Annotated in this window: 179 protein-coding genes, 1 pseudogene and 1 riboswitch (1 of these 181 running past the window's edge); of the genes and pseudogenes, 70 read left to right on the top strand and 110 right to left on the bottom strand. The window is 63.9% G+C overall.

The window, feature by feature from the left end:
- A partial coding sequence (gene groL / locus ACO2Q4_RS05495) for a chaperonin GroEL (RefSeq protein ID WP_423317867.1) occupies positions 1-1,223 on the top strand: 1,223 nt, incomplete at its 5' end.
- A 779-nt stretch (positions 1,224-2,002) separates the two neighbouring features.
- Positions 2,003-4,285: a caspase family protein gene (locus ACO2Q4_RS05490; protein ID WP_423317865.1), complete on the top strand. Its 2,283-nt coding sequence runs from the start codon at positions 2,003-2,005 to the stop codon at positions 4,283-4,285.
- Between the two features lie 269 nt (positions 4,286-4,554).
- Here ACO2Q4_RS05490 and ACO2Q4_RS05485 read toward each other — a convergent pair.
- A pseudogene (locus ACO2Q4_RS05485) lies at positions 4,555-4,896 on the bottom strand (ATP-binding protein); the annotation flags it as partial.
- A gap of 336 nt (positions 4,897-5,232) precedes the next feature.
- On the opposite strand from ACO2Q4_RS05485, the gene ACO2Q4_RS05480 reads away from it, so the two are divergent.
- The 14 genes from ACO2Q4_RS05480 (at position 5,233) to ACO2Q4_RS05415 (ending at position 20,835) form a co-directional block, all read left to right on the top strand.
- On the top strand, positions 5,233-6,285 hold the full coding sequence (locus ACO2Q4_RS05480; RefSeq protein ID WP_423317863.1) for an AI-2E family transporter: 1,053 nt from the start codon (positions 5,233-5,235) through the stop codon (positions 6,283-6,285).
- A 183-nt stretch (positions 6,286-6,468) separates the two neighbouring features.
- A complete protein-coding gene (locus ACO2Q4_RS05475; RefSeq protein WP_423317882.1) occupies positions 6,469-7,374 on the top strand; it encodes a dihydrodipicolinate synthase family protein in 906 nt (301 codons plus the stop codon).
- Between the two features lies 1 nt (position 7,375).
- Positions 7,376-8,881 carry an aldehyde dehydrogenase gene (locus ACO2Q4_RS05470; RefSeq protein WP_423317861.1) on the top strand — a complete coding sequence of 502 codons (1,506 nt, stop codon included), beginning with the start codon at positions 7,376-7,378 and terminating at the stop codon, positions 8,879-8,881.
- Position 8,882: 1 nt separating this feature from the next.
- Positions 8,883-10,229 (top strand): FAD-dependent oxidoreductase, encoded by a 1,347-nt coding sequence (locus ACO2Q4_RS05465; RefSeq protein WP_423317859.1) that lies wholly within the window; start codon positions 8,883-8,885, stop codon positions 10,227-10,229.
- 28 nt (positions 10,230-10,257) lie between these two features.
- The gene (locus ACO2Q4_RS05460) at positions 10,258-11,199 is read left to right on the top strand and encodes a LysR substrate-binding domain-containing protein (RefSeq protein WP_311761553.1); all 942 of its coding nucleotides are present in this window, start codon (positions 10,258-10,260) and stop codon (positions 11,197-11,199) included.
- A gap of 221 nt (positions 11,200-11,420) precedes the next feature.
- Positions 11,421-12,272, top strand: coding sequence for a glycine betaine ABC transporter substrate-binding protein (locus ACO2Q4_RS05455; RefSeq protein WP_311761552.1), 852 nt, complete (start codon positions 11,421-11,423; stop codon positions 12,270-12,272).
- Positions 12,273-12,331: 59 nt separating this feature from the next.
- Positions 12,332-13,405, top strand: coding sequence for a quaternary amine ABC transporter ATP-binding protein (locus ACO2Q4_RS05450; protein ID WP_311761551.1), 1,074 nt, complete (start codon positions 12,332-12,334; stop codon positions 13,403-13,405).
- A gap of 10 nt (positions 13,406-13,415) precedes the next feature.
- Positions 13,416-14,243: an ABC transporter permease gene (locus ACO2Q4_RS05445; protein ID WP_423317856.1), complete on the top strand. Its 828-nt coding sequence runs from the start codon at positions 13,416-13,418 to the stop codon at positions 14,241-14,243.
- Positions 14,243-15,082, top strand: coding sequence for an ABC transporter permease (locus tag ACO2Q4_RS05440; protein WP_423317854.1), 840 nt, complete (start codon positions 14,243-14,245; stop codon positions 15,080-15,082). Before ACO2Q4_RS05445 ends, ACO2Q4_RS05440 begins: the two co-directional genes overlap by 1 nt.
- 561 nt (positions 15,083-15,643) lie before the next feature.
- The gene (locus tag ACO2Q4_RS05435; protein WP_423317852.1) at positions 15,644-16,879 is read left to right on the top strand and encodes a hypothetical protein; all 1,236 of its coding nucleotides are present in this window, start codon (positions 15,644-15,646) and stop codon (positions 16,877-16,879) included.
- Positions 16,880-16,958: 79 nt separating this feature from the next.
- The gene (locus ACO2Q4_RS05430) at positions 16,959-18,527 is read left to right on the top strand and encodes a hypothetical protein (protein WP_423317850.1); all 1,569 of its coding nucleotides are present in this window, start codon (positions 16,959-16,961) and stop codon (positions 18,525-18,527) included.
- Positions 18,528-18,530: 3 nt separating this feature from the next.
- Positions 18,531-19,052, top strand: coding sequence for a hypothetical protein (locus tag ACO2Q4_RS05425; RefSeq protein ID WP_423317848.1), 522 nt, complete (start codon positions 18,531-18,533; stop codon positions 19,050-19,052).
- Positions 19,049-19,591 carry a M15 family metallopeptidase gene (locus tag ACO2Q4_RS05420; protein WP_423317846.1) on the top strand — a complete coding sequence of 181 codons (543 nt, stop codon included), beginning with the start codon at positions 19,049-19,051 and terminating at the stop codon, positions 19,589-19,591. The genes ACO2Q4_RS05425 and ACO2Q4_RS05420 overlap by 4 nt, the downstream gene beginning before the upstream one ends.
- Positions 19,592-19,764: 173 nt before the next feature.
- Entirely contained in the window at positions 19,765-20,835 is a 1,071-nt protein-coding gene (locus tag ACO2Q4_RS05415; RefSeq protein ID WP_423317844.1) for a rolling circle replication-associated protein, read from the top strand.
- 1,248 nt (positions 20,836-22,083) lie between these two features.
- Here ACO2Q4_RS05415 and ACO2Q4_RS05410 read toward each other — a convergent pair.
- The gene (locus ACO2Q4_RS05410; protein ID WP_423317842.1) at positions 22,084-22,989 is read right to left on the bottom strand and encodes a LysR family transcriptional regulator; all 906 of its coding nucleotides are present in this window, start codon (positions 22,987-22,989) and stop codon (positions 22,084-22,086) included.
- Positions 22,990-23,185: 196 nt separating this feature from the next.
- Between ACO2Q4_RS05410 and ACO2Q4_RS05405 the strand changes: the two genes are divergently transcribed.
- The 8 genes from ACO2Q4_RS05405 (at position 23,186) to ACO2Q4_RS05370 (ending at position 30,859) form a co-directional block, all read left to right on the top strand.
- Complete coding sequence (locus ACO2Q4_RS05405) at positions 23,186-24,709, top strand: ABC transporter substrate-binding protein (protein ID WP_423317840.1); 1,524 nt, start codon at positions 23,186-23,188, stop codon at positions 24,707-24,709.
- 81 nt (positions 24,710-24,790) lie between these two features.
- Positions 24,791-25,708, top strand: a complete 918-nt coding sequence (locus tag ACO2Q4_RS05400; RefSeq protein ID WP_142664996.1) for an ABC transporter permease — start codon at positions 24,791-24,793, stop codon at positions 25,706-25,708.
- A gap of 1 nt (position 25,709) precedes the next feature.
- Positions 25,710-26,633 carry an ABC transporter permease gene (locus tag ACO2Q4_RS05395; RefSeq protein ID WP_423317838.1) on the top strand — a complete coding sequence of 308 codons (924 nt, stop codon included), beginning with the start codon at positions 25,710-25,712 and terminating at the stop codon, positions 26,631-26,633.
- Positions 26,630-28,264, top strand: a complete 1,635-nt coding sequence (locus ACO2Q4_RS05390; protein ID WP_423317836.1) for an ABC transporter ATP-binding protein — start codon at positions 26,630-26,632, stop codon at positions 28,262-28,264. Before ACO2Q4_RS05395 ends, ACO2Q4_RS05390 begins: the two co-directional genes overlap by 4 nt.
- Positions 28,261-29,019, top strand: coding sequence for a 2-keto-4-pentenoate hydratase (locus ACO2Q4_RS05385; protein WP_423317834.1), 759 nt, complete (start codon positions 28,261-28,263; stop codon positions 29,017-29,019). Before ACO2Q4_RS05390 ends, ACO2Q4_RS05385 begins: the two co-directional genes overlap by 4 nt.
- Positions 29,020-29,054: 35 nt before the next feature.
- The gene (locus ACO2Q4_RS05380; RefSeq protein WP_423317832.1) at positions 29,055-29,753 is read left to right on the top strand and encodes an RraA family protein; all 699 of its coding nucleotides are present in this window, start codon (positions 29,055-29,057) and stop codon (positions 29,751-29,753) included.
- A 24-nt stretch (positions 29,754-29,777) separates the two neighbouring features.
- On the top strand, positions 29,778-30,332 hold the full coding sequence (locus ACO2Q4_RS05375) for a chromate transporter (protein ID WP_423317830.1): 555 nt from the start codon (positions 29,778-29,780) through the stop codon (positions 30,330-30,332).
- Positions 30,329-30,859 carry a chromate transporter gene (locus ACO2Q4_RS05370; protein WP_142665002.1) on the top strand — a complete coding sequence of 177 codons (531 nt, stop codon included), beginning with the start codon at positions 30,329-30,331 and terminating at the stop codon, positions 30,857-30,859. Before ACO2Q4_RS05375 ends, ACO2Q4_RS05370 begins: the two co-directional genes overlap by 4 nt.
- Here the strand turns inward: ACO2Q4_RS05370 and ACO2Q4_RS05365 are convergent, their stop codons facing one another.
- Genes ACO2Q4_RS05365 through ACO2Q4_RS05355 form a run of 3 tightly spaced genes read right to left on the bottom strand, consistent with a single transcriptional unit; the run spans position 30,860 to position 33,278 of the window.
- Positions 30,860-31,786, bottom strand: a complete 927-nt coding sequence (locus ACO2Q4_RS05365; protein ID WP_423317828.1) for a dihydrodipicolinate synthase family protein — start codon at positions 31,784-31,786, stop codon at positions 30,860-30,862. It abuts the gene before it with no gap.
- The gene (locus ACO2Q4_RS05360) at positions 31,783-32,481 is read right to left on the bottom strand and encodes a ribonuclease activity regulator RraA (RefSeq protein WP_395135754.1); all 699 of its coding nucleotides are present in this window, start codon (positions 32,479-32,481) and stop codon (positions 31,783-31,785) included. The genes ACO2Q4_RS05365 and ACO2Q4_RS05360 overlap by 4 nt, the downstream gene beginning before the upstream one ends.
- Positions 32,482-32,492: 11 nt before the next feature.
- Complete coding sequence (locus tag ACO2Q4_RS05355; protein ID WP_423317826.1) at positions 32,493-33,278, bottom strand: SDR family oxidoreductase; 786 nt, start codon at positions 33,276-33,278, stop codon at positions 32,493-32,495.
- A gap of 92 nt (positions 33,279-33,370) precedes the next feature.
- Between ACO2Q4_RS05355 and ACO2Q4_RS05350 the strand changes: the two genes are divergently transcribed.
- Positions 33,371-34,249, top strand: a complete 879-nt coding sequence (locus tag ACO2Q4_RS05350) for a LysR family transcriptional regulator (protein WP_423317824.1) — start codon at positions 33,371-33,373, stop codon at positions 34,247-34,249.
- A gap of 486 nt (positions 34,250-34,735) precedes the next feature.
- Here ACO2Q4_RS05350 and ACO2Q4_RS05345 read toward each other — a convergent pair whose 3' ends face one another.
- Positions 34,736-35,902 carry an ABC transporter substrate-binding protein gene (locus tag ACO2Q4_RS05345; protein ID WP_423317821.1) on the bottom strand — a complete coding sequence of 389 codons (1,167 nt, stop codon included), beginning with the start codon at positions 35,900-35,902 and terminating at the stop codon, positions 34,736-34,738.
- Positions 35,895-36,923 (bottom strand): GntR family transcriptional regulator, encoded by a 1,029-nt coding sequence (locus ACO2Q4_RS05340; RefSeq protein WP_423317819.1) that lies wholly within the window; start codon positions 36,921-36,923, stop codon positions 35,895-35,897. The genes ACO2Q4_RS05345 and ACO2Q4_RS05340 overlap by 8 nt, the downstream gene beginning before the upstream one ends.
- Before the next feature lie 245 nt (positions 36,924-37,168).
- Here ACO2Q4_RS05340 and ACO2Q4_RS05335 point away from each other — a divergent pair, with 245 nt between their 5' ends.
- The 8 genes from ACO2Q4_RS05335 to ACO2Q4_RS05300 all read left to right on the top strand — a co-directional run bounded on the left by ACO2Q4_RS05335 (position 37,169) and on the right by ACO2Q4_RS05300 (position 44,596).
- Complete coding sequence (locus ACO2Q4_RS05335; RefSeq protein WP_311761535.1) at positions 37,169-38,467, top strand: ABC transporter substrate-binding protein; 1,299 nt, start codon at positions 37,169-37,171, stop codon at positions 38,465-38,467.
- Between the two features lie 71 nt (positions 38,468-38,538).
- The gene (locus ACO2Q4_RS05330) at positions 38,539-39,414 is read left to right on the top strand and encodes an ABC transporter permease (RefSeq protein WP_423317817.1); all 876 of its coding nucleotides are present in this window, start codon (positions 38,539-38,541) and stop codon (positions 39,412-39,414) included.
- A gap of 10 nt (positions 39,415-39,424) precedes the next feature.
- Positions 39,425-40,267: an ABC transporter permease gene (locus ACO2Q4_RS05325; protein ID WP_423317815.1), complete on the top strand. Its 843-nt coding sequence runs from the start codon at positions 39,425-39,427 to the stop codon at positions 40,265-40,267.
- Positions 40,268-41,383, top strand: a complete 1,116-nt coding sequence (locus ACO2Q4_RS05320) for an ABC transporter ATP-binding protein (protein WP_423317812.1) — start codon at positions 40,268-40,270, stop codon at positions 41,381-41,383.
- 1 nt (position 41,384) lies between these two features.
- Positions 41,385-42,371, top strand: coding sequence for an asparaginase (locus tag ACO2Q4_RS05315; protein ID WP_423317810.1), 987 nt, complete (start codon positions 41,385-41,387; stop codon positions 42,369-42,371).
- Between the two features lie 55 nt (positions 42,372-42,426).
- A complete protein-coding gene (locus ACO2Q4_RS05310; RefSeq protein WP_311761530.1) occupies positions 42,427-43,329 on the top strand; it encodes a polysaccharide deacetylase family protein in 903 nt (300 codons plus the stop codon).
- 15 nt (positions 43,330-43,344) lie between these two features.
- The gene (locus tag ACO2Q4_RS05305; RefSeq protein WP_423317808.1) at positions 43,345-43,638 is read left to right on the top strand and encodes a hypothetical protein; all 294 of its coding nucleotides are present in this window, start codon (positions 43,345-43,347) and stop codon (positions 43,636-43,638) included.
- Positions 43,631-44,596, top strand: a complete 966-nt coding sequence (locus tag ACO2Q4_RS05300) for a CobW family GTP-binding protein (protein WP_423317806.1) — start codon at positions 43,631-43,633, stop codon at positions 44,594-44,596. The genes ACO2Q4_RS05305 and ACO2Q4_RS05300 overlap by 8 nt, the downstream gene beginning before the upstream one ends.
- Before the next feature lie 15 nt (positions 44,597-44,611).
- On the opposite strand, the gene hydA is transcribed toward ACO2Q4_RS05300, so the two are convergent.
- The 7 genes from hydA to ACO2Q4_RS05265 all read right to left on the bottom strand — a co-directional run bounded on the left by hydA (position 44,612) and on the right by ACO2Q4_RS05265 (position 52,917).
- Positions 44,612-46,045: a dihydropyrimidinase gene (hydA, locus tag ACO2Q4_RS05295; protein ID WP_423317804.1), complete on the bottom strand. Its 1,434-nt coding sequence runs from the start codon at positions 46,043-46,045 to the stop codon at positions 44,612-44,614.
- 11 nt (positions 46,046-46,056) lie between these two features.
- Complete coding sequence (locus ACO2Q4_RS05290; protein ID WP_423317802.1) at positions 46,057-46,830, bottom strand: SDR family NAD(P)-dependent oxidoreductase; 774 nt, start codon at positions 46,828-46,830, stop codon at positions 46,057-46,059.
- A complete protein-coding gene (locus ACO2Q4_RS05285) occupies positions 46,827-47,747 on the bottom strand; it encodes an NAD-dependent epimerase/dehydratase family protein (protein ID WP_423317800.1) in 921 nt (306 codons plus the stop codon). Before ACO2Q4_RS05285 ends, ACO2Q4_RS05290 begins: the two co-directional genes overlap by 4 nt.
- Before the next feature lie 16 nt (positions 47,748-47,763).
- The gene (locus ACO2Q4_RS05280; protein ID WP_423317798.1) at positions 47,764-49,377 is read right to left on the bottom strand and encodes an ATP-binding cassette domain-containing protein; all 1,614 of its coding nucleotides are present in this window, start codon (positions 49,375-49,377) and stop codon (positions 47,764-47,766) included.
- Positions 49,377-50,222, bottom strand: a complete 846-nt coding sequence (locus ACO2Q4_RS05275) for an ABC transporter permease (RefSeq protein ID WP_423317796.1) — start codon at positions 50,220-50,222, stop codon at positions 49,377-49,379. The genes ACO2Q4_RS05280 and ACO2Q4_RS05275 overlap by 1 nt, the downstream gene beginning before the upstream one ends.
- A 10-nt stretch (positions 50,223-50,232) precedes the next feature.
- The gene (locus ACO2Q4_RS05270; RefSeq protein ID WP_423317794.1) at positions 50,233-51,273 is read right to left on the bottom strand and encodes an ABC transporter permease; all 1,041 of its coding nucleotides are present in this window, start codon (positions 51,271-51,273) and stop codon (positions 50,233-50,235) included.
- A 66-nt stretch (positions 51,274-51,339) separates the two neighbouring features.
- Positions 51,340-52,917, bottom strand: coding sequence for an ABC transporter substrate-binding protein (locus tag ACO2Q4_RS05265; RefSeq protein ID WP_423317792.1), 1,578 nt, complete (start codon positions 52,915-52,917; stop codon positions 51,340-51,342).
- Between the two features lie 275 nt (positions 52,918-53,192).
- Here ACO2Q4_RS05265 and ACO2Q4_RS05260 point away from each other — a divergent pair, with 275 nt between their 5' ends.
- From ACO2Q4_RS05260 to ACO2Q4_RS05250, 3 genes are all read left to right on the top strand, one after another.
- The gene (locus ACO2Q4_RS05260) at positions 53,193-53,927 is read left to right on the top strand and encodes a GntR family transcriptional regulator (protein ID WP_311761521.1); all 735 of its coding nucleotides are present in this window, start codon (positions 53,193-53,195) and stop codon (positions 53,925-53,927) included.
- Between the two features lie 834 nt (positions 53,928-54,761).
- Positions 54,762-56,162, top strand: a complete 1,401-nt coding sequence (locus ACO2Q4_RS05255) for a selenium-binding protein SBP56-related protein (protein WP_423317790.1) — start codon at positions 54,762-54,764, stop codon at positions 56,160-56,162.
- 1 nt (position 56,163) lies between these two features.
- The gene (locus tag ACO2Q4_RS05250) at positions 56,164-56,808 is read left to right on the top strand and encodes a hypothetical protein (RefSeq protein WP_423317788.1); all 645 of its coding nucleotides are present in this window, start codon (positions 56,164-56,166) and stop codon (positions 56,806-56,808) included.
- A gap of 607 nt (positions 56,809-57,415) precedes the next feature.
- On the opposite strand, the gene ACO2Q4_RS05245 is transcribed toward ACO2Q4_RS05250, so the two are convergent.
- From ACO2Q4_RS05245 to dapA, 7 genes are all read right to left on the bottom strand, one after another.
- Positions 57,416-59,062 carry an electron transfer flavoprotein-ubiquinone oxidoreductase gene (locus ACO2Q4_RS05245; protein WP_423317786.1) on the bottom strand — a complete coding sequence of 549 codons (1,647 nt, stop codon included), beginning with the start codon at positions 59,060-59,062 and terminating at the stop codon, positions 57,416-57,418.
- Between the two features lie 101 nt (positions 59,063-59,163).
- On the bottom strand, positions 59,164-60,666 hold the full coding sequence (locus tag ACO2Q4_RS05240; protein ID WP_423317784.1) for an AMP-binding protein: 1,503 nt from the start codon (positions 60,664-60,666) through the stop codon (positions 59,164-59,166).
- Between the two features lie 17 nt (positions 60,667-60,683).
- Positions 60,684-61,091 carry a DUF3830 family protein gene (locus ACO2Q4_RS05235; protein WP_395132211.1) on the bottom strand — a complete coding sequence of 136 codons (408 nt, stop codon included), beginning with the start codon at positions 61,089-61,091 and terminating at the stop codon, positions 60,684-60,686.
- A gap of 11 nt (positions 61,092-61,102) precedes the next feature.
- Entirely contained in the window at positions 61,103-62,389 is a 1,287-nt protein-coding gene (locus ACO2Q4_RS05230) for a TRAP transporter large permease (RefSeq protein WP_423317782.1), read from the bottom strand.
- On the bottom strand, positions 62,389-62,904 hold the full coding sequence (locus ACO2Q4_RS05225; protein WP_423317780.1) for a TRAP transporter small permease: 516 nt from the start codon (positions 62,902-62,904) through the stop codon (positions 62,389-62,391). Before ACO2Q4_RS05225 ends, ACO2Q4_RS05230 begins: the two co-directional genes overlap by 1 nt.
- A gap of 59 nt (positions 62,905-62,963) precedes the next feature.
- Positions 62,964-63,938: a TRAP transporter substrate-binding protein gene (locus tag ACO2Q4_RS05220; RefSeq protein WP_423317778.1), complete on the bottom strand. Its 975-nt coding sequence runs from the start codon at positions 63,936-63,938 to the stop codon at positions 62,964-62,966.
- Between the two features lie 29 nt (positions 63,939-63,967).
- Entirely contained in the window at positions 63,968-64,843 is an 876-nt protein-coding gene (gene dapA / locus ACO2Q4_RS05215) for a 4-hydroxy-tetrahydrodipicolinate synthase (RefSeq protein WP_423317776.1), read from the bottom strand.
- Between the two features lie 123 nt (positions 64,844-64,966).
- On the opposite strand from dapA, the gene ACO2Q4_RS05210 reads away from it, so the two are divergent.
- The 4 genes from ACO2Q4_RS05210 to ACO2Q4_RS05195 are packed head-to-tail and all read left to right on the top strand — an operon-like array spanning position 64,967 to position 67,613.
- Complete coding sequence (locus ACO2Q4_RS05210; protein WP_311759299.1) at positions 64,967-65,332, top strand: tautomerase family protein; 366 nt, start codon at positions 64,967-64,969, stop codon at positions 65,330-65,332.
- Between the two features lie 42 nt (positions 65,333-65,374).
- The gene (locus tag ACO2Q4_RS05205) at positions 65,375-66,517 is read left to right on the top strand and encodes an acyl-CoA dehydrogenase family protein (protein WP_423317774.1); all 1,143 of its coding nucleotides are present in this window, start codon (positions 65,375-65,377) and stop codon (positions 66,515-66,517) included.
- On the top strand, positions 66,514-66,948 hold the full coding sequence (locus ACO2Q4_RS05200; RefSeq protein ID WP_423317772.1) for a MaoC family dehydratase: 435 nt from the start codon (positions 66,514-66,516) through the stop codon (positions 66,946-66,948). The genes ACO2Q4_RS05205 and ACO2Q4_RS05200 overlap by 4 nt, the downstream gene beginning before the upstream one ends.
- 2 nt (positions 66,949-66,950) lie before the next feature.
- Positions 66,951-67,613: a GntR family transcriptional regulator gene (locus tag ACO2Q4_RS05195; protein WP_311759301.1), complete on the top strand. Its 663-nt coding sequence runs from the start codon at positions 66,951-66,953 to the stop codon at positions 67,611-67,613.
- Here ACO2Q4_RS05195 and ACO2Q4_RS05190 read toward each other — a convergent pair.
- The 4 genes from ACO2Q4_RS05190 to ACO2Q4_RS05175 all read right to left on the bottom strand — a co-directional run bounded on the left by ACO2Q4_RS05190 (position 67,610) and on the right by ACO2Q4_RS05175 (position 70,747).
- Complete coding sequence (locus tag ACO2Q4_RS05190; protein ID WP_423317770.1) at positions 67,610-67,753, bottom strand: hypothetical protein; 144 nt, start codon at positions 67,751-67,753, stop codon at positions 67,610-67,612. The genes ACO2Q4_RS05195 and ACO2Q4_RS05190 overlap by 4 nt on opposite strands.
- Positions 67,754-67,926: 173 nt before the next feature.
- Positions 67,927-68,886: a TRAP transporter substrate-binding protein gene (locus ACO2Q4_RS05185; RefSeq protein ID WP_423317768.1), complete on the bottom strand. Its 960-nt coding sequence runs from the start codon at positions 68,884-68,886 to the stop codon at positions 67,927-67,929.
- 23 nt (positions 68,887-68,909) lie between these two features.
- Entirely contained in the window at positions 68,910-70,190 is a 1,281-nt protein-coding gene (locus ACO2Q4_RS05180; RefSeq protein WP_311759304.1) for a TRAP transporter large permease, read from the bottom strand.
- 2 nt (positions 70,191-70,192) lie between these two features.
- Positions 70,193-70,747 (bottom strand): TRAP transporter small permease, encoded by a 555-nt coding sequence (locus tag ACO2Q4_RS05175; protein WP_311759305.1) that lies wholly within the window; start codon positions 70,745-70,747, stop codon positions 70,193-70,195.
- A gap of 204 nt (positions 70,748-70,951) precedes the next feature.
- On the opposite strand from ACO2Q4_RS05175, the gene ACO2Q4_RS05170 reads away from it, so the two are divergent.
- On the top strand, positions 70,952-71,719 hold the full coding sequence (locus tag ACO2Q4_RS05170) for an HpcH/HpaI aldolase family protein (RefSeq protein ID WP_423317765.1): 768 nt from the start codon (positions 70,952-70,954) through the stop codon (positions 71,717-71,719).
- Here the strand turns inward: ACO2Q4_RS05170 and ACO2Q4_RS05165 are convergent.
- The 9 genes from ACO2Q4_RS05165 to ACO2Q4_RS05125 form a co-directional block, all read right to left on the bottom strand.
- A complete protein-coding gene (locus ACO2Q4_RS05165) occupies positions 71,716-72,633 on the bottom strand; it encodes a LysR family transcriptional regulator (RefSeq protein WP_311759307.1) in 918 nt (305 codons plus the stop codon). The two genes, ACO2Q4_RS05170 and ACO2Q4_RS05165, sit on opposite strands and share 4 nt — an antisense overlap.
- 31 nt (positions 72,634-72,664) lie before the next feature.
- Positions 72,665-72,952, bottom strand: coding sequence for a DUF4286 family protein (locus ACO2Q4_RS05160; RefSeq protein ID WP_311759308.1), 288 nt, complete (start codon positions 72,950-72,952; stop codon positions 72,665-72,667).
- A complete protein-coding gene (locus tag ACO2Q4_RS05155) occupies positions 72,949-73,860 on the bottom strand; it encodes a dihydrodipicolinate synthase family protein (RefSeq protein ID WP_423317762.1) in 912 nt (303 codons plus the stop codon). Before ACO2Q4_RS05155 ends, ACO2Q4_RS05160 begins: the two co-directional genes overlap by 4 nt.
- Positions 73,857-74,786, bottom strand: a complete 930-nt coding sequence (locus tag ACO2Q4_RS05150) for a dihydrodipicolinate synthase family protein (RefSeq protein ID WP_423317760.1) — start codon at positions 74,784-74,786, stop codon at positions 73,857-73,859. Before ACO2Q4_RS05150 ends, ACO2Q4_RS05155 begins: the two co-directional genes overlap by 4 nt.
- The gene (locus tag ACO2Q4_RS05145) at positions 74,783-75,217 is read right to left on the bottom strand and encodes a MaoC family dehydratase (RefSeq protein ID WP_423317758.1); all 435 of its coding nucleotides are present in this window, start codon (positions 75,215-75,217) and stop codon (positions 74,783-74,785) included. The genes ACO2Q4_RS05150 and ACO2Q4_RS05145 overlap by 4 nt, the downstream gene beginning before the upstream one ends.
- Positions 75,210-75,614, bottom strand: coding sequence for a hypothetical protein (locus tag ACO2Q4_RS05140; protein ID WP_311759312.1), 405 nt, complete (start codon positions 75,612-75,614; stop codon positions 75,210-75,212). The genes ACO2Q4_RS05145 and ACO2Q4_RS05140 overlap by 8 nt, the downstream gene beginning before the upstream one ends.
- 11 nt (positions 75,615-75,625) lie before the next feature.
- Entirely contained in the window at positions 75,626-76,786 is a 1,161-nt protein-coding gene (locus tag ACO2Q4_RS05135; RefSeq protein ID WP_423317756.1) for an acyl-CoA dehydrogenase family protein, read from the bottom strand.
- A gap of 1 nt (position 76,787) precedes the next feature.
- Entirely contained in the window at positions 76,788-77,990 is a 1,203-nt protein-coding gene (locus tag ACO2Q4_RS05130) for a CaiB/BaiF CoA transferase family protein (protein ID WP_423317754.1), read from the bottom strand.
- 465 nt (positions 77,991-78,455) lie between these two features.
- The gene (locus ACO2Q4_RS05125) at positions 78,456-79,238 is read right to left on the bottom strand and encodes a GlxA family transcriptional regulator (protein ID WP_423317752.1); all 783 of its coding nucleotides are present in this window, start codon (positions 79,236-79,238) and stop codon (positions 78,456-78,458) included.
- Positions 79,239-79,289: 51 nt separating this feature from the next.
- Here ACO2Q4_RS05125 and ACO2Q4_RS05120 point away from each other — a divergent pair, with 51 nt between their 5' ends.
- The 5 genes from ACO2Q4_RS05120 to ACO2Q4_RS05100 all read left to right on the top strand — a co-directional run bounded on the left by ACO2Q4_RS05120 (position 79,290) and on the right by ACO2Q4_RS05100 (position 83,850).
- Complete coding sequence (locus ACO2Q4_RS05120; protein ID WP_423317750.1) at positions 79,290-80,282, top strand: MBL fold metallo-hydrolase; 993 nt, start codon at positions 79,290-79,292, stop codon at positions 80,280-80,282.
- A 19-nt stretch (positions 80,283-80,301) separates the two neighbouring features.
- Entirely contained in the window at positions 80,302-80,847 is a 546-nt protein-coding gene (locus tag ACO2Q4_RS05115) for a cysteine hydrolase family protein (RefSeq protein ID WP_423317749.1), read from the top strand.
- Between the two features lie 80 nt (positions 80,848-80,927).
- Positions 80,928-82,112, top strand: coding sequence for an MFS transporter (locus ACO2Q4_RS05110; protein ID WP_423317747.1), 1,185 nt, complete (start codon positions 80,928-80,930; stop codon positions 82,110-82,112).
- 189 nt (positions 82,113-82,301) lie between these two features.
- Positions 82,302-82,874 carry a TetR/AcrR family transcriptional regulator gene (locus ACO2Q4_RS05105; protein ID WP_423317745.1) on the top strand — a complete coding sequence of 191 codons (573 nt, stop codon included), beginning with the start codon at positions 82,302-82,304 and terminating at the stop codon, positions 82,872-82,874.
- Positions 82,867-83,850 carry an NAD-dependent epimerase/dehydratase family protein gene (locus ACO2Q4_RS05100; RefSeq protein WP_423317743.1) on the top strand — a complete coding sequence of 328 codons (984 nt, stop codon included), beginning with the start codon at positions 82,867-82,869 and terminating at the stop codon, positions 83,848-83,850. Before ACO2Q4_RS05105 ends, ACO2Q4_RS05100 begins: the two co-directional genes overlap by 8 nt.
- A gap of 276 nt (positions 83,851-84,126) precedes the next feature.
- On the opposite strand, the gene ACO2Q4_RS05095 is transcribed toward ACO2Q4_RS05100, so the two are convergent.
- Positions 84,127-84,798: a Hint domain-containing protein gene (locus tag ACO2Q4_RS05095; protein ID WP_423317741.1), complete on the bottom strand. Its 672-nt coding sequence runs from the start codon at positions 84,796-84,798 to the stop codon at positions 84,127-84,129.
- Positions 84,799-84,927: 129 nt separating this feature from the next.
- Here ACO2Q4_RS05095 and ACO2Q4_RS05090 point away from each other — a divergent pair, with 129 nt between their 5' ends.
- Together ACO2Q4_RS05090 and ACO2Q4_RS05085 are read left to right on the top strand one after the other, a co-directional pair.
- The gene (locus ACO2Q4_RS05090; RefSeq protein ID WP_423317739.1) at positions 84,928-85,218 is read left to right on the top strand and encodes a hypothetical protein; all 291 of its coding nucleotides are present in this window, start codon (positions 84,928-84,930) and stop codon (positions 85,216-85,218) included.
- A 482-nt stretch (positions 85,219-85,700) separates the two neighbouring features.
- Positions 85,701-86,741, top strand: a complete 1,041-nt coding sequence (locus tag ACO2Q4_RS05085) for a hypothetical protein (RefSeq protein WP_423317737.1) — start codon at positions 85,701-85,703, stop codon at positions 86,739-86,741.
- A 225-nt stretch (positions 86,742-86,966) separates the two neighbouring features.
- Here ACO2Q4_RS05085 and ACO2Q4_RS05080 read toward each other — a convergent pair whose 3' ends face one another.
- Positions 86,967-88,079: an NAD(P)/FAD-dependent oxidoreductase gene (locus ACO2Q4_RS05080; protein ID WP_423317735.1), complete on the bottom strand. Its 1,113-nt coding sequence runs from the start codon at positions 88,077-88,079 to the stop codon at positions 86,967-86,969.
- Positions 88,080-88,487: 408 nt separating this feature from the next.
- Positions 88,488-88,634: riboswitch (FMN riboswitch) on the top strand.
- 74 nt (positions 88,635-88,708) lie between these two features.
- Between ACO2Q4_RS05080 and ACO2Q4_RS05075 the strand changes: the two genes are divergently transcribed.
- The gene (locus ACO2Q4_RS05075; RefSeq protein WP_311759324.1) at positions 88,709-89,188 is read left to right on the top strand and encodes a 6,7-dimethyl-8-ribityllumazine synthase; all 480 of its coding nucleotides are present in this window, start codon (positions 88,709-88,711) and stop codon (positions 89,186-89,188) included.
- Between the two features lie 153 nt (positions 89,189-89,341).
- Positions 89,342-89,680, top strand: coding sequence for a hypothetical protein (locus ACO2Q4_RS05070; protein WP_395132140.1), 339 nt, complete (start codon positions 89,342-89,344; stop codon positions 89,678-89,680).
- 72 nt (positions 89,681-89,752) lie between these two features.
- Here ACO2Q4_RS05070 and ACO2Q4_RS05065 read toward each other — a convergent pair whose 3' ends face one another.
- The 8 genes from ACO2Q4_RS05065 to ACO2Q4_RS05030 all read right to left on the bottom strand — a co-directional run bounded on the left by ACO2Q4_RS05065 (position 89,753) and on the right by ACO2Q4_RS05030 (position 97,312).
- Complete coding sequence (locus ACO2Q4_RS05065) at positions 89,753-90,784, bottom strand: MBL fold metallo-hydrolase (RefSeq protein WP_423317732.1); 1,032 nt, start codon at positions 90,782-90,784, stop codon at positions 89,753-89,755.
- Positions 90,772-92,499: an ABC transporter permease gene (locus ACO2Q4_RS05060; RefSeq protein WP_423317730.1), complete on the bottom strand. Its 1,728-nt coding sequence runs from the start codon at positions 92,497-92,499 to the stop codon at positions 90,772-90,774. The genes ACO2Q4_RS05065 and ACO2Q4_RS05060 overlap by 13 nt, the downstream gene beginning before the upstream one ends.
- A gap of 6 nt (positions 92,500-92,505) precedes the next feature.
- Entirely contained in the window at positions 92,506-93,474 is a 969-nt protein-coding gene (locus ACO2Q4_RS05055; protein WP_423317728.1) for an ABC transporter substrate-binding protein, read from the bottom strand.
- Complete coding sequence (locus ACO2Q4_RS05050) at positions 93,465-94,610, bottom strand: ABC transporter ATP-binding protein (RefSeq protein ID WP_423317726.1); 1,146 nt, start codon at positions 94,608-94,610, stop codon at positions 93,465-93,467. Before ACO2Q4_RS05050 ends, ACO2Q4_RS05055 begins: the two co-directional genes overlap by 10 nt.
- 218 nt (positions 94,611-94,828) lie before the next feature.
- On the bottom strand, positions 94,829-95,566 hold the full coding sequence (locus tag ACO2Q4_RS05045) for a calcium-binding protein (RefSeq protein WP_311759330.1): 738 nt from the start codon (positions 95,564-95,566) through the stop codon (positions 94,829-94,831).
- Between the two features lie 103 nt (positions 95,567-95,669).
- Positions 95,670-95,816, bottom strand: a complete 147-nt coding sequence (locus tag ACO2Q4_RS05040) for a hypothetical protein (RefSeq protein WP_423317723.1) — start codon at positions 95,814-95,816, stop codon at positions 95,670-95,672.
- A gap of 204 nt (positions 95,817-96,020) precedes the next feature.
- Positions 96,021-96,776 carry an anti-sigma factor family protein gene (locus ACO2Q4_RS05035; RefSeq protein WP_423317721.1) on the bottom strand — a complete coding sequence of 252 codons (756 nt, stop codon included), beginning with the start codon at positions 96,774-96,776 and terminating at the stop codon, positions 96,021-96,023.
- A gap of 44 nt (positions 96,777-96,820) precedes the next feature.
- Positions 96,821-97,312, bottom strand: coding sequence for an RNA polymerase sigma factor (locus tag ACO2Q4_RS05030; RefSeq protein WP_311759333.1), 492 nt, complete (start codon positions 97,310-97,312; stop codon positions 96,821-96,823).
- Between the two features lie 62 nt (positions 97,313-97,374).
- On the opposite strand from ACO2Q4_RS05030, the gene ACO2Q4_RS05025 reads away from it, so the two are divergent.
- Together ACO2Q4_RS05025 and ACO2Q4_RS05020 are read left to right on the top strand one after the other, a co-directional pair.
- Entirely contained in the window at positions 97,375-98,751 is a 1,377-nt protein-coding gene (locus ACO2Q4_RS05025) for a S8 family serine peptidase (RefSeq protein WP_423317719.1), read from the top strand.
- Positions 98,752-98,985: 234 nt separating this feature from the next.
- Positions 98,986-99,360 (top strand): hypothetical protein, encoded by a 375-nt coding sequence (locus ACO2Q4_RS05020; protein WP_423317717.1) that lies wholly within the window; start codon positions 98,986-98,988, stop codon positions 99,358-99,360.
- Positions 99,361-99,386: 26 nt separating this feature from the next.
- On the opposite strand, the gene ACO2Q4_RS05015 is transcribed toward ACO2Q4_RS05020, so the two are convergent.
- The 7 genes from ACO2Q4_RS05015 to ACO2Q4_RS04985 form a co-directional block, all read right to left on the bottom strand.
- Positions 99,387-100,298, bottom strand: coding sequence for an NAD-dependent epimerase/dehydratase family protein (locus ACO2Q4_RS05015; RefSeq protein ID WP_423317715.1), 912 nt, complete (start codon positions 100,296-100,298; stop codon positions 99,387-99,389).
- Positions 100,299-100,324: 26 nt separating this feature from the next.
- Entirely contained in the window at positions 100,325-101,290 is a 966-nt protein-coding gene (locus tag ACO2Q4_RS05010; RefSeq protein WP_311759337.1) for a mannonate dehydratase, read from the bottom strand.
- Between the two features lie 22 nt (positions 101,291-101,312).
- A complete protein-coding gene (locus ACO2Q4_RS05005) occupies positions 101,313-102,383 on the bottom strand; it encodes an ABC transporter ATP-binding protein (RefSeq protein ID WP_395132111.1) in 1,071 nt (356 codons plus the stop codon).
- A 14-nt stretch (positions 102,384-102,397) separates the two neighbouring features.
- A complete protein-coding gene (locus tag ACO2Q4_RS05000) occupies positions 102,398-103,141 on the bottom strand; it encodes a ribonuclease activity regulator RraA (RefSeq protein ID WP_311759339.1) in 744 nt (247 codons plus the stop codon).
- A gap of 77 nt (positions 103,142-103,218) precedes the next feature.
- Positions 103,219-104,493, bottom strand: coding sequence for an ABC transporter substrate-binding protein (locus ACO2Q4_RS04995; RefSeq protein WP_311759340.1), 1,275 nt, complete (start codon positions 104,491-104,493; stop codon positions 103,219-103,221).
- A gap of 36 nt (positions 104,494-104,529) precedes the next feature.
- Complete coding sequence (locus tag ACO2Q4_RS04990; RefSeq protein ID WP_395132106.1) at positions 104,530-105,372, bottom strand: carbohydrate ABC transporter permease; 843 nt, start codon at positions 105,370-105,372, stop codon at positions 104,530-104,532.
- A gap of 16 nt (positions 105,373-105,388) precedes the next feature.
- The gene (locus ACO2Q4_RS04985) at positions 105,389-106,330 is read right to left on the bottom strand and encodes a carbohydrate ABC transporter permease (protein ID WP_423317711.1); all 942 of its coding nucleotides are present in this window, start codon (positions 106,328-106,330) and stop codon (positions 105,389-105,391) included.
- Positions 106,331-106,486: 156 nt separating this feature from the next.
- Here ACO2Q4_RS04985 and ACO2Q4_RS04980 point away from each other — a divergent pair, with 156 nt between their 5' ends.
- Positions 106,487-107,257 carry an IclR family transcriptional regulator gene (locus tag ACO2Q4_RS04980; RefSeq protein ID WP_311759343.1) on the top strand — a complete coding sequence of 257 codons (771 nt, stop codon included), beginning with the start codon at positions 106,487-106,489 and terminating at the stop codon, positions 107,255-107,257.
- Between the two features lie 257 nt (positions 107,258-107,514).
- Entirely contained in the window at positions 107,515-108,660 is a 1,146-nt protein-coding gene (locus tag ACO2Q4_RS04975) for a Hint domain-containing protein (RefSeq protein WP_423317709.1), read from the top strand.
- 217 nt (positions 108,661-108,877) lie between these two features.
- Here the strand turns inward: ACO2Q4_RS04975 and ACO2Q4_RS04970 are convergent, their stop codons facing one another.
- On the bottom strand, positions 108,878-109,474 hold the full coding sequence (locus ACO2Q4_RS04970; RefSeq protein ID WP_423317707.1) for a TetR/AcrR family transcriptional regulator: 597 nt from the start codon (positions 109,472-109,474) through the stop codon (positions 108,878-108,880).
- Between the two features lie 117 nt (positions 109,475-109,591).
- On the opposite strand from ACO2Q4_RS04970, the gene ACO2Q4_RS04965 reads away from it, so the two are divergent.
- Both ACO2Q4_RS04965 and ACO2Q4_RS04960 read left to right on the top strand, forming a co-directional pair.
- Positions 109,592-111,136, top strand: a complete 1,545-nt coding sequence (locus ACO2Q4_RS04965; RefSeq protein ID WP_423317705.1) for an MFS transporter — start codon at positions 109,592-109,594, stop codon at positions 111,134-111,136.
- Positions 111,133-111,519, top strand: coding sequence for a nuclear transport factor 2 family protein (locus tag ACO2Q4_RS04960; protein ID WP_423317703.1), 387 nt, complete (start codon positions 111,133-111,135; stop codon positions 111,517-111,519). The genes ACO2Q4_RS04965 and ACO2Q4_RS04960 overlap by 4 nt, the downstream gene beginning before the upstream one ends.
- A 125-nt stretch (positions 111,520-111,644) precedes the next feature.
- On the opposite strand, the gene ACO2Q4_RS04955 is transcribed toward ACO2Q4_RS04960, so the two are convergent.
- The 7 genes from ACO2Q4_RS04955 to ACO2Q4_RS04925 form a co-directional block, all read right to left on the bottom strand.
- Entirely contained in the window at positions 111,645-113,777 is a 2,133-nt protein-coding gene (locus tag ACO2Q4_RS04955) for a TonB-dependent siderophore receptor (protein ID WP_423317701.1), read from the bottom strand.
- A gap of 160 nt (positions 113,778-113,937) precedes the next feature.
- A complete protein-coding gene (locus ACO2Q4_RS04950; RefSeq protein ID WP_311759349.1) occupies positions 113,938-114,741 on the bottom strand; it encodes an ABC transporter ATP-binding protein in 804 nt (267 codons plus the stop codon).
- Positions 114,738-115,784, bottom strand: a complete 1,047-nt coding sequence (locus tag ACO2Q4_RS04945; protein ID WP_423317699.1) for a FecCD family ABC transporter permease — start codon at positions 115,782-115,784, stop codon at positions 114,738-114,740. The genes ACO2Q4_RS04950 and ACO2Q4_RS04945 overlap by 4 nt, the downstream gene beginning before the upstream one ends.
- Entirely contained in the window at positions 115,781-116,821 is a 1,041-nt protein-coding gene (locus ACO2Q4_RS04940) for a FecCD family ABC transporter permease (protein ID WP_423317697.1), read from the bottom strand. The genes ACO2Q4_RS04945 and ACO2Q4_RS04940 overlap by 4 nt, the downstream gene beginning before the upstream one ends.
- Positions 116,818-117,816 carry an iron-siderophore ABC transporter substrate-binding protein gene (locus ACO2Q4_RS04935; RefSeq protein WP_423317695.1) on the bottom strand — a complete coding sequence of 333 codons (999 nt, stop codon included), beginning with the start codon at positions 117,814-117,816 and terminating at the stop codon, positions 116,818-116,820. Before ACO2Q4_RS04935 ends, ACO2Q4_RS04940 begins: the two co-directional genes overlap by 4 nt.
- A 208-nt stretch (positions 117,817-118,024) precedes the next feature.
- Positions 118,025-118,303 carry an SH3 domain-containing protein gene (locus ACO2Q4_RS04930; protein ID WP_311759352.1) on the bottom strand — a complete coding sequence of 93 codons (279 nt, stop codon included), beginning with the start codon at positions 118,301-118,303 and terminating at the stop codon, positions 118,025-118,027.
- Between the two features lie 188 nt (positions 118,304-118,491).
- A complete protein-coding gene (locus ACO2Q4_RS04925; RefSeq protein ID WP_311759353.1) occupies positions 118,492-119,481 on the bottom strand; it encodes a sugar-binding protein in 990 nt (329 codons plus the stop codon).
- A gap of 252 nt (positions 119,482-119,733) precedes the next feature.
- On the opposite strand from ACO2Q4_RS04925, the gene ACO2Q4_RS04920 reads away from it, so the two are divergent.
- Both ACO2Q4_RS04920 and ACO2Q4_RS04915 read left to right on the top strand, forming a co-directional pair.
- Positions 119,734-120,489: an ATP-binding cassette domain-containing protein gene (locus ACO2Q4_RS04920; RefSeq protein ID WP_311759354.1), complete on the top strand. Its 756-nt coding sequence runs from the start codon at positions 119,734-119,736 to the stop codon at positions 120,487-120,489.
- Complete coding sequence (locus ACO2Q4_RS04915; protein ID WP_311759355.1) at positions 120,486-121,484, top strand: ABC transporter permease; 999 nt, start codon at positions 120,486-120,488, stop codon at positions 121,482-121,484. The genes ACO2Q4_RS04920 and ACO2Q4_RS04915 overlap by 4 nt, the downstream gene beginning before the upstream one ends.
- A 79-nt stretch (positions 121,485-121,563) precedes the next feature.
- Here the strand turns inward: ACO2Q4_RS04915 and ACO2Q4_RS04910 are convergent, their stop codons facing one another.
- The 3 genes from ACO2Q4_RS04910 to ACO2Q4_RS04900 all read right to left on the bottom strand — a co-directional run bounded on the left by ACO2Q4_RS04910 (position 121,564) and on the right by ACO2Q4_RS04900 (position 125,559).
- Positions 121,564-123,510 (bottom strand): ABC transporter permease, encoded by a 1,947-nt coding sequence (locus ACO2Q4_RS04910; RefSeq protein ID WP_423317880.1) that lies wholly within the window; start codon positions 123,508-123,510, stop codon positions 121,564-121,566.
- A gap of 5 nt (positions 123,511-123,515) precedes the next feature.
- On the bottom strand, positions 123,516-124,538 hold the full coding sequence (locus ACO2Q4_RS04905; protein WP_423317693.1) for a quaternary amine ABC transporter ATP-binding protein: 1,023 nt from the start codon (positions 124,536-124,538) through the stop codon (positions 123,516-123,518).
- 76 nt (positions 124,539-124,614) lie between these two features.
- Positions 124,615-125,559 (bottom strand): ABC transporter substrate-binding protein, encoded by a 945-nt coding sequence (locus tag ACO2Q4_RS04900; RefSeq protein WP_311759358.1) that lies wholly within the window; start codon positions 125,557-125,559, stop codon positions 124,615-124,617.
- A gap of 210 nt (positions 125,560-125,769) precedes the next feature.
- On the opposite strand from ACO2Q4_RS04900, the gene ACO2Q4_RS04895 reads away from it, so the two are divergent.
- Positions 125,770-126,474 (top strand): response regulator, encoded by a 705-nt coding sequence (locus ACO2Q4_RS04895; RefSeq protein ID WP_423317691.1) that lies wholly within the window; start codon positions 125,770-125,772, stop codon positions 126,472-126,474.
- Here the strand turns inward: ACO2Q4_RS04895 and ACO2Q4_RS04890 are convergent.
- The 8 genes from ACO2Q4_RS04890 to ACO2Q4_RS04855 form a co-directional block, all read right to left on the bottom strand.
- A complete protein-coding gene (locus tag ACO2Q4_RS04890) occupies positions 126,455-129,277 on the bottom strand; it encodes an ATP-binding protein (protein ID WP_423317689.1) in 2,823 nt (940 codons plus the stop codon). The genes ACO2Q4_RS04895 and ACO2Q4_RS04890 overlap by 20 nt on opposite strands.
- Positions 129,278-129,437: 160 nt before the next feature.
- Positions 129,438-130,094: an RraA family protein gene (locus ACO2Q4_RS04885; RefSeq protein WP_423317687.1), complete on the bottom strand. Its 657-nt coding sequence runs from the start codon at positions 130,092-130,094 to the stop codon at positions 129,438-129,440.
- Positions 130,091-130,870 carry an HpcH/HpaI aldolase family protein gene (locus tag ACO2Q4_RS04880; RefSeq protein WP_423317685.1) on the bottom strand — a complete coding sequence of 260 codons (780 nt, stop codon included), beginning with the start codon at positions 130,868-130,870 and terminating at the stop codon, positions 130,091-130,093. The genes ACO2Q4_RS04885 and ACO2Q4_RS04880 overlap by 4 nt, the downstream gene beginning before the upstream one ends.
- Entirely contained in the window at positions 130,867-131,697 is an 831-nt protein-coding gene (locus ACO2Q4_RS04875; protein ID WP_311759363.1) for a carbon-nitrogen hydrolase family protein, read from the bottom strand. Before ACO2Q4_RS04875 ends, ACO2Q4_RS04880 begins: the two co-directional genes overlap by 4 nt.
- 51 nt (positions 131,698-131,748) lie before the next feature.
- Positions 131,749-132,744, bottom strand: coding sequence for a DctP family TRAP transporter solute-binding subunit (locus tag ACO2Q4_RS04870; RefSeq protein WP_311759364.1), 996 nt, complete (start codon positions 132,742-132,744; stop codon positions 131,749-131,751).
- Between the two features lie 44 nt (positions 132,745-132,788).
- Entirely contained in the window at positions 132,789-134,069 is a 1,281-nt protein-coding gene (locus ACO2Q4_RS04865; protein WP_423317683.1) for a TRAP transporter large permease subunit, read from the bottom strand.
- Positions 134,066-134,611 carry a TRAP transporter small permease gene (locus tag ACO2Q4_RS04860; protein WP_395132061.1) on the bottom strand — a complete coding sequence of 182 codons (546 nt, stop codon included), beginning with the start codon at positions 134,609-134,611 and terminating at the stop codon, positions 134,066-134,068. The genes ACO2Q4_RS04865 and ACO2Q4_RS04860 overlap by 4 nt, the downstream gene beginning before the upstream one ends.
- A gap of 179 nt (positions 134,612-134,790) precedes the next feature.
- A complete protein-coding gene (locus ACO2Q4_RS04855) occupies positions 134,791-135,489 on the bottom strand; it encodes a FadR/GntR family transcriptional regulator (RefSeq protein WP_395132057.1) in 699 nt (232 codons plus the stop codon).
- A 183-nt stretch (positions 135,490-135,672) separates the two neighbouring features.
- On the opposite strand from ACO2Q4_RS04855, the gene ACO2Q4_RS04850 reads away from it, so the two are divergent.
- Entirely contained in the window at positions 135,673-136,023 is a 351-nt protein-coding gene (locus tag ACO2Q4_RS04850) for a PRC-barrel domain-containing protein (RefSeq protein WP_311759368.1), read from the top strand.
- A 118-nt stretch (positions 136,024-136,141) separates the two neighbouring features.
- Here ACO2Q4_RS04850 and ACO2Q4_RS04845 read toward each other — a convergent pair whose 3' ends face one another.
- The 14 genes from ACO2Q4_RS04845 to ACO2Q4_RS04780 all read right to left on the bottom strand — a co-directional run bounded on the left by ACO2Q4_RS04845 (position 136,142) and on the right by ACO2Q4_RS04780 (position 155,367).
- The gene (locus ACO2Q4_RS04845) at positions 136,142-136,654 is read right to left on the bottom strand and encodes a CHAP domain-containing protein (RefSeq protein WP_423317680.1); all 513 of its coding nucleotides are present in this window, start codon (positions 136,652-136,654) and stop codon (positions 136,142-136,144) included.
- Between the two features lie 344 nt (positions 136,655-136,998).
- Positions 136,999-138,102 (bottom strand): DUF3182 family protein, encoded by a 1,104-nt coding sequence (locus ACO2Q4_RS04840; RefSeq protein WP_423317678.1) that lies wholly within the window; start codon positions 138,100-138,102, stop codon positions 136,999-137,001.
- Positions 138,103-138,238: 136 nt separating this feature from the next.
- Positions 138,239-138,790 (bottom strand): DNA-3-methyladenine glycosylase, encoded by a 552-nt coding sequence (locus ACO2Q4_RS04835; RefSeq protein WP_311759371.1) that lies wholly within the window; start codon positions 138,788-138,790, stop codon positions 138,239-138,241.
- 144 nt (positions 138,791-138,934) lie between these two features.
- Positions 138,935-139,738 carry a response regulator gene (locus tag ACO2Q4_RS04830; protein ID WP_423317676.1) on the bottom strand — a complete coding sequence of 268 codons (804 nt, stop codon included), beginning with the start codon at positions 139,736-139,738 and terminating at the stop codon, positions 138,935-138,937.
- Between the two features lie 130 nt (positions 139,739-139,868).
- Positions 139,869-141,692, bottom strand: a complete 1,824-nt coding sequence (locus tag ACO2Q4_RS04825) for a response regulator (protein WP_423317675.1) — start codon at positions 141,690-141,692, stop codon at positions 139,869-139,871.
- Positions 141,685-142,545 carry a CheR family methyltransferase gene (locus ACO2Q4_RS04820; RefSeq protein WP_311759374.1) on the bottom strand — a complete coding sequence of 287 codons (861 nt, stop codon included), beginning with the start codon at positions 142,543-142,545 and terminating at the stop codon, positions 141,685-141,687. Before ACO2Q4_RS04820 ends, ACO2Q4_RS04825 begins: the two co-directional genes overlap by 8 nt.
- The gene (locus tag ACO2Q4_RS04815) at positions 142,542-145,595 is read right to left on the bottom strand and encodes a response regulator (RefSeq protein ID WP_423317673.1); all 3,054 of its coding nucleotides are present in this window, start codon (positions 145,593-145,595) and stop codon (positions 142,542-142,544) included. The genes ACO2Q4_RS04820 and ACO2Q4_RS04815 overlap by 4 nt, the downstream gene beginning before the upstream one ends.
- 338 nt (positions 145,596-145,933) lie before the next feature.
- The gene (locus ACO2Q4_RS04810) at positions 145,934-147,031 is read right to left on the bottom strand and encodes a hypothetical protein (RefSeq protein WP_423317671.1); all 1,098 of its coding nucleotides are present in this window, start codon (positions 147,029-147,031) and stop codon (positions 145,934-145,936) included.
- 148 nt (positions 147,032-147,179) lie between these two features.
- Positions 147,180-147,362: a hypothetical protein gene (locus ACO2Q4_RS04805; RefSeq protein ID WP_311759377.1), complete on the bottom strand. Its 183-nt coding sequence runs from the start codon at positions 147,360-147,362 to the stop codon at positions 147,180-147,182.
- A 191-nt stretch (positions 147,363-147,553) separates the two neighbouring features.
- Entirely contained in the window at positions 147,554-148,942 is a 1,389-nt protein-coding gene (locus tag ACO2Q4_RS04800) for a hypothetical protein (protein ID WP_423317669.1), read from the bottom strand.
- Positions 148,939-150,027 carry a glycosyl hydrolase family 8 gene (locus ACO2Q4_RS04795; protein ID WP_423317667.1) on the bottom strand — a complete coding sequence of 363 codons (1,089 nt, stop codon included), beginning with the start codon at positions 150,025-150,027 and terminating at the stop codon, positions 148,939-148,941. Before ACO2Q4_RS04795 ends, ACO2Q4_RS04800 begins: the two co-directional genes overlap by 4 nt.
- Positions 150,027-152,291, bottom strand: a complete 2,265-nt coding sequence (locus ACO2Q4_RS04790) for a cellulose biosynthesis cyclic di-GMP-binding regulatory protein BcsB (protein ID WP_423317665.1) — start codon at positions 152,289-152,291, stop codon at positions 150,027-150,029. The genes ACO2Q4_RS04795 and ACO2Q4_RS04790 overlap by 1 nt, the downstream gene beginning before the upstream one ends.
- Positions 152,288-154,624 (bottom strand): UDP-forming cellulose synthase catalytic subunit, encoded by a 2,337-nt coding sequence (gene bcsA, locus ACO2Q4_RS04785; RefSeq protein WP_423317663.1) that lies wholly within the window; start codon positions 154,622-154,624, stop codon positions 152,288-152,290. Before bcsA ends, ACO2Q4_RS04790 begins: the two co-directional genes overlap by 4 nt.
- Positions 154,621-155,367, bottom strand: a complete 747-nt coding sequence (locus ACO2Q4_RS04780) for a hypothetical protein (RefSeq protein WP_423317661.1) — start codon at positions 155,365-155,367, stop codon at positions 154,621-154,623. Before ACO2Q4_RS04780 ends, bcsA begins: the two co-directional genes overlap by 4 nt.
- Before the next feature lie 266 nt (positions 155,368-155,633).
- On the opposite strand from ACO2Q4_RS04780, the gene ACO2Q4_RS04775 reads away from it, so the two are divergent.
- The 5 genes from ACO2Q4_RS04775 to ACO2Q4_RS04755 are packed head-to-tail and all read left to right on the top strand — an operon-like array spanning position 155,634 to position 163,194.
- The gene (locus tag ACO2Q4_RS04775; RefSeq protein WP_423317660.1) at positions 155,634-158,741 is read left to right on the top strand and encodes a response regulator; all 3,108 of its coding nucleotides are present in this window, start codon (positions 155,634-155,636) and stop codon (positions 158,739-158,741) included.
- On the top strand, positions 158,731-159,564 hold the full coding sequence (locus tag ACO2Q4_RS04770) for a CheR family methyltransferase (protein ID WP_311759384.1): 834 nt from the start codon (positions 158,731-158,733) through the stop codon (positions 159,562-159,564). Before ACO2Q4_RS04775 ends, ACO2Q4_RS04770 begins: the two co-directional genes overlap by 11 nt.
- Before the next feature lie 18 nt (positions 159,565-159,582).
- The gene (locus ACO2Q4_RS04765; RefSeq protein ID WP_423317657.1) at positions 159,583-160,914 is read left to right on the top strand and encodes a diguanylate cyclase domain-containing protein; all 1,332 of its coding nucleotides are present in this window, start codon (positions 159,583-159,585) and stop codon (positions 160,912-160,914) included.
- On the top strand, positions 160,915-161,781 hold the full coding sequence (locus ACO2Q4_RS04760; protein ID WP_423317655.1) for an EAL domain-containing protein: 867 nt from the start codon (positions 160,915-160,917) through the stop codon (positions 161,779-161,781).
- A 54-nt stretch (positions 161,782-161,835) separates the two neighbouring features.
- Positions 161,836-163,194, top strand: coding sequence for a calcium-binding protein (locus ACO2Q4_RS04755; RefSeq protein WP_423317653.1), 1,359 nt, complete (start codon positions 161,836-161,838; stop codon positions 163,192-163,194).
- A gap of 73 nt (positions 163,195-163,267) precedes the next feature.
- Here the strand turns inward: ACO2Q4_RS04755 and ACO2Q4_RS04750 are convergent, their stop codons facing one another.
- The 5 genes from ACO2Q4_RS04750 to ACO2Q4_RS04730 form a co-directional block, all read right to left on the bottom strand.
- Positions 163,268-163,510 carry a hypothetical protein gene (locus tag ACO2Q4_RS04750; protein ID WP_311759388.1) on the bottom strand — a complete coding sequence of 81 codons (243 nt, stop codon included), beginning with the start codon at positions 163,508-163,510 and terminating at the stop codon, positions 163,268-163,270.
- A 236-nt stretch (positions 163,511-163,746) separates the two neighbouring features.
- Positions 163,747-164,604 (bottom strand): DUF2189 domain-containing protein, encoded by an 858-nt coding sequence (locus ACO2Q4_RS04745; protein ID WP_423317650.1) that lies wholly within the window; start codon positions 164,602-164,604, stop codon positions 163,747-163,749.
- 152 nt (positions 164,605-164,756) lie between these two features.
- Entirely contained in the window at positions 164,757-165,167 is a 411-nt protein-coding gene (locus ACO2Q4_RS04740; protein ID WP_423317649.1) for a hypothetical protein, read from the bottom strand.
- Positions 165,168-165,257: 90 nt separating this feature from the next.
- Positions 165,258-166,202 (bottom strand): NAD(P)/FAD-dependent oxidoreductase, encoded by a 945-nt coding sequence (locus tag ACO2Q4_RS04735; RefSeq protein WP_423317647.1) that lies wholly within the window; start codon positions 166,200-166,202, stop codon positions 165,258-165,260.
- A gap of 105 nt (positions 166,203-166,307) precedes the next feature.
- Positions 166,308-167,108, bottom strand: coding sequence for a class I SAM-dependent methyltransferase (locus ACO2Q4_RS04730; RefSeq protein WP_423317645.1), 801 nt, complete (start codon positions 167,106-167,108; stop codon positions 166,308-166,310).
- Between the two features lie 327 nt (positions 167,109-167,435).
- Between ACO2Q4_RS04730 and ACO2Q4_RS04725 the strand changes: the two genes are divergently transcribed.
- Positions 167,436-169,490, top strand: coding sequence for a catalase (locus ACO2Q4_RS04725; RefSeq protein ID WP_423317643.1), 2,055 nt, complete (start codon positions 167,436-167,438; stop codon positions 169,488-169,490).
- A gap of 2 nt (positions 169,491-169,492) precedes the next feature.
- The gene (locus ACO2Q4_RS04720; protein ID WP_423317641.1) at positions 169,493-170,722 is read left to right on the top strand and encodes an NAD(P)/FAD-dependent oxidoreductase; all 1,230 of its coding nucleotides are present in this window, start codon (positions 169,493-169,495) and stop codon (positions 170,720-170,722) included.
- 40 nt (positions 170,723-170,762) lie between these two features.
- Here ACO2Q4_RS04720 and ACO2Q4_RS04715 read toward each other — a convergent pair whose 3' ends face one another.
- Both ACO2Q4_RS04715 and ACO2Q4_RS04710 read right to left on the bottom strand, forming a co-directional pair.
- Positions 170,763-171,218, bottom strand: a complete 456-nt coding sequence (locus ACO2Q4_RS04715; RefSeq protein WP_423317639.1) for a hypothetical protein — start codon at positions 171,216-171,218, stop codon at positions 170,763-170,765.
- Positions 171,219-171,416: 198 nt separating this feature from the next.
- Positions 171,417-171,992 carry a PRC-barrel domain-containing protein gene (locus ACO2Q4_RS04710; protein ID WP_423317637.1) on the bottom strand — a complete coding sequence of 192 codons (576 nt, stop codon included), beginning with the start codon at positions 171,990-171,992 and terminating at the stop codon, positions 171,417-171,419.
- 266 nt (positions 171,993-172,258) lie between these two features.
- Here ACO2Q4_RS04710 and ACO2Q4_RS04705 point away from each other — a divergent pair, with 266 nt between their 5' ends.
- From ACO2Q4_RS04705 to ACO2Q4_RS04695, 3 genes are all read left to right on the top strand, one after another.
- A complete protein-coding gene (locus ACO2Q4_RS04705) occupies positions 172,259-172,864 on the top strand; it encodes a hypothetical protein (protein ID WP_423317635.1) in 606 nt (201 codons plus the stop codon).
- Complete coding sequence (locus ACO2Q4_RS04700; protein WP_423317633.1) at positions 172,861-173,925, top strand: YihY/virulence factor BrkB family protein; 1,065 nt, start codon at positions 172,861-172,863, stop codon at positions 173,923-173,925. The genes ACO2Q4_RS04705 and ACO2Q4_RS04700 overlap by 4 nt, the downstream gene beginning before the upstream one ends.
- A 191-nt stretch (positions 173,926-174,116) precedes the next feature.
- Positions 174,117-174,413 (top strand): PRC-barrel domain-containing protein, encoded by a 297-nt coding sequence (locus tag ACO2Q4_RS04695; protein WP_311759399.1) that lies wholly within the window; start codon positions 174,117-174,119, stop codon positions 174,411-174,413.
- Positions 174,414-174,506: 93 nt separating this feature from the next.
- Here the strand turns inward: ACO2Q4_RS04695 and ACO2Q4_RS04690 are convergent, their stop codons facing one another.
- The 19 genes from ACO2Q4_RS04690 to ACO2Q4_RS04600 all read right to left on the bottom strand — a co-directional run.
- Positions 174,507-175,220, bottom strand: coding sequence for a PP2C family protein-serine/threonine phosphatase (locus ACO2Q4_RS04690; RefSeq protein ID WP_423317630.1), 714 nt, complete (start codon positions 175,218-175,220; stop codon positions 174,507-174,509).
- On the bottom strand, positions 175,217-175,867 hold the full coding sequence (gene tagF / locus ACO2Q4_RS04685) for a type VI secretion system-associated protein TagF (RefSeq protein WP_423317628.1): 651 nt from the start codon (positions 175,865-175,867) through the stop codon (positions 175,217-175,219). Before tagF ends, ACO2Q4_RS04690 begins: the two co-directional genes overlap by 4 nt.
- Before the next feature lies 1 nt (position 175,868).
- Positions 175,869-179,471 (bottom strand): type VI secretion system membrane subunit TssM, encoded by a 3,603-nt coding sequence (tssM, locus tag ACO2Q4_RS04680; protein ID WP_423317626.1) that lies wholly within the window; start codon positions 179,469-179,471, stop codon positions 175,869-175,871.
- A complete protein-coding gene (gene tssL, locus ACO2Q4_RS04675; protein ID WP_423317624.1) occupies positions 179,471-180,862 on the bottom strand; it encodes a type VI secretion system protein TssL, long form in 1,392 nt (463 codons plus the stop codon). The genes tssM and tssL overlap by 1 nt, the downstream gene beginning before the upstream one ends.
- Before the next feature lie 12 nt (positions 180,863-180,874).
- Positions 180,875-182,215, bottom strand: a complete 1,341-nt coding sequence (gene tssK / locus ACO2Q4_RS04670; protein WP_311759404.1) for a type VI secretion system baseplate subunit TssK — start codon at positions 182,213-182,215, stop codon at positions 180,875-180,877.
- Between the two features lie 22 nt (positions 182,216-182,237).
- Positions 182,238-183,662, bottom strand: coding sequence for a type VI secretion system-associated FHA domain protein TagH (gene tagH, locus ACO2Q4_RS04665; RefSeq protein ID WP_423317622.1), 1,425 nt, complete (start codon positions 183,660-183,662; stop codon positions 182,238-182,240).
- Between the two features lies 1 nt (position 183,663).
- A complete protein-coding gene (locus ACO2Q4_RS04660) occupies positions 183,664-183,954 on the bottom strand; it encodes a PAAR domain-containing protein (protein ID WP_311759406.1) in 291 nt (96 codons plus the stop codon).
- Entirely contained in the window at positions 183,951-184,532 is a 582-nt protein-coding gene (locus ACO2Q4_RS04655; protein WP_395131965.1) for a DUF6931 family protein, read from the bottom strand. Before ACO2Q4_RS04655 ends, ACO2Q4_RS04660 begins: the two co-directional genes overlap by 4 nt.
- A 12-nt stretch (positions 184,533-184,544) precedes the next feature.
- On the bottom strand, positions 184,545-186,605 hold the full coding sequence (locus ACO2Q4_RS04650) for a type VI secretion system Vgr family protein (protein ID WP_423317619.1): 2,061 nt from the start codon (positions 186,603-186,605) through the stop codon (positions 184,545-184,547).
- Between the two features lie 31 nt (positions 186,606-186,636).
- On the bottom strand, positions 186,637-189,348 hold the full coding sequence (gene tssH / locus ACO2Q4_RS04645; RefSeq protein WP_423317617.1) for a type VI secretion system ATPase TssH: 2,712 nt from the start codon (positions 189,346-189,348) through the stop codon (positions 186,637-186,639).
- A 12-nt stretch (positions 189,349-189,360) separates the two neighbouring features.
- Complete coding sequence (gene tssG / locus ACO2Q4_RS04640; protein WP_423317615.1) at positions 189,361-190,395, bottom strand: type VI secretion system baseplate subunit TssG; 1,035 nt, start codon at positions 190,393-190,395, stop codon at positions 189,361-189,363.
- On the bottom strand, positions 190,359-192,233 hold the full coding sequence (tssF, locus tag ACO2Q4_RS04635; RefSeq protein ID WP_423317613.1) for a type VI secretion system baseplate subunit TssF: 1,875 nt from the start codon (positions 192,231-192,233) through the stop codon (positions 190,359-190,361). The genes tssG and tssF overlap by 37 nt, the downstream gene beginning before the upstream one ends.
- A gap of 4 nt (positions 192,234-192,237) precedes the next feature.
- Positions 192,238-192,735, bottom strand: coding sequence for a type VI secretion system baseplate subunit TssE (tssE, locus tag ACO2Q4_RS04630; protein WP_423317611.1), 498 nt, complete (start codon positions 192,733-192,735; stop codon positions 192,238-192,240).
- Positions 192,728-193,537 carry a type VI secretion system accessory protein TagJ gene (locus ACO2Q4_RS04625; RefSeq protein WP_395131954.1) on the bottom strand — a complete coding sequence of 270 codons (810 nt, stop codon included), beginning with the start codon at positions 193,535-193,537 and terminating at the stop codon, positions 192,728-192,730. The genes tssE and ACO2Q4_RS04625 overlap by 8 nt, the downstream gene beginning before the upstream one ends.
- 61 nt (positions 193,538-193,598) lie before the next feature.
- A complete protein-coding gene (locus ACO2Q4_RS04620) occupies positions 193,599-194,090 on the bottom strand; it encodes an Hcp family type VI secretion system effector (RefSeq protein ID WP_311759414.1) in 492 nt (163 codons plus the stop codon).
- A gap of 76 nt (positions 194,091-194,166) precedes the next feature.
- Positions 194,167-195,660 carry a type VI secretion system contractile sheath large subunit gene (gene tssC, locus ACO2Q4_RS04615; protein ID WP_311759415.1) on the bottom strand — a complete coding sequence of 498 codons (1,494 nt, stop codon included), beginning with the start codon at positions 195,658-195,660 and terminating at the stop codon, positions 194,167-194,169.
- Between the two features lie 3 nt (positions 195,661-195,663).
- Positions 195,664-196,167, bottom strand: coding sequence for a type VI secretion system contractile sheath small subunit (tssB, locus tag ACO2Q4_RS04610; protein WP_311759416.1), 504 nt, complete (start codon positions 196,165-196,167; stop codon positions 195,664-195,666).
- 56 nt (positions 196,168-196,223) lie between these two features.
- On the bottom strand, positions 196,224-197,252 hold the full coding sequence (gene tssA, locus ACO2Q4_RS04605) for a type VI secretion system protein TssA (protein WP_423317608.1): 1,029 nt from the start codon (positions 197,250-197,252) through the stop codon (positions 196,224-196,226).
- A 172-nt stretch (positions 197,253-197,424) separates the two neighbouring features.
- Positions 197,425-197,520, bottom strand: the 3' end of a protein-coding gene (locus ACO2Q4_RS04600) for a M15 family metallopeptidase (RefSeq protein WP_423317606.1). The gene runs 768 nt beyond the window's last position; the window shows 96 of its 864 coding nt (coding positions 769-864); the start codon falls outside the window, past its right edge — the gene reads right to left on this strand; its stop codon occupies positions 197,425-197,427.

The raw sequence follows: 197,520 nt of genomic DNA, 5'->3' as shown, positions 1-197,520 counted from the left end.
ACGACTCGGCTGAAGTCGCGCAAGTCGGCACCATCTCGGCCAACGGCGAAGCCTTCATCGGCCAGCACATCGCCCACGCGATGCAGAAGGTCGGCAACGAGGGTGTCATCACCGTCGAAGAAAACAAAGGCATGGAGACCGAGGTCGACGTCGTCGAAGGCATGCAGTTCGACCGCGGCTACCTGTCGCCCTACTTCGTCACCAATGCCGACAAGATGATTGCCGAGCTGGAAGACGCCTACATCCTGCTGCACGAGAAGAAACTCTCGTCGCTGCAGCCGATGGTCCCGCTGCTGGAAGCTGTCATCCAGTCGCAAAAGCCGCTGATCATCGTCGCTGAAGACGTCGAAGGCGAGGCTCTGGCCACGCTGGTCGTCAACAAGCTGCGTGGCGGCCTGAAAATCGCTGCCGTCAAGGCTCCGGGCTTCGGCGATCGCCGCAAGGCCATGCTGCAGGACATCGCGATCCTGACCGGCGGTCAGGTCATCTCGGAAGACCTGGGCATGAAGCTGGAAAACGTCACCGTCGACATGCTCGGCCGTGCGAAGAAAGTCTCGATCAACAAGGACAACACCACCATCGTCGACGGTGCTGGTGAGAAAGCCGAGATCGAAGCCCGCGTTTCGCAGATCCGTCAGCAGATCGAGGAAACCACCTCGGACTACGACCGTGAGAAACTGCAAGAGCGCGTTGCCAAACTGGCTGGTGGCGTTGCCGTCATCCGCGTCGGCGGCCTGACCGAAATCGAAGTCAAAGAGCGCAAGGACCGCGTTGACGATGCCCTGAACGCGACCCGCGCTGCGGTTCAAGAGGGTGTTGTCGTCGGTGGCGGCGTTGCCCTGGTTCAAGGCGGCAAGGTCCTCGAAGGCCTGACCGGTGCGAACTCGGACCAGGACGCCGGTATCGCGATCGTCCGCCGCGCCCTGGAAGCTCCGATGCGCCAGATCGCTGAAAACGCTGGCGTCGACGGCGCTGTCGTTGCCGGCAAGGTCCGCGAGTCGAACGACAAGGCCTTCGGCTTCAACGCCCAGACCGAAGAATATGGCGACATGTTCAAGTTCGGCGTCATCGACCCGGCCAAAGTCGTCCGCACCGCGCTGGAAGACGCCGCCTCGGTCGCTGGTCTGCTGATCACCACCGAAGCGATGATCGCCGAAAAGCCCGAGCCCAAGGCTCCCGCCGGCGGCATGCCCGACATGGGCGGCATGGGCGGCATGATGTAATCATCCGCTTGTCGCAAGACAGACGAAGGGCCGTCCCGAAAGGGGCGGCCTTTTTCATGCCCGGGCTTTGAAGGCAGCATACGGGACGTATGGCATATGGACGCGCGGCAAACCGGGCAAACCATGGCGCAGGTAACCCAACGGGCGAAACCACCTCGCCACTGGCATTCGCCACGCCCAAGCACTCACCGAACTTGCCAGTTTGGCCATTTCTTGATCGATGTGGCAGACCAGATGGACGGTCGGGGAAAGAGCCTTAGATCCCCAACTTCATCGGTAGATTGCCCGGCAGACGCGGCATAGTCGAAAGCTGGTCCGGGATGTCTTGCCGCAGCGCGACAACCGGAAGCGCGGGATGTGGGCTACCCTTCGGCTTGGAATCATTGGTCGGTTTCGGCAAAATTTGCTATGCTATTCACCTGCAAATACTGGGTGGCAAAGATGCGTGTAAGTCTCGCCCTGGTTCTCGCGACGGCCACGATCATGCTCGTCTCCGGCTGCGACGAAGCCCCATCATCGCCTCAGTCAAACACCAATGTGGATAAGCAGACCCCTCCGCGGCTCGCCGCTCCAACTGACCGGGAAGGCGGAAACTCAGAGGGCCGCTCTGGCTCGGGCGGCTCGGGTTCGGGCCATGGCGGAGGGGGCGGTAACAGCGGCGGTGGGGGCGGCAACAGCGGCGGTGGGGGCGGCAACAGCGGCGGTGGGAACGACGGCGGCGGCGATGACGGCGGCGGTGCCGATGGTGGCGACGACGGGGGTGGAGGCTGGAACGGCTGATGTCCGTTGGGATGGCCATGCGGCGCCTGCTGCTGTCAGCATTCCTGTCACTGGGCGTGGCAGGTCTTGCCTGGGCCGAAGGCGCAAAAATCGCGCTGGTGGTCGGAAATGCCGATTACCGCCACATCCCTTCGCTAGACAATACGCTGCGCGATGCGCACGGGATCGCCGATATGCTCCGCGGCTTCGGCTTTACCGTGCAAGAGGGCTATGACCTTGACCGGCCCGGCTTTGAATCCTTTCTGCGCTTGGCGGTGCTGAATATTCCCGAAGGTTCGTCGGTCGTGTTTTTCTATGCCGGCCATGGCATCCAGATTGGTCGCCGCAACTATCTGCTGCCTACGGATGTCGCTTTCAAAAGTGTCTATGACCTGCCGGTCGAATCTATCACCCTGGACCGCGTGATCGAGTTGCTGTCGGCACGCGGCACCAGTCATGTGGCGATGATCGACGCTTGCCGGGAAAACCCCTTCCCGAACTTGCGTCTGGCTGCCAACCTGGACGCGGCATTGTTCGAGACCGGGACCGGCTTTGAGGTGTTTGCCACCCCGATCAATTCGCTGGTCGCCTTCTCCACCTCGCCGGGACAGGTCGCCTATGATGGCGAAAAGGGCGGCAATGGCCCTTATGCGCAGGCGATTCTGACGGCGGCCTCCGACCATGCTGGCGACAATATCCTGAACCTGCTGGCCGATGTGCGCCAGCGCGTCTACCAATCGACCAAAGGACGACAGGTTCCCTGGGAGAGTTCGACCCTGGTGCAGCCCTTCTTTCTGGCTGATGCCACCCCGCTGTCCCCGCCCGCGGTGGCCGACACCCTGCGCGAAACGGCGCCAGCGACGGAAACGACCGGGAAGATATCACTGGTTTTTGCCCGCGAATTGCGACTGGACGAGCAGTTGACCGAGATGAACGGCGGCCCCCTGACCGATCCGGTGCTGATTGAGCAGCCGCAACAGGGGCAACTTGAGCTGGCTGCGGGTATCGCGGTCTATCGCCCGCATCTGGTTGAAACCCGCATGACGGGCGATAGCGGCCATATGCTGCGCGATCGCTTCAGCATCCGCCCGGACCGCGATAGCCCGCGCATCCTGACCGTCGAGATGGAGTTGACGCCTGATCCCTGTGATGTCGAGGCCGGTGATGCGCTGGATCTGCAGGGCGTGGGCCTCTACCGGTTGCCGAACGAGATCGACGGCGAGGCAGCGCTGGTTGCCTGCCAGCAGGCGGTCCGGCAGAACCCCGGCGTGGCGCGCTTTGTCTATCAGTTGGGTCGCGCACAGCAGGCAAACGGGGACCTGCAAGGTGCCTATGCCAGCTTCAGCGCCGCAGCCGAGGCCGGGCATATTCGCGCCGACACCGCGGCCGCCTATCTTCTGCTGACCTCCCGCATCGACCGCAAGGTGATCTCCATCCCTTTCGACGAGGCCAAGGCGAACGCATTGCTGGAAAATGCCATCGCCCGAGGCGACCCTTTCGCCATGCACAGCCGTGGCCTGCGCCTGTTGCGAAACGGTCCTGACGAAGCCGACCGCCAGCGCGGCTTCGAACTTCTGGAACGCGCCGCAGAGCTTGGCCACACCTATTCGATGAATGAACTCGGCACCTTTTTTCTCGACCCCGACAATCCGCATTACCGGCCGGAACGCGGGTTGACCTATCTGCGCGCTTCGGCCGCGCGCAAGGATATCTACGGATACAACAACCTTGGGCTGGTGGCGCTGCGCGGCCATGACAAGGTCAAGCCGGATTTTACCGCCGCGCGCGATTGGTTCGAACGCGCGGCTGAGGGCGGGCATCCCTTTGCTCCCGCCAATCTGGGTCGGATGATCATGCGCGGGCAATTGGGCAAGCCCGATCCAAAGGCCGCGATGCGCTGGTATGACATGGGCCTTTCGCGCGGTGATGGCTGGGCGGGCGTCAATGCGTCCAGCATCATCCTGAAAGGCGAGGCAAGCCCGCTTGGTCCGGCCGACGCAGCCTTGCGCGCGGCCAAGGCGCTGCACCTGCCTGCCCGCGATGCGGCGGAACAGGCCGGGCAGATGCTGGACAGGATCCGAGACGCCGATCTGAACCGCGCGACGCAGATGCTGCTGAACGAAATGGGCGAGCCGGTCGTGGTCGACGGTGCGGCAGGCCCGGCGACGCTGGCGGCGCTGGACCGATTGGGGCAGAGGTCTGGACTTGCTGTCAGCAGGCCCGATGAGGGGCCGCGTCAATGGCTGACACTGGCGGCGCGGGTGTGGCTGGCGCGCAACCCGCCGCGAGTTGATCTGTTCTGAAGCCAGCCTGGTCTATCTTCGATCCAAGGCTTGCGGCTGTGCCCGCTGCCCGCTGGCAGCACCGCGCCGCGCCGCGCTGGTTCGGAATGGAAAGGGCCACACCAATCAGCACTTCGTCGCCTCGTCGCAGCCATTTGCGTGCGACAGGTGTCCCGCTTCTGCAAAAGGCACACTGTCAATCGGCGCGCAAAACTGACCCCTTATCGGCGTCCAATATTGCCCCCTTGATGCGGTTTGCGCCGGAGCCTCAGTCGACGGAAGCGCCCCGGTCATGCGCGGTTACTGAGGCGCCAGGACTCGTTGCCGGTCTCGATGATCTCGCAATGATGGGTCAGCCGATCAAGCAATGCCGTGGTCATCTTTGCATCGCCGAAGACAGTCGGCCATTTCCCGAAGGCGAGCTTTGTGGTGACGATAACCGAGTTGCGCTCATAGTGGCGGCAGATGAGGTGGAACAGCAGTTGACCGCCTGACTGGGCGAAGGGCAGATAGCCCAGTTCGTCCAGGATGACAAAGTCGAGGCGTGTCAGGTATTCGGCCATGCGGCCCTGCTTGCCGCTATGCATCCCGGTTTCCGGGCGGTGCACAAGGTCGTCTGCCGATGTCGTTCGGGGGGGCAGGTGGGTGGCTTCCACTGCCTCCGCGACTGTTTCAAGGATGTCGATATGGCTTTGCGCTTAGGTGGACACCGCCATTCCGGTGGCATCTGGCCGCAGCTCTGTTTAGCCACAGAGCATGGCCGCGTCCCGCCATGCACATCGCCGCGGCAAGGAGTGTTGGATGCATGTCGGCAACGCCGGTCCTGAGATCAGTGAAACGAGCGCAGAACCGGGCGACAGGCACATCCTGAAACGGATAGTCTGCAGAGAGCATCGCGTATTTGAGGCGGGCGTGCCGTAACGCTGCTCCTCCTGAGATTTCCATGAGGCTATTGGGGAGCCCCTACGGTGACCACGCAAGACGGTCTGGCGCGACTTTTCTACGGGGTGGGCCTTGCGCTCATGATCGGTTGGATTCTGGTCATCGGTCGAACAATCTTTCTCCCGATCTTCATGAGCATCATCGTCGCCTATGTGGTCCTCGGTCTTGCAGAACTGATAGGACGGGTGCCCGGGTTCGAAGGTATTCCAGCCTCGCTGCGCTACGCCTTTGCCATAGTGGTCAGTCTCGGCCTGATGGCGCTCATCGTCTGGCTGATCGTCCAGAATGCCACGCAGGTATCGACGCTCGTTCCCGTCTACCAGGATCAGTTGCTCGCCCTCGTTCAGCGCGGTGCAGTCGCCGTCGGTCTGGACGACGAGCCGAGTTGGCAGAGCCTGCGGCGAGACTTGGTGGGGCATATGAACCTGCACCGGGTGGTTCTCGGTTCGGTGGTTTCGGTGGCGTCAATCATCGGTACCTTCGCGGTGATCCTGATCTATGCGGCCTTTATCCTCTCGGAACAGAAATCCTTCTCGAACAAGATTGCCCGCCTTTCCGACCAGCCCGCCAAGGTGACGCAGATCCGAGAGTTGATCCGCGACGTCAACAGGCGGATCGGGACTTACCTGGTCATCAAGTCGCTCATCAACATCGCGCTCGGGGTGGCGAGCTATGTGATCATGCTGGTCCATGGCATCGAGTTTGCCGGCTTCTGGGCGATCCTGATCGGGTTACTCAACTACATCCCTTATTTCGGCGGAATTGTCGGTGTAGCCCTGCCCAGTTTTCTCGTCCTGCTTGAGCACGGGGAAATCTGGCCGGTCATCGTTTTCATCCTCATCATGTCCATACCGCAGGTCGCGCTTGGCAATTTCATTGAGCCTCGGCTCATGGGGAATTCGCTGAATGTCAGCCCGTTCGTGATCCTGGTAAGCCTCGCAGTCTGGACTTCGCTCTGGGGTATTGTCGGGGCCATCCTCGCGGTGCCGATCATGGCGATACTGGTGATCATCCTGAGCGAGATCGATGCGACCCGGCCAATTGCCGTCCTGTTGTCCAAGGATGGCAGCCTGAACTGACGATTGGTTCCGACCCGTCCTCCTCCGCCTCGCCAGAAATCGAATGATCCGGCGGCGGCGGCTTTTTCAACATAGTTTTTCTAATACATCACGCCAGAATATTCTCCTTTGCGACAAGTGTCCGGCGGGGCGTAGCAGATGGAGAACGAATTTCCGCAAGGGAGGCCCGGCATGACATCGACAATGGTGCTTGAAGGAATCTACACGCCGCTGATTACCCCGTTCCGCGCCGATGGATCTTTCGACCTCGACGGGTTGTCCGATCTGATCGAGCGGCTCATCGAGGCCGGTGTACACGGGCTGATCTCGGGCGGTTCCACTGGTGAGAACTATGCCGAAACTGTCGAGGAGCGGCTGGAACTCGCCCGGTTCATCACCGAACGCACGAATGGCCGCCTGCCGGTAATCGTCGGCACGGGAGCGATGCGCACGCCCGATTCCATCGCGCTTGCCGAGGGCGCGCGCGAAATGGGCGCGGATGCGATCCTGCTCGGCACCCCGCCCTATTCGGTCCCGACCGAACAGGAGAACGCCCTGAACGCGCTGGCGATCGACCGCGCTGCGGGCCTGCCGATCATCCTTTACAATTATCCGGGCCGGATGGGCGTCGAGATGGGGCGCACCTTTCTTGACCGTGTCGGCCGGTCCAGAAACGTGATCGGCATCAAGGAAAGCTCGGGCGATATCAACCGGGTACACCTGCTGGCGCGCGACTATCCCCATATCCAGATGTCCTGCGGCATGGACGATCAGGCATTGGAATTCTTTGCCTGGGGCGCGCGCAGCTGGATCTGTGCCGGATCGAACTTCTTGCCCGAGGAACACATCGCGCTCTACGAGGCCTGCGTCGTCCGGGGTGATTTCACCAAGGGCCGCCGGATCATGTCGGCAATGCTCCCCCTGATGCGCGTGCTTGAGCAGGGCGGCAAGTTCATCCAGTGCGTCAAGCACGGGGTCGAGGTCTCGGGCCTGCGCGCAGGCCCCATGCGCCCACCGCTGAAGGGGCTGAACAAGGATGAGAAACGCGCGCTCGAACAGGTGATCGACACGCTGAAGACCACCGTCAAGGCAATCACGGAGGGAAACTGAGATGGCCGATCTTTTGACGAACGAGGAATACAAGCCCATCGCTGCGTCGCTGGACTTCCCGCGGAATGCCTTCATTGACGGCGGCTTCCGCCCCGCGATCTCGGGCGCAACCTTTGTCAGCTCGAACCCGGCGACCGGCGAGCAGCTGGCAGAGATCGCCGCCTGTGATGCCAAGGACGTGGACCTTGCCGTCGCCAAGGCACGCGAGGCCTTTGACGACGGGCGCTGGTCTCGCCTACATCCGGCGGAGCGCAAGGAAGTTCTGCTTCGCCTCGCCAAGCTGATGGAGCGCGATGCACGCGAGCTGGCGGTGATGGAAAGCCTGGATGCCGGCAAGACCATCTATGATTGCGAGACCGTGGACATACCCGAGACGATCCATGTGATCCGCTGGCATGCCGAGCTGATCGACAAGATCTATGATCAGGTCGCCCCCGCCTCGGATAATCACATCGCGATGATCCTGCGCGAGGCCGTGGGCGTGGTGGGTCTGGTTCTGCCGTGGAACTTCCCGCTTCTGATGCTGGCCTGGAAAATCGGCCCGGCGCTGGCGGCGGGCTGCTCGGTGGTGGTGAAACCCGCCGCCGAGACCACGCTGACGGCGCTGTGGGTGGCCGAACTGGCCTGCGAGGCCGGATTGCCGCGCGGGGTACTGAACATCGTCACCGGATCGGGCAGTGACGTGGGCGAACCGCTGGGCCGTCATCCTGATGTGGACATGGTCAGCTTTACCGGCTCGACCGCGACGGGCCGTCGCTTCCTGCATTACTCGGCGGACAGCAACCTGAAGGAGGTGGTGCTGGAACTGGGCGGCAAGAACCCCTGCATCGTGCTGGACGATGCCGAGGACCTCGACGCGGTGGCCGCCCATGTCGTCAATGGTGCCTTCTGGAACATGGGCCAGAACTGCTCGGCCGGATCGCGGCTGATCGTGCACAGGGACATTCAGGACGCATTGATGGCGCGCATTCAGGCCCATGCCCGCGAATGGATCGTGGGCGATCCCCTGGACCCCGAGGTCCGGGTGGGCGCGCTGGTCAGCCCCGCACATTTCGGCAAGGTCAGCGCCTATCTGGAAGCCGCGCGGTCCGAAAACATCCTGATGGGTGGCAACGTCGTCCGCGAGGGCTTCATCGAACCGACCGTCGTGCAGACGACCCGCAGCTCAAAGCTTGCGGTCGAGGAGATCTTTGGCCCGATCCTGACCCTGATCCCGGTCTCAAGCTTCGAGGAGGCGATCGCGGTCGCCAATGACACCGACTATGGACTGGCGGCCTCGATCTTCACGGCCAACGGGAAGCGCGCCCTGCGCGGTGCACGGATGCTGCGGGCGGGAACGGTGACGGTCAACAGCTTCGGCGAGGGCGACATCTCGACCCCCTTCGGTGGTTACAAGCAGTCCGGCTTCGGCGGGCGCGACAATGGCATCCACGCCCATGACCAGTATACCCAGCTCAAGACCATCTGGCTGGACCTGACCGATCACTCGGATACGGTGATCGACTGACATGACAGGGCATCGGGCCAGCCGCATCCCGGTCTTCAATGGCCCCGCCGGGTGGCGGGAAATTCTGCCGCCCGCTCCCGCTCGCCCGCGGCTGGAGGGCGAGGCTGGCTGCGATATCGCGATCGTGGGAGCCGGCTTCGCCGGCCTCTCGGCCGCCCGCCGCCTGTTGCAGATCGATCCCGGCCTCGACATCCTGATCCTGGATGCGGCGCGGATTTCGGAAGGGGGCACGGGACGGAATTCGGGCTTCATGATCGACCTGCCGCATGAACTGACTTCGGGCAACTATGCCGGTGCCGGAGACAGCCACGACCGGCAGTTGACCCGGCTGAACCGCCAGGCGATCGAGTTCGCCGCGCAGGCGGTCAGCGACTACTCTATTCCCGAGGGCTACTTCCAGCGCAGCGGCAAGATCAACGCCGCCGCGTCTGCGGCCGGGATCGCGGCCAATGTCAGCTATGCCGCCCATCTGCTCGAACTGGGCGAGTCGCATGAGATGCTGGACGCGCAGGCCATGCGCGAGGTGACCGGGACCGGCTATTACCACGGCGGCCTCTACACGCCCGGCACGGCAATGCTGCAACCCGCCGGCTATGTGCAGGGCCTTGCCGCCGGGCTGGAGCGCGAAGGCGCAAGGATCTGCGAGAACTCGCCGATCCTCGGCATCGAAAGCGGCGCGCAGGGCTGGTGCCTCTCGACCGAACGGGGCCGGGTCCGGGCCGCTCGCGTCATCATGGCGAATAACGGCCATCTCGAAAGCTTCGGCTTCAAGCGCGGCCGGCTGATGCATGTGATGCTGAACGCCTGCATGACCGAGGAACTGCCCCCCGAGGCCATCCGCATGCTTGGCGGGCATGTCTGCTGGGGTCTGACCCCCGCCGATCCGATGGGCACGACCGTGCGCCGGATCGGTCCCGCGCAGGGTGGTCATCGCATCGTCATCCGTCAGGGCGGCTATTACCGCCCGGGCATGCAAACCAGCGCACACGATCTGGCCCGACTTGTCAGCGCGATGCGGCAGAAATTCGACACCCGTTTTCCGATGCTGCGCGGGATCCGCTTCGAGCATTCCTGGTCTGGTCATCTGTGCCTGTCGCGCAACAACGTCTCGGTCATGCGAGAACTGGAGCCGGGGCTTTACGCTGCCTGCGTCGACAACGGCCTCGGGACGGCGCGGGGGACGCTGACCGGGATCGGCGCCGCCGAGCTGGCGACCGGGCGCGAGAGCGAGATCACCGCCTTTTTCACCGCCGAGGCCGAGCCGGCCCGCCTGCCGCCCCATCCGTTCGACACGATCGGCGCCAATGTCTATATGCGCTGGAAAGAATGGCAATCCCGGCTAGAATGAGACCCCGCCAACAAGGGACCAGCACGCCATGCCGCCGATCAAGCGTCGCTATCTTCCCTCGCTTGGTTCGTTCGCGACATTCGAGGTCGCGGCCAAGCACCTGAGCTTCACGATGGCCGCGCGCGAACTGAACGTGACACAAGGCGCGATCAGTCAGCAGATCCGCTTGCTGGAACGCGCGCTGGGGGTCGACCTTTTCATCCGCAAGCGCAACATTCTCGCGTTGACACCCGAGGGCATCAGCCTTGTCGCCGCAGTCAGCGCCGGGCTCGACACGATCAGCGCGGCCGTGTCGGTCATTACCGATGACGAAGGCCCCGAGACGATCACGATCTCGGCCACCGATGGCATGGCCAGTTTCTGGCTGAAGCCGCAGATCGACAGCTTTCGCAAAAGCCACCCACAGGTCGGATTCGTGATCCTTGCCTCGGATGCCGACGACACCCTGCGCAACTATTCCGAAGTCGATCTGTCCATTCTTTGCGGCAATGAACGCTGCGAGGTAGGAGAAGTCCTGCATTTCCTGTTCCCGGAAGTCGCCCAGCCGGTCTGCACGCCCGCCTTCCTGGCCGAGCACGGCCCCTTCGACGAGGTCGACAGCCTGAACCGTGTGAACCTGCTGCATCTGCATGACCGCCACTGGTCCGCCGATGCAATTGGCTGGCAACCGCTTGGCTGGACCGAGTGGTTCCGCGCGCAGGGTTCGGAATGGGCCAAGCTCGCGTCGAGCCTTTCGACCAACAAGGTCAATTTGCTGATGGCCGCCACCCTTGCCGGAGAGGGTGTCATGCTGGGCTGGCAGCACATGGTCCGCGCGGCGATCGAGGAGGGCAGCCTTGTCCTTGCCCATCCCGGGCAGTTGACCATCGGCCGTGGCAACTTCCTGAACTGCCGGCAGAAATCCCTGAACCGGCCGCATGTCGCCGCCTTCGTGAGCCACGTTCTTGCGTCGTTGAAGCAGCAGGACTGACGCCCGGCTGCGCTAGATTTTCTAATGCAAGACTGCTGAATATTCTCGTTTGCCGAGGCGAAGCCTCTTGCGGGATAGTTCAGTGAGCCGGGGGCAGGGGGCCCCGCAGAGGAACCGGAGAACCCCCATCACAATCAACCAATGGGTCCTGGCCCACACGCCGCAGCCTTTGCGGCGAGGGATGCTTGCGGCCATCCGGCCCGACCAACAGGAGAGAGAACATGCGCAGCTTAAAGCTCGCCTTCATGGCGGCGGCGGTCGCCCTCGGCCTTGCCGCACCGGTGTCGGCACAGGACAAGGTCATCCAGATCGGAACGATGGCCTGGGAGGACCTGACCCCGATCACCGGGATCACCAAGAAAGTGCTGGAGGACAAGGGCTATACCGTCAACGTAACCGAGTTCTCGGAATGGGGCATTGCCTATGCGGCCCTTACCAAGGGGGACGTGCAGATCATGGTTTCCCAGGTCGATTACGCCGCACAGGACTACTGGCAACGCAACAAGAACCGGCTGGAAAAGATCGCGCCGGTATCCTACGGCCTCTATCAAGGCATTGCCGTCCCGAAATATGTCCCGATCGATTCCATCGAGCAGATGAACGAGAACGCCGACAAGTTCGGCGGCAAGATCATCGGTATCGAGCCCGGCGCTGGCGTCATGCGCGAAGCGGCCGACGTGGTGTCGGGCTATGGCCTTGACCTGAAGCTGGTAGAGGGCAGCACCGCCGCGATGACCGCCGCGCTGAAGGCCGCGACCGATCGCAAGGAATGGGCCGCCGTCATCGTCTGGGAACCGTCCTGGATGGTCCAGAAATACGACACCAAGTTCCTTGCCGATCCAAAGGGGATCTTCGCTCCGCCGCAGGGCTATTATTGGATCGGCCAGAAGGGCTTTTCGGAAAGCAATCCCGAGGCGCGCGAGATCATCGCCGGTGTCTATGTCCCGCTTGCCGACATCACCGCGATCAATGCGGCCGTGAACGACGGCAAAACCATGGACAGCGCCGTCGCGGACTGGACCGCCGCCCATGCGGACCTGATGGAACGCTGGAGCAACATCAAATCCTACTGAAGGCTGTGCCGGACGGCCCCGGCGGGCCGTCCACCCCAACCAGAAAAGACAGGGTGGTTATGGAAAGCAACGAGATTCTGATCGACTGCCAGTCGGTCTGGAAGGTCTTCGGCGACCGCAGTGTCGACGCACTCCGCTCAATCGCGGATCGCGGGCTGAGCAAGCGCGAGGTTCTCCAGCAATTCAACTGTGTGATCGGCGTGTCCGACGCCTCGCTGCAGGTCCGGCGGGGCGAGATCTTCTGCATCATGGGCCTGTCGGGCAGCGGCAAGTCGACCTTGATCCGGCTGCTGAACCGGCTGATCACGCCCAGCCTCGGCAAGGTTCTGGTCAAGGGTCGTGACCTGGCCACACTCGATGCGCGCGCTCTGCGCGAAACCCGTGCCCGTCATATCGGCATGGTGTTCCAATCCGTGGCGCTATTGCCGCAGCGGACCGTGCTGGAAAACGCAGCCTTTGGACTGGAGGTGCAGGGCATCCCCCGCGACGAGCGCAACCGGGCGGCCGAGGCCGCGCTTGCCAAGGTCGGCCTGTCCGACTGGAAGGAGCGCTATCCCCGCGAATTGTCGGGCGGCATGCAGCAGCGCGTGGGCCTTGCCCGAGCCCTCACCGCCGATCCCGAGATCATCCTGATGGACGAGCCCTTCTCGGCGCTCGACCCGCTGATCCGGCGCCAGTTGCAGGATGAGTTCCGCCAGCTCACCAAGGAACTGGGGAAATCAGCGGTCTTCATCACCCATGATCTCGACGAGGCGATCCGGATCGGCGACCGCATCGCCATCATGAAGGACGGCGTCATTATTCAGGAGGGGACGGCCGAGCAGATCGTCATGAATCCCGCCGACCAGTATGTCGCGGATTTCGTGGCCGGAATCTCGCGGCTGCACCTGATCAAGGCGCATTCGGTGATGATGCCGGTCGATGGCTGGCACCGCACGGGACCGGCGCAGCCACTGGACAGTCTGCCCCGCTGCTCGTCCGAGGCAGATATCGACGAACTGATCGGCAAGATCATCGGTGCGGGCAGCGACGCCGTGGCCATCGCCGACGGTGACAGCATCGTCGGGGTCGTGACCACGCGCCGGCTGCTGCTCGGCGTGCGGGGCGAGCCCGAAACCCTCGCGGCAGCCTGAGGGAGCGCGCATGGAAAGCTTTGTCACCACTTTCGACACCACCGTCGACGACGCCCTGTTCTGGTTGTCCGATCACGCGGCCTTCGTCTTCGACGGCATCCGCGCGCTGCTTGAGGGTCTTTACGACGGCATCCTGTGGCTGCTGATGCTGCCCCCGTTCTGGGTCGTCGCTGTCCTTTCCGGGCTGATCGGCTGGCGCGTCCTTGGCACTGGCTTCGGTGTCGTGGGCGCGCTGGGGTTGATAGCCTGCGCCGCAATGGGTCTTTGGCCGGAAACCATGAGCACGCTTGCACTGGTCGTGGCTGCGACCGCCATCGCGCTGGCGGTCGGCCTGCCACTTGGCGTCCTTGCCGGGCTGATACCACGGCTTGACGGCGCGCTGACCCCGGCACTCGACCTGATCCAGACCTTGCCGCCCTATATCTATCTGCTTCCGGCCATCGCGCTGATGGGCTACGGCCCCGCGACCGCGCTGATTGCAACCGTCATCGTCGCCATGCCGCCTGCGATCCGCCTGACCTCCCTCGGGATCAGGCAGACCCGGACCGAGTTTCTTGAACTGGGCGAAGCCGTCGGTGCCAGCCGGGCCCAGATGTTCTTCAAGATCCGCCTGCCCTTTGCCGTGCCGAGCATCATGGCGGGCATCAACCAGAGCCTGATGATGGCCTTCGGTATGGTGGTCATCGCCGGCATCGTCGGCTCGGGAGGGCTGGGCGAAACGATTTACAGCGCAATCCGGACTCTCGACATTGCGACCTCGATCAACGCTTCGATCGCGATTGTGGTGCTGACCATGCTTCTGGACCGCATGACCCAGGCCGCAGCGAGGACCAAGTGATGCAGTTCAATCCCGGAGCCGTCCTTGCCCCCGCCGTCGACTGGCTGAACGCCAATTTTCACGGGTTCTTCGCCCAGGTCACTTTGGTGATCGAGGCACTTCTTGGCGCGATCGAGGCCGCCCTGATGACCCTGCCGCCATTTGCGGTGATCGCCATTGTCGTCATCGCGGCCTTTGCCGCCGCCGGACTGCGGCTTGCGATCCTTGCCGCCTGCTGCCTCGGCTTCTGCTGGCTGACCGAGCTTTGGCAGGCCTCGATGCAGACCATCGCGCTCATGCTGGTCGCCGTCCTCGTGGCTGTTGCCGTTGCAGTTCCCCTCGGCATCCTCGCTGCCCGCCGTCCGGCGATCGAGGCGACACTTCGCCCGATCCTCGACGTCATGCAGACCGTGCCGCCCTGGGTCTATCTGATCCCGGCGGTGATGATCTTCAGTCTCGGGCGGGTTCCGGCGATCATCGCGACCATCGTCTACGGCATCCCGCCCATGCTGCGCCTGACAACGCTGGCCTTTCGCGGCGTTCCCCACGACCTGAGGGAGCTGGGTCAAGCGATAGGTGCCAGACCCCGGACCGTCCTGTGGAAGATCGAATTTCCGGCGGCGAAGCCGACGATGCTCGTTGGGCTGAACCAGTGCATTCTGCTGTCGCTGGCCATGGTGGTGCTGGCCGGGCTGGTGGGCGCCGGAGGCCTCGGGGCAGAGGTGACGCGCGGTCTGACCAGGATGGAGATGGGCCTTGGTCTACGCGCGGGTCTTGCCATCGTTGCAGTGGCGATTCTGGTGGATCGGCTGTCGCGCAGCGCGCTGGACCGTGGCAGGGGTCCACATAGAAGAGCCTAGGTGCTCATCTGTACGTGCGCTTCTGTCGGCCGGTCGCCGATATCATGGCACGCCGCGACCGGATGAGCCCGGAAGCCATTCTCGCTCTGATCGCCGATATGCGGCACCTGTGATTGTATTGTCGCTCGCATAGGCGAGCGATCCGCGCCGCGGTTGAACGACTTTTGTCAGTTGTGCGCGTGGTGCCGCCGACAGGACGCGATGCAATTACTGCTGCGGTTGCCTATGCGGAATGGGAGAAAGGCGCAGATCCCGCCGGACTGAATATGGGGGCTGTTTTGCTTGCGCGCTCGACCGAACCTTGGGCGCACCTTAGCTGTATTTCGGGGACGACTTCGCGAAAAGGATATTGCAGCTGCCAAATGGTCTGGGCGGATCGATTATGGTTACATAACCTTGGTTATCGCGTCTTTCCAACCCTAGGGTGAAAGCCGTGTTTGAACGCCTGATTCCGGTTCTGGTGAAAGTTGTGCTTCCGGTTGCGCTTGGCGCTGCCGGGGCAATCCTTCTTAAGTTGGGTCCGGCTTACCATCAAGCCTTCTGTGCACCCGGTGGCCTGTAATGGCTATCGGGTCGCTGGTCGGCCCCGCTCTGTCGGTCGTCGGCTCCCTGCTCGGTAGCAGGTCTGCTGACAAGCGCGACAAGCGCAACTGGCAACGCCAGTTGATTACATGGGGCCACGAAGATGAAGTGCGGCGCGATCAGCGCCGTTACGATGCGGGCCGCACCGTAAACGACCGCAAACATGCGGCGCAGGTGCGGAACGAAGAACGCGCGTATCAGCGGACAAGACTGGCCAATGATCGCGCCTATGATGAACGGCGTATGCACGAAGATCGTGCGTATGCTCGTGAGGATCGTGCCAACATGCAGGCCCTGACGGATCGTCAGGCCGAACGCACGACCGCAAGCCGTGGCATTGACTGGCAAAAGCTTCGCAGTGAAGCGGAAGCCGCGGGGTTTAACCCCCTCACTGCCATGTCTATGGCCGGGGCCTATTCGACAGAAGTAGGCTATGGCGTTGCCGGTGCTCCCTATCAGGCGGCACCCGGCAATGTCTCTGGTGGTGTCGGATATAATGGCGGCGGGTCTGGTCCCGTTGCCAGTGCCACCACGGGCGGCGGTTACTCGTCGTCCTTCGTCCCGGCCATGGCTTCTGGCTCTTTTGCACAAGAAGCCTTCGGGCAATTGGGCGCGGTAGCGGACAACTATTTCAATACGCCCGAACGGGATGTGTTGGCAGATTCCCTGCGAACCGCGCTGAATACGCGGGCCGTGGCGGAGGCAAGGGCTGTCCAAAACCCGCCGCAATCCTTTGGCTATGATCTGCAAAAGGTGAAGCCGTTTATTGCGGCTAAATCGTCATCTGCTCCACAGATGTCTAAGATTAACGCACCTCAACCGGCTGCATCTGATGATGCTGTTACCCCGCCTAAGCTGCCGCTTACTGTTGCGGGGTATCCGTTTAAGCCGACGGGCGCGTTTTCTGACGTTGAGGCGGCTGAAAGCCGTTACGGCGATTTGGTTTCGCTTCCCTATGGTGTGTTGTCATTTGGCAGTGATGTGGCTGCAAATCTTATGGATGCCGGTGAGCGGAAGCTTAAGCGCATCCAAGGCAAGCGCGTCTATAAAATCGGCGGCAAGTATTACGCCCAAGAGGACGATAAACCCGCCGCGCCTAAATACGATAATCCGGGCGTCCACCCAGACACGACTGCGATAGATAATTACTATCCGCAATTGTTGGGCGGTGGTGGTAGTTCGATGATTACCATGCCCGAATGGGCCTATTTCTAATGGCTCGTTGTAAAAAATGCGAAGCGCGGCGTGCTGCCGCGAAACGCCTCTTGAAACGCGTCTTCAAAAGGAAACGCAAATGAAAATTCAGGAAATGATCGCGACGACCCCCATTCGGGTTCAACCGTCGCTCCGGGGCGATGAAATCCGGTCGCTGACGTCCTGTCGCGCCGGGAAAATCGTTCCCCTGGCCTATGTTCCGCTGCTGCGCGAAGATCGCGTGTCGCGCGGTTCGCTCAATCTGAAATTCAAGATGGACGAAACCGTTCATCCGCTGATGAACGCAATCAACGTGACGGCCTATGCTCATTTCGTGCCGTTCCTCGCCTTCGAACGCTTCCATGGAATGGATAGCTTCAACTCGTCCTATATGGGCGAAGCGGACAAGGGCACCGGCGCGGTTATCCCGTTCTTCGAAACGGTGAACTTCAACAAAACCGCCGGGTTCTGGAACAAGATGGGCATTCAATGGGTCGACGGGACGCCGATTAACTCGGCCCCGCTCGAAGCCTATAACGTGCTGGTCAACTATCGCCGCAAGGCTCGCTCGACCAAACTGGCCGAGCGGACGAAACACGATGCTTCGCTTGCCGAAGCCTTCTGGAAAAACCCGAACATGTGGCACATTGTGCCCGATTTCGACTCGGCCATGATGGATGGGGAAGTTCCCCTGACCATCGGCAATACCCGCATGAACCTGCGTTCGTCTTCGTCGACGATTGTTAACTCGAACCGTTCTGTTCCTACAGCGGAGGCGGGTTATGCGCCGACGCTGAATAGTGAGGGCCAATATGAATGGGTCAATAAGCTGTTTGTTCAGCTTAAGGATACCATGGCATCCGTCTCGCTCGCCAATATCGAACTGGCGAAGAAAACGGCCGCTTGGGCCAAGATGCGTGAGCAATTCATCGGGCTGGATGACGATTATATCATTGACCTGCTGATGCAAGGTATCCGGGTCCCCGATGAAGCTATGCGCGAACCGATCCTCCTGGACAAAGCGTCCACGATTTTCGGTTACAGCGAACGCCACGCCATGGACGGTGCCAGCCTCGACATGTCGGTCACGACTGGCGAAACCTCTCTGACGCTCAACTTCCGTACTCCGCCCATGAACACGGGCGGGATCATTCTCATCACCTGTGAGATCGTGCCGGAACAACTGTTCGAGCGTCAGCTTGACAGCTTCCTGTCGCGTACCGATCCGCAGAAACTGCCGGACGCTCGGCGCGACACGCTCGACCCTGAAAAGGTCAGCATCGTCAAGAATAACTTTGTCGATGTCTACCATTCGACTCCAAACGGCACGTTCGGCTATGCGCCGCTGAACCATGAATGGAAGCGGTCCCTTATCCGGATCGGCGGCAAATACTACCGTCCGAACCCGGATACGTTCGTCGAAGACCGCCAACGCTTCTGGGCGGTGGAACAGCCGAACCCGGCTTTGACGACTGACTTCTATCTCGTCAACAACCTGCCGCATTCGGTCTTCATGGACACGCTGGCGGACCCCTTCGAGGTGATGACGATTGGCGGTGTCCAGATCGTCGGCAACACCGTCTTCGGTGCCACGCTGCAGGAAGATAACGACAACTACGAAAAAACCATGGACGGCGTCGATACGACCCGCATCATTCAAGGGGCTTGATCTATGCGTGTTTTTTCCCTCGGTTCCCTTGATACATGGAACCAGATTGCGTGTGGGCAACTCATGGAGTTTGCCACGCCCTCCATCGGCTATCGCAAGGTCGAATTTGACCTGATGGCCGAGGAACGGGTCACGGTCTATGCCGTCTCCGGTGATGATACGTGGCTTATCGGCTGTGGTGACGGTGAGATCACCTGCAAGTTCGCCACTGACCGCACGGTCGGCGTCGTGGTCATGTGCGCCGATCCTGAACAGCCGCCTGACGTGTTCATGCGCACGTTCATTGAAGCCCCGGTCGTGCCGCAAAGCCTCGACCCGTCTTTTACCAGCATCGAACCTCGCCCCTCTGGGCCGTCTGCTGAGTTCCAGCAAATGATGCACCTCATGCGCCTCAACAGCGACTATCGCGAGCAACAGCTGCGCGAGGAATTGGAGCGTATGCGGGCTGAACAAGGGCAGGTTATCGAGCCGCCTGTGACGGCTCCGGAAGCCGCCCCTGCGGGTGATGAAGGGGGTGCCGCGTGAGCGGCTCCCCTACCCCGCAAAAGCCGCCCCACAGGACGGCTGCGGATGGGCTGGTTGACTACAATGTCGTCAACAGCCTCAAGCTTCGTAACCGTCAGATTGCCTGCTCTCCGGCTGGCTCTGACGTGCGGATCGTGGAGTTCGCACAAGCCTTCATCAAGGAACTGGACAAGCGCGGAATGCCCTTCTTTGCCCACTGCTATTTGAGGGGCAAGGCGGCTCAAGAGGCCGCGCTCAAGGCCGGCCATTCCAATGCTGGCTTTGGTCGATCTCCGCATAACGTCGGAATGGCGGTTGATATCGTCCATTTTGGCCGGTTCTGGGAACTGACCCGTGATGAGTGGGCAGTTCTCGGCCTTATCGGCAAGGAAGTCGCGCGCAAGCGCTGCATCAAGGTGACTTGGGGCGGTGATTTCCGGTCCATTTGGGACCCCGCCCATTGGGAATTAGCTAACTGGCGCACGGTGGATTTCATTCCGTGGCCCAAGCCTTCGAAAGAATGGCGTCAAATCGTCAAATACGCGAAGCAGTCTGACTGATTGACCGCAATTCCCATTTTAAAAAGGGGTGCAGCCTAATGGCTGCGCCCCGCCCCGGCACGTCTATAATCCTGTGTGATTTAGACGTGCCGGGGGACGCACATATCCTTGATTAACTATGCGTTTAGTGACACCGCGAAAGGGAACCTTTGATGTGTTTGGAGCCAAGGAAGATGGGCTATGAGCGTGGCGGCTATGGGAATGCCGGTCCCGCGATTTATGTAGCCTGTCGCGGTTGCCGGGTATGCCGGGAAAACCGCGTGAATGATCTGATTGGGCGTTGCGTAGCTGAAGAGCGGAGCTCATCGTCTGCGGTGTCGGTAACGCTTACTTACGCGGGCGATGTTCCAGAGGCCGCGTTACTTAAATACTCTGATGTGCAGAAGTTTCTAAAACGCCTTCGCAAAGCGATAGGCTATCAGCCGCGCTATTTGTGCGCTGGTGAATATGGCACGGCTAATGGCCGGGCGCATTGGCACATCATTATATTCTTCAGGGGGAAAGAACCTGTATATGAATTGGAAAAGGAAAAATATAACTGGCCGTTTTGGCCGAAAGGCTTTGCCTATTTCCGCAAGCCGAATGGCGCGTCGGGTTATGCCTATGTCTGTAAATATGCCTTGAAAGAGGAACAAGCCGTCAAGGCGCTCTCCATGTCTAAAAAGCCCCCTCTGGGCTATGACTTCTTCATGCAACTGGCGTCCGATCTTGTTGATCGTGGCTTGCCGGTGCAGTCCCCTGAATACCGCTTTGCCAATGTTGTGAACAAAAAGGGCAAGGCCAGAACCTACTGGCTTCAAGGCCGGATGCGGGAAATGTTCCTTGAACGCTACTGCGAGGTGTGGGCAGAGAAAAATAACGGCGACATGCCGCCTCTGACCGATTTCCTTTTGGAAAGCTATCTTGACCCACTCGCAAAGGCGAGGATGGAACAAGAACCGGAAGACTTTGAGCGCGAGCGCGAAATTAAGCAGGCGCGCTATGATGAATTGGAGCGCCTGAAAAAAGCCCGCTGGCGGCATGAATTGGGATTCATGGTGTTGGGCGGGCGTGATATGATCGTCGCATATTCGGACGGCACGGCTGATGTGTATCTAGGGGACGATCTATGGCAAGTCGCAGGGTCAAACGAGAACGTCGCCGCGCAATTGTCGCGGCTCGGGTTCGAGAAATTGAGGTCGCAGCGGGTCTCCGCGTGGCTGACCGAAAGGTGGCTAAATCAACTGCCGTCGAAAGGGCAGTGATCTCTAAGCCGCTCCGTCACGTTGTGACGGCGGCTGATGTGGTGAGCGTCGGCGCGGTGCGCCGCGTCTCATCCACCAGGGCGATTTCTGTCTCTGCGCCTCGTGCGCCTAAGCCCGTGCTCGCGAAGCCTGTTCGGCTCGGGGTGACTGCCCCGGCCAAGGCTGTAGCGTCCACCTCTCTCTCCAGCAAACCTAAGCGGGCGCTTACTGCGCCTGCGTTCGTCAAGGCGAAGCCTGTCATCACCAAAGCGGCCCCTGCCCGCCTCCCGTCTCCTGTGAAGGCTGTAACGGTTAAACCTGCTCTGTCGGCTAAGGTCGTCGTGCATGAGAAAAAGCCTGCGCCTCATTCGGATGTTCCGCGCACTCTACCAGACCGCCCGACTTGCAAACCTCGTCCTGAACGGTCACATTCCAAGGGTAGTGGCGGCGGCTCTCGTCGCGCGTTTATTCCTTGGTGTCGGTGATGCTGGATACTATCGGGGCAATCGTTGCGGTGATTTTCATCCTCGGCTTTTGGCCGGTGCTGATATACCTGTTGTATCTGGTCTTTGTGGCCAAGGATTAGCCCCCTCCCTTTTCTAAGCAGAAAAACCTATCCGCTCTCCTAGCGGTGCAGGCGTAAGACCGAGGGGCCCCGGCGTAATGCCGGGGTTTCGGTCTGGTCCAAGTGCGCCCGCCGTCCGCAGGACCGAGCGAAGCGAGAGGCGCGCTTGGTGAACGCCTCTATCCCCCAATGATGGCCCGGCTGAAGTGAAGTTCGCGCGAAGCGCGGCGCGCACCAGCCGGGGAAAAGCCGCGAAGCGGCCCACAACTTGCAGGCGAATTAGACAATTGAACTGTTGTTCAATAATCACACGAATGTGAATCTACACTTCGTTGTCAATATTTCGCTTGACCCCTGCCCGTTGCGTATGCAAACACGATATTGCGGTGGTCACGGTTCTGTTACAGAACCTTGGTTATTCAGCATTCGCATACCGGCAGCGCATGTTCATCGGCCTCGGCGCAATGGCACGGAGCTACCCTTTGACGCTCTTGCCGACATGCGGCCGGCAGCAGAAGCCCTGCCTATGCTGTCAGACGGGTGACGCCCGCACGTCGCATCCGCAGGCCCCAACCTCCCATGTTGACCATCAGCCTGTGACGGCGCACCGCGCCCAAAAGGGCAGCCTCGCTGACCTCCCGCATCACGCTGCGTTTGAACATGGTCCAGGCCAAGCGTCTCACCAACTTTCGCAGACAAGACGCCTAGCGCAGCATTGATGTAAGCAGGGTCGACAGCAGCCCGTGCATGGCCCAGGCCAGTTCGGGGTCCATGTCCTCGCGCCATTCCAGCGCGACATGCCGCAGCAGGGGTGGATCGACCACCTCTCTGTAGCCGATCAGCCCTTTCTCGACCTCTTCGGAAATCGAGATCCAGGGCAGGAATGTCTTGCCCAAACCCGCGATCGTCGCCTGCTTGCGCGGGTTCGGCCCGTCGATCTCATGGATGACGATGGGCTTCTTGCCGACCTGCCCTGCCAGCCTCTCGACAAGGTTGCGGACCGGGCGCCCCTTGGCGGGCAGCATGAGCGGTGCGTCCAGCGCCTCGGCGAAGGTGATCGGCCCCGCCGTCGCGTCGCCGTCACCGGCGGCAAAGCACATGAGCAGACTTTCGGCGGCGAGCCACTGGCTTTCGGGAACCTTCTCGTCCGCGATGACAATGGCAAAGTCGATCTCGTGCTGGCGCAGCATCTCGCGCGCCTCGCGCGTGACCGTCTCGATGACGAAAAGCCCGCTCAGCGGCAGGGTCTCGGCGGTCAGCTTCAGCAGATGCGGCGTAAGCTTGGTGGCGAGCGAGGGCAGTGCCGAAATCCGCATGACGCGTGGGTCCGCGGCCCCGCGGCGGCGCAGTCCCGCCAGCTCCATCTCGGCCCGTTCGACCTGCGCCAGAATGATGGTCGCGTGGTCGAAGAGAAGCTGGCCGCCCTCGGTCGGTTCGACCCCGTTTCGACCGCGAATGACGAGCGGCCCGCCGAAATCCGCCTCAAGCTCGCGCAGGTGATAGGAGAGCGCGGGCTGCGGCACCGACAGGCGGCGCGCCGCCTCGGACAGCGAGCCCGCCTCGATGATCGCACGAAAATAGGTCAGTCGACGAAGGTTCAGCCATCCCATCCAACAACCATACAATAGTTTTATGGGATGAAAAGTAATCTGTATTGGCGCGGCGATATCCAAGCCTGCTAGCGTCATCCGAGGAGACGCGCATTCCTGAGGAGGAGGGCCGCGCGACAATTCCGAAAACTTGCAATCGTCTCGCAGCGGCAGGTTCAGCCTCGCCCGCCGGGGTTGACACATAGGGAGGAAAGAGATGTCGAAATTCAGGATGGCCGGCCTGCTCTGCGGGGTCGCGATCGGCTCGGTGGTCGCGACGGGTGCCTTCGCACAGGATGACGCGAACGCCATCACCATCGTCACACCCTACGCTTTCGACAATATCGACGCCTGCAACTCGTCCTCCGAGGTCGGGCTGGTGGTGCGCGAGAATGTCGTCGAAGCGCTGACCCACCTCAACCCCGAGAGCGGCAAGCCTGAACCCCGCCTCGCCACCTCGTGGGAGCAGGTCGAGCCGACGGTCTGGCGCATCAAGCTGCGCGAGGGAGTGACCTATTCCGATGGCAGCGCCTTTGACGCCGAGGCGGTCTCGCGGTCCATCGAACGCATGTTCAACCCCAAGCTCGACTGCCTCAACCGCGGCAAGCTTTTCGCCAATATTCGCCTGACTCCGAAGGTCGTCGACAGCCATACAATTGATATATCGACCGAGAAGCCTCAGCCCTTGATGCCGATCTTCATGAGCTTCCTGACCATCGAGTCGCCCAAGACCGATTTCGACGCGATGACCAGCACCCCGGTCGGAACCGGACCATTTGCCATTCCCCAGCGCAATGCAGGCGACGCGATCGTCCTTGTCCGTCAGGACAAATACTGGGGCGAGGCTCCGGCGGTCAGCAAGGCGACATATGTCCGTCGCGACGAAAGCGCGCTGCGCGCCGCGATGGTCGAGGTGGGCGAGGCCGATATCGGGCTCAATATCGCCATTCAGGACGCGACCAATCCCGAAACCGACCACGGATATCTGAATGGCGAGACGACGCGCCTGCGCTTCAGCTTCGAAGGCCCGCTTGCCGATATCCGGGTGCGCAAGGCCATGAACCTTGCCATCGACCGCGAGGCGCTGCGCGACGGGCTCTTCAATCAGGACTACGCCATCGCGACCCAGATGTTCCTGCCACGCATCAATGGCTACAACCCGGACATGAAGCCCTGGCCCTATGATCCGGAACAGGCCAAGGCGCTCATCAACGAGGCGAAGAAGGACGGGGTAGATGTCGGCGCCGAAATCCCGCTGATCTCGCGCATCAACTTCTATGCCAACGGGCAGGAGACGATGGAGGCGATGATCGCCATGTGGCAGATGGTCGGCCTGAACGTGAAGCTGCAGCCGATGGAACGCGCGCAATGGCTGAAGCTCGTCAACAAGCCCTATGCCGAGCCGCGCCCCGCCATGCTGATCCAGGAGCAGCATGACAACAATTCGGGCGACGCCACTTTCACCATGCATTTCCGCTATCACTCGACCGGGCAGCAATCGGAATTCGGCGACCCGGAACTCGACCGCCTGATCGACGCGGCGGACGCGGCCTCGGGGGATGAGCGGGTGAAGCTATTCCAGCAGGCCAATGCCTATTCCGCCGAGAATGTCGTGCCCGACGTCATGATGTTCCACATGGTCAACTACATGCGCATCTCGGACCGGCTGGAATTCAAGCCGGACGGCGTGACCAGCACGATGATGGAGCTGTCGCAGATCAAGTTCCGCGGAACCAACTGAGCCAAGGGCCGGGCGCGCGCCGCCCGGCCTTTTCGCCGACCACGGGCGCGGCCCGCGCCGATGATTTGGGAAGGAAGCCCCATGCGCTCCTATTTCCGCCAACGTACGATGCAAAGCGCGATCTCGCTCTTTGGCCTTGTCGTGCTGGTGTTCTTCCTCGCCCGGCTGACGGGCAATCCGACCGACCTGCTTCTGCCGGTGGACACACCGCTGGCCGTGCGCGAGGAATTCGCGGCGCGCCACGGCTTCGACCAGCCTATGCTGGTGCAGTTCGGGCGCTATCTCCTCGATCTGCTGCAATTCGATTTCGGCGAGTCGCTGCGCGACGGCCGCCCCGCGCTGCAGATGGTGCTGCAGGCCTTCCCGACCACGCTGCTGCTGTCGTTCTGGGCGATGCTGATCTCGCTCGTGATAGCGATCGTCACCGGTTCGATCGCCGCATGGCGGCCCGGCGGGGTCTTTGACCGTATCGCCAGCCTGATTTCGCTCGCCGGGGCCTCGATCCCGAATTTCTGGATCGCCATTGTCGGCGTGCTGGTCTTTTCGGTGTGGCTGCGTGCGCTGCCGACCTCGGGGACCGGGACGCCCTGGCACTGGATCATGCCGGTCACGGTGCTGTTCGTGCGGCCTTGCGGGGTGCTGACGCAGGTCGTGCGCTCGTCGATGATCGACGCGCTGGCCTCGCCCTATGTCAAGACGGCGCGGGCGCGCGGGGTGCGCAGCCGGGTGGTGATCTTTGGCCATGCGCTGAGGAACGCCATGCTGCCGGTGGTCACCGTCGCAGGCGATCAGGCCGCGGGCATGGTGAATGGCGCCGTGATCGCCGAGACGGTCTTCGGCTTTCCCGGCATCGGCAAGCTCATGATCGACTCGATTATGTTCCGCGATTTTGCCGTGATCCAGGCCGCCGTCATGGTCACGGCAGTCGCGATCTTTGTCCTGAACATCCTGATCGACCTTGCCTATGCGCTGCTCGATCCCCGTGTGAGGCATGGCTGAGATGTCCGATATGACCCATCCGACCGCCGCGGCGAAACCGCCCCGCGAACATGCGCTGGCCGAAGCCTTCCTGATGCTGTGGCGCGACAAGTTCGCCTTTCTCAGCGCGTGTTTCCTGCTGCTCGTGGTGATCGCGGCCCTGTTCGGCCCGTCGCTGCTGCCCGATCAGGCGCTGCAGATGAACCTGCGCGGCCGGAACGCCCCGCCGTTCGAGCTGGAACGCGGCTGGCTGTATATCCTTGGCGCCGACAATATGGGGCGCAGCCTGCTGGCCCGGCTTGTCATCGGCAGCCGCTATACGCTGATGATCGCGGGCAGCGCCGTGGTCCTTGCGCTGGTCGTGGGCACCATCCTTGGGCTGATCGCCGGCTATCGTCAGGGTCGCGTCGCCACGATCATCCTGCGCGGCGCGGATATCCTGATGTCCTTCCCCTCGCTGCTGCTGGCGCTGATCGTGCTGTTCGTGCTGGCGCCCAGCGTCGGGAATGTGGTCCTCGTCCTCGCCCTCAGCCGCGTGCCGGTCTATCTGCGGACCTGCCGGGCCGAGGTGCTGGAAATTCGCGAGCGCCAGTTCGTCAAGGCCGCCCAGGTTCTGGGCGCGTCCCATGCCCGCATCGTCTTTCTGCACATCCTTCCCAATGTGGTGCCGACGCTGATGACGCTCGCCACGCTGGAATTCGCCGCGGTGATGCTGTCGGAAAGCTCGCTGTCGTTCCTTGGGCTGGGCGTGCAGGCGCCTGCGGTGACCTGGGGCCTGATGGTCGCGGATGGGCGCGGCTACCTCGCCTCGGCCTGGTGGCTTTCGTTCTGGCCGGGCGTCGCGATCTCGCTCACCGCGATTTCCGCGAACCTCATGGCCAACTGGATCCGCACCGCGACCGACCCCGCCCAACGCTGGCGGCTTGAGAAAAGGACACGCGCATGACCGGGCATCTTCTGGAAGTCGAGAATCTTTCCGTCCGCTTTCACTCGCGCGGCAGGATCGTCGATGCGGTCAAGTCGGTCAGCTGGCACCTCGACCGCGGGGAAACGCTGGCGATCCTCGGGGAATCCGGTTCGGGCAAATCGGTCTCGGCCTCGGCGGTCATGGGACTGATCGATACGCCCCCGGGCGAGATTCTGTCGGGCAGCATCCGTTTCGACGGCCGCGGGATCCTGGGACTGTCGGCAAAGGACCAGCGCGCGCTGAACGGGCGGCGGATCGCGATGATCTTTCAGGATACGCTGGCCGCGCTGAACCCGGTCCATACCGTGGGCCACCAGATCAGCGAAAGCATGACCGCCCATGGCGTCCCGCCCGAGCGCGCGCGGACAAGGGCCATCGAATTGCTGGAACGTGTCGGCATCCCCGAACCCGAGCGGCGCTTTCACGAATATCCGCACCAGTTCTCGGGCGGGCAGCGCCAGCGCGTGATGATAGCGGCGGCCATCGCAATGGAACCGGACGTGCTGATCGCGGATGAGCCGACCTCGGCGCTTGATGTCACGGTTCAGGCGGGAATCCTGAAACTGCTGAAGGAGCTTCAGGCCGAAAACGGCATGGGCATCCTGATGATCACCCATGACCTTGGCGTCGTGGCCGAGATCGCGGATCGCGTCGTGGTGATGTCTCAGGGCGAGGTCGTCGAACAGGGGCCATTGGCCGAGGTGCTGGGCGCGCCGCGCCACGCCTACACGCGTCGCCTGCTCGACGCGGTCCCGGGCCGTCATGGCTATCCGCCTGCCCGCGACCTCTCGTCCGAGGCGCTGATCGAGATCCGCGGATTGTCAAAATATTACGGCGTCTTGGCCGGTGTCCTGAAGACGCCCACGGGGCGCGAGATCAAGGCGCTGGACGATGTCAGTCTGACGCTGAACAAGGGCGAGGTGCTGGGCGTCGTCGGCGAAAGCGGTTCGGGCAAGACCACGCTCGTCAACACGCTGCTCGGGCTGGTCGATCCGACCAAGGGCGAGGTGCTTTACCGTGGCAAATCGATGCTGGGACCGGGCAACCGCGAGATTGCACGCAATGTGCAGGTGGTGTTTCAGGACCCGACCGCATCGCTGAACCCGCGCATGAAGGTCGGGCGCATCATCGCGGAACCCTGGGCCATCCATCGCGGTGTGCTGCCGCGCGCGGAATGGCCGCGCCGGGTGGCCGAACTGCTGGAGCAGGTGGGCCTGCGCCCCGAACATGCCGACCGCTATCCGCACCAGTTCTCGGGCGGCCAGCGCCAGCGCATCGCGATCGCACGCGCATTGGCCCTGAAGCCCGAGGTTATTATCTGCGACGAGGCGGTCTCGGCGCTCGATGTCTCGATTCAGGCGCAGGTGATCCAGTTGCTCAAGGACCTGCGCCGGGATCATGGCCTGTCCTATCTGTTCATCGCCCATGACCTTCCTGTCGTGCGCGATTTCGCCGACCGCACCATCGTCATGCAGGGCGGCCGCATCGTCGAATCCGGCGTCACTGCCGAGATCTTCGAGCACCCCCGGCACCCCTATACCCAGAAGCTGCTCGCTTCCCGCCCGGTCGAGGAACGGATGCGCGGCCATATCACGGAGCCTGCCGAATGACCCGCCTTGTTGCTGCCGAAAGGGCGGCGGAACTGTTGCTGCGCTCGCGCCTTGACGGCGCGCCGCTGGCCGAATTGCCGCAGGATCTTGCCCCTGCCTCGCTGGCCGAGGCCTATGCGGTTCAGGACGCGACGCTGCGCCAGATCGGCCCCGCCGGTGGATGGAAAGTCGCGGCAAAACCGGATGGAGAGCCGCGCTGCGCCGTCCTGCCCGCCTCGGCCTTCCACGCTTCGGGAGTGACGCTGAAGGTCCCGCCCGCCGGGTTCGAGGCCGAGGTCGAGACGGCCTTTGTCTTTGCCACCGGCCTGCCCGCCCGCACGCGCCCCTATCAGACCGATGAGGTCGCGGCGGCCATCGGGTCGATGCATCTGGCGGTCGAGCTGATCTCGTCGCGCTTCATCGACCGCAAAAGCATCCCGCCGCTGTCGCCCATCGCCGATCTTCAGGGCAATGCCGCCGTCATCCTTGGCCCCGCCATCGCGGGCTGGCGCGACATCGACCTTGCCGGGCTGGCGCTGACGATGCGGCTGGGGGATGCGCTGACAGAGGGGCCACAGAAAAACCTTGGCCTGCCCCAGACGCTGGACGTGCTGACATGGCTTGCCAATCACGCCCTGACGCGGGGCGGCGGCCTTGCGCGCGGGGATGTGGTCATCACCGGCGCGCGTCTTGGCCCCGCGCCCTTGGGCGATGCGGACAGCTTGAGCGCAGAATGCCCGCAGATGGGCCAGGTTACCGCGAAATTCAGCCGCTAGGCGGCAGTCCGAAACCACAAAGGGAGACGAATAGAATGCACGGGTTCCAAATCCACCGCCGCGACAGCGTGGCGCCCAAGGCTCTGGTCGAGCGCTTCCGCCAGATCCCCGTCGCCAATGTCAGCGACGTGATGTCGCGGATGACGGCAGGCGGTTCACGGCTGCGGCCGATGCATGACGGAACGCCGCTGGCCGGGATCGCGCTGACGGTCAAGACCCGGCCCGGCGACAACCTGATGATCCATCAGGCAATCGACATGGCAGGCCCCGGCGATGTCATCGTCGTCGATGCCGGGGGCGATCTGACCAACTCGCTGATGGGCGAGATGATGATGAACTATGCCGCCAGCCGCGGGATCGCGGGATTTGTGCTGGACGGCGCGATCCGCGACGCGGCGGTGATCCGCGCCGGAAGCCTGCCGATCTATGCTGCGGGCGTCACCCATCGCGGCCCCTACAAGGACGGACCGGGAGAGATCAACTGCCCGATCGCCGTGGATGGCATGGTCATCGCCTCGGGCGACATCATCCTGGGCGATGATGACGGCGTTTTGTGCATCCCCCAGTCGCAGGCCGAGGCCATCCTGACCGCCGCCGAGGAGAAATGCGCCGCCGAGGAGCGCACCCGCCTTGCCATCGCGGAAGGCCGCCTGAACCGGGACTGGGTGATGGCCGCCTTGCACCGGCAGGGCTGCGCCTTTCCGCCCCCCGATGCGGACCGGCTGGCAAGCTGAGCGCAACCGGCGCATGTTCAGGGAATGAGGGACACCCGAACCGATGCCGCGCCGGTTCCCGCCGGCGCGCTTTTCCTGACCTGTCTCAAGGTCGGCTCGCTCAGTTTCGGGGGCGGCCTGACCGGCTGGCTGCATCGCGAATTCGTCCAGCGCCGGGGCTGGGTCAGCGATGACGATTTTTCCGCCACGCTGGCCATCGCGCAGGTTCTGCCCGGCGCGAATGTGGTCAATCTTGTCGTCTGTCTGGGCGAGGAATTGCGCGGCCCCCTTGGCGCGGTGGCCTGCGTCACGGGCTTTCTGCTGCCCCCGGTCCTGTCCGTCCTTGGCCTTGCCTTGCTGTTCGACCGGCTGGGCCAGTTCCCCGCGGTCGAAATCGCGATGCTGGGCATCGCCTGCGCCGCGCTGGGGATGCTGCTTCAGATCTGCTGGCTTGGTCTCAAGCGTGCAAAGGGATCCCCCCGGCGTCTTGCCGTGATCGCCGCGGTGGTGGTGGGAGTGACCGTGCTGAAGCTGCCCATGATCCTTGTCGTGCTGCTGGTCGCGCCGGTCAGCGTCTGGCTGGTCTGGAGGCGGGGATGACGGACCCACTGTGGCAGATCCTGTGGCATATGGTGCCGCTGTCGCTGGCCTCCTTCGGGGGTGGTCCGGCAATTATCGCCGGGCTGGATGTTATGGTGCGGCAGAACGGCTGGATCGCGCCGCAGGACTTCCTGCATCTTTTCGCTATCTCGCGCGCGGCGCCGGGACCGGGCACGACGCTGGCCACGCTGATCGGCTGGCGGCTGGCGGGCTGGACGGGCGCGACGCTGGCCTCGCTCGCGATCTACCTGCCCTCCTCGCTCGTCTGCTATCTGGTCTATCGCGCGACCAGCCGCCACAGGGACAGGAAATGGCACCGCGCGATGCGCGAGGGGCTTGCCCCGGTCGGAACCGGGCTCGTCATCTCGGGCAGCATCGCGCTGATCCAGATTTCGGGGAATGGCTGGGCGGGGCCGGCGATTTCGGTTGGGGCCTTCCTGATCTTTCAGGGCCTGCCCCGGATTCCCGCCGTGCTGGTCCTGATGGCGGGCGGGGCGGCAAGCCTGCTGCTTGCCGCCCTTTCCTAGTCAGATCGCCGCGCGGGGATCCTTGCGGGCCAGCCGGGCCAGCAGATAGTCGATCTCCTCGCGTCCACGCGGGGTCAGGGCGGTGCCGGGCCTGCGCTGGATGTCGCAGGCAATCGCGCCGCGCCGCATCAGCAGGTATTTGCGCACGGCCAGCCCGACGCCCTGCTGCTGCTCCATGCGGATCAACGGCAGATGCGCGTCGAACAGGTCATGGGCTGCATCGCGCTGCCCCTCGCGATGCAGCCGGTCCATCTCGACCAGCGCATCGGGAAAGGCATATCCCGTCATCGCCCCGTCCGAGCCGCGCTCCGGCTCGAAATCCAGAAACATCCCGCCATTCGCCGTCAGGATCGAAAACGCACGCATCCCGCCCGAGGCCTGCGCCGCCCGGATCGCAGAAAGCTTTTCAAGCTGCGGCCAGTCCTCGGCCTTCAGCATGACGCAGGACGGGTGGTCGGCCACGATCCGCCCGATCATCGGCACCGACAGCACGACCGAGAGCGTCAGCGGGTAATCCTGCAAGGCCCAAGGCGTATCCTGTCCGATGGCATCAACCGCATTCCTGAAATGCGCCGCGATCTGCTCGTCCGAACGCAGGCCGGCATGGCCCGCGATCATCACCCCCGCAGCGCCCAGATCCATGACCTCGCGCGCGAGCCGGCCCATCGCGGCAAAGCTTGGGTTCGAGACGCCGACCACGACCGGCACCCGCGCCCGCGCGATGACGCGGGCGGCGATCTCGCGGCTTTCCTCGGGCTCAAGCTTGCCTGCCTCGCCCAGGATGCCAAGGATGGTGATGCCCGTGGCGCCCGCATCCTGATAGAAGTCGGTCAGCCGGTCGAGGCTGTCCCAATCTACCGACATGTCCGGACGAAAGGGCGTCGCGGCGATCGGATAGACGCCCTTGGTCTCGATACCGAAGCTCATTTGCCCTCCCTGAATGCGGCGTAGCGGGCTTTGGTCTCGTCGTTCATCGGATAAAGGCCGGGCAGCGGCACCCCGCGATCGACCTCGGTCATGATCCAGGCCTCCTGCGCCTCCTGCTCGGGCGCCTCGGCCACGACGGCATCGAGGAGCGCCGCCGGGATCAGCACCGCGCCATCATCATCCACGACCACGATATCGTCGGGAAAGACCGCGACCCCGCCGCAGGCGATGGGCTGCTGCCAGCCGACAAAGGTCAGCCCCGCGACCGAGGGCGGGGCCGCGATCCCGCTCGACCAGACCGGCAGACTGGTGCCATGCACCCCGGCCGCATCGCGCATCACGCCGTCCGTCACCAGACCGGCCACGCCGCGCTTGGCCATCCGCGCGCACAGGATATCGCCAAAGATCCCGGCATCAAGGACGCCCATCGCATCAGCGACGGCGATGCAGCCCTCGGGCATTGCCTCGATTGCCGCCCGGGTCGAGATGGGCGAGGCCCAGCTTGCGGGCGTCGCCAGATCCTCGCGCGCCGGGACGAAGCGCAGGGTGAAGGCCGGGCCGACCAGTCGCGGCTGGCCCGGGCGGAACGGCCTTGTTCCCCGCATCCAGACATTGCGCAGACCCTTTTTCAGCAACACTGTCGTCAGCGTCGCCGTCGACACCGCCTCGAGAACCTCTTTGACTTTCGGATCCATCCACTCCCCCTTCAGATGCTTTGGATCAGCCCGCCATCGACACGGATGACAGAGCCGGTGATATAGCTGGCGCGCTCCGAGGCCAGATAGGCCACCGTATCGCCGTATTCCCTTGGCTCGCCATAGCGGCCCAGCGGAATCGACGCGGTCGAGGCGGCCGCGACCTCCGCGAGGTTTTTCCCCTCGCGCTTCGCGCGCTGCTCGTCGAGAAAGGCGATGCGCTTGGTGGCGATGCGGCCGGGCAGCACGATATTGCTGGTGATGCCGGACCGCCCGACCTCGCCCGCCAGGGTCTTCGACCAGCCGACAAGGCTTGCCCGCAGCGCATTCGATAGCCCCAGATTGGCGATCGGCGCCACGACCCCGGACGAGGTCGAGGTGATGACACGCCCCCAGCCCGCGGCCTTCATCCCCGGCAGGACGGCATCGGTGATCGCGATGACCGACATGACCATGGCGCGGAAATGCCTCTCCCATTCCTCGGGAGACTGACCCGAGACAGGCGTGGGTGGTGGACCGCCGGTATTGTTCACAAGGATTTCGACCGGGCCGAATGTTGCTTCGATCCCCGCGAGATGCTGCGGGATCGAGCTCAGGTCGGCCAGATCCCACGTCACCGCCTGCGCCGCTCCCCCTGCGTGGGCGATGTCCTCTGCCGTCGCCTGTGCCGCCTCGGCCACGATATCGGCTGCGACCACCCTTGCGCCCTCGGCTGCAAGGCTGCGGGCGATTGCCCCGCCGAGTCCGCCCCCGGCGCCAAAGACCAGCGCGACCCGCCCCTTCAATCCTAAGTCCATTGCCGTCCTCCTCTGTCACCTCAGGGATACACGGCGACACAGGCAAGAAAAACATGGCCTATTCTGTCTTTAGACGATAGCTTTCCTATCTTATGGATACGCGGTTCATCGAGACTTTCCTTGCGGTTGTGGATCACGGCAGCATGGCCGAAGCCGCACGGCGGCTGGGCCTGACCCCGGCTGCAGTGGCGCAACGCATGCAGGCGCTGGAAACCGAGCTTGGGGCGAAGCTTCTGCGGCGGGTCGGAAAGCAGGTGCGCCCGACCGAGGCGGGTCACGCCATCCTTGAACCGGCGCGCAAGATGGTCGCGGATGCGCGGCTTATGCGGTCACGCGCCAATGCCGGGTTGACCGCTGGCGAGTTGCGGCTTGGCGCCATATCCACCGCCCTGACCGGGCTTTTGCCGCAAGCGCTGCTGCGCCTCAGGCACCGCTTTCCCGCGGTTGAGCTCTTTGTCCTGCCCGGCGCCTCGGCCGACCTTCATGCCGCGCTCGACGCGGGCAGGATCGATGCCGCGTTGCTGGTGCGCCCCCCTTTCGAGATCCCGAAAACGCGGGACTGGCATGTGGTCAGGCGCGAGCCATTGATCCTGCTCGTCCCCGTCGATCTGGCCGATCGCGATCCGCTGGAACTGATCGCGACCCAGCCCTTCATCCGCTATGACCGCGCGAACTGGGGTGGACGGCTCGCGCAGGCCTGGCTTGAGGCAAACAACCTGCGGCCTCGCGAGTGGCTTGAACTGGACCAGCTCGAGGCGATCTCGGTCATGGTCAGCAATGGTCTGGGTATTTCGGTGCTGCCCGATTGGGCGCCCCCCTGGCCCGAAGGGGTTGCCGCGCGGCGCATCCCCCTGCCCGCTCCGGCCATGGAGCGCGAGATCGGCGTGCTCTGGAATCGCGACAGCCCCGGTGTCCGCCTTATTGATGCAGTGATAGGGGCCCTGTCTGAGACAGCGTCATCTATAGGGTAGGGGTTGATGAGGACTGGCGCCGAATCCACGCGCCACGCGCAAATCAAGGCTGAGCCCAATCGCAAAGCAAGACGCTTGCTACCGGTTGCGGTAGATAAGTCCAACCGATCGCAAGGAGATGGGTCGACCGCGTCCCTCCCCCTCCGAACTCGACACGGTTGCTTTCCGCCTAACCCAAATTGCCCGGAAATCCGCCTCGCCAGCTACCCTGAACAGCCGCCAGATCATCGCAATCTGCCACCGGCTCAATGCCACACCGAGAAAATGCCTCGGCTATCGCACTACCGCCGAAGTCTTCCGTGAGGCAACTTATGCCCGATACAGGTCCCCTGCCCTAACCTCACCAGCGTCAGGGTCGCGTCTCAATCTGAAACCACGTTCGGTATCCTCACCTGTCCTTGCAGGACGATCAGATTCTTACTGGGTCGAGACACCTGTTCGTTACGATCCCACCAAGGGCGGCAGGCGGGGCAACGTTGGCCATGGTCAGGCCTGCAGAAATTCATGCCAGCGCCGAACCAGGTAATTGTGTTCCGGCATGATCGTGCTCCAGACAGTAACGTTGGAAAGACGCTGCCGATAATCGCCCCCGGCGCGGCGCTCTCCCTTTTTCACAACGATCGTCCCGGTCATGTCCGGCAGATCAACCGCCGCCGGAAGGCCGCCATACCAATAGTCCCATTCCTGATCCGTCAGCGTATCGGACAGGCGGGAGGGTACCGAGATGTAATAGCCCTGTCGCGCCATGATTGCGCCTGGATCGCCCTCCAGCCACCAATTCAGATACCGATAGGCCATCTCAAGCCGCTTGCCTTCAACAGCGGCCGAAATGCACATGCCGGAATGCCAGCCCCGATAGCCTTCGACCGGGGCGGCATAGATCAACTCGCGACCCTGCCCGCGCATTCCATAATAGGCGGGCGACCAAAGCGACGAGACGACACAGCCCGAAGTAGACAGAAGTCGGATCGAATCCTCGGCCGAACTCCAGAAACGGCTGAAATGCCCGCTGCGCTTTCGCGCCATGAGATGCCCAAACATCTCGTCGATCTCTTCGATGGTCAGGTCGCCGGGATCGTCTACCTGCATCAGTCCCGCCGCCTGAATGGCCATAGCCAGTTCGACCGCGCTTGCCGCAGGGTCCAGGCTCAGCGCACAGCGGCCATGCCAGCGCCCGTCGAGAAGCCAAGCCCAGCTTTCCGCCTCGTCCCGCTGCCGTCGCGCAGCAAGTTCCGGCGTATAGGCAAAGCTGTCCACGTTATAGGAGGTGGGCAGCATCGAGATGAGCGGCGTGGCAGAAACGGGCGTGGCAGAGAGCGAACGATCGCCCTGCACATAAAGGACATCCGCAGGACGCGTTCCGAAACCCTTTCCGGCACCCGCAAATACATCCGACGCGCGGACATGGTGCCAATGCGTAATCCGGCCGGTGTCGATCGGCTGTATCGACCCCGCCGTCCAGAGCAGGTCGACCGAATGAAACCACTGGTCATAGACGTCATAGCTTTCCGGAGACAGCACGCCGCGGCTTTGGCAGGACAACCCGTCAAGCACCTCGAACTCGATCGGGAAATCCAGATCCGCATGGGCCCGGCGACGCAGCGCCTCGGTCAGCGTGGCTGACGTGCCGATGACCTTCAGCGCCTCAGCCATCATGTCCCCGGTAAACCGGCGTCATATAGGGCGTCATGCCAGGCGCTTCGAGCAGCGACAGGACGCGCAGCCGGGCAAGGGCCAGCGCCTCGATCCGGCACAGGTGGTCGCGCAGCACGGCCTGCGCCTGTCGGACTTGCCCCCCCTGCAAGTGCCGCAGGATTTCGGCATATTCCTTCAGCGCCTGCAGGTCGTCGATGATCGGAAAATGCCGTCTGAACAGACGCGGGACCAGAAGAGACAGCTGATTGCGGCGGATGGAGCCCAGCAGGCGGGAATTGCGCACGCCCGTGAACATGTCCACGAACATCGCCTCATCCAGCCGGTCGAGAACCGCGGCGCCACAGGCGGGGAAGCTGTCGATCACCGCCTCGATCTTCGCCAGAAGTGGGCCAAGGTCACCGTGGCTGCGATCGGCCGCGACCAGCGCAAGCGCCTCGGGTTCAAGAAGGCGGCGCATCTGCAACGTGTCTCTCAGGTCGCGGGCCGTCATCTGCCCGACGATCCAATGGGACTTGCGGTTCTTTTCGATCAGGCGCCGGTCCATGAGGCGCCAAAGCACCTCGCGCGCGACGGTGCGGCTAACGTTGTAGTAGTCGCCCAGCTCGGCTTCCTGAATGCGGAAGGTTCCGAAAGGCATGCAGCCTGTGACCACATCGGCCACCTGCGAAAAGATCCGCTCCCATGAGGCGGTGCGCTCGATGCCGTGGGTTTCGGAGGTCAGGATTTCCTGCAAGCGCCGGGAGGACAGGCGCAGGGGGGCGCCGGATCGCCCCGCAACATAGCCCTGACCCGAGGCCGGAGTGACAAGCCCCTCCGCCGCCAGCATGGCCAGCGCCCGACGCACGGGTGCCCTGCTCATCCCGAGTTGACTGGAAATCGGCGCCTCTTTCAGCACCGCCCCTTCGGGAAGCTGGCCTGCCAGGATCTTGGCCGCAAGCAGGTCGCGGACCGAGTCATAGAGGAATGCGTTGCCCGCATCCCTTTCCCGCCCCTCCCGCCCGTCGCTGTCCGAAGCCATGTCGAAATTCGTCCAATGCCCAGAATTCGCGCAAGCTCCGAGGCAAGTCGCACAAGCTTTCCCGGAAACCCCGCATTGGCTTCATTCTATACATTCCTGGGCCTCGGATGGAAATGTGCATTGCATCCTAAAGACAGTTTGCTACCGTATTTTCATCGCCGCCGAGTCTGAGAAGGTCGTAAAAACTGGCCCGGACCCGGCACCAACCGTGGCACGGGCCATGGGAATCCACAGGGAGAGGTGGCATGACTCAATCTAACGGAAAGGATTGCGCGGGGCTGACGCGTCGCGGGTTTCTGAAGACCTCGGCTGCGACGGCCGGCGTGACGGTCGGCTCGGGGATCATCGGCGCTCCGATGATCTGGGCGCAGAACATCAAGGACGTGACCCTGAACCAAGTCGGGCCGTCCTATTCGGTCATTGCCGATATCGCCGAAAAGGCCAGCGCCGATCTGGGCTTCAAGATCGTGCCGCAAACAGCCGACAGCACGGCCCTGATGGCCAAGGTTGTCAGCCAGCCCGAGACCATCGACATCGCCGACCTTGAATTCTGGGCGATGCAGAAGGTGTGGCGTTCGGGCAAGCTGCAGCCGGTAGAAGTGGCCAAGATCGCGAACTGGTCCAAGATGACGCCGCTGATGAAGGACGGCAAGAATTTCGACGGCTCCGAGCTTTCGCGCCAGGGCACCATGCCGTTCGAGGTGATGTTCACCGGTGGCCCCGGCGATACCAGCTTTGCAGGGGAGGCGACCGACTACGCCACCACCATGCCCACGATCTTCAATGCCGACACGGTGGGCATCCGCTCGGACCTGATCGGGCGGCCGGTTGAAAGCTGGGCCGAACTGTTCAACCCCGAGTTCAAGGGAAAGACCGCGCTGGTGAACATCCCGCAGATCGGGATCATGGATGCGGCCATGGCGATCGAGGCGATGGGCGAGCTGACCTATGGCGACAAGGGCAATATGACCCGCGAGGAGATCGATCACACCATTACCCGGTTGATCGAGCTGAAGAAGGCTGGCCAGTTCCGCGCCTTCTGGAGCACCTTCGACGAATCCGTGAACCTGATGGCCGGAGGCGAGGTGGTGATCCAGTCGATGTGGTCGCCCGCTGTCACCGCCGTCAAGTCACGGGGCATCGGATGCGTCTATCAGGGGCTGAAGGAAGGCTATCGCGGCTGGGGCCTCGGGATGGGTCTGATGGGCCATCTGGAAGGGCTGAAGCTGGAAGCCGCCTATGAATACATGAACTGGTATCTGACAGGCTGGCAGGGTGCGTTCATCGCGCGGCAGGGCTATTATTCCTCAGTTCCCGAGACTGCCAAGGCCAATCTGACCCCGAATGAAATCGGCTATTGGTACGAGGGCAAGCCCGCGACCGAGGACATCCTGGACCCCTATGGGGCGGTGATGGACAAGGCCGGCGCCGTACGCGACGGCGGCTCGTTCGAGGATCGCATGGGCAATGTCGCCTGCTGGAACACGGTGATGGACGAAGAGCGCTATATGGTCCAGCGCTGGAACGAGTTCATTTCGGCCTGATCGCGCGGGGCAGGCCCACCGCCTGTCCCGGCATTTCCTTCGGAACGGCATCCGCCCGGAGAATTCCTGACATGTCCGCAAGATCGCCCGGCAGCGGGTCGCAGTTGACCCCGTATCTACAGGTCGCCCCGCTTGCCCTTCTCATTCTGGCGCTGGTCGGCATCCCGATCGGCACCGTCTTCATGCTGAGTTTCTGGGAGTCGGACGGGATATCGGTCTATCCCGCCTTCACCTGGCAGAATTACCATGACGTCCTGACTGCCAACGTCACGCTGTCCCTGTTCGCCAACACGTTGAAATACGCGGCGATCGTGCTGGTGGCGACGGTGCTGATCGGCTTTACCTGCTCGTATTTCCTTGTCTTTTACGTGCGCAATCTGAAATGGCAGATCGGGCTTTTCCTGCTCTGCACGATTCCGTTCTGGACCTCGAACGTGATCCGCATGGTCAGCTGGATCCCCTTTCTGGGCCGCGAGGGGCTGTTCAACCAGATGCTGATGCAGGCCGGCTTGATCAGCCAGCCGCTGGACATCCTGCTCTATTCCGATTTCGCGGTGGTCCTGACCTATATCCACCTGTTCACGCTGTTCATGATCGTTCCGATCTTCAACAGCATGGCCAAGATCAATCCCAACCTGATCGAGGCTGCGCGCGACGCCGGCGCCAATCCCTTCCAGATCCTGACCGGCATCATCATTCCGCTGTCGAAAACCGGGATCGCGCTTGGCTCCATCTTTGTCGTCACGCTGGTGATGGGCGATTTCTTCGTCGTCCGAGTCATGAGCGGGGGACAAAGCGCCTCGGTCGTATCGGCCATGAAGAACGAGATCGACCAGCTTTTCTATCCGCAGGCCTCGGCGATGGCGGTGTTGCTGGTCTTGGTGGTCGTCTTGATGATCTCGGCCATCCTGCGGGTGGTGGATATCCGCGCCGAGCTTGCAAGATAGGGGGGCGGTCATGTCGCAAAGCACACCCACGCGCCGGGGCGCCGACTTCTATATCCTCGCCGCCTTCTTCGGCCTTTTCGTGCTGTTCCTCTATGGACCGATGCTGATGATCTTCATCCTCAGCTTTCAGGGGCCGACGGGCGGGCTGACCTTTCCGATGCGAGGCGTATCTACCCACTGGTTCCACGACCTGTGGACGTCGAGCCGCTATGGCGACCTTAGTGGGGCCTTCCGCCGCTCGCTGATCCTTGGCATTCTGGCCATGCTGATCACGGCGACGGTGTGCCTGTTTGCAGCACTCGGCTTTCGCCGCAGGTTCTGGGGCGCGGGCCCGATCTTCTATCTGTCGATCATCAGCCTGATTGTTCCCGGCATCCTGCTGGGGCTGGGCATCAGCCAGCTTTTCCAGATTCTCGGCCTTCGGCTGAGCTGGTGGCTTTCGGGGCTGGGCGCGCATCTCAGCTGGACGCTGCCCTTCGGGCTTCTGATCATGTTCGCCGTGCTGAACCGCTTTGACAGCTCGTGGGAGGAGGCCGCCCGCGATGCCGGCGCGCGCCCCTGGCAGGTCTTGCGGCTTGTCACCGTGCCGATCCTGTTCCCCGGCCTGATCGCGGTCGCCCTGTTCGGCTTCACGCTCTCCTATGACGAGATGCCGCGCTCGCTTCTGACCGTCGGGGGCAAGAACACGCTTCCCATCGAGATTTCGAACATGACAACCAATGTCACGACGCCGGCGCTTTACGCGATCGGGACCGTTACCTCAGCCGTCAGCTTTCTGGTGATCGCGCTCGCCTTCGCGGGGATTGCCATCATCCAGAGGCAGCGGTCGCGCGCCAAGCGGGGAAAGAACTGAATGACCGAACAAAGTCGCATCGACATCCGCAATGTCACCAAGCTTTACGGGCGGGCAAAGGCTGTCAACAACGTCGACCTGACCATTGATGGCGGGGCCTATTGCTGCATGATCGGCCCATCGGGTTGCGGAAAGACTACACTCCTCAGGATGATCGCCGGGCATGAGACGCCGACCTCCGGCACCATTTCGATCGGCGGGACCGATGTGACGACAACCCGCACCGGAAACCGTGGAACGGCGCTGATGTTTCAGAACTACGCGCTGTTTCCGCATCTGTCGCTGACCGACAACGTGGCCTTCAGCCTGCGCGTAAAAGGGGTTCGCGCCGATGAGCGTCGGCGGGCAGCACGCGAAATGCTGGAGCGGGTGCAGCTCCTGCATCTGGCGGACCGGGTGCCGTCCGAGCTGTCTGGCGGCCAGCAACAGCGGGTCGCGCTGGCCCGCGCATTGATCAACAAGCCCAAGGTTCTGCTTCTGGATGAGCCGCTATCGGCACTGGACGAATTCCTGCGGTTGAAGATGCGGGTCGAATTGAAGCGATTGCAGAACGATCTGGGCATCACCTTCATTCACGTCACCCATACCCAGCCCGAGGCGATCGCTCTGGCGGATCAGGTGGTGGTGATGGATCACGGGTTGATCGAGCAGGCAGCCAATCCGCGCGAGATCTACAATCGCCCGCACAGCCCTTATGTCGCGCGATTCATGGGCGGCCAGAACGTGCTCGCCGGTCGGGTCGAAAGCACCGATGGTGTCACGGCGGTCGTGGCTGGGCAGAATGGGCTGACTTACGATCTTTCGGTCGGTCCCGAAGTCCGGAGCGGGCAGGAATTGCGATTTTCGGTTCGGAGGGACCGTATCGGGACGACAACCGGGGCCGTCCCGCGCAACGGCCTTTCAGGGACGGTCACGAATATCGAGTATCAGGGCACTTTCGTGAAGATCGCCCTCGATACCGGGCTCGACGAGGAATTCATCATCTACATGGACGATGACGCCTATTTCGCCCATCCCCGCGATGTGGGCGAGGTCGTTCATGCCGAATGGAACCCGGCGCTGAACCATCACCTGCCCGGCGCGAACAACTCGGCGGGCACGCCGCACGAGGATTAAGATGAAGCCCGCAGTCCAGATCATCGCCCTGGGCGGAACGATCGCCTGCACGCCCGATACCGGCGTCTCCGGCGTGGCGCCGGGTCTGACCGGCGCCGATCTGGTGGCGGCGGTCCCGCAGCTTGCCGGTCTGGCCGAGGTCTCGGCGCGCAATCTTTCGAACCTGCCCTCGACCGAGATCGGCGTTCCGCTGGTGATCGAACTGGCCAGCACGATACGCGCGCATGAGGCAAAGGGCGTCGCCGGCGTCGTGGTGACCCAGGGAACCGATACGATCGAGGAAACGGCGTTCCTGCTGAACCTGTTGCACCGGGGTCCGGGCCCCGTCGTGGTCACGGGCGCCATGCGCAACCCCTCGCTTCCGGGTGCCGACGGGGCGGCGAACCTGTTCAATGCCGTCGCCTGCGCGGTGGACCCGCAATGCCGGGATCTGGGGGTGATGGTCGCCTTCGACGACATGATCCATTCGGCCGCCTGGGTGCAGAAACGCGACACCTCGTCAACGGGCGCCTTCTGGTCGCCGGCCCCGCTGGGCTGGATGACCGAGGGGCGGCCTGCCCTTTATGCGAGGCCCCGGCGAAGCGCGGCCTTCGACCTCCCCCGCGACGCGGCCTTGCCCTTCGTCCCGATCCTGAAGCCGGGCCTTTCCGATCCGCCGCTGCTGGTCGAGGCCTGCCTTGCCGCCGGCGCAAGGGGAATAGTTCTGGATCTTGCGGGCGGAGGGCATGTGCATTCCGCATGGCTCGATCCCCTGACAAGGGCCGCACGGGATATTCCCGTCGTCTTTTCCAGTCGCACCCGCGGCGGGCGCGTGCTGTCAAAAACCTATGGCCAGATCGGGGGCGAGATAGATCTGCTGGCCCGCGGACTGCATGGCAGCGGCGATCTGGACGCGCTGAAGGCACGGCTGGTCCTGATGCTTGCCGTGATGACCGGCGCGTTCGAACGCTTCCACGAATTTAGCGATCTGGGGTGGCGGCAGGACTGATATCCGGCGTCGTTGCTGCTGGAAGACCCATGAAAAACTCAACTGGGAGACCATGATGGCAAAGAAGATATACTGCGCGTTCGGCACCGACATCGACTCGGTCGCGGGCTGGATAGGCTCCTATGGGGGCGGTGACAGCCCCTCGGATATCCAGCGGGGCATCTTTGCGACCGAGGTGGGCATCCCGCGTCTTTTGCGCCTGTTCAAGAAATACGACCTGCGCACCAGCTTCTTCATTCCCGGCCATTCGCTGGAAACCTTTCCGGACCAGATGCGGATGATCGTCGATGCCGGCCACGAAGTCGGCGCGCATGGCTATCTGCATGAGAACCCGATCGCGATGACCCCCCAGCAGGAGGAGGACGTTCTGGTCAAGTCCATCGAGCTGATCGAGGGCCTGACCGGACGCGCGCCGCGTGGATATGTCGCGCCCTGGTGGGAGATGTCGAACTCGACCGCCGCGCTGCTTCAGAAATACGATTTCAGCTATGACCACTCGCAGGGCTATCGCGACTTCCAGCCGTTCTATGCCCGCGTCGGCGATCAATGGAATGTCATCGACTATACCAAGCAGGCCAAGGACTGGATGCATCCGCTGAAGCACGGCAAGGAGATCGATCTGGTCGACATTGCGGCAAACTGGTATGTGGACGACCTGCCGCCGATGATGTTCATGAAGAAGTCGCCGAACAGCCACGGCTTCGTCAATCCCCGCGATATCGAGGAGTTGTGGCGCGATCAGTTCGACTGGGTCTATCGCGAGATGGACTATGCCGTCTTCGCCTTCACCATCCATCCCGATGTTTCCGGTCGCCCGCAGGTGCTTTTGATGCTGGAGCGCCTGATTGAATACATCAATGGCCATGATGGCGTCGAATGGGCAACCTTCGAGGAGATCGCCGACGACTTCCGCCAACGCTATCCCTTTGCCTCGGCCAACCGGCCCGAGGTGATCTGAACGAAAGGACGCGTCATGTGCAGTGCTTGCGGCTTTCCCGCCGCGCCCGGTCACTGGACGGATGCGGGCGCGCAGACGCCCGGAGACAGGCTGCGCCTGCGCTTTGCCAGGCTGGAGGCGATCAACCGCCTTCTCGCCGCCTATGGACTGAAGGCCTGGGATGATGGTGTGACCCCCGGCCTTCAGCTTTTCGCGCCGGGTGGGCAGCGCGAGCTGGTCCCGGATCTGGCATCGCTTTGGAAAGCGGCCGAGCGGATGGCGGGCCAGCCCGTCGATCCGCTCTCGGACCGTGCACTTGCCGGTGGCTGAGGCCACGCGGTCGGATGGCCGCCTGCCCGTGATCATCCTTGGCGGTTTTCTCGGGGCCGGGAAAAGCACCTGGCTGCGCCACCAGCTGCATGAAGGCCGCTTCGCCGGGTATCATCTCCTTGTGAATGAGGCTGCCGAAACCCCGGTCGACAACCTGCTGCTGAGTGGTGCCCGCAAGATCAGCGTGCTGGCCGGGGGCTGTGCCTGTTGTGCCGGGCTGCCGGATCTGCTGGCGACCCTGCGCGCACTATGTGACGCCGCAAGCGGCAAGGAGGCGGGGCGCATAGCGGGCATCCTGTTGGAAACCAGTGGCCTTGCCGATCCGGGTCGTATCGCGGCAGCGATGGCGGAGGATCCGGTTCTCTCGCGCCGCCTCGTCCTCGATCAGACGCTGGTTCTGGTCGACAGCCTGCACGGGGTGCAGCAATTGACCGCCGAGGATCTGGCACGTGCCCAGATCGAGGCCGCGGACGAGTTGATCCTGACCAAGCCCGCCGCGGCCGATCCGGTGACGCTGGCCCGGCTTGCCCTGTCCCTGAGCGTGCTCAATCCCGGTGCGATGCTTTCCGCCGCTGAACAGGGCGTGGCCGTGCCGCTGCCAGAGCCTGTCCCCGGACTTGCGCCCCTCGATCTGCCCGCCCTCGGTCGATCCGAACCGATCCTGCCCTACCGTCTTGATGTCGGCCGCGATGGCGGATGGGTGGCACTCTCGACCTGGCTATCGGCCCTGCTTCACGCGCGGGGCGATGACATCGTGCGGATCAAGGGAGTCGTCCGGACACCCGCCGGTCGGCTCTTGCTGCAATCCGTGCGGCGGGTGGTCCAGTCGCCCGAGATCCTTCCCGACGACGATGCGGCCCTTGCCGGACCCGCGCCAGAGGAGGGCGTCATCGTCCTGATCGGTCGCGGCATGGACGCCGAAAGGCTGGCCCTGTCATGGCGGCGATTTGGCACATGACAGGACCATAGCCCCCTAGTTCATCGGCACGCCCGCACCGCGGCTGGCCATGGGCGAGAGCGCGCGGGGCAGGAACTTGCCGCCTTCCTTCGCCCCGAGGATCTCGCCCTCCTGCATCACCACCTCGCCCCGCAGGATCGTTGCATGGGGCCAGCCCGTGACCTCGAACCCTTCCCACGGCGTATAGTCCGAGCCGTGATGCATCAGCGACTGACTGATCGTTACCTTGCGCGCGGGATCCCACAGCACGATGTCGGCGTCATAGCCCGCAGCGATCGACCCCTTCGAAGTCAGACCATAGATCCGCGCATGATTGGTCGAGGTCAGGGCAACGAATTCGTTCTCAGTGATCCGGCCCTTGGCCACGCCCTCCGACCAGAGGATCGGCATACGCACCGCGACCCCCGGAATGCCGTTCGGAACCCATTTGAAGGCGGTTCGCGCCTTGGGGTTTTTCTTGCCCATCTCGCCTTCGAAATAGAACGGGCAATGGTCCGAGGAAAATGTCTGGAACACCCCTGTCTGGATCCCGTTCCAGATCGCCTCCCAGCTTTTGTGATCGCGAGGCGGTGGCGAGCAGACATATTTGCTGCCGGTCTCGTCCATGTTCAGACCCTTGAGGTCATCCGCCGTCAGCGAGACATATTGGGTGCAGGTCTCGCCCATGATCTTCAGCCCGCGATTGCGCGCCCATCTGATCTGCTCCATCGCCTCGCCGCCCGAGACATGGACAATCATGATCGGAACGCCCGTCAGTTCCGCATGGCTGATGGCACGGTGGGCAGCCTCGCGCTCGACCGACTGGGGACGGGACACGGCATGGTAATAGGGCGCGACCTTTCCTGCCTTCTCAAGCTTTTCGGTCATGAAGCGGATGGCGTCATAGCCTTCGCAATGGACCATGACCAGGGCGCCATACTCGCCCGCGGCATCGAACACCTCGAGCAATTCGCGATCGTTCAGCACCATGTCCTCATAGGTCATGAAGACCTTGAGCGAGGTATAGCCCGCTGCCACTAGCGCGGGGAGTTCCTGCCCCAGCACGGCGGGGGTCGGATCGGTCAGGATCAGGTGAAAGCCATAGTCGCAATAGGACTGACCCTCGGCCTCCTTGTGGTAATCCTCGACCGCCTTGCGCAGGGACATGCCGCGCGATTGCAGCGCAAAGGGAAGAACGGTGGTGTTGCCGCCCGCGATGGCAGAACGGGTGCCGCTCTCAAAACCGTCGGCCATCGCCGGCCCGCCAAAGGCGGGTTGGGCCAAATGCACATGACTGTCTATGCCGCCGGGCATGACCCGAAGCCCGGTGGCATCTATCTCTTGCTTGCCCTTCGCCAGTTCCAGCCCGACCGCGATGATCTTGCCGTTGCGAATGCCGACATCCGCCCGCGCCGTGTCTGCGGCAGTGACCACGGTGCCGCCACGGATGACCAAGTCGTATTCCTGCATGATGTCCCTCCTCACACCATCACGTCGCCGCCATTGGGCGACAGCGTTTGCCCGCAATAGAACGCCCCGCCCTTTTCCGAGGCAAGCAGCAGCGCGGTCGGCGCGATCTCGTCCGGCTGGCCGAAACGCTCGACCGGCAACTGACCCTTCTTCATCGCGAGCCATGCGTCGCTGTGGCCCATCAGCAGCGGCGTTTCGACCGGGCCGGGAGCGATGCCATTCACCATGACATTATGCGCCGCCCCCTCGTAGGAAAGCGCGCGGGTCAGCCCCACGACACCCGCCTTGGCGGCGACATAGGCGGCAAGGCCCGGCGCGCCCTTATATGCCAGCTGCGAGGCGATGTTGACGATCCGACCGTAGCGCCGCTGCAGCATTCCCGGAAAATAGGCGCGGGTGACCAGAAAGACCCCGCGCAGGTTCACGCCCAGCATCCGGTCCCATTCGGCAACCGACACCTCGCCAAAGGGCTTGTCCTTGCCGCCGATGCCCGCGCAATTGACCAGAATGTCGGGCTCGCCGATCGCATCCCTGGTCCATTCGGCCAATGCCGAGACCTGCGCCTCATCGGCGACGTCGCATTCCATCGCGGCAAGCCTGTGCGACCGGGCATTGAACTGCTGGTCCAGCGCCTGCGCCCCGGATGCATCGCCAAAATGGCAGATCGCCACGTTGGCCCCCGCATCCGCGAACAGGCTGGCGATGGCCGCCCCGATGCCCCGACTGCCCCCGGTGATCAGGGCGTTGCGCCCCTTCAAGGAGAATGGTGTCGCGATAGCGTTCATTTCGTGCCTTCCTGAAGTCGAAGCCAGTCCAGATAGTTGCGTATGCCTTGTTCCAGGGTCATGCGTGGGCAATAGCCCAGATCGCGCTTGGCCGCGGAAATGTCGAAGCGTTCCTGGCGCATGTCGCCCGGATCATCGCCCGGGGCGACCTCGATCCTCGCCTCGGGGGTGACCCGCTTCACCGTATCGGCGACCTCTGCCAGCGTCAGCCACGACCCTCCAGTGATATTATAGGCCTGTTGCGGCAGCGCCTCCCGGTCAAGGGCTGTGATCATCGCGTCGCATGCGTCGTCGATGTGCAAATACTGGCGCGGGAAATCGCGCCCATAGGGGATATGCGTCGTCCGCCCGGCCATGACATCGACCAGCATCTGCCGGATCAAGCAGGCCGTGCTGCGGCGCGGGCCATAGACCCAGCCGATGCGCAGGTTCACCGTGTCCACGCCGAATTGCAGCTTATAGGCGTTCATCACGTGCTCAGCAGCGGCCTTCGACGCGCCATACATCGTGTCCGGGACCATGACCGTATCCTCGGAAACGGGGGCCGGGGGCGTCACGCCATAGGCGGTCGCGGTCGAGGCGAAAACCACCCGTACGCCCCCGATGATCCGGGCAAGCTCACCTATATTCGCGGCGCCGCCAATATTGACCTGCACCATTTGGATCGGATGGTCGGGCGACACCATCGGCCCCGAAAACGCCCCGCAATGGACGATCTTTCCGATGTCATGCGCCCTTGCGATGGCATGAAGGCCGTGGATGTCGGTCACGTCGCATTCGCGGACCTCGCGCCCGTCCACCTCTGTCGCCACGCGGTCGACGGCAATGACCCTGGTTCCGCGATCCTCGAGCTTGGTCCGCACCGCATTGCCGATCAGGCCGGCGGCGCCGGTGACCAGAACATGTCTCTCGCTCATTGGGGTTCCTTCACGGTCAGGCCGCATAGCGTTCGATCGGCAGTTCCGCGCCGAGAAGCATACGGGTGTAATCATTCTGCGGGTTGGCAAAGATGCGTTCTGTCTCCCCAATCTCGACGATCTTGCCGTGGCGCATCACTGCCACGTTATGTGCCAGCGAGCGGACCGAGTTCAGGTCGTGGGTAATGAACAGCGTCGCGAGATGCATCTCGCGCTGCAACTCGCGCACCAGGTCAATGATCTGCGCGCGCACCCGGATGTCGAGCGCCGTCGTTGGTTCGTCAAAAACCACGAAATCCGGACGGGTCGCCAAGGCACGCGCCATCCCGACCCGCTTCTGCTCGCCCGCGGTCAACTCATGGGGATAGACCTCGGCCAGACGCGCGGGCAGGCGGACAAGGTCAAGCATCTCCTGCACCCGCGCTTTCCGCGCGACCGGGCTGGCCATCGTCGGGTCAAGCGCAAGCGGTTCAGCGATCAGCCGGGCCACCGTCCAGCGCGGGTTCAGCGCGACATAAGGCTCCTGAAACACCATCTGGATATTGCGCCGCAGCGGGCGGAAATCCCGGTCAGGCAAGGTCAGGATGTCGCGCCCGTCAAACTGCACCCTGCCGCTGTCCGAGCCGAGCAACCTGACAAGGCATTGGCCCACGGTTGTCTTTCCCGAGCCGCTTTCGCCCACCAGCGCCAGCGTCTCGCCGCGTGGTACGGTAAATGAGACGTCATCCACCGCCTTGACCACATGCCCCGACGGGGTCGGGAAATGCTTGACCAGATTGACCACCTCCAGCAGCGAGGCCGCCTTGGCCGGCTGCGCGCGCCCCGATCGGACCATCTGTGCCGGGCGCGCCCGTGCCGAGGCCAGCAGTTCCGCGCCATAATCCGTCGCGGGGCGATTGAGGAAACCCGCGGTCGCGCCTTCCTCGACAATGCGGCCCTCGCGCATGATCGCCACCCGGTCGCAATAGCGTGCGACGATGCCAAGGTCATGCGTGATGATGATCGCGCCCATTCCGGCCTCGCGGCAGCGCGCGACCAGCAGATCGAGCACCTGGACCTGAATGGTGGCATCCAGACCCAGCGTCGCGTCGTCGGCAAGGATTACCCGAGGCTCGGCGATCAGGGCCATGGCGATGATCACCCGCTGGGCCATGCCGCCGGAAAGCTGATGCGGATAGGCCTGCGCGCGCTTCTCGGGATCGACAATACCCACCTTGGCGAAAAGCGAGACCGCCGCGTCATGGGCTGCCCCGGCACTCAGTCCCTTATGGGCGCGCAGCACGTCCGCCACCTGCTCGCCCACCGGGCGGACCGGGTCCAGAAGCGACTTGGCATCCGTCCCGATCAGGGCCACGCCCCCACCGCGCAACTGCCGCAGTTCGCCTGCGGACATCTGTCGCAACTCACGACCGCCGATCTGCACGGTCCCCCCGCTGATGCGTCCCTTGCCGGGCAGGAGGTCGATCAGCGCACGGGCGAGAACCGATTTCCCGGCGCCGGTCTCGCCCACGATGCCCAGAACCTCGTCGGGGCGAAGCTGCAGGCTGACACCGTGCAGCACGGTCCTGTCCCCGAAGGCAACCGACAGATCGCGGGTTTCAAGCAATGGTTTCCTGTCCTGCATTTCCATCAGGCTCTCTCCCTGCGGGGATCAACATAGTCGCGCAGGGCATCCGCCATCAGGGCGAAGCTCAGCACGGAAAAGACGATGGCAAGTCCGGGGAACAGCGCGACCCACCAGACGCCGAGTATCATCTGCTGCGATCCGACCGAGACCATGAGCCCCCATTCGGGCAGCGGCATCCGGACTCCTGCCCCAATGAAGGACAGGCCCGCCGTCAGCAGGATCGCCATCCCGATCGAGATCGAGATCTGGACGATTGCCGGCGTCAGCGCATTGGGCAGGATATGGCGGAACATGATCTGGCTGTCCGTCGCGCCCGAGCAGCGCGCCGCGGCGATGAAGGGCCGGTCACGCAACGACAGCGCCTCGGCCCGGATCAGGCGGGCAAAGATCGGGACGAAAAGCACCGCAAGCACGATGGCGACGTTCCAGATCTCCTGCCCCATCACCGATACCAGCGCCATGCCCAGGACAAAGACCGGGAAGGACTGGATGAAGTCGAAGACGCGCATGACGAAGGTGCTGGCCCAGCCGCGGTAATATCCGACGACAAGGCCCACGGGCACGCCGATGACAAAGGCCACCGCGACCGCGACGATAGAGATGAGCAGGTTGACGCGCGTCGCATAGATGATGCGCGAATAGATATCCATGCCGGACACATCTGTGCCCAGCCAATGCGCGCCCGACGGCGGCTGAAGCGAGGCCAGCGGGTCTGCCTCGGTCGGGGCATGGGTGGCCAGAACCGGCGCGAAGATGATCGCGACCACCTGAAGGAGAAGCAGCGCAAGCCCGAAGGCGGCTCCCGGCCGGCCGAGGATGAAGGTAATGAAGTTCCTGATCTGCGACATGGCTGCTCCCTCAGACCTGAATCCGCGGGTCGGCCAGTTCGTAGAGAATGTCCACGATCAGATAGACCACCAGGATGAAGACGGCCGCAACCAGCACGAAGCCCTGCAGCGCGGGATAGTCGGAATAGGTCACGGCCTGCACCGCGTATTGGCCAAGGCCGCCCCATGAGAAGATTGTCTCGACCAGGACCGCTGCGCCCAGCAGAAAGCCGATGAGAAAGCCGACAAGCGTGATGACCGGCGGCAGGCTGTTGCGCAGCGCGTTTCGGACGATGCGGGTTTGGCTCAGCCCGCTGGCCCGCTGGTGCCGGATGAAGTCCGACCGCCAGATCTCGGCAAAGGTGGTCTTGGTCATCTTCATCAGCGCCCCCGCATTCACGATGGTCAGCGTGAGGACCGGTAGAAGCAGGCGTCCCGCTGCCGATTTCAGCGCCGCGAAATCCCCTGCGATCACGGCGTCGAACGTATAGAAGCCGGTCACAGCGGGCGGTGGTGAGACCATCGGGTCGATCCTGCCGAAGGGTGCGGCGGCGATTCCGAGGGTGCTGAACAGAAAGAAGATCAGCAGAAGCCCGACCCAGAAATCCGGAATCGCCCCGGCGGCCATGCCATAGAAGCGGCTGATGTAATCGGCGATCCCACCGGGACGGACGACCGCCAGGACTGCGACGGCGACCGCAATCAGGATGGTCAGGATCATCGCATAGAAGATCAGCTCAAGCGTCGCCGGCGCCCGCTCCATCAGGTCGACGGCCACCGGGTTAGAAGTGAACAGCGAAACCCCCAGATCGCCCTGCAGGACGCCGCCCAGGTAATGCACGAATTGCTGCCAGAGGCTTCCGTCGAGCCCCAGTTGCTCGCGCAGGTTGGCGATGCTTTCCGGGGTCGCCATGTTGCCCAGCATCAACAATGCCGGGTCGCCGGGCAGCAGCCGGACCAGCATGAAGGTCACGAAGATGACGCCCAGCATCTGCGGCACCACCATCGGAAGCCGCGTCAGGACGATGCGCAGCGTACGCGGCAGACGCCGCCAGGTCGTCGAAAAGCTCATGTCGGTCATTCCATCAGGGAAGGATGCCCGCCGGATGGCCCGGCGGGCGACATCTCGGTTCAGAGATCATTCCTTGTAGAAGTCGAACCACGCATTGCCGTTGGGCGTGTACCAGGAAAAGCCCTTGACGTTCTGGCGCGTCGCAAGCTGGTAGCCGGGGTTGAACAGGAAGACCCAGGGCGCGTTTTCCATGGTGATCTGCTGCACGCGCTTCATGTCCGAGAGCCGCTTTTCCTCTTCGGTCGAGGTCAGCGCGCTGTTGATCAGCTCGTTCACCTCGTCGCTGTGGAAGCGTGAATAGTCGATCAGCGAATTGCTGTTCAGCCACAGGTTCGCCACATAGGCTGCATCGGGAACGATCGCCATGTCGCGGAAGAAATACATCGGGATCTGGCCCTTCGTATAGCGCTCGACCAGAGTCGATGCCGGCAGCTTGGACAGGGTAACGTCCACGCCCGCCTTGGCGAAGGCGGTCTTCAGGATGACCGCAAGCTCTTCCTCAAGCTGGTCGCCCGTCCGATAGCCAAGCTCGGTCTGGAAGCCGTCCGGCAACCCTGCCTCGGCCAGCAGGGCCTTGGCCTTTTCCACATCATTCCCGAAGTCGTAGTATTCTTCGGTAAAGGCCGGATAGATCTCTGAAATCGGGCTTTTTGTCGGGCGGGCGGTGTCGAAATAGACGGCCTTCGCGATCTCATCCCGCGGCACAAGGTAGTTCAGCGCACGGCGAACCTTGGGATTGTCGAAGGGTGGGGTTTCATTCTGCATCTCGACCCGGTGGACGAAGTTCCCGAACACCTTGTTGATCGTCACGCCCGGCATCTGCCCCAGCATCGAGAGTTCGCGCGGCGACAGGTATTCGGCCACGTCGACCGCCCCGGCCTGCAATGCCGCAAGGCGGTTGGCACTGGTCGGCATCTCGCGGAAGATGACCTTCTTCAGCTTCGGCGCGCCGCGGTAATAGTCCGCGTTGGCCTCATAGATGATTTCCTGCCCCGGTGCGTATTTGGTCACCTTGTAAGGTCCGAAGGATGCCGAGTTGGTGGCAAGCCAGCGCTGTCCCCAGGGATCCGCGTCGGTCAGGTGCTCCTTCATCGTGTCCGAGTCGAGAATGCCCAGATCGCTGTTGATCCACAGCTTTTCCAGCAAAGGCGACGCGTTCGGGATGCTGACCTTGACGGTCATGTCGTCGATCTTTTCAAAGGCCGTGTCGAAATCCTCAATCTTGAGGATCTGGGTCATGTACCAGTGGAAGTTCGACTTCAGGTTCCAGCCGCGCTCGAACGACCACATGACGTCATCGGAATCCAGCGGATGCCCCGCGCCGCTGACCACGCCGGGCCGCAGGTGGAAGGTGATCGACTTGAAGTCGGGTGCCACCTCCCAGGATTCGGCCAATGCGCCGGCGACCTTCGAGAAATCCTCGTAGGAGATGCCGTCCTCGCCCTTCTTCATCTCATAGGTCAGCAACCGCTCGTTCACGTTGCGGCGCAATTCGTGGACGGCCTCGGTCGGCGGATATTCCTGATCGAGGGATTCCGGGGTGCGGGGGCCGGCGACGATCAGAATTTCCTGCGCGTTTTGCGCCCAGCCCGGCTGAGCGGTGAGGGGTGCGGCGAGGACCAGCGCCCCCAGAGCGGTCTGCATCAGCAAGCGCCGGCTGGGGAAAAGAAGCGTCTTGAGTTCCAAGTCAATGTCTCCCTGCGTTGAAGCTGGTGACCTGTTCCGTCTTCGCGAAACTTGGGGCTCGCAGCTGGTTTACTTGATTGGATACAATGAAAAGGACAATGTTGGACTGTGTCAATTGAAATTGCCGGGGCGACATGCGATATCGGCTGAAAGCATGTAGATCGCGCGGAGCAGACATGAATGCTCAGGTTTTAGGCTGACATTGAACCGCACGGGGGCATTTCAGAAAGCTCATGAACAGCAAGGAAAATTCGGCGGACGGCCCTTCTCAGAAGCGCCGTCACGGCTATACCGAGCAGGAGATCACGCGCCGCCTGATCGAGGCGATATTCGAACAGCGTTTGCCGCCGGGGGAAAGGATCACCGAGGCGAAGCTTGCCGAAATCTTCGGCGTCAGCCGGACCGTCGTGCGCGCCTCAATGGGCAAGCTTTCGGAGATCGGAGTCTTCAAGAAGACGCCGAACCTTGGCTATACGATCGCGGCCCCCTCGCGCGCGGAAGCCAGAATGATGCTGGACGTGCGGAAGATGATCGAACCGGGAATGGTCCATTCGATCGCGCTGACCCGCTCGGCCGAGGATCTGGAGCGCCTGAACCATCACATCGCGACCGAGGAAGCAGCGCGAAATGCCGGCGACCGCTCGACCCTCGTCCGTCTGACCGGAGAGTTTCACCTAAAGCTGGCCGAGATCAGCGGGAACGTCTATCTGGTCCACATCCTGACGCAACTGCAGGTACTGACCTGTCTTGCGATCCTCGTTCATGCGGAATCCGAGACGGGATGCCCGCGGGACGAGCACAGCAGCATCGTTCGCGCGATCGCCGTTGGCGACGGAGAGAAAGCCGCCGCCAAGATGGCGCATCACCTTTCACATATCGCGGATGAGTTGCAGCTCGACAGGCCCCGGCCTGAACCCAGTTTGGAAAGTGCACTTCAATGGCTGGGCGGGTTGGGTCGGGCAAGTTAGCCTGTGCTTTGCACAGGTTCCTGCCCGGCCCGACGACCTGCACCGGCCATTGAGCCTGCCGACGGCGCGGCTGCGGGACATCCTGTGAGTCCGCGACCCGCACCAGAACGGCAAATACGTCAAAACCAATTCCTATGCCGCCCGGCGGCCAAAGGTCCGCTGGGACATTATTTCCCTACTAGATCGCGGCTTCGACCAGAGCCAGCAGCGTGTGACACATGCCACATTTGCTGAGAACAAGCGCCTGAGCGAAGTGCATCTCTATATCGGGGCCAGCAGTCACAGTCGCAAACGCGCTATGCAAGAGCCGTCAGAAATGGGCAGTCCCGACGACCTGATAGATGCAGTGGCTGGAAGGCCGATCCGCAGCGCGCGCAGACCGGGCTTTCCCGCCCCGAACCGCTGGTCATGTGCCGCCTTGTGCTCGCCCTCGGGCGACAGGTGAAGGAATGCTGCAGACGCGATGACGGCAATGATGCATCCGAGCGTGCAAGGCGAGCGGCCCCGATGCGCGCGATCATCTGCGGCGTGCGGCTCATCGCGAGGATGGCACTTGCCGCAAGGCATAGGAGCACAATGCCGATGCGCGGGCAGGTTTGCGCCCGGTGAAGACACCAATCTAGGTATTTCTTACATTCTACCGCGCCGCGCTCACGAGGTCGGCAAATCGGTTCGCTGGCCCCATACCGACCAAGGGACGACGGGCCGGGGAAACGAATCGTTGCCGCAGTTTCGGGGCGGGTTCAGCCTTCACATCAGCGGTGCGATCACGTTGTCGCCCCACCGCAGCTTCTATCCTGGTCCGCATCAAGGGCATCATGAAAGGAGAAGTGCATGTCGATCCGTCCCGATCCCACATTCCACGCGACGCCCCGGCTGGCCATGGAGGCCGAGCCCGAGAAACTGGCTTATACACTTCTGCTCAGCCCGGATTTCTCGCAGCCCGATGCTTTGGCGGTGGTCGATTTCGATCCGAAATCGCCGAAATTCGGGCAGGTCATCAGCACCCTAGTGATGTCTGAAAAGGGCGACGAATTCCATCATTTCGGCTGGAACGCCTGCTCGTCCTCGCTGTCTCCGCTGACGGGACATGCCTTTCTGGAAAGACGCTACCTGATCATTCCCGGGCTACGCTCGTCCCGCATTTATATCGTCGACACCAAGCCCGATCCGCGCCACCCCAAGATCCACCGCGTCATCGAGCCAGACGAGGTCTTTCGCAAGACCGGCTATTCGCGCCCCCATACCATCCATTGCGGACCCGAAGGGATCTATGTCTCGACCCTTGGCGGGGCTGGCCCGGACGGAACCGACGGCCCGCCCGGCATCTTCATCATGGATTGCCAGACCTTCGACGTCATCGGCCGCTGGGAGATCGAACGAGGTCCGCAGGACAAGCATTACGATTTCTGGTGGAACCTTCCGCGCGATTACATGGTCTCCAGCGAATGGGCACTGCCGCCGCAGTTTGAAAACGGCATCGTGCCCGAGCAGCTTTTGGCCAACAAATACGGGCATCGACTGCATTTCTGGGATCTGCGGGCGCGCAAACATGTGCAGGTGATCGATTTGGGCGAAAACCACCAGATGGCGCTGGAGGTACGCCCCGCGCATGATCCGGCCAAGCAATATGGCTTTGTCGGCGTGGTGGTGGACACGACCAACCTGGAAGGCTCGATCTGGACCTGGTGGCGCGAGGGCGGCGAGTTTCATTGCCGCAAGACCGCGACGATCCCGCCCGAAGCCGCCGATCCGAAGGATCTGCCACCGCTGCTGCAAGGCTTCGAGGCGGTCCCGCCGCTGATCACCGATATCGACCTGTCGCTGGATGACCGCTTTCTTTACGTCTCGTGCTGGGGCACCGGAGAGATGCGGCAATATGATGTCAGCGATCCGATGCAGCCGAAACTGACAGGCTCGGTCCACATCGGAGGGATCACGCGCAAGACGCCGCATCCCAACGGCAAGCCCTATGCCGGAGGGCCGCAGATGGTCGAGATCAGCCGCGACGGCAAGCGCGTCTATTGGACGAACTCGCTTTACTCGACATGGGACGACCAGTTCTATCCGGGCGGCGTGCCCTCGGCGATGGTCAAGGCCGATGTCGGGGCGATGGGCGGCTTGACCCTTGACGTCGGTTTCTGGCCCGAGTTCCCCGCCGGCTACCGGACGCATCAGATCCGGCTGGAAGGGGGGGATTGCTCGACCGAATCCTTCTGCTACCCCTCGGTCTGACGTGGAGGGCTGGGGGCAGGCCGGGCTGTGGCTGTCGGTGCTGTTGAGCGGAGCCTATCACGGGGCAAACCCCGGCATGGGCTGGCCGCTGGCGGTGTCGGCGGGACTGATGGGGCGCGGGCGGCGCGACCTGCTGTCGGGCATGGGGCAATTGGCGGTCGGGCATCTGGCCTCGGTCCTGGCGATATTGCTGCCCTTTGCGCTGGCCCTGTGGCTGGTCGCCTATCAGGACAAGATCCGGATCGCAGCGAGCTTGCTGGTGATCCTGTTCGGTTGCTATCGGCTGGTCGAGCGCCGCCACCCGCGCGGGCTGGCACGGATCAGGCCCGGGCAGTTGGTGCTGTGGTCCTTTGCGATCGCGCTGGTCCACGGGGCCGGGCTGATGATCCTGCCGATCTATCTGGGCCTGTGCCGCACGGATGGCCACCATGGCGCGGCATTTGCTCAGCTTGCGCTGGGGAAAATCGGGACGGCGATCGCGGTCGCGGCCGTGCATACGGTAGCGATGGTCGCCGTCGGGGGCGGTATCGCGCTGGCGGTTCACGGCTGGCTGGGGTTGGGTTTCGTCTCGCGCAGCTGGTTCAATCTTGAGACCTTCTGGGCGCTCAGCCTGATCACGATTGGTATTCTGGGGCTGGTTTCGTGAAAAGGGGCGTATCTGACCGCAATTCGTCGGACCGGTCAGGGGCTTGTTTCTCCGAATGCGTATGCCCATAAGTTCGTCCACACGACCACCGAGCACCCTGCCCTGCTTGGCAAAGTTAAGTCCTTGCTACCAAGATGTTATATCGAAGTGGCGCGCGAAAAACCTCTGACAGTTACTTCAGCTTCGTCGGCAGGTTCGTGGTCGGGGGCAGAACTTCCTGCGTGTGACGACATCGACGACTCCTCGGCCCGCGATTTCCGCAGTGTCGTCGTGAAATCGATACGCCCTGATCCATCACACCGTGCGTCCGGATAAAGACATCCGGTCCGGCGACACCTTCACGCCGATGCCTCGAAAGCGAATATTGCCAAACTCCTTTCGCGCTCGTTGCCCCTTAGCCTGCGGTTGATCGGGGCACGGGCAGCGCAGCTCGTGACGTCATGAGCCTTCTCCCTTCAAGGACCGTTCAGCGTATCAGTTTCCGACGGGGCGGTCGTCCAGCTCAAGGTCAACCGAAACGCACACCTATCTGTGGACTGCAAATGGACCGGACGGAGCGAAGCCCCTTTCTGTCGCGGAACGAGAAAGCCTGTATCTGCCCCCCCGATCACATGTTCGGGTAGTTTGGCCCGTCACCGCCCTGCGGGGTGGTCCAGACGATGTTCTGGCTGGGGTCCTTGATGTCGCAGGTCTTGCAGTGGACGCAGTTCTGGAAGTTGATCTGGAAGCGCGGGCCGTCCTCGCCTTGCAGCACCTCGTAGACGCCGGCCGGGCAATAGCGCTGCGCGGGCTCGGCATATTCGGGCAGGTTCACCCGGATCGGGACCGAGGCATCCTTCAGCCGCAGGTGGCAGGGCTGGGATTCCTCGTGGTTGGTGAAGCTGTAGCTGACATTGGTCAGGCGGTCGAAGCTCAGCTTGCCATCCGGTTTCGGATAGTCGATCGGCTGGAAATCCGCGGCCTTGCCGGTCGCCGCGGCGTCGGTCTTGCCGTGTTTCCAGGTCCCCAGCGGGTTCCAGCCGGTCAGGTTCGCGACCCACATGTCAAGCCCGCCAAGCGCCAGGCTGGGCCACAGGCCCAGCTTCGACCAGATCGGCTTGACGTTCCTGACCGGCTTCAGGTCGCGGGCGATGGCGCCGCTGCGGACCTCGGTTTCATAGTCGGTCAGCTCGTCGCCCTCGCGGCCCGCGGCAATCGCCGCCGCCGCCGCCTCGGCCGCCGCGATCCCCGACAGCATGGCATTGTGGTTGCCCTTGATCCGCGGCACGTTCACCAGCCCGGCCGAGCAGCCCAGCAGCGCCGCCCCGGGCACGGTCAGCTTCGGGATCGACTGCCAGCCGCCCTCGGAGATCGCGCGCGCGCCGTAAGCCACGCGCTTGCCGCCCTCCAGCAGCTCGGCCACCATCGGGTGATGCTTGAAGCGCTGGAACTCCATATAGGGGTACAGATGCGGGTTCCGGTAATTCAGGTGGACGACGAAGCCGACCAGCACCTGGTTGCCCTCGAGGTGATAGATGAAGCTGCCGCCGCCGGCATTCTTGCCCAAGGGCCAGCCCATGGTGTGGGTCACGGTGCCGGGTTTCGCCTTGGCCGGGTCGATCTCCCAGATCTCCTTCATGCCAAGGCCGAATTTCTGCGGCTCATGCCCGTCCGACAGGCGATGGCTGGCGATCAGCTCCTTGGCGAGCGAGCCGCGCACGCCCTCGGCGATCAGCACGTATTTGCCGCGCAGTTCCATCCCCGGCTCGTATTGCGGGCCGGGGGTGCCGTCGGGGTTCAGCCCCATCTCGCCAGCCACCACGCCGACGACGCGGTCGCCGTCGCGGACCAGCTGCGAACAGGCCATGCCCGGAAAGATCTCGACCTCCAGCGCCTCGGCCTGCTCGGCCAGCCAGCGGCAGACATTGCCCATGCTGACGATGTACTTGCCGTGGTTCGACATCAAGGGCGGCATCGGCCAGTTCGGGACGCGGACCTGCCCGCCTTCGCCCAGAACATAGAAATTGTCCGAGATCACTTCGGTCTCGACCGGGGCGCCCTTGGCCTTCCAGTCCGGGATCAGCCGGTCGAGGCCCGCCGTGTCCAGCACCGCCCCAGACAGGATATGCGCACCGATCTCGGACCCCTTCTCCAGCAGCACCACCGACAGTCCGGGGTTCACCTGCTTCAGACGGATCGCCGCAGAAAGACCCGCAGGCCCACCGCCAACGATCACAACGTCATATTCCATCGCCTCGCGGACGGTATCGCTCATCCTGAATGCCTTTCTGAAACCGCGCCAAAGCGCGGCGCCCGCCCCATATCATTGCCGTCTCGCTTGGCGTCGGGCTTTGCACGTGATGATTGCGCCGTCGCTCAGCCTGCTGGTGTCAGGGCAGCGCCTTCGTTGTCGGGAAGTGCCTTGCGACGCAGCTTGCCGAAGCCGTCGCGCGGCAGCATTTCAACCAGCCGCCAGGACTTTGGCACCTCCTCGGGACTGAGGAAACGGCGCGCCCAGGCTGCAAGGTCCGCCTGTCCCAGCGTCACGCCCTCGCGCGGGACGACGGCGGCCGCGACGCACTGGCCCCATTCCCGGTCGGCAATGCCGAAAACGGCGACATCGGCAACATCGGGGTGGCGCAGCAGGACGGCCTCGATCGCTTCGGGGTGAAGCTTGACCCCGCCGGTGTTGATCACGTCATCGCAGCGCCCGGAGAGGTAGAGGTAGCCCTCGTCGTCCAGCCAACCGGAATCCCCGATGCTCTGGAAACCCTCGGCATCGCGGCGGGGCCGGGGCACGGCGGGGCCAAGATATTCGCTGCGCCCTGCCACGTCGTCGGGCCGCATGAAGATCTCTCCGGCCACACCGGCGGGCTGCAATTCACCCCTTGGACCATAAATGCGGATCTCGGTTTCGAATCCCCTGCCCACCGAGCCGGGATGACCAAGCCATTCCTTTCCCCGGATGACGGTCTGGCCGGTATTCTCGCCCGAGCCATACATTTCCGAGACGCGTTCCGGTCCCAGGCGATCGATCCATGCCTGCTTCAACCATGGCGCGCAGGGCGCGCCGGTGTGGTAAAGCATGTGCAGGCTGTCCAAGCGCGCGGGCGCCTGCCGGTCGGCCTCAAGCATGCGCACCATCATCGTCGGCACAAGCATCACGAAGCCGACCTCGTGACGCTCGATGGCCGCAAGCGCACGGGCGGCGTCGAACTTCTCCATCAGGACGATGCGGTTGCCCTCGAACAAACCGTTCTGCGCCCAGGTGAAAGGCGCGTTATGCGACATCGCTCCGCAAACAAGCTGCGTCTGATCGGCCCGGAACCCGAGGGCGGGTGCGATCCGCCCCCAGCTTTGCCCCGGCACGCGCAGGTGCGGGCGATGATCACACATCAGCTTTGGCAGTCCGGTCGAACCGCCCGACATCACGATCTTGGCAGGGCATGGGACCGCGTCCGGAAGGAACGCGCCCCGGCCCTGCTCCGCCGCGACCAGCGCCTCGGGCCCGAGGTCGCCAACCGACCCGCGCGCCTGCCCCACAACCAGCCGCGCGCAGCTGCGGGCGCGAAGCGACGCGGCGGCTTCGGGCGTGATCGCGGGATCCATCACCAGCGTCGTCGCGCCGACTCGCCATACCGCGAGAGCAAGCGCCAGATGCGCCACGACATTGCCAAGCGCGATCCCCACCACGTCGCCCTGTCCGATGCCCCGGACGGCGAGCCCCTGCGCCATCCGCTCGACCAACCGGTCGAGCCCGGACCAGGAGAGCGATGCTTCGGCCCCGTCCCGGGGCAGAAAGCAGATCGCTTCGGCTTCGCCGCGGGCTGCGGCAAGAGCGCGCAACCGCGCGGAATAGCTGATCGGGGCAAGGGTCATCGGTGGCTCCGTAGCGATCAGGCCTGCTCGATCCTGATCTCCTGCGCGCCCTCCCAGAGCACTTTCGGGCCGATCTCCGCAAGCTTGTCGAGATTCGAGGTTAGCGTCATGAAGTGATTGCCCGCCAATTGACCAAGCTTCGAGGCGAAATGCACCCCGCCATAGGCAAGCAGGATCTCGGTCTCGCTGATGCCGCCGGGATAAAGGATGAACTGGCCCGGCGCCGGATAGCTGGTGTGGTTCTCGTAGCCCAGGCCGAAATCCTCGTCCCCGAGCGGGATCCAGACGCCCTCGCCGCTCCAGCGGACGTGGACGACCTTGCTGACATAGGGCAACTGCTTCTTGAAGGCCTCGACGGTCTTCGGGGCCGCGGCCTCGAACTTTGCGTCGAATTCGATGCCCGAGATGGTGACTTTCAGTTCCATTGAGATTTTCCTTATTCGATCAGGCCGAAGGCGCGCGGCAGCAGCAGCGACAGACCCGGCAGGTAGGTGACGGCGAGGAGGACGACAAACATGGCCGCCAGCGGCAGGCCCAGCTTGCGCGTGACCTGCATGACGGTTCGTCCGGCTACGCTGGACGAGACGAAGAGCGAGACGCCATAGGGGGGCGTCACGGTGCCGATGGCGAAGTTCATGACCACCACCAGCGCGAAGTGGATCGGGTCGATGCCAAGCTGGGTCGCGATAGGGGCGAGCACCGGGACGAGGATCAGGATCGCGGCGATCGTCTCCATGAACATCCCCACGACCAGCAGCAATAAGTTCACGATGAGCAGGAAGACGATCGGGCTGGACGAAACCGAGTTCAGCCATTCCCCGAGAATCTGCGGGACGTTCGCATTCGCAATCAACCACGAGAAGACGCTGGCCGTGCCGATGATCAGCATGACCGCCGCCGACAGCGAAACCGTGCGAAGGATCAGCACGGGCAGCTGCGAGGGTTTCAGTTCGCGGTAGACGAAGACGCCGACCAGAAGCCCGTAGAAGGCCGAGACTGCCGCCGCCTCGGTCGGGGTGAACGCACCGCCAAGGATGCCGCCGAGGATCAGGAAGGGCATTCCCGCCGCGGGCAGCGCGGCCCAGCCGGTTTTCAGCAGGCGCGACATGGTGAAGGGCTCGGTCTCGCGGTAGGTATCGCCACCCTTGCGCGAAAAGTAATAGGCGCAAACCATCAGCAGCAGGATGCACAGAAAGCCCGGCACGATCCCGGCGATGAAGAGCGCACCGATCGACACGTTCGACACCACCGCCATGATGACCATGGTCAGGCTGGGTGGGATGACCTGGGCAAGCGACCCCGCACAGGCGATCAGTGCCGCGCCGAAATCGACGTCATAGCGTCGGCGGCGCAGTTGCGGCTGCATGATCGCCGAGATCGCTGCCGTATCTGCCGAGCCGGAGCCGGAGATCGCGGCAAGCCCAGCCGCGGCCACGCAGGACACCTGGTAAAGCGAGCCCACGATCCAGCCGATCAGCGCCGAGGCAAAGGCCACGATGCGGCGCGAGATGCCGCCCGCATCCATGATGACCCCAGCGAATACGAAGAAGGGGATCGCCATCAGGGTGAAAGTGTTCAGGCCCGCGAAAACCCGCTGGCTGACGATGGCGACGGGCACGTCCGTGGTCGTCAGCAGCGCGAGCACGGCCGAGGCCCCCAGCACGAAGACGACTGGCACGCCAAGGGCAAGAAAGCCCGTGAAGGCAATGGCGATAATGAGCATCAGACGGCCTCCTCTTCGGTCTCGGGTTTGGGTGGGGGAAAGGGATCGTCCCAGCGCTGAACGACCGACAGGACGAGTTCCAGGATCATGTAGGCCGCGCCGACGGGCAGGCAGGCATACATGTACATCATCGGCACCCGCATCGAGGGCGAGGTCTGGAACTGCCCAAGCTTCAGCAGCGGCAGGCTGCCATAGGCCAACACCGCAAGGAATGCGCCCGAGACCAGCGCAATCAGCACCAGGGCCACGCGCGCCCCCGCCAGTGGCAGCTTAGACGGCAGAAGGTCGATGGCGACGTGCTGCCCGCGCGCCAGCGTCACGCCCGCGCCAAGCAGCACCAGCCAGATCTGGCAAAAGGTCGCGATCTCGGCCGCCTGCGAGATCGAAAAATTCAGGAAGTAGCGCCCGGCAACCTGGACCAGCACCGCCACCAGCATGACCGAGAAAAGCGCCACCACCACGGCCGACACGATTGCGCGCAGGACGAGGCAAATGCGCTCGATGATAGCAAACATTCGGAAGTTCCCCCTTCACCGTCCGATGGCCGAAGCCACCGGACAAGGACATGCCGTGGTCACTCGACCTTGCCGATAAGATCGAACAGCTCTTTCTGGGCATCGGACTTCAGATAGCCCTGCTTGATGCTCTCGGCCGCGCTGCGGAAGGGTGTGATGTCGGGATGGCTGATCTTGACGCCCGCCGCCTCGATATCTGCCACACGGGCCGCGTCGCTGTCGCGATAGGTGGCGCGCTGGAAGCTGCCAGCCTCTTTGCCGGCCGCGTCCAGTGCGGCCCGGACGTCATCGGGCAGTCCCTGATAGGCGGCCTCGCCCATGATCACGGGGGCGACCAGCTCGAGCCAGCCGATCATCGCCCAGTCGGGCGCGACCTCATAGAACTTCTGCGCGTAAAAGTTGGTATTTGCGGCCTCGGCCCCGTCGACCACGCCGGTCTCAAGCGCTCCGTAAAGCTCGGTATAGGCCAGCGGGGTCGGATTCGCTCCGAAAGCCTTGAAAGTGTCGACATGGGCCGGGTTCTGCATGGTGCGGATCTTCAACCCGCCAAGGTCCGACATCTGCTCGATCGGCTTCTTGGTCATGATATGCCGCGTGCCGGCCGAGAAGAAGGTGATCAGGTGAAACCCCTGCGCCTTCAGCGCCTCCTGCACCTCGGCGATGACGGCGGGATCGTCCAGCGCGCGGTCCATCTGCTGGGCATCCTTGAACAGGAACGGCAGGCTGAAGACCGAAAGATCTGGCACGAAGTTCGCCAGCGTCTCATTCGCGGTCACGGCGATATCGACCGTGCCGATCTGGGTGCCCTGGATGCTCTCCATCTCATCGCCAAGCGTAGCATTGTCAAAGACCTGGATTGTGGCCTTGCCACCGGTCTTCTCGCCCATCAGTTCGCCCATCTTGCGCATGCCGACGCCATAAGGCTCGTCGGCATTCGCATTGTGGCTGGCCTTGAGGGTGACGTCCGCAGCCGAAGCGGGGGACAGCGCGAAGGAGGCAAGGACAAGGCCAAGCGCCAGGCTTTTCATTTTCATCGTAATCTTCCCTGTTGGTTTGTCTTGGTTCATTTCAGAAGGTCGAGCTCGGCCAGAATGCCGCGCAGCCGGGCTTCAGCATCGGCGGGCAGCGGAAGGCGCGGCGGGCGTGGGTCGCCCATCGGACGCCCGACCAGCCGCATCGCCGACTTGGTGGCCGAGACATAGAGATCCCCCGCCAGCGCGTTGATCAGCGGCAGGCTTTGCAGATACAGGCTGCGGCCAAGTGCTGCGTCGCCATCGACCGTCTCGGTGAAGGTCTGCGCCGACAGCGCGGGCGCAATGTTCGACATGACCGAGCTGTAGCCCTCGGCCCCGGCAAGATAGCTCTCCCACGGGTAATAGCCCGCAAACACGGTCATCCGGTCCCCGCATAGGTCCAGAAGCTCGGTCACGCGGTGGACGTTCTTTGACGTGTCCTTGATGTAGCTGATGTTCTCAACTTCCGAGAGCCGGGCGACCAGCGGCGCGGTCAGATCGACATTCGCTGTAAAGGGATTGTTGTAGAGCATCACCGGGATCGAGATCGCCTCGGCCACGCGGGTGAAGTGCGCCACAAGCTCGGCCTCGGTCGGCGAGGAGTAATAGGGCGGCACCAGCATCACGCCATCCGCCCCAAGGCTTTCGGCCTCGCGGCTGAGGGAGACGGCCTCGTCTGTCCATTCGGCCGCGGTACCGATCAGGACCGGCACCCGGCCCGCAACTTGCTTGATGGTGGTCTCTGCCACCGCCGCGCGTTCGTCACGGGTCAGCGACAGGAATTCGCCGGTGCTGCCCAGCGGGATCAGGCCATGCACGCCCTCTTCGATCTGCCATTCCACATAGCTGCGCAAGGCGGCCAGATCGACCTGTCCTTTGTCGTCGAAGGGGGTCACGCAGACCGTATAGCTTCCGCGAAACTTCATTTCCGCTCTCCCGAAACTGATCCAATTCAAAACTGTTGATTTAAGATTTGATGTGATCTGATATTGTGTCAATAGAAAGATATCAGATCATATCTGATCAGACAGCCACGGATGGAAACCCTCATGCCTTTCATCGAAGTCACCGATTCAGGCCCGCCCCACGAGATTCGCCAGCGTGCGACCGGCACCATGACTGATGGTCTGTGTCGGGCATTTGCGATCAAGCCTGAAATCGTGACCTGCTATTATAATTCAGCCCCCGACTATTCTTACGGGCATGCGGGAAAACACGGCAAAAACGCCGAAACTTTCCGCATCTTCATAAAAATCCACGCATTCCCGCGTGACGCCCCAGCCAAGGGAGAGGCGGCGCGGCTGATCACTGCCGCAGTGACCGAGGCCTATGGAACCGATGCCAAGAACGTCATCGTCTACTTCATTGACCGCGCCCCCGAAGACGCCTTCCACGCCGGATTCCCCTCGGCCTGAGGTCGAATATGACAGATCAACTATCGCTTATTGGAGATTATTTTGGATCACTTCCTGAGTGACGAACAGCGCATGGTCCGCGACACCGCGCGCAAGCTCTCGGACGAGGTCATCGCGCCGGTCGCCGCGCGAATCGACCGTGAGGACACCTTCCCCCGCGAGACTTACCTGGCACTGGCCGAACTTGGCCTGTTCGGCGTCGCGCTGCCCGAGGATGCCGGCGGCGCGGGCATGGACGCACTGACGGCCTGCATCGTGATGGAGGAGATCGCTCGCGGCTCGGGCGCGGTTGGCAATGCCTTCGCCATCCCGGTCGAGGCGGCCCTGTTCTTGAACCACCACGGCGACGCCGCACACAAAGCGCTGATCCCCAACATCCTTGACGGCAGCGTGATTCCCGCGACCGCCGTGACCGAGCCCGACAACGGCTCCGACGTCGCCAGCATGAAGACCGTCGCCCGGCGCGAGGGCGACGACTATGTCATCACCGGCTCGAAGGCCTGGGTCACGTTCGGACAGGTCGCGGACGTGATCATGGTCTTTGCCAAGACCGATCCCGCGGCGGGACACAGGGGCATTTCCTGCATTCTGGTCGAGGCCGACCGTCCCGGCGTCCATCGCGGCAAGTCCGAGGAACTCTTGGGCATGCACGGCCTTGCCGAATGCATGATCGCGCTGGATGACGTGCGTGTGCCGGTGACCAACCGGATCGGACCGGAGAACGGGGCCTTCAAGATGGCGATGGAGAATTTCAACTTCTCGCGCCTGATGATGTCATCCATGGCGCTTGGCATGGCGCAGGCGGCGATGGAGGACGCGATCGCATATGCCCATGACCGCAGGCAGTTCGGCAAGCCAATCTTCGAATTCCAGGCAATCCAGTTCATGATCGCCGACATGGCCAAGGACATCGCGGCTGCCCGCCTGCTGATCCATCACGCGGCAAAGCTTTACGATGCCGGCCAGCCCATCGCGCTGGAAGCCGCGCAGGCCAAGCTCTTCACCACCGACATGGCGCAGGTCCATATTTCCAATGCGCTGCAGATCCATGGCGGCAACGGCTATTCGCGCGAATTCCGGGTCGAGCGGCTTTTCCGTGACGTGCGGCTGAGCCAGATCTATGAAGGCACCAACCAGATCCAGCGCATGATCATCGCGCGGCAAGTCGGAAAGCAATACGCATGAACCTGTTCTATGAGGATGTCGAACTCGGGACCAGCCACACCACGCCCGACCATCGCATCACCGAGGCCGACATCGCCGATTTCTGCCGCCTGACCCGCGATCACCACCCGCTGCACACTGACGCCGAATATGCACGCGATGCCGGGTTTCCGGGCATCATCGCGCATGGGCTTTACGGTCTCTCGCTTATGGAGGGGTTGAAGACCGAATTGCATCTTTACGACGAAAGCTCGATCGCCTCGCTCGGCTGGGACAAGGTGCGCTTCCTGAAGCCGCTGGTCGCGGGTGACGTGATCCATGTCGAGATGGACTTCACCGCCAAGCGCGAAAGCAAGGGACGCGGGATCGTCACCGAGGCCGTGCGCCTTCTGCGCGGCGACGAGGTCGTCATCGATGCCGAGCATGTCTCGCTGATCCGGAAGCGGGGGTGATCATGGACGAGCCGCTCGACAGCGCGCTGAACTCGGCCGATCAGGCGACGCGCCTGATCCGCGAGGCGATCCTTTCGGGACAGATGGCACCGGGCGAACGGCTGAAGACCGCAGAGCTGGCCCAGCGGCTTGGTCTGTCGACCATGCCGCTGCGCGAGGCGCTCAGGAAGCTGGAAGGTGAGGGGCTGGTCCAGATCGAGCCGAACCGGGGAGCGACGGTCCGCAAGCTGGACCGCGCCTATATCACCGACCTGTTCGAACTGAACACCGACCTCAGGATCTGCGCGGTCAGGCGCGGCATGGCCACGTTGACTCTGGAACGCATTCGCGCGCTCGAGGCGCTGGCGCAGGAATACCGCGAACACCTCGACCGGGGCGAGGATCTGGAGGCGATCCGCGTCAACCGCGACTTCAACGCCAAGCTGGTCGAGTTCGGTGGTAACCGCGAGGCGCTGCGCGTCTTCCTGCGCGGCTGGGACATCATCTTCGCCTTCCGCCGCGGCTATGGCTATGGCACCGGTCGCAGGCGAGTCATGGCCGAGGAGATGCAATTGCTGATCGACGCCCTTCGCCGCCACGACAACGTGGCGGCAGAGGCGATCCTGCGCATGCAGAACGCGGCGATGATGGAAGACCTCGTCTCGCGGATCGCGCCTGACGTCTAGGCCCTGTCTTCAGTTGCAAATGACTCGCTGAGCCCGCGATCCACATAGTTGCCCGCCGTGGCCGGACCCGTCACCACGCCCTCGACCATGATGGTCCGGCCGCGCAGGGTGGTGCGGACCGGCCATCCGGTGACGCCCATGCCCTCGTAGGGGGTATAGTCGTGATCCGGCCTTTGGCGATGCCTTCCGAGAATAGATTTTGGCACGCTAGCGGTTGCCCGCCGTGATGATCACGGCGTTGCGGATGGCGGTATCGAGCATGTCTGTCCCTCGTCCTTCGCGTGGCGGCGCCCCTGAAGGCGCCGCACGGGTGTTATTCGGTCATGACTTTCAGCAGCGCCTGCTGGCCCGCGGTGGTGAGCTGGCTTTCGTAAAGCGGTTTCGAGGCCTCGCGGAAGGGGACCGGGTCGGGCTGGGTGATGTTCGCGCCCGCGGCCTTGAATTTGTCGATCAGCGGCTGTTCCTGATCCTCGACATAGCCGCGCTCCCATGCCGCGGCTTCCCTGCCCGCCTCCATCAACGCGGTCTGGATGTTTTCAGGCAGGGCATCGAACGCGCCCTTCTGCATCACCACCGGCGCGGTCATGTTCAGCCAGCCGACCTGCGCGAAATCGGGCGCGACCTCATAGAACTTCATCCCATCATAGCCGGTCGAGGCGGCCTCTGCCCCATCCACGACGCCCGATTGCAATGCGCCGTAAAGCTCGTTGTAGGACATAGGCGTCGGGTTCGCGCCATAGGCGCGCCAGGCCTCGACATGGACCGGGTTCTGCATGGTGCGGATCTTCAGCCCGGCCAGATCGCCAATGCCCTCGACCGGCTTTTTGGTCATCAGGTGGCGCAACCCCGAGGAATGGACGCCCAGGAGCTGGAAACCGAAATTGTTGGCGGAAGCCTCCATCAGGTCCCAGTTCGCGTCGATCTTGCCGCCCAACTCTCCAATGCTCGGAAACAGGAAGGGCATGTCGAAGACCTTGTAATCCTCGACATAGTTCGACAGCAGCGCGTTCGAGGTCATCGACATATCGATGCTGCCGAGCATCACACCCTCGATCAACTGGGATTCGTCGCCAAGCTGGCCGCCCGGAAAGATCTCCAGCGTCGCCCCGCCGTTGGTCTTGGCCTCAAGCAGTTCGCGCATCTTTTGCAGGCCCTTGTCCTGCACCTCGTCGGCCGCATTGGTATGGCCGATCTTGAACTTGTATTCCTGCGCCGCGAGCGGGCTCTCAACGGCGGCGACAAGGGCGGCAGAGGCAAACAGTCGTTTCAGCATTTCTTGTTCCCTGTTGTATATGGCTAGCGAATGAAGGTGTCAGGCAACCAAAGCGAGATCGCCGGCACATAGGTAACGAGACCCAGCACGATCAGCATCGCCCCCAGCGGCAGCCAGATCTGGCGCGAGACCTGTTCGATCCGACGGCCGGCGACACTGGCTGCGACGTATAGGCAAATCCCATAGGGGGGCGTGATCAGGCCGATCGACAGGTTCAACGACACGATGATCCCGAAATGGACCGGGTCGATGCCAAAGCTTTGCGCGATCGGCGACAGGATCGGCAGCAGGATCAGCACGGCCGAGATGCTTTCCATGAACATGCCCACGACCAGCAGCAACAAGTTGACGATCAGCAGGAAGACCCAGGGGTTTTGCGTGATGCCGGTCAGCCAGGCCTTCAGCATGGCAGGCAGGCCTGCCGTGGCGATGACCCAGGTAAAGACGCTGGCGGTCGCGACAATGATCAGCACCGTGGCCGAAAGGCTAATCGCCTTCAGCATGATGCGCGGCAGGTCCGAGGGCCTGATCTCGCGATAGATCAGCATGGTGATGATCAGCGTCGCGAACAACGCGACGCAGGCGGCCTCGGTCGCGGTAAAGACGCCGCCGACGATGCCACCGACCACGATCAACGGGATCAGCAGCCCCGGACCCGCGTCCAGGAAGCCGCGCCACAGCCGGACCAGCGTGAAGGCCTGGGCGTCGCGGTAAACCTCGCCCTGACGGCGGCAGTAGATCCAGCAGCCGACCATCAGGAAGATCATGACCATCAGGCCCGGTACGACGCCGCCAAGGAACATGGCGCCGATCGACTGGTTGGAGGTGATCGCGATCACGATCATCACGATCGAGGGTGGAATGATAGAGGCCAGCGCACCCGATGCTGCGATCACCGAGGCCGCAAGATCAATGTTGTAGCGCCGCTTCTTCATCTCGGGGACCATGACGGCGCTGATCGCTGCGGTATCCGCCGAGCCCGAACCCGAGATCGCTGCAAGCCCGGTCCCGGTCACGATCGCGACCATGTAGAGGCTGCCGGTGATCCAGCCGACCAGCGCCTCGGCCAGCGCGACGAAGCGTCGTGCGATGCCGCCCGCTTCCATCAGCAGGCCCGAGGCCACGAAGAAAGGAATCGCCATCAGTGTGAAGGAACTGATCCCGCCATAGATGCGCTGCGCGACGATCGACACCGGCGCGCCGGTAGTCAGTTCGATCGCGATCAACCCCGCGATGCCCAAAGCGAGAACGATGGGCATCCCCGAAATCAGAAGGACGAGAAAGCCGGACAGTGCGACGCCCATGCTCAGTCCTCCTGACTTGCGGTTGCACCCGGGCGCAGGACCCGCGGCAAGGTGGTGATCGCGAACTCTATCAGGAAATAGGCAAATCCGACCGGCAGGGCCGCATAGGGAATCGCCATCGGCAGGCGCAGCGCGGGCGACTTAACCATCAGCCCGATCGACAGCATCGAGAGCGAGCCGACCACCACCACGCCGAGAAACCAGATCCCCAGCAGGAAGGCCGCGCCGTTGACGATGCGCTGCACCCCCACCGGGGCCTTCAGGATCAGAAAATCAACGCCGACATGCTGGTTGTAGCGCATGGCGACCCCGGCCCCGAGAAGCGTCAGCCAGACCTGCGCGAAGGTCGCCGTCTCCTCACTCCAGGCGATCGAATAGTTGAAAAAATAGCGTCCCACCACCTGCGCGAGGATCGCCAGAGCCATATAGGCCAGCAGTGCCAGGACGACACCGTCGACAAGGCGCCGCAGCAACCAGAGTCCACGATTAGCGATGCGTATCAGTGGATTGCATGCAGTTTCTGATACGCAGGTATTTGCGATTGATGGATGGGCCATCCTTGTTTCCCCTTCGACCTGTCGGCGGGTTGCGGCGCTTTCGCGCTCTTTGCCATGTCTGATAGGTTATCGGGAAAAGGCGCTTCAAGAAGTCACACGACTATAAATAAACTGATACACAGTATTTAACGCGTGCTTTCAGCGAATAATCTCCAAACGAACCGGTTAGCCTTGGGGATCACCAATCCGACGCTTGGACACGCAATGACCAACAGCCTAGATACTGAGCAAAAGCAGAACTCGGACACGCCGCGCATCGGCATCGCCTTTTGCATTCTCGGCCGGCCCGAGGCCGTTCTGCTGGCGCGCGGTGCCGGATTCGACTTTGCCGTCGTCGACATGGAACACGGCCCGCTGGGGATGGATGCCCTCGGGCAGGTGGCGACTGCCGGGCTTGCCGCAAACTTTCCGGTTTGGGCCCGGGTCGGCGGGCCAAGGTCTGGCGACCTGGCGCGCGTCTTCGATTGCGGGGCTACTGGGCTGATCGTGCCGCATGTGGACAGCGTGGCCGAGGCGCGCGAGATCGTGCGCGCCTGCCGCTTTGCGCCCCTTGGCGGGCGCAGCATACCCGGACCAATACCGACGCTTGACTATGCGCTTTTGTCCGCCCTCGACTTTTGCGATCAGGCGGACCGCGCGGTCAGCATCGCGGCAATGATCGAAAGCGCGGCGGGGTTGGAGGCGGTCGACGAAATCGCCGCCGTCGACGGGATCGACATGCTCGTCATCGGAACGAACGATCTTGCCGACGGTCTGGGATTGAGGGGACAGGTCGAACACGCCACGGTGTTGGCCGCGTTTGGCCGGATTGCCGGTGCCGCCGCGCGCCATGGCAAGGAATTCGGGGTGATGGGCCTGCCTCCGCATCTGATCGCAAGCCACGCGCCCGGTGCCACGCTGATCGTCGCGACGAACGACACGAACCTGCTGGTCGGTGGCGGCGCCCAGGAGGTCGCCCGGCTGCGCAGCTAGGGGGTAGAGGCGGCATGCATCTCGGCCAACTGCGTTTTCACACGGTCCGATACGGCCTTCATGAAGCGTCGGGTCTGGCGAGAAAGGGTCTTGGTCCGCAGCGTTGCCGCCACCAAGTTGAAACGCAGCCGCGACTGGAAGGGACGGACCGTCAGCCCGGGGCGCAGCGCCACATGGGCCGAAAGCTCGTCGACAATGGCGACGCCCCACCCTTCGCCGACGATGCGCGAAGCCGCGTTCATGAAGCGGGTCTCGATCGAGGGGCGATATTCCATGCCGCATTCGTGGAAACAATCCGCGATCATCATGCCGACCCTGTTGGCGGTGCGGGGCCCGACCAGCGGATGACCATCCAGATCGCGCGGCGTGACCTGCGCCAGCGCCGCCAAGGGATGATCTTCGGGGCAGATGCAGACCGCGCGCAGTTCCGCGATCAGTTCGAAGTCAAGCGCCTGCCGGTCATAGGCCGAGATGACGAATGCCACGTCCGCCAACCCGTTCTCGACGACCTGAAGAACGCTGTCGAGCGGTCGGGTCTCAAGCGAAATCTGGATCTGGGGATATTGGCGCGCGTAGTCGGCGATGGCGCGGGGCAGCACCGCCTCGCTGATCTCGGCGGTCGAGGCGATGCGCACCCGTCCGATCCGCCCCGCACGCAGGTCGGCGGCGCGCTGGTTGACGGCATCGCGCAGCAGGAAGAGGGGCTCGGATTCCTCCAGGAGGATCATTGTCTCCTCGGTCGGGACCAGCCGGTTCGACTGCCGCTCGAAGAGCGGAAACCCGAGCAATGTCTCGACATGGCGGATGGTGTTCGAGATCGAGGGCTGGGACATTCCAAGCTGCTCGGCCGCGCCCACGGTGGTGCGGTACTGGACGACCGCTCGCAGGATTTCGAGCTGTCTGAGGTTCAGCATGTCCCGTGCACGTTCCCTTGCGTGCATCCTCTCAGCTTCGCGTCAGGCGGATGCGGTGAAAGTTCCGGACCTTGTCTGCGAAGGGCCCGAAGCCCTTGATAGCGTTGAACTCGGGTGTTTCATAGACCTCGGGACCGGTGATCGTATAGATCGCGACGTGGCGTGCCCCACCCTCAAGGCATTTCTCGCGCCGGGCGTCCAGCCATCCGGGGCAATCGAGGATCTGCGGCAGGTGAATGTTGTCGTACCATTCGTTGAACGCAGCCTCATGCTCGGGGTCGATGTCGACGAAGACGATGTGGGATTGCAGTTCGGTCATTGGGAAAGCTCCACGCAGGGGCGCAGCGCGGCCATCAGGGCAGCACGTTCGTCGGGCGTGACCGGTGGGGTCGGCGCGCGGCAGATATCGTTGGGGATGCGGCCAAGCTCGGCGAGGCAGGCCTTCAGCCGCGCGGCGGCCATGTGACCGGGCGCGGCGTAGACGAGCTTCGCAAAATCGAACAGCGCCGTGTGGATCGCGAACGCCTGCGCATGGCGACCCTCGCGGACATGGCGGTCGAGCGCCACGATCAACTCCGGCACAACGGCGGCAAGACTGACCGCGCTGCCATCGCTGCCGATCATGTAGCAGGCGTAAAGATGCTCGTCGCCCGAGGCCATGACGGCGACTTCAGGCCGCGCGGCACGTGTGATCCGGCGCGTCATCTCATAGGCGCGGGTTTCCCAACTGCCCTCCTTGATGCCTGCGACGTTCTCGATTTCCAGAAGCGCGCGCAGCACGTCGGGGGTATAGGCCAGCTTTCCCGAACCGACCGAGCCCTGGAACAGGTAGATCGGCGCGCCCGCCACCTCGGCGATGCCGCGGTGATGGGCGATGATCGCGCGCGGATCGGCGCCAAGCGCCCAGGAGAAAGGCGCAAAGACCATGATCGCATCGGCCCCGGCGCGCAGCGCAGCCTCGGCATCGCCGGCGGCCTGCATGGTCGATTCCGAACTGACCGCCGCAAGGATGCGGGCCTTGGGCGCGACCTCGCGCGCAATCCGCACGATCTGGGCCTGTTCCTCGCGCGAGGTGAAGACCCCCTCGCCCGCATGGCCGTTCAAAAGCAGCCCGTCCAGACCCGGCGTGGCCATCACTGAGGCGAAATGCATCTCCTGCGCCGAGGCATCAATCTGTCCGTCGGCGGTCAGGGCGCATATCGTGGCAGCGTAAAGGCCGCCGTTCATTGCAGCACTCCGGCAGTGACCAGGGCCTTGCGGACGCCCTCGACGACGTCATCGGATTGCGGCAGCAAGGGCAGGCGCGGGGCAGAGTTCCTGATCACGCCCATCAGACGCAGGCCGTCCTTCATCCGCGTATGCATGTCGACGACCGGCGAAGGGCCATAGATCGCGCGGACCACCGGATAAAGCCGGTCATTCGCCGCGCGCATCCGGGCAAGATCCATATCCTGCGACGCCTTCCACAGATCGGCCAGCAGGTCCGGCACGAGGCTCGCCAGCCCCGAAAGGATGCCGTCGCCGCCAAGTGCCACCTGAGCAAAGAACCAGTGGAAGTTCGAGGGCAGGATCGCCACATCGGGTGCCACTGCCTTCACCGCACGCCTGTTCTCGTCATAGGCGAGAAGCGTGGCCGAGCCTTCCTTGATCGCAACGACCTCGGGGATCTGGGCCATTTCGGCCAGAACCGGGGTCGAGAAGCCAAAGCCCGACGCAATCGGAAACTGGAAGATCGAGAGCGGCATTTGCAGCTCTGCGCCCAGCTTTTCGATGAATCTGACGCCCGCCGCCGTGTTGGCATTCCCGCCGCCGAGCGCCTCGGCGGGGAAGATCACCGCGACATCGGCACCCGCTTCGCGCGCGGCTTCTGCCTGCGCGACCGCCTCGGGATAGCCTGTGGGCACGACCCCGGCCAGCAGGATGCGGTCCTTGCCGATATGGTCGCGGGTGCGGCGGATGACCTCGGCCTTTTCCTCTGCGGTCAGCGCGGTCGCCTCGCCCGCATGGCCGTTCACGAAGACGCAATCGGTCGTCTCGGGGCGCGCGCAATGCGCAAGTACGGCCTCGTAGCCCGCCCAATCGACAGCGCCGTCCTCGTGAAAGGGAAGCACGGTTGCGACGGTAATGCCGCCAAGATCCTTGCCGGTAATCATGCGATCACTTTCTTTCTGGGGAATTTCAGGGTGGCGTCGGCCTTGAGGACCTCGACGCCTTCCTCATTCTTCGCGCTGGCCTGCCAGTCCACGGTGCGGTTCGCGGGGTCGATGCCCGAGATCCAGATGTCGAAGGTCAGCGTATCGCCGTAGCGCACGGCACCGGTGAACCAGAAGCAGTCGCGGATCGAGACCCCAACCGTGCCCACCAGTTCCGCCGTCAGGACCGAGGTGCAGATCCCCGCAACAAGGATGCCAGGTGCCAGCCGCTCGCCAAAGCGCGTGGTCGAGGCATAGCCCTCGTCCACATGCACCGGCCCGAAATCGCCGGTCGCGGCGATATACATGGCACCATCTGCCTCGGTAACCGTCTTCGCAACGCTGACCCGATCACCGACCGAGAATTCGTCGATGTTGCGGATGTCATACATGGGGCGCATCCAGCGGCACGAGGAGCGCCTTGCCGGTGATCACCTCGACCCCGTCCAGCGTGGCGGAAAGGTCAAAGCGCACCTTATCCGCCGCGCTTTCAGTAACTGTCGCTGTCGCCTCCAGCGAACTGCCGACCGGGAAGGCGCGGTCAAATCCCAACTCGATCCCGCCAAGGCGGAAGCCCGGCCCGGCCAGTCGGCCGAAGGCGGTCGAGAACAGGCCCGCCGCCGCCAGTTCAAAAACCAGCATGTCGGGCTGGCCCTGCGTGCGCGCGAAGGCGCGGTCGACATGCGCGCGGCCCATATTGCCCGAGATGCCGGTGAAGAAGCCCTGTTCGGCCACGGTCATGGTCTTGCGGAAGGTCATCGCCTGACCGATTGCGGGAAGCTCGCTCATGTTCTGATCCTTCACAGGCTAAGGCCGCGCTTGATCACCGAACGGGCGATCAGCATGCGGTGCACCTCGGAGGTGCCGTCATAGATCCGGGTGACGCGGGCATCGCGGTAGATCCGCTCGAGCGGCAGTTCCTTGGTGAAGCCGTAGCCGCCGAAGACCTGAATGCCCCGGTCGGCGACACGGCCCAGCATTTCCGAGGCCTGCACCTTGACCATCGACACCTTGTCGCGCGGGTCCATGCCGTTGTCTTCCTCCCATGCGGTGTTCAGCACCATCATGCGGGTGGCAAAGATCTCGGTCGCGCTGTCGGCGATCATCTGCTGGACCATCTGGAAATCGCCGATCGGCTGGCCGAATTGCTGGCGGGTCGCGGCGTGCTGGCGCATCAGTTCCAGCACGCGGCTGGCCATGCCCACGGCACGCGCACCGATATGGCCCAGACGGATGCCGCCGACATTGGCCATCATCACCTTGAAGCCCTCGCCCACCGGACCAAGCACATTGCCCTTGGGAATGCGGACATCGTCAAAGGTCAGCTCGGCATGGCCATAGCCACGATGGCCCATCATCGGCTGGTTGCGCGCGACCTTGAAGCCGGGCGTGTCCTTGTCGACGATCAGCAGGCTGATGCCGCCGCGCGCCCGCTTCTCGGCATCGGTCAACGCCATGACGATGACGTAATCGGCAATGTCCCCGTCCGAGATGAAATGCTTGGTGCCGTTCAGCACCCATTCATCGCCGTCCAGATAGGCATTGGTCCTGATCGCGGCCGCGTCCGAACCCGCACCCGGCTCGGTGATCGCCATGGCGCAGATCTTGTCGCCCTTGACGGTCGGATACAGGTATTTGTCGCGCAACGGCCCGTCGAAGCGTTCCAGCATCGGGTAGACCTGCCCGAAGATCCGACGGATCAGCGCGTCCGAGGTCTGGCCAAGCTGCTCCTCGACAAGGCACATGTCGAGCACGCCAAGACCGCCGCCGCCGACCTCCTCGGACATGTTCAGCGCATAGAATCCCAGCGACTGCGCCTCGGCACGGACCGCCGCCAGCTTGTCGGCGGGGATCCGGGCATTCTCCTCGGTCTCCTGCTCAAGCGGCTGGACCTTTTCGCGCACGAAGCGACCGATCGCCTCGGTCACCATTTTCATTTCATCGGAAATCGCGAAATCCATCTCAGCCCCGCATCTTTTCGGTTTGTGCCACAGCGCCGCTGGCAATCAGTGCGTCGATTTCGCCCTGGCTCAACCCGACCTCGGCCAGCACTTCGCGGGTCTGGCCGCCCAGCGGCTGGGGCGTCAGCCGCACCTCCGGCAGTTCGCCGTCATATCGGATCGGGTGCGACAGCAGCGTCATGGGCGACCCGCCCTGCGTCCGGGCGTCGATGAAGGCACCCAGATGCTCTACCTGCGGGTTGTCGCGAAGGCTGTCATAATCGCGCACCAACTCATGCCAGACGCCCGCCTTCTCCAGCCGATCCAGCGCCTGTGCCGCAGTCAGCGCGGCCATGCCGCCGGCAACCATCGCGGAAATTTCGCCCCGTTTGTCGAAGCCGTCTTTCTCGGAGAAATCGGCAAGCTGCGGCAGGTTCAGGGCCTCGGCCAGATCGGCAGGCTTCGACATCGAGATCATGACGTGACCATCCGCGACCGCGTAGATGCCGTAGGGCGCGGGGCTGAACCAGTTAGCCATCCCGGCCCGACCGCGCGGGCCGCTGCGATCGGCGCCGTTCATCCATGCGGTGATCGACTCGCCCTGCAGGTCCAGCGCGGCCTGCAGCATGTTGACCTCGATCCGCTTACCCTCGCCCGTCCGCTCGCGCTCGTAAAGCGCAGCGAGGATGCCAGCCACGGTCAGCGCAGCGGCGTGGTGGTCGATAGGAACCGTCCCGATGGCGACCGGGCCGCTTTCCATGTTGCCGGTATGTGCGGCAAGCCCGGACATCGCCTGCAGCAGCACGTCCTGACCGGGACGGTCGCGATAGGGGCCGTCGCCGCCGTAGCCAGTGGTCGCGGCATAGATCAGGCGCGGATTGATCGCGCGCATCGCAGCCTCGGACAGGCCCAGCTTGTCGAGCGTGCCGGGGCGGAAATTTTCCATCACGACATCGGCGCGCGCAATCAGGCGGCGCACGGCGGCAAGCCCCTCGGGTGATTTGAGGTCCACCGCGATCGAGCGCTTGTTGCGCCCGGTCGTCATGTGGTTGACGCTGGTCTGGTCGACGAAACGGTTGCCGACGGCCCAGTTGCGCTGGAACGCCCCTCCCAGCGGCTCGACCGCGATGACATCCGCGCCGATGTCGCCAAGGAACTGCGCCGCGGCCGGTCCTGACAGAAAATGGTTGAAGCTGAGGACCGTAATGCCGTCCAACGCGCCCATGTCGTTACCCCTGTTGGTTCTGGTTTCCGACAGGTTAGGTCAGGGAGCGGGATCAGGGGAATATAGCCAGGTATGATATTGGAGGCCAAGAGAATTTGAAAATCAAATATTAATTGCTGGGCTCTCCGGGCTCTTCTGCACAACTCGGCTGATGTTCGCGCTGCTCAAAGCCGCTTGCCCGTAAAGCTAAGGGCTTCGTAGGATAGAAGGTCCTCATTTGAGGTGTGCTCAAGCTGATCCTCGATGAATGTGGAAAGCCTTGGACCAGCTAGAATTTCAACCGACGAACCAAGGGTTGGAGGTGTTCGAACTAGGGCGCCAATAGTGTCTGGATTATCTTCAAGCTTGCTGCCGAACAAGAATTTCCGCGAAGGCTTCGCGGTAGCCCCCCGTTCCCCACCCATGGTCAGCCCCGTTCAGGAAGCGCCTCTTGGGACCAATCCCAGATAGCGTGCGTCAGATGCTTCAGACGTGAAACCGACGGCGATATTCGGCCGGAGAAAGTCCCACGATCCGCAAGAAGACCTTCCGAAAGGCGCCCGGATCGTTGTAACCGACCTCCCACGCAATCTGATCGACGTTCTTAGTTCCGAATTGCAACAGCTCGCGCGCCGTTCTCATTCGCAAACGCTGGATGTAGTCGGTCGTCGTCAGACCCGTCGCCTTCTTGAAGCGGCGCAGGAAGGTTCTGCCCTCCAACCCGGATTCAGCGACGAGCCGGGACAACTCGACCTCCTTCGCGCCGCTCGACTCCAGCCAATGCTGGACTTTCAGCACGGCCGCATCGCCGTGCGACAGGTTGGGGGCAAATCCACTGTAGTAACGCTGTTCGCGATGCGGAGGATCGACAAGCAGGGTTCGGGCGGTCTGGATCATCGTGTCGGGACCAAGGATGCGGTCCACGATCTTTAGCCCGACGTCGACCCACGACATAGCACCGCCTCCGGTGATGAGATCGCCGTCCTCGATCACCATCCGGTCGAGATCCAGCCGGATCTTCGGGAAGCGCTCGTGCATCGCATGGTCGAAGGTCCAGTGCGTGGTGATCGTGCGCCCGTCCAGCAGGCCGGTTTCCCCCAAGACGAAAGCGCCAGTGCAGATTGATGCCAGCGTCGCGCCATCGGCATGGCGGGCGCGCAACCACGGCGCTTCGGCCATCGCCACCTCGCGCGGGATCGGCTGGCCCAGGGTCGGCGGCACGATCAGCACTGCGGGCGCGGTCGTGGCCTCCGGCATGGTGTCATGCACGCGGCCTCCGTCCTTCCAGTGGCTGATGCGCAAGGTGCGGACAGAGTTTGGGTGCTGCTGTCCGACAACACGGTTGGCCGTGGCGAACAGATCCGTCAGGCCCAGCACAGCCGCCATCTGCGCCCCGGGATAAAGGACGATGCCGATTTCAGTGATGCGATCCGGCATGGCGATACTGAACCTGTATTTGTCGATAGCGCCACTTATAGGCAGATGCGCGGGCAGATATCTAGCGTTTCAAAGATTGTATGGAGACTTCTCACCGTGAAGATAACGCAAGTCCGGAATGCCACGCTGCGCATCGACTTCGGAAAAACCCGCTTTCTGATCGATCCTTACCTGGCGGAAAAAGGCACCTACGAAGGGTTCGCGGCATCCGTCGATCCCGCGCAGCCCAATCCTCGGGCCCACGTCCGCAACCCCACTGCCGAGCTTCCGGTGCCGCTGGACCAGATCCTTGCCGTTGATGCTGTCATCGTCACCCATACCCATGCCGATCATTGGGATGAGGCCGCCATTCGGCTGGTCCCCAAACGCCTTCCGATTTTCGTGCAGAACGAAGCCGACGCTGCAACGATCCGCGCGCAGGGTTTCGAAGATGTCCGCGTTCTGGGCGATCGCGTGGTGTTCGAAGGTGTGACCCTGACCAAAACGCCCGGCCAGCATGGTTCGGACGACGCACATAAGCTCATGGTCGACGTGATGGGTGTCTTGCTCCAACATCCTGATGAGAAACGCCTCTATGTTGCGGGGGACACGGTGTGGAACGATCATGTCGAAGGAAACCTTGCCGAACACGCGCCGCAGGTCGTCGTCGTGAACGCGGGTGATGCGCGCATCGTCGGCCTTGGCGCGATCATCATGGGCGTCGATGATGTGAAGAAGGTCTGCGAAGCCGCGCCGGATGCCACTGTCATTGCCAGCCACATGGAGGCGGTCAACCATGCCGAGCTTACCCGGGAGGCGCTTCGCACGGACTCTGAAAATCGCGGCTATGCGCGCAACCTGCTGATCCCGGCGGATGGCGAGACGATATCGCTCTGAACCTTGAAAGGAAGATAACATGACCAAAACAGCAGTCATCGTCGTGGACCTGCAACAGGACTACCTGACCTCCGGCCGCTTTGCGCTGGAGGGTATCGACCAGGCAGTCGCCAATGCCCGCACTGTCATCGATGCTGCGCGCGACGCGGGTGTCGCGGTGTTCAACATCCGCCACGAGAATCCGGTCGGCGCACCCTTCTTCGAACCGGATACGGATGGCGCCCGGTTCATCCCCGAGGTGGCACCGAAAACGGGCGAGGCCGTGATAACCAAGAACTTCCCTAACTCCTTCCGTGAGACGGGGCTGAAGGCGGGGCTGGAAGAAAAGGGCGTCACCGATGTCGTCATCGTCGGTGCGATGAGTCACATGTGCATCGACGCGACGACCCGTGCCGCGGCCGACCATGGCTATCGTGTCACGGTCGTGGCGGACGCCTGTGCAACGCGGGACTCTGAGTTCGATGGACGTCTCGTGCCAGCGGCCGACGTGCACGCAGCCTTCATGTCGGCACTGGCCTTCGCCTATGCCGAAGTGAAGAAGACCGCCGAGGTCCACTTCGACTGATCAAATGAAGCGGGCGGCCCGGTCCAAAACCAAGCCGCCCGCTTCGGACAAAATCACTCATATCGGATACGAGGCATCCCGTGGAAACCTTGCCCAAGCGCAATCTTGCTGTCCTGGTTGCCGCACAGTCCCTTGGCGGTGCCAGCGCGCCGATCGTTATCTCGCTGGGCGGGCTGGTCGGGCAGCAGCTGTCCAGCAATCCGGCGCTGGCCACGTTTCCGGTCAGCATGTTCAACCTCGGACTGGCCCTCGGCACGCTTCCGGCCGCTGCGATCATGCGGCGTTTTGGGCGGCGTAACGGCTATCTGCTTGGGGCGGCGATCGGAGTCGTCTCGGGGCTGATCGCCGCCGCAGGGATCTGGATCGGGGCGTTCGCAGTGTTCTGTTTCGGCACGTTCGCCGCTGGGCTATACGCATCTTATGTCCAAACCTACCGCTTCGCCGCAGCTGACGGATGTGAGCCCGCCAAGCGCGGCCGTGCGATTTCGTGGGTTATGGTCGGGGGACTTTGCGCCGCCGTAATTGGACCGCAGCTCGTGATCCTGACGCGCGATTCGGTGCCGGGCATCACCTATGCAGGCAGTTTCCTTAGCCAGGCCGCGCTGGCGATGCTTGCCTTGCCGGTGCTTGCCATGCTGCATGCCCCGCGCGCTCCAAGGGCTCACACAGCCAAAGGCGGGCGCAGCGCAATGCAGCTTCTCTCGTCACCCGTGTTTCTTCTTGCCGTGATGGCCGGTGTCGTATCCTACGGACTTATGGCGTTTGTGATGACCGCAGCGCCGATGGCAATGGTCGGGCATGGCCATTCGGTCGATCACGCGGCCCATGGCATCCAGTGGCATGTGCTTGCGATGTTCGCGCCGAGCATCGTCACAGGCAGATTGATCGCCCGTTTCGGCATGGAACGCGTCACCGCGTTCGGCCTCGTCATCATCGGTCTTTCCGGGGCCGTGGCGCTTGCGGGGCTGGGCGTGACACATTTCTATGTCTCGCTGATCCTGCTGGGGCTTGGCTGGAACCTTGGGTTCATCGGCGCGACGGCGATGGTGGCTGATGCCCATACCGAAGCCGAGCGCGGCACAGCGCAGGGGTTGAACGATTTCATCGTGTTCGGCACCGTGGCCGTGGGTTCATTCTTTTCTGGGGCTCTGCTGCAGACAGCGGGCTGGGAGCAAATCAACCTGTTGATCTTCCCCGCAATTGCGCTTGCCCTTGCACCCCTCATCTGGCGGATGGCCCGCGAAAAGGGTGTGTCGGCAATCTAGCCCCACGATGTCGAGGTTGCTCGGAAAATTGCTACTCCGAGCGCTGAGTTTTCAAGCCGACTTCACCCGATTGCGGAACTTACGCTTCTTCTTGTGCAGGATGCATGGGTCTGAACGACTGCTGGATGTGCTTGACGGCACATATGCACCAGTTTATTTCCAACCGGTCGGAAATAAACTGGTGCATCCATGGCAAGACCCCGCAAACATGATCAGAACGAAATTCTTGATGCCGTGGAGCGGGTGGTGGCCCGCGACGGAATCCTGAACGTCGAGGCCGTCGCAAAAGAGGCAGGCGTATCCAAGGCCACCGTGCTTTATGAACACCCCAGTAAGCGCGATCTGATTGCGGCGTTGGTCCTGCGCACCATCAAGGCGGACAACGCCTTCAACCAGCAATGTGCCGAAAACTTCGCGGCTGAACCCGATGCCCCACTGCGCGGGCGTATCGAGGCGGCGCGACGTAGCCCTCCGGTTCAAGGCGGCAACCCTGCGGTGCTGAGCCTTGTCTCGGCACTCATGCAGGACAGCGCCATGCGCGAAACCTTTCGCGACAATCAAAACACTATCGGGCAAGAGCTTTTGGCGACGGCCAGCGTACCGCGTGCCGCCCGTATTGCGTGGCTTGCACTGGAGGGGCTGAAATTTCAGGAGCACATGGAACTGCATGATTGGACTGAGGCCGAGCGCACCGAAATTCTGCAAGACATTGAAGCTCTTGCCCTGACCGGCATTGTCAAACCCGGCGGCCAAGATGACTGATCGCACCATTTTCATAACCGGCGCCAACGGCTATGTCGGACGCAACCTGATCCGTCATTTCATTTGCGCTGGCCGACCCGTCATTGGCATGGTCCGCAGCCAACCAGCAGCAGAGCGTGTTGCCGCCCTTGGCGCAAGACCCGTGATCGGCGACATGTTGACCAGCGACCTGACGCCCTTGATGCAAGGCGCAGGTACCCTGATCCATGCGGCCGCAAATCTTGACCACGGTGCGGGTCGGGCCGCGCTTGCTGCGAACCGTGACGGCACGGCCCGCGTCATGGCGGCGGCCCAGCAAGCCGGGATCGGCGCAGTCGTCCATATCAGTACGGATTCCGTGCTTCAGGCTGGAATGCCGCTTCGGGACGTCGATGAAACGACGCCGTATCCGGCCCGTCCGGCCGGAGCCTATTCGTCCGGCAAGGCCGAGGCCGAGCGCATCGCATTGCAGGCCGCCCAAACGATGCGGGTGATGATCCTGCGCCCGCGCATGGTCTGGGGGCGCGATGACGGCACCGCGCTGCCAACGCTTGCGACGATGGTGCGAAATGGGCGCTTTGCCTGGATTTCGAACGGCAGTTATTTATCTTCGACGACGCATATCGCCAATCTCTGCCACGCGGTCGATCTGGCGCTGGAACGAGGCCAAGCTGGCAGGATTTATCATATCACGGACGGCCCGGCCCGACCCTTCCGTGATATCGTTACTGACCTTATGGCAACCCAAGACCTGAGCGTGCCCGAGAAATCCGTCCCTCGGGGGATCTTGCGCCTGATCGCAAGGTTCGGTGACGTCCTTCACAGGTTTAGCGGGGGCCGCCTGCGCGGACCGCTAAGCTTCCAAGAATTTGCCACGAGCGCTTTGGAAATCTCGCTGAACACTGCCAGAGCGCAGCGTGAACTTGGCTTCGCGCCGGTCATATCGTGGGAAGCAGGGCTGGAAGAGTTGCGCCTGGGCGGTTGGAGCAGCCCCTGATCCCTGAAGGGTCTGAAGGTTCATGTGCAGACCTTTCCACCTCAGTGGAGAATAGCGATGTCGTCCGCACCCTGACGGCGGAGTCTGCGCTGCGATGCTTGTCGAACGCCTGTTCCGGGAACGCCGCCGCGCAGCATTGGCAGGATGCGACCGTCAGGTATGGGCCGGGCCTTCCCATCCTCGGTCAATGCCGCCGACCTCCTCCAAGCCTACCAATTGCTGTTCTGCAGCATCTCCCTCGGAACCCGTTGCGGACGGTCGGGCTTGGCGTCGGATTCATTCGTGGCGCAAGGGGTGAGTGTTCTCAAGCATCCGTTCCGGGATATCGCACCGAGGTTGCGGAACCGCGGGAAGGCGTCCGCTCGCGATCGCCCGCTTCACGAACTGAACTGTCCTGAATGGCAGGGCCGGATCACCATAAGGCTGTGCCGGATCGTCGGCAAACCCACCACTCACCGACAGGACAATGTTCCTGTCGCGCGCAGGCAGTTGTTCCAGCATCCAGCGGCCGGGCCAGAACGTCTCGGCAGCCAATCCTTCTGCCCGGATGATCGCATGCGAAGCCGTGAGCAGCGTTACATAGCGAAGGCGCGCCACGCCCCGGACGTTCCGAACGCCCGGCAACGCGAGCAGGGACTTTGCCGGTGCCAGCACCGGTCCCTCTCCAAGATCGATAACGATGCGATGCTGGCGCGACAGCACTAAATCACGCGTCGGCAGGCCAGGTCCCAGCGCCCCGGCCGCAATCACGATCGGTCGCCTGGGATCGTCCCGACCAAGGAATTCGATCAGGCGCTGACCAATCCATCTTATCGCGGTTACTCCGGTCGCGGTGCTGATCAGGTCCCCTACCCTCAGCGTTTCGACCGCGCGCTGACCGTCGGGAGTATTGACCAGCGTACCCTCGGCAAAGCAAGGAAACCTGGGCGAGACATCCGCGAAATCCAACCGTCCGTCGTTATCGCCAATGGCCGCATTGCCGATATCGCTTTCTGGAAAGGTGTATTCGATAAAGGTGGGCGGCCCGCTCTGAATGTGCGCGCTGCTGTTCAGGTAAAGGATGAAGCCATTGTAGGCATGCGTTACATCTGGAATATTAAGGCTGATCTCGAAGCCGCCGGGAAAGAGAAATGTATACTCATCTCCCGACGCAAGATTATTGAAAACATCATGGCGCGGAACGGCCTGTTAAAGCAATACCGCGCCACTATCGTCAGTGATGGTGACAAATTGGCCGTTGGCGAAATGTTCCTCTCCGTCCGAGACCTGGGTGACGGTGACGGTGTAGATCTCGTCTGCATCGCCCACGGGGGCCACATCAAAAGCCGTAAGCTGAGTTTCTTGTCCGTTTCCGGACCACCTCACTGAGGTAAATCCCAGAAGTTGATCGCCTCGAATGGTCAAGGTTACAGTGGGCATCTGCGGTTCACCTAATCTCTAGGTTAACAACGGCAATTCCGGGCATGGTAGATCCCGTATATTAATTCCCGCAAGGGGGAACGGATTAGAGGTGGCGTATTATGAAACCGACACGGTGGGGTATTCCTCTACCTGTCGGAGAGATTCATATTTTAATTGAAATCCCAGATTGTTTGTTGGCCCGCAGCGACAAGGGAGGATCAATTTTGGGCACTGGCCTGCTTCCGCTGTGTCGTGGCCTCATTCGCAACTGCTTTACCGCGGGTCTGTCGCGGATCATGCCGCCGCAGGACTTGGATTGCGGATGCTGGCAGAAATGCACAGAAGGCCACGTGTGACTTCTCGCCAGAGGGTGTTGACCCAGGCGCGAAAACCACAGGATGTCGGCGCAGCGCGATCGTGAGTGGAGTTATTTGCATGGATGCGTTCGTATGAGCGACCCCAGCCTGCCCCCGCTTGACCAGGATGAGCAGATCCTGCTGACGGGCCGCGCCAGCTTCAGAGCTGGCGAGGTTCGCAGGATTTTTCTCGTCTTTACCGTGCTTTGGCCAGTGTTTTTTATTGTGATGACCGAGACCTTGAGGATGCGTGGAGGATACCTGCCGCCGTTGGCAATAGCGATAGTGACCGGCATCCTGTTGCTGTTCGCGTTTATGATCCTGACGCCTGCCGTCTGGCTAATGAATCGAGGGCGGATCTGGGCCGTCACAAACCAGCGTATTATCGACAATAAAGGCCTGGTCCTCGCGGTCTCGCGCATTGACAGGATTGGGCGCAATGGCGTGATACGCAGCGACGGCATCCCTCCCTTTGCTCTGTCAGGCGCGGATCCCGCGAGATTGCGCGAAGTCCTGCAGCCCTTTCTGGCGAAAGGCCGAGAGAAATTCGCATCGGTCCTGCCATCGGGTATTCCTGACGGTCTGCCGCATCCTTCTGCGTCGCGCCACGCGTCCTTTTGGTCGTCAGAACTGCAACCTGGTGAAATCCTGCTGTGGGCAGGCCGCTCTGGTCGATTTTGGCCGATCCTTCGTGTCGCATTTTTGCTTTCGATCGTGGTGGCCAGTCTTTTTGTGCCGTCCCAGACAATGGTGGCAATTGTTCTGCTGATCTTCTCGATTGCGGTATCGATTAGCATTGCACGCCCCCCGCGGTTTGAGATCACCGATCGCCGCGTCTTGGTCGCAGCGCTGCGCCTGCAGCGCATCTCGCGCATCGGAACCAGCGCAAGGCAACTGCCGATGTCGGGGGCCAGCTTCATCGTCGATTGGACGAGCGTGTCGATTTATGAAGCCAGTCGCGGCGCGGCCACTCGATTTGTCGTGATGAAAGAATTGTCGCGCGCCGACGCAAAGGCCGTGGAGCGGGTATTGTTCGCACTCATCCCGCGTCACGCGGCACAGGCCTATCATCCACCACCGCTGCCAATATCTGCGGACGCCGTTTCAACGCAGAAGCAGATCGGTCGCCTCTGATCGAATAAGTTTTAATGTCCGCATAGGTATTGGCCTCAATCCGGTCTGCGGCAAGAAGGCGGATACGATCGGTAAGGAAGATATTCAGAGCCCAAAGCTGCCAGTCGTCATGGTAACTGCCGCTTCAAAGCGCTGCTCCTGCGCGTGAACGCGTCACAGGCTATCGGCGGCAGTTGGGCCAAGACGGGGCGCGACCGGGTATCGCAGGGACCAGGGACTGGCGCGTCAGCGCATCGCCGCTTTCAGCCTTGCCGCGACCAGATCCCCCAGAAAAAGCGACGAGGTAAGGCCGGGGCTTTCGATGCCGAACAGGTTCACCAGCCCCGGCACGCCGTGGATCTCGGGCCCCTGCACCACAAAATCCTGCGCGGGTGCCCCCTGTGGGACGATCTTGGGGCGGATCCCGGTATAGCCGGGTACCAGCGCGCCATCGGCCAGGTCGGGCCAATAGCGGCGAATGGCGTGGTAGAACCCCTCCTCGCGCCCCGGATCAAAGCTGTAATCCGGGCTGTCGACCCAGCTGACATCGGGGCCGAATTTTGCCTGCCCGCCCAGATCCAGCGCCAGGTGCACGCCAAGGCCGCCGGGCACCGGCACGGGATAGATCAGCCGCGAAAACGGCGACCGTCCCCGCAAAAGGAAATAATGACCCTTGGCGAAAAACGCGCGCGGCACATGCGCGGGATCCAAGCCCGCGAACGCGCCTGCCAGTTGGGGCGCGAAAAGTCCCGCGGCATTGACGACGGAACGCGCCCTCAGCGTCACCGGATCGACCCCCATGACATCCAGTTCGATCCCCGCCGCGGTGATCCGACCGGATCTGACCGGACTGTGAAAGGAAAAAAGCGCACCATGCGCCTCGGCATCGCCTTGCAGCGCCAGCATCAACCCATGACTGTCGATTATTCCCGTCTCTGGCGAAAGCAGCCCCGCGACGCAATCCAGCGCAGGCTCCATCACCCGCAAGTCACGTGCCGCAAGCAAGCGGATGTTCTCGACGCCATTTGCTTCGGCCCGGGCATGGATGGCGGCAAGTTGCTCCGCCTCTGCCGCATCCGTGGCCACGATGATCTTGCCGCAGCGCCGGACGTCGATCCCCCGGTCTTCGCAATAATCGTAAAGGCTGCGCCGACCGAAGACACATGCCCGAGCCATCAGGCTGTCACGGGGATAGTAGATGCCCGCGTGGATGACTTCGCTGTTGCGTGAGGATATTCCGGTTCCGATGGTTTCTGCTGTCTCCAGCACAAGCACCTCGCGGCCGGCCATGGCAAGCGCGCGGGCCGCGGCCAGTCCGACGACACCTGCACCGATCACCACGCAATCGACATCTTCCATGATTGCCCCTGAAGCATCGCCCACTTTCATGAACCAGTCAGAATCCGCATTTTTCCGGCGACCACAACTCCCAGCCCTGATCGCGCTTGGGCTGTGTGTCATGGTCTCGGCTCGCGCACATTAGACGCTCCGCCCCTGCCCCGGTCTCGCGCACCGACAGGCCGAAGGCTTGGTGGCTTTTTGCCACGTGGCCGAGGATGCCTCTATCCACATTTCCTGGGGATAAATCAGTGTATAGACCTATCCGAACGCCTGCATTGCAGCGCCCCCACGGGCCTGCCTAAATATCGGGCATATCGCGCGGTAACGGCCCGGTGCTCAGGAACATCCCACCCGCATCAAGGCGGGGCCATTGAACGCGGTGGGCTGCAAAAGCGGTTGCAGCGGCGCGAAAATGTCTCAAACTGGGCCAGTTCTCAGGGCGGGGCGGAAATCCCCACCGGCGGTAAGCAGGACGTTCTGCAAGCCCGCGAGCGCCTTCCGGTTCCGGAAGGGTCAGCAGATCAGGTGCGATTCCTGGGCCGACGGTCATAGTCCGGATGAAAGAGAACATGTTCGCAGCCCCTTTCCGGGGCTGGGAGTGTGTGATCGCCTTGGGTGACGTGTCAGGCAGACCAAGGAGTGACCACATGACACAGACCCCCAGCGCTTGGGCGCCCAGCAGCCCGGTTCTCAATCCCGCAATCCGTTTCGCCTTCATCAAGGCCAACTGGCATTCCGATGTCGTTGATCAGGCCTTGAAAGGCTTTCTGGAGATCATCCCCGAAGCACATGTCGATGTCTTTGACGTCCCCGGCGCGTTCGAGATGCCCCTTGTCGCCAAGAAGCTGGCTGGCTCGGGTCGTTATGCCGCGGTGGCGGCGGCGGCGCTGGTCGTGGACGGCGGCATCTATCGTCACGACTTCGTGGCGCAGGCCGTGGTCAGCGGCCTGATGCAGGCCGGGATGGAGACCGGGGTGCCGGTCCTGTCGGTGTCCCTGACCCCTCATCACTATCAGGAAGGCGGGGACCATCACCGCCGCATCTTCGCCGAACATTTCGTCGGCAAGGGCCGCGAGGCAGGCGAGGCCGCCCTGAGCATCTGGCAACTGCATTCGGAACTGGCCTGATATCTCGCACTGTGGACGGCCCGGCCGTCCACAGATGCCGCCCTTTTCGTGACGGGCACGGGCGGCCGCCGGGTTTGGTCCCGGCTGTTTTGCAGGCGCGCCCGGGGCATGCAGGTGTACACTGGCAGCGGATCAAGATCGTGGAGGTGGCTCATGCCCCGGTTCCTTGCTGTCTACACCATGAAACCCGAAGACTTTGCCCGTTTTCGAAGCCTGCCCAAGTCCGAGCAGGATGCCATCGATGCGGTGGGGGTCAAGGAATGGGCCGCTTGGGAAGAAAGGAACGCCGCGGCCATCCTCGACCGTGGCGGCATGGTGGGCAAGACCACGCGCATCACCAAAGACGGCGTCACCGATGCGGCGAACCCGTTCTGCGGCTATCTTGTGATCGAGGCCGAGACCGCCAAGGCCGCGGCGCTGCTGTTCCGGGACCATCCCCATATCACCGTTTTTCCCGGCGACGGCGTGGACATCATGCCCTTCGTGACCTGACCCTTGTGCGGGGCGGCATCCCATGATCGCGCCGGGCCTGATTTCGGACGACCGACATCAGCCGGGACAAGGTCAGGAGCTTTCCCGACCCGTTCCCCAGACGCCGGCCAGTGCTTGCGCGAGGTCAGGGGCGTCGTCCAATGCGCCGAAGGCGGGGACCAGATGCCTTGCGCGCGTGATCCCGGCCAGCCAGATCTGGTCACGGGCGCGGGGATGCACGTTCCAGTTCCGCCGGGTGGCGCGGCCATCGGCGATCAGCCCCGCCGCCGCGCTGCCGGGGGCGACATGGCCGGTCAGGATGAAGCGCCATCCGCGTGCATCGGCAATCAGGCATGACATCAGATCGCCCGGCCGCTCGGTATCGGCGACGATGATGACATCGCCGTCGCGCGCCTCGGATGGGGTGGCGATCACGCGCAGGGCGGGCAATGCGCCCTGCATTTCGGCGCGGATCTGCGGACAGACCACGGGCGACAGCCCAAGGGCGGACAGATGTCGCGCCATATCCGCGCCACGTCCAAGGATCGGCACGGGCAGCACCGTGCCGGGTGTGATGCTGTCCGCCAGCGCCTGCACCTGATGGGCCAAGGGCTGATCCCGGTCTCCATAGGAAAGATCGGTGATGACCAGATCCGCCGGTGGAGGGGGATCAAGGGGCAGGATCTCGGATTCCCGGCTCCAGTCCCCCATGTAAAGCGCCCCACCCTCTTGCGGCAGATGCAGCCACAAGCCGCCCAGGGCATGCCCGTCGCGTCCGACCGTGACAGGCAGGTCAAGCAGTCGCGCCGGGCCCCGAACCGGCAAGTCGTGGCAGGCTTGGGGCGGCAGATGCAGGCCCAGCAGCGGCAGGGCGTCAAACGTCGCGCGGGTCGCAAAGACCGGCGGGCGCCCCAGACCTGGCCAAAGGTCGATGGCCCCGACATGATCGATATGCGCGTGCGACAGAAAGATCGCGTCGATCGGGCCGATACCCGCCAGGTCCGGGCGCTGGCCCGGCCGCGGCCCCTCGCCCAGATCCAGCAACAGCCGCCGCCCCGCGATCTCAAGCAGGAAGGCGGCGGGGGCTTTCCCGCCAAGGCCACTGAATGCCGTCAGAATTGCCATGGCAGAACGCCCTTCGGCAGAAAACGGGACAGGATCGTCGATAGCAGCATCAGCACCAGCACGCCAAGGATCATCAGGCAGCCGACAGCGGCAGCAAGGGTCGATGCCCCGCCTTCCTCAAGGAAGATGATCATCGGCCCTATGGTGCGCGTCCCCGAGGAGATCAGCAGGATCGAGGTCTGGATCTCGTTGATCGCGGTCATGAAGACGATCACGGCGGCGGCGATTGCGGTGGGCGCGATCAGCGGCCAGATCACATCGCGCATCCGGCGCAGGAAACCCGCACCCGCGACGCGCGCAGCCTCTTCCAGCGCGCGGTCGATCTGGGCGTAGCCGGACAGCACGGGGCGCAGGGCCAGTGCGAAAAACCCCGCGACATAGGCCGCCAGGATGATCCAGGGCGTGCCATAGATCGACAGGCCGATCCCCGGCAAGGGGCGCAGGAACAGCAGGATCATGGCGACGCCAAGCGTGATGCCCGGCAGCGCATAGGCGGCTTCGGACCCGAAATGCAAAAGCCGCACCAATGGCCCGCGCCGCCATGTCAGGAAATAGCCAAGGAAGACCGAGGCCAGCATCAGGAAACCCACCGTCGCCAGCGTCAGCCACAACGAGGTGACGAAGGCGTCCCGCAGCGAGACCTGCTGGAACAGCGCCGAGACATAGTTCTTCCAGGTGATGGTCTCTGCCGTCAGCGGCAAGCCGTAGGCAGTGACCAGCGAGGTCTGCAGCAGCGCCGAAAACGGCAGCAGCAGCGACAGGATCAGATAGGCCCACAGCATCGCGGCGACCGGAATTCCGGCCCGACCCAGGGGCAGCATCAAGGGGCGACTGCCCAGATCGACGCGGGTATCGTTGCGCTCGCCCATGCGGGCGGTCAGCAGGACGCCCGCCACGGTCAATGCGGTCAGGACCAGCGACAGCGCCGCCATGTTCGGCAGGGCGCTTGGGCCCAGCCCGTTGATCTGCTGATAGATCTGGGTGATCAGCGTCGGCACGCGGGCCGGAATGCCCAGCATGGCCTGAATGCCGAAATTCCCGATGGCCGAGACAAAGGCAAGGCTGGCCGCAGCCACCATGCCACCGCGCGCCAAGGGCAGGATGACCGTCAGCAGCACCCGGACCGGACCGGCCCCGGCGGCCCGCGCCGCCTCGGCCAGATCCTGCGGGATGCGGCGCAGGCTGGCCTGCAGCGCCAGATAGACCAGCGGCGCGTTATAGATGCCCAGCAGCAGGATGATCCCGGCCCGCGAGTACAAGGGATGTCGCGTGCCCGCCTCCATCGACAGGCCAAGAAGGCCCAGGACCGGGCTCGTGGGCGAAAAGGCCTGGATCCAGGCCATGGCCGTCACTTGCGGAGGGATCATCAGGGGCAGCACAAAGGCAAAGACCAGCGCCGATTTTCCCTTCAGGTCGGTCTGCACCATGATGACCGCGAAAATCGCACCGACCAGCAGGGATACCAGCGTCGAAGCCAGCGATATCTGGATGGTGTTCCAGATCGCGGCCCCGGTCTGTGGCCGCGAGAACAGCTTTGCCAGCCGCTCGGCCGCGAACACCCCGTCGTCAAGCAGGGCGGCCTGAGCCAGCCGCAGCATCGGCGCGACCGAAACCGACAGGATCAGCACCGCCAGCAGCGCCAGCGCGACCCCTTCCGAGGTCAGGCGGAAAAGGGGCGCGCGCGGCGCCCCCTTGCGGTGACAGATGGCGGTCATTCCGGATCAGCCGCCGAAGATTTCGGTGAACCTTGCGCGGGCCTCGCTGTCCTCGGCGACGGCGCGATCGGCATCCAGCGGCAGCAGCTTGATATCGGCCAGCGCGGGCATCCCCTCGGGCGAGGCAACCCGCGGATCGACCGGCATGTAACCCTGTTCGGCGGCCAGTTTCTGGCCGTCCTCGGACAGGACGAAGCTGACGAAGGTCTGTGCCGCCTCGACCTGATCGGTGCCGGCGATGATCGCCACCGGCTCGGTGAAGAAGGTAGCGCCTTCGGTCGGATAGACGAACTCCACCGGCGAGCCTGCCTTCTTGGCGCGCAGCACATCGGCGTCGATGTTGACGCCATATTTCATCTGCCCCCCGGCCACCGCCTTCAGCACCGGGCCGTTGCCGCCCTCGGGGACCACGCCAAGCGCGTTCAGGCGCTCGTAATAGCCCCAGCCCTGGCTGGCATCCTGCAGCAGCGAATGCATGTGAACCAGCGCCGCGCCGGAATAAAGCGGGCTTGGGGCCACGATCTGACCGGCATTGGCATCCTGGAACAGGTCGCCCCAGCCGGTGACGGGGGCAGCGATCTGGGTGTTGTAGACGATCCCGGTGGACGAGATCTTGGTGCCGAAGAAGGTCTTGTCGGCGTCGTACATCAGCGGGTCGATGTCCTTGACCGGGGCGTCGGGCCAGGGCAGCAGCAGGCCCTGTTGCTTCAGCGTGCCCAGGTTGATGCTGTCGGCGACCAGCAGCACATCGGCCTTGATGCCGCCGGCCTGCTGCTCGGCGGTCAGGATGTTCATCAGCTGCGACGTGCCGTTGCGCATCCATTCCACGGTGATGTCGGGATGCTTGGCCATGAAGGCGTCGACGGTCTGCTGCGCGATCTCGGGCGATTGCGAGGTGTAAAGCGTCAGCGTGGTCTGCGCCGAGACCGCGGTCGCGGAAAGCATCAAGGCAAGGGCAGTGACAGTCAGGCGCATTGGAATTGCTCCGTAAGATGCGATGAGAAAGAAGGGCCGGGCGCCGTGCCGGGGGCATGGCTGCCGGAAAGCGGAATGGTCCAGAGGTCGCGGAACACCAGATCAAGGATTGCGCCCGGCTCGGGGGCGGCGTCCGTGTCGGGCAGCATCATCGGCAGGCGCAGGCCGGGATCCGCCTCGGGGCGCAGGTCATAGGACCAGCCGCCACCGCGATAGGTCCGGGCGGTGACACGGGCGGGGATGCCGGCCTCGCCCGGACGGGCGGGCAGGATATCGACCGGATGGGTCGAGGCCACCGCGAGCGGCCGGGCGACCTCTCCGGCATGACAGCGCAGCCGGACACGCGCGCCCAGCAGGTCCGCCGTCGCAAGGCCGTTCCCCATCGGGCGCAAGCCCTCGACCGGCAGCACCAGCCCGTCCCCGATGAACCCCGCGACCGTGGCGTCGGCGGGTTCGCGGTATAGTTGCCGGGGGCTGGCGCATTGCAGCAGGCGGCCTTTGTCCATCACGGCGATGCGGTCGGCAAGCGCCATCGCCTCGGACTGGTCATGGGTGACATAGACCAGCGTCGCGCCGCTTTCCCGGTGAAAGCGGCGGAACTCCTCCTCCATGGCGGCGCGCAGATGTACGTCCAGATTTGCCAGCGGCTCGTCCAGCAGCACCAGATTGGATCCTGCGGCCAGACAGCGCGCCAACGCGACCCGCTGGCGCTGCCCGCCCGACAGGTCCGCCGGGCGACGCCCGGCAAAGGGCGTCAGATTGACGGTGTCGAGCGCGCGCGCCACGCGGGCCTCGCGCTCAAGCCGCGGCAGGCGCGCCACCTTCAGCGCATAGCCGACATTCCCAGCCACGGACATATGCGGCCACAGCGCGTAATTCTGGAACACGATGCCGATCCCGCGCCCTTCGGGCGGCACCATGACCTTGCCGCCAGCGACCTGCCGGTCGCCAAGGCTGATGCTGCCTTCATCGGGGCGGTCAAATCCCGCAACCAACCGCAGAAGCGTGGTCTTGCCGCAGCCCGAAGGGCCAAGCACCGCCACGAACTCGCCCGCCGCGATGTCAAGGTCGATGCCGGACAGAACCCTGGTCTCGCCATAGCTCCTGCCGATGTTCGACAGCCGCAAACCCGTCATGCCGCGCTGCCCCTTTCCTGCCATTGCGGCGCGACAGATGCAGGCGCGCCATGACAGCAGGGTGGCCGTTCTGTAAATTCTTGATGAACCTTGCGTTTCGGATGCCACGCCGCATGGAAGAAGGGCGGCCCCTGCAAGGGCCGCCCGAGTGACACCGGATGGCGATTTTTGCCACCGGCAGGATGCAGGGGGTGGTCGGCACCCCCTGCCCCGATTGCTCACCAGTTGAAATCGTCGCCGCCAAGCTGGTTCAGGCGGGTATCCTCGATCACCAGATGGTCGGTCCCGGCCCGGATCACGACGTCGTTTCCGACCTGACTGGCCGCGGCGCGCACGTCCGTCCAGCTGTCGAAACGCGCATAGGCCGAAAGGTCGATCGTGTCCTCGTCCCGCTCGAAATCGGTGACACGGTCGCGTCCGCCGTTCCAGACGAACACATCCGCACCCTCGCCCCCCGTCATGGTGTCGTTCCCGGCGCCGCCATTCAGGGTGTCATTGCCCTCATGCGCGACGATGCGGTCGGCCCCCGCCTCGCCAAACATGCGGTCGTCGCCTTCGCCGCCATAGATGATGTCATTGCCTGCACCTGCGCGGACGGTGTCGTTGCCCTCGCCCGCGCTGATCGTATCGCGGCCCGAACCGCTGACCGACAGGTCGTTGCCCGAGCCAAGCGTGATCGAGTTGTTGCCGCCACCGGCGCGGACGATGTCATTGCCTTCGCCGGCATTGATCACGTCATTGCCGCTCAGCGCGTCGATCACGTCATTCCCCGAGCCGCCATTGACGCGGTTATGGCCCTCGCCCGCATTGATGCGGTCATTGCCCTCGCCACCGTCGATGGTGTCATTGCCGCCATGTCCAAGGATCGTGTCATCGCCGGACATGCCAAGGATCCTGTCCGCAAGGTTGGTGCCGTTCAGGCGGTTGTCGTCGTCATTGCCACGGATATTGGCCATGGTTGCTCTCCGTCAGTCTGGAATGGACCGGCATGAACGGCGGCCTTTTGACCGCGCTCCGCATCCCGGCTGCCGGTTCGGCCGGTGCGGAATTCAGGCGCCCTCAGACGCGCTGGCGATCCGCCAGTCGCTGGCCGGGACGCCGCATGACCGAGGCAGGGCCGATCCCGCGTTCACCGGCCGGGCGCACATCCCTGAGCGGCAGTGTTTCCCCGAGGCCCGTGGGCGCAGTCAGAACGGTCGGTGTCATCTCATCCCCTTTCGGTCGTCTGCAGGGGATACGCGCGGGAGGTGGCAACTATTCCCGCCCGGTGCAAAAAAATACGAAAAAGGCGGCCACAGCCGCCGTATGAGCTTGAGAAAATTGGATATTTTGCCGGATGTTCAGCGCGCCCAATTGCCGGGGCTGGGGTCAAATCCAACCGTGGGGGCCGACGCCGCGGCACCCACGGGCCTATTCCCGCAGGGCGGCGGCCTCCTCCTCGGGGGTCAGGGGGGCTGTGGCGCCAATCGCCGCGATGGCGTCGTCCATGCTGCCTTGACCCGAGGCCGGGCGATAGTCCTGCCCCGCTATTTCGGGGACCGCCGCATGGCGCAGGGTCCAGCCCGCGGCCTCGCGGCAGGCCAGAACCGCGCGCTGCGCAGTCTCGTATTCGCGGCAAAGCGCCCCATCCAAGCCCCGGAACGAAGCGATCATCGCCAGTTCGCCGCCATCATCCGAAGCCTGCACCTGCCCCGAGGGCAAGGCGTCCAGCGCCGCCAGCTCTGCCGGGCTGAAATCACGCGGGGCGGGCGCGTCCGCCCATTCCCACCACCCCAGCCCGATCGCAACAATAGCGGCAGAAGCGACAGCCGCCAGCCAGGGCCTGCGATTCAGGTTTGCCGGTCGCCGCGGCGCACGGGCGGGCGCGGTCAGCGGCGTGCCCCCGGACGGCAGGACCGGGCGTGGGCCAGCGGCATGGCTGGCGGTCGGGGAAGGCACGATCCGCGTCGGGGCGGCGGTGGCGGATCTGCGGATCATCGCGGCCAACGGGTCTTCGCCCTTCGGGTCCGCACGCAGCCCGGACAGCAGACGCCGGGTTTCCTGAAATCGGTGCAGCCGGGATTGCAGTTCGGGATCGGCGGCAATGGCGCGGCGCAGCTCCTCGGCCCGTGCCAGGTCAAGCTCGCCATCGGCCAGCGCCATCAAGGTTTCGTCGTCGATCTGCATGGGCCCGTCCTTTCCGCCATCCCCGGCCGTATACGTCCCGCCGCTCATGTTATTCCCAGACGTTCGGAAAGCGCCAGCCGCGCGCGCGACAGCCGGCTCATTACCGTGCCGATCGGGATGTCCAGAATGCGCGCGGTTTCGGCATAGGTCATCTCCTCCACACAGACGAGATGCAGGATCTCGCGCTGTTCGGGGTGCAGCTCGGCCATCGCCGTCTCGACATTGCGCAGCATCAACCGGGCCTCCAGCGCGGGGGTCGGGTCGATGGGTAGGGCTTCGGGCATGTCATGGACGTCCAGTTGCACGCCCGCGCTGCGTTGCCGCCGGGTCTGGTCGATGAAGCCGTTGCGCATGATGCGGAACAGCCACGGCTCCAACCGCTGGGCCGGGTCATGGCTGCCGGCATTGGCGATGGCGCGCTCGACCGTTTGCTGAACCAGATCGTCGGCCTGATCGGCGCGACGCGTCAGGGACAGCGCATAGCGCCGCAGGTTGGGCAAAAGCGCGATCAGCGCCTCGGCAAAAGCCGCGTCCATTCCACCTCCCTGCGTCAAAAAAAAGACGAAGCCGGGGAATAATAGAGGGTGCAGAACGTAGAATGTCCAGAAACCCCTGGTCGGAGGACCTGATGCCGCGCCACCCCTTGCTGTTGCTGGCCCTTGCGCTGGCCGTGATCCTGGCCGACCTGAATCCGCAACAGCCGGGCCGGGGCCCTGCCGCCGCATGGGCCGATGACGATGATGACGACCGGGGGGACGATGACGACGATGACGACGACGCACCCCTGCGCCGCCGCCCCGCGCCGCAACCCGTCGTCCGCGTCGCCCCCCTGCCCCAGCTGGCCCCGAACGAGGTGATCGCACGCGGCCTGTCATCTGCCGATCTGCGGGTTCTGCAGGATGCGGGATTCCGCGTGCTGCGCAGGGTGGCGCTTGCCGACGGCGCATCGCTGCACCGGCTGCGCAAGCCCGACCGCATGTCGATGCAGGAAGCGCGCGCAACGGTGCGTGACATGGGCTCGGCCAATGCGGCGGATTTCAACCATTTCTACCGGCCGGGCAATGCCGCGCCCGCCTGTTCCGGCGCGGACTGCCCGGCCCGCCAGATGATCGCATGGCCCGCGGATACCTCCGGATGCGGCGGCCCGGTGCGGATCGGCATGGTCGATACCGGGCTGAATGCCGATCACGCTGTCCTGAAGGATGCCCGGATTGCCGTGCACCGCATCGATCGGGGCAAGGGGACGCGCTCGGATGCGCTGCATGGCACCGCAGTCGCGGCACTGCTGGTCGGGCGGGCGGACAGCCGTTCCCCCGGCCTTGTGCCGCAGGCCGAACTGGTCGCCGTCGATGCCTTTCACAAGCAGCGCGAGGATGAGCGCGCCGATGCTTTTGCCTTGGTCGAGGCGCTGGACTATCTGAGCGCGCAGCAGGTCGACATCGTCAACCTGTCGCTGGCCGGCCCCCCGAACGAGGCCCTGCGCGCCCAGATCCAGCAGATGGCCCGGCAGGACATCGTGCTGGTCGCGGCGGCAGGCAATGGGGGACCGGCGGCGAAACCGGCCTTTCCCGCCGCCTATGAACAGGTCATTGCGGTCACTGCGGTCGATCGGCGCGAACAGGTCTATCGCCGCGCCAATCGGGGCAAACATATCGATCTGGCAGCGCCGGGTGTGAATGTGTGGACCGCGGCCTCGATCAGCGGCGCGCGGACCAAGACCGGGACGTCATTCGCAGCACCCTTTGTCACCGCCGCCGCCGCTTTGCTGCTGCAAGCCGAGCCGCAGTTGACCGCGTCCCAGGTCCGCGCGCGCCTGCAGCTGGGCGCCCGCGATCTGGGCAAGGCCGGGCTGGATGAGGTCTTTGGTCACGGGCTGGTTCGTCCCATTCCGGCCTGCACCAGCCCTGCCGGTGGACCTTCACGGCACGGGCAGGCAGCCTCGGCCATGCCAGCGGACGGATCGGGGATGAGGTGATCCCGATTGGGGTCACGCGCCGGTTCGTGTGTTCCTGAGATGACCAGACAGCAGATTGATCGCTGCGCCAGAAGTCTTCAGACTGCTGATGATCGTTGATGTCCATCAGGAGGTTTCGGATGCCTCGCATCCTGGCTGCGCCCCATTGCAGGGAAGCCGTCCTGCCTGCAAAAGCGAACGATATTCCCCGTCCGCCGCCAGAGCGCGGCCCCAACCCCCCGGCCGACTGATACCATGAGCTTCTTCGACGATCCTTGGACCGATCCGACCGATCGAGATGCCTTCAGCCTGAGCTTTGTTCCGCCGCCCACGGTCGCGGCGGTTGCGGCCGAAGGGCTTGCCCTTCGTGCGCGATTTGGGCGGGGGGGAACGGCGGTCGGGATCGCCCGCGCCGAGGGGCTTGCAGGACGCTCTCCTCTGCAAGCGGCCGAGATGCGCGTGATCGCGGGCTGGTTCGCCCGACATTCCAAGGTCCGCCGCGCGACCGGATGGGCCGACCCGGAAAAGCCATCGGCCGGCTGGATCGCTTGGCAATTGTGGGGTGGAGACGTTGGGCGCGCCTGGGTCGAGGCAGAGCGGGGTCGGTGGCTGCCGTTATGCACCGGATGACCGTGCCCCAAAGATGAGTCCTGTCCCTAACCGGCGGGCATAATCTGGGCGAACAGGTCGTCTTGCGGGTGGTAGCCGATCGATTCCGCCCCGCGCGCCAGCGACCAATCCATTCCCTCGTTTGCCGATACGCCATTCACGACAATGCTCGCCTGTGGCCAGCGGTCCGCTCCCGCTGATATGGCAGCCAGTATCAACTGCCGAAAATCCGCGTTCGACAGCCACATCCCGCGAAACCAGCGCTGATTTCGCGCATCATCGGGACCGGCATGGGCGTGCGCGGTCGTGCCGCTGCCATGCGAGCCGGTGGCGGTAATGTGGTTCGGATCGTTCTCGCCCGGCAATATCCACCCGATCCGCAGCGAGATCGCGGACATGCGCCCGTCCGACCCTGCCGCAAGACTGGCAAGGAAACGCTCTCCCATCAGCTTCGAGGTGGCATAGATCGTTGAATCGACAAGTCTCTGCCCGTCATGCCAGTGGGTTCCGGGTGCCGGAGGAAGGTCGTCGCGCAGACCTCCGGGGGCAAGCGCCGCTGCCAGATCGCCGTCCTTGTAGCCACCCATGACATGATTTGAGGAACCGAAGATCACGCGCGAGACGCCGTTGGCCGCAGCGCAAAGCCCCAGATTGACGGTGATGTCGAATGACGCGGTGGCGTCCTGCCAGCTCGCATCGGGATACGGATTGACGGCAGCGAAATGCAGGACGCAATCGACGCCCTGCATGTGCTGCCGCCACGACCCATCGGCACGGGTCAAGTCGGCAAGGACGGCCTGAAGCCGGGGGTGGGCGGGAAGATCCGGGGGCAGTTCCGGCCAGTAAAAGCCGATGACCCGGCTGCACCACTCGGTAGCAAGCAGCGCCTCGATCGCCTTGGCGCCAAGATTGCCGCCAGCGCCCGTGACCAGCACAACCCGTTCCTGTTCGTTCCGCATTCCAACCCCCTTCCCGACCCGGCCGGTCAGTCGCGATAGACCACTTCCTGGATGCCCCGGATATAGCCGATGGCATAAAGGCGACCAAAGGCCGAATAGCCCGCGTCGTCATTGCTGTCGCCTTCGACAGTGGGAACATGGTCCGGGCGCAAGACGCCATCGAAACCGATATCGCGATAGGCCTGCATGCAGGCGACCATGTCGGTCTTGCCCGCGTCATGCCACGTCTCATGGAACTTGGTCGGCACGCCTTCGACATCGCGGAAATGAACGAAGCTGATCTTGTCGCCGAATTTGCGGATCGTCGCGGGAAGGTCATCCGTCATCAGGGTGAAGTTGCCCTGACACATGGTGATGGTGTTCCGCTCGGACGGGATCATCGCCAGCAGACGTTCGAAATTAGGAACCGTCCGCATGATCCGGCCCACGCCACGGATCGGCGAGGTCGGCGGGTCATCGGGATGCATCGACAAGGTCACACCGGCCTTTTCCGCCACCGGCATCACCCGGCGCAGGAAATATTCCAGGCTTTCCCACAGCGCCTCTTCGCTGATCGGCGGCTGATCGGTCAGGTCCTCGGGCACCTGCGCCAGATCAAAAGCGGTGACGACCGAGCCGCCGCGGCTGGGTTTGGCGAAATCGGTGCGCAGCCAGTTGAAATCCGCCATCCACTCGTAGCACCAGACCGGGATGCCCAGCTTGCCCATGTTGACGAGCAGCTTGCAGACCTCGTCGATCTCTTCATCCCGGCCGGGCAGGCCACGCTTGGCCTTGTTCAGCGGCGGGCGGGATTCGATGACGCGCAGGTCGAAGCCGGCCTCGTTGTAGCGTTCCTTGACGCGGGTCAGCGGCCCGAGGTCGCAGGAGGTCTCGCCCGCATGGATCAGGTCTTCGGGGGGCAGGCCGCCCACGGCAAGGTTGACGCCTGCCTGCTGCGCGAGGCGCCAGATTTTGTTCGGCGTTGGCGCGATGAATTCGGCGATCTGGATCATGATGTCTCCGTAGGAATGGATGTCAGGCGGCCCGAATGGCCTTGCTCTGAGCATCGAAGAAATGTGCGCGCGCAGGATCGTAGGCCAAATGGATCACGGATCCCTTGCGCACCGATGTCTCGTTGTCGATCTTGGCGACCAGCACGGCGCCATTGCCGATCTCGACATGGACGATGGCCTGTTCGCCCAGACGCTCGACATTGGTGACGGTGCCGGTGAAGGCGGCCTCGGATTGTGCAACCTCGCGCAGGTGTTCGGGGCGGATGCCAAGTTGCAGCCCCTTGCCCGAATTGCGCGCATGATCCGGCAAGCCGATTTCCCCGCCGCCCGGAAACCGGATGCGATCCCCCGAGCTTTCGACCGGGATCACGTTCATCGCGGGCGAGCCGATGAATTGCGCGACGAAGACATTGGCCGGGCGGTGGTAAAGCTCCATCGGGCTGCCCACCTGTTCGATCTGCCCGGCATTCAGCACGACGATGCGATCTGCCAGGGTCATCGCCTCGGTCTGGTCATGCGTCACATAGATCATCGTCGTGCCGGGCATCGCGTCCTTGAGGTTCGCGATCTCGATCCGTGTCGCGACCCGCAAGGCGGCGTCTAGGTTCGACAGCGGCTCGTCGAACAGGAAGACGTCGGGATCGCGGGTGATGGCGCGGCCAATGGCGACGCGCTGGCGTTGACCGCCGGAAAGCTGCTTGGGCAGCCGGTCCAGATAGTCGGTCAATTGCAGCATGGCCGCCGCCTTGTTGACCTTGGCGTCACGCTCGGCCTTGGGGATCTTTGCGAGCTTCAGGCCGAATGCCATGTTATCGCGGACCGTCATATGCGGGTAAAGCGCATAGGACTGGAACACCATGGCGATCCCGCGCGCATCGGGGGGAACCTCGTTCGCCCGCATGCCGCCGATATCCAGCGTGCCGTCCGAGATTTCCTCAAGCCCCGCAATCAGCCGCAGAAGCGTGGATTTGCCGCAACCCGATGGGCCGACAAAAACGATGAACTCACCGCTTTTGATGTCGAGATCGATCCCCTTGATGACCTGATGGCCCCCGAAGGTCTTGCGGATCTGGCTCAGACGGACATCTGCCATGACATGCCCCCCGTTCAGCCGTGGCTTGCCTGCGCGGCGCGCCAGGCTTCGTATTCGCCGCGTGCGTCGTCGCGAAGGGGGTAGTATTTGCGCAGGTCCGCACCTTCCAGCAGCTTCATGCGGGTGAATTCTTCCCATTCGACGTGATGGGTCGCGCGCTCCAGCAATTCCTGCGCCATGGCGGCTGGGACCACGACCGCGCCATCGTCATCGGCGATGATGATGTCGCCGGGATAGACCAGCGCCTCGCCACAGGCGATCGGGACGTTCACCGCAAAGGGAATGATGTTGGTCTGCGTGTGATAATTCGGCGTGACGCCCTTGATCCAGTAGCCAAGGTCAAGGTCAAGGCATTGGGTCGAGTCCCGGATGCAGCCGTCGATGATCACGCCCTTGCCGCCCTTGCCCGCGAAATAGCTGAGCATCATCGAGCCGAAGATCCCGCTTGTCATGTCGCCGCGCGCATCGACGACGATGATGTCGCCCTCTTGCGTGTGGTAAAGCGCATGGCGGTGCAGCTGCGCCTCAGGGTCGTCATACTCGTTGGCGCCGTAAATATCCTCGCGCTTGGGCATGAATTGCAGCGTCAGGGCCGGGCCGGCGATCGAACGCCCGCGCGTATAGGGCACCGGCCCGCGAAGGAAGGTGTCGCGAAGTCCCATCTGGTTCAACTCGCCGGCGGCGGTCGCGCTGCCCACCTTGGCAAGCGCCTCGCACAGGGCACGAGGGGGGCGATTGATGTCAGGGGTATGGGTCACTGTCTTAATCCTGAGAGGGGTTTTCGGGGTATCGCCTGCGGCGGTTCCCGCCCGGTATCGAGCGGGAACCCGGAGGGTCACTCGACCTTGAGTTCTTCGATCTTGGCGGCGGCCCAGGCCACGGCATCCTCTGGCGTCTCGCCATCGACCAGCACCCGCTGGATCGACTGGGTCACGACCTTCGAGGTGCTGACGGTTGCCGCCCAAGCGGTGGGGGGACCGGCAAAGCCATCCACGACCCCGTTGCGCGCCATCTCGTCAAAATTGGCGAAATCGGGGTTTTCGGCAAAGAGCGGCATGGATTTCGTCATGTCGGGATAGATCGGGATCCAGCGGCCGCCGACGGTTTCGATGATCTTCTGGTAGTTGTCGGGCTTGAAGAAGTAACGCAGCCACGCTTTCGCGTCGTCCTGACGCTCCGACTTGTTGCTGACCATCCACGAGAAGGTCGACAGCAGCGTGGCCGAGCGGCCCTTCTCGCCCGGTCCGACCGGCATCGGGATCAGGGCGGTATCGGCCAGAAGGTCCTGATCGTTATCCTTGAGCCAGCTGTAGACGCTGGGCGGGTTCATGATGAACGCGGCGCGCCCGGTCTGATAGGCGGTGTTGTTGCCGGCATCGTCCCAGGTCAGGGTCGAGCGCGGGATCGTGCCTTCGGCGAACATGTCGGCGATGTACTTATAGGCCGCGACCGTCTCGGGCGAATTCCACGTCACCTTGGTCCCGGTCTCGTCGAACATCTGGCCACCGAAGGACCAGACCACCATGCGGGCCATGGTCTCGGCATCATTGGCCTCGCTGGTGGGAAGACCGAAAGCCGTGATCGCCGGGTTCTTGGCCAGGATCGCCTGCGATGCGGTGCGCAATTCGTCGAGGGTCTTGGGAAGGCCAAGCCCGACCTCCTCCAGCAGGTCCTTGCGCGCGAACATCGGGACCACGTCGACTTCCAGCGGCAGGGCCATCGCCTTGCCATCGCGCATCACCGAAGGAACGGTGCTTTCGTAGATGCCACCGTCCACCGCGCGCATCTCGGCCAGAATGTCGTCCACCGGCTGGGTCACGCCGAGCTTGGCGAAGTACTGCACCTGCTGGCCGACATTCATGAAGACGTCGGGCATTGCATCGCCCTGAATGGCCGCGGCAAGACGCTCGTTCAGGACGTTGGCGGGAACGATGCTGTATTCGACCGAGATGCCGCGTTCGCGTCCGAAGTCCTCGGCCATCTGGGTGATCAGGTCATCGGCCTGCTGGTTGAACGCCTGGATCGCCCAGATCGTCAGGTCCTGCGCATGGGACATCGCGGGCAATAGCAGCGCGACCGAGGTCGTCAACGAGGCGATAAGCTTCTTCATGTATTTTCCTCCTCCAAACCATTGAATTGCTGGGGATCACCCCTTGACGCTGCCCGCGGCCAATCCCTCGACGATGTAGCGCTGCGCGACGATGTAGATGACGAGAATGGGAATGATGGCGATGACCGAGCTGGCCATGAGCTGGCCCCAGATGAAGGTGTCGCCCATGATCAGGCCGTTCAGACCGGCGGTGAAGGTCTTGGTCTCATTCGAGTGGACAAAGACCAGCGCATACAGGAACTCGTTCCAGGCATGGGTAAAGGCGAACAGCGCCACCACCGCGAAGCCCGGCGTCGCGATCGGCAAGATCACCTTCAGAAGCGTCTGCAGGCGGCTTGCGCCATCCATCCGCGCCGCCTCGTCCAGTTCGGCGGGAATGGTGCGGAAATAGCCGATCAGCATCCATGTGCAGAAGGGGACGGTGAAGGTCAGATAGGCCACGACAAGGCCCGTCTTGGTGTTCATCAGACCCATGGATTGCAGGACCAGAAACAGCGGGATGAACAGCAAGGACGGCGGCAGCAGATAGGCCGTGACGATGGTGCGCGCGGCAATCGCCTTGCCCTTGAACCGCATCCGCGCCACTGGATAGGCGGCAAGCGCCCCCACCACGGCCGAGATGATGGTGACCGCCACCGCGACCTGCGCCGAGTTCCAGACATAGCGGATGAATTGCGAGCCCCAGATGCTGGCCTCGAAATTCGACCATGTCAGCTTATGGGGATAAAGCGTTGGCGGATAGGCATAAATCTCGCGCGAGGTCTTCAGCGAGGTGACGACCACCCAATAGATCGGCGCCAGTGCCCAGATCACCGAGAAGCCCACGCCAAGCGTCGTGAATATCCGGCGCGCCGTCTTTTCCGATTTCGAACGGACCATTCTCTCCCCTCCCTTTTCAGTTCTCGTCCTTCAGCATGCGGCGGGTCAGCAGCACGATGAGCATCAGGAAGACCGGGATGACCGAGACAAGCACGGCGGCGCCTAGGCCAAGATTGCTTTGCGCAATGCCGTAGTGATAGGCCAGCGTCGGCAGGATATGGGTGCGCATGGCCGGCCCGCCCCCGGTCAGGACATGGACCATGTGGAACGAGTTGAAGGTCCAGATCGTCGACAGCATCACGGTGACGAAGATCACTTCCTTCATCTGCGGCAGCGTGACCGAAAAGAACCGGCGGATCGGCTTTGCCCCGTCGATGGCCGCGGCCTCGTTCAGGTCGGACGGGATCGAGCTGAGCGCGGCCAGAAACATCATCGTGAAGAACGGCAGGCCGTGCCAGATCATCGCGATGCCGATGGACCACAGGCCCCAACTCGGGTCCGACAACCAATAGATCGGTTTGTCCGCCAGCTTCAGGGACATCGCGAGATAGGACAGGACGCCCGCCTGCTCGTCAAAGATCCATTTCCACGACAGGCCCGCGATCAGGCCCGGAACCGCCCATGGCAGAAAGGCAAGCGCGCGGATCAGTCCGCGCATCGGCATTGGTTGCGACAATGCGACCGCGCAGCCCAGGCCCAGCACCAGCTTCACCGCGACAACGCCCAGCGTCAGCACAAGCGAATTCCATGCCGCCCGGATGTAATGCGGGTCCGAGAAGAGCTTCTTGAAATTCGCGAACCCGACATAGGCCCCGCCCTGCCCGACCATCTGGTTCGAGAAGGCGGTCGAGACCCCGTCCACCATCGGATAGGCCACGAAAGTGGCAAAGACCGCCGCAGCCGGAGCAAGGAACAGATAGGCGACAAGCCAGTCCGGCCGGTGCTTTCTGACGCGACGCGGCAGCGGTGGCGCGGTGAAACCGTCGGGCAAGCCCGCGGCCAAATTCTCTTTCGTCACGACGCGGTCCTCCCCGACAGCGGCCTTCTGGTTACGCGCCTGCTCGCCCGAGCGGCCCGCATCCTCCCTCGCCTCGCAATCTTCTAAGTTTCATATTTGACACTTTGAAGTTCACATTGTAAACTTATAAAATCGTGAACCGCGAGCTGTCAAGCCATGTCCGACGAGAGTGAACTGTCTGCAAACCGCAATCCGGCCATCGAAAAAATGATGGCGATCCTGACGGAAATAGAACGGCAGCCCAATGGCTTGCCGCTTGGACGTGTCGCCGAGGCGGCGGGCGTCACGCGCTCGACCGCCTATCGCATCCTGAACTCGCTGCTGGCGCATGACATGCTGCGCCAACTCGACAATTCGCATTTTGTGCTGGGAAGCAGGCTGCTGAGCCTCGCCGATTCCGTGACCGTCGGCGCCTTGGGAACAAGGGTCGCGGCCGCCGCCCAACCCGTCATCGACGAGGTCAGCCGGACGCTTGGCGAGACGGTGAAAGTCTCGGTCTGCGATCGCGGGCAGATCGTGGTCGTGGCCGTAAGCCTGGGCCGCAAGGCCCGCGCCCTGCAGGCACAATTGGGGGAACACCTGCCGATCCACGCGGGTGCCGGCAGCAAGGTCTTGCTTGCCCATCTGTCCAGAGAAGAGATGGAACGCGTTCTTGGCAGCAAGCTGCCGACCTATACGGAACGCACGCTGAGCGATCCGGGTGAACTGTTGTCAGAGCTTGAAAAGGTCCGCCAGCAGGGCTGGTCGAAAGATCCCGGCGAGTTCGACCTTTCGGTGCGCGCCTACGCGGCACCGATCCGAAACCGGCAAGGGCTGGTGGTCGCGGCCCTGAGCATTCCGTTCTTTGCCGATGTGTCGCAGGATTATGAGGCAGCGTTGCTGGATGCCGCCCAGACGGCCGCGCAACGCATTTCCGACATGCTGTAGCAATGTGATTTCGGGTTTGGACCTTGCCTTCTTCGGGATGCAGGCTTGACCCGGCAAGATCAATCAAATGGGCCAAGTATCTCTGGCTATCTGAATGCGTCCCTGAATCGCCGCTGCCGGGTTCAACATCTCCGGCGTGGATCGCCGTCAGATCATTGGGAAGCGCGGTCTATTTAGGGTTGTATTGACCTCTTGGCATGCCATGCTTCCGTCCGAAGCGCGACTTTCCTTTCCTCCTCCTCAGCAAAGGGTCTGAAATGGCAACTTTCAGCGTCTCTCCCGATTCCATTGCAAGCGGCACCATCCAACAAGAAGATGGCAACACGGTCGTCTCGCCGGACAACCTGCCGATCCATGACTTTCTGACAAGTCAGGGGCTCGACAGCAGCCAGGCAACCGTCGTTATCACCATCTCGGATGAGCACATCGTCGATACCGAGGATCTGGACGGCGACGGAGAGCCTGACGCCTATGTGCCCAATGGAACGCCCTTGGCCGGCTTCGAGATTGACGTCTATGGAGATGGATCACTGGTCTACACGGTCCTTCCCCAGAACCCGAACCAAGGGACGCTCAGCACCAACAATCAGGTCAGCGGCAACGTCAGCAGCTTCAACGGCGGGTTCCACATTTATGACGCCGATGGGCTACAGGTCGGCGAATTGAGCGGAAATCTTTACCTTTCCAGCGATGGGGGCTTCACCGCGGGGGAAAACAAGGTCGTCGCACCGCAAGACAATGGCGGCTTCGTGATCGATGATCTGGCAGTCGTCTGCTTCACGCGGGGGACGTGGATCGAAACCCCGGCCGGACCAAGGCGGGTTGAGGATCTGTCCGTGGGCGACCTGATCACGACCCTGGATCACGGCCCCCAGGCAATTCGATGGATCGGGTCCAAACGGGTTGTCGGTGCGGCTTTGGCGCGGATGCCGAATCTGATTCCGATGCGCATTGCTGCCGGCGCCTTGGGTTCCGGCCTGCCGGCGGCCGACCTCATTGTCTCGCCACAACACCGCGTATTGCTTTCCTCTGGCATCGCACGGCGAATGTTCGGTTCCGAGGAGGTTCTGGTGCCTGCGAAGAAGCTCGCCTCCCTTCCAGGGGTGACGCAAGAAGCGATCGGAGAGGTGGAATACTTCCACATCCTCATGGACAGGCATGAGATCGTGATCGCCAACGGAACCCCGACCGAAACATTGCTGACGGGACCGGTCGCGCTCAGGTCGGTTGGGGCCGAGGCCAGAAGAGAGATCCTGGCGCTGTTTCCCCAGCTCGCCGTGCCGGGATATCCCACCCAGCCGGCGCGCCGTATTGCCGAACCAGGACGCGCGGAAACGCTGGTGAAACGTCACATGAAGAATGAACGGCATCTGGTTGCAGGATCAACCTTCTCTGGCAGATAGGCCAAACCTGACAGGCGGCTCAATCGCGTGGGATCACTTCGGCGCCTGCCAGATCGGTGTCGAGGGTTGCTTGCAACCTTCGACATGCGTCGAAGCGCGCATCGCCATGACGTTCGCATCGGGTGCGCGACCGTCGCCCAAGGGCCGGGCCCGTCGAGCCTGCGAACGCGCGAATTGCGGCGCGGGTGACGGTGGGCAAAGGCGCAGCCGCCTGCAGCTAACCTTGCCCCTTGGGCCACATCCCTATCGCCATGTTGACGATCTGGATCAGTTCCTGTCGTGACGCGCCGCCTTTGGCCTGGACGGCGATCCCGGTCGCAACGGTCATCACATAGGCTGCCAGCGACGATGCGGTCCAGCCCGGCGGCAACTGGCCGGCCTGCTGGAATTCCTCGAACCGTGTGGCGACATCGGCCTGAGCCCGCCGCCTCTGCCTTGCCATTTCCTGCCTCAGGGGTTCGGATTCCGGTCCGGTGGCAAGCGCGCCCTGCACCATCAGACAGCCTTCCGGGGTATCCGCACCGGACACAAGATCGACCTCACCCATCAGGATTGCCAGCGCCACCTCGCGGGCCGAAGTCTTCGCGAATGCCGCGTCATAAAGTTTCTCGCCGTAAAGATCATAGCAACCGACCGCCTTCATGAAGAGGCTCTGCTTGTTTCCGAAGGCGTTGTAGAGGCTGGGCACGGTCATCCCCATCGCCTTGGCAAGCATGGAAATCGACGTCCCTTCATAGCCATGTCGCCAGAACAGGTGCAGCGCGGTTTCCAGCGCCTCGTTCTCGTCGAACAGTCTCGGGCGTCCTCGCGACAATTATATAGTCCTCGCTAGAAAAAGATTGACCGGGCGGGTCATCGAATTATTATAGTGATCGATCCAATTATCAAGCGGCGGCGCCCCGGCAGTTGCCGATATTGAGCGGAGACCGACATGCCAGTGCCGCATCACGCTTCAGCGGGCCGCGAACAGTGGCTCGGGCTTGCCGTCCTTGCCCTTCCGACCCTGCTGGTGTCGATGGACATGACAATCCTTCATCTCGCCACACCCTCGCTCAGCGCGGCGCTTCGCCCGACCGGGCAGGAGCTGCTGTGGATGGCCGACATCTATGGCTTCCTGATGGCTGGGGCACTTATTCCCATGGGGGCGCTTGGCGACCGCATCGGCAAGCGCCGGTTGCTGCTGGGCGGATCGGTCCTTTTCGGGCTGGCATCGGTTCTGGCGGGTTTTTCCGGCAACGCGGCGATGCTGATCGGCGCGCGGGCGATTTTGGGCGTCGCCGGGGCCATGCTTCTGCCCTCGACCCTGGCTATGATCCGCGGCCTGTTCCTTGTGCCGCGCCAGCGCAGCATCGCCATCGGGATCTGGACCACCTGCTTTACGCTGGGCGGCGTGATCGGCCCTCTTGTGGGCGGGTTGCTGCTTCAGCATTTCTGGTGGGGCTCGGTCTTTCTGGTTGGGGTTCCGGTCATGGCGATCTTGCTGGTGCTGGGCCCGGTTTTCCTGCCCGACATCCGCGGGTCCGAGGACCACCCGGTCGACGGGGCAAGCGTCCTCCTGTCGATGCTGGCCGTGCTTGCCATCGCCTATGGCGTCAAGCACCTCGCCGAGGTTGGCGCGACGGCCACGGCCCTGGCAGCCTTGCTGACCGGGGGCCTTGCCGGCTGGACCTTCATCCATCGTCAGGGACAACTGGCGCATCCGCTGGTCGATCCGGGTCTGTTCAGGAAAGGGGCCTTCGCCGCGGCACTGGGCGCAAACGTGATGGCGCTTTTCGCCTGGGTCGGGGCCTCGCTGCTGGTTGCGCAATATCTGCAACTCGTCATCGGGCTGACACCGATGATCGCGGGCTTATGGTCCATTCCCCCGGCGATTGCCTGTGTCGCCGGGTGCCTTGCCGCGCCTGCCGTCGCCCGGCATGTCGCGGCAAAGACCGTCGTCACCGTCGCTTTGCTGATCGTGGCCGCCGGATTTGCCTTGCTGGCGGCGCTTGCCCCCGGTCTGGGACTCTTCGCGGTCATTTCCGGCATGTGCGTTCTGGGCCTTGGCGTGGCGACCATTATCACCCTCGGCACCGATCTCATCCTGACAACGGCACCTGCCGACAAGGCGGGCGCGGCCTCGGCGATTTCCGAGACGGGGGCCGAGCTTGGCGGAGCTTTCGGCGTCGCGGTGTTGGGCAGTGTCGGCGTGGCCGTCTACCAAGCGGGGGTTGCCGTCCCCGAAGGGATTGACGCCGACCGGGGCATGGCAGCGAAAGCCACCTTGGGTGCGGCCGTCGAACTCGCCGCCGCCCTGCCGGGGCCCAGCGGCGCGGCCTTGCTGGCCTCTGCCCGGCTGGCTTTCGAGCGCGGCCTTGTCCTGGCCTCGGCCATGGGGTTCTGCATCCTGCTTGGCACGGCCATCCTGTTCGCATGGACCAACCTGCGGCGCAGCCCTTCGCAGGCCGCCAGTCGAAGCAAAGGAGTGACCAAATGACAATGGCGCAGAGAGAGCGGGAAATTCACGCATTGATTGCCGACTGGACCGATGCGATCTGCAAGGGGGACATCCAGCGCGTGCTGAAGGATCGGACGGACGACATCGTCATGTACGACGTGCCAAAGCCGATCCAATCGATCGGGATCGCGGCCTATGAAGCAAGCTGGAAGCTGTTTTTCGACCACAACCCGCCCGGGCTGGATTGCTTCAGCTTTCGTGACATCCAGATCGTCGCTGGCGAGGATGTCGCCTATGCGTTCGGGCTGCTCATCATCGGGGGCGGGGACGCGCAGTGCCGGCTAACCCTTGGGTTGCGGCGGGTCGATGGGGCATGGAAGGTGACGCATGAACATCACTCCATGCCGATCCTGCCTGGGTGATGGCGGGCCGAGGCCTCCCAGCATGATCAGGCGGTAATCGGCAAAGCCTGCGGGCGGATGGAGTTGCAATTCAGGTCGCCGTCGCCATCGGTTCAATCCCGATGGCGACGGCATTTCGTGAACCCTTAGAAGCTGTGGCGCAGCGTGGCCTGGATCGCACGGCCGGGGTTATAGTAATCCGCCGTGCCGCTGCCGACGACATATTGCTCGTCCAGCAGGTTGCTCACGTTGATCGCGATCTCGGTATTGTCCTGCACCCGATAGGTGAAGGCGGCGTCCAGCGTGGTCATCGCCTTGCTCTTGCCGCTGTCATTGGTCGCGTTGAAGTAATACGAACCAAGGTAGCGCGCGCCAAGGCCGAAGGTCATGTCGCCGCGGGCTTCGTTGCCCGGAACGGTATAGTTGACCCAGATCGAGGCGATGTGGTTCGGGACCGAGGCGAACTCGTTGCCCGAGATATCCGTACCGCGCGAGTCACCGCGCACCACTTCGGTATCGAGGTAGGAATATGAGGCGAGGACGCTGATGTTCTCGTCAATCTCGGCCTTGCCCTCCAGATCGAAGCCGCGCACGCGGGTCTCGCCGATGACTTCGCGGGTGATGGTGCCATCATCCTGCACGACCGCGATGGTCACGTCCTTCTTGGTCAGGTCATAGACCGAGGCCGAGAACAGCGCGTTGATCGCCGTCGGCTCGTATTTCACGCCGACTTCGTATTGTTCGCCGCGTTCGGGCTCGACACCGATCACGGGCGGCGCGACGGATTCGACATAGCTGACATAGGTCGAGATTTCGGGCGTGACCTTATAGGTCAGCGCACCGCGCCACGAGGTTTCCGAGAAATCGTCGCTATCGTCGGTGCCGGCAAGCGAGTCGGTCGCGTCGACGTCCATCCAGTCGTGGCGTACGCCGACGGTCGCGATGAAGCGGTCATCGAATGACAGGTTCTCCTGCAGGAAGACCGATTGGGTCGAGTAATCCGTGTCGGTTTGCTGATAGGCGACAAGGCCGGTCGGCGGGCCGCTGAAGACCGGGTCCGCAATGTCGATCGGTGCCGCGGCGCCGTAATAGGACGTGCTGGAGGTCGAGGCGTCGCGGAATTCGACGCCCGCCAGCGTGCTGCTGTCGATATTGTCAAAGCTCGCGTCGTATTTCAGGATCGCGTTGCCGATCAGCTCCTGGGCATCGCTGTCCGAGCTGAGCGCAAAGCGCGAGATCTCGGTCCCGACACGACCGGCATAGTCGTAGAGATAGACATAGCCGTAATTGTCGGTCAGGTCGCTGTAGCGCAGGTTCGCCTGCAGGCTCAGGCCGTTGCCGAAATCATGCGACAGCATGCCGGTGATGCTGCTGCGCTCGACATCGTGGTAGTTGAAATCGGGCTCGCCGAAGAAGTCGCTGCGGTCGTATTCGCGGTCGAGCGGATAGCCACCGCTGTTCGGCGTGCCGTCCCGCTTCAGATAGTCCAGCACGACGCTAAGCGTTGTTGCGTCACTCGGCTTCCAGGTCAGCCCGCCCATCAGGAAGGTCTCGTTGTCCTTCGAGTGGTCATATTCCAGTTCGCTGTCCTGCACCTTGGCGGTGAAGCGATAGGCAAGCGTCTCGTCCGCGTTCAGGGTATTGCCCATATCCACGCCGATCTCGGCATGGTTGAACGAGCCATAGGACAGGTAGGTATCGGCGAACTGCTCGAATTTCGGGGTCTTGGTCACGAAGTTGACCGAGCCGCCCGGATCCGACGTCCCGAACAGGGTGGAGTTCGCGCCGCGAATGACCTCGACCCGCTCATAGGCGAAAGGCTCCTCGCGCACGCCGCGCATCGAGCCGAGGGTCAGGCCGTCGCGATAGGTCGTCGCCTGATAGCCGCGGATCAGGAAATAGTCGTTGCGGTCGTCCGAACCGTAAAAGTCGGTGACGACGCCGGGGGTATAGGCCAGCACCTCCTCAAGCGTTTCGGCGTCGCGGTCCTGGATCTCTTTCTGGGTGATGACGGATACCGAGGCGGGCGTGTCAAGAATGCTGGTCGCAACCTTGCCGCCGACCCAAAGTTCGCGCGCGACGATCGAGTTCGCGTCATCATCCGCCGAGCCCTGCGCGTTGATGATGACGGGCGACAGCCGGTACGCTGTCGTCTCGGTCGCATCCGTCGCTTGCTGTGCGAAGGCAGGTGCCGCGACGATCGCCGTGCAACCCAAAAGGACGGTGGTCAGGCACCCCCGTGAAACGCGCGCGAGACCGCTGAACTGATTATCAGGCATCCTGAGGATCCTTTTCAGAGTGAATTAGTAGGATTTGTCACGGGAGCGTTAGCTCCAGGCCCCGACCGTTGCAAGGCCGGCGGGATGGTCTTTGGCTGGGCTTGGCTTCTTGGCGTTCTCTGTTGCTAGTTCGCAACAGATTCGGGCGATGTTGCCGGTGTCACTGGGCCAGCCGGTGACGCCCGATCGGCAGAATCAGCGGCTTGCCCGAGATCGGGTCGGGAATGACGCGGCTGCGCAAGCCAAAGACCTGCAAGACATTTTCCACCGTCAAGACCTCTTCCGGCGGACCGAAGGCGTGCAATCTGCCCTTGGCCATGGCGACAAGGCTGTCGGCATAGCGCGCCGCCAGATTAAGGTCGTGCAGCACCATGACGATGGTGATGCCCCTTGTCTGGTTCAGGTCGGTCAGCAGGTCCAGCACCTCGACCTGATGGCTGACATCGAGGAAGGTCGTCGGCTCGTCCAGCAGCAGCAGCTCGGTTTCCTGCGCCAGCGCCATCGCGATCCAGACCCGCTGACGCTGGCCGCCGGAAAGTTCGTCAACGGCGCGGTCGGCAAGATCGGCGATCCGGGTGACCTCCAGCGCGGTCGCAACCGCCTCGTCATCGCGCTTGCTCCAACGCGACAGAAGACCGTGATGTGGATGACGCCCGCGCCCGACCAGATCCGCGACGGTGATCCCCTCGGGCGCGATCGGCGCCTGCGGCAGCAGGCCCAGACTGCGCGCAAGTTCGCGCGTGGGATAGCGGTGGACAGATTTTCCGTCCAGCAGGACCTGGCCCTGGCTGGGCGTGATCAGCCGCGACATGGTCCGCAGCAGGGTCGATTTGCCGCAGCCATTCGCGCCGACGATGGCGGTGATCCGGCCAGAGGGCACGACCAGATCCAGATCGTGCAGGATGGTGCTGTCGCCATAGCCTGCGGTCAGGTTCTCGGCCACGAGGCTTTTCGAAGCGGTCATAGGGAACCTCCGGCGCGGTTCACCCGCACGATCAGATAAAGCAGGTAGGGCGCGCCAAGGGCGCCGGTGACGATGCCGACCGGATAGCGATGTGGCAGCAGGAACTGGCCGATATAGTCCCCGCCCAGCACCAGCGCGGCCCCGACCAGCGCCGACGGGATCAGGATCGAGCCGTTCGGCCCGATCAGCCGCGAGGCGATCGGCCCCGAAAGGAAGGCAACGAAGGCAATCGGCCCCGAGATCGCGGTCGAGACCGAGATCATGCCCACCGCGCAGATGATGACGACGATCCGCGTCAGCCCGACCTTGACCCCAAGCGCGGCGGCGGTGTCGTCGCCCATGCGCAGCGCCTCAAGGTCGCGGCCACGGGCCAGCAGCAAGCCACCAAAGACGACCAGCGCGCCAAGCACCGGCCAGGCCTGGCCAAGCTGCGCGCCGTTGACGCTGCCGGTCAGCCATCGCAAGGCCTCTTGCAGATCCCACGACGCGGCCTGCGACAGGATATAGGCGATGAAGCTTTCGATCATCGCCGCGACACCGATCCCGACGAGGATCAGCCTTGTCCCCGCCACGCCATTCTTGAAGGAAAGGCCATAGACCAGCAGCGCGACCACAAGTCCCGCGACAACCGCAAAGACCGCGACCGATGAACCGTCCAGCCCCAGCATCACGATGGCAAAGACCGCCGCGGCGCTGGCGCCATAGCTGATGCCGATGATGTCCGGGCTGGCAAGCGGATTGCGCAGCATGACTTGGAAGGCGACCCCGCCAAGGCCGAAGCACATCCCGGTCAGCACCGACAGGACCGCGCGTGGCAGGCGCAGGTGGCCGACCGTGAAGCTGGCGCCCTGGACGTTCTCGCCCATCAGGACGCGCAGCGCCTGCCCTGGCGGCGTGAAGGACTGGCCCAGCATCAGCGTCAGCGCGAAGACCGCCAGCAGCAGCAGGACAAGTCCCGCCACCACGCCCCGCCAGCGGCGTGCGCGGTGATGGCGTGCGGCGGATACGGCGCGGGCGAGTGTGGGTTGGGATGCGGCGATCATAGCTCGCGCACCCGCTGCCGACGGACGATCCAGATGAAGAACGGCGCCCCGACAAAGGCGGTGACGATGCCGACCGCAAGCTCGCTTGGCCGGGCGATGACGCGGCCGGTCACATCGGCAAGCAGCAGCAGGCCGGCACCGGTCAGGGCCGAAAAGGGCAGCAGCCAGCGATGATCGACGCCGATCAGCAAGCGGCACAGATGCGGGACGACCAGCCCGACGAAGCCGATCGGACCACAGGCTGCGGTCGCTGCCCCGCAAAGCAGGATCGCGCCAAGCGCCGACATTCCCCGCGCCAGTGCCACGTTCTCGCCCAATCCAGCCGCAAGGTCGTCGCCCAGGGCAAGCGAGTTCAGCTTGCGCGCCGAAAGGAAACTGATCGCGAACCCTGCGACAAGGAAAGGCAGCACCTGCTCGATGCTGGCGAAGGTCGCGCCGCCGACCCCTCCGACCTGCCAGGACCGCACCCCGCCCGCAATGTCGTTCCGGGGCAGGACGACGGCGATGGTGAAGCTGGAAAACGCGATCGAGGTCGCGGCTCCCGCCAAGGCGAGCTTCAGCGGCGTGGCCCCACCCTTCCCCAGCGAGCCGATGGCATAGACGAAAACCGCCGTCAGTGCGGCGCCAAGGATCGCGACCCAGACGAACATCTGCGCGTTGGTCATTCCGAACCACGCAATGCCGATCACCACCGCAAGCGAGGCGCCCTTGTTGACGCCCAGAATGCCCGGATCCGCAAGCGGATTGCGGGTGACGCCCTGCATGATCGCGCCGGAAAGGCCAAGCGCTGCGCCTGCCAGCGCGGCAAGGATGGTGCGCGGAACGCGCGCCGCGACGGCCGCCTGGGCGATCGTTTCAGTCCGGCCCTGCAGCGCGGCAAGGATGTCCTGCCAGCCGACAGCGCGCGTGCCGACTGCGATCGACAGAAAGCCCAGCCCCGCCACGACCGCGACCAGCAGCGCAAGCGCCGTCGCGCGAAACGCAAGCATGCGGCCCGCGCCGGACCGCATCGGGGGATTCCCTGCCAGCATGGTCATTCCGCCTTGCGCGCGGCCTCGGCGAGTAGGGCGACATAGTCGTCCAGCACCCAGGAGATCGAAAGCGGCGTCGGGTTCGCGGCGGTCCCGACCGGGTTCGAGCCCAGCATGACCACGGCGTCATTCGCAATCGCCCGCATCTTGGACGCCAGTGGGTCGGTTTTCAGCGGCCCCAGCAATTCCTGCCCGCCATAGGTCACGAAGATATCGACATCGTCGAAGACATCGATCTGCTCGGCGCTGACCTCGCCCGCGAACTGGCCCGGCTTCGTCGCCGCGACCACGCTTTTGGGCGAATGCAGGCCGAGATCCTCGAAGAATTTCACCCGCGTGTCATTGGCGGTGTAAAAGCGCACAAGGCTCAGGTCGGTCGGATCGAGATGGGTGATGAACATCGCCTTCTTGTCCCGCAGCTCGGGATGGCTCGCGACGGCGGTGTCGATCTTCGTCTCGATGCTGCCGATCAGCGCGTCGCCCTCGGCCTGCATGCCCAGGCCCGCGCTGTTATGGCGGATCATCTCGCGCCAGTCGGTGGACCAGGGCGAATCCGGATAGGCGACGACCGGCGCGATCATGCTGAGCGTGTCGTAATCCGACTGGCTGAGACCGGAATAGGCGGCCAGGATTACATCTGGTTCGGTCGCGGCCACGGCCTCGAAATCGATGCCGTCGCCTTCGTCGAACAGGACGGGCGTTTCGGCCCCAAGCTCCTTCAGCCGCTGGGCCACCCAGGGCAGCAGCCCGTCGCCATCGCTGTCGCCGAAGGTCGCCGCGGCAAAGCCCACCGGGACCACGCCAAGGGCCAGCGGCACCTCGTGATTGGCCCAGGCGACGGTCGCGATGCGCTGGGGCTTGGCCTTGATGACGGTGGTACCCAAGGCATGCTTGATCGTGATCGGGTATCCGCTTTCCTCTGCCAGCGCGGCACTGCCCGAGACAATGGCCGACACAAGGACAAGGGCGGATGCGGTTTTAAGGATATGTGCGAAGATCATGACCGGCGCCGAACAACTGACTGTTTAAGTCGGCTTTTCACTTTCCGGCGGCCTCGTCAAGCGCAAGTGTCCGACTGTTCTGTCGAATGTCGACGCGCCCGGTCCCCTTGCCGCCGCAAGGCGAACCGGGCACGCAGGGCCCGGATACAGTCTGCCAAGGCTTGTTGCGCGCGGGTGATCAGCGCACCCCATAGCCCTGCACCAGATCTCACCGATCCGACAGGTAGTCCGCCGACACGTAGCCCGAGACACCCGGCTTGGCGGCCAGAGAGACCCTGCACCACAGTTTTCCGGCTTTGGTGACGCAGTCGTGGCGCTTCAGCCGCGTTCCATCGGGAAGACCGACGATGATCTTGTATTCAAGTCCGGGCCCTTCCCGAAGCTTCAAAAGCTCGTCGGGCCCGGCACCCTTGACCACGGTGCCCGGACTGACCGCGCAACCGGCGACAATCGTGATAGCGAGAAAAGCGGCAAAATATGTTCGCATTATCCGACCTGAATTGTTTCGGTATCCCTATATCACCGTCGTGCCAAAATACAGCAGGGCGCGACCGGGATAGGGATACAAAAGGGCTTAGCGGCGGGGATCCGCTTCGCCCACCGCTTTGGCGCATCGCGGCCGGAGAAATGGCGTCGGGCAGGTCAAAGCCCCACCCGCCGCGCATTGTAGCAGTTTCAGTTCTTGGCGCAGAACCCGGCGTCTTCGCCGTTGCAGACGTCAAGACCGGTGAAAAGCGGGTCTTCCACGGTTTCGCCCTTGATCAACTGGATCATCACATCCGGTGCCTTGTAGCCCATTTCGAACGGGCGCTGGCCGACCTGCGCGTGGCTGCGCCCGTCGCGGAAGGCCTGCGTCTGGGGCGGCAGGGTGTCCCCGGCGATGATGATCAGTTCCTTGGACTTCAGCTTGTCCATCACCTGATCGGTCACCTGCGCATAGGCTTGCGGCGCGAACTGCGCCCAACCGCCGATCAGGATGAAGGCGTCAAGGTCCGGGTTCGCGGTAAAGGTATCCGCCATCTGCTGGTTGGCCAGATCGGCTTGGTCATTGGTATAGACCGGGCAGCCATCGATCTCGGTCCAGCCCTTCTGGCCGGTCAGGCGCTCGATGCCCTTCTCGCCGCTGGCGGTGTCGCGGAAGCCCTGCGCACGCGCGTTGATATTGGCCGCGCCGACGTTGCCGAGTTGCAGGCAGACGCTGCCGCCCTCGGGCTTCAGCTTCGCGGCTTCCTCGGCCATCTTGACGCCCATCAGGTAGTTGTCGGTGCCTAGATAGGTCTTGCGCAGGGAATGATCGGCCTCAAGCAGATCGGCATCGATGGTCATGACGGGAACGCTGGGGGCCAGTTCGCGAAGCCGCGTGGCCATGGCCGGGGCATTCGAGGGCGAGATCGCGATGGCGGCCACCCCCTTGGTCAGCAGATCATCGACGATCTGGACCTCTCCCGCCTCGTCCGCCGAAGAGGCGGGGCCGGTATAAAGGCAGGCATATTCCGAATCCGCATTCTCGGACATCCACTTCTGGCAGCCGAGATTGATCTGCTCGAAGAACGGATTGTCGAGGCCCTTGACCACGATGGCCAATGTCTTCTTGTCCTGCGCAAGCCCGGCCGTCGCCGAAAGCGCAAGCGTCGCCACACCGACCCATAGTCCGAATTTATTCATTTTACCCTCCCAGATAACATTTTCCTCCGGCTTCTGCTGAAGTCGGGGTCTTTCATGCCACCGTCGGAGCGCGGCGTTTAATTATTTAGCTATATCTGCCGACACCCGATGATCGGGTTTTTCGGCCTTTTCAGAATGTCGCCGGCTAATTTCTTCGCTCACCCGGGTGCCATGCAAAGATAATATTTGCCGCCGATATTGAGTCAACTATGTTTGACTTGGGGAATATGCACCGCCACGCGGGAGGCACGGTTGGCAAGGTTGCGACTGACAGACATCGCCAAGCACTTCGGTGCGATACAGGCGCTGGGGGGCGTCTCGCTTGACCTTGAAGAGGGTCAGGTACTGGGCCTGATGGGGGATAACGGCGCGGGCAAATCCACTTTGGTCAAGATCATTGCCGGGAATTTCGGGCCCACCCATGGCAATATCGAGATGGATGGAATCCCCTGCGCATTCCACCATCCGCGCGATGCGCAGCGCGCGGGAATAGAAGTGGTCTATCAGGATCTGGCGCTCTGCAATAATCTGACCGCCGCCTCGAACGTTTTTCTGGGGCGGGAATTGATGCGCCATGTCGGCCCTGTAAGGATCATCGACTATCCCGCGATGTTTCGCCGGTCAGCCCAATTGTTCGCCCAGTTGAAATCGGAAACCCGCCCCCGCGATCTGGTGCGGCGCATGTCGGGCGGGCAACGCCAGGCCGTCGCGATCGCGCGGACCCTGCTTGCCGAGCCCAAGGTCGTCCTGATGGACGAGCCAACAGCCGCGATCTCGGTCCGGCAGGTTGCCGAGGTGCTGGACCTGATCCGCCGGTTGCGGGACCGCGGCATCGCGGTGATGCTGATCAGCCACCGGATGCCCGACGTCTTTGCCGTCTGCGACCGCATTGCCGTGCTGCGGCGGGGCAAGAAGGTGGCGGACCTGTGGACCAAGGACACCAGCCCCGAGGAGATCACGGCCCTGATCACCGGGGCGCTGGACACCCGGATGGAGGCCATCGCATGACGCCGTCGCTGGAACAGGCGATCGAGCAGCGCCAGCATCGCAGCCTGCTTGCCCGGCTGATGGGATTGCAGGTGTTCTGGGTCTTCGTTGCGGCCGTTCTGGCCTGCCTGATCCTGTCGCTGGCGACCGACACGTTTGCGACCCCGCGCAACCTTTTCAACGTGACCCGCAACTTTGCCTTTGTCGCGATCATGGCGGTGGGCATGACGACGGTGATTTCATCCGGCGGGATCGACCTGTCGGTCGGGTCGTCGGTCGTGCTATCGGCCGTCGTCATCGGGGTGGCCATGTCGTCGGGCCTGTCCTTCTGGGTGTCGGCGCTGCTGGCCATTGGCGCCGCGCTGCTGGTTGGTCTCATCAACGGCCTGCTGATTGCCTATGTCGGCATTCCGGCCTTTGTGGTGACATTGGGGATGATGTCCTTTGCCCGCTCGATGGGGCTGGTGCTGTCGAACAACCGGATGATCTATGAATTCGGCCCCGACCACGCGCTGCTTCTGGGACTGGGCGGCGGCCGGGTCGCGGGGATTCCGAACCCGGTGATCGTGCTGGCGGCAATCGCGGTCGTGATCGCCATCGCCTATCGCTGGACCCGCTGGGGGCAATATGTCTTCGCAATCGGTGGAAACGAACAGGCCGCCATCCTGACCGGCATCCCGGTTCGGCTGATGAAGGTTTCCGTCTATATGTTCTCGGCCTTTACGGCCGGAATCTCGGGAATACTGATGGTGGGCTGGCTGGGAAGCGTCACCACCAACCTCGGCACGTCGATGGAGCTGACGGTGATTGCCGCGGCGGTGATCGGCGGCGCCAACCTCAGCGGTGGCGAGGGGTCGGTTTCGGGTGCGATCATCGGTGCGCTGCTGATCGAGGTGATCCGCAACTCGCTGATCCTGCTGGGCATTTCCACCTTCTGGCAGGGCGCGTTCATCGGCTGCTTCATCGTGGTCGTGGTGGCGTTCGACCGCATAAAGATATTGCGCAACCCGCAATAGGCCCGGCCCGGGGATTGCCGGCGTGTGCCCGGAGATCCTTGCGCCAGATCAGACCCTTGCGGGTGAAACCTGATGCGCTTCAGACGCGGTTTTCCCTGCTTTCCGACCAGGTGCGGATCAGGTAATCCACCAACAGCCCCATCGCGGCAACAATGCCGCCAAGGACGATACCCTTGCCGACATCCGCGCTGGAAAGGGCCCGCTGCATTTCCTGCCCAAGATCCTGCGTGCCGATGAACGCCGCAATGATGACCATGAACAGGGCAAACATGACGGACTGGTTCAGGCCGACCAGCAGCGTCGGAAGCGCCCATGGCAGGCGCACATGTCGCAGCATCTGCTGACGGTTGGCCCCGTTCATCTTTGCGGCCTCGATCAGTTCGGAAGGGACCTGCCGCAGCCCCTCGATCGTATAGCGGACAAGGGGAACGGCAGCGACGATCGACACTGCGGTAATCACCGCGACGTCGCTTACCCCGAACAGCATGATGACCGGGATCAGGTAGATGAAGCTCGGGAAGGTCTGAAGCGAGTCGCAGACAAGCAGGACCGATTTTGCCCGATGCTCGTTGCCCGCAGCCCAGATGCCCAGTGGCAGGCCGATCAGGCAGGCCAGTGTGACCGAGAACCCCACCGTATAGGCGGTGATCATCGCGCGGTCCCACCAGCCGGTCAGCGCGATCAGGGCAAGACACGCCGCGCAGACCAGCGCCGCGCGCAAGCCGCCGATCATCGCGCCGATTGCCGCGAGCCCCGCCAGCACGACGGTCCAGGGCAGCCACAGCACGAAGTCGCGCAGCGGGATCAGCACCCAGGTGATGAGAAACCAGCGAAGGAATTGCGTGACCGGAGCGATCATCGCGACAAGCCCGTTCATCAGCGCGTCAAGCGGACCGGCGATGCTGAGCGCGTCACCGCGCGGCACGACGTGAAGATAGGGAACGATCAGCGAAAGCACCCATGCCCCCCCGATCGCGGCCAGCCACAGCAGCAGCAGGCGATGTCGCGCGAACCAGGAGGCATCGGTCGGATGATGGACGGGCTGGCGCATCGCCCAGGCCTTTGACAGTCGATCAAGCATGACCGCCAGGAGCACGATGGTGATCCCGATCTCGATCGACAGGCCGATGCGAAGCGCCTGCAGCAGTTGAAGCAGTTTCTGCCCCAGCCCCGGCATCCCGATGAAGCTTGCCAGAACCACCATCGCCAGCGACTGCATGATGACCTGGTTTACGCCAAGCAGGATCTCTGGTCGCGCGGTCGGCAAGCGCACCCGGCCAAGCAATTGCCAGTTGTTCGCCCCGCTCATCTTGCCGCCCTCGATGACCTCTTCGGGGACTTGCCGCAATCCCAGCACGGTCATGCGGATCATCGGCGGCACCGAAAAGATGACCGTCACGATGGCGCCCGCCTTGGGACCGACGCCGATGAAGACGACCACCGGGATCATGTAGACGAAATGCGGCAGGGACTGCGCGATGTTGAGAAGCGGGTTCAGCACGCGCTCGAATTTCGGCCAGCGCCAGGCGATGATACCGGTCACGAGACCCAGAAAAACCGACATCGGCGCAACCACGACGATGACCGACATCGTTTCCATCGCCCATTGCCACTGCCCCATCAGGGCGATCCAGACGAATGTGCCCGCGCAAAGGGCCGCAAGACGCAGCCCGCCCAGGGCATGACCGGCAAAGCCTGCGGTCACGGCGATGACGCTCCACGGGATCGGGCCAAGGCGCGGCCAGCGCGCCTTGCCGTAAAGAAGGTTCGCAGTCACATCCAGCAACCACTGCACCGCGTCGGCAAAGGCGCGGGTGACGTGGATCAGTCCCAGATCGTCGCGAATGAAGGCGAAAGCCGCGTTGAACCATGCGGCGAATGGCAGGATCGCCCAATCCGGCAGGCGCACCAGACCGGCCGGCAGGAATTGCTTGCCAAGCGCAAGGACGACAGCCAATGCCAGCAGCATGGCGACCGTCTGCCGCGGAAAGACCGGCGCCCCGGGCCGTGTTTCCTGGCTTGCCATGTCGGTCACAAGGTCTCTCCCAGCAGCAGGTCAAGCGCGGATTGCCGGTTCATCACGCCGATCAGCTTTCCGGTGTTATCGGTGACGGGAAAATCGATGCGGTTATCCGAAACGATCCGCCGGCCAAGTTCGCGGATGGTCAGATCAGCCGGAAAGGCGGGGCCTTCGACCGCCACGCCATCCGCGATGCGGGCAAGACCCGAGGCGCGAACGACGCGCGCGCGGTCGATTTCGGCGGTGAATCTGGCCACGTAATCGGTGGCCGGTTCAAGGACGATCCGGTCCGGCGTATCGCATTGCTCGATTGCGCCGTCCTTCATGATGGCGATCCTGTCGGCAAGCCGCAGTGCTTCGTCGAAATCATGGGTGATGAAGACGATCGTCTTGTTCAAAAGCCCCTTGAGGCGCAGGAACTCGTCCTGCATTTCGCGGCGGATCAGCGGGTCAAGCGCGGAAAACGGCTCGTCGAGAAACCAGATATCGGGCTCGATCGCCAGCGAACGGGCAATCCCGACCCGCTGCTGCTGACCTCCGGAAAGCTCGCGCGGGTAATAGCCCTCGCGCCCCTTCAGCCCGACCAGGCGCAGCATCTCGCGGGCGCGCTCATACCGGGCGCCCCGCTCCTGCCCCCGCATTTCCAATGGGAACGCGACATTGTCCAGAATGGTCCGCTGCGGCAAAAGCCCGAAGCTTTGGAACACCATGCCCATCTTGCGCCGCCGAAGGTCGATCAGCTCGGGCTCGGTCATCGCGCCGATATCCTTGCCTTCGATGGCGACGGTTCCCGAAGTGATCTCGATCAGGCGCGACAGGCAGCGAACCAGCGTCGATTTGCCCGAGCCGGAAAGTCCCATGACGACCAGCATTTCGCCCTGCCGGACATCCAGCGTCACATCGCGGACAGCCACGACATGCTGGGGACAGGCATCGGTCCCGCCCTTCTTCAGGTTCTCCAGATATCGCTCTGGCTGATTGCCGAATATCTTCCAGACATTGCGGCACGAAATCGCGGGGATCGGGGCAGTCATGGCATCCTCCTGATCGGCAAGGTTCATTGCGCTGCTCTGGCCCGGCGATGACGGGCCAGAGCGGGGCACGCGCGGCCTATTCCAGCCAGGGTTTCCAGACATCGGCATGGGCCTCGCGCCAGGCGGTCGCGGCGTCCTCGGGCTCCATTCCGTCGACATCCACAAGCTTTGCCATTTCCGAGATAAGCGGATTGCTGATGCTGACCTTGCCCAGAACCTCATAGGCGCGGGGCCATTTTTCCTTCATCCCATCCCAGGCTGCGATTTTCAGATAGCCATTGGCCGGGTTGCCGCAGTCATAGACCTTGTCGGGAACCGGCCCGACCTTGGGATCGGTGTTGCATCCCTCGACCCATTCGGGGAATTCGACAAACTCGCCCTTCCAGACCGCTTCGACGAAGTTCGGGGTCCAGTTGAAAAGAACGATGGGCTTCTTTTCCTTTTCGGCAGCCGCAAGCTCGGCCCAAAGGGCGGCCGCCGAGCCTGCGTTCACCACGACGAAATTCATGTCGAGTGCGTCGACCTTTTCCGCGTCATGCTTGAGCCAGTCGACCGGACCGCCCAGGAAGCGCCCCTTCTCGCCGGTTTCCGGGGTTGCAAAGATGGCGGCGCAATCGTTCAACGCCTTCCAGTCGGGCAGGCCGGGACAAGCCTCCTTGGTCCAGGTCGGATACCACCAATCCTCACGGGTGACGGCATCATGTGCCCCGACGGCATGAATTCCCCCCTTGGCCGCAGCCGCGTCGAACGAGGCACCAAAGGCCCCTTCCCAGACCTCGACCTCCAGCGTCGCGTCGCCCAGCCGGATCGCCTCATAGACTGCCTGGCTGTCTGTCGACACATATTCGACCGAGTTGCCAAGCGACTCGAGAATCTGGCCGACGACGTGGCTCATCACGATCTGGCTGGACCAGTTGTGGGTGGGGATCACGATCGGGTCCGAAGAGTCTTCGGCCGCTGCCTGGGTTGCAAGGACCGCCAGCGCGATTGCACTGACGAAAGGCAGTTTATTGTTTTTCATTGAAAACTCCCGTTGAACTTATGCGTGGCAGGTTTGCTGCAGGAACGGTCGGATGCATTTCTGTTTGCCAATCGTATGACAGGCTTGTGAATGAGTAAGGCCAAAGCGATGAACGGATTGGGCAAAGTTATGAAAATTTGTTAACAGGGAAGAAAGTTTCCGGCTGGCCGCCATGCGCGCGGGTCGATGACACAAACGGAGTTCGCCGCCTTGAGCCTTGCGTCCGCCCATATCATCCTGATCGAGGATGAACCGGTTACCCGGCTGACCCTGGCAACCTATCTTACCTCGTTCGGCTATCGGGTCTCGGAATGCGACACCGCGGCGCAGGCGGAAAGGCTGCTGGCAATCGAGGGCGCGGATCTGCTGATCGTCGACATCAACCTTGCGGGCAAGGACGGACTGGAAATCACCCGCGAGCAGCGCGCGCGATCTGAAATCGGGATCATTCTGCTGAGCGGGCGAACCGATGATGTCGATCGCATCGTCGGGCTGGAGCTTGGCGCGGATGACTATGTCTGCAAACCCTTCAACCGCCGCGAGCTTCTTGCACGGGTCAAGAACCTGCTGCGCCGGACGGCCGCGATCAAGCATCTCAACCGCCGCGTCTTCCAGTTTGGCGGTTTCGTTTTCGATGTCTCGCAGCGCAGCCTGATGGGCAAGACGGGCGAGAACATCGCGTTGACGCGGGGCGAGTTCGAACTGCTCAGGGTCTTCGTGTCCAATCCCGGCGTGGTCATGGATCGTGACCGGCTAAGCCATGTGATCACGCACCGGCAGGGCTCGGACAATACGCGCACCATCGACGTGCTGGTCAGGCGACTGCGCATCAAGCTGCGCGATGATCCGAAGGTGCCCCGGATTCTTTCGACCGCGCATGGCGAGGGCTATATCTTCACCGCTCAACTTGAATAGCCGGATGGGACTGAAGCCGGGCCAGCGCAGCCTCCAGCCGCCTGCGGACCTGGGGCACAAGTTCGCGCAGGCGTCGCAGATCCCGGCTTATGTCGGCTTCCACGCCCCGGCGCGCGTTCGTCTCAAGCGCATCCAGAAGCGTCGCGAACGTATCGAGGTCAAGGCTGCCGGCCGCCCCTTTCAGCTGATGCGCGACCCTGGACAGGCGCGCCCATTCTGCGGCACGCGCTGCATCCTCGATCTCCGCAACCTCTGTCGTCATGCTGCCCAGGAACAGGTTTCCGATGGCCGCGGCCTGACTTGCGCCAAGGTCGCTCACCAGATTTGCCAGAATGTCATCCCGCCCGTCCGTTGACGCCGCCACCTCGCGCAGCGCCGCGTGCAGCAGTCGCGGGTTCAGCGGCTTGGCCAGGACGGCATTCATCCCTGCCGCAAGATTTTCCGCGACCTGGTCGGGATGGATATGGGCCGAGATGCCGATCACCGGCACCTGACTGTCATGCGCGCCAGGCAATGCCCGGATGCGTCTTGTGGTTTCGGTGCCTGACAACCCCGGCAGGTTCACGTCCATCAGGATCGCGTCAAAACGCCGCCTTTCAATAGCGGCCAGTGCCGCCGCGCCCGACTCTGCGATTTCCCAGCCATGGCCGGCGTCCTCAAGATAGCTTTCGACCACCATGCGATTGATGGCGTGATCCTCGACCACCAGGATCATCAGCGGGCGCTGGTGGTCCTCGGGCTCGACCATCGGTTTTGGCAGATCGGCGGCCTGTCCCTCTGACAGGCTGACGCGAAGCGTGAAGACCGAGCCTATGCCCAATGTGCTGGCAACGCTCAGCGTCCCCCCCATCACCTCGGCAAAGCGGCGACAGATCGCAAGGCCCAGCCCGGTGCCACCATATTGCCGGGCGGTCGCCGCATTTTCCTGCTCGAAGACCTCGAAGATCCGATCCCGTGCCTGTTCGGATATCCCCTTGCCCGTGTCGCTGACGGCGATGACAAGCGGGATCCGCCCGGCAATGGGATCGCCTGCGTCGATCCGCACCGTGACCTGCCCATGCGAGGTGAACTTCACCGCATTGGAGACGAGGTTGAAGATGATCTGGCGCAGCTTCGCCACGTCGCCACGCAGCGCAACCGGCGCATCCGGGGCCTGTTCCAGCACAAGGGAAAGCCCCTTTTCCTGTGCGACCGGCGAAAGAAGATATCCGATTTCCTGCACCAGATCCCGAATGGAAAAGGTCTCGACATTCTCGGAAAGGCGACCGGATTCGATCAGGGGCAGGTAAAGGATGTCGTTCAGGATTGCCATCAACCCCTGCCCCGACACCTCGGCGGCGCGCAGATATGACCGCTGCCGGTCCGTCAGATGATCCCGTCCAAGACTGCGCAGCATTCCCAGAACGCCGTTCATCGGCGTGCGCAGATCATGGCTCATCATCGCGACAAATTCCGATTTCGCCCGATCGGCGGCCTCGGCCCGGTCGCGCGCCTCGGCATGGGCCGCGACTTCGCCACGAAGCTGTTCGGTCTGGACCGCGACCAGTCTTTCAAGCTCGCTGCGGTGTTGCTGCAATTCAGCCAGATAGCGGCTGCGCTCGGCCTCCAGCCGCCTGTTTTCATGCGCCTGCAAGCGGAACACCTCGACCGCGGCCTCCATCCGGGCGATTTCGTCCTTTCCGGCAGGAAGGACCGGATCGCTGGTATCCCCGGCCTCAAGCCGTGCCATCGCGGTCGAAAGATGCGCCAGACGACGCAGGATGTTTCCGCGCACATAGAACCAAAGTGTCCCGAATGAGACGAGCAACGCGAACCCCGCCCCCAGAACCGTAAGCCTGCGGGCGAAATCGATGGTCTCGCCCGCCCTTTCGCCCGAGGCCGCCGCGCTTGCGTGGATTTCATCGGTCAGCGCCGCCGCCTCGTCATCCATCTGGGCAGCCGCCGCCCGGACCGCATTTTCCATGACCGCGATCCGGGCATTCAGGCCCAGAAGCCGGGCGGTCATCATGTAAAGATCGCCAGCCGCGCCCTGATCCCCGCCGATGACCTGCAAAAGCCGCGTGGCACGAAAACCTTGCACGGGGTCGCCGATGGTCCGGACGTATCCGGCCATTGCGTCGACGCGCCCTTTCAACGCCTGTCGAAAGCCCTCCAGTTCCCCGGTGGTCCTGGCCCCCGCCATCCGTGCAAGGATCAGGCTGACATCTGCCGCATTCACCCGGAATGCGGCCACCGCCTCGTGTTCGGACAGGCCGGCCGAATGCCAGGCACCCAGCGACGCGGCTGCATGTGCCGGATCCCGGAAATCACCTTCGGCAGCCAGCCTTTCACCGATCTTCAACAGCTCATCTGCCGCATTCATGCTGGCGGCGAAACTGCTGCGCTGCCGATCCAGCGCCCTGATCCGGCGTTGAACAAGAACGTCCAGAACGCCGATGCTGTCCCGCATGTCCATGACCGTCATCGACAGGGCGTAGGGCGGCAGGTTGTTGTGGTTGCGATTGCGCTCCAGCCGCTGGTGAAGGGCATCGGCCTGCCCCAGAAGATAGGCGGCCCGTTGCTTGCGGTCTTCCTCGCTGGTTACGGCAGCGAAATCGGGCGCCGCGGCAGCGACCTTGCTGCTTCCTTCGGTAAACCCCCTGACATCGATGATGGCTGGAATGGTCTTGCCGATCAGCGCCTCCTGATTGCGGGCGACATCGGCCAGAAGAACCCAGCCCCAAAGGCCCGTCAGCGCCGGAAGCCCGGCGATCGCGAAGAACGCCAGGAACAACCTGCGACCCAGGCTTGAACTTTGATGCATCGGCGGATCTGCTCCTTACCGAACCACTTTTGGGCAAAGCGCCAAGTCGGGCAAGTCAGGCACAGGATCCGGTGTCCATGCAAATGGAAAGCCGCAGCAGGACATGCGGCAAGCGGGGGCGCAGCCATGCGCCCCTCAAAAAGGCCCGGAGGCACGGGTGCTAGGCGTAGCGAGCCGAGCCGTTCAGCTGGGCCAGCGACTGCCCAGTCGCAAGGCGCTGTCGCCATTCGACCTCGCGCGCCTCGTCCGCCACGGCCCGCGCGACCAGCGCCGGCAACCCTTCATCCGCCGGGTCCAGGCGCAGGATGCCGTTCGCGTCCCCGAACAGCAGATCGCCCTGCCTGACGATCACGTCGCCGATCACGACGCTGCCGAACAATTCGGCCCCCGGAATGTTCAGCACCCGGGTCGTGACCACGTTCAGGCCGCGGGCATAGATGGGCAGGCCCAGTTCGCGCAGCTCCTCGATATCGGTGACGACGCCGTCGACGACGATGCCTGCCGCCCCGGCGGCCAATGCGGCGCGGGCCACCATCTCGCCCACGCAGGCGACATGATGATCCCCGGCGCGGTCGATGACCAGAACGTCGCCCGGCCCCAGTTGGTCAAGGACAAGATGTACCGGCACGGCATCGGGCAGCGGCTGGCGGACCGTCACGGCGCGGCCAAGCAGCTTGCCCGATGTCAGTGGCCGGATCAGCGGCGAGATGATCCCGGTGGTCAGGTAATGGCCCAGCGACGCGGGCTGGATGCCGCGCATCTGTTCCAGCAACGCGGGGTCCAGCACCGGCAGCGGGGGGCGGGCATGACGGATCATCCGCGCGCCCCCTTGGCCAGATCGGCGGCACGGCGGCAGCCTGCGTTCAGGAAGGCCATGTCGTTTCCGACCAGCAGCAGGTCGCCGCCCTCGGCCAGCAGGTCGGCGACCTGCGTCTCGTCATAGGGGAAACAGGGCAGCATGACCTTGATCCCGCGCGCGTGGCATTTGGCGATCAACTCGCGCATGGCCGCGCGGACCTGCGGATGGGTCATCGCGTAATCGACCGGGATACCGCAGGCCAGCGAATAGTCGGCCGGCCCGAAATGCACGGCATCGATGCCCGGCACGTCAAGGATGGCGTCGATTTCGTCAAAGAACTCGGGGCTTTCGGCCATCGGCACCAGCAGTGTCTCGCGGTTCGCGCGCGCCGCATAGTCGGCCCAGTCAAACCCCGGCCCCCCGTAATTCGCCGAGCGGACCGAGCTGTCGCCCCCGCGCCGACCAAGCGGCGGAAACTTGGTCGCGGCCACGATCTCGCGCATCTGGGCGGCGGAATGGACCTGAGGGATGATGACGCCCTCGGCCCCCAGTTCCAGCGCCTTGCGCAATCCGGTGGGGGTGCTGTCGGGAACCCGGACCAGCGGCGCGATACCGGCCAGCCTTGCGGCAAGGATCATCCGCTCCATCGGCAGGTCAAGGCCAAGCGCGGTATGCTCGGCGTCGATGAAGACGAAATCCAGACCCCAGTTTCCCGCGATCTCGACGACCGCGGGTGCACCGGAATAGACGTTCATCCCGAAGGTCGGACCATTGAGCTTTTCGCGCAGGCTCATACCACCGCCGCCTTGGTGCAGATGGCGTAATCCTGCGGACGGCGGTCGCGCCACGGGTGGACCTCGTAGATGCCGGGATCGCGGATGATCGACTTGACCCGCGCCGCTTCCAGATCGACATCGACCGAGAAGATGCCATCGGCCATGCCCGCGTTGATGACCTCGCGCCCGTCGGGGCCGATGACGTGGCTGTCCCCCATGAACTGCATGCCATCATCCAGGTCATTGCGGTTCGCGGACATGAAATAGACGAAATTCTCGGCGGCGCGGACGCGGCTGAAAAGATCGGGCAGGATGCGCGCGGCCTCGGGCCAGGCGGCGGGCAGGACGATCAGCTCGGCCCCCTCCAGCGCAAGGGTGCGGGCGACCTCGGGGAAGCGGATCTCATAGCAGATGGCGATGCCGATGCGGCCGATCTCGGTGTCATAGACCGAGGGGCCGTCGACCTGCGGAATGTCGACGAAGCGGTCCCCGATCATGAACGGCAGGTGCATCTTGTGATGCAGCCCGATGATGCCTTGCGGCCCGATCAGCGCGGCGGTGTTCAGCGCCTGATCGCCGCGCCGCTGGTAGAAGCCGACGACGACATGAATGCCCGTGTCGCGTGCCGCGGCAAGGATCGGCTCCAGATCGCCGCGCTCGATATCGACCGCCGCCGCGACAAGGCTTTCGCGGTCGTCAAACGACCCACCGGTCAGGAAGCATTCCGGGAATGCGATCAGGCGGTTGCCCGAGGCGGCGGCCTCGCGCGCCTTGTCCGCGACAAGCGCGATGGTGGCTGCGGTGTCGCCGTGAACCGGCGAGAACTGGGCGAATGAGATTTTCATGGATGTCGTTCCGTCAGGGGAAAAGGGGGCGAAACCCGCCCCCGCTATGGGTCAGTTCAGTTGGAATCCGACCGCGTCGAAAACGGTCTTGGTCAGTTCGGGATCGAAGGTTTCAGCGTATTTCGCGATGACGGGGCGCACCGCGTCCTTCATCCGCTGCATCTCGGCCGGGTCGACCTCGGTCACGGTATTGCCCGCGTCGCGGATCGACTGCAGCGCCGAGACTTGCGCATCGCGCGAGATCTTGCGCTGCTCGATCGCGGTTTCGCGCGCCACATCGACGATCAGCTTCTGTTCGTCAGGGTTCAGCTTGTCCCAGAAGGGTTTGCCGATCAGCACGATCTGCGGGTTGTAATTGTGCCGCGTGACCGAGACGTATTTCTGGACCTCGTGGTATTTCGAGCCGAGGATGAACGGCGCGGTGGTTTCCTGCCCGTCCACGGCCCCGGTTTCCAGCGCGGTGTAAAGCTCGGTCACGGCCAAGGGCGTCGGGTTCGCCCCCAACGCCGCCCACATGTCCACCAGCAGCTGGTTCTGCTGGACGCGGACCTTCAGCCCCGAGATATCCTCGATCTTGTTGATCTCGTGCTTGTTGTTGGTCAGCAGGCGGAAGCCCTGCTCCCAATAGGCAAGTCCGATCACGTCATGCTTGGGCAATTCGTCGTTCAGCTTCTTGCCGACCTCGCCGTCCAGCAGTTTGTCCATGACCTCGACATCCTGATAGATGAAGGGCAGGTCGAGGATGCCGAAATCCTGCTCTTGCGCGATCATGTTGCCAGCGTTCCAGACCATCATCTCGACCACGCCGCCCTGCAGCGAGGACAGGACCTGCACGTCGCCCCCCAGAACGCCGTTGGAAAAGACCTTGGTCTTCAGCTTGCCGCCGCTGCGCTCGGCCAGCTTGTCGGCAAAGATCTGCATGCCCAGAACCGGCGGGGTGCCAGCCTGCCCGGTGGCGGCAAACTTGATCAGGTGGGAATTGTATTCCTGCGCCTGAGCGCCGGACACAAGGAAGGCAGCGGCCAGAAGACCGATTATCGTTTTCATGTCGAAGTCCTTGTTGGGGATGGGAAAAAGGGTCTTGATGCCCTTTAGTGGGAAATCCATGCGGCCGGGACGGTGACCAGCTGGGGGAAAAGCACCAGCAGGAACAGCACCGCGACCTGCGCGAAGAAGAAGGGCAGCGTGCCCTTGCACAGCGCCTCGTAATCCATCTTGCCGACGGCACAGACCACGTTCAGCACCGTGCCGACCGGGGGAGTGATCAGCCCGATGGCGCAGTTGATCATGAACAGCACGCCGAAATAGATCGGGTCGACGCCTGCGGCGGTGACGACGGGGACAAGGATCGGACCCAGCAGCAGGATGGTCGGCGTCAGGTCCATTGCGGTGCCGACGATGATGATCAGCAGCATCAGGACAAAGACCAGCAGCTTGGGGTTGTCCATGAAGGGCTGGACCATCTCGATCACCTGGCCGGGAATGTCGGCGACGGTGATCATCCATGCCGGGATCGCGGCGGCGGCGACAAGGAACATCACCCCGGCCGAGGTCTTGCCGGCGCGGAAGGCGACCTCTTTCAGCTCGTCGAAGCTGAGTTCGCGATAGACGAACATGGCCACGAACAGCGAATAGGCGGCGGCGACGGCGGCGGCCTCGGTCGGGGTCACGATGCCGAAGCGCAGGCCAACGATGATGATGACCGGCAGCATCAGCGCCCAAAGGCTGTCGGCAAGGGCGCGGCCACGCTCGGCCCAGCTGGCGCGGGGGGCGGGCTCGCTGTCTTCCGAACGCGAGACGAAGAACCAGGTGATCGCCAGCGCCAGCGCGATCATGACGCCCGGCGCAATGCCCGCCATGAACAGCTTGCTGATCGACAGGTTTGTGGCGACGCCAAAGACGATGAAGCCGATGCTGGGCGGAATGATCGGCCCGATGATCGACGAGGCCGCGATCAGGCCACCCGCGCGTTCCTTGCTGTGCCCGGCCGCGACCATCATCGGCAGCAGCATGGCCGAAAGCGAGGCCGCATCGGCAAGGGCCGAGCCGGACAGGCTGGACAGCAGCACCCCCGCGAAGATCACGACATAGCCAAGGCCTCCGCGGCGATGCCCCAGCAGCGATTGCGCCAGCGCGATGATACGCTTGGACAGGCCGCCCGTATTCATCACCTCGCCCGCAAGGATGAACAGCGGAATGGCGATCATCGGGAAGCTGTCGACCGCGTTCAGCAGGTTCTGCGCGATGATCTGGCCATCGAACAGCCCCATCTGCCACATCAGGGCAGCGCCCGTGACGATCAGCGCATAGGCGATCGGCGCACCAAGCGCGATGACAAGAAGCAGCGATCCCGTGAAAAGTGCGACGGTCATTTCAGGGCTCCCTGTGCCATCAGGCGCTCGGCCTCGTCCTCGTCTTCCGAGACGGAGACCTTCAGCTCGTCATCGGTCAGCCTGCCACTCACCAGCAGCACGATCTGCATGATCAGGAACAGGCCGCTCATCACTGCGAAGAACACCCCCGCCAGATACATCATGCCGATGGGCAGATGCGTCGCGGGCGAGATGACGTGAAGGTTGATCTTGGCCTGCTGCCAGCTGCCCACCAGCAGCAGCCACGTGACGTAAAGCATGATGGCATGGGTCAGGCCGAAGGCGGCGCGGCGCATGGGGGCCGGAAGGCGCCGGACCAGCATGTCGACCCCGACATGGCCCCGTTCGTAAAGCACCAGCAGCGCGCCGATGAAGGTCATCCAGACATAAAGCAGGCCGGATATGCCCTCGGACAGATAGATCCCGCTGTTGAAGGCATAGCGCAGGACCACATTGGCAAAGATCAGGCACAGCATGCCCGCCACGCACAGGATCACGATCCAGCGCAAGATTCCGAGATAGATATTCCTGAAGGCGGTCATGTTCTCCCCGCTGTCAAAAGGGGGCCTGAACCCCTCATCCCGACAGGGGACGCAATTCCGCAATCGACCGAAGCCGTTATCTTCCCCGACAGCGCCGCCCATTCATCTGGGCCTGTTCACGCAGTCTCCCTGTCGCGGTCAGGGGTAGTTCAATCATATGATGACTGTCAACATATGATTCAGCCGGTCTTCAACTTTCTGTAACGCTCAAGGCTGCCCACCAGATGGAAACGCATGGCCTCGCGCGCATCCAGGACATCCCGCCGGGCGATGGCATCGGCGATGCGGCGGTGTTCATCGTTCATCTTGGCAAGGTATTCCCGGGTCAGTTCCGGGACGGTGGCATGGATCAGCTGGCTGCGCGGAATGATCACCGGCCCGATGAAGGACAGAAAGCGCGGCATGTAGCTGTTGCCGGTCGCCTCGGCGATGGCCATGTGAAACGCGAAATCCATCTCGCGCGGGTTTTCCGTGAACTTCGCAAGATCCGAGCTTTCCTCGATGATCTCCATGATTTTCAACAGTTCCGCATCCGAACGGCGTTGCGCCGCAAGGCCCGAGGCCTCGACCTCGACGCCAAGCCGCAGTTCCAGGATCTCCAGGATTTCGTCAAGTTCCCCAACCTTGTCGGAGCTGAGCTTGAGGATCGTCCCGTTCTGGCCCGACACGAAGACGCCGACGCCCTGACGGGATTCGACCAGCCCTTCCGAGCGCAGATGGGCGATCGCCTCGCGCACGACGGTGCGGCTGACATTATAGGTATCGCCCAGCTGCGCCTCGATCGGCAGCTTGTCGCCAACGGCGTATTCGCCCGATCCGATCCGTTCGGCAATATCCTTCGCGACAACGGAAGAAAGGCTGTCCCTGCGTTTTCTCATAATTTCAATCCCATCACGACTTATATGATGTCGTATCTTATTCGATGCCCGGTGGGAAGCGTGCTGCTGTTGGCGCTTCCGCGCGCGAATTCTTGCCCCCGCCCCTGAAACATTCCGCCAAGTCGTGGGTTGGCAGGACCTTGGAAAAGGGCGGATCAGCCCGAACGCGCAAAGGAAGTTGCCATGACTGACACGACTGGAACGCTCGTCTCTTCGGCCGATGTGAACGGTACCGCCGTCTATGGCAGGGATGGAAGCCATATCGGCGCGATCGACCACCTGATGATCGACAAGCTCTCCGGCAAGGTGGCCTATGCGGTGATGGGATTCGGCGGGTTCCTGGGCCTGGGCGAAGAGCACCTGCCGGTTCCCTGGCACACCCTGACCTACGACACCGCCATGGGTGGTTTCGTCACCGACCTGACCGAGGCGCAGGTGACGGGCGCGCCGGCGCGCACCAACAACTGGGACCGCGACCGCGATTGGGAAACCCGGACCTATGATTATTACGGCATCGCGCCCTATTGGATCTAGGCCGGACCGTCCTTGCCTGTGCAGCGCGTGGCGACATGAATGCGCACGGGCAGGGACGCATTTTTACCCTGCGCGCGCCATAACCGGCACGCCCGAGCCGCAACGTATCAAGCGGATCTTACTTCGTGGCCGTGGGATAGATGAAGCCGTTGACGGGATAGGCCGCGCCAAGCTGGCCGGGCGCGCTTTCAAGCCGGACCGAGGACCAATCGTTTTTCGGGGAAACATCGACCGCCGCCATGTCGATCGAGACGCGGTTGCGGTCCCAGTTCGCATGGCTCAGCAGCACTTCGCGCTGTGACACCACCTTGGAAACGACAGCGACATGGCCATTGGGGTTTTTCCGCGTGGCCTTGAAGGACATCACCGCCGCGGGGGTCGGGGTTCTGCCGCGCGCATAATGGCCCTGCGCCTTGCCCCACCAGTCCTTGGCGTTCCCCAGGATCTGGACACCGCTGAGGGTCCGGGCAAAGGGCACGCACCAGACCCGTGCGCCATGGGTCTGCTTCGTCTTCACCTCAAGCAGGGCCAGCGACATGCGTTCGGGGGAAATATGCCCAAGCGTCACATCGCCATTCTTGCTGATCTTGGTGCCGATCTCGATCCCGGATTGCGAGCTGCCACCCTGCATGGCTTGCTCCGAGCATCCGGCAAGCATCATGCATACCACTGCGCTTGCAGCGCAGGCGCGCCTGCTTGCCGACCAATCGATCATCTGCCCCTCATCCGCTTTTTCTGGGTCGCTCTGCGGCGACGCATACTTCTTAGCCTTGAGGGTGCCGTTGCGACAATCGTGAGGTTCCCTGCAAAATCAACCATCGGCGTCATTTCGCCAACGCCCGGCGGTGGATCGGCAAAGAGTGACATCGGCGGCGCGTTGGGACGGCGTCGCAGCCATGGACGAACAGCACGGCGGGGACGCCGGAACTGGGGGTCATCAGGCTTGCCGAAAGCCAGTCGGCTGCGACGGGAATTTCAGATTTTCTCCTGCGCCTCGCCTTCTCCCAACACGGCGTATTTCAACATCGCGCCGTGGGTCGGATCACAGCCATCGAACAGGACAAAGGCATCCGGCGGCGGCGCAAGGACTGGTCCATAGCGCTCGACGGTAGAGGTGATGACGGTTTCGGATTGCGGGGCGGCGGCGAATTCCTCCAGCGCAAGCAGTTCTGCGGGCGTCGCCCCTCCGACGCACCAGGACTGCTCCAGCACCGCGACGCGCGCGACGCCCGTGCTGTCACGACCCAGCGCCACGTCATAGTTCCGTCGCGATGCCATCAGACCAAGATGGCGATCCGCTGCCTGGTCAAAGGCGGCCGCGCGCGCAACGATCATGCGGCTAAGCCAGGGCAGCCGGGCGCCGGCAAGGTCGTGAAGCGTGCCCCGGATGAAAAGCAGGGTCGATCCGCCATAGGCAGCCTCTCCACGGCTATTCGGGGTGGTCGACTGGACGCCGACATAGGCGACGGTCTGCCCCGGAACCTCGGTCTGTCCGACGCTGAACGTGCGTATCCCGGCGATATCCTCCTCGATCACCAGCCCGGAGGGGACATGATCGCCCCAGCCATCCAGCACGGCGGACAGCTGTGACAGATCATGCGCCACCGCCTGATCCTGTCCACCCTCGGCTTGCACCTGCTTTATCCGCAGCCTGGGAAGGCGCTGAAGCAACTCGCGCCCGGCCGCCAGGGCATCTTCGGCAGAGAAGACGGTAAAGCCGGGCAGCGTGGCCATCGCCAGATCGCGGGACAGGCCCCCGGGCCATTGGGCCGGAACACAAGCGGGATTGCCGACAAGGGGATGCACGATGGCCTTGGTGGCATGCAACGCATCCTGCACCCATCCCCCCAGGAAATGACAAGGGGAAGCCGGTCGAAGGGCCGGCCCGGCAAGGTAGGTCCTTGGCACCGCATAGTCGCCGTTTCCGGTGCCACGGTTCGTGACAGGCAGGCCAAGATGCCGGGCCAGCCGCCTGCCGATCGCATCAAGGCTTGCATCGGCATGACGGGCCGGATCGATGCCGTCGGTCAGAACAAGACGCTGGGGACCCGAAATTGCAGGATCGAGGATGCTGTTCATGTCGCCCGGTTTCCAGCGGCGCCGATGCAATCCCGATGGAAATCGCCATGCGGCAGGGGCTTGTGAACCTGCAAGCCCGCGGAATGTTCCCCGTTGAAGCCGTGGAAGGCGGCACCCCTGCGGCGCAGCGGCAGGTTCAGGCAAAGGGCCGGCTTAGCCCCTTTGCCCCGGCAAGTCCGAACCGCCAGGGGAGTTCTTGTGCCTTGCTGATGCCGATACGCGTCCCGACCGACAGATCGGGCTGTGCAAGGGCCAGCGTGATGGCAAGGTCTGGCCCCGCGAATGAAAGGCCATTGTCGTCGGCGCGCAGGCCCAGTGCCTCGGCCAGACGCCCCGGTCCGCTGCAAAGCGGCGCCGTGCCGCGACGCGACTGCATCAGATCCAGCCCGACCTGCGGCGCAAGGGCCCGTATCAGCACCGCCTCTCCGGGTTGTCCGACCACGTTCAGGCAAAGATGGATGCCATAGCAGCGATAGACATAGGCATGGCCCGACGGGCCGAACATGGCCGCGTTGCGCCGGGTCGGCCCGTTGAAGCTGTGCGAGGCGGGATCATCGGGGGCATAGGCCTCGGTCTCGATGATGGTGCCGCCCGCGCCACGCACGATCAAGCTGGCCCCGATCAGACGACGTGCCAGCGCGACCGCATCCAGCCCTGCGATCTGTTCCTGAAATGTCGTCGCTGTCATCCGCCCCCGTTTTCGCCGCGCCAGTTGCATATCCCCGCCACCCAGCGATGCGCGGGATGGGCGGGGTTGTCTATTCCTCGCGTGGAACGGAATGGCCCGCGCCAGCGTGCCGGGGCATCGCTGGCCGGTGCTACTTCATCTTCCTCAGGCGATGACCAGATCCTCGGTCGAGGCAAAGAAGATTGCCTGACCGACCGCGGAGGCGACCTGATCTGCGCGATAGGGCTTGGGCAACAGGAAGGCGGGTTCCGGCCTTTCGCCTGTCAGCAGGCGTTCCGGGAAGGCGGTGATGAAGATCACGGGCAGGTCGCCAAGATCACCCATCAGTTGCCCCACGGCCTCGACCCCGGAAGAGCCGTCCGCAAGCTGGATGTCGCTGAGGATCAGATCCGGGCGCTGGGTTTGCGCAAGCTCGATGGCCGCCTTGTGGGTTCGCGCGATCCCCGTCACCTCATGACCCAGGGACTGAACGATCCCCTTGAGATCCATCGCGATGATGGTTTCGTCCTCGATGATCATCACCTTGGCCGACAGCGCGCCGCCGATCTCGGCCCTCGCGATGGCAACCAGTTCGGCGGCCTCGTCCGGGCCGACCTGCATGATGCGGGCGATCTGGTCGTGGCTCATGTCCTCGATCGTGTGCAGCAGCAGCGCCTCGCGCGAATTGGGCGTCAGGTTGCGCAAACGGGCCTGCGCGCGGATTTCCTGGCCGCTTTGTCCCTCGGTTTCGACCGGTTGGCCAGAGCTGTGCCAGATGCCGTGGAAGGTGCGGAACAGCCCGACGCGGACATCATCCGGCGGGACCATGCCCGGCTCCACCAGTATCGCTTCCAGCGTGGCCGCGGCGTAATTGTCGCCTGCTGTCTGGCTTCCCGTCAGCGCCCGCGCATAGCGGCGCAGAAACGGAAGCTCCTGACCGATGGATTGGGCCAAACTTGCTGCTGCCATGTCATCCTCAAGGTTTATTCATTCGGGCCGCCAGACGACTTGTCCAGAGCCACGGCCTTAACGCGCGGCCAACAGTTTGGTTTCCTTGCCGATCGTGCGGCGGGACAGGGGTTTTCGGTCTTTCTGCGCGTCAGGCGCCATGCTGCTCGGGAAGCCGTGCCGAAAGAATGTCGCGAACCGTCCGGATCAGGGTTTCCGCGGCGAAGGGCTTTGCCAAGACGGGGTTGTCCGCAAAACCGCGGGGCAGATGTTCGCGGCCATAGCCCGAGACGAAGCAAAAGGGGATCGCGCGCCGCGTGAGGATGCTTGCCACCTCATCCACCGGCTTGCCGCCAAGGTTTCCGTCCAGAAGCGCCAGGTCAATTTCCTCGCCGGCGGCTGCCGCTATCGCATCAGGCAGGGTCCGGGCGATGCGCACCACCGACGCCCCCGCCTCTTCCAGTCCGGCGCGCAGATCCATGGCGACAAGCGCCTCGTCCTCAACCACAAGGATGCGGCGGCCGGCGACGACATCGGTGGCCGGGGTCTCGACCGGCGTCTCGCGTACAGGATTGGTCTCGACGGCGTCGGTCCTGTGAAAGCCGCTGCCGATCCGGATGGTCCAGATCACGCCTTCGGGTCGCCAGTCAGCGACGGCCCGGTTGCCGCCGATGCCGCTGCCGATCAGCGTCGAGCCAAAGCCCAGATTGGTCGGGGCCGTCACCGCCGGACCACCGCTTTCGCGCCAGACCAGCACCAGCTCGCTGCCGTGAATGTTCCATTGCAGGTGCACATCGCCGTCGGGCTGCGACAACGCACCGTATTTTACCGCGTTCGTACCCAGCTCATGCAGGACCAATGCCAGGTGAAGGGTGTTTTCCGGCGACAACTTGATCGCTGGCCCGCTGCGGTGCAGCCGGTCGCCGTCCAGCGTGCCGGCGTGGATGTGGTCGCCCAGAATCTCGTCCAGCGAGGCGCTGCTCCAGGTGACGTTCGACAGGATCGAATGCGCGCGCGCCAGTGCCTGCAGGCGGCCGGAAAAGCGGTTGCCGAAATCGGAAAAGTCGCTGGCGCTGCGCAGCGTTTGACGGGCGATTGCCTGCACATTGGCAAGCGTGTTCTTGATGCGATGGTTCAGTTCGCCGACAAGCAGCGAACGCGTCGCCTCGGCGCGGTGGCGTTCGGTCACATCCAGGATCTGCAGCGACAGCGACGTGCGGCCATTGGACGGATCCGTCAGCACCGAGCCGTAAAGTTCACAATGCAACTGCCCTTGGGGACCGGCGGCAGCGATTTCGGCGGTATGTCGGGCCAGCGCATCGTCACCCGCCACCCATTCCGACAGCATCTGCAGCGTCTGGGCCGAAAAACTGGGGGCGCGGCTCAGCGGTTGGCCGATCATGTCGGCGGCCTCAATGCCAAAGATACGCCCCGCGCCTTGCGACCAGCTGCGAACCGTCAGGTCGGCGTCGCATTCCACCAGCGCAAGCGGCGAATTGTCGGCATGGGCGCGAAGCGAGGCCATCGCCAGGTCACGATCATGCGCGATCTGCTGCAATTCGTCGCGCTGCCGCATCAGGTCCTTGGCCTGGCGCGCCAGTCGATAGAAGACATCGGCCTTGGATTTCAGGATCACGGGATCGATGGGCTTGAAGATATAGTCCACCCCGCCCGCGTCATAGCCGCGAAAGCTGCGGGTTTCGCTGGGCTCGGCGGCAGTGACGAAGATGATGGGCACCTCGCGGGTGCGTTCGGTGCTGCGCATCAGCTCGGCCAGTTCATAGCCGTTGATGTCGGGCATCTGCACGTCGACGAAGGCCAGCTGGAAATCCTGCACCAGCATCATCTCCAGCGCCTCGTTCGCCGACAGCGCCTTGTGGATCTCCAGCCCGTCTCGACGAAGCAGCGCTTCCAGCGCCACCAGGTTTTCGGCGATGTCGTCCACCAGAAGAAAGCGGATCGGTCTGTCAGGCATGGGAATGCTCCGGTCGGGTCATGCGGCGCCAAATGCGCTCTTTTTCGTTGAACGGGGAAAAATCCGCCTGGTTCGTCGCGAACCGCAGTGTTTCATGCGCGCCAAGGCCAAGGAATCCGCCATGCACCAGCGAGTCGCTGAAAAGGCGCAAGACCCGGTCCTGAAGGTCTCGGTCGAAATAGATCATCACGTTTCGGCACGAGACCAGATGCACCTCGGAGAACACCTGGTCGGTGGCTAGGTCATGCTCGGAAAACACGGTCCGCTGGCGCAAGTCGCGGCGAAAGGCGGCGCTGCCATAGGCGGCGGTGTAGTAATCCGACAGCGATCCTCGTCCACCCGCCTGCTGATAATTGGTCGAGAACAGGGGCAGCCGCGCGATGTCATAGACACCGGCCCCGGCGCGGTCCAGCGCGCGCCGGTTGATCTCGGTCGCGTAAAAGATCGTGCGGTCCAGCAACCCTTCCTCGGCAAACAGGATCGCCAGGGAATACAGCTCTTCGCCATTCGCGCAGCCTGCCACCCAGACCTTCAGCGAAGGGAAGGTGCGCAGGTAGGGCACGACCTCATTGCGCAGGGCAAGGAAATATTCGGGATCGCGGAACAGTTCGCTGACCTGGACCGTCAGGGCGTCGATCAGGATATGCAGAACCTCGGGCTCGCGCAGCAACCTCCCCTGAACCTCCGACAGGGTGGCGCAGCCCAGCCTTTCGCGCGCGGCTTCGATCCGGCGCATCAGCGAGGCGCGTGAATAGGACCGGAAGTCATAGTGATAGCGACGGTTCAGCGCATCCAGCAACAGGTCAAGCTCAAGTTGGGCGATCGGCTCGGCGGACAGGGCAAGCGTGGTCATCGGGGCATCCAGACACGCGCCAGGGACAGAAGCTTGTCGACATCCAGCGGCTTCGACAAATAGTCATTGGCCCCGGCGGCCAGGCATTGCGCGTGGTCGTCCGCCATGGCCTTGGCGGTCAGCATGATGATCGGAAGGCTTTTCCAGCGCGCGATGCGGCGAATTTCGCGTGTCGCGGTCAGCCCGTCCATTTCCGGCATCATCACATCCATCAGCACCAGATCGATGCGCGGCCCGCCGCCATCGGCGACGCGGCCCAATGCCTCCAGTGCCTCGCGCCCGTTGCGGGCGATCTGGACATCGACGCCATGCGGCTCAAGCACGCCGGTAAGGGCATAGACGTTGCGGATATCGTCCTCGACCACCAGGATGCGACGCCCGTCCAGATGCGCGTCGCGGTTCAGCGAGGCGGCCAGCATCTCGCGCTGGCGCGGCGGCAGGTCCGAGACGACCTGATGCAGGAACAGCGTGACCTCGTCGATCAGGCGCTCGGGCGACTTCGCCCCCTTGATGATGATCGAGCGCGAATGCCGCCGCAGCCTTTGTTCCTCGGCGTCGCTGAGATCGCGCGCGGTATAGACGATCACCGGCGGGAACGGGGCGCTGTCATCCTCGCTCAGCTTTTCCAGCAGTTCGAAACCAGAGGCGTCGGGCAGCGTCATGTCCAGCACGATGCAGTCAAAGCTGGTCTCGCGGCAGGCGGCCAAAGCTTCGGCGGCGGTGGCGGTGCCGTGGGTTTCGACCTCGTTTGAACGCAGCAACTCGCGCAGGCCCATCAATTGGGCGGGATCGTCCTCGACGATCAGGACCTGTCGGGGGTGCTTCTTCAGCTTGCGATCAAGATTTTCGATGGCCTTGGCCAGCGACTCGCGCGCGACGGGCTTCAGCAAATAGCTCATCGCGCCCTGCGCCAGCGCCTTTGCCGAATGATCCTCGGCCGAGACGATGTGCACGGGGATGTGCCGTGTCCCCGCATCGCGTTTCAGCCGGTCCAGCACCGTCATTCCGGAATGGTCGGGCAGCCCGATATCCAGCACGATCCCCTTGGGCTTCTGTTCGCGCGCGAAGCGGATGGCTTCGTCGGCGGTCGCGACCACGGTGGTGCGGAAATCAAGCTCATCCGCCAGATCGACAAGGATGGACGCGAATGCCGGGTCATCCTCGACGATCAGCAACATGCGCTCGTCCGTGCTGGCCACGGTTTCGACCCGCGGCGCCTCGGTCGCGATGGACGCCGGCGCCCGGGCGGGCGCGGCGGGTCGTGCCGAGGCGGTGGCAGGGGGCGCATTCGGGGCAACCCGCGGCAGCAGCAGGGTAAAGGTGCTGCCCTTTCCCGGATGGCTTTCCAGCGTGATCTCACCGCCCAGCAGTTGCGCAAGATCACGAGAGATCGACAAGCCCAGCCCGGTTCCGCCATAGCGGCGCGAGATGGTGCCATCGGCCTGACGGAACGCTTCGAACACGGCCTGCTGCTGCTCGGGCGCGATCCCTATGCCGGTGTCGATGACGGAAAAGGCCACGCCGTCCGCCTGTGCGGACAGGCGCAAGGTGACACTGCCCTTTTGCGTGAATTTCAGCGCATTCCCGATGAAATTGCGCAAAATCTGCTCGACCCGCACGGCATCCGTCACCAGCTCGCCCGCGTCATCGGAAATATCCAGATGCAGCGCCAGCCCGCGGTCCCGCGCCAAGGGCGAAAAGGCGCGCTCCATCTTCGCGGTGATGCTTGCGGCCACCACCGGCACCGGATCGAAATCGACCTTGCCCGCCTCGATGCGGGCGAGGTCCAGAATGTCGTTGATCAGCGCCAGAAGATCCTTGCCCGAGCTTTCGATCGTCTCGGCCCATTGCACCTGATCGGGGACCAGATTGCCGGGCCGGTTCTCGGCCAGCAGACGCGCCATGATCAGCAGGGCGTTCAGGGGCGTGCGCAGCTCATGCGACATGTTCGCGACAAATTCAGACTTGTAGCGGCTTTCGCGCGCCAGCTCCTCGGCCTGATCGGCAAGATCCCGGCGGGAACGGGCCAGCGCATCGCGCTGCTCCTCCAGCTGCGCGGTCTGGGTTTCAAGCTGGGCGTTCTGTTCTTCCAGTTCCGCCTGCTGGTCGCGCAAGCGGCCTTCGCTTTCGCGCAAGGCGCGTGTCTGCTCTTCCAGCTCCTCGTTGGTGGCCGCCAGTTCTTCGGTCTGGTTGTGCAGCTCTTCGGCCTGCCGCTGCGTCTCCTCAAGCAGCGCGCGCAACTCTCCCCGGTACAGCGCCGAGCGCAGCAGCACGCCAATGCGTTCGGCCAGCCGGGGCAGCAGGTCCAGCGCGCGCGGGGACGGGGGCTGATCCAGGCCGATCTCGATCACGCCGTTCACCGACGCCCCGTCGCGCACGGGCAGGATGACGCTGTAAAGCGCCCTGCCCTGCAAAAGGCCCGAACGCCAGCCGAGCGCGCTGTCCCCCGGCGCCTCGAGCTTGACGATGCGCCGTTCTTTCAGCGCGCGCCGCAGATGGCCCGCCCCCATCGGATCGGACATGGCATCATCCAGACCCCAGCCTGCGATGCGCCGCAGACTGTCCCCCTCGACCGCGTAAAAGGCCGCCGCCCGCGCCTCAAGCGACTCGGACAGCACGGCAAGGCAGCGGTCGCCGATTTCTTCAGGGGAAAGATCACCCTGCAAATCGTCGGCCAGCCGCACCTCGACACGCTGTTCCCAATCATGCGCGGTGACCCTTTCGCGATTGCGGATCATCACGCTGCCGGCAAAGGACAGGATCAGCATGACCGTCGCGGCCAGGCTGCGGTTGAGCGCGGCAAGCCCCCTGTCGACGCCGGCAGGCCCCAGAAACCACCCGGCCAGAAGGACAAGAATGATGGTCCCCACCGCCAGAAACGGCATCCACCTGCGCGGCGACGCAAAGCTGAGCGTCAGGGCGAGGAAATAGAAAAGCCACAGGTTCCGCCCCAGGGGCACGTTGACATCAGCGGCAAAGGTCGCGGCAATGATAGCCCCCACGCCAAGCAGGATCGCCCATTCGGACAGGCGGGAAGTTCGTGAGGTCATGGATTGCTCGCGTGAGGAAGACTGGGATCGGGCAGACGGAGGCGCACCGTGATACAAGAGGGACTAAACATCAAGCTGCCTGAAGCCGGTTCCGGGACTGCCATACAACACCCGCGCCAGCAAAAGGTTTCCAGCCGGGCGCTCAGATGGCGCGCGTGTTCAATTCCGTTCGGAAGCATCGAAGCGGCCCAAGGGCTGCGAACGGGGATGGCTCGGATCTTCGGCCCGCGAAGCCGCGCCGGAATGCGCCGCAAAATCATCCACCCCCCGGAACCGGGCCTGCGCCCTGGTTCCGGGGGGCTTCTTCAAATCGCCGCGTGGTCATTCGTCACCATGACCTAGCGACGATAGGAAAGTCCGCGCCAGATGTGGCCATTGTCCCGGTCGCGTCCCCCATGCACGGCGCCGATATAGGCGGCCGCGGCAGCGATCAGCGACGACGCCGCCAGAAGAAACGCGGTCAGGATGCCGGTGATCCGGGCCTGTTCCGCTGCGTCAGCCGCTTGCTGCTTGGCCTCGTCCAGACGCTTTTGCGCCTCGGCCTTGAGTTGTTCGGCCTGCGTCTTGGCATCCTCGATTCTTTGCTGCGCCTCTGCGCGAAGGGCCTGGGCCTTCTCGATCGCGTCGTTGACGCGCGCATCGACCTCTGGTTCCGTCGCGCCGGTAAGGGCGGCAACCTCCTGTCGCAGATAGCCACGGTCCTCGTCCGAGATTTCACCGCTGCGGACAATGTTGCCCAGAACCCCGACTATCCGCCTTTGGGATTGCGCCGGATCGGTTCCGCCATCCTGCGGTGACCCGCCAAGTGGACGCTGGCCCTGCGGGCGCAGCAGCGTGTCGGTGATATAGTCCAGGGGATTGCTTTGCAGACCTTGCGGCAGCACCTCCTCCAAGGTCGGCGCAAGCGCCTGGCCCGCGCCCTGCGCAAGGCTCCCGACCGCCTGCCCTGTGCCGGAAACCACGCCGCCCGCCAACTCGCCTGCGCCCTGGACCGCGCCGCCGACGACAGCCCCTGTCGCCTCGACTGCGGTCTTGGCGGCCGAGCCCGCGGCCCGCAAGCCGCCGGTCACGGCGGTCGTGGCCAAGGCGGCAGTGACGATCATGCCAAGCCCCCAGACCGCCAGACCGTTGATGCCGTCCCGGATCGCGACCTCGTCACTTGCGGCCGAGCCGACGGGTCGGCGCATGCGGCCCGCGATATAGCCCCCAAGGGCATTTGCGGCCACCATCGAGATGATGACGAACAGGGCCGTTACGACCAGCCACCACAGGCTGACGCCACCATCTTCGCCCACGGAAATCGACCCTAGCCCCAATGCCGCCGCAAAGGTCGTCAGCACGACGGCGACACCGCTGGCGACCACCCCGCCCGCGAAGACAGCCGACCAGTCGACATGGCTGCGGTTCGATCCGCCTTCGGGATATGGACCGGCCATCAGCGTAGCCCCAGAATTGAAAGAATGAACAGGACGACCACGACAAGGCCGACCAGATAGATGATCGAGTTCACTGCAATTCTCCTTCCGGCTTGGTTGAGAACAGGTCGTCAGAAATTCGCCTTCGGATCGCGCGGCCCGGCCACTGTCAGCAGTCTTCTTTCTTGTCCCGGTTCCCGCCCATCGCCGTGTCGGGCTTTGCGCCCTGCGGCCCGGACTTGAGGAATTCTTCGGGCTGGTGGGCCGAGCCGTCGTGCTTTCCCTGACCATTCTCTCGGTCGGGATTGGTCGCGGGATTGTCCTGCTCGTCGTCGCCATTCTTGCGGGTCATGTCGGATCCTCCGGGGCGCTGAACCCTGGAAGAAGGCAATTGTTCCCGGTGCGTGAAATGTCGAAGTCGGAAAGGGAAATCAGGGAAAGTATGCCGCCCCCGCCCGCCGCTTGCAGGCGGTGGGCCAATGACAAGCCTGCCCGGCGGGCGCGAGGGGGGCTGCCCCGCGCGCCGCGTTGCAGGGGCAGGTTTCAGTCCGCCGCGCGCAGTCCCCGCCGCGTTTCGTTCGTCGACAGTTCGTTGTTCAGGCGGGTGAATTCGGCCCGTGCCTTGGGACGCTGGTCGGCGTTCAGATAGGCATAGGCTCGCAGGATCGCGAGATCGCGACGAATGCCGCCGCTGACCTGTTCCAGCGCATCGAAGTAACGGATCGCGTCCCGATAGCGCCGTTCGCGATAGGCCTGCACCCCGCGCTGGTCCAGGATCTGGCGTTCGACATCGACGCGCTGCTGGCGCGTGAAATCGGTGGATGCGGCCAGGCGCGAGGCCTCTTCGGCCATGCCAAGTTTCAGATAGGACAGGGCCAGCCCATAGCGCGCCTCGCGCTGCTGCTGGGCGGTCAGGCGACCGGACAATGCGGCCTTGAAATCGGCCATCGCGTCCATGGTCCGGTCAAGGTTATAGACGCACCACGCCCGCTCCAGAACCGTTCCGGCGGCACGCGCATTTGCGGTCCGCGCCGCACATTGCGCCGGGGTCTCGCGTGAGCGGCGCGGGGCGACTGCCGCCCCGCCTTCGCGATCCGCGCTGCGCGCCTGCTGCTGGCGACGGGGTTGGGATTGCGGCTGCGCCTCTCGTGGTGCGGTCGCGGTGGGCGCGGATGCGGTGGGCGCGGGCGCGGCTGCGGCCTTGGGCGTCGCGGCAATGACCGGCTGGCTGCCCCCCCTGCCCGCCAGAAGCCGCTGCAAAAGCTGGTCATAGCGTGCCGCCTCGGCCGGGAAACGTCCGCTGACCTGGGCGACCATCGCGCGCAATTCGGTCTCGCTGCTGACCCCATCCGCCTTTTCGATGGTCGAGGCCAGATCGTTCGGATTGACGCAGGCCCCCAGGATCGCGCGATAGGTGGCCAGCGCCTCGGCCGAGTTTCCGGCCTTGCGCTGCCCATCGGCAATGCGCCAGGCATTGTCGATCCGGTCGCAGCGCAAAAGGCCGGGCGTGCGCGCCGCGACGGAACGCGCGGCGTCGACATCCCCGCTTTTCAGCGCGGCATCCAGCGTCTGCTGGCCCGAAGCGGTCTCAAGCTGGGTGGTCATGTCCGCGGGCGGGGTCCAGTTCGGATAATCCCGCCGCATCGCCGCCAGTGTCGCGCGCGCCTGGTCCAGCTGGCCCGCGGCGACCTGCTTGTAGAAGAGGTCGATCTCGGTGCTGGGGGAGCGGTTGGACAGCTGGCTCAGATCCGCAGGCGGCGTCCATTGCGGATATTTCAGCCGCAACCTTCGCAGCTCGGCATCCACCGCCGCGGTTTCGTTCCGCTGCAGATAGATGTTCAGCGCCAGAAATTCGTCCGGCGAAGGGGCGTCCTGCGCAAAGGCCGGAAAGGCGGCAAGCAGGGCGGCGGCAAGGAAGGTCGAACGGATCATATGGGCACGCATTGGGGATATTTCGTCGCCTGTGTGACCAGCGCCATCAGATGCAGGGTCGCCGGATAATAGGGTTGATCGGTGGTAAAACGCGGCATGACCGAACCGACGCCACCCGAGACCGCGCAATTGCTGAGCGCGGCGACGGCGCGATAACCGGCATGGGTGCTGCGTTCCAGCACCTCGCGGGTCGCGGGATCGAACACGACGGGGGGATTGTCCTCTTTCCACGCAGCCGCCGTCGCCTCGGCAAAATTCGCGACCGCCTTGGAGGAGGCATTCCCCGACCACAGGGCCATCAGCGGCACGCGGATCGCCTCATACCCGGACTTGCGCGAAAAGCTGTCGGGCGGGGGCACGGGGCCCTGGGCGGTTAGCGCGATCCAGTCCGGGACCAGCCCGCCTTGCGCCAGCGTCCCGATCAGCGCATCGCCCGCATCCGCCATCGCAGTCAGTTCACCGATCCCGGTTGCCGCTGCAATCTCGCGCATCGCGCGCGGCATGTAGTATGAGGGGTTCAGGACAACCTGCTCGGCCGTCCGGAACCCGGTCGCCGCCGGCAGCAGCAACAAGGTCCCGCCGCCATCGGGATGGGGCGCGGCGCAAAGCCGGACGATGTCCGCCGCAATGCGGGTCGCGCGCTCGACCAGGTCCGGGCGGCCCTGTCTGGCACCGGCAAGGACCATGCCCCAGGCGTGGAACAGATCCCCATCGGTGGCATTGTTGCGATCCTGGATCTGGGGGGTGGCATCGGGCAGCCAACGCCACGCCAGCAGTGCATCGTCGCGGACGGCAAGGTTGGCGTCGCTCCATCCCAGGATCGCATCGAACGCCGCCCGATCCTCGAACAACGCGGCAAGGGTCAGGCCATAGCCCTGCCCCTCGGAATGGCTGGCCGAGTTCTGGTAGCCGTCGATCACCCGCCCGTCATCGGCAAGGCACAGCGACTTCCACATCCGCCAGGATTCCTGAAGCGGGTGGTTCGCGTCGAAATACCCCGCCTCATTCGCCCCCCAGGCCCGATCGGCGATGGGCAATGCAGCGGCCGCGGCCAGTGTGCGGCACAGGAACGCCCGCCGGTCCATCAGCGCATCCTCCGCTTGCGGAACAACACCACCACTAGCAGTGCCGGGATGGTCGAGATCAGGCCAAGGCCCAGCAGGACCACCGTGAACAGGAACGGTGACCACGAGGCATAGTTGCCCAGCACCGGCAGCAGGTTCAGGGGCGTGACCGGCCCCTCCATCCGCGGAAGCTCGGCCGAGGACCAGACCTGCCACGTCCCGTCATTCGAGATCAGCACCGCCCTGCCCTCGCCCAGCCAGGCGTCGCGAAGGGTGTTCAGGGTCGCTGCCACGGTCTGGATCTGCGCACCGGGGCCCAGGACAAGTTGCAGCGTTCCGGGCTGATCCGGCCCGCCCGGCATCAGCAGCGCATCGCCCTTGCGGCCCTGCAGCCATTCGGACAACGCATCGTCCGAGGTCATGAAGGCCGCATTCTCGATCCGCTCGCGCTGGCGGGACAGCCAGCCGCCCAGCGAATGCCGGGGGTTGGCTTGGGTTTCGGCGGTAACCTGTTCCTGTGCCGGGGATGCTTCCTCTTCGCTCAGACGGAAGCGCGGCTCAGCGGGGGCGGCAGGGGTCTGGGTCGCGGGCGCTGCAGCGGCGGCCACCGGAAACAGCGCCTCCTGCAGCACGCGAACCGGCAGGTCAGAGCCCGATTGCGGAAGCCCCGCGATATCGACAAGGTCCAGCCGCACCTCCGCATCGGGGCTGTCGCCCGGCGCAAGCCCGGCCGCCAGTTGCGCGGCGAAAACCTGCATCCGGCGCGGATCGCCTGCATCGGGACTGACGGCGATCCCCGCGGGGGTCAGCCGCGACAGCCGGGTCGAGATGCCCGCAAGCCGCATCGCGGGCGAGGACGGAACCTCGATGCTGGTGTCCCTGGTGACGACCAGCATGTCCGTGCGGCGCAAGGGACAGGCGGAATCGCTTGGATTTCCGGGCACCATCATTTCGAAGCTCAGCTTGTTCAGCCCCGGATGCAGAAGCCGCGCGGCAAAGGGAACGGCCAGCGGCTCCATGATCTTGCCGCCGTCCCGGTCCAGCGGCAGCAGGCGGATGGTTTCGTCATTCATCTTGACCAGCAGCATCGCACCTTGCGGCAGGTCGGCGGCAAAGCCGTAATGCAGCTTCAGATGCGCCTTCTGGTTGGCCAGAAGCAGCCAGTCCGCGGGCAGCCGGAACGGCAGGTCGTGGCGGAAATAGTGGGTATTCCCGACGATGTCATCCGCGCCAAGATCCGCCAGTGTCAGGGTCTGGCCGGGGGGCAGCATGGGGGCCGGGTGCGGCGCGGGCAGCGCATCGGGCAGAATGGCACCCGCAAGATCCGGCAATTGGCCATTCGCGGTTTCGATCTGCAGAACGGTCGCGCCTCCGGCATCCTGGCGATAGCTGACCCGGCTTTGGTCAGACGCGATCAGCGCGACAGCGGCGCCGCCTGCCGAAGCGGGGGCATAGAATGACTGCACATTCAGCTGGCCCTGCCCCTGCATCGCAGCGCCAAGCGCGCCGGCCACGGCGCGCAGGGTGTCCGGTTCGATCTGCTGGTCCACGCGCAGGTCCAGCGGCTGCCCCGCACCGATCTGGTTGCCGACCGCCAGCGAAAAGATCCGGGCATCCGGCGGCAAGGCGTCCAGCGGGTATTCGGCCCCGCTGCGGGCAAGCTGGATCTCGGTCCAAAGCTGGAAACTGGCATCGGGTCCGCAAAAGATGCGGTGCGGCTGGCGGACGAGGATGCCGATCCTGTTCAGCCCCGGCTTCAGGTCCGGCGCGGGCACGCGCAGCGCGCCGAAGCCGTCGAAATTCTGCAGCGGCAGGTCGACCGGCGGGGCATCGTTGACCGTGACCTGCAGGGCGGCCGTATCGGGCAGCACGTCGATCGAGGAACGCACGTTCAGCACCAGTTCTTCCGGCAGGGGCACCCCCTCGGGAAGCAACAGGGAAAAACCGCTTTCGGCGACCTCTCCGGTCAGGCGGACCACGCCCGGCTGGGACAGGCCCGCCCCCATCACGATCGCGTGTGGCAGAGGCGCGGTCGGGCGCAGGCCCAGGAAACGCTGGCGATCAGGCGCTTCGGCCACCGGCTCGGTTCCGTCGCGCTGCGCCGGAACGGGCGCAAGCGCGGGCATCGCCGCCGGTCCCGGCGCGGGCGCGGGCGCGGGGCTGGCCGCTTCGGGCGGAGGGGTGATCTGGATCTCGGGCACGGGCTGGGCAAGGGCACCGCCAGCCAGCATCCCCCAAACCAGCGCCATCCGGCATGAGGACGACAGGAAGCCGCGCGGGATCATCCTCGGCCCTCCATCCCAATCAGGGCTTCAAGCGGCTGCGGCATGGCTTCGTTGCGATGCTCCTCGGTGTCGAAATCCGCACCGAAGGCCATCAGGTGCGCGGGCTTCTGGTCCATCTGCTGCGCACGCGCGTTCCGCCGGCGTCGTGCCGGTTCGTGCATGAAGTCCGAGATGGTCTTGGGGATCGAGGTCAGCATCAGCCCCACGATATACAGAAGCCCCGCCGTCAGGCCCTTGCCTTCGCGCGTGGCTTCGCGCTGCGCGAGCCAGGTTTCGCTGCTGCCGAAGATCAGCTGCGCCACGACCTCGCGGACGGCCATCGGCTGGTCCGGCAGGAAGCGCACCCCCAGCGTGGTGCCGTTCTGCGCGCTGTTCTGCAAGGCCAGGACCACCGCCCGCACATTCTGTTCCAGATGGGTGGCGTTCTCGAAACGCGGGCGGAAGGAAATCTCGTCCCCCTGCCGGATCATGCGGGCATCCTTGCCTTGCGGGGTCTGGTCCAGACGCAGATTCGCCCCGCTGGTAGATACGTCCAGCACGGTCCCCTTCAACGGGAAGGGACCGCAGTTGGCCCAACTGATGGTTGTCGGCACGCTGATCGAGATGCGCGGCGCACTGCGGCGCTGCTGCTTTTCCGAGACCGCCCGCAAGGACAGCGACACCAGAAGCAGGTTGATGACGGCCCAGACCCCCACGACCGACAGGACGCTGCGGTCGCCGGGAAAGGCGATCCAGCGCGCGACCAGCGCGATGACCCCTGCCAGCGTCAGGGCGAACAGCCCCAGAAGCGGCTTGTAGATCGGAGAGATATAGTTCTCGGCCAAAGTCTCGTCCTTGGCGGTGACCGCGAACTTGGCGGCGCGCGGGCGCAGGATGGTTCGGAAAATCGCGGTCGCCAGATAGGGCGCCTGCGCGATTTCATAGATTTCCGAGATCAGCGGCCATCGATAACGGGCAAAGATGCCGTTCTGGACCAGAAGCACGACCGCCATATAGCTCAGGACATAGGTCATCGCCTCCTGGAAGGTGGTGACGACGATCTCGACCCCGAAGAACAGATAGGTCAGGGGCGCGATGATATAGACCAGCCGGATCAGGGGAAAGAACCAGAAGGACATCGAGTTGATATAGCACAGCCGCTGCAACGGCTTCAGGCCGCGCCGGAACAGCGGATTCTTCAGCATCAGCATCTGGACCATGCCAGAGGCCCAGCGGCCGCGCTGCTGGATGAAGGACACGAAGGTCTCGGGTTGCAGGCCCGCGATCATGGCGCGGTCGATATACAGGCTGCGCCAGCCGCGCGAATGGATCTCCAGCGCGGTTTCGGCATCCTCGGTGATCGTCTCGCCGGCGAAACCGCCCACGCTGTCCAGCGCCTTTCGGCGCAGCACGGCGGCAGAACCGCAGAAGAACGCGCCACCCCAGCGGTCAAGCCCGCGATGGATCATGCCATAGAACATCTCGTTCTCGGGCGGGGATTTCAGGCCCAGGTTGCGCTGGATCGGGTCGGGGTTGATGAAGTGGTGCGGGGTCTGCACCAGAAACAGCTTTGGATCCTGCGCGAAATATCCGACGGTCCGCGCCAGAAAGTCCCGCGAAGGCACGTGGTCGGCGTCGAAGACCACCACCAGATCGCCGTCCAGCCGCTCCAGCGCGGCGCTCATGTTGCCGGCCTTGGCATGTTCGTTCTTGGCGCGCGTAGAATAGATCACGTTCAGTTCTTCGCACAGCTTTTGCAGCTCGGCGCGCCGGGCACGGGCGCGCGCGGCCAGCTCGGGGTCGGAAGAATTGCAGCGCTGGTCGGTGCCGCCGTCGTCGCACAGCACGACCCGCCGGCGCGAGGCGGGGTAGACCATGTTCTTGGCCGCCGAAAGCGTGATGCTGAGCATCTCGACCGGTTCGTTATAGGACGGGACAAGGATGTCGACGGTTGGCAGGTTCTCCAGCTCGACCTTGGGCGGCAAGCCGCGCTCCAGGGGGTCGGCGGTGATGAAGCCGCCCAGGAAGAACACCAGGATCGAATAGGTCTCGACCACCAAAAGCAGGACCGCGAAGACGAACGAGGCGCTCAGCTCGGGTTCCGGCAGGGTCGCGGTGACGCGCCAGAACCAATAGCGCAGGACCACGACGCTGGCGACGCCGACCAGCGCCATCCGCGCCGCGATATTCGTGGTGAAGGGCTTCAGGATCATCACCAGCAGAACGGCGACCACACCCAGCATCGCCTGCGCCATGTTCGACACCGGCGCGGCGCTGAGGATGAAGACCGGCACCAGCGCCAGCACCCACAGCGACATCAGCAGAAAGCGCATCGGACCATGGCCCTTCATCATCGCTGCCCTCCGGTCGTCGCCCTGGGCGTCAGGTTGCCGGTGGGGGCTGCCAACGGCGACAGCATCCGGCTGACGCCATCGGCGCCCCCGGCCCCCGGCGCGATGCCGATGCTGTTGGCCAGAAGCGGCGCCAGCGCGTCTTGCTGGCTGCCGTTGACGCAATTTCGAACGATGATGTCCATGATACCCGCCCCGCCCGGCAACTGGCGCATCCCTCCGTCCACGCGGCGGATCCCAAGGACGCAGTTGGTGCTTTCACCGACACTTTGGCCGGTCCAGAAATAGGTTCCGATCTCATCCTGGGCCTCAAGCAGATCGCCAGAGCCGAGATTGGTGAAGGGATGGGGCAAGCCCCCGAAACGGGCGACCAGATCCTCGAAACGCAGCCTGCCCAGGTTCGAGGATCCCGCCCGCGTCCGCAGAAGAATAATGTTGTCGCCAGAGACGCCGGACGCATTGGACAGCCCGATCTTCTGCTCGGTCTCGGCCCCGAGATTGCGCTGAAGCACGCTGCGGGTATTGGCGGCATTCACCCATGCCTGACTGTTCGGAACCGCGACAAAGGGAGAGCGCTCCTCGATCTGGCTGCGCGTCAGGCCAAAGGTCTGCGGATCGGTGCTGCACCCGCTTGCAACCGCTGCCGTCAGGGCCAGCGCCAGCACAGGCCGGCACTTACCGAATATTGCAAGACGACGCCCAGACTTTCGCCCCATGCCACGATCGCGAACATCCCGAGCCGTCATCTTGTCTCCTTGCGTAACCGTTGCTGACATTAGCAAGCCCGGCACCGGGCCTCACCCTTGGGAAAGCACAATGTGGAAAGATTGTGGCATTAAGGACATGTTCACGCGCAGATTGCAGCGCGCTGCATGTCCAATCCACTGCATGGCGGCAGTTTATTCGCTGCGGTCATTTTTTCCGACTAACCTTTCGGATGTTCTGGGCTAAGAAGAAACACCGTTTGATTGTTAACCGGTCCCATCAATTCCCCGCGGGTGGAGGAAAGATTTTGACGAACCGCACGATTGGCTTCTCGCTTGGGTCTCAACTCGCCGCGGTGATGCTGAGTTTCCTGCTGATCGTCGCAGTGGTGACTTTTGTCGTCAATATCGGAACCCGGCACCTGTCTTCGGCCCAGAACGAGGTGCGCGACCTGACGGCCAGCCTGACCGCGATCGAGGCGGTCGAACGCGCGATCCTTGCCCGTGAACTGGCTCTTGTGGACACCCTGTCGCGCGGAACCGATGAATCGCGCGAGAAATTCGACAAGGCCCATCAGGAAACGCTGACGGCGGTCGAAAGGCTGCTGCGCCTGCCCGGTCTTGACGCGCAGGCGGTTGCGGACGCGGTTGCGATCCAGGTCGCGGCAACCCAATGGATGAACGAAAGGGCGATCCCGCTGCTGACGCGCATCGAGGGGACCGTGACCCCCGGCGCGCGCGCACAGGCCCTGTCCTATTTCCTGACCACCAACGTGACCGAACGGATCGACAGCTTCCCGCGGGAATCCTTTGATCGGCTGGACGGGCTGGTCGAAGGCCAGTTGGACGAGGCACGGGAAAAGCGCAACGACGCCATCGAATGGCTGCGCACGGCCAGCATCATCGCGGCGGTCTGCGTCGCGCTGGCCGCGCTTCTGGCCTATCTGGTGCTGTACAAGCGCATCGGCGCGCCGCTGAAGCGGCTGGCGGTGACGATGCACCGGCTGGCCAATGACGACCGCGCCGAGGCCGTGCCCTTTCAGGACCGCCCCGACGAAATCGGCGCAATGAGCCGCTCGCTGCTGATCTTTCGCAACCTTGCGACGGAACGCAGCGCGGACCTGCAGGCGCGCGAGGCGCTGACCGAGCTTTCGCAGATCATCCAGCGCCAAAAGACGCTGAAGGATTTCGCCGATGCCGCGCTGCAAACCCTGGCCCCCCATATCAAGGCCGGGGTCGGCGTCTTCTTCGCCTTTGACGAAGCCAGCCAGACGCTGAACCTTTACGCCAGCTATGGCTTTCGGGAACGGCGGCATGTCGCGACAAGCTATAAGCTGGGCGAAGGGCTGGTCGGCCAATGCGCGCTGGAACGCAAGGCGATCATGCTGTCCCCGGTCCCCGATGACTATGTCAGGATCCATTCCGGCACGGGCGAGGGAACGCCGGCGCTGGTCCTTGTGGTGCCGGTGCTGGTGCAGGACCGTCTGATCGGCGTCATGGAATTCGCGATGGTCGACACACCCGATGATGTCCGCCGCCGCATCGTCGAGGACGCGCCGGGCATCGTCGCCCTGCCCCTTGAAAACCTGCGCCGCGTCCTGCGCACCCGCGAGCTGCTTGAGCAAAGCCAGCGCCAGACCGAAGAGCTGCAGGCCGCCGAGGAAGAACTTCGCGCCCAGCAAGAGGCCCTGCAGGCCACCAATGACGAATTGGAACGCCGCAGCGACGAACTGGCGCTTCAAGGGCAGAAGCTGATCGAGTCCCGGCAGGAGGCGATCTCGCGCGCGGAAGAGGTCGAACGCGCGAACCAGTACAAGTCGCGCTTCCTTGCCAATATGTCGCATGAACTGCGCACGCCCCTGAACAGCATGCTGATCCTTGCCCAGGACCTGGCCGAGAATGACCAGGGCAACCTGGACAAGGAACAGGTCGAGGCGGCATCGGTCATTCATACCAGCGGCGTCAGCCTGCTGCGCCTGATCAACGACATCCTGGACCTCTCCAAGATCGAGGCGGGCAAGCTGGAAACCAGCCGCGAACGAGTTTCCCTGGCGGCCTTCTGCCACACGCTGGAACGCACCTTCCGCCCGCTTGCGGAACAGAAGGGGCTGGAGTTCACGCTGCATTTCGCCCCGGACCTGCCGACCCAGATCTGGACCGACGGTGGCAAGCTGGAGCAGATTGCGAACAACCTGATCGGGAACGCGCTGAAATTCACCGCCGAAGGTTCGGTCAAGGTCGACGTTTCCTCGCAGGACAATGGGCAGGTCCTGTCGTTGCGCGTGACCGATACCGGGATCGGCATTCCGGGCGACAAGCTGCAGGCGATCTTCCGTCCGTTCGAGCAGGTCGATGGCAGCACGCGCCGGCAGTTCGGCGGCACCGGCCTTGGCCTTGCGATCTCGCGCCAGCTTGTCCAGCTTTTGGGCGGCGAGCTGGTGGTCAGCAGCGTCGAGGGCGAAGGCTCGACCTTCCACATGACCCTGCCCCTGCAAGCCGGTGACGGGACGGCCGAGGCCGCGCCGGAACCGGCAATGCCGGTCCGCAAGCCCGTCCTGAACGGCGGCGACAATCCCGGCAACAGCGTTACGACACAGGATCGAAGCGCGGTCCTGGTGATCGAGGACGATCCCGGCACCCAGGTCGCCATCTCGCAGCTTCTGTCCCGCGCGGGCATCGAGGTCGTCTCGGCCATGACCGGAGAGGACGCGCTGAGCCTGATGGCCGCGCGCAGCTTTGGCTGCGTCATCCTGGATATCGGCCTGCCCGACGTCACGGGGTTCGAACTGCTGGACAAGATGTCCGCCCGCGCCGAACGCGCACCCGTCGTCATCTATTCGGCCCGCGACCTGTCGCCGGACGAAACCCTGCGTCTGCGCGCCTTTACCGACAGCATCGTCCTGAAGGGCGAGCATTCGCAAAAGCGCCTGCTGGACGAGGTCGAGCAGTTCCTGAAGGGGCAGCCGCGTCCCGCGCCGAACGGATCGGCCCCACCGGTCGCGGCCCCCGCCCCGGCAAGACCGGAAACCGCCAGCATCTCGGGCAAGGTGCTGCTGGTCGATGACGACATGCGCAATATCTATGCCTTGGCCAAGGTCCTGCGCGGCAAGGGCATGGACGTGCTCCTGGCGCAGGACGGCATCAAGGCGCTGGCCGAACTGGAGGCAAATCCCGGCGTCCAGATCGTCCTGATGGACATGATGATGCCGAACATGGACGGCTATGAGGCGATGACCGAGATCCGCAAGCGCGGCGGCGAATGGAAGCAACTGCCGATCATTGCCCTGACCGCCAAGGCGATGAAGGACGACCGCGACAAGTGCCTTGCGGCGGGCGCGACCGACTACATGACCAAGCCGGTCGAGGTGCCGAAGCTGCTGACGATGATCCGCGAGCATCTTCCGAATGGAAAATGAGGTCGCCGAAATCACCCGGGCCGTGTTCGAAAGGTTCGGCTATGATTTCCGCGGCTATCGGCACCGACCACTTGAAGGCCGGATGCGCTATCTTTGCACCAAGCTTCGTCTGGCCGACTTCGCGGAATTGCGGGACTGGATCCTGGCCAATCCCGACCGGATCGATTTCGTGATCGAAAACCTGACGATCTCGGTCAGCGACTATTTCCGCGAACCCGAAACCTTTGCCGAGGTCAAGACCCGCATCTTTTCGCTGCTCAGCAGCTTTTCCAGCATCACCATCTGGCATGCGGGATGCGCCGGCGGGCAGGAGGTCTTTTCGCTGGCGGTCCTGCTGAAAGAGGCCGGGCTGTATTCCCGCGCCCGAATCTTTGCCAGCGACATATCCGGCGCGCGGCTGAATGCGGCCCGGGGCGGAGCCAAAATTCCCCTGAACCAGTTCGAGACGGTCGAGCGCAGGTATCGCGAAAGTGGCGGCGCGGGCCTGCTGACCTCGCATCTTCGCATGTCGGGCGACGGGTTCCGCTTTGATCCCGCGCTGATGGACAACGTGACTTTCGTCGAGCACAACCTTGCGACGGACGGCGTCTTTTGCGAGGCTAACCTGATCTTCTGCCGGAATGTGCTGATCTATTTCGGCGACGATCTGCAATTGCAGGTGTTCAACCTGTTCCAGGATTCGCTGGCGCGTGGCGGGTTCCTGTGTCTGGGCAGCCGCGAGACCCCGATCGGAGCGGGGCCCGGTTTCGTGAAAGAGCAAGGGTGCAACCGCATCTATCGGCCACTTCGGCCCCCCCGCGGGCCGATCCTTGCAATGGCATGACAAGAAGAGTGACGAAGAATGACGAGTATCCCCGGAAAGTACCTGGCCGAGCCGGTCGATCGCCCCAAGATCCTGTTGGTGGACGATATCCCCGCCAACCTGATCGCGATGCGGACACTGCTGCGCAATGTCGATGCCGATATCGTGGTCGCGCAATCCGGCAACGAGGCGCTGTCGCTGGCGCTTGACCTGCAATTCGCCCTGATCCTGCTGGATGTGCAGATGCCCGAGATGGACGGGTTCGAAGTCGCGGAATACCTGCGCGACAACCCGTTCTCGGCGGAAACGCCCATTGTCTTTCTGACCGCGTCGAATTCGGACGAGGTCAGCCAGATCCGGGGCTACATGTCCGGCGCGATCGACTATGTCCAGAAGCCGGTGAACGAGCAGATATTGCTGTCCAAGGTTTCCGTCCTGCTGGAGCTTTACCTGAACAAGAACCGGCTGGTGCAGGCCCTGCGAGAGGTCCACCGCCAGCGCCAGATCCTGCAAGCCACCTTCGATGCGGTGGGCGACGGCGTCATCGCGACCGACAATCAGGACCGCATTTCGTGGATGAACCCTTCGGCGCAGCGGATCACGGGCTGGGATGCGGAAAACGCCTATGGCAGCGATCTTGCGCGGGTCTTTCCGGTCGTCACCGCCGATGGCGAACCGATGAAGCTGTTCGACCCCGATCCGGCGGAAATCGCGACGGCTGACCTGCCGCAAGCCATGCTGCGCACCCGGTCGGGCGGGCTTTTGCCGGTGACGAAATCGGCCTCGATCGTCAAGGATACCGAGGGCGATACCATGGGGGGCGTGATCGTCTTTCAGGACGCCTCGCACGCCTATGCCCGCCATCTGGCCCTGATCGACGAGGCCGAGACCGATCCGCTGACCGGCCTGCTGAACCGTGCCGGGTTCAACAAGCGGCTGGGTCATCTGCTGGCCGAGCGCCGAAGCGATCTTGCGCTGCTGTTTGGCGATCTCGACCTGTTCAAGCCGGTAAACGACATTCACGGCCATGCCGCGGGGGACAAGGTTCTGCGGGAAATTGCCACGCGGCTGACGAATTGCGTCCGCGCCGATGATGTGGTGGCGCGATGGGCCGGGGACGAATTCGCCATCCTGATGGTCTGCGACGACAGAAGCGATGCGGACCAGATGGCCAGCCGACTGGCCGAAGCGGTCCGGCAGCCGATCGTCGTGGGCATTAATGGCGAAACGGCAAGCGTCGGCATCAGCCTTGGCGTCTCGATGGCCAGCGAGTCCTTCTGGGACCATGCCGAACTTCTCGCCAAGGCGGATCAGCTGCTTTACGCGGTCAAGTCTGCGCGCGACGGGATCCCCGCCCGCAGCCGGAACTGAATGGACGGACGCACGGAGGCGCGCGAATTGCAGGACGAAACGGGCAACATTCCGGCCAAGGGCTGCGCGCGGGAAAACATCAGGGACCGCCAGCGCATCGGGGCCGAGCTTGGCCTTGCGCTCAGCCAGAGCCAGTTGAGCGTCCGGTTCCAGCCCCAGCTTCGGCTTGCGGATGGAACCGTCTCGGGGTTCGAGGCGCTTGCCCGCTGGCACAGCCCGGTTCTGGGCGAGGTCGAGCCGGAGAGGTTCATCCCGGTCGCCGAAGAAGCCGGCCTGATCGGCGAGATCGGGGCCTGGGTCATCGAAACCGCCGTGGCCGAGATCGCCGCCCTGGACCTGCCCGACACCGTTCGACTGGCCGTCAATGTCTCGGCCATCCAGATGCGGGATCCCGGCTTTCCCAAGCGTGTCGCCTTAATCCTCGCGGCATCGGGGTTCCCGCCCCGGCGCCTGGAACTGGAGATCACCGAGGGCGTCTGCCTGTGCGACGAAGCCACGGCGGCAGCCTCCATCGCGGCCCTGCACGGGATGGGAATTTCGATCGTGCTGGACGATTTCGGCGCGGGCTACGGCAATCTGGTCACGCTGGGGAAATATGATTTCGACCGTCTCAAGCTTGATCGCAACCTGCTGCGGGAACTGTCAGGCACGGTCAGGGGCGAAAGGATCATCGAATGGGCGGTCACGATGGCCGGATCGGTCGGGCTGGACGTGATCGCCGAAGGGGTCGAAACCGCGGCACAGGCTGAGTTCCTGCGAGGGATCGGCTGTGAACATGCGCAGGGTTTCCTTTACGCCCCACCCCTGCCGATCGGGCAACTGACCCAATGGTATCGGAACCACAGGCCGGCTCCGGCGCTTGAATAACGGGTGGGGCACCCCATCTTCCTGCAACTTCGGATTGTCGAAAAGTCGTTTGTCATGGCCAAATTCATTCTGAACACCGCGGCCGGGTTCGCGCGGAACATGACCGCGATCCCTTGGTCAACGGTCCTGGACTATTCCAAAGTCAGCCAGCAACCCGGTTCCCTGCGGCTGTTCGACAGCGCGACGGATTACGCCGTGCTGGGCGGAACCAACCTGGCCTATTCCGGCAGCGGCGTGGGCGCGATGAAGGCCGGCACGGTAACGTCGCTGCGGATCGTGTCGGGCGGGGTGACGTTGTTCGAGGCCACGTCGCTTTCCGTCCCGGCCGCAAGCCTCGCCAATGCTTTCCGGTCCTTCAACAACCAGACCTTCAGCCAGCTTCTGCTCAGCGGGAACGACCTTGTGGTGGGAACCGCGGGCGGCGACACGCTGGCGGGTTATGGAGGGCACGACACGCTGCAAGGCGGCGCGGGCAATGACAAGCTGTTCGGCGGCGCTGGCAATGACGTGCTGTCCGGGGGCACCGGCGCCGACACCCTGCTGGGCGAGGCGGGCAACAACCAGTTGCTGGGCGGCGACGGCAATGACGTGCTTTATGGCGATATCGGCGCGGACACGCTGAACGGGCAGCAGGGGAATGACTCGCTTTACGGGGGCGCCTCCGCGGACCTGCTGATCGGAGACGCCGGAAACGACGTGCTCTATACCGGCAGCGGGAACGACCGGGCCTATGGCGGGGCGGGCTCTGACACCCTTTACGGAGAGGCAGGCAACGACCTTCTCTCCGGGGGCGACGCGCCCGATACCCTGTTCGGCGGCGATGGAAATGACACGCTGGACGGCGGCACCGGCAATGACGTCCTGTATGGCGAGGCCGGGAACGACACCCTGCTGGGCGGGGCCGGCAACGACTGGATGGGCGGCGGCACCGGCGCGGACAGCCTGAATGGCGGTCCCGGCAGCGACAGCCTATACGGAGAGGCGGGCGCCGACAGGCTGGTCGGTGGTGCGGATCGCGACCGGCTTGAAGGCGGCGCCGACAATGACACCCTGACCGGTGGCGCGGGGGCCGATACCTTGGCCGGCGGCGCGGGCGCGGATGTCTTTGTCTTTCTCAGCATCGCCGAATCCCAGCCCGCCGCGGCCGGGCGCGATGTCATCGTGGACTTCAGTTCGGCCCAGCATGACAAGATCAATCTGGGGGCCATCGATGCGAATACGCGGGTGGCGGGAAATCAGGCCTTCACCTTCATCGACGACGACGCGTTCAGCCATCATGCGGGCGAGCTGCGCTGGGTGCGCACGGCCAATGCGACCTTTGTGCATGGCGATGTCAACGGCGACGGCGTTGCCGACTTCTCGATCGAGATCGCGAAGTCGATCGATCTGTCGGCCTCGGACTTCATCCTGTAGCGGCAACGGCGCGGGCCAAGTCCCCGATGGCCGGCGGTTTGCCTTGACCAACCACCGGACCCGCCTTCAGATCCTATCGGCTTTGCGCAATCCCGCCATCAACCCCTTGCCATCTGCTTGAGGTGAACGGGTTCGAGATGTCCTCTCCCGCCTTGGCCTTCTTCTGAAGGATAAGGCGGATCCGGTCGCGGCGGTCGCGCCACGTCGGTTCACCGGCGACCTGCGCAATTTCCACGCGACTGAAGACCTGCGGGTTAAGGCCCATGATCGCGGCCTCCTGGATATGGCCGGCGGTCAGCGGCCTGTTATCTGCCATTGCCGTTCCCGCCGCAGCGCAGAAAAGCAATGCGACGAAAGAAAGGTTCCGGATCATCCGACGTCCTCGCATCTGATATGGGCTGGTTTCGATGTGGTTCCTGATCGGGTTCTATAAAAGGGCAACCCGCGAAAATGGCGAAAGAAAAAGCGACTTCGGTGCGGGCCACGGACCGCAGGACGGATGCCGGAACGGCAAGCCGATTTGCGGCCCGCATGCCCCGCCGGATGATGCCGCTAGACCACGGCCCGGCGGTAAAGATGCCATGTCGCGTGGCCCAGGACGGGCAGCACGACGATCAGCCCCACGAAAAGCGGGATCATTCCCAGGATCAGCAAGGCGGCAACGATCAGCCCCCAAAGCGCCGTCGCCACCGGATTGCGGCGAACGACGGCAAGCGAGGTCGCCATCGCCACCGGCATGCCCACCGGGCGGTCGATCAGCATCGGGAATGACACCAGGCTGACGCAAAGCACGAGGGCAGCGAAAAGAAAGCCCACTCCGCATCCGACCACGATCATCATCCAACCCGCGCTGGTGGTAAGGGTTGCGCGCAGGAAAAGCAGAAGGCTTTCATAGGGCTCGGGTCCAAGGGTGACGGACCAGATTGCGTGAGCGGTGAAAATCCACAGCGCGAAGATCACCGCAAGAAGGCAGCCCAGCGACAACACCGGCCCCAGTACCCGGCCCGTCAGCGCGGCCAGCGCGGCGGTCCAGCTGACATCCTCGCCCCGTTCACGGCGCCGGCTCATCTCGTAAAGCCCGATCCCCGCGACCGGTCCCACCAGCGGAAAGCCTGCGACCAGCGGGAAAAGCAGTTGAACCTGCCCCGCGTTCAGCGCCCAGACGGCAAGGGCGAAGCCGATCACCGGATAAAGCACCACCGCGGTCAGGACGTCGGTGCGCAGCGCGGCGAAATCCTCGATCCCCTTGCGAAGCGCGGCCCGGATATCACCAAGGCCGATCTCTCTGATCTCGGGCAGGGTGATGTCGTGGCTGCCGATCCCGTCCACCGCCGCGCCGGCACCGCGTCCGACACCGGCCAGCCTCTGCACGCTCCAGCTTAGCGGATTTCCAATCGTCTCTCGGGTCATGCCTGCATCCTCCCTTTCTGGAGGGCCCGGTATCGGGCGAGGCGTCAGCCGGAGACCCCGGCGCCGCCCGCAAACCTGCCGGGCCGAACCGTCCTCTGCCCATAGCCTAGCAGATGCAGCGTCACGTTGCACTCATGCAATGGCTGCGGGCCTTATTGCGCCTGCCCGTAACGCGCGGCGCATTCGGCGGGGCCCTGCGCAGCAAGCGCGTCCAGCCGCTTTTGCAGCGCGTCGCGTTTGCGCATCTCGGCGGCGGGGTCGATCGGCACGCGCGTCCTCACGACGTCCGTCCCGCCGTAGCAGGTGCCAAGTCCCACGCCGCCCCATCCCCAGCCACCGTAGTCGCCGTTATACCCGCCCGCGCAGAAGCTGAAACCACCGCCATCCCTGATCTCGTTCTGCCAGGCGTAGCCACGGGACAGGTTCCCCTGCACCTCGGCCAGTAGCCGGGAAACCTGCGAATATTCTGATGAGACCCTTGCCTCGCAGCGTTCCACCGGCGGAGCGCATGAGGAAAGGGCGATGACGGCAAGACATCCGAAAGCGATGGTCGCGCGGGTCATGGCATATGTCCGGATCAGGGGTTCAGCGTATCTTGAACACAATAACGCCGCTGGCGGCCGTCGGGGTCCGGCGATGCGCGAAACCGGCCGCTAGACGGGTTTCCAGGTCTGATCGTCTTCGTCGCGCAAGTCGTTGTGCATGGTGGTGGCTGCGATTGCCGCCTGCCCCATGGCAACGCTGATCTGGTCAAGCGCCGCCAGAATGTCGCCGGCGGCGTAAAGCCCCTTGATGCCCAGACGCTGGTGCTTGTCCGCAACCAGGCACCTGTCCCCGGAAACCACCAGCCCAAGTGAAAGGGCAAGGTCGTTATTCGGATCCGACCCGAGGGCGGGGTAAAGCGTGTCGAATTGCACCTTGTCGCCATTCGCCAGGGTAACTGCGGCGCCCGATGAAAAATCGAACTCGGTGACGGGCGACGCCAGGGCCTTGATGCCGGCTTTTGCCAACGCATCCTGATGGGCAGGCTGAAGCGCGCTTTCCTTGAGGGTCAGCAAGGTGACGCAATCCGAATACCGGCGAAGGAACATGGCCTCGGCAACACCGACCCCATCCGCGCCAAGCACCGCAATCTTCGTGCATCTCGCCTCATAGGCATCGCAGACCGGGCAGTAGCGCAGGAAACCGGCATCCATCGCCGCCTGATGAATGGCGTCGTCGATTGGCGGCCGGCGATTGACGACACCGGTTGCCAGCAAGACCGTCCTGAACCTCGCCTCGCCGGTTTCGTGGCCAAGCAGGAAGCCATTACCCCGGCGCGAGATCGAGGTGACGCGCTCCTGGATGAATCTCGCGCCAAATTGCCCGGCTTGCCTGCGCATGCGCGCAAGCAGTTCATCCCCTGCAATTCCATCCGGATAGCCTGCGTGATTGTGCGATTTCGGGATCCAGGACGCACGGCTTGGTCCACCGTCGAAGACCGAAACGCTTCTCAGGAAACGGGCAAGATAGATGGCCGCAGTCAATCCCGCCGGTCCACAGCCGATGACGGCGCAATCCTTGCTGTCGTCACGGTTTGCGGTGCTGTTCTGATGCAATTTGACGCTCCTGCGTTTCGGATCGGGCATCGGTGAGATGCACCACCAAATGCGGTCGCGGTGGCCCTGGTTTCATCATCGATCAAGCGCGCGTGGCCCGGCTTCTCAGGGAACCAGCCCCCTGCAGGCCCAGGCTGTGCTGGTAAATGAGCGTGGCCCGTCAGGCCGTCCGGCTTCATATGCCGCGCGCATGGTTGTTGCCGCTTGCTGGCGCTCTGTCTCCGACAGGCTGTCGATCAGCGCCCCGAACGGGCCTTCTCCGGCAGCGATCGGCGTCCAGAAATCGTCGAAGTCCCGATAGTTCATCCGGATCGTCAACTCGGTCTCTTGAACGTCCTGCAAGCCGCCTGACATGAAGACACGCTCAAGTTCACCCGGTTGCGTCATCGGCTGAAAGCAGAACCGGGTGCGGAACGCCTCTGCCTTGGGAATGATGGCCGCGATGGAATCGACAAGCATGCGCATCACGGGCATGCCGCCCGCATGGTCCCAGACTGCTGCGGCCACCGTGCCGCCGGGCCGGGCAACGCGGCGCATTTCGGCGATCGCCTTGTCGGCATCCGGAACGAAATGCAGCACAAGCAGCGCGAACACGCGATCAAAGGCGCGATCCTGGAAAGGAAGCGATTGCGCATCGCCCTGCTGCACCGCCACCCGCGCGTCGATATTCCGTGTCCGCAGCGCTTCGACGAAAACCGGCGAAATGTCGATCGCCTCGATCCTGGACAAGAAGGGAATATCCGTCAGCGCAAAGGTCAGGCTGCCCGTGCCGCAACCGACATCCAGCACCGTCTCGCCATCGGCCACGCCAGCAAACTCGATGAACAGCGGTGCAAGCTGTCGGCTCCAGCGACCCATCAACTGATCATAGGCCGAGGGTTTGTGAACGTTGAAGGTCGTGCTCATCGCGCGCTCCCCTTGCTCAACATGCACCCCATTCTACACCCCTGCCCCGACCCCGCAAAGCAATGGTGGTGGGCAAGGACCGATTCCCGACCGCCTGTCATCGTGTTGGGCCAACCCCGTGTGCGTCGGCTGGAACAATGCCCCCCCGAAGACGTTTTGGCCTGCATCGGGCAAGCGGCGGTGTGCCTTGGGCCTGTCGGCTTCACCGCCAAGGCCCGGCAGAACGACGAGGCGATGTCGAAGATGCGCAGCCGCGCGTCGATCACTGATCCGGGCGGGCCACGGGCCGTCGCTCGCCCCTACCCACCCAAATCGGAAGGCAGGAAGATGGCAAATCCCTATGACCGCACCACCGGCGAAGGCGGCGAGACCCAGCAGATCGGCCGCGGCGACATCCCCGCGCTGACGACCAACCACGGCACGCCAATCTCGGACAACCAGAACAGCCTGCGGGCGGGGGCGCGCGGCCCGACGCTTCTGGAAGATTTCATCCTGCGCGAAAAGATCTTTCATTTCGACCATGAGCGCATCCCCGAACGCATCGTCCATGCCCGCGGCTCGGTCGCGCATGGCTATTTCGAATGCACCGACCCGATCCCGGAACTGAGCCGCGCCAGCCTGTTTTCGAAAAAGGGCAAGCGGACCGAGACGATCGTGCGCTTTTCCACCGTCGCGGGCGGCGCAGGCTCGGTCGATACGCCCCGCGACGTGCGCGGCTTTGCCACGAAGTTCTATACCGACGAGGGCAACTGGGATCTGGTCGGCAACAATATCCCGGTCTTCTTCATCCAGGACGCGATCAAATTCCCCGACCTCGTCCATTCCGTGAAGATGGAGGCCGACCGTGGCTTTCCGCAGGCCGCCTCGGCCCATGACACGTTCTGGGATTTCGTCTCGCTGATGCCCGAGACCCTGCATACCGTCATCTGGGCCATGTCCGACCGGGGCATCCCGCGCAGCTATCGGATGATGCAGGGCTTTGGCATCCACACCTTCAAGCTGGTCAATGCCGATGGGGTCGAAAGCTTCGTCAAGTTCCACTGGCGGCCCCGACTGGGGACACAATCGCTGGTCTGGGACGAAAGCGCCAAATTGCAGGGCGGCGACAATGACTATCACCGCCGCGACCTGTGGGAGGCGATCGCCGCGGGGAATTACCCCGAATACGACCTTGCGATCCAAAGCTTCGATGCGGAACTGGCCGACAGCCTGCCCTATGACGTGCTCGACGCGACCAAGATCATCCCCGAGGAAGTGGTGCCCCTGCGCGTGATCGGGCGCATGGTGCTGGACCGCAATCCCGACAACCACTTCGCCGAGAACGAGCAGCTGGCCTTCCTGCCCTCGAACGTGGTGCCGGGGATCGACTTCTCGGATGATTCGCTGCTGCAGGGGCGGCTGTTCTCCTATCTCGACACGCAGAAATCGCGGCTGGGGACGACGAATTTCCACCAGATCCCGGTGAATGCGCCGAAATGTCCCTATGCCAACATGATGCGCGACGGGATGATGCAGACCCATGTGCCCAAGGGGCGCGCGAATTACGAGCCGAACAGTCTGGACGAGGCGGGCGAAGACCCTGGCCCGCGCCCGCGCGAGGACGGCTTCCGCACCGCGCCGCAGCCGGTCGCGGGCGAAAAGCTGAGGGTCCGCGCCGAAAGCTTTGCCGACCATTACAGCCAGCCGCGCCTGTTCTGGAACTCGCAGACCCAGAACGAACAGGCTCATATCGCCTCGGCCATCACCTTCGAACTGTCCAAGGTCGGGCTGGATCACATCCGGCTGCGGGTGCTGTCGCAGCTGCGCAATGTCGATGAAGGTCTGGCCGGACGCGTTGCCAAGGGGCTGGCGATGGATCTGCCGAAAGCCGCGGTCCCGGAACGCCCGGCGATCGATCTTGCCCCCAGCGACGCGCTGTCGATCCAGAAGCGCTGGAACGCCACGCTGAAGGGCCGCAAGGTCGGCATCCTGTTCGACGAGGGATCGGACAAGGCGGCGCTGGATGCCCTGATCGGGGCCATCGAAAAGGCGGGCGGCACCCCCTTTACCATCGCGCCGAAAGTGGGCGGGCTGGATCTGGCGGGCGGCAGGATGAAGGCCGACGGGCAATTGGCCGGTTCGCCGTCATGGCTTTTCGATGCGGTCGCGCTGGTCCTGACCGACGCAGCCGCAAAGCGGCTGGCAGCGGACAGCGCCGCCGTCGGCTTCGTCGCCGACGCCTTTGCCCATCTCAAGGCGATCGGCCATGACGAAGGGGCAAAGCCGCTGCTGGATCGGGCCGGGGTCAAGCCGGACAAGGGCGTCGTGAACCTTGCGGATCTGCCCAAGGCCGCAACCTTGCGCTATTGGGACCGTGAGGCAAACCTGCGGGATCTTGCCTGATCGTGGCCGCCGAACCTGTCCGCACGAGAAAGCGCCGCCTGCATCTCGACGAGCCTTTCTGGGCCGCGACGAGGGCGATCACCGCGCCCTCGATCCCGACGCCTTCCGCGAAGGCATGGGATGTCATCATCGTCGGCACCGGGATCAGCGGCGCGCTGATGGCCGAGGCGCTGTCCCGGCACAAGCGTCGCATCCTGATCCTTGACCGCAGGGTTCCGGTGCGGGGATCAAGCCTTGCCTCGACCGCGATGATCCAGCACGAAATCGACGTTCCGCTGCATCGGCTGGCCCGGCAGATCGGCCCGGACAAGGCGGTGCGCGCATGGCAACGCTCTGTCCGGGCGGTGAAGGATCTGCAGGCGCTTGCGGGGCGTCTTGGAATCGAATGCGACATGCAGGCGAAATCGGCACTGTATCTGACCGGGGACGAGATGGGCCGGCGCGCCATGCGCAGCGAATTCGAGGCCCGGCAGGACGCCGGGATCGCCAGCGAATACCTTGACCAAGCCGAGCTTGGCCGGCGCTTCCGGATCGACCGGACGGCCGCGATCCTGTCGCAGGCCTCGGCCTCGGCCAATCCCGCCCAGTTGACGGCGGCGCTGCTGAAGGTCGCGGCAGGACGCGGCGCCGAAATTGTCTCGCCCTGCGAGATTACCGATCTGGCCGAAACATGCGACGGCGTGGCGCTGGCGACCGCCGAGGGCAGCATCCTGACGGCGGGGCAAACGGTCTTCTGCACCGGCTATGAGTTCCTGCCGATGATGGAAAGCAGGTCGCACCGCATCACCTCGACCTGGGCGCTGGCCAGTCATCCCCGCGTGGCGCGGCCTGATTGGCTGGACGGAATGCTGGTCTGGGAAGCTGCCGACCCCTATCTTTACTTCAGGACCGCGCGTGACGGCAGGATCATCGCGGGCGGTGAAGACAGCGACGCGCCCGAGGCCTACCGCGACCGGGCGCGGATGCAGGCAAGTGCCAGGCGCATCGCGGCCAAGCTGCGCGCGGTTTGCGGGGTCGAGATCGGCGCGCCCGCCTATGTCTGGGCCGCGCCTTTCGGCAACACGACGGACGGCCTACCCATCATCGACCGTGTTCCGGGCTTTCGGAACGCCCATGCGGTGATGGGATTCGGCGGGAACGGCGTCACGTTCTCGATGATCGCGGCCCAGATCGTTGCTGCACGGATAGCCGGGAAAAGCGACTCCGACGAAGACCTGTTCGCCTTTCGCTGACCGGATGGGGGCCGCGGCAACTTGCGGCCTCCGGTCGTCCTCAACCGGCTTTCGCGGCCTCCAGCGCCTTCATGCAGGCTTCCTCATCGCCTGCGGCCAAAGCTGCGCGCGCCTCTGCCAGCGATGCGTCTGGTGCCATCCCCTGGGTCGCTTCGGCGGCTGCCGTGGGTTTGCCCTCTTGCTGCGCCTGGGCATCGTCCGCGGACATGGCCTGATTGGTCTTGTCGGCATTCCCCTGGCCTTCCAGCGGAGCAAGCGTGCCGTCCTTTGCGACCCCGTCCGAGGCTGGCTTTTCCGGGCTGGCCGCTGCCTGTTGCCCCTGCGTGGCCGATCCGTCCTGCATCGGGGCCAGAGAGCCGTCCTTGGAAATGCCCTCCGCCGGGGCTGATGCGGTGCTGTCCAGTTTGGCGATCTCTGCCGCACAGTCGGCTTGCGCCGCCAGCGCCGAGACAGTGACAAGCGCGCCACTTGCGACGATCATGCAATATCTGTTCATCCTCAGTCCTCCAGATTGTTGGCACGTCCCTTCGCTTCCGAGGGCCAAACCTGAAGGGGGGGCGTTTGTTCCAGCCGCGGACAGACCATTCCCCAGCCCCGCAATCCCCCAAGGTCAGAAAGACGCCCGGCCAAGAAAAACCCCCGCCCCAAGGATGAGGCGGAGGTTGGTCGTCAAACCCTGCTGGCAAGGCCGGTGTCACATGTCCGGCCACTCAAAGGCGGGCGCGGCCTCCAGTGCTGCCTTGTCTGCGGTGAAGACGATGAAATAGTCGTTTTCCGAGTCCCCGTCGCGGATCACGCGCAGCTGGTCCATGGACACGGCCACGGATTTCTCACCCATGCCAAGGAAGCCGCCCACGTCGACAAGCACCGCCTTCAGCTGGCCGTCCTTGCTTAGCACCAGATCACTGATTTCGCCGACATCGTCCCAGCCCTTGTCGACTTCGTTGATCTGGGCGCCGGGATCGACATCCGTTTCCGACGTGTAAAGCCGCTTGCCGATGAAGGTTTCGGCGGACATGTCGCCAGCCGTCGCCATATAGCTAAATCCGGCCGCAGGGGCAGTTGTGGCTGCGTCAGCCGGGGCCGCATCAGCCGGGGCAACCGCCGCATCCGGCGCGGGGGCGGCAGGCGGGGTCACCGCACCGTCCGCGGGCATCGTCGTCGCAGGCGCGTCGGTCGTGGCGGGCGCTGCCGGATCCGGCGCGGTTTGGGCAAGAGCGGGGCCAGCCAGAATTGCGATAACTGCGGAAGTGGCAAAAAGCTTGTTCATGTCTCGATCTCCTCTTGTCTCCGGTGTCAGCCGGTTGCGGGTCCAACAGGCGGCAGGCCCCGATGTTCCCAAGGAAAAATTATTGTGACCCGGGCATCTGATACGCCTCGAAAGCGTTTGGCGCGCGGTCCCGCGCGCGCGATGCCCCCCCCACGGCTGGATCCGGGGCGCAGAAACGTAGGACCGCTTCCGCGCCGGGTTTCGTCATGGAACCGAATGCGGCGCTGCGGGATTGGCATCCCAAAGAAGAAAAGGATCCGAGCAAAATGAACTTGCAACTTCGCCACGGGCAGTCGGGGCAGCGCGCCGAAAATGGTCATGAGGTCATGGCGTTTTCCGCGCGCCCGCACGCGCAGCTGCTGGCCCAAGGGTTCACGCGCGGACATTATTCGAGCGTCCTTCAGGTCGGCTGCACGGCAGACGAAACCGCCGCGCAGCTTGCCGGACGGGCCGACAGGTATCTGGTCATCGACGACGCCCCCCGCGCAGTCGAGCGCGAGCGGGCAAGACTGATCTGCCGTCCGCAGGCAAGGGCAAGGCACGCGTCCATTCCCGGCCAATGGCCCCGCCGCGAATTCGATCTGATCCTGCTGTCGGATATCATCGCCCGGCTTGGGCGGGGGGAACTGCGCCTGCTTGCGCAGCGCTGCGCCGAAAGCCTGAGCGATTGTGGCGAGCTGGTGATCTTCTCCGACCTGACGGACGGACAACGAAGCCAACGCCTCGCGGCAGCCGAAGAGATCGGCAACGCGCTTGGCCAGTTGCGGCAGATCCAGCTGACCCGGCATGCATCCGCGCCGGGCTATCTGCACCAGACCATCCTTGCGCGGCATGTGGCCCCTTCGCGTCGCGAGACATTCGAGGCGGCATGAAACCCGGCCCGCACGCGCCAGACCAACTCGCCGGCGCTGCGGCGGCTTCTCCGGCAAGGATTCCCGCAAGGGGATGGAAGCAGATCTTCGGCCGGTTCAGGAAAGAGCTTGTCGAGGATCACGTTTCCGTCGTCGCGGCGGGCATTGCCTTTTACGGGCTGCTTGCGCTTTTTCCGTCCATCGTCGCCCTGGTCGGGATCTCGGGTCTTTTCCTTGATCCCTCGGATCTGGGCGGCGAACTCGCGCGCTACTCCTCGCGTCTGCCGCCAAGCGCTGCAGAGATCATCAGGGGACAGGTCGTCTCTGTCACCGGAGCCAGCGGCACCAGCAGCGGAGTGGTGGCGCTTTCCGGGCTGGTCCTGGCGATCTATGGCTCGATGAAAGGTGTCATGACCCTGATCGAGGGCCTGAACATCGCCTATGATGCCGACGAGGAACGGGGCATCGTCCGGCTTTATGTCACGGGATTCGTACTGACGGTGGCGATCCTTTTCGGCTTTCTGATCACCTTGGCGCTGGCGCTGCTTCTGCCCTCCATCGTCGGCCTTTTGCCGCTGGGCGGCTTTGCGGAAGCGGTCATTCCCTGGGCAAGCTGGGTGATCCTGGCGCTGTTCACGATGGCGGGCCTGGCCTTCATCTATCGCTTCGGACCCTCACGGTCACAGCCGCGCTGGCGCTGGATCAGCCCCGGCGCGGCGGCGGCCACCCTGATCTGGATCATCGCGACGGCCGGGTTCTCGGTTTATGTCCAGTATCTGGGCACCTATTCCGAGACATATGGCGCATTGGGCGGGGTGGTCATCCTGCTGACCTGGCTGTGGCTGTCGGCCTTTGTCGTGCTGTCGGGGGCCGAACTCAACGCCGAGATCGAGAAGCAGGCAACCGGCGCGCATTTGGTCCCGCCGATCACCCCGCCGATTATCCCACCGGGGGATGCGCACATGCCCGTCACCGCCACGCAGCATCCCCGCCGCCTGTCGCCCCTTTTCCTGCTGACCGGGCTGATGATCTGGCAGGCATTACGTCGAAAAGACCGGGACGCCCCGCCCCATCGCCGATAGGGCCGACAGTCGCGCGGCACGATCAAGGGTGAAATCTTGCCCGCACCCCGGAAACATTCCGCCGAGTCGTGGGTTGGCAGGTCCTTGGAAAAGGGCGGGTCAGCCCCGAACGCGCAAAGGAAATCGGGATCCGGGCCGGACTGTCCGGGGGGACGCCTTTTTCACCCTGCAAGCCACTGAAAGGACCTGACATGGACCACACATTGCACCAGCGTCTCGATGAGACCGAAAAGACCGATGCCGTGCTGACGGGCGCGACCATCTATGGCCCTGACGATGAAACGGTGGGGACCGTCTCGCATCTTCATGGCGTGGGCTCGGACGCCGAGATTGTCATTGATGTCGGCGGCTTTCTGGGCATCGGGGCAAAACCCGTCGTCATTCGCGTGGCCGAGATCGACTTCATGCGCGACGAAGATGGCACGGTCCACGGCGTCACCCGCTTCGACAAAGAGGCGCTGAAGGCGCTGCCAGAGCATCATCACTGACACTTCCCGGCGCTGGACGAATGACGCCGCGCGCGACGCGTCGGCGTCATCCATCCGCTGGCCCGGTCAAGCCGCGCCCCACGATCGCCGGGCCTAGGCCGCATCCACCACCACGACCGAGATATTGTCCGCCCCGCCGCCGTCCAATGCGGTCTGGATCAGTCTGGCGCACAGGATCTCCAGCGGGGTGCCGGTGACGATGGCGCGCAGATCGTCGAAATCCGCGTATTTCGTCAGCCCGTCCGAGCAAAGCAGGAAACGGTCGCCGCGCCTGATGTCGCCGCGGATCTTGTCAAGCTCCAGCACCTCACCCACGCCGACCGCGCGGGTGATGGCATTGGCATGGGGGTGGCCCTCGGCGTCGCGCCATGACATCGCGCCTGCCCTGACCAGATCACCGGCAAGGGAATGGTCCGAAGTCAGCAATTCGATCCCGCCATCGCGAAAGCGGTAAAGACGGCTGTCGCCGACCCAGAAGGCGACGAAGTGGTTGTTCGCCACCAGAAGCGCCACCACGGTCGCCCCGATGATCGCGCCGTTTCGACGTGCGGTTTCGGCGCGGATGGTGTCGTGGCTGGCCAAAAGCGCGTCGCGCAGGGCATGCATCGCCTCGGCGGGCGCCAACCCCACGGCGACCGAGGCGACCGTCGCAGCCACGGTCTGGCTGGCGAAATCCCCCGATTCATGCCCGCCCATCCCGTCCGAGACCAGCCAGATCCGCTGCTCGGGCAGTGACAGAATGGAATCCTCGTTCACGCTGCGCACGTTCCCGATATGGGTCGCACTGCTGTAGAACAGTTGGGTCATGGTTGAAGTCCCGCAGGGTCGATCAACTGGGCGAAACGGGCGGCGGGGGGCATGCCGGCGGACAGGAACAGGCACTGTCCCTCCGGCATCAGGGCCGAAAACAGCGCCGGGCGCGGAAATTCCCGCCCCGCCAGCATTGCCGCCAGCGCCGGGGCGGGATCGCTGGCCCGAAGCCACAGGAAGCCGGGCGCGGCTGCACCATCGCTGGCTTCCAGGGCGGTGGAGGCGGGTATCGGCGACAGGCGCTCTTTCAGCGATGCGGCGGACAGGTCCTGATCCAGCGCGGACAGCGCCACCTTTTCCAGGGCATCGAATTGCGCGCCCGCGGACAGGTGCGCGGCCACCGGGTCGACCCCGTCGTGCAAGGCGCGCACCAGGGTCAGCGGGAACTGCCGCCCCGCCTGATCGACCGATGCCATCAGCACCCCCTGCGCAGCTTCGGCCCCTGCAAGTCCGGGTGCCAGCGTGAATCGCCAGATCGGAGCCGACAGGTAGCAATCATCCCATCGGCCTGCCAGCGCCGCCCGCGCCGCCAGAATGCCGGATTGCAGCCAGACGTCCCAGCCCGCGACGAAATCCGCGGCCACGCCGAAGCGGAAGAAGTCGCCCAGCCCCGGCATCTTTCCAAAGGCCCCGAACGCGGCCATCTCAGAACGACGCCGGGCACGAGAACTCTCCCAGCGCGGCCAGCGCAAAGGGGTTCATGACCGAGCCTGATTGCATCCCGAAAATGGCGATGCGCCCGCCCACCTTGAAAATCACCCGCGTGCGGTCGCTGACATTCGTGCGGCGGATCTCGGCAGCGTCCAGCAATCGAAACAGCGCCCAGGGTCCGTCCCGCGCAATCGAGTTCTCGGATCCTTGCCGGGGTGGGTCCATGAACACCCTGCCCATCCCGACCGCCCCCGGCCAGGTGATCGCGGCGGGGGCGGGTTGGCTCTGCCCCTGAACAAAGCCGACCCGCGTGCCGTCAAGCTCCAGCAGGATCGCGTTGGCCTGCGGGTCCAGCGCCTCGGGGGTGATCTGGAACTGGACCTGCGGCGTCGCGCCCGTGGCAAAGAAGGCATCGCGGATGTCCGACGCGTGCTGCATCTGAAGCAGGACCTGCGGCGAGATGCCAAGATCGGTGTCGTTCACCTTGCGGAAGGTCCAGGGCCGGCTGCGCCGGTCCACATGCTCGGCCAGGTTCTCGGAAAAGAACTTGTCGATCAATGCTCCCGGCGCGAACAGGCTGGTGAAATCCTGAATCGAGATATCCGCCGCCGCGCGCCTGCTGAACGGGTATTTGTTGGTGGTGGCCTGCTGGCACAGCGGCAGGACCTCGGCCTGCCATTTCGCGTTGATCGAGGCGCGGGTCCCGTCGGCGGCGATCCCCGAAGACCCGGCCACGACCTGCGACACCCAGCGCTGGATCGGAACCGGAAGCTGCGAGGCGACCTGAACCAGCTTCTGGATCGCGGGGGCCGAGTTTTCGGCCTTTGCCGCGCCACCCGCGAAGGCCAGCTTGTTCAGTTCCTGGTTCAGGTCCGCCAGACTGGCGATCAGCGTGTCGACGGGCGAAGGCGCGCCGTCCTGTGCCGTCACCAAGGCCTGGATGGCCTCGAACCGCTTCTGGACATAGCTGCCCTGGGGGACCGGCTCCCCGCCCGGAACCTCTGGCGCGGATAATGCATCCAGAATCTTGCGGCTTTGCGCGGGCAAGGTGGACAGCGCCCCGCTGGGCAGCACCTTCACTGGCAGGGCGGCCGCGACCGCGCCCACATCCGCCGCCACCTCTCCGCCGGTCTTACTGTCCGCCGGGGCCGGGGTGGGGTCGTCGACATCGGCAAGCCTTGTTTCCTTTGCGATTGCCTCAAGCACATGGCGGATGGGGGATGCGGGGCCGGACAGGACATTCGTCACCTCGACCGCATGGGGCAGCGATTGCAGGGGCACGATGTCCAGATCGGACAGCATCTGGTCATAACGCGCGACGTAATCGTTATAGTAAAGCGCCAGGATGTCGCGGGACAGCGCGGTCAGCGCGTCCTGGGACAGTTGCTGGGATGCCGCGGGCCCCAGCACGAAGGCGTCGCGCTGGATCTGTGCCGAGACGCGCAAGGCTTCGGGCAGAAAGACCTCGTGGAAACCGCGGCGGGTATAGATGCCCTCGATGCCCTCGTTCAGCGGCTTGCCCGATGACCGGACAAAGGCCCGCGCAATGGCCGGGCCGCCGATGTCCGTCGGGCGCCACGCGGGCAGTTGCCTGGCCATGTCGGTTTGCATGATGCCCTTGTAGATCCGCTGGGCCTGCGGCATCCGCGTCAGCACGTCCTGGACCTGCGCGACCAGATCGGCGTTCAGGTCGATCTTCTGCATCGGCGCCGACAGCAGGGCGTCCAGATGCTGCGCCAGAACCGCACGCAACTCGTCCCGGCTGGACCCGGCATAGGCGCGCGACCAGTCCGCCGCAAGCAGGTCCTCGACCATGTCGCGATCCATCGGCCCGACCTGACCCAGCATCAGATAGACCTTGAGCAGATCGAAAAGCGCCACCTGATCGTTGATGCTGCTTTGCATCTGGTCCTCAAGCCGGACCAGCAGGCGGGGCAGAAAGTGGCGGTTCAGCGCGGCCCGATAGGCAAGGCGACCTTCATTCCCAAGCACCGCGGACTGGTCCAGCCCCCAACCAAGCCCCGCCCGCGTCAACGGCACGCCCGCGCCGGGGATGGTGCGCAGATATTCCAGCGCGGGCACGACCAGCGGCAGGTCGCTGTCGGCCACTGGCCCGGGCGGGATCGTCGCGGCGGCCGCTCGATAACCTTCGACCTGGGTTTCGACCTGTTCCCGCAGGCGCGTATTGTCCTGCCACAGATTGTGCCACAGAATGCCGACCGCCACGGCGGAAAGCACCGTCGCCGTGATGGCCGCGTATCTGGTCCAGCGATAGCGCCGCTCGACCTTGTCATCGGCGCTGACCAGTCCCGCCTCGGGGAAGATCACGCCATCCAGCAGCCGCGTCAGGAAGAAGCTGCGCCCCGTCCCCTGCCCCGAGCCGATGGCCTGCCGCCCGATGCCGAAGCTGCGCGCCATGCCCATCATCAGCCGGTCGATGGGCGTGCCCTCTTGCGTGCTGGAAACGAAATACACACCGCGCAGAAGCTGTGCGTGTTCATAGCGGTTTTCCTGGAACACCTCGGTCACGAAATCCCTTGCCAGCCGCCGGACGGATGCCAGCTGCCCCGGGAACCCCGCGATCAGGCTGCGGCGCTGCGGATCGGTTTCGCTTTGCATCCGCTCCAGAACATGCGCGTTCAGGCGGGCCATCAGCAGGTCGAATTCTTCGTCGAAGGCGGCGGATGAGGAAGGCTGCGTCTTGCCCTGCGGCAGCGGCAGGGTGAATCCCCAGACCTGCTCGCGCAGTTCCTTGGGCAGGCGGTCATAGGTCTCGGAAAAGCCAGCAATCAGGTCGGCCTTGGTAAACATCATGTAGACCGGAAAACGCACGCCCAGCTTTTCGCGCAACTCGTGCAACCTGCGCCGGATCGCGGCGGCATTGGCCTTTTGCGTCACCGGATCCTGCATCAGCAGGTCGGACAGTCCAAAGGCCACGATCGCGCCATTGATCGGCTGCCGGCGCCGGTATTTCTTGAGCAGGGCCAGAAAGCCCATCCAGCCGGCATTGTCCGCGCTGGCATCGCTTTTCTGCGTGGTATAGCGCCCGGCGGTATCGATCAGCACCGCGCCATCGGTGAACCACCAATCGCAGTTGCGCGTCCCCCCGACACCGCCGATCGAGCCCGCCCCCATCTCTTCGGCCAAGGGGAAGTTCAGGCCGGAATTGACGATGGCGGTGGTCTTGCCCGTGCCGGGCGGGCCGATGATGACATACCAGGGCAGGACCGCCAGATGCCGCCCGCCGCCCTTGGTCCGGCGCAGTTTCGACAGGGCCTGCTTCAGCTTGTCGCGCAGGTCGGCCAGTTCGGCCTCGACGCCAAGATCGGTCAAAGGCTCGGGGTCGGCGGTGGCGACGATTTCCTCGGCCATCTTCGTTTCGCGCTTCTGCCCGCGCAAAAGCAGGACCAGCACCATCAGCAACGAGGCGATCCACAGGATGGCCAGCCCCACCAGACGCCCCGGCACCTCGACAAAGGGGCGGGCCTCTCCGAAGGCGAAGAAGGGGCCAAGCAGCCACAGGACCGCGGAAAGCACCAGAGTCAGGATCACCGTGATCCCGATCGACGATCCCAGGGCCGCCAGAACCTTGCGCATCACTTCACCGCCTTTTCGGTAGCGGAGACCGAGGCATCAGGTACGCCTTCCCGCTGCAGGACGATCTCGATCCGGCGATTTTCGGCCCGCCCCGCGGCCGTGTCGTTCGGGGCGATGGGTTCGCGATCGGCGCGCCCCTCGGCGGTCAGGCGCGCGGGATCGGCAATTTGGGTCGCCAGCATCTTGCGCACGCTTTCCGCCCGCGCCAGCGACAGGTGCATGTTCGAGGGGAAGCGGGCCGAGCGGATCGGCTGGCTGTCCGAGTGGCCCGCGATCAGCACAGGGCCGCTGGTTTCTGCAAGCGCGGCCGCCACGCGTGAGATCGGGGCCTTGAACTCGGGTTTCAGCACGTCCGAGCCCGAGCCGAACATCCCCGCCCCCTTCATGCGAATGGTGATGGTGTTGGCATCCTGAAAGACGGTGACCAGCTTTTCCTCGATCTCGGCGCTGAGAAAGCCGGCGATGCGCTTCATCTGTTCTTCGTCATAGACCGGGGCAGCCGCGACCGGCGGCGCGCGGCGGGCCAGTTCCGGGGGCGGGCCGCTTTCCAGCGTGGTCATGGTGCCCAAAAGCCGTTCCGTCCTGGAGGACAGCGCCCAGGACAGGCTGAGAAAGCCCATTGCGCCAATGGCCGCCATGACCGTCGCCGCGATCCAGAAGGGCCGCCATGCCGAAAGCGCCCGGAAGGGTTTTTGCACCCCCTTCCAATGCGGTGACAGGTCGGATTCCACGGGGCCGCGCTGCTGCCTGATCGTGGAGGCCAGCCCCTGGCGCACCTGCAGGTGGCGATCCGCGCCGCCATTCTCGACGCGCAGCCGCCCCTCGAAGCCCAGGGACAGGCACATGAACAGGAATTCCAGCAGGACGATATTGCGCGCCGGATCCTGCTCAAGCCGCGACAGCAGATCATAGAAACGGTCGCCACCGACGGTTTCGCGGTGAAAGGTGCTGACAAGGCTTTGTTCGCCCCAGCCCGAGGTTCCACCCCAGGGAGTGTTCAGAACCACATCGTCCAGCGTCGCGCAAATGGCATAGCGCGCGACCTTGACCTGCTGGGGGTCGCAGCCGCGCCTCATGGCGTCGGTTTCAAAGCTGCGCACGCCTGCGATTACCGCCTGACGCAGGGCCTCGGGGTCGGTGTGCTGCGCGCGATTGCGGATGCGACTGATAAGCGCGAACAGCGTGGCGGCACTGGCAACCAGCGGGTTCATTCCGGTCAGGCTGTCATCCAGCGCGGAATCCGCCGGCTCTGGCGCGGGCGCGGCCATGGGCGCATGGGCCTCGACCGGGGGGGCAGATGCGATCCCGGCCCGACGCCCGCCGGGATTGGGGCGGATCACCGTCCGGTCGGTGTCGTCGGGTTCCGCAAAAGGATCTTCGTCAACCGTCATCGCCGGCCATCCTTACCCATGCCGTATCGCCCAAAGCTCCATCTTCAGGCCGGGGTAATCTCCGGCCACATGCACCGCGATCCCGCCCGAGGTGGGCATCCTTCCCCATGCCGGGCTGTCGGGGGCGACCTCGAAATAGACCATGTTCGCGTGATAGGGGATCTGGCGTGGCGCGACCGGCAGCGGGCGCAAGGCGATCCCCGGCAGGGCCGAGTTCACCATCTGGCGGATCTCCTCGACCGGGCCCAGCTTGGCCTGATCGGCGAAATGGCGGCGGATGTTTTCCGAGGGCGTGTCGGCGCTGACCGCCAGCACGAACCCGGCATTGCCGATCAGCTTGCGATCCGCGATCAGCCCCACCGAAATACCGTATTTGCGCGCCTCAAGCGGGATCGAGACGGCATTCTGTTCCAGCACCGCCGACAGGTAGCGGCGCAGCATCCGGATCACCGGCGCGAAGGTCGCGTTCAGGTCGTGATGCTGATAGGGCGGAAATTGCGGCACCTGCTTGTCGGCGGCCATGAAGGTGGACAGCTCGCCCGCCAGCGCGACGCAATCGCGGTAAAGCTGCACCGGATGTCCGTTTTCGATATTCCCCAGATGGCGAAAGACCGGCAGGTTGCGATTGATCGCCATCAGCAGCAGGAAATCCTGCAGCTCTGCCGCGCCCCGCACCGAACCCGAGGCCTGAAGCCGTCCCGCCAGCGCCTGCATCCTGTGGTCAAGAAGACCGTCGATCTCGCGCACCAGCGCCTCGAGCACGGGCGCCGCGCGCAGATCCAGCACCGAGGGAATGAAGGCGCGGTCCAGAACCACCTCGCGGTCGGGGCGAACCTCGATGACGCGGGCAATCGGAATGGTCAGGCGGTCGCTCAGGTCATCGACCGCAAGGCCGAATTGCATCCGAAGCTGTCCCACGACCAGCCGCGCCGACTTGCGGCCCGCGCCCATCGTGTCGGTCACTTCGATCTCGGCGGGGCGCAATCGCGCCGCGGACATGTCCAGCCCGGACATGTCGACCTCGGCCGCGCCCTGCCTGCGCGCGGGCAAGGTCAGCAGCACGACGCAATCCTTGATCGTCGCGGGCACCTCAAGCGCGGGGGGATGGTCGTCGGATTCGGGCAGGCGAAAGGCGGTCCCGTCCGGCCACAGCCCCGCCGCCGAACGCAGCGCGACGCGCCCCGACTTCAGCGCGTCGGGATCGATTTCCATTGCCGTCAGCCCCCAGCCATAGGGGACCAGCGCGCGCGCAAGCCCCGCGCGCATGGCTTCGGCGTGGCGGTCGCCCTGCTGGAAATGGTGCGGCTGAAGGAACATCCCTTCGGTCCAGAGCACTTTGCTATCCCAGGCCATGCCAGCACTGTCCTTCCTGTGGTTACTTCAGACGCTCAAGCTGCTTTCGATAGGCGCGCGCAAATTCATGCGCGAACAGGTCCTGAAAATCGTTTTCGGCCTGATCGGCGATTTCGGCGTAATGGGCTTCGTAGATTTCCCAGTAGCGCGCCTTGCGGCCCTTGATGAAGCCGCCGATCCCGCCCCCCGCGGTCAGGCGCGATTCCAGCGTCTTGGGGTCGAACTTGCGCAACAGATCCTTCAGCGCGGCCTCGATCCCGGTCAGCATGGCGACCTCATGCGCCTTCAGATCGTCCAGCGCCTGCGTCGCCGCGACATCCGCGGGCAGCCAGCCGGGCGCGGTGGGAAACACCATCGCCTCGACCGCCTGACCGGGGCTGACGCTGAATTTCAGCGGGTTGTTCCCCCCGGCCGAGATGACGGTCTGGCCAAGGCTCAGCTCCTGCTTGATCGAGGCGCGGGTCATCAGCACCTCGCGTAGCCCCTCGATCATGCTGCGCATCGCCTGCCCAAGCCGGGTCATTGCGGCGACCATGTCGGCATCGGGGATCGCCATATGCCCCGCGCCAAGCGCCTCAAGAAAGGCACGGGTCGCGGCGTCCGGCCCTGTGACGGACGGCGGCTCCGGCGCGAGATGACGGGGCGGAGGCGGCGGCTCCGGCGCAGGTTCGGCCAAAGTCGGGTCCGGCAGATCAGCCGGTGGCGGGGCGGCGTCGGATGCGTCGGGTTGGGTCGGCTCGGGCGGTTCGGTCAGGTCGTCCCAGTCGTCGGGAATGGTGTCGCGGACACGAGGTGCGGCGAAATGGTCCTGCGCGGGCGCGGCACGCTCCAGCATCGAGGCCCCCACTGACGGATCCTCGTCCGGGAGGTCTTCCAGATCATCGGGCGAAAGCGGCGGCAAAAGCCCGTCCTCGCCCAGTTTGGGCCGCGACACGCTGGCGGGTCCGCGCAACGGCGCCGCGCCCAGCAGATCGTCCAGAAAATCGCGCTCGCCGCTGTCCTCGGGCAGGAACTGGTTCCCGGCGGGTTGGTTTGGCGGGGGATAGGGCGCGGGTCCGGGCACCATGTCGGCAGGAACCGGATCGTCGGGCAAGGGATCGGGGATCAGGTCCTGCCGCGCGGGCGAGGCACCGGGCGTCACGCTGACCAGCAGCTCATAGCCCCCGAGGGTCAGGATGTCGCCGTCGCTCAGCGGTGTCGGCACCCGGCCAAGGGGGATCTTGCCATAGTTCAGGAAGGTGCCGTTCGCGGAAAAGTCGATGACGACGAAGCTGCCGCCCTGGTCTTCGATCGTGCAATGCCGCTTGGACAGCTGGCGATCCGGATCGGGAAGCACCAGGTCGTTTTCCGGCGCGCGCCCGATGGTCAGCGCCGTTCCGCGCAGCACGACGGGCTGGGCATTGCTGGGGACGATTCCGGTGGTCTGAAAGCGCAGCGTGACCGCCATCCTATCCCCCCGTCAGGACCGTCATGGCGCCCAGGACGATCGCCCCCCCGCCAGCGCAGGGATCCACCCCCATGCGCGCCGCCGGCAGGCACGAGATCAGCACCGTGGCCGAGCCCTTGACGATCGGATGCGGGCCCGGGGGCAACACGCCCGCGCACAGGTCGGTGATCCTTGCCGCGGGCAGGTATTGCACCAGAACGGTCGGCGCGCATGGCCCGGTGATCGGCGCGGGCGCACCCAGGCTGAGGGCGCAGATATGGCTGTCGGTCAACCGGGCCTGAGGGAACGTCATGGCTGGCCCCTTCCGTTTCCGCCGCGCGCAATGTCCAAGCCGCGATCGATCAGGCGCGCGGTCTCGGTCCTGAAATCTCCTGCGCGGCGCGCGATGCACAGGACATTCATCCCGAAAGAGGCCGCCTCGGACGCGCCGGGGGGCGCGGGAAGGCGGGCCAGATCCCCCGCGCCCAGCGTGCCATCGGCAAAGACCGCCGCAGTCGCGCACAGGGTCAGGTCGTCGTCGGGATCGGCAGCCTCAAGCGCCTGCCGGGCGGCGGCCTTGGTCTCGTCGCCGGGCTTGCGCACCCATGCCTCGGCCGTGGTCAGAGTCGGCGGCGCCCCGGCATCAGGGGCCAGCGTGTCGCGGGCGGCAAGACATGCCCACCAGACCCTTTCGCGCGGCGGCAGGGCGACCGACAGCAGGCGCAGAATGTCCATGTCCGCCGCCTTCTGGTCCAGGACCGACAGCGTCTGGGCCACATCCGCGCTGGCGGGCAGCCCGGTCCTTTCGACAAGACGCGCATTGGCCGCGGCCAGCATCCGCGCCGCCGGACCGGACGGGATCTTGCGCAACCCTTCGAAACGCGAAACCACGGGGCCGTCCTCCTAGTTTATCATGGTAAGCGCGCCCTTCAGGATCAGGATCGCGTCACCCTTGACGGTTGTCATCGGCGCCTTCGCCTCGATCATCGCGGTGCCCTCGACCTTGATCATCGCGCCCTTCACGGTGACGCCGGTCTGGTCGATCTTGATGGAGCTGGCGCCGACCTGCAGCAGGATCTCCTGCATCGCCTCAAGCTTGATCTTGCCAAGCGCGGTCGTCAGCGAGAAATTCCCCTGCGAGACATCATGCGTCACGTTCCCGGTCTGAACGGTCTCGCTGACGTTCCCCCGTTCGACGATCGCGGTCACGTTCCCCGTCACCTTCAGGTCGGACTTGCCCTCGATGGTTTCCGTCTTGTCCTTCTTGATCGCGATGGTCTGGTTCCCCTCCGCGACGGTAAAGCTGTGGTCGCCGGTCTTCAGGGTCTCGGTCAGATTGCGATGGACCGTCAGGGTCATGTCGCCCTTGTCCTGCTTTTCCGGCCCGACGGTGATGGTGGCATTGTTCTTGACGATCTGAGTATAGTCCTTTTCCGCCTGAAAGCGGACCAGCTCTTCGCCTTTCTTGTCTTCGAACATCAGCTCGTTGAAGCCGCCGCCTTCCTTCGACGAATTGGTCTTGATGCCGGACTGTGTCTGGTTCGCGGGCAAGGTCCAGGGCGGCATGGTATTGGCGTTGTAAAGCATGCCCAGGATGATCGGCCGGTCGGGATCGCCATTCTCGAACCCCACCAGAACCTCTTGCCCGATGCGCGGGATCGAGACCATGCCCCAGGACTTGCCCGTCCAGGGCTGGACGACACGCACGAAAATCCCCGCCTTGTCGTCCATCTTGCCAAGGCGATCCCAGAAGAACTGGACCCGGACCCGGCCATATTTGTCGGTGTGGATTTCCTCTCCGGCCGGTCCGACGACGGTCGCGGTCATTACGCCCGGCACCTCGGGCCAGGGCGTCAGCAGCGGCGCGCGGAACTGAACCGATTTCGGGATGCTGCCGAAACGGGTCATGTTGGCATCGGTCCGCATTTCGGACGGCAGGGGCAGGATGTCCTGGGGCGAATCGACCTCCGTCGGGTCGGTCTGAAAGGCATGGCTGGTCGTGGTGACAAGATATTCGCCATCCGGGGCGTTCTGCGGATGGTGGTTGATCTGCGTTGTCGATCCGGCCGCCAGCCGCATGTCCGAAGTCACCCCCGACCACAAGGCATGCCGGGCGGCCTCGGCCTCCATCAGGACGCGGGCGCGGGCCTTGCCCAGCCCGGTTTCCCGGAAATGCCCCGGCGAGAGGTAGTTCTCATATTCCCTGTGGCTATGGCGGCCCTTGGGCAAAGCCTGCACGGCCATCAGCTTCGCGTTCGATTTTTCAAAGTTCTGGTCGGCCAGCGTGACCTTGCCCGTCGTCAGCGCCGCCATCCCGTGCAGGTCGCGCACGCGGTTCTGCTGGGGCACGTTGTTGGTCAGGTCATCGTCATATTCCAGCGCCTCTCCCGGCATCGGATCATGGCCGCTGATCGCATCGACCAGCACCATCGTCTCGGTCTGGCCTTCATGCGTGAAGTAATAGGAGATCCCCTCTTCCTCCATCAGGCGGGACAGGAAGTCGAAATCGGTTTCGCGATATTGCAGGCAATAATCCCGGCGTTCGTATTGCTGGGTCAGGCGGTTCTTCAGGCTGCCCGACAGCCCGTAATCGCCCAACACCTTCTGCACGATCTCGGGCGTGCTTTCGTTCTGGAAGACGCGGCATTCCTTCGTGCGCCCCAGCAGCCAGATGCGCGAGCGCGCCTCCAGCAGATAACGCCCATAGGCGCGCCACACGCCCCGGTATTCCGCCGAAATGCAAAGTCCGCGGAAAACCCGCGAGACGTCCCCGTTCTCGGATTCAATGGACAGGTCAAGTGCCTTGCCGACAAAGTCGCCAAGCACAAGGCTTCTGTCCTTGGACAGCACCTCGATCCGGGTTTCAGTGATCTGGCTCAGCCCTTCAAGCACAAGCGCGCGGCGAACCTGAAGACCTTCGACCGGGCCTTCACCCATCACGTTCAAGAACAGCTTGTTCCCCATCGCCTGAAACCTCCTTTCCGCAGTGCAATCATCACGGGTGCAGCCCCTGCCCGTCGAAATCATAGGTGAACCTGTTGTCGGCCACGTCGACGCGCACGCCTTCGACCGGTTTTCCGTCAAGCATGCGGCGCAGGAACTCGGCCGAGATCTCGGGCAGCATCGTGTTGGTCACGATCGCGTCGATCATGCGGCCACCCGACTCGACCTCCTGGCAGCGGGCGACGATCGTGTCGACGACCGCGTCCGAATAGGTAAAGGGCACGTCATGCGTTTCCTGCACCCGGCGGGCAATGCGGTCCAGTTGCAGGCGGGTGATCTTGCCGATCATGTCCGGGGACAAGGGATAATAGGGGATCACCACCAGCCGACCCAGCAGCGCCGCCGGGAACACCTTCAGCAAGGGGTCGCGCAGGGCCTTGGCAATCCCTTCGGGTTCCGGCTGCAGGTCGGGGTCGCCGCACAGGTCCATGATCAGTTCCGAGCCGACATTCGACGTCAGTAGGATAAGGGTGTTCTTGAAGTCGATGCGCCGCCCCTCGCCATCCTCCATCACGCCCTTGTCAAAGACCTGGAAAAACAGCTCGTGCACGTCGGGATGGGCCTTTTCGACCTCGTCCAGCAGCACGACGGAATAGGGCTTGCGGCGCACGGCCTCGGTCAGGACGCCGCCCTCGCCATAACCGACATAGCCCGGAGGCGCGCCCTTGAGGCTGCTGACGGTATGCGCCTCCTGATATTCGCTCATGTTGATGGTGATAAGGTTGTGCTCGCCGCCATACATCAGCTCGGACAGCGCCAGCGCGGTTTCGGTCTTGCCCACGCCCGAGGTGCCCGCCAGCAGGAACACCCCCACCGGTTTCGAGGGATTGTCCAACCCCGCGCGGCTGGTATGTACGCGCTTCGCGATCATCTGCATCGCGTGGTCCTGCCCGATCACACGGCGGGCCAGATGCTGGTCCAGTTCCAGCACCGTGCGGATCTGGTCGCCGACCATCCGCCCCACCGGAATGCCGGTCCAGTCGCCGATGACCGAGGCGACCGCCTGCTCGTCCACGATCGGCAGGATCAGCGGCGCTTCGCCCTGCAGGGCGGCAAGTTCGGCATTCCTGGCCTTCAGCTCGGCCAGCAGCGCGGCGCGATCCGGGTCCGGCGGGGGCGCGTCCGGGTCCGTGGGCGTGTCCGGGGCCGCATCTGCGGTTGCGCCGCCCTCGCGAAGCTTGGCGCGCAGGGCAAGGATCGCCTCGACCACGGATTTTTCGGTTTCCCATTTCTGCGTCAGCTCGGCCAGCCGCGCTTCTTCCTGCGCGCGCGCCTCGGTGATGGCAGCGCGGCGGTCATCGACGGCATAACCTGCGGTCTCGTCCCGGTCGATGATGCCCAGCTCGGTCTCGAACGCATCGATGCGCTTGCGGGCGTCATCCACTGCCGCGGGCACCGCATGCTGGCTGATCGAGACGCGCGCCGCCGCCGTATCCAGCACGCTGACCGCCTTGTCGGGTAGCTGCCGGACGGGGATATAGCGCGCGGACAGCGCCACCGCCGCCTCGATCCCCTCGTCCAGGATCTGCACGCGGTGGTGCTTTTCAAGAATCCCCGCGATGCCGCGCATCATCGTCACGGCCTTGGGGATCGAGGGCTCATCCACCACCACCGTCTGGAAGCGCCGGGTCAGTGCCGGGTCCTTTTCGATATGGCGCTTGTATTCGGCCCATGTGGTCGCGCCGATGGTGCGCAGGGTGCCGCGCGCCAGCGCCGGTTTCAGCAGGTTGGCCGCATCCCCGGTCCCCGCCGCCCCGCCCGCGCCGATCAGCGTATGGGTTTCGTCGATGAACATGATGATCGGGGTGGCCGAGGCCTGCACCTCTTCGATCACCTGCTTCAGGCGGTTCTCGAATTCGCCCTTCATGCTGGCGCCGGCCTGCAGCAGGCCGACATCCAGCGCAAGGATGCGGGCGTCCTTCAGAGAGGGCGGCACGTCGCCGCGCGCGATGCGCAGGGCAAATCCCTCGACCACGGCGGTCTTGCCCACCCCGGCCTCGCCCGTCAGGATCGGGTTGTTCTGCCGCCGCCGCATCAGCACGTCCATAACCTGCCGGATTTCCTCGTCCCGACCCATGATCGGGTCGATCTTGCCGTCGCGCGCGGCCTGCGTCATGTCCGTGCAGTATTTCTTCAGCGCCTCTTCCTTGCCCATCTCGGCCGGGGACAGGGCGCCCGAGGCCTCGCCCGGCTCGGCCCCGCCGCCCGCGGTCGCGGTCATCGCATCCTCGGGCGAGCCGTCGGTGATCTTGAAGAAATGCTCGGACAGGTCGTCGGCGCTGATCTTTCCGAACTCGGCCGAGATCCCGGTCAGGATCCGCTTCAGTTCCGGCGTTTTCAGCATGCCCAGCACAAGATGCCCGGTGCGCACCCGCACCGCCGAATACATCAGCGAGCCGTAGACCCAGCCCCGCTCCATCGCGTCCATCAGGTGCTGGGACAGGTCGATGATGGCGCTGGCCCCGCGCGGCAGCGCGTCAAGCGCGCGCTGCATGTCGGCGGCCAGCCGCGCCTCGTCCAGACCGTGGTGGCGCAGGATGCGCATCACGTCGCTGTCGGGCTGGTTCAGGATCTGCGCCAGCCAATGCACGATCTCGACATAGGGATTGCCCCGCAGCTTGCAAAAGACGGTCGCGCCCTCGACGGTCTGGTAGCCAAGCTGGTTCAGTTTGCCAAACAGGGCGACGCGGCTGATTTCTGTCATCTTCGCTGTTTCCTATGCTGCGGCCCGGTCCGCCATTTCGGGCGGCGAGAGGTGAAGATCATCCGCATCCGCCGCGCTTGGCCTTGCGCCAAGCCAGGATGTCAGGCCCAATCGAGTGTCGCCGTCCAGGCAGGTCTGGGGCACCTGATCCGCGCGCAGGACCAGCACGACATCCCAATCCAGCGCCAGACCGCAATAGTTGCGCACGATCGCCGCCAACCGCTCCAGCGCCGGGGTGCCCGGTAGAAGGCGGTCGTAATCGGCGCGCGACAGGGGCCCAAGCCGCAAGCGGAACTTGGCCGTACGCGACCAGACCCTTTCGCCGATGCAGGTTCCCAGACCCAGCCCGGAGCCTGAGCCCAGCCGCCAGCGGTCGTCCGGCTCAAGCTCAAGCCAGCAGCCGACGAATTCCTCGACCGCGACACCGGTGTCGAAGAAGGTCGAGACGATCGCCCGCAACCCGTCGGGATGGCGGGGACCGGGCGACAGGAAGGCGGCGAAATGGCGGCGCGCCAGATCGGGCATCGCGTCCCGGTTCTGGAAGGCCGGACCGGCATGGCCCGACAGCGCGGCGATCTTGCGCTCGATCCGCCCGCCCATCCCGCGGTCCAGATCCGCCGCGGGCTGGCCCGTGGTCCAGGCGCGATAGAAAAGCTGCGCCAGCCTGTGGGTCAGCAGATCGGCGAAGGCCACCAGCGTCGGGTCGCGCTGGTTGATCATGCGGTCGCGGGCATAGTCGGTCAGGTGCAGGGGCAGCGGTCCGTGCGGACCGAAAAGACCGAAGGCCTGCTGGCGCAGCTGACCGCGACCCGCGCCATCGGGCGGGTCGAAACGCGTGATCGTGTGCGGGGGAAAGGCGGTCGAGGGATCCTGCCCAAGGCGAAGGGGATCTTCGCGCGGGCGGCGCGCGGTGCCAAATGGGGGATGGTCGGCGAAATGCGCCTCGATCACGCGCAGCGCGTGAAAAAGGTGAAAGCGGGGAAACGACGCGACCAGATGGTCGTAATGCGTCACAGCACCCGCCCCAGACCGCTTTGCGGAGTCCATCGCGCGAGTTCCCCCCTTTGGCTGGTTTCCAGGACTGTCTCGGTAAAGCTGTTGATGGTGACGTGGCGGCGCAGGAACCGCTCAAGCACCGAGGCAAGCACATAGGTGCCGGCCCCCTCGAACGCGCCCTCGTCCATGCGCAGGCGGATCTCAAGCCCGCGCACGGCGGTGGACAGCAACCCGTCCGAGATGCGCCGGACGATGGGGCGGGTGTCCACCCCCACAAGCCCCTCGATCTGCCGCAGGACGGCGCGGTCGGCCAAGGGGGCATAAAGACCCAGCAATTCGCGCAAGGCGGCCGCGCCGCTGCCCCCGGCCGTATCCGCAAGCGACAGGTAGTTCAGCCCCAGATGCCCGATCAGGCGCCAGGCGACCTCGCCCTGGGCAAGGGACGGGCGTGGCCGCGTCGGGGCCACGGCGACCAGCACCGCCGAGACCGGGCCGCATTCGGGCATGTGGAACAGGTTCCGCGCGCCCGAGCCCAGCAACAGCGGCAGGTCGCGGTTCGTGACCAGCGCGCGCACCGCAAGCTGCTGGATGCCCGGCGGCCAGGGCGCCATTGCCGGATCCACCAGCGCCAGCCAGATCTCGGACCCAAGATAGGATGTGCGCGTGCCCGCCAGATGCTCTCGCTCGGTGCGCTGGCGAAAGCGGCGGTTGATCTGGAAATAGGCGGGATGGCGCGAGCCCGCGGCGGTCAGCTCGTCGGTCGAGAAGAACGGACGGAATGTCAGGTTGTCCTGCCCCTCGCCGCTGATCCCGGCAACCGACAGGATGCTGTGCACCTCATGATCCAGCGGCGCATTGCGGTCGGGAACAAGGTGATGCTCGGTGTCGCGTTCCGACAGCATGACCCGGTCGCAACGCTTTTCGAACAGGTTGACGGCGGGCACGGCAAAAAGGGTAAAGGCATCGGGTGCGATCCCATGCGCCAGATCGGCCCGCCCCTTTCGCAGCAGGATATAGATGTCCACCGCATCCTGCGTTGCCCGTGCAAGGCCCGGACCAAGGCCGGTCAGGTCGACAAAATGGAAGCGTTCGGGCAGCGCGAAATATTCCTGCAGCAGGCGGTAGCCGTCAAAGCTGGCCCGCGGCGTGGGCAGCAATGCCTCGTCAGGCGAAAATCCCCGCGGCTCGACCCCGCCGGGCAGCGGCAACACCCAGTCGTCGCGACGGTCGGTCGAGCGCGCGACCAGTCCGGTCGTTTCGGTGCAAAGCAGTTCGTGCAGCGCCCAGCCGCTGGCGGCATGGCCGCCAAGAAACAGGGTCAGCCGCTCGATCGGCAGCGCCCCGATCAGCCCGCCATCGGCGCGGGCCAGTCGCAGGCGAATGGCGGCCCGCGCCTCGCCCGCGCCGGCGACGCCAAGGGCGACCAGCGCGCCGCGTCCGTCGATATATTCGGCCTCGGCAATGCGAATGGGCCAAAGCGTCACCTCGGCCGCGCTGCGGAATTGGCAGGCGGTCTGCTGACCGGCGCTGAGTTCCGCGTGCAGGGCGCTGTGACGCGGCACGCGATACCCCTCGGCCAGCGCCGGATTGGCCAGATCGGGCACCAGTTGCGCGATCATCATCGACGGGGTCGGCGAAAGGTAATGCGGATAGACGATCTCGCACAGGGCCGAGGAAAAGGCCGGGTATTGCAGCTCAAGTTCCAGCTGGACGCGGGCCGACAGAAAGGCCGCGCCTTCCAGCAACCGCTCGACATAGGGGTCCACGACCTCGGTGCCGTCCATGCCCAGCCGCGCCGCGATCTTGGGAAAGGATTGCGCGAATTCGACGCCCATCTCGCGCAGATAGGAAAGCTCGGCCTCGTAATGGCGCAGCAGCCGGATATCCATCGTCCTATCCTGTCCGGGCCACGGTCGCCTCGCCCGTGGTCATGTCGATCTGGGTGCGCAGATAAAGCTCGGACGGGATCGGTTGCGCCCAGATGTCGGCGCGGATGTTGAAGACGACCTGTGCGCCCTTGGAGGCCGACGGGTCGCCGGCCTGTATGTCCAGCGAACCGGCGCGCAGGCGCGGCTCGAAGGTTTCGATCGCGCGCTGGATGGATTGACGCAGCATCGCCGTCCGCGCCGGCCCTGCAGACTGCCCCGAGATGCTGGCGACCCCATAGCACAGGACCGACCGCGCCGCCTGCGGGAACAGCGCCGGATCGACCCCGTTGCCGCTGCTGGTGGTGTTCATCAGCCAGGACAGGTCGCGCAGCACGATCTCGCGCAGGCGCCGCAGGTCGATCACCCATTCCTCACGCGGTTCCTGCGTCACCTCGCGCTGGTTGTCGGTGAGCCGGTCAAGAAGCGAGGGTTGCAGCCGCTCGGTGATGGTCTGGTCAGCCATCGACGCGCCCCGGATCCAGCCGCAGCGCGCGCAGGTCCATCAGCGGCAGGTCGCCCGCATCAGTCGTCAGAAGGCGCTGTCCGGTCCCCGCCCAGGTCTCGCTGCCCAGATCGCGCCAGTCGGTGGCCAGCGCCATCCGCGCGGCACCGCTGCCATCGCGGGTTGTTTCGGGATAGCGGGTGGGGATCAGGGCCACCGTCTCGCCTCCATTTGCGAAGGTCAGGTTGGCCGGCATCCAGACCCGGTCGCGCAGGTCCGTCGGTGGCTCGATCCGCACGGCGGACAGGCGGTCAAAGGGCAGCCAGTAGTATTTCCCGTCAATCGTCGCCTCAAGAACCGGGCCAAGGCGCATGTCCGCGTCGGCGATCCAGGTGAAGGCCGTCCCGTCGGCCTCGCCAGAGGTCGCAGGCGCACTGTCGAAAGCCTGCGCGCGCAGGTCGGCGGCCCGGCTGTCCTGCCCCTGCGACAGCGCCTGCAGCGCCTCGATCTGCAGGGCGATCCAGCCGGGCGGCTCGCCAAGGACCAAGGGGAGCTTTTCGCCCTGAAAGACCTTTTCGCGGAAGACCTCGCAGATGATCGCTTCGCGATAGGTCTGCGCCATCGGCAGGGCCAATGCGTCCAACTCGGCGCAAAGCTTCAGCTGCGTGATCGCCCTTTTCCAATCGCCCTGAATGCAAAGCAACTGGAACAGGAATATGCGCAGCTTCGCATCACCGGGATGGGCCCGTATCTCGGCCGAAAGCGCGGCAAGCGCACCCTCGGGGTCGCCTGCCTTCAGATAGCCATCCGGTGTCACCGGCATCCTCCCAGCGGAAAAGGGAACCGCGACCCCGGGACAGCCGGGGCCGTAGATGCTTTGCGGGTCAAGCGTCGACGTTCTCGGCGATGTTGAACGTCACGTCCGGCGTCAGGCCCTTGTCGCCCGTTTTCTTCTGTTCGGTATAGGTCAGCTTGACCTTCGCGAAGTTCAGGGTGATGTTTTCGGTCAGCCGATCCTCGCCACCGCTGCCGCCGGTCGAATAGCTGGTGATGATTACCTCCTCCATCTCGATATGGAGATAATCCAGCGGCTTGTCCCCGGCCTTGCGCATGATCAGTTCGGCCTTGGCGTGGTGGGTGCCTTTGAGGGTTGATTTGATCAGATCGGTCGAGGCCAGGTCGATATATTTCGTGACCGAAATATCCTGGACATTGGCCTTGCCACCGCCGCCACCGCCGCCGGTATGGGTCGTCCCCGAGTTGGAAACGCCCCAGCTCCAGGCCAGGATGTCAATCCAGCCCTTGTCGCCCGAATATGTCGCGTCCCTTGCCTCGCCCTTGATCTCACCGACCTTGAGAAACATGTCTACTGCCAATTGACTTCTCCCTAGAGTGATATGGTTTGCGATGATCGTTCAGGGCCCGCCCCGCAATAAGGGCGGGATTATCGTCTCAGGCCTTTTCACTGGGCAGCTTGGACACCAGCCGCAGTGAAACGGTCAGTCCCTCAAGCTGGTAATGCGGTCGCAGATAAAAACGCGAGGTGTAATAGCCGGGATTGCCCTCGACATCCACGACTTCGACGCTGGCATTGGCCAAAGGCTTTCTGGCCTTGTCATTCTCGCTGGAGGTGGCGGGGTTCGGATCGACATATTGCAGGATCCAGCTGTTCAGCCATTTCTCCATGTCGGCCCGGCTTTTATAGGACCCGATCTTGTCGCGGACCATGCATTTCAGGAAATGCGCAAAGCGGCAGGTCGCGAACAGATAAGGCAGACGTGCCGCCAGATTGGCATTGGCCGTGGCATCCGGGTCGTCATATTCCGCAGGTTTCTGCAAGGATTGCGCGCCGATGAAGGCGGCAATGTCGGTATTCTTGCGATGGACCAGCGGCATCATCCCGTTTTTCGCCAATTCCGCCTCGCGCCGGTCGTCGATGGCGATTTCGGTCGGACATTTCATGTCCACCCCGCCATCATCGGTCGGGAAGGTATGCGTGGGCAGCCCCTCCAATGCGCCGCCCGATTCCACGCCACGGATGCGCGAACACCAGCCGTATTGCTTGAAACTGCGGTTGATGTTCATGGCCATTCCATAGGCCGCGTTGATCCATGAGAAATTGGCGGAGTTTCCGTCCGCTGTGTCCTCCTCGAATGCGAATTCCTCGATCGGGTTGGATTTCGCGCCATAGGGGCGGCGCGCCAGAAAGCGCGGCATTGCCAGCCCCAGATAACGGCTGTCGTCACTTTCGCGCAGGCTTTTCCAGCTGGCATATTCCGGCGTGCTCATGATCTTGGTCAGATCGCGCGGATTGGCCAGTTCCTGCCAGCTTTCGAACTGCATCAAGGCCGGGTCCGCACCGGTGATGAAAGGTGCATGGGCGGCCGCCGCGATCTTGGCCATCTCGCCCAGCATCTCGACATCCGGGCCGGAATGGTCGAAGAAGTAATCGCCGACAAGGCAACCGTAAGGTTCGCCGCCCAATTGGCTGAATTCCTCGGTATAGATCTTCTTGAAGATCGGCGACTGGTCCCAGGCCGCGCCCTTGAATTTCTTCAAGGTCTTGGCAAGATCCTTTTTCGAGATGCTGTAGACGCGGATCTTCAGCATTTCGTCGGTTTCGGTGTTGTTCACCAGAAAATGCAACCCGCGCCACGCGCTTTCAAGCTGTTGATATTCCGGGTTGTGGATGATGGCATTGACCTGTTCGGCAAGCTTTCGATCGATCTCGGCAATCATGGATTCGATCGAATGGACCACGTCTTCCGAGATCAGCGCCGTATTGGACAGCGCCTGCTGCGCCAGCGTCTTAACTGCGGATTCCACGGCCGAGCGCGCCTGATCGGTGCGAGGCTTGAATTCCTTGGTCAGAAGGTTGGCGAATGCGCTTTCATCCAGCGCCACGGCGGCCGCGGCATCCTGGGACTGGGCTTCCCGTTCCACCATGTCTCATTCCTCTCCTTCTGCGGGTTTGGGGGCAGCGGCAAGGCTTTGCAGAAGCGCGGGATCGTTCATCGCCTTGGCGATCAGATCCTCGGCCCCAGGCTTGCCATCCATATAGGTGACGAGGTTGGACAACTGGTTGCGCGCCTCGACCAGCTTGCGCAGCGGCTCAAGCTTCTGCGCGATCGCGCCGGGCGAGAAATCCTCCATGCTTTCAAAGGTCATATCGACGGAAAGATTGCCCTCTCCCGTCAGGGTATTGGGCACGCTGAAGGCCACGCGCGGGGCCATCGCCTTCAGGCGGTTGTCGAAATTGTCGATGTCAATTTCAAGAAACTTCCTGTCGGCGATGCCGGGCTGCGGCGTGTTCGACTTGCCCGCCAGATCCGCCATGACCCCCATCACGAAGGGCAGCTGGATCTTCTTTTCGGCACCATACAATTCGATGTCGTATTCGATCTGGACCCGTGGCGCGCGGTTCCGCGCGATGAACTTCTGTGAACTTGCCATCCGTCGCTCCCCCTTGGTTCGGCCGCCTTCCGGACACCGGGGCGGTCCTCCGTCTCTCAGTCGTCGTCCTGCAAGCCGGCGAGATTGCGAACATTCTCGACCCCGCCCGGCGCGATTTCCTTCATGATGGTGATGAAGTCCGCGCCGACCAGCTTGCGTGCCCGTGACAACAGGATCGGCAACGGGCTTGAAGGTTCGTTCGCGGCGTAGAATGCCATGATGCGGTCCAGCGCGGCGCGCACGTCGGCCGCGGAACTGATCGCCCCGACAGGCGCGGCTGCAATCTTTTGGGCGGGGATCGCGGCCTCTTGCGCCACCGCTTCGTCGACCGGTCCATCCGGTTGCGTCTCATTGCCCAGGGCATCGGCGAATTGCATCGCGGCGCGGCGCAAAAGCCGGTCCAATGGCGCGAAATCGGGGCCCTGACCCGGCGTATGCTTGTCAAAGACCGCGCTTATCGCATCCAGATCGCGGCGCAGCCCCAGAACTGCCGCCTGGCGCGATTCAAGCAGCGCAGTGTCGGTGTCGCGAAACGCCGCCGAGACGGTCGCGGCGTCGGGCGTGCCGCCAGCGATCTCGCCCAGCGAAATCGCGATGTCGCGCAGGTTGATGTGACCGAGGGCCGGGCTTTGCGCAAGCGGGGCCAGCAGGACGCCGCGCAGGGTGGTGTCATTGTCGACCAGCCCCAGAACCGTGTTGATCCGGGCGGTCGGGTCATCGCCGTCATCGGGGTCCAGCAACGGATGGCAGGTCGGCCACCATTGCTCCAGCAGGCCGCGCAGCAGGGCGACCCCTTCGGCGAATCCCTGCACCCCCTCGGTCTGCAAAAGCGCCCGCGCCAGAAAGATGGCGGCGCGCAGGTCATGCGCGCGGTCAAGCACTGCCAGCGCGTGTTGGCGCAGCTTTGTATAGTCAGGTTCTTCGCCCGACAGGAACTCTGCCCCCGACTGGCGCTCGGGCTTGATTTGAGCAGCCTTCTCCATCGCGAGAAATTCCGGATCATATTCCAGATCATTCCCGCTGGGTATTTCGGAACTACGCTCAATTAGCAGAGAATCAATCGGAACATAAACGGAATCAGGCACATTCTTGCTCGCACAAAAATGATGAATACCAACGAAACCCAGATTGCTGTAACGGTGCACCCTCGCACCTAGCCGGTCAAGAAATATTCACGCAAAGGTTTAGCCATCTAACTTGACCCTCGTTTTCAGCGCCTTGGCCAATGTTGGATGGTGGTAATGCTGCGGTGCAGGGTCAGATCTTTCCGGCGGCGCGCCAAGCCTCAAGCGTCGCGCGGCTGACTTCGAAATGCATCGAATCCTCGCGAGAGAAACCGGCGCCCCAGACCCA

Origin of the sequence: Paracoccus sp. KR1-242 (genome assembly GCF_049446195.1) — a bacterium.
GTDB lineage: Bacteria > Pseudomonadota > Alphaproteobacteria > Rhodobacterales > Rhodobacteraceae > Paracoccus > Paracoccus broussonetiae.
The sequence above is the reverse complement of the archived record's forward strand: the minus strand, read 5'-3'. Positions and strand labels throughout refer to the sequence as shown.

Coding starts and splice junctions, on each gene's coding strand:
- ACO2Q4_RS05370 (WP_142665002.1), top strand. CDS start 30,329: ATGACGGACCCACTGTGGCAGATCCTGTGGCATATGGTGCCGCTGTCG.
- ACO2Q4_RS05305 (WP_423317808.1), top strand. CDS start 43,345: ATGTGCAGTGCTTGCGGCTTTCCCGCCGCGCCCGGTCACTGGACGGAT.
- ACO2Q4_RS05315 (WP_423317810.1), top strand. CDS start 41,385: ATGAAGCCCGCAGTCCAGATCATCGCCCTGGGCGGAACGATCGCCTGC.
- ACO2Q4_RS05100 (WP_423317743.1), top strand. CDS start 82,867: ATGACTGATCGCACCATTTTCATAACCGGCGCCAACGGCTATGTCGGA.
- ACO2Q4_RS05130 (WP_423317754.1), bottom strand. CDS start 77,990: ATGGGCGCGTTGGACGGCATTACGGTCCTCAGCTTCAACCATTTTCTG.
- ACO2Q4_RS04930 (WP_311759352.1), bottom strand. CDS start 118,303: ATGCGAACATATTTTGCCGCTTTTCTCGCTATCACGATTGTCGCCGGT.
- ACO2Q4_RS05405 (WP_423317840.1), top strand. CDS start 23,186: ATGTCGAAATTCAGGATGGCCGGCCTGCTCTGCGGGGTCGCGATCGGC.
- ACO2Q4_RS05465 (WP_423317859.1), top strand. CDS start 8,883: ATGACAGGGCATCGGGCCAGCCGCATCCCGGTCTTCAATGGCCCCGCC.
- ACO2Q4_RS04935 (WP_423317695.1), bottom strand. CDS start 117,816: ATGATCTTCGCACATATCCTTAAAACCGCATCCGCCCTTGTCCTTGTG.
- ACO2Q4_RS05355 (WP_423317826.1), bottom strand. CDS start 33,278: ATGGACTTAGGATTGAAGGGGCGGGTCGCGCTGGTCTTTGGCGCCGGG.
- ACO2Q4_RS04690 (WP_423317630.1), bottom strand. CDS start 175,220: ATGACCCAACTGTTCTACAGCAGTGCGACCCATATCGGGAACGTGCGC.
- ACO2Q4_RS05210 (WP_311759299.1), top strand. CDS start 64,967: ATGCCTTTCATCGAAGTCACCGATTCAGGCCCGCCCCACGAGATTCGC.
- tssH (WP_423317617.1), bottom strand. CDS start 189,348: ATGACAGAAATCAGCCGCGTCGCCCTGTTTGGCAAACTGAACCAGCTT.
- ACO2Q4_RS05400 (WP_142664996.1), top strand. CDS start 24,791: ATGCGCTCCTATTTCCGCCAACGTACGATGCAAAGCGCGATCTCGCTC.
- ACO2Q4_RS05200 (WP_423317772.1), top strand. CDS start 66,514: ATGAACCTGTTCTATGAGGATGTCGAACTCGGGACCAGCCACACCACG.
- ACO2Q4_RS05090 (WP_423317739.1), top strand. CDS start 84,928: ATGCGTTACATCTGGAATATTAAGGCTGATCTCGAAGCCGCCGGGAAA.
- ACO2Q4_RS05240 (WP_423317784.1), bottom strand. CDS start 60,666: ATGACCCTTGCCCCGATCAGCTATTCCGCGCGGTTGCGCGCTCTTGCC.
- ACO2Q4_RS05190 (WP_423317770.1), bottom strand. CDS start 67,753: ATGGGCGTCACCGGATGGCCGGTCCGCACCACCCTGCGCGGCCGGACC.
- ACO2Q4_RS05140 (WP_311759312.1), bottom strand. CDS start 75,614: ATGAGCGAGCTTCCCGCAATCGGTCAGGCGATGACCTTCCGCAAGACC.
- tssF (WP_423317613.1), bottom strand. CDS start 192,233: ATGGATATCCGGCTGCTGCGCCATTACGAGGCCGAGCTTTCCTATCTG.
- ACO2Q4_RS05045 (WP_311759330.1), bottom strand. CDS start 95,566: ATGGCCAATATCCGTGGCAATGACGACGACAACCGCCTGAACGGCACC.
- ACO2Q4_RS04715 (WP_423317639.1), bottom strand. CDS start 171,218: ATGAACAGATATTGCATGATCGTCGCAAGTGGCGCGCTTGTCACTGTC.
- ACO2Q4_RS05390 (WP_423317836.1), top strand. CDS start 26,630: ATGACCGGGCATCTTCTGGAAGTCGAGAATCTTTCCGTCCGCTTTCAC.
- ACO2Q4_RS04790 (WP_423317665.1), bottom strand. CDS start 152,291: ATGATCCCGCGCGGCTTCCTGTCGTCCTCATGCCGGATGGCGCTGGTT.
- ACO2Q4_RS04795 (WP_423317667.1), bottom strand. CDS start 150,027: ATGGACCGGCGGGCGTTCCTGTGCCGCACACTGGCCGCGGCCGCTGCA.
- ACO2Q4_RS05470 (WP_423317861.1), top strand. CDS start 7,376: ATGGCCGATCTTTTGACGAACGAGGAATACAAGCCCATCGCTGCGTCG.
- ACO2Q4_RS04700 (WP_423317633.1), top strand. CDS start 172,861: ATGAAACCCGGCCCGCACGCGCCAGACCAACTCGCCGGCGCTGCGGCG.
- bcsA (WP_423317663.1), bottom strand. CDS start 154,624: ATGATGAAGGGCCATGGTCCGATGCGCTTTCTGCTGATGTCGCTGTGG.
- ACO2Q4_RS04825 (WP_423317675.1), bottom strand. CDS start 141,692: ATGCCTGACAGACCGATCCGCTTTCTTCTGGTGGACGACATCGCCGAA.
- ACO2Q4_RS04865 (WP_423317683.1), bottom strand. CDS start 134,069: ATGACCGTCGCACTTTTCACGGGATCGCTGCTTCTTGTCATCGCGCTT.
- ACO2Q4_RS05245 (WP_423317786.1), bottom strand. CDS start 59,062: ATGAGCGATACCGTCCGCGAGGCGATGGAATATGACGTTGTGATCGTT.
- ACO2Q4_RS05030 (WP_311759333.1), bottom strand. CDS start 97,312: ATGGACGCGGCTTTTGCCGAGGCGCTGATCGCGCTTTTGCCCAACCTG.
- ACO2Q4_RS04725 (WP_423317643.1), top strand. CDS start 167,436: ATGGCAAATCCCTATGACCGCACCACCGGCGAAGGCGGCGAGACCCAG.
- ACO2Q4_RS04740 (WP_423317649.1), bottom strand. CDS start 165,167: ATGACCCGCGCGACCATCGCTTTCGGATGTCTTGCCGTCATCGCCCTT.
- ACO2Q4_RS04890 (WP_423317689.1), bottom strand. CDS start 129,277: ATGCATCAAAGTTCAAGCCTGGGTCGCAGGTTGTTCCTGGCGTTCTTC.
- ACO2Q4_RS04770 (WP_311759384.1), top strand. CDS start 158,731: ATGGAAAATGAGGTCGCCGAAATCACCCGGGCCGTGTTCGAAAGGTTC.
- ACO2Q4_RS05225 (WP_423317780.1), bottom strand. CDS start 62,904: ATGTTTGCTATCATCGAGCGCATTTGCCTCGTCCTGCGCGCAATCGTG.
- ACO2Q4_RS04955 (WP_423317701.1), bottom strand. CDS start 113,777: ATGCCTGATAATCAGTTCAGCGGTCTCGCGCGCGTTTCACGGGGGTGC.
- ACO2Q4_RS05330 (WP_423317817.1), top strand. CDS start 38,539: ATGTCCGCAAGATCGCCCGGCAGCGGGTCGCAGTTGACCCCGTATCTA.
- ACO2Q4_RS05055 (WP_423317728.1), bottom strand. CDS start 93,474: ATGCGCCTGACTGTCACTGCCCTTGCCTTGATGCTTTCCGCGACCGCG.
- ACO2Q4_RS04810 (WP_423317671.1), bottom strand. CDS start 147,031: ATGGCCGGTCCATATCCCGAAGGCGGATCGAACCGCAGCCATGTCGAC.
- ACO2Q4_RS05255 (WP_423317790.1), top strand. CDS start 54,762: ATGTCGATCCGTCCCGATCCCACATTCCACGCGACGCCCCGGCTGGCC.
- ACO2Q4_RS05260 (WP_311761521.1), top strand. CDS start 53,193: ATGAACAGCAAGGAAAATTCGGCGGACGGCCCTTCTCAGAAGCGCCGT.
- ACO2Q4_RS05010 (WP_311759337.1), bottom strand. CDS start 101,290: ATGATCCAGATCGCCGAATTCATCGCGCCAACGCCGAACAAAATCTGG.
- ACO2Q4_RS04695 (WP_311759399.1), top strand. CDS start 174,117: ATGGACCACACATTGCACCAGCGTCTCGATGAGACCGAAAAGACCGAT.
- ACO2Q4_RS05040 (WP_423317723.1), bottom strand. CDS start 95,816: ATGACACCGACCGTTCTGACTGCGCCCACGGGCCTCGGGGAAACACTG.
- ACO2Q4_RS04800 (WP_423317669.1), bottom strand. CDS start 148,942: ATGATCCGTTCGACCTTCCTTGCCGCCGCCCTGCTTGCCGCCTTTCCG.
- ACO2Q4_RS04850 (WP_311759368.1), top strand. CDS start 135,673: ATGACTGACACGACTGGAACGCTCGTCTCTTCGGCCGATGTGAACGGT.
- ACO2Q4_RS05185 (WP_423317768.1), bottom strand. CDS start 68,886: ATGCTGAAACGACTGTTTGCCTCTGCCGCCCTTGTCGCCGCCGTTGAG.
- ACO2Q4_RS04910 (WP_423317880.1), bottom strand. CDS start 123,510: ATGGCAAGCCAGGAAACACGGCCCGGGGCGCCGGTCTTTCCGCGGCAG.
- ACO2Q4_RS05175 (WP_311759305.1), bottom strand. CDS start 70,747: ATGGCCCATCCATCAATCGCAAATACCTGCGTATCAGAAACTGCATGC.
- ACO2Q4_RS04625 (WP_395131954.1), bottom strand. CDS start 193,537: ATGCCGGTGACACCGGATGGCTATCTGAAGGCAGGCGACCCCGAGGGT.
- ACO2Q4_RS04915 (WP_311759355.1), top strand. CDS start 120,486: ATGACGCCGTCGCTGGAACAGGCGATCGAGCAGCGCCAGCATCGCAGC.
- ACO2Q4_RS05165 (WP_311759307.1), bottom strand. CDS start 72,633: ATGCTGAACCTCAGACAGCTCGAAATCCTGCGAGCGGTCGTCCAGTAC.
- ACO2Q4_RS05105 (WP_423317745.1), top strand. CDS start 82,302: ATGGCAAGACCCCGCAAACATGATCAGAACGAAATTCTTGATGCCGTG.
- ACO2Q4_RS05050 (WP_423317726.1), bottom strand. CDS start 94,610: ATGACGGGTTTGCGGCTGTCGAACATCGGCAGGAGCTATGGCGAGACC.
- hydA (WP_423317804.1), bottom strand. CDS start 46,045: ATGCAGGAATACGACTTGGTCATCCGTGGCGGCACCGTGGTCACTGCC.
- ACO2Q4_RS05280 (WP_423317798.1), bottom strand. CDS start 49,377: ATGGAAATGCAGGACAGGAAACCATTGCTTGAAACCCGCGATCTGTCG.
- ACO2Q4_RS04885 (WP_423317687.1), bottom strand. CDS start 130,094: ATGATCCGTCATGCCCGCCCCCCGCTGCCGGTGCTGGACCCCGCGTTG.
- ACO2Q4_RS05080 (WP_423317735.1), bottom strand. CDS start 88,079: ATGGAAGATGTCGATTGCGTGGTGATCGGTGCAGGTGTCGTCGGACTG.
- ACO2Q4_RS04730 (WP_423317645.1), bottom strand. CDS start 167,108: ATGAGCACGACCTTCAACGTTCACAAACCCTCGGCCTATGATCAGTTG.
- ACO2Q4_RS04760 (WP_423317655.1), top strand. CDS start 160,915: ATGGACGGACGCACGGAGGCGCGCGAATTGCAGGACGAAACGGGCAAC.
- ACO2Q4_RS05415 (WP_423317844.1), top strand. CDS start 19,765: ATGGGCTATGAGCGTGGCGGCTATGGGAATGCCGGTCCCGCGATTTAT.
- ACO2Q4_RS05365 (WP_423317828.1), bottom strand. CDS start 31,786: ATGAGCTTCGGTATCGAGACCAAGGGCGTCTATCCGATCGCCGCGACG.
- ACO2Q4_RS04990 (WP_395132106.1), bottom strand. CDS start 105,372: ATGGTCCGTTCGAAATCGGAAAAGACGGCGCGCCGGATATTCACGACG.
- ACO2Q4_RS04765 (WP_423317657.1), top strand. CDS start 159,583: ATGACGAGTATCCCCGGAAAGTACCTGGCCGAGCCGGTCGATCGCCCC.
- ACO2Q4_RS04840 (WP_423317678.1), bottom strand. CDS start 138,102: ATGAACAGCATCCTCGATCCTGCAATTTCGGGTCCCCAGCGTCTTGTT.
- ACO2Q4_RS05395 (WP_423317838.1), top strand. CDS start 25,710: ATGTCCGATATGACCCATCCGACCGCCGCGGCGAAACCGCCCCGCGAA.
- tssB (WP_311759416.1), bottom strand. CDS start 196,167: ATGGCAAGTTCACAGAAGTTCATCGCGCGGAACCGCGCGCCACGGGTC.
- ACO2Q4_RS05445 (WP_423317856.1), top strand. CDS start 13,416: ATGGAAAGCTTTGTCACCACTTTCGACACCACCGTCGACGACGCCCTG.
- ACO2Q4_RS05015 (WP_423317715.1), bottom strand. CDS start 100,298: ATGCGGAACGAACAGGAACGGGTTGTGCTGGTCACGGGCGCTGGCGGC.
- ACO2Q4_RS05115 (WP_423317749.1), top strand. CDS start 80,302: ATGACCAAAACAGCAGTCATCGTCGTGGACCTGCAACAGGACTACCTG.
- ACO2Q4_RS05135 (WP_423317756.1), bottom strand. CDS start 76,786: ATGGATTTCGCGATTTCCGATGAAATGAAAATGGTGACCGAGGCGATC.
- ACO2Q4_RS05265 (WP_423317792.1), bottom strand. CDS start 52,917: ATGCAGACCGCTCTGGGGGCGCTGGTCCTCGCCGCACCCCTCACCGCT.
- ACO2Q4_RS05065 (WP_423317732.1), bottom strand. CDS start 90,784: ATGGCAATTCTGACGGCATTCAGTGGCCTTGGCGGGAAAGCCCCCGCC.
- ACO2Q4_RS05325 (WP_423317815.1), top strand. CDS start 39,425: ATGTCGCAAAGCACACCCACGCGCCGGGGCGCCGACTTCTATATCCTC.
- ACO2Q4_RS05410 (WP_423317842.1), bottom strand. CDS start 22,989: ATGGGATGGCTGAACCTTCGTCGACTGACCTATTTTCGTGCGATCATC.
- ACO2Q4_RS05475 (WP_423317882.1), top strand. CDS start 6,469: ATGGTGCTTGAAGGAATCTACACGCCGCTGATTACCCCGTTCCGCGCC.
- dapA (WP_423317776.1), bottom strand. CDS start 64,843: ATGAAGTTTCGCGGAAGCTATACGGTCTGCGTGACCCCCTTCGACGAC.
- ACO2Q4_RS04805 (WP_311759377.1), bottom strand. CDS start 147,362: ATGACCCGCAAGAATGGCGACGACGAGCAGGACAATCCCGCGACCAAT.
- ACO2Q4_RS04870 (WP_311759364.1), bottom strand. CDS start 132,744: ATGAAAACGATAATCGGTCTTCTGGCCGCTGCCTTCCTTGTGTCCGGC.
- ACO2Q4_RS04710 (WP_423317637.1), bottom strand. CDS start 171,992: ATGAACAAGCTTTTTGCCACTTCCGCAGTTATCGCAATTCTGGCTGGC.
- tssG (WP_423317615.1), bottom strand. CDS start 190,395: ATGGACTCCGCAAAGCGGTCTGGGGCGGGTGCTGTGACGCATTACGAC.
- ACO2Q4_RS04750 (WP_311759388.1), bottom strand. CDS start 163,510: ATGGCAGATAACAGGCCGCTGACCGCCGGCCATATCCAGGAGGCCGCG.
- ACO2Q4_RS04880 (WP_423317685.1), bottom strand. CDS start 130,870: ATGAGCCTGCGCGAAAAGCTCAATGGTCCGACCTTCGGGATGAACGTC.
- ACO2Q4_RS04815 (WP_423317673.1), bottom strand. CDS start 145,595: ATGACCTCACGAACTTCCCGCCTGTCCGAATGGGCGATCCTGCTTGGC.
- ACO2Q4_RS05350 (WP_423317824.1), top strand. CDS start 33,371: ATGGATACGCGGTTCATCGAGACTTTCCTTGCGGTTGTGGATCACGGC.
- ACO2Q4_RS05490 (WP_423317865.1), top strand. CDS start 2,003: ATGTCCGTTGGGATGGCCATGCGGCGCCTGCTGCTGTCAGCATTCCTG.
- ACO2Q4_RS05435 (WP_423317852.1), top strand. CDS start 15,644: ATGGCTATCGGGTCGCTGGTCGGCCCCGCTCTGTCGGTCGTCGGCTCC.
- ACO2Q4_RS04925 (WP_311759353.1), bottom strand. CDS start 119,481: ATGAATAAATTCGGACTATGGGTCGGTGTGGCGACGCTTGCGCTTTCG.
- ACO2Q4_RS04855 (WP_395132057.1), bottom strand. CDS start 135,489: ATGAGAAAACGCAGGGACAGCCTTTCTTCCGTTGTCGCGAAGGATATT.
- tssL (WP_423317624.1), bottom strand. CDS start 180,862: ATGACGGTTGACGAAGATCCTTTTGCGGAACCCGACGACACCGACCGG.
- ACO2Q4_RS05145 (WP_423317758.1), bottom strand. CDS start 75,217: ATGTATGACATCCGCAACATCGACGAATTCTCGGTCGGTGATCGGGTC.
- ACO2Q4_RS05360 (WP_395135754.1), bottom strand. CDS start 32,481: ATGGATCCGAAAGTCAAAGAGGTTCTCGAGGCGGTGTCGACGGCGACG.
- ACO2Q4_RS04705 (WP_423317635.1), top strand. CDS start 172,259: ATGAACTTGCAACTTCGCCACGGGCAGTCGGGGCAGCGCGCCGAAAAT.
- ACO2Q4_RS04650 (WP_423317619.1), bottom strand. CDS start 186,605: ATGGGGAACAAGCTGTTCTTGAACGTGATGGGTGAAGGCCCGGTCGAA.
- ACO2Q4_RS05085 (WP_423317737.1), top strand. CDS start 85,701: ATGAGCGACCCCAGCCTGCCCCCGCTTGACCAGGATGAGCAGATCCTG.
- ACO2Q4_RS04980 (WP_311759343.1), top strand. CDS start 106,487: ATGTCCGACGAGAGTGAACTGTCTGCAAACCGCAATCCGGCCATCGAA.
- ACO2Q4_RS04745 (WP_423317650.1), bottom strand. CDS start 164,604: ATGACCCGAGAGACGATTGGAAATCCGCTAAGCTGGAGCGTGCAGAGG.
- ACO2Q4_RS05460 (WP_311761553.1), top strand. CDS start 10,258: ATGCCGCCGATCAAGCGTCGCTATCTTCCCTCGCTTGGTTCGTTCGCG.
- ACO2Q4_RS05430 (WP_423317850.1), top strand. CDS start 16,959: ATGAAAATTCAGGAAATGATCGCGACGACCCCCATTCGGGTTCAACCG.
- ACO2Q4_RS04780 (WP_423317661.1), bottom strand. CDS start 155,367: ATGACGGCTCGGGATGTTCGCGATCGTGGCATGGGGCGAAAGTCTGGG.
- ACO2Q4_RS05150 (WP_423317760.1), bottom strand. CDS start 74,786: ATGATTACCGGCAAGGATCTTGGCGGCATTACCGTCGCAACCGTGCTT.
- ACO2Q4_RS04960 (WP_423317703.1), top strand. CDS start 111,133: ATGACAATGGCGCAGAGAGAGCGGGAAATTCACGCATTGATTGCCGAC.
- tagH (WP_423317622.1), bottom strand. CDS start 183,662: ATGGCGGTCACGCTGCGCTTTCAGACCACCGGAATCGTCCCCAGCAAT.
- ACO2Q4_RS05035 (WP_423317721.1), bottom strand. CDS start 96,776: ATGCAGATCGACGACGAAACCTTGATGGCGCTGGCCGATGGCGAGCTT.
- ACO2Q4_RS05160 (WP_311759308.1), bottom strand. CDS start 72,952: ATGACCGAACTGCAATCCCACATCGTCTTCGTCGACATCGACCCCGAG.
- ACO2Q4_RS05335 (WP_311761535.1), top strand. CDS start 37,169: ATGACTCAATCTAACGGAAAGGATTGCGCGGGGCTGACGCGTCGCGGG.
- ACO2Q4_RS05450 (WP_311761551.1), top strand. CDS start 12,332: ATGGAAAGCAACGAGATTCTGATCGACTGCCAGTCGGTCTGGAAGGTC.
- ACO2Q4_RS05340 (WP_423317819.1), bottom strand. CDS start 36,923: ATGGCTTCGGACAGCGACGGGCGGGAGGGGCGGGAAAGGGATGCGGGC.
- ACO2Q4_RS04995 (WP_311759340.1), bottom strand. CDS start 104,493: ATGAAGAAGCTTATCGCCTCGTTGACGACCTCGGTCGCGCTGCTATTG.
- ACO2Q4_RS05290 (WP_423317802.1), bottom strand. CDS start 46,830: ATGAACGCTATCGCGACACCATTCTCCTTGAAGGGGCGCAACGCCCTG.
- ACO2Q4_RS05020 (WP_423317717.1), top strand. CDS start 98,986: ATGAGCTTCTTCGACGATCCTTGGACCGATCCGACCGATCGAGATGCC.
- ACO2Q4_RS05070 (WP_395132140.1), top strand. CDS start 89,342: ATGCCCCGGTTCCTTGCTGTCTACACCATGAAACCCGAAGACTTTGCC.
- ACO2Q4_RS04940 (WP_423317697.1), bottom strand. CDS start 116,821: ATGACCATGCTGGCAGGGAATCCCCCGATGCGGTCCGGCGCGGGCCGC.
- ACO2Q4_RS04875 (WP_311759363.1), bottom strand. CDS start 131,697: ATGAAAATCTCATTCGCCCAGTTCTCGCCGGTTCACGGCGACACCGCA.
- ACO2Q4_RS05235 (WP_395132211.1), bottom strand. CDS start 61,091: ATGGAACTGAAAGTCACCATCTCGGGCATCGAATTCGACGCAAAGTTC.
- ACO2Q4_RS04835 (WP_311759371.1), bottom strand. CDS start 138,790: ATGACAGCGACGACATTTCAGGAACAGATCGCAGGGCTGGATGCGGTC.
- ACO2Q4_RS04755 (WP_423317653.1), top strand. CDS start 161,836: ATGGCCAAATTCATTCTGAACACCGCGGCCGGGTTCGCGCGGAACATG.
- ACO2Q4_RS05075 (WP_311759324.1), top strand. CDS start 88,709: ATGACACAGACCCCCAGCGCTTGGGCGCCCAGCAGCCCGGTTCTCAAT.
- ACO2Q4_RS05425 (WP_423317848.1), top strand. CDS start 18,531: ATGCGTGTTTTTTCCCTCGGTTCCCTTGATACATGGAACCAGATTGCG.
- ACO2Q4_RS05005 (WP_395132111.1), bottom strand. CDS start 102,383: ATGGCAGATGTCCGTCTGAGCCAGATCCGCAAGACCTTCGGGGGCCAT.
- tssM (WP_423317626.1), bottom strand. CDS start 179,471: ATGCGCAAGGTTCTGGCGGCCCTGGGATCGTCGATCGGGATCACGGTG.
- ACO2Q4_RS04820 (WP_311759374.1), bottom strand. CDS start 142,545: ATGACCACGCTTGCCCTGTCCGCCGAGCCGATCGCCCAACTTGAGCTT.
- ACO2Q4_RS05385 (WP_423317834.1), top strand. CDS start 28,261: ATGACCCGCCTTGTTGCTGCCGAAAGGGCGGCGGAACTGTTGCTGCGC.
- ACO2Q4_RS04950 (WP_311759349.1), bottom strand. CDS start 114,741: ATGACCGCTTCGAAAAGCCTCGTGGCCGAGAACCTGACCGCAGGCTAT.
- ACO2Q4_RS05440 (WP_423317854.1), top strand. CDS start 14,243: ATGCAGTTCAATCCCGGAGCCGTCCTTGCCCCCGCCGTCGACTGGCTG.
- ACO2Q4_RS05230 (WP_423317782.1), bottom strand. CDS start 62,389: ATGCTCATTATCGCCATTGCCTTCACGGGCTTTCTTGCCCTTGGCGTG.
- ACO2Q4_RS05025 (WP_423317719.1), top strand. CDS start 97,375: ATGTCCAGAAACCCCTGGTCGGAGGACCTGATGCCGCGCCACCCCTTG.
- tssE (WP_423317611.1), bottom strand. CDS start 192,735: ATGGCTGACCAGACCATCACCGAGCGGCTGCAACCCTCGCTTCTTGAC.
- ACO2Q4_RS05270 (WP_423317794.1), bottom strand. CDS start 51,273: ATGAGCTTTTCGACGACCTGGCGGCGTCTGCCGCGTACGCTGCGCATC.
- ACO2Q4_RS05060 (WP_423317730.1), bottom strand. CDS start 92,499: ATGACCGCCATCTGTCACCGCAAGGGGGCGCCGCGCGCGCCCCTTTTC.
- ACO2Q4_RS05180 (WP_311759304.1), bottom strand. CDS start 70,190: ATGGGCGTCGCACTGTCCGGCTTTCTCGTCCTTCTGATTTCGGGGATG.
- ACO2Q4_RS05345 (WP_423317821.1), bottom strand. CDS start 35,902: ATGGCTGAGGCGCTGAAGGTCATCGGCACGTCAGCCACGCTGACCGAG.
- ACO2Q4_RS04965 (WP_423317705.1), top strand. CDS start 109,592: ATGCCAGTGCCGCATCACGCTTCAGCGGGCCGCGAACAGTGGCTCGGG.
- ACO2Q4_RS04975 (WP_423317709.1), top strand. CDS start 107,515: ATGGCAACTTTCAGCGTCTCTCCCGATTCCATTGCAAGCGGCACCATC.
- tssC (WP_311759415.1), bottom strand. CDS start 195,660: ATGGTGGAACGGGAAGCCCAGTCCCAGGATGCCGCGGCCGCCGTGGCG.
- ACO2Q4_RS05285 (WP_423317800.1), bottom strand. CDS start 47,747: ATGAGCGAGAGACATGTTCTGGTCACCGGCGCCGCCGGCCTGATCGGC.
- tssK (WP_311759404.1), bottom strand. CDS start 182,215: ATGGCCTGGGATAGCAAAGTGCTCTGGACCGAAGGGATGTTCCTTCAG.
- ACO2Q4_RS04860 (WP_395132061.1), bottom strand. CDS start 134,611: ATGACCGCCTTCAGGAATATCTATCTCGGAATCTTGCGCTGGATCGTG.
- ACO2Q4_RS05310 (WP_311761530.1), top strand. CDS start 42,427: ATGGCAAAGAAGATATACTGCGCGTTCGGCACCGACATCGACTCGGTC.
- ACO2Q4_RS05275 (WP_423317796.1), bottom strand. CDS start 50,222: ATGTCGCAGATCAGGAACTTCATTACCTTCATCCTCGGCCGGCCGGGA.
- ACO2Q4_RS05380 (WP_423317832.1), top strand. CDS start 29,055: ATGCACGGGTTCCAAATCCACCGCCGCGACAGCGTGGCGCCCAAGGCT.
- ACO2Q4_RS05320 (WP_423317812.1), top strand. CDS start 40,268: ATGACCGAACAAAGTCGCATCGACATCCGCAATGTCACCAAGCTTTAC.
- ACO2Q4_RS05170 (WP_423317765.1), top strand. CDS start 70,952: ATGACCAACAGCCTAGATACTGAGCAAAAGCAGAACTCGGACACGCCG.
- ACO2Q4_RS05455 (WP_311761552.1), top strand. CDS start 11,421: ATGCGCAGCTTAAAGCTCGCCTTCATGGCGGCGGCGGTCGCCCTCGGC.
- ACO2Q4_RS05155 (WP_423317762.1), bottom strand. CDS start 73,860: ATGAACGGCGGCCTTTACGCTGCCACGATATGCGCCCTGACCGCCGAC.
- ACO2Q4_RS04830 (WP_423317676.1), bottom strand. CDS start 139,738: ATGGCAGCAGCAAGTTTGGCCCAATCCATCGGTCAGGAGCTTCCGTTT.
- ACO2Q4_RS04905 (WP_423317693.1), bottom strand. CDS start 124,538: ATGACTGCCCCGATCCCCGCGATTTCGTGCCGCAATGTCTGGAAGATA.
- ACO2Q4_RS05195 (WP_311759301.1), top strand. CDS start 66,951: ATGGACGAGCCGCTCGACAGCGCGCTGAACTCGGCCGATCAGGCGACG.
- ACO2Q4_RS04660 (WP_311759406.1), bottom strand. CDS start 183,954: ATGACGTTCCCTCAGGCCCGGTTGACCGACAGCCATATCTGCGCCCTC.
- ACO2Q4_RS05375 (WP_423317830.1), top strand. CDS start 29,778: ATGAGGGACACCCGAACCGATGCCGCGCCGGTTCCCGCCGGCGCGCTT.
- ACO2Q4_RS04900 (WP_311759358.1), bottom strand. CDS start 125,559: ATGAAAAACAATAAACTGCCTTTCGTCAGTGCAATCGCGCTGGCGGTC.
- ACO2Q4_RS05220 (WP_423317778.1), bottom strand. CDS start 63,938: ATGAAAATGAAAAGCCTGGCGCTTGGCCTTGTCCTTGCCTCCTTCGCG.
- ACO2Q4_RS04845 (WP_423317680.1), bottom strand. CDS start 136,654: ATGCAGGGTGGCAGCTCGCAATCCGGGATCGAGATCGGCACCAAGATC.
- ACO2Q4_RS04945 (WP_423317699.1), bottom strand. CDS start 115,784: ATGATCGCCGCATCCCAACCCACACTCGCCCGCGCCGTATCCGCCGCA.
- tagF (WP_423317628.1), bottom strand. CDS start 175,867: ATGGCCGCGTTCGGGGCCTTTGGAAAGATGCCGGGGCTGGGCGACTTC.